The organism is Streptomyces sp. NPDC126510 (assembly GCF_040302345.1).
GTDB lineage: Bacteria > Actinomycetota > Actinomycetes > Streptomycetales > Streptomycetaceae > Streptomyces.
In genome coordinates this window covers 1-224,321 of record NZ_JBEORR010000015.1, presented here as the reverse complement: position 1 = coordinate 224,321, position 224,321 = coordinate 1, and the positions used below count along the sequence as shown (strand labels likewise).

Sequence of the window (224,321 nt, the reverse complement as noted above, 5' to 3'; positions counted from 1 at the left end):
ACACACGCATGGTGCCTTCGAGCCAGCGCTTGACTCGTTGCACCGCCTCGGCGCCCTTTCCGAGAAGGAGCACCGCGGCCGTTTCAGTGGGGGCGCGCAGCGCTCCCCACAGGGGCGCGGGGAACTGCGCGACCGGCCACGACGCTGCCGCAGCCGCCCGAAGCCCCGCCCCGGCACCCACCCGAACGCTCACGCACGCCGCAGCACCGCATCGAGCACCGCGGCCGCTTCATGGGGCGCGCAGCGCGCCCACAGGGGCGCGGGGAACTGCGCGACCGGCCCCCGCCGGCCCGCAGCCGCACTACAGCCCACCCCACCCCCGACCCGAACGCTCACCCACGCCCCAGCACCGCATCGAGCACCGCCGTCAGCGCCCCGGCGGGCTCACCTACCGCCCCGCGCGAACGCCACGCGATGAACCCGTCCGGCCGTACCAGCACCGCACCGGTCTCCTCGACGCCGTAGCGGCCGAGGAACCGCTCGACGACCTCGGGCGGCTCCTCCGCGCCCACCCGGTGGAAGGACAGCCCGAGCGCGGCCGCCGGCTCCTGCCAGGCCGTGCCGCCCGGGCCGGTGAGGAGCCAGAAGCCGCCGTCGAGGAGATCGTGCAGGGCGACGTCCTTGCCCTGGCGGACCAGGGGAAGGTGGGGGGCGCGAGTGCCGGGGCGCCCGGTGGGGGACGTCGGGTCCTCTACCAAGGCCGTGTCGTCGTCACCGGCCTCGCGCAGGACGGCGTCCGACCGGTACGCATGGCCGAACAGCACCGTGGTCTCGGGGCGGTGCCGGGCCGCCGCCGCCTCGTCGAGGCCGCTGCGCTGGAGGTAGCGGATGACGCCCTGGTCGACGGTGAACTCGGCGACCGGGGCCCGCTCCTGCTCGTAGGTGTCCAGCAGCCCGGGGCCCGCCTCCCCACGCAGCACTCGCGCGAGCTTCCACGCCAGGTTGTGCGCGTCCTGGATGCCCATGTTGCCGCCGAAGCCCCCGGTGGGCGGCATGACGTGCGCGCAGTCGCCCGCCAGCAGCACGCGTCCGGAGCGGAAGCGGTCCGCGACCCAGGCGGCGATCTCCCAACTCGTCGCGGACTCCACGCTCACCGCCAGCTCGGGCACGCCCACCGCGGCCCGTACCAGCTCCACGCAGTCCTCGGCGTCGAAGACGCGGTGGTCGGACCCGGGCGGCAGGCTCGGCGCGAGCACCCAGCGGTCGGAGTCCGCGCCGCCGAGCTTGCCGAGCACACCCTTCACGACCGGGTTGCTGACGAAGCAGAGGAAGAAGGTGCGCCCCGCCACGTAGGGGTCGAGGTCCGCGTGGAAGACGATGTTCATCTGCCGGCCGAACACGCCCGGCCCGTGGTGGCCGATGCCGAGCGAGGTGCGGATCGGTGCCCGTGAGCCGTCGGCCGCGACCAGGTACCGCGCCCGCACGGTCCGTTCGCAACCGTCGCGCTCGCTGCGCAGGACGGCCGTGACGCCGTCCGCGTCCTCAGTGAACTCCGTCATCTCGGTGGCGAACCGGATGTCCGCGCCGAGCTCCTCGGCCCGCTCCCGCAGCACCGGCTCGAGTCGGTCCTGCCCGATCAGGGTCCAGCCGGTGGTGCCGACCTCGTGCCGGTCGAAGCGGAACGGCCCGTCGAATCGCCCGAGTTCGGCGCCGGTGAGGGACTCCGCCTGGAGGATGTCGCCGTACTGGGCGTGCGGGTTCTCCCGCGCCCGTACCGCGTCCTCGAGGCCGAGCGCGCGCAGCAGCTCCATGGTCCGCGGGCTCGCGGCCTGCGCCCTGGGGTGCGCCGAGATCTCCGCGTGCCGCTCCACCAGCAGCGGCCGGATGCCCTGCCGGGCGAGGAACAGGGCCTGGGCGAGCCCCACCATGCTGCCGCCCACGATGAGTACTTCGGTCGTCTCGTCCGCCATACCGGCCCCTCCAAGGGTGTGGATTGCGTTCGGTTCGGCGGGCCGATGCAACACCCGGCGCCTCGAACCGGGCTCGCGGCGCGGGCGAGCGGAACCCGTACCGGGGGGCTTGCTCCCAGGCGGATTCGAGTCTCGTGCGAGGGGCGGCTGACAGGTTCGGGCCAGACACGGAGGACAGCGCGAGGCCAGAAGGACGTCGCACGGCTCGAAGGAGGGCGAAAGCGGTGGTGGAGGCTTTGAGTGTGCTGGTGCTCACGGGCACCGGCCTGGTGGCGGGGGTGCTCTTCGCGGTCGCGGTGAGCGTGATGCCCGCGCTGGTCGCGATGTCCCCCGAGCGGTACGTGTCCACGCACATCCTGCTGGGCAGACGCTACGACCGGATCATGCCGTTCATCGTCACCGGCTCCACGGCCGTGGACGTGGGGCTCGCGATCCGGGCGCCTGGCGGCCCCCGGGTGCTGTTCGCCCTCGCCGCGCTGTGCATGGCGGGGGTGGCCGTGGTGTCGCAGACCCGGAACGTGCCGATCAACCGGACGGTCAAGCGGACCCGGCCCGAGGACCTCGGTCCCGGCTGGCGGGACCCCCGCCCGGCCTGGCGCGGCTGGCACCTGGTGCGCACCTGCCTCGCGATCGCGGGCTGCGCGCTGACCGCCGCCGCGGTGGTGCTCTCATGAGCCCCGTCGTCGTGCGCCACCTCCCGGAGGGGCCGGAGCGGGCGGCGGCCGATGCCCGGATGCGGGAGCTGCTGTCCAGCCCCGAGCCCGGCCCCGTGGCCGAGCGGCTCGCGCTGCTGCACTTCACGGGACGGCGCAGCGGGCGGCCGTACACCGTGCCCGCCGGGGTGCACACCCTCGGTGGCGCGCTGGTGGTGGCGACCGGCAGCGGCTGGCGGCACAACTTCGCGGGCGGCTCGCCGGGCGAGCTGACCTGGCGCGGACAGCGGCGGCCGGCGCGGTTCGCGCTGGTCGACGACGCGGAGCGCGGCGCGCGCGGCTATCTGGAGCTGTACCACCGCTACGGGGAGGAAGCCCCACGCCGGCTCGGACTCGCGGTGCGCGGCGAAGGGCCGCCCGGGATCGACGAGTTCCGGGAGGCGGTCGCCCGGCACGGGCTCTCCCTGGTGGAGGTCACCCTCCTCACCCACGCCCCGGCGGAGAACAGCGCACCCCCATCAGACGCAGAGAGCGAAAGGACGCCACGATGAGCGGAATCGCCGGCTGGGTGGACTTCGAGCGGGACCTGACACCGGAGGCGCAAACCGTACGGGCGATGGCGGCGGCGCTCGCGCACCGCGGCCCGGACGGCTTCGGCGAGTGGATCGAGGGCCATGCCGCGCTGGCCCACCGGCGTCTCGCCCTGCTCGGCTCCGACCACACGGGCCGGCCGGCCGTCGTGGAGTCGGAGGCCGGGAGGCCGGTGGCCGTCCTGACGCTGGACGGGAGCGTCACCAACCACGTGGAGCTGCGCCGCGAACTGGCCGCGAAGGGGCACCGGTTCACCGGCGACGGCGACGCCGAGGTGGCGCTGCACGCCTACCTGGAGTGGGGTGCCGCGTTCCCGGAGCGGCTGGAGGGCCTGTTCGCCCTGGCCGTGTGGGACGTGCGGCGGCAGGAACTGCTGCTGGTGCGCGACCGGTTGGGGGTGAAGCCGCTGTGCTACTTCCTGACGCCGTCCGGTGTGGTCTTCGGCTCCGAGCCCAAGGCGCTGCTGGCGCATCCGGCGGTGCGGCCGGTGGTCGACGCCGACGGGCTGCGGGAGCTGTTCGCGCACAGCCGCAAGCCGGGCACCGGGGTGTTCCGGGGCACGCGCGAGGTGCTGCCCGGCCACACGATGACCGTGCGGGCGCCGGGCACCGGGCACCGGCGGTACTGGTCGCTTCCCGCCCGCCCGCACACCGACAGCCTTCAGACCACCGTCGCCACCGTGCGCGGGCTGCTGGAGGAGGCGGTCGCCACCCATCTGCGCGCGGACGTGCCGGTCGGCGCGATGCTGTCCGGCGGGATCGACTCCAGCGCGCTGACCGCGCTCGCGGCCCGCCGACGGCGTGCGGAGGGGGGCGGCCTGCGCTCGTTCTCGGTGAACTTCTCCGGCTACGCGGAGAACTTCGAGCCGCACCCGACCATGCGCGCCACCCCGGACGCCCCCTACGCGGCCCTCGCGGCCGAACACATCGGAACCGAGCACACCGAGATCCTGCTGGAGACGGCGGCGCTCGCCGACCCGGAGACGCACGCCGCCGCCTTGCGCAGCCAGGACGCGCCCTCGCCGCTCGGCGACATGGACGTCTCGCTGCTGCTGTTCTTCGAGGCGCTGCGCGGCGCGGGGATCACCGCGGTGCTCTCCGGTGAGACCGCGGACGAGGTGTTCAACGGCTACTTCTGGGCGTACGACCCGGCCCACAGCAACTCCACGACCTTCCCGTGGGTCTCCTTCGAACGCGGGCACGACGCGGCCGCGGGCGGTCTGGGCTGCTCGCTGGTGGACCGTACGCTCCGCAAGGAGCTGGACTTCATGGAGTACGCCGACCAGCACTACCGTGACGCGCTCACCGAGGTCCCGCAGGTGGCCGGGGAGAGCCCGGCCGAACACAGGGCGCGCGAGGTCACCTATCTGGCGCTGACCCGCTGGGCCCCGACCCATCTGGACCGGGCCGACCGGATGAGCATGGCGCACGGGGTGCAGCTGCGCCCGCCGTTCTGCGACCGGGCGCTGGTGGAGTACGTCTACAACGTGCCGGCCGAGCTGAAGCGGGTGAACGGCCAGGAGAAGAGCCTGTTGCGGGCAGCGGTCGCCGATCTGCTGCCGGAGCGAGTGCTCAACCGGCCCAAGAGCGCCTACCCGACCGTCCAGGAGGCGGCGTACGGGGAGTTCGTGCGCCACCGCTTCGGGGACGTGGCCGCGGACCCGGCGGCTCCGGTCGCCCCGCTGCTGGACGCCGAGGCGACCCGGGTGGCGCTGGGCGCGGCGGCGGCCCCCAGCGGTGCCTTCGCGTGGGTGGAACGGGCGAGCATGGAGATGGTGCTGCAGCTGAACACGTGGCTCGGCGAGTACGGGGTCGAGCTGCGGATGTGAGGGTGCCGGAGACCACACCCCCGCGCAGAAATGTGCGCCTTGTCATCCATGTGTGCGAAGCATAGGATGCGAAGAAGGTGAAGACCGGGAATGTGGTAATCGGTTTCCATTTCCGGCTCCGGTGCGCGCAGGGATATTGCTGGTTTCAACTTCTTTTTCGGCGAAGCGTAATTCCCCGAGTAAAGGGCAGGTAATTTTCCCGCCCCTACGAGTGTTTGATGTTTCGCTAAAAAATGAGTGACGCAGGAAGGTGCATAACCGATGGCCGCCCCCCACAGAGGCGGCTCACTCAGGGGGATGCAGTGATAGAGATCGGTCTGCTGGGCTCGATGCGAATACGCAGGAACGGGGAGGACGTCACACCGTCGGCCCCCAAGCTGCGTCAGGTGCTCGCCCTGCTGGTGCTCAATGCCAACTCGCTGGTCAGCGTGGACCAGCTGTGCGAGGAACTGTGGGAGGACCACCCACCGCTCAGCGCGCTGACCACCTTGCAAACCTACATTTATCAACTGCGCCGCAGACTGCTGCTGGCCACCGGGCAGCACGGTGCGGCTTTCGGCTCCCGTCCACCGCACGGCTGCCCCGCAATCCTGACCAGGGTGGGCGGCTACGAACTGCGGCTGGACGACAAGCAGTCGGTGGACGCCTACCGGTTCGACCAGCTCACCGAACAGGGCATGGCACAGCTCCGTACCGGCGCGGGGGAGGAGGAGGCGGCTCTCACCCTCAAGACGGCGCTTTCCCTGTGGCACGGCGGAGCCCTCGTCGACATCAGCACCGGACGCCGGCTGTCGGCCTGGTCGACCCAACTGGAGGAACGCCGCAAGAGCGTCCAGGAGCAACGTTTCTCCCTGGAGCTCGAACTCGGCCGGCACCACGCGGTCCTGGACGAGCTGTCCGAGGCCTTCCGCGCCCACCCCACCCATGAGGCGTTCGCCGGACAGCTGATGCGGGCGCTGCACCGCTGCGGCCGCCGCCCCGACGCCCTCAACACCTTCCGCACCCTGCGCAGCCATCTCGTCGAGGAACTCGGACTGGAGCCCTCCGCGCAGCTCCAGCGGCTCCACCAGGAGGTGCTCGCCGACCGCGGCCACCTCAGGGGGCCGGCCCCGGCCAAGAGCGAGACCGCGGCCGGCGGGCGCCGGCTCGTGCCGGGACCGGCCCAACTCCCCGCCGACGTAGGTGACTTCGTCGGGCGCGAACGCGAACTCGACCAGCTGGAGACCTTCCTCGGCGCGGACCGGCCCAGCACCGGCATGCGGGTGGTCGAGGTGCACGGCCCGCCCGGTGTCGGCAAGAGCGCCTTCGCCGTGCGTGCCGCGCACCGGCTGCGCCCGCGCTTCCCGGACGGGCAGCTCTTCATCGACCTGTCCGCCGTCGGGGAGGGTTCCCAGCAGCTCGCCGACGTGCTGTCGGCCTGCCTCACCGCCTGCGGCGTCCAACGCGAGAAACAGCCCAGCGGGCTCGACGAGCTCAGCAGGCTCTTCCGCACCTGGACCGCCGACCGCAGGGTGCTCGTCGTGGTCGACGACGCGCTCACCGCCTCCCAGATCCGCGCCGTCCTGCCGGGCGGATCCGGCTGCGCGGTGATCGCCACCAACCGCTACCGGGCGCACAGCCTGTCCACCGGCCGCAAGATCGTGCTCCCCGCGCTGTCCCCGGAGGAGTCCCTCCAGCTCTACGACCGGGTCGCCGGGGAGCGCTCCAGGCAGGAGGACCCCACGGCGGTGCAGGAGCTGATGGGGCTGTGCGAGGGCCTGCCCCTGGCGATCAGGGCGGTGGCCGGCCGGCTCACCGCACGGCCCGGCTGGTCGGCGGCCCGGCTGGCGCTGCGGCTGCGCGGCAACCCCCGGATGCTGCTCGAACTCCCCGACGGCACCCAGTCGCTGATGACCACGGTGGCCGCGAGCCACCGCCATCTGCCCGCCCGCTCGAGGGAGTTGCTGCGCCTGCTGCTCCAGCGCGAGCGCCGCTGGAGCCTCGACGAGGTGGTGACGCGGCTGCGCCCCGGCACCGGAGACGCCGAGACGCTCCTCGAATACCTCGTCGACGTCCACCTCGTACAGGAGCACCTGACCCCGGACGCCGGGCTGCTCTACTCCGTGCCCCGGCTCATCCGGCAGGCCCTGATCCTCCTGTCACGGGGCGCGCCCGCGGGCGACGTACCGAACGGCCGGATGGTCGGCGCCGGTGTCGTCGGCGGCAGCGGCGTCACCCTGATGAAGGCCGACGTCCGCCGGTAGCAGGTCCCTCAACGGCCCGCCGCACCCCGCGTGCGGCGGGCCGTCGTGCTGTCTCCCGTCCGCCGCACCGGGCCGGTCAGCGGTTCTCCAGGCGCCTTCGAGAGCGTCTCGACCCCCGCCGACCAGGGTGAACACAGCACCGACAAGCCGGGAGGACATCGTGCACCGAACGCTGATCGTGGCGAGGATGGACCTCGCCGACGCCGAGGGCGTCGCGCAGGTCTTCGCCGATTCGGACAGCACCGAACTGCCGCATCTGGTGGGGGTGTCGAGGCGGACCCTGTTCGCCTTCCACAACCTGTACTTCCACCTGGTGGAGGCCGACCAGGACATCGCGCCGAATCTGTACAAGGCACGCAGCCACCCGCTCTACGAGGAGATCAACACCCGGCTCGGGCAGTTCATCTCGCCCTACGACCCGGACTGGCGCGAGCCCAAGGACGCCATGGCCGTCCCCTTCTACTCCTGGACGCCCCAGGAGGGCCCGCGGACCGACGCCCCGCGCTCGGCGAACCTGGGCGGTGCCCGATGAGCGCCCCCGCCACCACCAAGGTCGCCGTGGACGAGGTCGCCGCCAACACCAAGCGCGGCGGCGACATCCGCGTCACCCTCAGCCCCAAGACCGTCGGCTGCACCTCGGGCTTCGGCGGCGTACTGCGGCTGGCCCCCGGTCACCACGTCACCGAGCATCTCCACCCGTACTCCGAGGAGTTCCTGCACGTCGTCCAGGGCCGGCTGGAGATGACCCTGGACGGCGGCGCCCCGGTCGCGCTCGGCCCCGGCGACTCGCTGCTGGTGCCCATCGGGGTGCGCCACCGCCTGGTGAACACCGGGTCCGTGCCGGCCGAGGCGGTCTTCCACCTCTCCCCGCTCGCGCCCCGCCCCGAGCTGGGCCACGTCGACACCGAACAGCCGCTCGACGCGTCCGCGGGCAACCCCGACGTGGGAGCGGCCCGATGACATCCGGACACCGGCGTGCGGTGATCACCGGAGTGGGGGCCGTCGCACCCGGCGGGATCGGGCGGGACGCCTACTGGGACCTGCTCACCGCCGGACGCACCGCCACCCGCCGCATCAGCCTGTTCGACCCGGCGGGGTTCCGCTCACAGGTCGCCGCCGAGTGCGACTTCGATGCGCTCGCCGCGGGGCTCACCCCCCAGGAGGTCCGCCGCATGGACCGGGCCGGTCAGTTCGCGGTCGTCGCCGCCCGGGAGGCCGTCGCCGACAGCGGGATCGAACTGCCCGGCACCGACCCGGAACGGGTCGCCGTCAGCATCGGCAGCGCGGTCGGCTGCACCATGGGCCTGGAGGAGGAGTACGCCGTCCTCTCCGACGGCGGCCGGGACTGGCTGGTCGATCACAGCTACGGCGTCCCCCACCTGTACGGCTACATGGTGCCCAGCACCCTCGCCGTCGAGGTGGCCCGGCAGGCCGGTGCCGAGGGGCCGGTCGCGCTGATCTCCACCGGCTGCACCTCGGGTCTGGACGCCATCGGGCACGGCGTCCAGCTGATCGAGGAGGGCACGGCCGACGTCGTGCTCGCCGGCGCCACCGACGCCCCGCTGTCGCCGATCACCTCCGCCTGCTTCGACGCCATCAAGGCCACCACCGCCAACAACGACGACCCCGGGCACGCCTCCCGGCCCTTCGACGGACGGCGTGACGGCTTCGTCCTGGGCGAGGGATCCGCCGTCATGGTGATCGAGGAACTGGAGTCGGCCAGACGCCGCGGCGCCCCCGTGTACGCCGAGATCCTCGGCTTCGCCGGCCGCAGCAACGCCTTCCACATGACCGGACTCAAGCCCGACGGCCGGGAGATGGCCGAGGCCGTCCGGGTCGCCCTGGACCGGGCGCGGCTCGACCCCGAAGGCATCGACTACATCAACGCGCACGGCTCGGGCACCAAGCAGAACGACCGGCACGAGACCGCCGCGTTCAAGCGCAGTCTCGGGCAGCGGGCCCACGAGGTGCCGGTCAGCTCCATCAAGTCGATGATCGGGCACTCGCTCGGTGCCATCGGCTCCCTGGAGATCGCCGCCTGCGCCCTCGCCCTGCGCCATCAGGTCGTCCCGCCGACGGCCAACCTGTCCACACCCGACCCCGAGTGCGACCTGGACTACGTGCCGGTGACGGCCCGCGAGCACCGTATGGACCGGGTCCTCAGCGTCGGCAGCGGCTTCGGCGGCTTCCAGACCGCGATGGTCCTGGGCCGGCCCGGCCTCGCCCACGGGGAGGCGGCATGAGCGCCTCCGGCATACGCCCCGGCCGGCGCGGCCGGTCCGTGGTCACCGGGCTCGGCGTGGTCGCGCCCACCGGGATCGGCGCCGCCCGGCACTGGGAGTCGGTGCTCTCGGGCAAGAGCGGCCTCGGCCGGATCACCCGCTTCGACCCGACCGGCTACCCCGTCCGGGTGGCGGGCGAGGTCCCCGGATTCCGCGCCGCCGAGCAGGTCCCGGGACGGCTCGTCCCGCAGACCGACCGCTTCACCCACTTCGCGCTGGCCGCCGCCGAGGACGCCCTCGCGGACGCCGCCGCCGACCCGGCGACCCTGCCGGAGTACGAGATGGCGGTGGTGACCGCCAGCTCCTCGGGCGGCACCGAGTTCGGCCAGCACGAGATGGAGAACCTCTACCAGAAGGGTTCCTCCTGGGTCGGCGCCTACCAGTCCATCGCCTGGTTCTACGCGGCCACCACCGGCCAGGTCTCCATCCGGCACGGCATGCGCGGCCCCTGCGGGGTCATCTGCGGCGAGCAGGCCGGCGGTCTCGACGCCCTCGGCCAGTCCCGGCGGCTGCTGGACACCGGCTCCCGGCTGGTGCTCAGCGGCGGCACCGACGCCTCGCTGTGCCCGTACGGCCTGGTGGCGCAGCTGTCCACCGGCCGGCTGTCCACCGAGGACGACCCGGCCCGCGCCTACCTGCCCTTCGACGCGGCCGCCTCCGGGTTCGTCCCGGGCGAGGGCGGCGCCATCCTCGTCGTCGAGAGCGCCGAGGCGGCACACGCCCGCGGGGTCCCGTCGTACGGCGAACTCCTGGGCTACGCGGCCGGGTTCGACCCCGCGGCGGACGCCATGACGCGGCCGCCGGTGACGGACGACGCCACGGGGTCTCCCACGGCGCACGGCGCCACGCGGTCCGCCACGGCGCACGGCGTCACGCGGCCCCCCGCGCCGGACCGTGCCGCGGCGCGGCCGCCGGCGCCGGGCCGCACCACCGTCCGGCACTCCGTGCTGGTGTCGGTGATCCGGCGGGCCCTCACCGACGCCGGACTCGCCCCGGGCGACGTCGACATGGTCTTCGCCGACGCCTGCGGCACGCCCGCCGAGGACCTCGCCGAAGCCCGTGCCCTCACCGAGGTGTTCGGGCCCGGCGGGGTGCCGGTGACCGCGCCGAAGACCCTCACCGGGCGCCTCTACGCGGGCGGCGCCGCACTGGACGTGGCGACCGCGCTGCTCGCCCTGAGCGCCGGAGTCGTCCCGCACACCGCGGGACTCGGCCGCCCGGCCCCCGGCTGCGAGATCGACCTCGTCCTCGACCGCCCCCGCCAGACCGACCCGCGCACCGCCCTCGTCCTGGCCCGCGGGCACGGCGGCTTCACCTCCGCGCTGGTGGTGGGCGCCGGCGACCGCGACGCCCTCAGGAGGTGACGGGCGCAGCCCGTCCAGGGGCGCGGGGCTGTACGGATCCGCGGCTCCGACGCCCGGGCGCGACCGGCCCCCACCCACCCGCAGCCACACACAACCACGAAAGGCTTGCCATGCCGCAGTTCACCCTCGACGACCTACGCCGCATCCTCCGAGCCAGCGGGGGAGTCGACGAGCAGACCGACCTCGACGGCGAGCAGTTCGCCGACACCTCGTTCGCCGACCTCGGCTACGACTCCCTGGCCCTGCTGGAACTCGTCAACCGCATCGAGCGCGAGTACGGCATCCAGATCCCCGACGGCGACCTGGCGCACACCCAGACCCCGCGCGAGGCCCTCGCCTACGTCCACGCCCGGCTCACGGAGGCCCGCGTCTGATGGCAGGACACACCGACAACGCGATCGTCGTCGAAGCACCGATGGACCTGGTGTGGACGATGACCAACGACGTGGCCGCCTGGCCGCGGCTGTTCACCGAGTACGCCTCCGCCGAGATCCTCGGCCGGGACGGCGACACCGTCACCTTCCGCCTCGCCCTGCACCCCGACGAGAACGGCACGGTCTGGAGCTGGGTCTCCGAGCGCACCCCCGACCCGGCCACCCGCACCGTCACGGCCCGCCGGGTCGAGACCGGCCCCTTCGCGTACATGAACATCCGCTGGGAGTACGAGGAGGTGCCCGACGGCGTACGGATGCGCTGGATCCAGGACTTCGCGATGAAGCCCGACGCCCCGATCGACGACGCCGGGATGACCGCCCGGCTCAACCGCAACACCGCCGTACAGATGCGGCTGATCAAGGCCAAGGTGGAGACCGCGGCCCGGGCCGGCCGCCAACTCCAGGGCAAGCGTCTCCTGGTGACCGGCGGCACCCGGGGCATCGGCCGGGGCATCGTCCTCGCCGCGGCCCGGGCCGGGGCCGACGTCGTCACCTGCTACCGCACCCCCGGCGAGGCCGTCGCCACCCTGGAGGAGGAACTCGCCGGGACCCCCGGCAAGCACCAGGTGCTGCGGGCCGACGCCGCCGACGAGACGGACGTGGACCGGCTGGTCACCGCGTGCGAGGCGAGCCTCGGCGGACTGGACGCCGTCGTCAACAACGCCGGCACGTTCCGCCCCCAGCCGTACGCCGACCTCACACCCGCCGAGTGGGCCGCCACCCTCCAGGGCAACCTCACCGCCACCCACCTGGTCACCCGGCGCACCCTGCCGCTGCTCTCCGAAGGCTCCTCGGTGATCAACATCGGCTCCACGGTCGCCTTCATCGGCATGGCCGGCGGCGTCCACTACACCGCCGTCAAGTCCGCACTGATCGGCATGACCCGCTCACTGGCCCGGGAGCTCGGACCGCGAGGCATCCGCGTCAACACCGTCTCACCCGGCCGCATCGCCACCGAGGCGCTCGACGAACTGCCCGCCGGGGAGGCCGAGCGGCAGCGCGCCACCTTCGCCTCCTTCACCGCGCTCGGCCGGCTCGGCACCGTCGACGACATCGCCCAGACCGTGCTGTTCCTCGTCAGCGACCACGCCGGCTACGTCACCGGCCAGAACATCCACGTCGACGGCTGCGTCTGAGCCGCGCCCCCAGCCATGAAGGGAATCCCCATGGAACTCGCACTGCACGGCAGGAAACTGCTCATCACCGGCGGCACCCGGGGCATCGGGCGGGGCATCGTCCTCGCCGCGGCCCGGGCGGGCGCCGACGTCCTCACCTGCTACCGGCAGGAGAGCGAAGCCGTCGACAGCCTCACCGCCGCGCTGAAGGAGACCGCCGGAGACCACCACGTGATCCGCGCGGACCTCGGTGACACCGCCGAGGTCGACCGCCTCGTCGGCGAGGCCAAGGACCGCTTCGGACGCCTCGACGGCGTGGTCAACAACGCGGGCGTGATCAGCCACATCCCATTCGGGGAACTGCCGGCCGACGAGTGGTCGCGCATCCTCGACACCAACCTCACCGCGGCCTACCGGATCATTCACCAGGCCCTGCCGCTGCTCGGCACCGGCTCCTCGGTCGTCAACATCGGCTCGCGCGGAGCCGCCGCGGGCATACCGCTGCGCGCCCACTACACCGCCGCGAAGGCCGCCATGATCGGGCTGACCCGTTCCCTCGCGAAGGAACTCGGCCCGAAGGGCATCCGGGTCAACGTGGTCGCCCCCGGCGTCATCGAGACCGAGGCCTTCGCCGACATGCCCGCCGAGCGCGCCGCCGGACTGCGCGCCACCTACTCCCAGAAGACCGCGCTCGCCCGCCTCGGCACCGTCGGGGAACTCGCCGGACCGGTGCTGTTCCTGCTCTCCGACGCCGCCGCCTACATCACCGGCGAGACCCTCAACGTCGACGGGGGGATCTGACGTGCGCGAGCCCACCGAGCAGGTCTTCCGGGTCACGCTGCGCATGCAGATCAAGCCCGGCATGGAGAACGAGTTCGAGAAGGTGTGGCTGGAGGTCGGCGACTCGGTCACCTCCCACCCCGCCAACCTCGGCCAGTGGCTCTCCCGCAGCGCCGAGGAGGAGGGCGTCTACTACATCGTCAGCGACTGGGTGAACGAGCCGCTGTTCCGCGAGTTCGAGACCAGCGACCGGCACCTGGAACACCGTCAGAAACTGCACCCGTACCGCAGCGGCGGTTCCATGACGACCATGCACGTCGTGGCCGCCCTGTCGGGCACCGCCTCGTGACCGGCGGCGCCGTCGAGGTGGTGCTCTACCACCTGAGCGACGACCCCGACCGGGTGCTGCCCGCGTACCACGAGGCCAGCCGCCGGATGGCCGGCACCCCGGGCCTCCTCGGCAACAAGCTGCTGCACGCCCTCGGCGACCCGCGCTCCTACGTCGTGGTCAGCCGCTGGGCCGACTGGGCGGCGTTCACCGCCTGGGAGAGCGGCGCCGCCCACAAGGACCAGACCGCCCCGCTGCGGCCGCTGCGCGACACCGGCCGGGACAGGCCCTTCGAGATCTACCAGGAGCTCGCCGCCTACGCGGGGGACCGGGCTGCCACCCCCACCGCCGACGTCGGGGAAGCAGCCGGCGCCAAGGAAAAGGAGGGAGTCTGAGCATGGCCAGCACGGATGCCCGGCAAGCAGCCCCCTCGACCGACCCAGCGGCCGACCCGCCCACCGACCTGTTCACCCCCGCCTTCCACCAGAAGCCGCACGAGGCGCTGGCCGGGCTGCGGCGGACCGCGCCCGCCGTGCCCGTGACGACACCCAACGGCCTGCGCACCTGGCTGGTCACCGGATACGAGCACGCCCGTGCCCTGCTCGCCGACCCCCGGCTCAGCAAGGACATGCGGGTCGGCCGGGACCTCATCCCACGCAACTTCACCGACCCCGCGAAGCAGCGGGAGTTCCTCGCGGAATCGGGGGAGCGCAGCCAGTTCCCGCACGTCCTCAGCGTGCACATGCTGGACAGCGACCCGCCGGACCACACCCGGCTGCGCCGGCTCGTCGGCCGGGCCTTCACCGCGCGCCGGGTCGAGTCCCTGCGGCCGCGCATCACCGAACTCACCGACGAACTGCTGGAGGCCATGGTCCGGCACGAGCGGCTGGACCTCATGGAGGCACTGGCCTTCCCGGTGCCGTTCACGGTCATCTGCTGGCTGCTCGGCGTGCCCCCGGACGACCGGGCCGCCTTCCGCCGCTGGTCCAACCTGCTCGTCTCCGGCGCGGGCACCGACGAGGTGCGCGAAGCCAGCGCGTCGATGATCGCGTACCTGACGGCGCTGATCGAGGCGAAGCGGGCCGAACCGGCCGACGACATGCTCACCGACCTGGTGCACGCCCAGGACGCGGGCGACCAGCTGTCGTCCGACGAACTGATCTCCATGGCGTTCCTGCTGCTGGTGGCGGGCCACGAGACCACGGTCAACCTCATCGGCAACGGCACCCTGGCCCTGCTCACCCACCCCGGCGTGCGGGGGCAGCTCGCGGCGGACGAGTCGCTGTGGCCCGCGGCCGTCGAGGAGTTCCTCCGCCACGACGGTCCGGTCACCAACGCCACCTGGCGGTTCACCACCGAGCCCGTCGAGGTCGGTTCGGTCACCATCCCCGAGGGCGAGTTCGTCACCATCTCGCTCGGCGCCGCCGGCCGGGACCCGGCCCGCTACCCCGACCCGGACCGCCTGGACATCACCCGCGCCCACACCGCCTCGGTCGCCTTCGGCCACGGCATCCACCACTGTCTGGGCGCCCCGCTCGCCCGGCTGGAGGGACAGATCGTCCTCAGCCGCCTGTTCACGCGCCTGCCCGGGCTGCGGCTCGCCGCGGACGCGGACGAACTGCGCTGGCGCAGCAGCCTCATGATGCGCGGCCTCGAAGAACTCCCGGTGTTCACGGCATGACCGCAGGCTGCCCCCCTCCCCGCCCTCGTCGAATGGAGACACCCGTGGAACGTCAGGACACCGAACGCCCCTCCTGGGCCCCGCCGGAGGTCGACATCGCCACCCCGAGCATCGCCCGCGTCTACGACCACTGGATCGGCGGCACCCACAACTTCCCCGTGGACCGGGAACTCGCCCGCAAGGTCGCGGCCGGCAACCCCGACCTCCCGGCCACCCTCAAGGCCAACCGCGCCTTCCTGCGCCGCGCGGTACGCGAACTGTCCGCGCTCGGCATACGGCAGTTCCTCGACATCGGCTCCGGCATCCCGGCCGAGGGCAACGTGCACGACGTGGCGCTCGCCGCCCACCCGGACAGCACGGTCGTCTACGTCGACATCGACCCGGTGGCCGTCGCGCACGGCCGGGCCCTGCTCGCCGACGAACCCCGGGCCGCCGTCTTCCAGGGCGACCTGTACAAGTCCCGGGAGATCCTGGACGCCGAGGACACCCGCCGCCTGATCGACTTCGACCGGCCGGTCGCCCTGATCCTCGCCGCCGTACTGCACTTCGTCCCGGACGGCGACGATCCGCTCGCCCTGGTGCGCCGGTACACCGAGCGGCTGGCAGCCGGCAGCGCCCTGGTGATCTCGCACGCCGGCGCGGAGGAGGTCCCGAAGGCGGCGCCGGAGGCGGCCGAGCAGTACCGGGGCGCGGTGAGCCGGGTCATCTGGCGCGACAACCGCGAACTCGCCTCGCTGTTCGAGGACTTCGAGCTGGTGGAGCCCGGCGTGGTGCGCGCCCCGCTGTGGCGACCCGAGCCGGCCGAGACCCCCGACCCGTCGCTCCCGATGCTGGCCGGAGTGGCGCTCAAACCGGCCGGGTGACCCGGGGTGGACACCTCCCTCACCCCGCAGGACCCCGCACCGGCCGCCCCGCCCGCCGCACCACCGCGGGCGGGCGGGCGCAGGCCCGGCTTCGGCACGCTGCTCGCGGTCGACCTCTGGGAGCGGTTCAGCTTCTACGGCATGGCGGCGATCCTGGTCCTCTACCTGACCGCCTCCGAGACGCGCGGCGGCATGGGCATGGCGCCGCAGACGGCCACCGCGATCTTCGCGGCGTACATGTCCCTCAGCTTCATGGCCGGACTGCCCGGCGGCTGGCTCGCCGACCGGGTGCTCGGCGCGCGCCGGGCCGTGCTGCTCGGCGGTGCGCTCATCACCTGCGGTCACGCGGTCCTCGCACTGCCGGTGACGGGCTCGCTCTACGCCGGTCTGCTGCTGGTCGTCACCGGGACGGGCCTGGTCAAGCCGGCCATGGCGGCCATGGTCGCGGGGGTCAGCGGGGACGGGAAGGGCCGCCGCGAGGCGGCCTTCTCGCTCTTCTACATGTGCATCCAGGTCAGCGCGCTCATCGCCCCCGTCGTCACCGGACTGCTGGCCGAGCGCGTCGCCTGGCACCTGGGATTCGCGGCGGCCGCCCTCGGCATGACGGCGGGACTGATCCAGTTCGCCCTGGGCCTGCGCCGCTACGGGGACGTGGGCGCGCGCCCGCCCCACCCGGTGCCCCGCCCCGAGGCCACCGCGATGCTCCGGCGCGCGGCATGGGTCATGGGGGCGGTGGGCGCGTTCGTCGTGCTGCCCGTGGCCCGCGGGCTGCTCCCGCTCCCCGCGGTGCTCGCCACCCTCGGCCTCACCACGGTCACACTCCCGTTCTGGTACCTGCGCTCGCTCCGCCGCACCCATGCGCGGGGCACGCTCCACCAGCGCCGCCTCGCCGGCTTCACGGTACTGATGGCCGCCTCGGCGGCCTTCTGGATGATCTTCGCGCAGAGCGGTTCGGTGCTCAGTCTCTTCGCCGAACGTCACACCGACCGGGACGTGCTGGGCTTCGAGGTCCCCGCAAGCTGGTTCCAGTCCGTGCATCCGCTCTTCGTCCTGCTGGTCGCCCCGCTCTTCGCCCGGCTCTGGCTCAGGGCGCCACGGGCGGACGTACCGGTCAAGTTCGCGGGCGCGCTGATCGCGGCGGGCCTCAGCTTCCTGCTGATGGCGATCGCGGCCGGACTCGCCGAGCACGGCCCGGTCGGCCCGCAGTGGCTGCTGCTGGTCTACCTCCTCTACTCCTGCGGCGAGGTCGCACTGGCCCCCGCGGGCCTGGCCCTGGCCGCGACGGTGGCACCTCCCGGCAGCACCAGCCGTCTGCTCGCGGTGAACGGCCTGTTCGGTGCGGTGGGAGTGGTGGTGGGAGGCCAGCTGTTCCGGCTGACCACCGTGCTGTCGCCGGCGGTGTACTTCCTGCTGCTCGGCGGCTTCGTGACGGCGGTCGGCGCGGCGGTCGCACTCGGCACACCACGCCTGCGGGGACTCCTCGACCTGCCGGCCGCTCCCGGCGCCTGACGCGGGGCGACATCCGCGGGGACTGGGGCGATGATCAGTAGTTCCTACGCATCTTCCCTTCGTGACGCAAGAGGTGTGCACGTGTTCTCTGCCTACAGGCGGCTGTTTTCCGAACCCGGAATCCGACCCCTCATGGCCGTGGGGCTGCTGGCGAAAATGCCGGGCCTCGGTATCTCCTCGGTCCTCATCCTGCACGTCGTGGGAAACATGGACCGCGGCTTCGGTGCGGGCAGTCTGGTGGCCGCGTCCTGGACGGCCGGCGCGGGCCTGGGAGCCCCTCTGCAAGGCCGCGGTCTCGACCGCTACGGTCTGCGCAGGGTTTTCGGCCTGCTGGTGATCGCCCAGTCGCTGTTCTGGGGGCTGGGGCACTTCCTGCCGTTCCCCGCCCTGGTGGCCACCGCGTTCATCGGCGGCCTGACCACGCTGCCGGCCTTCACGGTCATCCGACTGGCCCTCGCCGACATGGTCACCGAGGAGAACCGGCACACCGCCTACGCGGTCGAGGCGATCACCACCGACGTCGCCTACATGGCAGGCCCGTCCTTCGGCATCCTGCTCGCCTCCCTGGCGTCGCCCACGGTGGCGTTCCTGGCCATGGGTACGCTGCTGTTCGCGGCAGGCGCCGCGTACCTGCTGCTCGACCCGCCCCTCAAGACGGCACGCCCGGCGGCGGACGCCCCCAGGCCCCGGCTGCGCGACTGGCTGACCGCGCGAATGGCGTGCGCACTGAGCATCACCGTCGCCACCTCGATCGCGGTGATCGGCTTCGAGGTCGCCGCCATCGGCACCCTGCAGAAGTCCGGTCAGCTGCAGTGGAGCTGGCTGCTGCTGGTCGCGGCGGGCCTGGCCTCGGCGGTCGGCGGCTTCCTCTACGGAGGACTGCGCCGCCCGCCGTCGGTGTTCGCGATCGGCGCGCTCCTCGGGGTGTTCTGCATCCCGATCGGGCTGGCGACCCAGTGGTACTGGCTGTGCGTGCTCGCCGTTCCCGCCAACCTCCTTGTGGCACCCGCCCTGTCGGCCAGTGCGGGTGCCGTGAGCCGGCTCGCACCCGACGACAGCAAGGGCGTGGCCATGGGCACGTACGCCAGCGCGATCCTGATCGGCAACGTGATCGGCTCGCCGCTGGCCGGCACGGTCCTCGACCACGGCGGCCCCGCGGCTTCCTTCGCCGCGACCGGCACCACCGCCGCACTCACAGCCACCCTGGCCTACCTGTGTGACCTGCGGCTCCGGAGCAGGGGGAGGGACACCTACGGCGCCCGAGGGGAACACCCCGAGTCCTCGGGGGCCTTGCGGTGAGCGTCCACGTACGGAGCCAGGAGGCGCCCCCGCCCACCTGCTTCCCGCCTACATGCGGGACCAGGCACGACCGGGACAGCGCACACCACCGTCGACCACCCGTACGCCCCGGCCCTGCCTCACATGCCGGCACTGGCCTACCTCACTTTCCATGCCGGAAAGCCTTCACTTGCCACACCGGAATGTGAGGCCCTACTCTTTCCGCTATGGAAACTGGTGCGAGCTTCCCCGGCCGTTACGCCCCTCCCACGTCGGACGAGGCGCGTGCCGCGCTGGCCGAAGCCGCTCGCATCCGGGCGTCGGTCACCGCCCTGTCGGCCACGCCGTGGCCGGCCTGGTTCGCCACCGTCACCACCGCGTACGTAGCGGCCTTCCCCGTCGTGTACGGAGGGCTGCTCGCCGACCAGCGGTGGTTGCTGCCGGAGGCGGCCTGGGGGACGGCGCTGCTGATCATCACCGCGGTGTACCTGGTGCTCTCCGCGGTCGCCGCCCGCTCCTGGCGACAGCACACCGGCGTGGCGCTCCGGTTGGACGTGCTGCCCGCACGGGCGACCGTCCCCGTGGCGATCGGCCTGCCGGCGCTGTTGGTGGCGCCGGGCTGGGTGTTCCGAGCCACCGGCCAGGCCGGATGGCTCGCCGCCGCCTCGGTTGCCACGGCCGCGCTGTCCGTGGGTTTCCACATCGCCTTCGTGCGGTTGCACCGGAAGGCCTCGTGACCGCCCGGCCCGCCGACCCGATGGACGGCTTCGACAACCTCGTCCACTCGCCCAACCGGCTGCGCGTCTGCGCCTTGCTCGACACAGCGGGCGAGGCCGAATTCGCGGTGATCCAGGAGCAACTCGGCTTGTCGGCCTCCGCGTTGAGCAAACACGCGGGTGCCCTGATCGAGGCTGGTTACGTCGAGCAGCGCAAAGCCGTACGCGACACCCGACAACGCATCTGGCTGCGCCTGACCCCACAGGGGCGTAAGGCGTACCAGGGGCATCTCGCGGCACTACGAGCAATCGTCGGACAGTAGCCACCGCCATGACAGGGCCCCTGGAAACCGCCGACCGATGGAAGTGCGAAGTGCGCAGGGGTACTCGTCACACTGCCGTTCCGTTCGACCAGCCGGTGCAGCGGCTCCTTGGCCCCCGGAACACGAGTTCCACACGGGCTTGGGCTGCCGTTAGTAGTCGTCACCGGTCGCCACTGAGCACCCTCGAACGGGCCACGGCCTAGGTTCGATCACGCATCGGCTCCCGCCACTCGTCGAGCCGGACCCTGACCTGGTGGTGGCGGTCGTCGTGCCAGTAGACCTCACCACTGACCGAAGCCCCAAGGGCCGGAAGGTGCACCCCCAACGGCATGCGCGTGATCTCCGCCAGCGCTATGGCGCACGGCGCGCCCTCTATACGTATGAAGACACCGAAGGGCCGGCGGCCGATGACCGCTCCGGTGATCTGGCTCCGCACAGGCAGGGCCGCGACGGTCGTCGCCCAGCTCGCCCGCACTACCTCCGCGGCCGGCATTCCGGGGCTCGAGGCCCACCCGTACTCATCCATTCCTAGATCATGACGCAGCAAGCGCTGAGAAGATGCGGGCACGTTGTGGTGAGGCGGTCGGATAGTGGTCGGATCGTCCCGTGCCGCCACCGCAGCTGTCGGATGTGAGCTTGTGACAAGATCTCGGGATGCTGCGACTCACCGATTTCATTATCGACTGCCCGGACACGATGAGGTTGGCGGCTTTCTACTCCGAGGTGACGGGCCGTCCGATCAAGGAGGGCAGCTCCGAGGACTGGGCCGGCATCCAGTTCGGCGAGATCGAGTTGGCATTCATCCGGGTGGACGACTACCGCGCTCCGCAGTGGCCCGACAGCGAGCACCCCAAGCAGTTTCACCTCGACTTCGAAGTGGACGAGATCGAGCCCGAGCAGCGCCGCGTCCTCGACCTCGGCGCGACGCTGAGGCAGGACTTCATCGGCCCGAACGGCTACGGCTGGCAGGTCTACACCGACCCGTTCGGCCACCCCTTCTGCCTGTGCCGCAACAAGGGCGTCATCTGGACCGACCAGGGCCCGATCTGGCCCAAGCGTGATTAGAGGTGCTGCGGGACCACGAAGACGATCTTGCGATCGCGCCCACGGGCTACACCGTCGCCGACGCCGTGAACGACTGGCTTGCCTACGGCCTGGCGGGTGGTGCGGAGGTCGGGGCGGATCGGCGTCCGGCAAGCGCGGTCTGGAGCGGTAGTCACGCAGATGGACACGCACGCGAAACAGGTGAGGACCTCCGAAATTTCGGAGGTCCTCACCTGCTGTTTCACTGTCGGGGTGGCGGGATTTGAACCCACGACCTCTTCGTCCCGAACGCGATCAGGCCCCTTCATGACCTTTCTTTGTGGTCACTGCCCTGCTAGTTCGGCTCCGGATCCGTCCATTACCGTCCGCGGCGGTACTGGCTCGGCCGCCTCGTTTGGCCCCCCGTTTGGCCCCCAATGCCACTCTGCCAAGCCGTGTCCTGATGGACGTTGTGCGGTCACCGTACGCTGGCGGTGATGCTGATCTGTAGCCCCACGCATGGCTACGAGCCTCGGGCATTCGTGACGGCGTCTGTCCGTAGCGTGTCACTCAGACCCGCGCCAAATGCCACCGTCGGTGAGGTAACTTTCTTCATTCTTCCGCGCCTGGATTCTCGACTTGCCACTACGGAACACTCAAGTAGTCCGGAGTCGTATGCAGCCCTCAGCGGTGACCCATCTAGCGGGTCGGATACAAAAACGTACTTCTTGACAGACTGAGGGTCGACGGATATGTAGGCGGACAGTTCAGAGAGATCTGTGACATTCTCGTCGTCGCGTCGTATCCCGCTAGCGCGAAGAACGAGGGGCGATATTCTCCCGCCAGATGTTTTGAGGGCGGCATAAGGGCTGAGTATCGCGAGGCGATCGCCATGGTTAGTTATCGCCACTTCAAGAATGAACTGATCGCTTTCGAGCAAACCGTCGATTTTTGGGATGAGGGCCTCAGCCTGAGAGATCTCTTGTTGAAGGGATCGATTGGCGTACTCAAGGCACTGGCAAAGGGCGTCTTGATCAAAATATTTCACCGCTGCGATGAATGGACGAATTCTATCCAGCCCGAATGTTGTGGGTGCGCCCTTACTTTTGAACGCTCGCTCGGAAGTGGGGAATGCTACAACAATGGCTGGCTTTCCGTCTATCGTCGTTTCGGACGTCTCAACAAAATGTTCATCGCCCTGTGGGTGCTCTTGAGTGGGAAGCGAAAACTGCAAGCGTCGCAACCCGCTTGCAATCTCCGTAGCCATCTCTGTGCTTACAAGTTTCTCGAGAACTCTGACTTTTTCCTCGCGCGACCTTGCCATCCGTATTTCGTTGCCGAGGTCTCCGGCAGTTTCTTTAATGGTTGGAGCTATCTTATCGACGAATTCCTGCACTGAAGATCTAAGCCTTAGGATTTCTCCGTACTTCGATACTTCGGCAAGTCTTTTCCCCCATACGAATTCTCTCGTCGCCGTTACGATTTCGGGCGGAACTTCAACCGGCTCTGTCTCGCCCCTGCCCTTTCGGATGGATATGAGGCTAATGCGTGGGTGGGCGCGACCAAGCCAGCGCCCCAGCAGGATTCCTCCGATGCCGCCCAAGGCAATTGCGAGTATGACTCTGAGGGTATCCATAGCATCCCCCTGGAGATGCGCTCTACATTCCACCGTACGAACTCAAGGGGCGCGCCGCAACTGCGGGGATGGGAGGTATGCTGGCGTCTGTTGAATAGGGGACGAATGGCGCGTCCTCTTACCGAGGCATGAATCCTGGCTTCTGCTCAGCCAGCGAGTGAAGTCGCGCCAGGTAATCCTGTGCCCCTGGTTCGGAGCTGTAACGGCGCCTCATCTCGGCAGCGAGTTCGCGGCTGGTCATGATGAGCGACGGCACCGACTGACGGTCCCCTTCGAGGGCCCGTTCACCCATGATGAGTGCCTGCTCCAAGTCGCCCTCACGTGCCGACGTGACTCCGAGTGTGACCCGCGCTTCCGCGTTGCGCATGGGTGAGCGTTCGGTGCCGTCAAAGTCCGTTCCCGCCCTCAGTACCTCTTCGGCGAGCGTGCGGGCCAGCTTGTCCTCACCGACCAGGCGGTAGCAGTCCATCGCATAGAAGTCGAACTTGGCGGGGTCCACCACAAAGTGGTTGTCCAGGTTTTCGGGGTACGGCATTCCTTCGAGCAGCCGCCGTCCCTTGTCCAGAGCCACCTCGACTTGCCGACGGTCCCCGATCCGCGCCCAAGCCTTGGCCTCCTGACCAGCGAGCTGTACAGCCACGCCGGCATGCGGTGCCCTTCCGGCCCCGGCCTGGGCCGCAGCGATCACGCCCCGGTAATCGCCGGTAGTGAGAGCGAACCAGGCCCGCATCTCGTGCGCCCAACCGGCGACCTCCGCATGGTCGGCCTCAGTCGCGAGCGAGAGCGCGGCTTGCCGCGTCGACTCTGCCGCGTGGCGGGCGCCTGTGTCGTACTCGACACAGCCGACGAGTAGGGCGAGCCAACCAGACAGCGCGAGCACTTCACGGTGCTGCGCGAGCGTGAGGCTCTTCGTGTGGAGGTCGACCACACGTCGCAGCCACTGCCGCCCCTCGATCAGGAGCTGCTCGCTCGGCATGAACGGGTACTCCGATGCGAGCCGGTCCGCAGTGATCCGAAGGGCATCAAGCGTGGCGTTGTCGACGTCGGACCGGTTGAGGCGACTCACGATCTCCAGCGTCTCCATTCCGGAGGCTGCCAGAATCTCCTTGTCTCCGTCCCGCCGTGCCGGCGCCGGGAACAGTGCATGCGTCACGGTGCCGAACAGGGCCGCGATGATCGGTTGGTAGAAGTCGTTCGGCATCTGGCCTGACTCCCAGCGCTTCCACTGGCGAATCATGCTCTCTTCCGCAGGCAGCTCCGTGGGAGCGTGCGCCCGCAGCGCCTTGACCGCGTCACGCTGCGACCAGTCACGGGCCGCTCGTTCGGCAGCGATGCGCCGCGCCCATGCGGGCCTGTCGTCGGTCATGTGCCCTCCTTCGAGTGCCTACTCCGAGTCTCACCCGCGGGCCAGGGGGACAGGGAAGGTGACACGGGGGTGTCACTGGACATGTCCCCACCTCCGCTTCGGCGTCCCCTGGCTGTCACTTACCTCACAACTCCCGTTCTCTGCATGCTGGTTGCAGATCACGCACCACCCGGGGCGGAACGCTCTTCGAGCGCTACGACCCGTTCAGTCAACGCCTGAATCTGGGAGCGGATTTCCTTGATGTCGTCGCGCACGTCGCTGCTGGGGGAAGCCCCGTCGCTGACGAAGTTGCCGAGGTTCCCTGCCGACACGATCAACCCTTCGGCCCGAAGCGCCGCCAATCCGTTCTGGATGGTCTGGCTCGCGAACCCGAACCGGTCGATCAACTCGCGCTGTGAGGGGAGCTTTTCCCCCGGCTTCATTCTCTTGATGTCTTCGCGCAGTGCGTCCGCGACCTGCACCGCTTTCGGCTTCGGCCCTCCTGTGACAGTCATGCTCTGAGCGTACCCACCACAGCGAACTAGAGCGCATCACCTCACATGGGTTGTGCACCACAGCAGACTAGTGCAAGCTAGTTAGCAAGCGGTCGCCCGGAACTTCGGTTAGCGGCCGCTTGACCTGCACGAATGGTTCGGGATTGCCCGTAGCTGCCGCTTGCGGCGGTCGGAAGGCGGCTTAGGTCGCGCGCCGCGGGCCCCGCACTGACCGCACCTTGAGAACTCAACAGCGGACGGAGGATCTACCGCCTGTCCTCAGCACCAAGAAGGCGGCCCGCGCGGAGCAAGACCCGCGCACTCGATCATGCGGGCGGCCCCGACCTGGCATCTCATGCCTTCGGTTTCGCTCGCTTCCAGAACTGCCCCGATGGTCGCAGGCCGGGTTCGACTCCCGGCCGGGGCACTCACCCCTGCCGCGCTCGCGGCTGGGGCTCGGAGCAGTCGCCGTCTCACCAACACGCCTGCGGCTCTCCGGCTTCCTGTCCCTCCAACCAGGAGCCCCAACATGCGTACCTTCATCGGCCATCAGCAGGCCGTCACCACCGATGAGTTTGTGGAACTCGCGCTCGGCACTCCGATCGAACTGTGGCTCGGAGTCGAGGGCGAGACCGATGAGGAGCGCGCGGCCCGCGAGGACGCGGCCCGCGACATCCTCGCCGACAACCCCGGCCTTGCCGACGACGTAGCCCGCATCGCTGCCGAGGTCATCGACACGCACCCGGAGCTGTTCGACGTCGTCCCGCTGCCGCGCCCCGGCCGTCGCAGTGCGACGCGCAAGGCGGTGGCGGCATGACGACGGTGGCCCCCGCTCCCGAGGCACTGACCGACCACACCGGCAAGCCGCGCCCCATGTTCGACATGCCGCTGACCTACGAGCAGGCCCGGTTGGGCATGGCCTTCCACGAGGCTGGGCACGCCGTGCTGTCTATGGCTTACGGCATGCACATCGCCAAGTCCAAGGTCATTGCGTGGGAGCCGGAACCGGGCAAGTGGGCCGTCACTGGCAGCACCAGGAGCCAGGCCCACAACACTCCGCCGTGGCACTACGCCGCACAGTGCGCAGCCGGAGAGATTGCCCACGTGCAGTACCTCATGGCTTACGGGCTGTGGACGCCTGAGCGCGCCGCCGCATGCGCTGCCGACCATGACCGTGAGCTGGCCATCGACGTGCTCGCCCAATTCGGCTTCCGCCTCGGCCGCGACCACGTGCCGGAGGGCGGCAAGTCCTGGGGGATGGTGCGCGGGATGGCCCGCCGCAAGGTCTGCCACCTGTGGCGCGAGATCTGGACTGTGGCGCACGCCATGACCGAGCGCACGGTTCTGACCGGCGACGAGATCGCCGCCCTGACCGGACTGGTCAACCCGCCGTTCGAGGGGGTGCGGAATGACGACGCAGACCACTGAGCGTCCGGGCGTACCGCCGCTGACCCGCCCGGAAATGGGGCTCGCCGGAGTCGGCGCGCTCGCCGCGGCCGGTGTCGGCGCGCTGGGTCTGATCTCCTCGTTCGACGCCGTGTCCGCTGCTGCTGCGCGTTGGGGTTTCGGTGAGCCGTGGATGCTGCCGGTCGGTATCGACGTGGCCATTCCGGTGTTCACCGTGGCCAACCTTCTGTTGATCCGGATGGATATGGCGCTCGCGTGGGTGCGGTTCGTGCCCTGGGTCCTCACGCTGGTCACCTGCGGGCTTAACGTCGCGGCCGGACAGGGTATGTGGGCGAAGGTCGCCCACGGCACCATGCCGCTGCTGTGGGTGGTGTTCTCCGAGATCGGCGCGCACATCTACGCCGTACGGATCGGCGCGGCCACCGGTCGGCGCATGGAGAAGATCCGGTTCTCTCGTTGGCTTCTCGCCTTCCCCTCTACCTTCGCGCTGTGGCGCCGCATGACGCTGTGGGAGGTCACCTCCTACTCGGAGGCGCTGAAGCGGGAGAGGGAGCGGCAGTTGGCCCGCGCGGACCTGCGGGAGCGCTACGGCCGTAAGTGGCGCTCGAAGACCCCGCGGCGCGAGCGTGTGATGCTGCGCATGGGCGAACTCGCCCCCGCCACCGAGCAGGAGGCACCCACCCCGCCCCCGGCGGAGACTCCGCCGGCACCCCCTGCCGACCCCAAGCCGCGCCCGCGCCGCCGACCCGCCGCCAAAGGCAAGCCCAAGGCGCAGCGCACCTTCGACGAGCTGCTGACCGACGCCCGCGAGAAAACCGCCGACTGGCCGGACGCGGAGTTGACCGCGGACCGCATCCGCACCACGCTGCACGTCTCGCAGGCCAACGCCCGCACGCTGCGCGACACCCTGAAGCGCGAGCGCGCTGAGGGCCGCCCGCTGCACGCTGTGGACGCGCCGGAGGACGAGGAGTCAGAGACTGAGGCCGCCTGATGCCCGGGGCATTCGGCAAGTGCTTCGACCCTTCCGGTAGCCAGTTCGGCATCCCCACCTACCCGTGGCGCTACGCCCCCGACGGGCTCGCCACGCGCCGCCAGCTCCGCGCCCGCGGCTTACGTCCGGGCGGGCAGCCGATCGCGGCTCAGGTCCTGCGACCGCGCTACCGGCGCGGCCCGCTGGTCGCGTACCTCTACCGCGTCGACCGCGCCAAGCCGGTCCGCCCGATGACGCCGGGCAAGCGGGCCGCGCTCGCCAAGGCGATGCGCGCCCGCCGTACCTGCCCGGTGTGCCGGATGGAGGCCGGATACGTCATCCCTGGCTCGCTCGGCATGTGCGTGCCTTGCGCCTACCCCGAGGAACAGCGCGCCGCTTGAACTTCCCACCAACCATCCGGCAGGGCCGGTCCGCCCACCTCCTACAGCGACGGACCGGCCCTGCCTTCCTCCCCTTGGAAGGGAATCTCAGTGAAGCACCCCGACGACGACAACGAACTCTTCAACCGACTCGAAGCCGAGATGGCAGCCGACTCCGGCGGCGAAGTAGTCGACCTCGACAAGGCACGGTCGGCCCGTGCCGAGTCGGCCGACCCGACCACCCGACCCGACGCCGACCGGTCGCCCGACTCCCGCGCGGACGGGTCGGGCAGCGAGTCGGGCAACCCGACCGCCCGCGTGGTGGTCGACCAGCCGAACCCGACCGCCACCGGTCCGGGCTACCTCGGTCGGCTGCGCGGGGCGCAGCGCCGTGCGGTGGTTCCGCTGTGGCTGCGTTCGGTGGCGGAGCTGCGGACCGCCACGGCGTGGGTGGCCCGCCACTACGCGCACGCCGCCGGGTATCACGCGCTGCGTGCCCCGGTCTACGCCGCACGGCTCACGCTTCAGGCACCGACCGGTGCCGCCCGGTTCGTGGGCGGTACGATGCGGTGGGTGGCCGACCGTGAGGGGGAGCCGGTCCGACTCGCCGCGGTCCGCCGCGAGGACGCAGCCGAGTACCTGAAGCTGTCGCGGCAGCGCGACGGACGGGTCCGACTGCGCACGCTGGTGACCGTGCTCGCCATGTTCGTCGGGCTCGGCGCCGCGCTCGCCATGTACGTGCTCGCCCCCGGCTGGCTTCAGGCGGTGTCGGTGAGCGCGGTCCTAATGGCGCTCGGCTACGCCGGACAGCAGGCGGACGCCCCGGTCATCCACAGGGCTGTGGAACTTCCCAAGGCGGTCAAGCTCACCAGTGACATCGTGCTGCGTGCGCTCGGGGCGCTCGGCATCCCCGCCATCAACCAGGCGCAGGCCAAGGGCCGCGACGGGTTCGAGTTCACCGCCCCGATCACCCGCGACGGCCCCGGCTGGCGCGCGGAGGGCAACCTGCCGTACGGCGTCACGGTGACCGACGTCATCGAGCGTCGCGACCGGCTCGCTTCCGGCCTGCGCCGCCCGCTGGGGTGCGTGTGGCCCGAGGCGGTGCCGGATGAGCACACCGGTCACCTCGTGCTGTGGGTGGGGGATCAGGACATGTCCCGCGCCAAGCAGCCCAAGTGGCCGCTGCTCAAGTCGGGTTCGGTGGACCTGTTCAAGCCGGTCGCCTACGGCACCGACCAGCGCGGACGCTGGGTCGAAGCAACGCTCATGTACATCGCGGGTGTCATCGGCGCCATCCCGCGCATGGGCAAGACGTTCCTGCTCCGCCTGCTGCTGCTCATCGCCGCCCTCGACCCGCGGGCGGAGCTGCACACCTACGACATGAAGGGCACCGGTGACCTGGACCCGGTTGGTGACGCCGTCTCCCACCGGCACGCTGCGGGCGACGATGACGACTCCATCACCTACTGCCTGAACGACTTCCGGGCGCTGCGCGAGGAGTTGCGGCGCCGCACCAAGGTGATCCGCTCGCTTCCGCGGGACGTCTGCCCGGAGTCGAAGGTGACCAGCGCTCTCGCCGACAAGCGCTCCCTTGGACTGCACCCGATCGTGATCGGCGTGGATGAGTGCCAGGTTCTCTTCGAGCACCCCGAGCACGCCAAGGAGTTCGAGGAGATCGCAACCGACCTGGTCAAGCGCGGCCCCGCCACCGGCATCGTGCTGCTACTCGCCACGCAGCGCCCGGACGCCAAGGCGCTGCCCACCGGCATCAGCGCGAACGCTTCGGCCCGCTGGTGCCTGAAGGTCATGGGCCAGCTGGAGAACGACATGGTGCTCGGCACGTCCGCGTACAAGCGGGGCGTGCGGGCGACCATGTTCGCCTGGGGTGACAAGGGCATTCACTACTTCGTCGGTGAAGGCTCTGACGCCCGGATCGTGCGCTCCGTATATGTCGACGGACAGGGTGCCGACGCCATCGGCGCCCGCGCCCGCCGCTTGCGCGAGGAAGCGGGCACCCTGTCCGGTCACGCGCTCGGCGAGGCGCCCGAGCCGGTCACCAGCGCGTATGACCTGCTGCGCGACATCCTCGCCGTTGTGCCGGCCGGTGAGCCCAAGGTGTGGTCCGAGACCGTCGTTGCCCGGCTCGCAGAACTGCGCGAGGAGGTCTACGACGGCTGGGACCCCGAGGGACTGGCCGCGGCCCTGAAGCCTCACGGCATCTCCACCATCCAGGTGGGCCGCCGCGTGAAGGGCAAGGTCGTCAACCGGCGCGGCATCGACCGCTCCCACATCACCGCTGCGATTGCGGAGCGTGACGGAAAGCGGGACGCGGGCTGAGTGTCCGAGGCCGCTAGCGCTAGCGGCACGCCCCGCTAACGTTAGCGGCTCCGCTAGCGCCCCAAACCCGCTCTGAGCAGGCCGCTAGCTGATAGCGGCCCATCTGCGGAAACCCTTGAAACCCGCCTGGAAGGGCCCGTCATGACCCCTGTCCTGCTCGCTATCACCCTGATTCTCGGCGTAACGCTGTGTTATGTCGCGGTGTGTGCTGCCTCGCCGTTCGGCAACTGCCGCAAGTGCAACGGCTGGGGCTTCGCCATGAAGAGCGACCGCAAGGGCCGCATGAAGCGCGGCAAGGACTGCCGCCGCTGCAAGGCCACCGGCAAGCGCATACGCGTCGGCCGCTGGCTCTACAACCGCTGGGCCCGCATCTACCGCGCAGGCACCGCCGACTAGCGGCTCACGGAATCGGACCGGCGGCCACCCGCTACAGCGGAATCGCACGAGGCAAGTGCTCGCCAGCGCGACCGCCGATCCATGTCCCCAAGCTTGCGAGCACCTGGGGCCCGCGCAGCGTATCCCCCCGTCAACCTCGCCTGAAAGCGAGTTTCTCCCGTGATCCTCAACATCTCCGCCGTGCTGCTCTTCGGCGCCGCCTCCGCCCTCGCCGTCAAGACCAAGTCCGCCGGAGGCGGCGCGGCCATCGTCCTGTTCCTCTTCGGGTTCTTCGCCGCCGGAACCGGCGCCTACGAGCCCATCCACAACCTCGTGCAGGCATGCGCCGACACCCTCAACGTCAACGACCTCGACAACTGAGGAGACACCGCCGTGAACGAACCCACCGCCTACAGCCTCCCGGCGAGTCACGAGACGGCCGCCGTGGAAGTCCACCACCCCACCCCGATCGCGCCCGCGCACACCGCCCCGATCGTGCCCGTGCAGCCGGGCACCATCCCGACCGTGGCGAGCGTCATCCTCCCGGACGGCCGCATCATCACCGGCTACGCCGTAGCACCGGCTCAGCCGGAACCGGTCGCCGCCAAACCGGCCGTGTCCCGCACGGCGGTGAACGTCGCCCTCGGCGGTGTCGGGTTCCTCGCGGCGTGCGGCGGGCTGCTGCTGGTCACCTCGTTCATCGCCGCCCTGACCGCGTTCATCGGGCAGCTCATCATCCTCGCCGCCGTCATCTTCGGCGGCTGGATCGCCGTGCAGGTCTTCAGCGCGAGCGGCCATCGCAGCGGGACCACGGTCAATATCCGCAGGGCCGTCTTCAAGCGCAACCACTTCCACAGCTAGCTACGCCCGAGGCGGGCGCCGTCTCACCACAAGCCTGCGCCCGCCCCGGTTCTCCAGTCCCTCCAAGAGAGCAGGAGACATCCAGCATGACCCAACGAGCGCCGTTCGGCGAGGGCCGTCCGGCTCATGCCACCCCATCGAGCGCGCCGGGGGTGACGGCATGAACCGTCACCTCCTCTACGCCGCCCTCGACGCGGCGGAGCAGGGATGGGCCGTCCTCCCGCTGCGTCCTGGCGACAAACGTCCGGCCCTGCACGGTGAGGACGTCTGCCCCGGCATCGGGGACTGCGCGGGCGGTCACCGCAAGTGGGAAGAGCGCGCCACCATCGACCCGGACCGCATCCGTCGCGCGTGGGGCGACCTGCCGTTCAACGTCGGCATCGCGACCGGCCCGTCCGGGCTGGTCGTCGTCGACCTCGACGTGCCCAAGCGGAAGAGCAGTACGGACACGCCTAACGGCGTGACGACCTTCACGGCGCTCTGCGAGCGCGCCGGGCAGGCTGTGCCCACCACCCGCACGGTGCGGACCGCGAGCGGCGGAGTGCATCTGTACTTCACCGCCCCGCCCGGCGCCCGGCTCGGCAACACGGCCGGACGGCTCGGCAAGCGCATCGACACCCGCGCATGGGGCGGCTACGTCGTCGCCCCCGGCAGCCTCACCCCCACCGGCGCCTACGCAGTCGTCAACGACGCGCCGCTCGCGCCCCTGCCGGACTGGCTGCACAGTCGTCTGACGACACGTCAGGCTTCGCAGGCACTGATGGCTGCACCATCGGCCGTTCGGGCCTCTCGCTATGCCGCAGCGGGCTTGAACGCGGAAACCGCGTCCGTGCGGCAGGCCCCGGAGGGCGAGCGCAACGCCACCTTGCTGCGGGCCGCGCGAGCCCTGGGACGGTTCATCGCGTGGGGCGACCTCCCCAGGGAGCAGGTTGAGGAGGCTCTTCAGTGGGCGGGGGAGCAGACCGGTCTCTCGCCGCGGTCCTGTGAGGCGACCATTCGCAGTGGTCTGAACTGGTCGATCGCCCGCAACGGCCAGCGGAGGGCGGCATGAGCACCCCGCCCCGCCCCTCCCTGAAGAGCCTCCCCGACACCCCGAGCGGCCCGCGCTCCGCCGCACCCGCCACGTCCAATCTGGCCGTGGGCGAGCCGAAAGGTGCCGCCCGCAAGGGCGTCCCCTCTGCTCTTCGCCCTGACCCGCGCCAGGGTGACGGCCGGTGCCCAATCGCGTGGCTGTGCATCTCCGCACCGCGCGGCACCGTGCCCACGGCCACCTCGAAGTGCCTGTGCGGCCGCGACCGCAGCGCCGTCGGCCACAGGAAGGTGCTCGCCCTGATCGACGACCACACCGCCCACCGTGACGCATGCCCGCTCCGCACCAACCAGGAAGGGAGGCAGGCGGCATGAGCACCAATCCGCCGGCACCCGCCACCGATGGCGCCGCACTGCTCGACGAGGTCGAAGCCTTCCACCGGCGCTTCAACATCTTCCCCCTCGAAGCCGCCTACGTCGCCGTCACGCTGTGGGACGCGCACGCCCACCTGCTCGACTGCTTCGACTCCACCCCGCGACTCGCGTTCCTCTCCCCGGAGCCGGGCTCGGGCAAGTCCCGCGCGCTGGAGATCGTGGAAACCCTCGTGCCGCAACCTATGGTCGCGGTCAACGCCTCCGCCTCCGCGCTCTTCCGCGCGGTCTCCGGGATGGAGGGACGGCCCACGATCCTTTTCGACGAGATCGACACCGTCTTCGGACCCAAGGCCGGAGAGAACGAACAGCTCCGCGGGTTCCTCAACGCAGGTCACCGACGTTCCGGCGTCATGTGGCGCTGCGTCGGCGACGGGGCCAATCAGCAGGTACAGGAGTTCCCCTCGTTCTGCGGGGTCGCGGTCGCCGGTCTCGGCTCACTGCCGGACACGATCCTGACCCGCTCCGTCATCGTCCGCATGCGCCGCCGCGCCCCCAACGAGCGCGTGGAGCCGTTCCGGCAGCGCATCCACGAGAGGGAAGGCCACGCCCTGCGCGACCGGCTCGCCGCCTGGACACAGTCCGTCCGCCATACGGTCGATGGGGTCTTCCCGGAGCTCCCGGAAGGCATCAGCGACCGGCCCGCGGACGTGTGGGAACCCCTGCTCGCCGTGGCCGACGCGGCGGGCGGAGCGTGGCCGGAGCGGGCCCGCGCCGCCTGCATCGAGCTGGTCAACGCGGCCAAGACCAGCGACAAGGGCAGCATCGGCATCCGCCTGCTCACCGACCTGCGCGACTACGTGTTCAACGGCATCGACCGCCTGCCCACCGTCGCCATCCTCGACCGGCTCCACAGCCTCGAAGAGGCACCGTGGGCGGACATGAGCGGCAAGCCCCTCGATGCCCGCGGGCTGTCGCGGATGCTGCGGGAGTACATGACTGCCGACAACGCTCCCATTGCGGCCCGCAACATCAAGGCGGGTGGCAGCGTCATGAAGGGCTACTACGCGAGCGATCTGCACGACGCGTGGCAGCGCTACTGCCCGCCCCCCGCTGAAAGTGCGCTACTTCCGCTACCTCCGCTACCGGGCAGGTCAGAGCCCTAAAACCGGTAGCGGATACGTGCTCCGTGTCCGCTACCGCCCCGCCCCATCCGCTACCCGCCCCGCGGCCACGAACCCGGGGCCGGTAGCGGCTCCATCCGCTACCGCTACCCCTATCCGCTACCTCGATCATGCCCCTGACCAGGGCGGTAGCGGAGGTAGCGGAAGTAGCGGACCTGACAGGAAGGGGGCCACCGCCCCCAGAACCCTGCCGAGGAGGCACCGCAGCATGACCACGGTTGCTGAACCTGCCGAACAGCTTCTCTACCGGCCCGAAGAGGCGGCCAAAGCTCTCAGGATCGGACGGTCAATGGTCTACGAGGAGATACGCCTCGGACGCCTTCAGACCGTGCGCATCGGCCGTCGCCGACTCGTGCCGCCGGAGTACATCGCTCAGTACGTCGAACTGCTCAAGCGCGAGGCGGAATCCACCGCCTGAAGTTCCCCTCACCTAGTTCTACAGGGCCGCGTCCTTCAGGGCGCGGCCCTGTCCTATGGAGGCACAGCACAGCATGACCGAGACCCCGAAGCGCGCCCAAAGGGCTGGCCACGGTGCGGACACGATCTATTGGGACCCCGTCAAGAAGAGCTACGTGGGAGCCGTCTCCCTGGGGTACGCCCCGAACGGCAAGCGCCGTCGCCCCAAGGTGTACGGCAAGACGAAGACCGAAGTTCGCCAGAAAATCCGGGACCTGAAGAAGGAGTTGCAGACCGGCGTCAAGGCGCCGGCCAACTACACCGTGGCCGACGCGGTGAACGAGTGGTTGGAGCGCGGGCTAAAGGGGCGCGACGAGAGGGGCACCATCGGCAAGAACCGCTCGATGGCAAACAAGCACCTGATTCCGTTCATCGGCAAGGCCAAGCTGAAGGAACTCATCGCGGACGACGTGGACGACTGGTTGGACGGCAGGGCTGAATTCCTAGCAACACGAAGTCTGCGTGATCTGCTCGCCATCCTGCGCCGCTCCATCGAGCACGCTCAGCGTAGGGACAAGGCGGCACGGAATGTCGCCCTGCTCGTCACCGCACCGGAGGGGCGTCCCGGCCGTCCGAGCAAGGCGCTGAATTTGGAACAGGCGAAAGCCGTGCTCACCGCCGCGCGTCCCTCACGGCTGTACGCCTACCTTGTGCTCTCGCTCCTCAGTGGCGTGCGCACGGAAGAGGCGCGCCCCCTCACCTGGGATCACGTCTTCCTGGAGACGACAGACGGCATCCCGCCCCACGTCGCGGTGTGGCGCTCGGTGCGCAAGCACGGTGAGACCAAGACCAGGAAGAGCCGCCGGACCATTGCTCTGCCGAAGCAGGTGGTCGACGTCCTCGAAGAGCACATGCGATGGCAGAAGCAGGAGCGGGCATCGAGAGGGATGGAGTGGAGCCCGACCGGTCGTGTTTTCACGACTCGGAGCGGCGAGCCGCTGGACGCAGCCAACGTCCGGCGAGACTTCAAGGCCATAGTGAGGAAGGCCGGACTGAAGCCTGAGTGGACGCCGCGGGAGCTCCGGCACAGCTTCGTGTCCCTGCTCTCTGACCACGGCATCCCGCTGGAGCGGATCGCGATCCTGGTCGGTCACAGCAGTCAGGCGACCACAGAGGCTGTCTACCGGAAGCAGCTCCGGCCCGTGATCACGCAGGGTGCCGAAGCGATGGACGACATCTTCGCCGAAGATCAGGAAGGGGAGGCCGCGGAGGACGACGAAGAGGGCGACGTGGTGGCCTGATCAAATTCGTTTGGCCCCCTGTTTGGCCCCCGAGCACGACAAAGGGCCAATCGCGATCATGCGATTGGCCCTCTGACCAGCGTCGGGGTGGCGGGATTTGAACCCACGACCTCTTCGTCCCGAACGAAGCGCGCTGCCAAGCTGCGCTACACCCCGATGTCGCTGCTGTCGCGGCGACGACGTTTACTTTAGCCCACCGGTGGCTAGAGACGAAATCCGGTTTTGCCGCGGTGGCGGATGGGGTTCGGGCGGGCGTGATCGAGGGCCACGAGGAGGACGGCCAGGGCGTAGAAGGAGAGGCCCAGGAGGAGGGCGTTGCCGAGCACCCGCTTGAAGCCGTCCTGGCCGACGTCCAGGAAGGGGTAGAGGTAGCGGTCGGGTGTGCCCGGGAGGAGCAGCTCGCCCCGGGTGAGGCAGAACGCCAGGTAGGCCATCGGGTAGAGGAGCCAGGTGCTGGCCTGGCGGAGGTGCAGGCGGCCGGGGGACGTGAGCAGGAGCCAGTCCAGTACCGCCGCGATCGGGGTCACCGTGTGCAGCATCCCGTGGGAGACGGCCTGCCAGCCCGTCGGGGTGGCGGCCTCGCCCGTGAGGGAGAAGGGGCTCGCCTCGTTCGCCAGGAGCAGGTGGTGCACCAAGGCCGCGATCACGACGTAGAGCAGCGTCGCGCCCAGCACCGCACCCGGCAGGGGGCGCCGGGCCGTCCATGCGCGGCGGGCCGAGAGGGTCATGACCAGTGCCAGGAGCATGTTGCTCTGGATCACGAAGTAGCTCAGGACGCGGGGCGGGTCGCCGAGGAGTACTTCGAGTGTCACGCCCGCGGCCGCCGCGAGGGCGACCATCAGACGGAAGGTCGCGGCCGCGGGGCGGCGGACCGGGGTGACGACGGCCGTGGCGGGCACGGGGGCGGGCTTCAGTGCCGGCGGGGACGGTATCGCTGGGAGGTCCGGGATGTCCCGGGGTATCGGGGCGGTCATGCCCCCACGCTGACAGAAACGGACATAGGGGGCGATGCGGGCGCGGCTGTGTGGGTTACCCCATGCGGGCGGCTGATGGCGGTGCCGCCGGTCCCCCCGGCCCGAGGCCTTTCACCGGGGCCATCACCATGTCAGCGCCCCGGGACCGGCCCCCGCCCCCTTACCTCCCCACAGACTCCCGCCCGACCAGCGTCAGCAGCGTCGCCTCCGGCGGGCACGCGAACCGTACCGGCGTGTAGCGGTTCGTGCCGCAGCCCGCCGACACGTGCAGGTACGACGTACGGCCCTGCGCCGTGTGCGTGGACAGGCCCTTCACCCGCTCCGTGTCCAGGTCGCAGTTGGTGACCAGGGCGCCGTAGAAGGGGATGCACAGCTGGCCGCCGTGGGTGTGGCCGGCCAGGATCAGGGGGTAGGCGTCGGCCGTGAAGGCGTCCAGGCTGCGCAGGTAGGGGGCGTGGACCACGCCCATCGAGAAGTCCGCCGACTCGGACGGGCCACCCGCCACCTGCGCGTAGCGGTCCCGCTTGATGTGCGGGTCGTCGAGGCCCGTGAGCTCCACCGAGCCGCCCTCGAGCTTGAGCTCGCCGCGCGTGTTGGTCAGGTTGAGCCAGCCCGCCGCGTCGAAACCGTCCCGCAGGTCCTCCCACGGGTTGTGCACGACGCCCTCGGCCGGCGCGTTGCCGTTGAGCCCGTGGCGGCCCTGGGCCTTCTCGAGCAGATAGCGGGCGGGGTTGCGCAGCTTGGGGCCGTAGTAGTCGTTGGACCCGAAGACGTACGCGCCGGGGAACTCCATCAGGGGGCCGAGCGCGTCCAGGACCTCCGGGACGCCCTCCGGGTCGGAGAGGTTGTCGCCGGTGTTGATCACGAAGTCGGGGCGCAGGCCCGCCAGGGAGCGCAGCCAGCGCTGCTTCTTGCGCTGGCCGCCGACCATGTGGATGTCGGAGACCTGGAGCACACGCAGGGGGCGCATTCCCGGGGGCAGGACCGGGACGGTGACCCGGCGGAGGCGGAAGGAGCGGGCCTCGAAGCCCGCCGCGTACACCAGACCGGCGGCGCCAGCCGCCGCGATTCCCAGGGGGACTCCGTATCGCGCGCGCATACGACCATCGTGTCAGACCGCGGCCGTGGTCCGTGCCGGGCGGTGCACGAAATCCCCTGATCGCACCGGCCCTTCGGTCACGGCCCCCTAAATCGAGGGGCGCCGTTCCTTCCGGACCTGCGACAATCGACGCCATGACCACGCTCAAGTCGAAGCTGCAGGATGACCTCAACGTTGCGATCAAGGAGCGCGACGAGCTGCGCTCCTCGACGCTCCGGCTGACGCTCGCCGCGATCACCAAGGAGGAGGTCGCGGGCAAGGCGAAGCGCGAGCTCTCCGACGACGAGGTCCAGAAGGTGATCACCCGGGAGGCGAAGAAGCGGCGTGAGGCCGCCGACGCCTTCGCCCAGGGCGGCCGTGCCGAGCAGGCCGAGCGGGAGAAGGCGGAGGGCGAGGTCCTCGCCACGTACCTGCCGCAGCAGCTGTCGGACGAGCAGCTCCAGCAGATCGTCGCCCAGGCGGTCGAGGAGGCGAAGGCGGCCGGTGCCGAGGGGCCGCGGGCCATGGGTGCGGTCATGAAGATCGTGAACCCCAAGGTGGCCGGTCAGGCCGAGGGCGGCCGCGTCGCCGCCGCTGTGAAGAAGCTGCTGGCCGGCTGACCTGGTGATCGGCCCGGAGGCCCTGCCGACCGGCTGACCGTTCGACCGGACGACGGACGACGGACGACGGAACTGAGACGGCCCCTTCCCACCCACGCGGGTAGGAAGGGGCCGTCTGCGTTACGCCGGACCGCCGGACCACCGGACCACCGGACCACCGGACCGCCGGATCAGCCGAACCGGCCGCCGTTGCCGTTGCCGCCGTTGCCCTGGCCCCGGAAGAAGCCCTCCGGGATGGAGAACGAGGGCGTCGGGAAAGTCTCGCCGCCTCCGCCGTTGTTGTTGCCGCCGACCAGACCGCCGATGAAGCTGTCGTCGTTGTCGTCGTTGCCGCCGTCACCACGGCCGCCACCGTCGTCGTCCCCGTCACCGCGGTCCCGCGGCTTGCTGCTGGGGATGTGCACGGTGTTGAAGTCCTCGACGGGCTTGCCCTCCAGCGCGCCGGACATCATGTCGCCCCAGATCGGGCCGGGGACCTCGCCACCGAAGACCTTGCCGTACGACCGGCCGCCGATGGTGATGCCGACCATCTTGCGCTTGTGCGCGGGGTCGCCGACCCAGACCGCGCCCGCCATGTTCGGCGTGTAGCCCACGAACCAGGCGGCGTAGCGCTCGTCCGTCGTACCGGTCTTACCGGCACTGGGGCGGCTGCCGAGGCCGGCCTTCTTACCCGTACCGTCCTCGACGACGCCCTTCAGCAGCGTGTTGATCGTGTCGGCGGTGTTCTCCGACATCGCGCGGGAGCAGGTCGACTTCGGGACCTCGAGCGACGTGGTCTTGTCACCGACCCGCCGGCTGGCCGACTCGATGGCGACCGGCGTGCAGTGCATGCCCCGCGAGGCGAACGTCGCGTAGGCGTCCGCCATGGTCAGCGGGGACATCTCCTGGGTGCCGAGGGCGATGGAGGGCACCTGCGGCATCTTGTTGCCGTCGGCGCGCACGACGCCCATCTTCTTCGCCATCGTCGTCACCGGGCAGATGCCGATGTCGCTGATCATCTGCACGTAGTAGGTGTTGACGGACTTGGCGGTCGCCTCCCGCATGTCGTACGGGCCGACCTCGGAGGAGTTCTCGTTCTGCAGCTTGGCCGGGTTGGCGGGGTCGTTCATCCACCGCTTGCCGTCACAGGCCGAGACCGGGCTCGGGTACGCCATCTGGTACGGCGAGGAGTACACCTTGTTCGCCGGCATGCCGTCCTCGAGAGCCGCCGCGGCCACGATCGGCTTGAACGTCGAACCGGGCTGGTAGCCCATGCCGCCGCCCATCGACTGGTCGACGGAGAGGTTGATCTGCGTCTCGTTCTTCTTGAATCCGTACGGACGCGACTGGCCCATGGCGAGGATCTTGCCGGTCCCGGGCTGGACGATCGTGGCGGCGGTGGCCACCTCGTCGCTCTTGTAGACGTGGTCCTTGATGGACCGCTGCGCCGCGTTCTGGGCCTGCGGGTCCAGGGTCGTGCGGATGGTGAGGCCGCCCTGGTTCCAGATCTTCGCGCGCTTCTCCTTGGTCTTGCCGAAGACCGGGTCGGTCAGGAAGACCTCGCGCACGTAGTCGCAGAAGAAGCCCGCGCCCTTGACCGACGTGATGCAGCCGTTCTTGGGCTTGCTGACCTTCAGGCCGAGCGGTGCCTTCATCGCGTCGGCGGCCTGCGCCGTGGAGATGTCGCCGACGTCCGCCATGCGTTGCAGCACGGTGTTGCGGCGCTTGAGTGCCTCCGCCTCGTCGTTGACCGGGTCGTACCGGCTGGGCGACTGGACGATGCCGGCGAGCAGGGCCGACTGCTCGATGGTGAGGTCCTTGGCGGACTTGGAGAAGTAGCGCTGGGCGGCGGCCTCGACGCCGTAGGCCTGCTGGCCGAAGAACGTGATGTTCAGGTAGTTCTCGAGGATCTTCTTCTTGCCCAGCTCCTCCTCGACCTGGATCGCGTACTTGAGCTCGCGGATCTTGCGGCCGATGGTCTGCTGGGTGGCCTGCGCGACCTTCGTCGGGTCGTCGCCCGCCTCCTCGACGAAGACGTTCTTCACGTACTGCTGTGTCAGTGTCGAGGCTCCCTGGGAGACCTCACCGCTGCGCGCGTTCTTGTCGAGGGCGCGCAGGACGCCCTTCAGGTCGACGGCGCCGTGCTGGTAGAAGCGCGAGTCCTCGATCGCGACGATCGCCTTCTGCATGTACGGCGAGATGTCCTTGAGGGGGACCACCGTGCGGTCGCGCGAGTACACCGTGGCGATCTGGCCGCCGTCGGCGTCGAGGATCGTGGTGCGCTGACTCAGCGGCGGGGTCTTCATGTTGACCGGGAGATCGTCGAAGCTCTCGACCGATCCCTTGGCCGCCAGGCCCAGCGCGCCGACGGCGGGCAGTGCGATGCCGGCCAGCACGGCTCCCGCGAGGACACTGACTCCGAGGAACTTGGCGGCCTGTTGTGTGGGAGACAGACCACCGCCCGAGCGCTTGTTTGGCATGAGGGCAGCCTACGTTCTCATTCGCCGGACAGGCGTATAGGCCTTGGCCTAAGCTGCTCTCAACTGTCACAACAGTGAGGCCACGTATCAATACGTCCGGCGACCCCGAATCGTTCTGGGTGTTCCCCAACTTTTTTGTTGGGGCCGTGTCCGAATCCGCCTTGTGTGTCATACGGCGTCCGTTGTGACGCAACTGAACTGTCCTGGTTTGCCGGGAAAGTTACGTATGTCGCCAGCTCACTCCCCCGGGTGATCTGCCGCTTACCCATAGTCCGTTCGGGCCATTCAAGATTGGGCCCGCTGGGGGTGTTGCGCTGTGCCCACCTTCCGTAACGTCCTCAACTGGCGGCGGTGAATATGCCGCTGCCGCCGTGGGGGAGCCTCGATTCGGGAGAGGACGGCGCCGGTATGGGCTGGGTAGTCGACTGGAGTGCGCAGGCGGCCTGCCGCACTACCGATCCGGATGAACTGTTCGTTCAGGGAGCAGCGCAGAACAGGGCCAAGGCGGTGTGCACCGGATGCCCGGTGCGCACGGAGTGCCTGGCCGACGCGCTCGACAACCGCGTCGAGTTCGGTGTGTGGGGAGGCATGACGGAGCGGGAGCGCCGCGCACTGCTGCGCAGGCGTCCCACGGTCACCTCCTGGCGCCGGCTGCTGGAGACGGCGCGCTCGGAGTACGAGCGGGGGTGCGGTGTGCTGCCCCTCGACGACGACGAGATCTACGAGAACTACGCGGCGGTGAGCTGAGGAACCCCTTCGGGAACTCCCCAGGCCCTGTGCCAGAGGGCCCCTTTGCGCTCAGGCACTCGCCTCGGGCGGTTCCGGCAGGTCGGCGGGATCGGGAAGCTCACGCTCGTCGGCCGCTAGCCGGTCACCGATCTCGCGCAGGCCCGCGAGGTCGTGCACGTCTCCGGGCAGTGCGGCCACTTCCGTCACGGCCACCTCGGGGTGGAGCGCGGTGAAGCGGTCACGTGTGCGCTGCTCACGGGAGAGCAGCTGCATGCGATCGGCGTGCAGCCTCAGCAGGCCTGCCGTGAGCTGGTCGACGGACCGCTCGGGGTCCTCCGTGCGCTCCGTGTCCCCGGTGTCCCCGGTGTGCTCGGTGTCCTCGGCGCTGTCGGTGGGGGAGCCACCTTCGGGAGCCGTTGCCCGAGCTGGTGTTCCGGGCGTGGGAGAGTCTGAACTGGTCTGTGCGTCGGGGGAGTTACGAAGTACTGCTTTCCCGTCCTCCTGATCCACAATGCCGGGCTCTTCAAGATTTTCCGCGGCGGCGAGCGCCCGCTCGGCCGACAGCCCGTCGGCGGCGCTGCCGTGCACCCGGTTGAGCACCAGACCGGCCAGCGGCATGTTCTCGGCGGCCAGCCGCTCCACGAAGTAAGCGGCCTCGCGCAGCGCGTCCCGCTCCGGGGCCGCGACCACGAGGAACGCCGTGCCGGGCGCCTGGAGCAGCTTGTACGTCGCGTCCGCACGGGTGCGGAAGCCGCCGAAGGTGGTGTCCATCGCGGACACGAACGTCTGGACGTCCTTGAGGAGCTGACCGCCGAGCAGCTTGCCGAGGGTGCCGGTCATCATCGACATCCCGACGTTCAGGAACTTCATCCCGGCCCGGCCGCCCAGCTTCGCGGGCGCGGTCAGCAGCCGGATCAGCCGGCCGTCCAGGAACGAGCCGAGCCGCTTGGGCGCGTCCAGGAAGTCCAGCGCCGAACGGGACGGCGGGGTGTCGACGACGATCAGGTCCCATTCGTCCCGGGCGCGCAGCTGCCCGAGCTTCTCCATCGCCATGTACTCCTGCGTGCCCGCGAAGCCCGCCGAGAGCGACTGGTAGAAGGGGTTGCCCAGAATGGCGGCCGCCCGCTCGCCGTCCGCGTGCGCCTCGACGATCTCGTCGAAGGTGCGCTTCATGTCGAGCATCATCGCGTGCAGCTCGCCGCCCGCCGCGTCGTCGATGCCCTTCACCCGGCGCGGGGTGTTGTCCAGGGAGTCGATGCCCATGGACTGGGCCAGCCTGCGGGCCGGGTCGATGGTCAGGACGACCACCTTGCGGCCCCGCTCGGCCGCACGCAGCCCCAGCGCCGCCGCGGTCGTCGTCTTGCCGACCCCGCCCGAGCCGCAGCACACCACGATTCTGGTCTTCGGGTCCTCCAGCAGCGGATCGACGTCGAGCAGGCGCGCGGGGGCGAGGTGAGGGCGGGCCGGATCGTGGGTGTGGGCCGGGTCCGGACGACTCATGACATCCCCTGCTTCCGACTCGTGACGGGCCTTGCCTGCCGGTCTTGGCTCATGACACGCCCTGCTCACGCAGCTCGCGGGCCAGTTCGTACAGCCCGGCCAGGTCCATGCCCTCGGCGAACAACGGCAGTTCGTGCAGTGGCAGGCCCAGCTCGGTCAGGACCGCACGCTGCTCGTGCTCCAGCGTGTAGCGCTCGGCGTACTCCTCGGCCTGCGTGAGCAGCGGGTCCACCAGCCGCTCGGCGTGCCCCCCGCGCCGCGCCCCGCCGAGCCCGGCGGACGACAGGGACCGCGCGACAGTGGAACGCGGGACCGACCGCACGAGTTCCAGGTCGGTCTCGTCCAGCACCTCGGGCCGGACCATGTTCACGATGATCCGTCCCACCGGCAGCCTTGCCGAACGCAGCTCGGCGATGCCGTCCACGGTCTCCTGGACGGGCATCTCCTCCAGCAGCGTCACCAGGTGCACCGCCGTCTCCGACGACTTCAGCACCCGCATCACGGCCTGCGCCTGATTGTGTATCGGGCCGATCTTGGCGAGGCCGGCGACCTCGTCGTTCACGTTCAGGAAGCGCGTGATGCGACCGGTCGGCGGGGCGTCCATGACGACGTAGTCGTAGACGAACCGCCCGCTGCGCTCCTTGCGGCGCACCGCCTCGCACGCCTTGCCGGTCAGGAGGACGTCCCTGAGGCCGGGCGCGATGGTGGTGGCGAAGTCGATCGCGCCGAGCTTCTTCAGGGCCCGTCCGGCGCTGCCCAGCTTGTAGAACATCTGGAGGTAGTCCAGAAGGGCCAGTTCGGGGTCGATGGCGAGGGCGTACACCTCCCCGCCCCCGGGTGCTACCGCGATTTTCCGTTCCTCATAAGGCAGCGCTTCCGTTTCGAAGAGCTGCGCGATGCCCTGACGGCCCTCGACCTCGACGAGAAGCGTCCGCTTCCCCTCCGTGGCCAGGGCCAGCGCTAGGGCCGCGGTCACCGTGGTCTTGCCGGTACCGCCCTTGCCGCTGACGACCTGGAGCCTGCTCACGTATTCGAGCCTAACCAGTCCGCGCCCGGACTACGCGGGAGGCTGTGGACAACCGCTGCGGTGGTGGGCCGCGAGCCCCTGCCCGCCAGGGGCTAGAGTCGGCCGCATGACCAAGTGGGAATACTCGACTGTGCCGCTGCTCGTCCACGCCACGAAGCAGATTCTGGACACCTGGGGCGAGGACGGCTGGGAGCTCGTCCAGGTCGTGCCCGGGCCCAACAACCCCGAGCAGCTCGTGGCCTACCTGAAGCGGGAGAAGCAGTAGTGGGCGCCGTCGAGGCGAAGCTCGCCGAGCTCGGCCTGAGCCTGCCCGACGTGGTCCCGCCGCTCGCCGCCTACCAGCCGGCCGTGCAGTCCGGCCCGTACGTCTACACCGCCGGGCAGCTCCCGATGGTGGAGGGCAAGCTTCCGGTCACCGGCAAGGTCGGTGCGGAGGTCACCGCGGAGGAGGCCAAGGAGCTGGCGCGTACGTGTGCGCTGAACGCCCTGGCCGCCGTGAAGTCGGTCGCCGGTGACCTGGACCGCATCGCGCGCGTGGTGAAGGTCGTCGGTTTCGTGGCTTCGGCCTCGGACTTCACGGGCCAGCCCGCGGTGCTGAACGGCGCGAGCGAGCTGCTCGGCGAGGTCCTCGGCGACAAGGGCGTGCACGCGCGCAGTGCCGTGGGCGTCGCGGTGCTGCCGCTGGACGCGCCGGTCGAGGTCGAGATCCAGGTGGAACTCGCGTAGCACCCTCCGGGGCCCGTCAGCGGGTCCCAGCTGCGGAATCCGTTCCCGGGGGCCACTCGAACATCCGCCCGTCACGGGATAGCCTCGCGCCCATGGCGAACGGTCAGTGGTACCCCCCGGAGTGGCCGGACCGCATCCGCGCACTCGCGGCCGGCACCCTCACGCCGGTGGCCCCCAAGCGCGCGGCCACCGTCATGCTCCTGAAGGACACCGGCAGCGGCACGGCCGTCCACATGCTGCGCAGACGCGCCTCCATGGCCTTCGCCGGAGGCGCGTACGCGTATCCGGGCGGCGGTGTCGACCCGCGCGACGACGACCGCCACGTCCGCTGGGCGGGCCCCACGCGCGCGTGGTGGGCCCAGCGGCTCGGCGTCGACGAGACGGCGGCCCAGGCGATCGTCTGCGCGGCCGTGCGCGAGACGTACGAGGAGGCGGGCGTGCTGCTCGCCGGGCCCGCTCATGACTCGGTCGTCGGAGACACGACGGGCGCCGACTGGGAGGCCGACCGGGCCGCCCTGGTCGCCCGGGACCTGTCCTTCGCGGAGTTCCTGGACCGCCGCGGTCTGGTCCTGCGCTCCGACCTGCTGGGCGCGTGGACCCGCTGGATCACCCCGGAGTTCGAGGCCCGCCGCTACGACACGTGGTTCTTCGTGGCCGCGCTCCCCGAGGGGCAGCGCACCCGCAACGCCTCCACGGAGGCCGACCGCACGGTGTGGATCGCGCCACGCGAGGCGGCGGCCCGCTACGACGAGGGCGAGCTGCTGATGATGCCGCCGACGATCGCGACCCTGCGCCAGCTGGCGGCGTACGAGACGGCCGCCGGGGCACTCGACGCGGCCCAGGGGCGTGACCTCACGCCGGTCCTGGCCACCGCCCGCCTGGTGGACGGGGAGATCGTTCTTTCCTGGCCGGGCCACGACGAGTTCACCAAGCACATTCCGACCGGTGGAGCCACCGCATGACGGACGCAAGCGCCCTTCCCGGCCAGCCCCGCGGCGGGGTCCTCTCAGGGCCCGCCACCGCGCGGGCCGTCAACGTCCTGGCCCCCAACGCGTCGGCGATGACCCTGGACGGCACGAACACCTGGATCGTCTCCGAGCCGGATTCGGACCTGGCCGTGGTGGTCGACCCGGGGCCGCTGGACGACGGACACCTGCGCCGGGTCGTGGCCACGGCCGAGCAGGCCGGCAAGCGCGTCGCCCTCACCCTGCTGACCCACGGCCACCCCGACCACGCGGAGGGTGCCTCCCGGTTCGCCGAACTGACCGGCACGCGCGTGCGTGCCCTCGATCCGGCCCTGCGCCTGGGCGAGGAGGGCCTGGCCGCCGGAGACGTGATCACCACCGGCGGGCTGGAACTGCGCGTCGTACCGACCCCCGGCCACACCGCGGACTCCCTCTCGTTCCACCTCCCGGCCGACCGGGCGGTCCTCACCGGCGACACGGTCCTCGGCCGTGGCACGACGGTCGTGGCCCACCCCGACGGCCGCCTCGGCGACTACCTGGACTCCCTGCGCCGCCTGCGCTCCCTCTCGGTCGACGACGGCGTCCACACGGTCCTGCCGGGCCACGGCCCGGTCCTTGAGGACGCCCAGGGCGTCGTCGAGTACTACCTCGCCCACCGCGCCAACCGCCTCGCCCAGGTCGAGACGGCCGTGGAGGACGGCTACCGCACCCCCGCGCAGGTCGTCGCCCACGTCTACGCCGACGTGGACCGCTCCCTGTGGCCGGCGGCGGAACTGTCGGTACGGGCGCAGATGGACTACCTGGAAGAACACGGGCTCATCTAGGGCCCTCAGGGCCGCGGCGCTTTGACGCCGTGCACGCGCGCGTACTCCCCGGCGAGCCAGGGGCCGAGATCGCCGACGTACGCCGCGAGCACGGCGGCGTCTCCGGCCGGCTCCAGCCCCAGGGCGGCCGCGGCCCGCATCTGCTCGCCACGCTCCGGGTAGTACCCCGCGAAGGCCTCGGCCATCTCGTGCAGGTCGCTGGTCCATCCGTTCCAGCGGGGCATGACGAGCGTGAAGCCGGTACGGACCAGGTGCCGGGACATGAAGCGGACCAGAGGCCGCCTGGCCTCCGGTGTGCCGTCCGCCTCGGCGATCCGCCGGCGCCAGCTCGGCAGGAGCAGGGCCAGGTCGCCGTTGGTCTCGCGGGCCAGCAGCGTGTCGGGGCGGTAGCGCGGCAGGTACACGGCCAGGTCCTCTCCCAGCAGCGGTGTGCACAGGCAGGCGACGAACCAGCCCAGGTCGTACCTCTCCAGGTCGCTCAGCAGCCGCGCCCGGCCGAACAGCAGGGTGCCGTGCCCGTCGATCTGCTCGAACTCAGCGTCCAGCGCCGCGCCGAGCGCCCGGGCGTCGTCCCGGTCCGCCCCGGTCGGCTCCTCGTGCAGGGCGAGCAACAGGTCCAGGTCGCTGCGGCCCACGCGCGCGGTGCCACGCGGTATCGACCCGTAGAGGTACGCGCTGTGCAGCCGGTGCCCGAACACCTCGCCCAGCCGGTCGCGTGTCGCGGTGACGACCGGACGGAAGGCCGGGGGCACGCGCGCGAGGGAGCCCTCCCGGGCGAGGAAGCCCTGCTCGTCGAGCCCCGGACGGTGGACGGCGCTGCCGGTCATGCGCTCACTGTGCCGCGAGCGGGACGCCGCGGGGCGTTCTTTCCGCTCCCCTTTCCGCTCCCTTTACGACGTCGGGCCCCGTCTCGCGAGGAGACGGGGCCCGATGACGTACGGCGGGGTGCGCGTCAGCGTGAGCGCTTGGCGAGGCGCTCCACGTCCAGGAGGATCACCGCACGGGCCTCCAGGCGGAGCCAGCCGCGCTGAGCGAAGTCCGCGAGGGCCTTGTTGACCGTCTCGCGGGACGCGCCGACCAGCTGGGCCAGCTCCTCCTGCGTGAGGTCGTGCACGACGTGGATGCCCTCCTCGGACTGCACGCCGAACCGGCGCGACAGGTCGAGCAGGGCGCGGGCGACGCGGCCTGGGACGTCCGAGAAGACGAGGTCGGACATCGCGTCGTTGGTCTTGCGCAGCCGGCGCGCGACGGCGCGCAGGAGGGCCGTGGCCACCTCCGGGCGGGCGTTCAGCCAGGGCTGGAGGTCGCCGTGGCCGAGGCCGAGCAGCTTGACCTCGGTCAGGGCCGTGGCCGTCGCGGTGCGCGGGCCCGGGTCGAACAGCGAGAGCTCACCGATGAGCTCACCGGGGCCGACCACGGCCAGCATGTTCTCGCGGCCGTCGGGGGACGTGCGGTGGAGCTTCACCTTGCCCTCCGTGACCACGTACAGGCGGTCACCGGGGTCGCCCTCATGGAACAGCGAGTCACCGCGGGCGAGGGTCACCTCACTCATGGAGGCGCGGAGCTCCGCGGCCTGCTCGTCATCGAGCGCCGCGAAGAGCGGATTGCGCCGCAGAACGTCGTCCACGAGTTCTCTCCTTGTCGACCTGCTCAGGGGATCTTGCTCCCCCGTGTACCGAGGGACCGTGGTGCCCATTTTGTCGGGCGGTCCAAACAGTGTGATCTGTCACAAGGATGCCGCACACGTGTCCCGGGGTACGCGGCAGGGGTCCAATTGGGCGCCGATCTTCAGGGGCCGGGGCGGATGTCGGTGCCGGGCCTTAGGCTGGCCGGGTGTCCAAATCGCCGGTGAGAGCACAGGCCGAGGGGGCTGCGCGGGTGGTTGTACGTCGCGATTCCGCTGTGGGCGAACAGAGCCCCGATGGCGGCAGGAAAACGGCGAAAGAGAACAAGACGGAACCGGTGAAGAGGACGGCTTCCACGGAGCAGGCCGGGCCCACGGAGAAGAGCGGGTCCGCGAAGAACGCGGCCTCGAAGAAGGCTGTTTCCGTGAAGAAGGCGGCCTCCGCCAAGAAGGCTGCTTCCACGAAGGCGGCGGCCTCCGCCAAGAAGGCTGCTTCCAAGGCATCCGCCGCCGAGAAGCCCACCAAGAGTGCTTCCAAGGGCGTCTCCAAGAGCGCTGTCGTGAAGAAGGCGCCCGCCGCCAAGAAGGTCGCGGTCGCGCCGAAGAAGGCCACGGCCCGTCTCAAGGGCACCGCCCCCGCCAAGGCCGTCGTCCACCCGCCGGGCGACGAGTCGCGTACGGCCCTGGTCCGCCGGGCCCGCCGTATCAACCGCGAGCTCGCCGAGGTCTTTCCGTACGCGCACCCCGAGCTGGACTTCGCGAACCCCTTCCAACTGGTCGTCGCCACGGTCCTGTCCGCCCAGACGACCGACCTGCGCGTCAACCAGACGACACCCTCCCTCTTCGCGAAGTACCCGACCCCGGAGGACCTGGCCGCCGCCAACCCCGAGGAGGTGGAGGAGATCCTCCGCCCGTGCGGCTTCTTCCGGGCCAAGACGAAGTCCGTCATAGGGCTGTCGAAGGCCCTGGTGGAGGACTTCGGGGGCGAGGTGCCCGGCCGGCTCGAAGACCTGGTCAAGCTGCCCGGCGTCGGCCGCAAGACCGCGTTCGTCGTGCTCGGCAACGCCTTCGGCCGCCCCGGCATCACCGTAGACACGCACTTTCAGCGCCTGGTGCGCCGCTGGCAGTGGACCGGCGAGACCGACCCCGACAAGATCGAGGCCGCCGTCGGCGCGCTCTTCCCGAAGAGCGACTGGACGGATCTCTCGCACCACGTGATCTGGCACGGCCGCCGCATCTGTCACGCCCGCAAGCCCGCGTGCGGCGCCTGCCCGATCGCTCCGCTCTGCCCGGCGTACGGCGAGGGCGAGACCGACCCGGAGAAGGCCAAGAAGCTCCTCAAGTACGAGAAGGGCGGCTTCCCCGGCCAGCGTCTGAACCCGCCGCAGGCCTACCTGGACGCGGGCGGCAAACCGGCGCCGCCGCTGGGGGCCGGATGAGCCACCCGAGTCACCGAAGGGGCTCGCTGTTCCACCGGGCGGGCTCCCTGCACCACCCGCTGGATCCGATGCGCCGCCCCGAGAGCCCGGCGCGCCGCCCGTTCAGGGGATCCGAGGGGTTCGCGGAACGATCTCAGGGCCGTCGTGCGTTGGATGCGGCAGGACGACGGGGGTGGCGATGACGCGTGCGAGCGATACACAGGGTGGCCCGGTGACCCTGAGCAAGGACGGGCTGCCCGGCTGGCTCGACCCCGTGGTGCACGCCGTGGAGACGGTCCGGCCGACGCAGCTGAGCCGGTTCCTGCCGCCGGAGGACGGGGCGGGGCGGCAGTCCGCCGTGCTGGTCCTCTTCGGTGAGGGCACGCGCGGCCCGGAGCTGCTGCTCATGGAGCGCGCGAGCTCCCTGCGCTCGCACGCCGGGCAGCCCTCCTTCCCGGGCGGCGCCCTCGACCCCGAGGACGGCGACCCCGCCGGCGACGGCCCCCTGCGGGCCGCCCTGCGCGAGGCCGAGGAGGAGACCGGCCTCGACCCCTCCGGCGTACAGCTCTTCGGTGTCCTGCCGCGGCTCTACATCCCGGTCAGCGGCTTCGTCGTCACACCGGTACTGGGCTGGTGGCGCGAGCCGAGTCCGGTCGGAGTCGTCGATCCGAACGAGACCGCCAGGGTCTTCACCGTTCCCGTGGTGGATCTCACGGATCCCGCCAACCGGGCGACCACCGTTCACCCCAGCGGCCACCGAGGTCCGGCATTTCTGGTCGAATCAGCCCTTGTCTGGGGTTTCACGGCCGGAATCATCGACCGGCTGCTGCACTTCGCGGGCTGGGAGCGGCCCTGGGACCGCGAGAAGCAGGTCCCCCTCGACTGGCGCGCATGACAGGGTGGCCTTCGTGAACGTGCTGGACATCTTGTTGCTGGTCGCCGCCGTGTGGTTCGCGGTCGTGGGGTACCGCCAGGGGTTCGTCGTCGGCATCCTGTCGGTGATCGGCTTCCTGGGCGGCGGCCTCGTCGCGGTCTACGTGCTGCCCGTCATCTGGGACGCGCTGACCGACAACGCGGAGGTGAGCACGACCGCCGCCGTCGTCGCGGTCGTCGTGGTCATCGTCTGCGCCTCCGTCGGTCAGGCCCTCACCACCCACCTCGGCAACAAGCTGCGCCGGCACATCACCTGGTCCCCGGCCCGGGCCCTCGACGCCACCGGTGGCGCCCTGGTCAACGTCATGGCGATGCTCCTGGTCGCCTGGCTGATCGGCTCCGCCCTCGCGGGCACGACCCTGCCGACCGTCAGCAAGGAGGTCCGCAACTCCAAGGTCCTGCTGGGCGTCTCGCAGGCCCTGCCCGACCAGGCGGCCACCTGGTTCGCGGACTTCTCCTCCGTCCTCGCGCAGAACGGCTTCCCGCAGGTCTTCAGCCCCTTCTCGAACGAGCCGATCACCGACGTCCAGCCGCCCGACCCGGCGCTCGCGAACAGCCCCGTGGCCAACCGCGCCCAGCGCTCCATCGTCAAGGTCATGGGCACGGCCCCGAGCTGCGGCAAGGTCCTGGAGGGCACCGGCTTCGTCTTCTCCGGCCGCCGTGTGATGACCAACGCGCACGTGGTCGGCGGAGTCGACGAGCCGACCGTGCAGATAGGCGGCGAGGGCAGGAAGTACGACGCCAGGGTCGTGCTCTACGACTGGCGGCGTGACATCGCCGTCCTCGACGTGCCGGACCTGAAGGCGCCCGCGCTGCGGTTCACCGAGAAGGACGCGACCAGCGGCGACAGCGCGATCGTCGCGGGCTTCCCGGAGAACGGGTCGTACGACGTGCGCGCCGCCCGCGTGCGCGGCCGCATCACGGCCAACGGCCCGGACATCTACCACCGCGGCACGGTCCGCCGCGACGTCTACTCCCTCTACGCGACCGTCCGTCAGGGCAACTCGGGCGGCCCGCTGCTCACACCCGACGGCAAGGTCTACGGCGTCGTCTTCGCCAAGTCGCTCGACGACGCCGCGACGGGTTACGCGCTGACCGTGGACGAGATCCGGGAGGACATCACCAAGGGGCGCACCGCCGTCCGGCAGGTGGGCAGCGACAGCTGCGCCCTCTAGGAACAGCGGCCCCGGAGCGGCAGGTGTCGGGGTGTCACTCGCGCGAGTGATGCCTCAGTCGCGTGTGTGGCGAAGACGTACGGAGACCCAGCGGGCGCGGCGGCGAAGGATCCGCGGAATCCCGACCCGGGGGTCCCTGGTGGCCATCTGCGGTGCGCCGCTTCGATGGTGGGGGTTCGCACCGCCCGCCGAGCGGCGATTGCGGGTTGCGTCACTGTAGTCGTGCGTCCAGCCCATACCCCGACGTGTGCCCCCGCCCCATGGTCGATAACCGCGCCCGGAGCGTCCAATTGGCCTATGCGCCGGGCAAGTGGCCGTTCGTAGGACAAGCGTTCACCAGCCGGTACCGGGCGCGGTCGACCGGTCACCGGTCGGGTTCGGGATCCCGCAGCCAGTTGATAAGTTCCGAGGAGAACGCGACCGGGTCCTCCTCGTGCGGGAAGTGCCCGAGACCGTCGAACAGGCGCCAGCGGTAGGGCGCTTCGACGTACTCGCCGGACCCGGCCGCGCTGCGGGTGCGCATCACGGGATCGAGCGAGCCGTGCAGATGGAGGGTCGGCACCCGCACCGGCCGCTTCATCCGGCGGTTGAACTGGATGCCGTCGGGGCGGGCCAGGGAGCGCACCATCCAGCGGTACGGCTCGACCGCGCAGTGCGCCGCGGAGGGGATGCACATGGCGCGGCGGTACGTCTCCAGCGCCTCCTCCTCGGGCGGGCGGGGCCCGGACCACTCCTGGATCAGGTCCGCCACGAGCGCCCCGTCGTCGGCGGTGAGCTGCCGCTCCGGGATCCAGGGCCGCTGGAACCCCCAGATGTGTGAACCGGCGCGGGTCTGCTTGACGTCCCGCAGCATGGCCGAGCGCCAGCGGCGCGGGTGCGGCATGGACGCGACCGCGAGGCGCCGCACCAGCTTGGGGCGCATCGCGGCCGCCGTCCACGCGAGGTATCCGCCGAGGTCGTGGCCGACCAGTGCGGCGTCGGACTCGCCGAGGGAGCGGATGACGCCGGTGACGTCGAGCGCCAGGTTGGCGGGGTCGTAGCCGCGTGGTGTGCGGTCGCTGCCGCCGACGCCCCTGAGGTCCATGGCGACGGCCCGGAAGCCCGCGTCGGCGAGTGCCACCAGCTGGTGCCGCCAGGTCCACCAGAACTGCGGGAACCCGTGCAGCAGCAGCACCAGCGGTCCGTCGCCCAGCTCGGCGATGTGGAAGCGGGCGCCGTTGGCGGCGACGTCGCGATGGCTCCAGGGGCCGTCCAGGAGGACGGCCGAAGCCGGTTGAGCAGGGGGCGGGGCAGGGTCCGTCATGACGACGAGCGTGCCACAGCCTCGATGGCCTCGGGGACCCGGTCCTGCCCGAGCTCCGGCCGCGGGTGCGGCTTGGCCTTCTGCAGCACGACCGCCGTCTCCTTCATCGACGCGGCGACCTTCTGCGGGCCCTGGCTCTTCTTGGCCTTCTTCGCGAAGGTCACGCCGATCAGCGCGAGCACTCCGGCCACCAGCACGTTCGCCGCGAACGACAGCAGGAAGCAGACCGCGAGGTTCCAGTCGCTCCAGGTACGGATGCCGTACGCCAGCGCGAAGTTCAGCATCGGCAGGGAGAAGATCAGCACCGCGCCGGCCGCCGAGAAGGCGCCGCCGCTGGTCGCGCCGCGCTTCACGTCCTGCTTGAGCTGAGCCTTCGCCAGCGCGATCTCGTCGTGCACCAGCGCCGACATTTCCGCCGTCGCCGAGGCGAACAGCTGGCCGATGCTGCGTTCGGCGCCGACCGGGCTGCCGTCGGGTGCGCTCATCGCGGGTCTCCCTCTTCTGCGTACGGTCCGTTTTCCGCGTCTTGTTCCTGACCCGCCGCAGTCGTCCGACTGGGTACGGCCTGACTGCGTACGGTCCCGTCTTTTGTACCGTCTCGTCAGATCATGCCGGACGGTGGTGGTCCTCGCCTGCCCCGCCCGGTACTTCGGCAAGCGCGTGGCGCGCCGCTGCCTTCTCCTGGGCGATCCTGCGGTGTTCGGCGGCCTTGCGCTCGTAGAGGGCGGCGAGCCGCAGGTGGTACGCCGGGTCGTCCTCCTCGTACACGTCCGGGATGCCGTCGGCGTCCTCGTCGCGCTCCTCGTCCTCCCACAGCCGGCGGTACCTGGCGTTGCGGATCTTCAGCAGGACGGTCGCGAGTGTCGTGGCGCTGAGCGAGCCCAGCAGGACGGCGGCCTTCACCTCGTTGGTCATCGTCTGGTCGCCGTCGAAGGCGAGTTCGCCGATGAGCAGCGACACGGTGAAGCCGATGCCGGCCAGGGTCGCCACCGCGAACACGTCCGCCCAGGCGAGGTCGTCGCTGAGCGATGCCCGGGTGAATCGCGCCGTCAGCCACGTCCCGCCGAAGATGCCGAGCGCCTTGCCGACGACAAGACCGAGGACGACACCGAGGGTCTCCGGCTGGGTGAACACGTCGGCGAGCGCCCCGCCGGACACCGCTACGCCCGCACTGAACAGCGCGAACAGCGGCACCGCGAGCCCCGCCGACAGCGGCCGTACGAGGTGCTCGATGCGCTCGCCGGGGGAGCGGTCCTCGCCCTCGTGGCGGTGGCAGCGCAGCATGAGGCCCATCGCGACACCGGCGACGGTGGCGTGGATGCCGCTGTTGTACATCAGCGCCCAGACGACGAGGCCCAGCGGCACGTACACGTACCAGCCGCGCACGCCGGTGCGCAGCAGCAGCCAGAAGAGCACCAGGCCCGCGACGGCACCGCCGAGCGCGGCGAAGTTCAGGTCGGCCGTGAAGAACACCGCGATGATCAGGATCGCGAAGAGGTCGTCGACGACGGCGAGCGTGAGCAGGAAGGCCCGCAACGCGCTCGGCAGGGAGGTGCCGATCACGGCGAGTACGGCGAGCGCGAACGCGATGTCGGTCGCGGTCGGCACGGCCCAGCCGTCCAGGGAGCCGCCGCCGGTGACACTGGTGACCGTGTAGACGAGCGCCGGTACGGCCATGCCGCACAGCGCGGCGACGACCGGCAGCGCGGCGGCCTTCGGGTCGCGCAGGTCGCCCGCCACGAGTTCCCGCTTGAGCTCGATCCCGGCGACGAAGAAGAAGATCGCCAGCAGTCCGTCGGCGGCCCAGTGCGCGACGGACAGGTCGAGGCCGAGGGCGGCAGGGCCCAGGTGGTAGTGGGAGACGCTCTCGTAGCTGTCGTGCAGCGCGGGGATGTTCGCCCAGAGCAGCGCGATGACGGCGGCCGCGAGCAGCAGCACTCCGCCGACGGTCTCGGTGCGCAGCGCGTCCGCCACATACGTCCGCTCGGGCAGCGACAGCCGGCCGAGGACCTTGCGGGGGGTGGTGGAGCGGGGCGCGGTCACGAGGGAGACCTCCGGTCGGTGGGCAGGACGGAACACATGCCGACCAGACTTCCCGGCGCACCATGGAGCACTTGTTTTGCTGAGTTTAGGTAGACCTACGGCTGTGCGCATCCGGCGGTCTTCGCCGCCGGTGCGCCCCGACCGAGGGCACCCGGACATGGGTGCCCTCGGTCGGCCTTGTCATGCGGGTGCCGTGCTCAGTCCTCGCTGGGCGCGGCGGGCAGCTTGGACTGGATGAGGTCCATGACCGTGGAGTCGGTCAGCGTCGTGACGTCACCCAGCTGGCGGTTCTCGGCGACGTCCCGCAGCAGCCGGCGCATGATCTTGCCGGAGCGGGTCTTGGGCAGCTCCGCCACCGGCAGGACCCGCTTGGGCTTGGCGATCGGGCCGAGGGTGTTGCCGACGTGGTTGCGCAGCTCGGCGACCAGGTCCTCGGTCTCCGAGGCCGTACCGCGCAGGATCACGAAGGCGACGATCGCCTGCCCGGTCGTCTCGTCCGCGGCGCCGACCACGGCCGCCTCGGCGACCGAGGGGTGGGAGACGAGCGCGGACTCGACCTCCGTGGTGGAGATGTTGTGCCCCGAGACGAGCATGACGTCGTCGACCCGGCCGAGCAGCCAGATGTCGCCGTCGTCGTCCCTCTTGGCACCGTCACCGGCGAAGTACTTGCCCTCGAAGCGCGACCAGTAGGTGTCGAGGAACCGCTGGTCGTCGCCCCAGATGGTGCGCAGCATCGACGGCCACGGCTCGGTCAGCACCAGGTAGCCGCCACCGCCGTTCGGCACCTCGTTGGCCTCGTCGTCCACGACCGTGGCGGAGATGCCGGGCAGCGGCGTCTGCGCGGAGCCGGGCTTCGTCGCGGTCACGCCGGGCAGCGGGGTGATCATCATCGAGCCGGTCTCGGTCTGCCACCAGGTGTCGACGACGGGGGTGCGGTCGCCGCCGATGTTCTTGCGGTACCAGATCCACGCCTCGGGGTTGATCGGCTCGCCCACGGAGCCCAGCACACGCAGGCTGGACAGGTCGAACTTGGCGGGGATGTCGTCGCCCCACTTCATGAACGTGCGGATCGCGGTCGGCGCGGTGTAGAGGATCGTCACGCCGTACTTCTGGACGATCTCCCAGAAGCGGCCCTGGTGCGGGGTGTCGGGCGTGCCCTCGTACATGACCTGCGTCGCGCCGTTGGCCAGCGGGCCGTAGACGATGTACGAGTGGCCGGTCACCCAGCCGACGTCGGCGGTGCACCAGTAGACGTCCGTCTCCGGCTTGAGGTCGAAGACGGCGTGGTGGGTGTAGGCGGTCTGCGTGAGGTAGCCGCCGGAGGTGTGCAGGATGCCCTTGGGCTTACCGGTGGTGCCCGAGGTGTAGAGGATGAACAGCGGGTGCTCGGCGTCGAAGGCCTGCGGGGTGTGCTCCGTGCTCTGCCGTCCCACCAGGTCGTGCCACCACACGTCGCGGCCCTCGGTGAAGGCGACCTCCTGGCCCGTGCGGCGGACGACCAGGACGTGTTCGACGATGCCGGCCTTCTCGACCGCCTCGTCCACGGCCGGCTTGAGCGCGGACGGCTTGCCGCGCCGGTAGCCGCCGTCGGAGGTGATGATCACGCGCGCGTCGGCGTCCTGGATGCGCGTGGCGAGCGCGTCGGAGGAGAAGCCGCCGAAGACGACGGAGTGGGCGGCGCCGATCCGGGCGCAGGCCAGCATCGCGATCGCCGTCTCGGGGATCATCGGCATGTAGACGGCGACCCGGTCACCCGCCTGGACTCCCAGCTCCAGCAGCGCGTTGGCCGCCTTGGAGACCTCGTCCTTGAGCTCCGCGTAGGTGATCGCGCGGCTGTCGCCCGGCTCGCCCTCGAAGTGGATGGCGACCCGGTCGCCGTTCCCGGCCTCCACATGGCGGTCGACGCAGTTGTAGGCGACGTTGAGTTCGCCGTCCTTGAACCACTTGGCGAACGGCGGGTTCGACCAGTCGAGGGTCTCGGTGGGCTCCTTGGCCCAGGTCAGCCGGCGGGCCTGCTCGGCCCAGAAGCCGAGCCTGTCAGCCTTGGCCTGTTCATACGCCTCCGCGGTGACGTTGGCGTTGGCGGCCAGGTCGGCGGGGGGTGCGAACCTGCGCTCTTCCTTGAGCAGGTTGGCCAGGCTCTCGTTGCTCACGGCATCTGCCTTTCCCAGGGTGTCCGTTGTGTCCCAGGCCACAGCTCATCAGACCCGGGGGTGCGATGACAAGGGCCGACCGCCGATTGGTTTAGACCTGTCGGGGCGGTGCTGTCGGGGACCGGGGTCATCCGTATCCACGGACGCCGACCTGGGAAAGTTCAGTGCGTGTGCTGCCCGAGATATGTGCCGTGACGGGGCCGGGGTGGGGCCCGTGCGCGCCGTGGTGGTACCGGAGCGGGGCGTGCGTTTGTTTTGGGGCCCCTGGGACCGGGCGGCGGCAGCGGCGCGCCCGTCGGCAGCCCCCGCCGGCGCGGTCCGGTCCGGCGGGGGCCCTGGGCTGTGCCCCGGCGGACGACCGAGGCAGCCCCTCCTCCGGTGCCGGGCGGGAACACATCCCGGCCCGGCGCCTGGCTCACGCCGTCAGATCCGGCTCCCGGACCCGGTCGAAGACGCCTCCGGCGTCCGTCCCGGTGAGCAGGTACGCCTCCGCCTCGCCCACGTGGAAGTACATCCCGTGCAGTTCCAGGCTGCCCTCCCCGATGGCCCGGGCCACCGAGTCGTGGGCACGCAGGTGCTCCAACTGCTGGACCACGTTGGTGAGGCAGAGCTGTTCGACCGCGTCCTCGGGGGAACGCCCGGCCAGTCTGCCCCGGGGCAGACTGTCGTCGGCCATCCGCTCCAGGCTGGGCAGCCCGTGCCGCAACCATCGCTTCAACGGGCTCCGGGCGCTGCCGGGCTCGGAGGTGAGCAGCGCCTGCATGGCGCCGCAACCCGAGTGCCCGCACACCGTGATGGACCGCACCCGGAGCACGTCCACGGCGTACTCGATCGCCGCCGCCACCGAGTCGTCACCGCTCTCCTCGCCCGGGCGCGGGACGAGGTTGCCCACGTTGCGCACGACGAACAGGTCGCCCGGACCACTGGAGGTGATCATCGATGTGACCAGCCGGGAGTCGGCGCAGGTCAGGAACAGCTGCGAAGGCCGCTGGCCCTCTCTCGCCAGCCGTGCCAGCTCGCCGCGCACCAGGGGCGCGGTGTTGCGCTGGAACGCGCTGATGCCCCGGGCCAGTTCGTGTCCGCTGGCTCCGCCGGTGGCCGTCGGGTCCGGCTCGGAGCGGTCCGGCCCTTCCGCGTTCTGCTCGGCAGGGGGTACAAACCGGGGGCCGTCGCACTGGTGGTTGCGCCACGGCGTCCAGGGCCGGCAGCGGCAGTCGCCGGAGGTCTGCGGCTCGGAAATACGGGTGCCGGGATGCCGGCCGGTGATCTCGACGGTGCCGCCCTGCGCGGTGTGCGTCTTCTGCCAGTCCTGCAGCGTCTCGTACGCCGCGTGGTCCATGAACGACCCGTCCAGCTCGACGACGGTGTCGGCACCGTGCGGCACGAGATGCAGGGTCCGGCTGAGCCGTGGCACCGCGAGGAACGTCAATTGTCCTCTGACGTGTACGTGATGGGCTCCTTCCGTCTCTTCGTGCGTGATGCGGGTGCGGGTGAGGCGGTGCAGGGCGACGCCGACGGCCGTGGCGATGCCGAGCGCCACGCCCTCCAGGACGCCGAGGGAGACCACGCCGAGGGTGGTGACGGCGTAGACCCACACTTCGCGGTGGCGGGTCACCGTGCGGATGTGGTTCAGGGACACCATCTGGATGCCGACGGCCATCACCAGGGCGGCGAGCGAGGCGAGCGGGATGAACTCCAGGATCGGGACCATCAGCAGCGTGGCGATCACTACGAGAACGCCGTGCAGCATCGTGGAGTTCCGGCTGACCGCGCCGGCGTGCACATTCGCCGAACTTCGCACGGCGACACCGGCGATGGGCAGTCCGCCGAGCGAGCCGGAGACGATGTTGGCGGCGCCCTGCCCGAGCAGTTCGCGGTCGAGGTTCGAGCGCCCGACGCGGGGCGACAGACCGGGGCGGCCGGCAACGAGCTTGTCCACGGCGACCGCGCCGAGCAGTGACTGCACGCTGCACACCAGCGTGGTGGTGAGAACGGCGGCGACCAGGCCCAGCACGGGCCCCTCGGGCAGACCGGCCAGGGCGTGGTTGCTCCAGGACGGCAGGTCGACCTTGGGCAGGCGGAGCCCGGCGAGAGCGGCGGCCGCGGTGGCTCCGGCGACGGCGACGAGCGCCGCCGGGACCTTGCGCAGCAGGCGTCCGGCCCGGCCGGGCAGTCGCGGCCAGAGCAGCAGCAGCGCCAGGGTCAGCACGCTCACCGACACGGCCTCGGGGCGCATGTGCGCCAACTGGGCAGGGAGCGCACGGAGGTTGTCCGGGACGGAGCTCTGCGGTGTGCCGCCGAGCACGATGTGCAGCTGGGCGACGGCGATGGTGACGCCGATCCCGGCGAGCATGCCGTGCACGATCGCGGGGCTGACGGCGAGAGCGCCACGGGCCACCCGCAGGCAGCCGAGGCCCAGTTGGGCGAGGCCTGCGAGGACGGTGATGGCGCAGGTCGTCCGCCAGCCGTAACGCTGGATGAGGTCGGCGGTGACGACGGTGAGTCCGGCGGCCGGTCCGCTCACCTGAAGCGGGGAGCCGCCGAGCCGCCCGGCGACCAGCCCGCCTACGGCGGCGGCGACGAGACCGGCCTGGAGGGGGGCGCCGGTGGCCAGGGCGATGCCCAGGGACAGGGGCAGTGCGATCAGGAAGACCGCGATCGAGGCCGACACGTCGGCACCCGCGATCCGGAATCGGCGGGGCCCTGACGGCGGCGGACTGTGGGGCGGATGGGTGCGCTCGGTCCGGTTCGGGTCGGCGGCGCGTGTGGGGACGCAGGCTGACATGGTTTTCCCGTCTCCTCCGGGGCTGCGCGGTCGCGTAACTGGGGGTCCTCGCTCGGGGCGGGGTGTCGGTCGCGGCGGTCACGGTGTAAATCGGCGGGATGAATCAACACTCGGTAAACGGATCGTAATGCAGAGTAAAGGACGAGCATGGACTTCACGGGCAAATGGGTGAATAGATCACCCTGAAGAGTGGAGTGGTCATTTGATCGGCTTGTCCTACTAATTCCTTCTCGGTCTCGTGCGAATTTGGCGGCGCTGTCCGCACCCGAGAGAAGGAAGAAGGTGGACGGAACATGGCCGCCACCCACAGGATCGCCGCGAGTTCCGTGATCGCCGCGGTCTGCGCCGCATCGCTCGCCGGCTGCGTGACCGAGACCCCCCGGCAAGAGGCCCCCGACCCGCCGAAGGCGCCGCCCGCGCAGGCGCCGAAGAGCGCGGTCCGGCTGATCGGGGACGGTTCCACCGCCTACACCGGGGCCCAGCCGCACTTGCCCCGCCCCGAACGCCTGCGGCCCGGCCAGAAGCCCCCGCAGTTCGTCGTCTTCTCCTGGGACGGCGCGGGCGAGGACAGCCAGAAGCTGTTCTCGCACTTCCGCAAGGTCGCCAGGAAGAACAACGCGACCATGACGTACTTCCTGAGCGGCGTGTACATGCTGCCGGAGGACAAGCGCGACCGGTACCGGCCGCCGCAGCACTCCCCGGGCCGCTCCGACATCGGTTTCAACGACCGCCGCGGCATCGCCGCCACCGCGAAGCAGCTGCGCCTGGCGTGGCTGGAGGGCAACGAGGTCGGTACCCACTTCAACGGTCACTTCTGCGGCAGCGGCGGCGGCGTCGGCGAGTGGTCGGTGCAGGACTGGAAGGACGAGATCTCCCAGGCCAAGCAGTTCGTGAAGACCTGGAAGACCAACACCGGCCTGAAGGGCGCTTCCCCGCTGCCCTTCGACTACGACAAGGAGCTCATCGGCGCCCGCACACCCTGTCTGGAGGGCCAGCGCAACTTCATGAGGGCGGCCCGCGACATGGGCTTCCGCTACGACACCAGCGGCGTGAACGACCAGGTCTGGCCGAGGAAGAAGATGGGCCTGTGGGACGTCTCCATGCAGCTCGTGCCGTTCCCCGGCCACTCCTTCGAGCAGCTCACCATGGACTACAACTTCATGGTCAACCAGTCGGGCACCACCACGCAGGGCAACCCCGCCAAGTTCGACTTCTGGGGCGACCAGATGCGGGACGGCCTGCTCAGGGGCTTCTCACGGGCCTATGAGGGCAACCGCGCGCCCCTGATCATCGGCAACCACTTCGAGTCCTGGAACGGCGGCACCTACATGCGGGCCGTCGAGGAGGTCATCGAGTCGGTGTGCACCAAGGAGGAGGTGCGCTGTGTCTCGTTCCGGCAGCTCGTGGACTGGCTCGACGCCCAGGACCCGAAGACGCTGGAGAAGCTGCGCACCCTGCCGGTCGGCCAGGCGCCCAGGGCGGGCTGGGCGTCCTTCCTGTCGGACCGGCCCGTCCCGGCACCCAGGGGTGTGCCCGGGGCTCCGGCGGCCGGGAGGTAGCCCTCCGGGCGGACGCCGGGTGGTGCACGCGCGCGTGAAGAAGGCCACTCCGCCGCGGGGCGGGGCCCCGGGGTGCGTAGGGTCGTACTCATGAGTACAGCAGGCGCGACCGCCGATCCCCTCGCGGCCCTGGGGGCGCTGCCCGGAGTGGCCGATTCCGTGGAGTCCGTGCGCAAGGCCGTGGACCGGGTCTACGGACACCGGGTCATGCGGCGGCGCAGCAACGCGATCACCTCCGAGGCCGCACTGCGGGGCGCCCGCGGCTCGGCCGCGCTGTCCGGAGCGGACTGGGTCCTGGAGGAGGTGCGCCGGCGCACGGACTTCAGCGGTGACGACGAGGCCCGCACCGTGGGTGCCGCCCTGCGGCTCACCGCGGAGGCGGGCCAGCTGCTGTCGATCTGGCGGCAGTCACCCCTGCGGGTGCTGGCCCGGTTGCACCTGGTGGCCGCCGCGGACAAGGGTGACCAGGTGGGCCGGCCCCGCAAGGAGGGCGAGTTGGTCGACGAGCCGCTCGTCGGGCTGCCGCTGCCGAGCGCCACCGAAACGCACGGCAGGCTGGACGGACTGGCCGGGCTGATCATCACGGGCGGCTCCGCCCCGGCGCTGGTGACGGCCGCCGTCGTGCACGGCGAGCTCCTCGCGCTGCGTCCCTTCACGTCCCACAACGGTCTGGTCGCGCGCACGGCCGAGCGCGTCGTCCTGGTCGGCAGCGGGCTGGACCCGAAGTCGGTCTGCGCGGCCGAGGTCGGTCACGCGGAACTGGGACGTGACGCGTACCTGGAGGCCCTCGCCGGGTATGTCTCCGGTACCCCGGAAGGCGTCGCCGCCTGGATCGCCCACTGCGGCAGGGCGGTCGAACTGGGGGCGCGCGAGTCGATGGCGGTGTGCGAGGCCTTGCAGCGCGGAGCTGCGTGACATCGTTCGGCCGGAAAATCAATGCGGCGGTACGAGTTCTCGTACCGCCGCTGGCATGAGCATCGGGTTACCAAGCGTCCTCGATATGTGCCCATCAGGTCGGGAGCTCTGCCCGTCCCCTGGTGCGGCTGGCCCGTATTCGACGGGTCGACGTCGCGTGGGTGCCCGGTGTTCATGCTCGGTCCGTGGGGCCAAATGCGTAAAAAGGTGATCCTCTCGGATGTCCTTGGTCTCGCGGGCCGTTGAGTCCTTTGTACTCCTGCCCCGCGGTAAGCGGAAGTCCAGGCCCTGCTTCTTTACTTTCGGGTTCACACAGGAAGGGCGATCGCCACAGGTCAAGCGACCGTCGACCGACGCCGGTTCGCATACCAGACGAGTCCCGCGGTGGCCGCGGCGGCGCCTATCGCGGCGACCGCGACGAGTGCCGGGCGCGGCGGTACGGAGAACGCGGGGATGCGCTGCTTGAGCCGGACCGGGCGGTGGAAGTCGAGGATCGGCCACCCGCGCGCGAGGGCCTCGCGGCGCAGTGCCCTGTCCGGGTTCACGGCGTGCGGATTGCCGACGGATTCCAGCATCGGCACATCGGTCGCCGAGTCGCTGTAGGCGTAGCAGCGGCTGAGGTCGTACCCCTCGGACTCGGCTAGCTCCCTGACGGCCTCCGCCTTGGTCGGGCCGTACGCGTAGTACTCCACCTCGCCGGTGAAGCAGCCGTCGTCTCCCACGACCATGCGGGTGGCGACCACGCGGTCCGCGCCCAGCAGCTCGCCGATCGGCTCGACCACCTCCGCGCCCGACGTGGACACGATCACCACGTCACGGCCGGCGGTGTGGTGCTCCTCGATGAGGGAGGCGGCCTCGTCGTAGATGATCGGGTCGATCAGGTCGTGCAGCGTCTCGGCGACGATCTCCTTGACCTGCCGCACGTTCCAACCACGGCACAGGGCGGAGAGATATGCGCGCATCCGCTCCATCTGGTCGTGGTCGGCGCCGCCGGCGAGGAAGACGAACTGGGCATATGCGGTGCGCAAGACGGCCCGGCGGTTGATCAGACCGCCTTGGTAGAACGACTTGCTGAACGTGAGCGTGCTCGACTTCGCAATGACCGTCTTGTCCAGGTCAAAGAAGGCGGCTGTGCGGGGCAAGGAGTGGTTTTCCACGCCCCAGAGCATAGGGGCAGCCCATTCGGCGTAAGGTGGGGCGCGTGGGTTTGCCTGAGAAGGCTCTCGGGTACACCATGGAAGTCACGGATCGTTCGCGACCGTGCTAACCCGGCCCGACTCCTCCCCCCCCGAGTCGGCCGTGGGGACGACCCCCGCTCTCCCCCCCGGCGGGGGTCGTCGCATGTCCGGGTGGGTTTTCCCGTCTTCGCGCGGCCTGAAGGCTTCTCTGCTACGGCTCTCGTGTGCAGCGTTGTCATGCTCATGGCTTATCACGGTGTGTAGCCGTCGCGCTGCTCTGTGAGGCCTGTGCGCAGGGCCCGCGTGGCTCACCGGTATGGGTGATGGCGCTATTCACAACTCCCGGGACGTCCACAGTTATCCACCAAGATCCACACGATTTCCGGGATCGCTGCACCTTGATTCCGACGCGTCCCGCTCGCGGCGAGTTCATGGCCGGTTCCGAGTACCCGGGGGCGTTTGGCCGGATTCTGTCGGCCGTTCACAGGGAGGCCGCTTGTCGGCTCTTCCGACCTATGGGAATCGCGGGGCCGCAGGGGTCGCGCGAGTCGTGCAGCGAAGGGGGTTGAAAGCCGTGGCCGGGACCGTCACACACGATCCGCCGTCGGCCGCCGGAGGGCGGCAGGGAGGGCCGCTGATCGTCACCGAGGACACCGAACTCCTCGACGATCTGCTGCGCTTGTGCGCGGCAGCCGGCGCCACACCCGAGGTGCACCACGGGGTGCCGGAGCGCAGAGGCAGCTGGGAGGCCGCACCGCTCGTCCTGGTCGGCGACGACGCCGCGCGGCGGGTTCGCGGGGCCGCGCGCAGAAGGGGCGTCGTCCTCGTCGGCCGGGACCAGGACGACTCCGGGGTGTGGCGGCGGGCCGTCGAGATCGGCGCCGAGCACGTCCTGATGCTGCCCGACGGCGAGCAGTGGCTGGTCGACCGGATCGCCGACGTGGCCGAGGGCGTCGGCCGGCCCGCCCTCACCGTCGGCGTCATCGGCGGCCGGGGCGGGGCCGGAGCGTCCACGCTCGCGTGCGCCCTCGCCGTCACCTCCGCGCGGGAGGGACTGCGCACCCTCCTCGTGGACGCCGATCCGCTGGGCGGCGGACTCGATGTACTCCTCGGCGGTGAGACGGCCGAAGGACTGCGCTGGCCCGCCTTCGCGTCCTCGCGCGGACGGGTGGGCGGCGGAGCCCTGGAGGAGTCGCTGCCGGAGCTGCACGCACTGCGGGTGCTCAGCTGGGACCGCGGCGATCGGATCGCGGTCCCGCCGCAGGCGGTGCGCGCGGTGCTCGCGGCGGCCCGGCGCCGGGGTGGCACCGTCGTGGTCGACCTGCCACGCCGGATCGACGACGGCGTCGCCGAGGTCCTCTCCCAGCTGGATGTGGGCGTGCTGGTGGTGCCCGCCGAGCTGCGGGCCGTCGCGGCCGCGGGGCGGGTCGCCTCGGCGGTCGGCATGGTTCTCCGGGACCTGCGGGTGGCGGTCCGCGGGCCGTACCCGCCGGGGCTCGACGACCGCGAGGTGGCCCGGCTGCTCGGACTTCCCCTGGTCGGTGAGGTGCCGGCCGAGCCGGGGCTGTCGCGCCCGGACGAGGGCATGGCACCCCCGGGTGCCGCCCCGCGCGGACCGCTGGCCCGGTTCTGCAAGGAGTTCTGGGAGCGCGCGCTCGTCGAGGCGGGTACGGCATGAGCACCCTGGCCGGGCTCGAGGGCGCGGCGCTGCTGGACGGGGTGCGGCGGTGGCTGGCCGAGAGCGGGGCAGAACCGACCCCCGCGCGCGTGGCGCAGGCCCTGCGGGAGCAGGGACGGGTCCTCGGGGACACCGAAGTCCTGGGGGCCGCCGCGCAGTTGCGGTCCGAACTGGTCGGAAGCGGACCGCTGGAGCCGCTCCTCGCCGATCCGGCGGTGACGGACGTGCTGGTGTCGGCCCCGGACCGGATCTGGGTGGACCGGGGCGGCGGACTGGAGCTGACGCGGGTGCGGTTCGCGGACGCGGCGGCCGTGCGACGGCTCGCCCAGCGTCTCGCCGCCGTGGCCGGGCGACGCCTGGACGACGCCCGGCCCTGGGCCGACGCCCGGCTGCCCGACGGGACGCGGCTGCACGCGGTGCTGCCGCCGGTGGCCGTGGGCTGCGCCTGCCTGTCGCTGCGGGTCGTGAGGCCGCGCGCCTTCACGCTCGGCGAGCTGGTCGCGGCGGGCACCGTGCCGCCGGGCGGGGACCGCATGTTGCGCGCCCTGCTCGACGCCCGGCTGTCCTTCCTCGTCAGCGGCGGCACGGGCACCGGCAAGACCACGCTGCTGAGTGCCCTGCTGGGTCTGGTGGGGCCGGGGGAGCGGATCGTCCTCGCCGAGGACTCGGCGGAGCTGCGGCCCGACCACCCGCACGTCGTGCGACTGGAGACCAGACCCGCCAACCAGGAGGGCGCGGGCCTCGTCACCCTGGAGGACCTGGTGCGCCAGGCGCTGCGGATGCGGCCCGACCGGCTGGTCGTGGGCGAGGTGCGCGGGCCCGAGGTGGTGCACCTGCTGGCCGCGTTGAACACCGGCCACGAGGGCGGCTGCGGGACCGTGCACGCCAACGCCGCCGCCGATGTACCGGCCCGGCTGGAGGCGCTCGGCACGGCCGCGGGGCTCGATCGGGCCGCACTGCACAGCCAGTTGGCGGCCGCCCTCTCCGTGGTGCTGCACCTGGTGCGCGACCGGGCCGGGCGACGGCGGATCGCCGAGGTGCACGTGCTGGAGCGGGACGCGTCGGGCCTGGTGCGGACGGTGCCGGCGCTGCGGTGGGGAGCGGAGGCGTTCGTGCGCGAGCGCGGCTGGGAGCGGCTGAGGGGGCTGCTGCGGGGCGGAACGCAGGAGATCGAGCCGGGTGCTGACGAGGGAGGAGAGGCATGACGGGGGCGCCTGAGATGACGGTGGGTGCGGCCGTGGCGTGTATGGGGGCGGCTGTCTGGCTGCTGGCCGAACGGGAGGAGACGGCACGGCGGGCGCGGTTGCTGCTCGCGGAGGGCGGCCCCGTCGGGAGAGGGCCCCTCGGCTGGCGACGCACGGCCGGTGAGCTGCGGCGCGTCCGTGGACGGCTGCGGGCCGAGTGGTGGTCGGCGGTGGCCGGGCTGGTGCTGGCGGTGCTCGGGACGTCGGTGCTGCCGGTCGTCCTGGGGGCGGCCGGGGTGCCGCTGCTGAGGCGGGCCAGGCTGGCCGGCCGGGCCCGGCGGGACCGAGAGCGCCGGACCGACGCGGTGATCGCGTTGTGCGGGGCGCTCGGCGGCGAGGTGCGGGCCGGACGCCAGCCGGGTGAGGCGCTGCTCCGGGCCGCCCGGGACTGCGGCGGACTCGCGGAGGCGCAGTCCACGGTGCTGGCCGCGGCGCGGTTCGGCGGTGACGTGCCGGACACGCTCGCCACGGCGGCACGGCAACCGGGCGCCGAGGGCCTGCGCGGACTCGCGGCGTGCTGGCGGGTGGCCGTGGACCAGGGCGCGGGGCTCGCGGCCGGACTCGACCGGCTCGCCGCCGCCCTGCGCGCCGAACGCGACCAGCAGTGCGACCTCCGGGCCCAGTTGGCGGGAGCCCGGGCCACGGCGGTGATGCTGGCCGGGCTGCCTGCTCTGGGGCTTCTCATCGGAACCGCCCTCGGGGCCGACCCCCTCCACGTCCTGCTGCACACCGGGGCGGGTCTGGGCTGTCTCGCGGCCGGCGGGGCGCTGGAGGGCCTGGGGCTGTGGTGGGTGCGGCGGATCGTGCGGGGCGCGGAGGCGGCGGCATGAGCGGGGACGTCGTCCACAGGCTGGGGGCGGCCGTGGGGATCGTGCTGGCCGCCGGATGGCTGGCGCGCCGGCTGGTGCAGGCGCGTCGCCGTCGGAGAATGCGCCGGCGACTGGCCGAGCTGTCAGTGGTGCGCGAAGCGACTGGTCCCGCCCAGCGGCCGGCATGGCGTGCGGCCGCACGGACCTGGCCGGCTCCGGTGGGTGTGGCGTGCGCCGGATGGGTGCTGATCGGAGGCCTCGCCGGGGCCGCCGTGGGACTGGCCGGGGCGGTGGGGGTGTGGCGGTGGCGGCTGAGCCGGGAGGCGGCCGACGCGGACCCGGGCGCCCTCGACCTCGCGGAGGCGGCGCGGCAACTTCCCCTCGCCGCCGACCTGCTGGCGGCCTGCATCGCGGCGGGCGCCGGCCCGGTGATCGCGGCACAGGCGGTGGGTGAGGCCTTGGGCGGACCTGTCGGCGACGCCCTGGCCCGAGGTGCGGCGGAGGTGCGGTTGGGCGGCGAACCGGGCTCGGCCTGGCGGCGGTTGGGCGCCGTGCCGGGCGCCGAAGGGCTGGCCCGGCTGCTCGAACGCGCCGATGTGTCCGGGCAGCCCGCGGCAGTGCCGGTCGCCCGGCTCGCCGCTGAGGCCCGGGCCGACTGGGGCCGAGCCGCCACGGCCAGGGCCCGTCGAGCGGGCGTGACGGTCAGCGCCCCGGTCGGCTTGTGCTTCCTGCCCGCGTTCATCGCGGTCGGTGTGCTGCCCGTGGTGATCGGACTCGCGGGCGGGGTGCTCGGAGGGGGTGGTGGGTGACGCGGCGACGGAATGGGAGCAAGTGAGCGACAAACGATGGTGGTTCGGACTCTTTCCTACGGGGGTTGAGATGTATCAGGCGGTACGGGCACGGCTGTGTGCCCTGGTGTGCGGGATGCGCGCGGCGAGGCGGGACGGGGGGATGGTCACGTCCGAGTACGCGATGGGAATCGTCGCGGCGGTCGCGTTCGCCGTGGTGCTCTACAAGGTCGTCACGAGCGGCGCGGTCAGCGCGGAACTGCAGAAGATCGTGAAGGACGCCCTCAGTGCGCGGATGTGAGCGGGGCGCGGACCGGGGGTTCGTCACGGCGGAGTCGGCCGTGGTGCTGCCGGTGCTGGTGATGTTCGCGATGGCGCTGGTGTGGGGGCTGCTGGTCGTGGCCGCGCAGATCCAGTGCGTGGACGCGGCGCGGACGGGCGCGCGTGCGGCGGCCCGGCAGGACCCGCCCGGCGCGGTCGTGAAGCTGACCCGCGAGGCGGCGCCGCCCGGCGCGAAGGTGACGGTCAGCCGGGACGCGGAGCACGTCCGGGTGACCGTCGTGGCCGAGCCGCCGGTGCTGCGGGGCCTGTCCTTCGCCGTGCGCGAGGAGGCCGTGGCGTCGGTGGAGGAGGCGGTGGGCACGTGAGAGTGCGCCGAGCGGTGGTGGGGTCGGACAGGGGCTCCGCCACCGTCTGGAGTGTCGGGGCGATCGCCGTTCTGTGCGTGGTGTTCGGCGTCGTCCTCGCGCTCGGGCAGGCCGTCGTCGTCCGGCATCGCGCGGCGGGCGGGGCGGATCTCGCGGCGCTCGCCGCGGCGGACCACTGGGCCGAGGGCGGCACGACGGCCTGCGCCCGAGCGGGACGGGTGGCCCGGGCGCAGGGCGTACGGCTGGTGCGGTGCGAGGTCGCCGGGGATGTTTCCGACGTGACGGCGGCGTCGGGCCGGGGACCGTTCACGGCGGAGGTCAGGGCGCGGGCGGGGCCTCCGACGGCTCCGCTGGCGCTCTCGGCGGCTTCGGAGGAGAAGGCGCCTCGTCCCCCGGCTCCTTCTCCACCGGCGCCCCTTCCAGCAGCACCGTGAGGAGCCGCACCGCCCCCCTCTTGTGCAGCGGGTCGTTGCCGTTGCCGCACTTGGGGGACTGGATGCAGGACGGGCAGCCGGCGTCGCACTCGCAGGACGCGATGGCCTGGCGGGTGGCGGTCAGCCAGGTGCGGGCGGTGTGGAAGGCGCGCTCCGCGAAGCCCGCACCGCCCGGGTGGCCGTCGTAGACGAAGACCGTGGGCAGGAGCGTGTCGGGGTGGAGCGGGATCGAGACGCCGCCGATGTCCCAGCGGTCGCAGGTCGCGAAGAGGGGCAGCAGGCCGATCGACGCGTGTTCGGCGGCGTGCAGGGAGCCGCCGAGGATCTCCGGGTTGATCCGGGCGCGGTCCAGCTGGTCCTCGGTGACGGTCCACCACACGGCGCGGGTGCGCAGCGTACGGGGTGGGAGGTCGAGCTTGGTCTCGCCCAGGACCTCACCCGTCATGAGCCGGCGGCGCAGGAAGGAGACGACCTGGTTGGTGACCTCGACGGAGCCGTAGCAGAGGCGGCCGTCGCCCCAGGGGATCTCCACGTCCGTCTCCAGGACGGATATGGACGTGGTGTCGCGGGCGACCGTGGAGTAGGGCGGGGCGGCCTCCTCGACGAGGGCGACGGAGTCCTCCAGGTCCAGCGACCGCACCAGGTACGTGCGGCCCTGGTGGAGGTGGACGGCCCCCTCGTGCACCGTCGAGTGCGCGGCGCCGGCGTCGACCGTGCCGAGCAGCCGGCCCGTGCCGGTCTCGACGACCTGGACCGGACGCCCGCCCTCACCGCGGATGTCCGTCAGGTCGGCGGCGCGCTCGCGGCGGGTCCAGTGCCAGGCCCGGGTGCGGCGGCGCAGCAGCTTCGCGGCCTCCAGCTGGGGCAGCAGGCCCTCGCTGGCCGGGCCGAACAGGCCGAGGTCCTCGTCCGTCAGGGGCAGCTCCGCCGCTGCCGCGCACAGGTGCGGGGCCAGCACGTAGGGGTTGTCGGGGTCGAGGACGGTCGATTCGACGGGCTGGTCGAAGAGGGCTTCGGGATGGTGGACGAGGAAGGTGTCCAGCGGGTCGTCGCGGGCGACCAGGACGGCCAGCGCCCCCTGCCCGGACCTTCCGGCCCGGCCCGCCTGCTGCCAGAGGGACGCCCGGGTGCCCGGGTAGCCGGCGATGACCACCGCGTCGAGGCCGGAGATGTCGATGCCGAGCTCGAGGGCGTTCGTCGCGGCGAGGCCCAGGAGTTCACCCGAATGGAGGGCTTGTTCGAGAGCGCGGCGTTCTTCCGGGAGATAGCCGCCCCGGTACGCGGCGACACGCCGGGCCAGAGACCGGTCGACCTCGGCCAGACGCTCTTGGGTAATGACCGAGATCAGCTCGGCGCCGCGCCGGGAGCGGACGAAGGCGACCGAGCGCACCCCCTGCACGGTGAGGTCGGTCAGCAGGTCGGCGGCCTCGGCGGTGGCCGTGCGGCGGACGGGGGCGCCCTTCTCGCCGTGCAGCTCGGTCAGCGGCGGCTCCCAGAGGGCGAACACCAGTTCACCGCGTGGGGAGGCGTCGTCGGCCACCTCCAGCACCGGCAGGCCGGTGAGGCGGCGGGCGGCCACCGAGGGTTCCGCTGCCGTCGCCGAGGCCAGCAGGAACACGGGCGACGCGCCGTAGCGGGCACACAGGCGGCGCAGCCGGCGCAGCACCTGGGCGACGTGTGAGCCGAAGACACCGCGGTAGGTGTGGCACTCGTCGATGACGACGTACTTCAGCGACTTCAGGAAGGAGGACCAGCGGGGGTGGGAGGGCAGGATGCCCCGGTGCAGCATGTCCGGGTTGGTCAGGACGTAGTTGGCGTACTGGCGGATCCACTCGCGTTCCTCGAACGGAGTATCGCCGTCGTACACGGCTGCGCGCACCGAATGGCCCAGCGGGTGTGAAAGTTCCTTCACCGACCGGCACTGGTCCGCCGCGAGCGCCTTGGTCGGAGCGAGGTAGAGGGCGGTCGCACCACGGCCGTTCGGGGCCTCCGCGCCCTCCAGAAGGGTGGACAGGACCGGCACGAGGTAGGCCAGGGACTTGCCGGAGGCCGTGCCGGTGGCGACGACGACGGACTCGCCGTCCAGGGCGTGCTCGGCCGCCCGTGCCTGGTGGGCCCAGGGATGCTCGATGCCCGCCGCCCGCACGGCCGCCACGACCTCCGCGCGGATCCGGTCGGGCCAGACGGCATGCCGACCCTCACGCGGGGGCAAGTGCTCCGTATGAGTAATGCGCGAAGCCCTGCTCGGACCGGACGCGAGCCGGTCCAGGACCGCGCCCGGCGCGGGCCGGGAGGCGGGGTCCGTCGGGGTTCGATCGGATCGGTGATTCTTGGCCATCGGCACCGAGTGTGTCACTGGAGTGACGGACAATGGAGCCAAGGCGTCGTGCACGCCTGCCGGTAAGTGATTGAATGCCATCGCGGCTGGCGAAGCGTCCAGGGGCTGAAGCCGAATGCCCCAAGGGCGACCGCTCGATAGCAAGGTGCTGGAGGATCCGTGGACCTGTCCCTGTCGACCGAAACCATGGGCGATCGCACGATCGTCAGGGTCGGTGGCGAAATCGACGTATATACCGCGCCCAAGCTGCGCGAGCAGTTGGTCGAGCTGGTGAACGACGGCAGTTTCCACCTTGTCGTCGACATGGAGGGCGTGGACTTCCTCGACTCCACCGGACTCGGCGTACTGGTCGGCGGCCTGAAGCGCGTGCGGGCCCATGAGGGCTCCCTGCGCCTGGTCTGCAACCAGGAGCGCATTTTGAAGATCTTCCGTATCACCGGCCTCACCAAGGTGTTCCCGATTCACACCTCGGTCGAGGAAGCGGTTGCGGCCACCGACTGACGCCGGTCCCGGGCCGTGTGCCCGGGACGGCCGATGGTCGGCGAAAGAAGACCGAGGGGGCCCGGGCTTCGGCGGCCCGGAGCCTCGCACCAGCACGCCCGTAGTCGCGAGGGGGATGCATGGCCACCGTTGAGCTCCGCTTCAGCGCGCTGCCCGAGCACGTCAGGACCGCCCGGCTGGTGGCGGCAGCGGTGGCGCGCAGGGCCGGAGTGGACGAGGCCGTCCTCGACGAGGTCAGGCTCGCCGTCGGCGAGGCGTGCAGCCGGGCCGTCGGGCTGCACCAGGCCGTCGGGATCTCGGCACCGGTGAAGGTGCTGCTGATCGAGGAGGAGAAGCAGTTCTCCATCGAGGTCGGCGACGAGGCCCCGCACGCGGTGGCCGGCGAGCGCGCCCCCGGCGCGGGACCCGGCGACCCCGACGGCGAGGCCGACGAGGACGAGATGGGCCTCGCGGTCATCAGCGGACTCGTAGACGACGTCGAGGTCAGCGCGGGCGAGCACGGCGGGCTGATCAAGATGACGTGGCCGACCACGCCGCCGCCGACGATTCTGGTCTGACACCGCCACCGAACACACCCGTTCTTCCGGAGGGCCCCACTCGTGGGGCCCTTCGTCGTGTGCGGGTGTCAGTGGTCGCCTTTACAGTAGTTGCTGTGCCGTTCAACGCGTGAATTCGTTCACGATCATTCGCGCGCTCACGGCAGTCCCAGAATGCTTTCAGGGCATTACCTCGGAAGGCCAATTCCGTTTATCGGGCTCTGTTTTGATCAGGTTCCGGTACCTACAATCCCGTCCACATCTTGAGCTCAGCCCAAGCGTCAAGGAGGACGAATGGCGGGGCTTTCTCTCTCACAACAGTCGGGCCATCCCACAGACCTCGCAGCCGCCGTGCTGACCGATGGCAACCGCGTTCTCATCGTGGTCATCGCGGTCGTCGCACTGGCGGCGCTGGCGGTCGCGGGCGTCCTGGTGCGCCAGGTGCTCGCGGCCGGCGAGGGCACCGACAGCATGAAGAAGATCGCGGCAGCGGTCCAGGAAGGCGCCAACGCCTATCTGGCCCGTCAGCTGCGCACGCTCGGCGTATTCGCCGTGGTCGTGTTCTTCCTGCTCATGCTGCTGCCCGCGGACGACTGGAGTCAGCGTGTCGGACGGTCGGTGTTCTTTCTGATCGGAGCGGCGTTCTCGGCGGCCACCGGCTATATCGGCATGTGGCTCGCCGTGCGCAGCAATGTGCGTGTCGCCGCGGCGGCGCGTGAAGCCACCCCGGCTCAAGGCGAGCCGGAAAAGGATCTGACCGCGGTCTCGCACAAGGCGATGAAGATCGCCTTTCGCACGGGTGGCGTGGTCGGCATGTTCACCGTGGGCCTCGGCCTGCTCGGCGCCTCCTGCGTGGTGCTGGTCTACGCGGCCGACGCGCCCAAGGTGCTCGAGGGGTTCGGTCTCGGGGCCGCGCTGATCGCGATGTTCATGCGTGTCGGCGGCGGCATCTTCACCAAGGCCGCCGACGTCGGCGCCGACCTGGTCGGCAAGGTCGAACAGGGCATTCCGGAGGACGATCCGCGCAATGCCGCGACCATCGCCGACAACGTGGGCGACAACGTCGGCGACTGCGCGGGCATGGCGGCCGACCTCTTCGAGTCGTACGCCGTGACCCTGGTCGCCGCGCTCATCCTGGGCTCGGCGGCCTTCGGGAACGCGGGGCTCGGCTTCCCGCTGCTCGTGCCGGCGATCGGTGTGATCACCGCCATGATCGGCATCTTCGCGGTGGCGCCCCGGCGCGCCGACCGCAGCGGCATGAGCGCCATCAACCGCGGGTTCTTCGTCTCCGCGGTGATCTCGCTGGTGCTGGTGGCGGTGGCCGTCTTCGTCTACCTGCCGGGGAAGTACTCCGAGCTCGACGGCGTCACCGACTCCGCGATCCTGGGCAAGGACGGTGACCCGCGGGTCCTCGCGCTGATCGCGGTGGCCATCGGCATCGTGCTCGCCGCCCTCATCCAGCAACTGACCGGCTACTTCACCGAGACCACCCGCCGGCCCGTCAGGGACATCGGCAAGACCTCGCTCACCGGCCCGGCCACCGTCGTCCTCGCCGGTATCTCCGTCGGTCTCGAATCGGCCGTCTACACCGCGTTGTTGATCGGACTCGGTGTGTACGGGGCGTTCCTGCTCGGCGGCACGTCGATCATGCTGGCGCTGTTCGCGGTGGCGCTGGCGGGCACCGGCCTGCTCACGACGGTCGGTGTGATCGTCGCGATGGACACCTTCGGGCCGGTCTCCGACAACGCGCAGGGCATCGCGGAGATGTCCGGCGACGTCGAGGGCGCGGGCGCGCAGGTGCTCACCAACCTGGACGCCGTCGGCAACACCACCAAGGCGATCACCAAGGGCATCGCGATCGCCACGGCCGTGCTCGCGGCGGCGGCGCTGTTCGGGTCGTACCGCGACGCGATCATCACCGGCGCACGGGACGTGGGCGAGAAACTCAGCGGGGAAGGCGCCCCGATGAGCCTGATGATGGACATCTCGCAGCCCAACAACCTCGTGGGTCTCGTCGCAGGCGCGGCGGTCGTCTTCCTCTTCTCGGGATTGGCGATCAACGCCGTGTCGCGGTCGGCGGGTTCGGTGGTCTACGAGGTTCGCCGGCAGTTCCGTGAGAAGCCCGGGATCATGGACTACAGCGAGCAACCGGAGTACGGCAAGGTCGTCGACATCTGCACCAAGGACGCCCTGCGCGAGCTCGCCACGCCCGGTCTGCTGGCGGTGATGGCGCCCATCTTCATCGGGTTCACGCTCGGCGTCGGAGCGCTCGGGGCTTTCCTGGCGGGCGCGATCGGTGCGGGCACGCTGATGGCGGTGTTCCTCGCCAACTCCGGTGGCGCCTGGGACAACGCCAAGAAACTCGTCGAGGACGGCCACCACGGCGGCAAGGGCGGCGAGGCCCATGCGGCGACCGTGATCGGCGACACGGTCGGTGACCCCTTCAAGGACACCGCGGGCCCCGCGATCAACCCGCTGCTGAAGGTCATGAACCTGGTGTCGCTGCTCATCGCGCCCGCGGTGATCAAGTTCTCCTACGGGCCGGACAAGAGCATCGGCGTGCGGATCCTGATCGCCGTCCTGGCGTTCCTCGTGATCGCCGGGGCGGTGTACGTCTCAAAGCGGCGCGGAATCGCCATGGGTGACGAAGACAACGCCGGGTCGGAGCCCAAGTCCGCCGATCCGGCGGTGGTTTCGTAGGGAGGGTTCTTCGGCCCCAGTTCAAGGTGCGGGCGGACGGCACGCGTTGGCGTGTCGTCCGCCCGCGCCGTTTGGGTACACGCTCACGCGTGAGCCTTCTCTCGCTTGGTGCAAAAGGTTACAAAACGGTCTTAATAGACGTCTGGCGTGCGGTTGCCGTGCATCTGGCGTGTATGTTCCGGGGCCGAGAGCCATGGAAGGGACCAAACCGGTGAACAAGAAGCTCGCGGCCGCACTGTCCGGCGGTGCGGTACTGGTACTGGCGCTGTCGGGCTGCGGCGGCGACGACGGCAACGACAAGCTGGACTCCTGGGCCAAGCAGGTCTGCGACGCCGTCCAGCCGCAGGCCAAGAAGATCGAGTCGGCCAATGCCGCGATCCAGAAGGAGACCTCGGACAACAGCACGCCGAAGGACGTCCAGAAGACCGACGCACAGGCCTTCCAGGACATGTCCGACGCCTACAAGGCGATCGGGACCGCTGTGAACAAGGCCGGGGCACCCGACGTCGAGAACGGCGAGAAGAAACAGAAGGACGCGGTCAAGGAACTCAACGCGATCTCCGCCTCGTACGCCTCCCTGAAGAAGCAGGTCGACGAGCTCGACACCAAGGACCAGGGCAAGTTCGCCGACGGTCTGAAGGACATCGCCACCGAGCTGGACAAGCTGAGCCAGAGCGGGAACGACGCCCTCAGGAACCTGGAGGAGGGCGAGGTCGGCCAGGCAATGGCCCAGCAGTCCAGCTGCAAGGCGGCCACGGCGTCGGCGGGGGCCACCCAGAGCTGAGGGAGAACGAGCCACAGGGGCAGCCCGCCCCTGCACGGGCACGCGCGCCGGCCGTCCCGGCGGCCACAATGGGGGGCGTGAGTAACGCCAGCCAGACACCCCTGCCCCCGCTGCCCTCCTCCGACCGTCCCGAGGTCGCCGCCCGGCTCCGGGACGCCCTGCTCGCGGCCTCCTTCACCGCCGACGGACTGCTCGAACTGCTCGGCGCCCCCGCGTACGCGGCGCTCGCCCGGAGCGAGACCGTGCCCGCGCTCCGGGCGACCCGCGGGGACACGCCGCTGGAGACGCTCGTCCGGCTGTTCCTGCTCCAGCAGCCCGTGCCGCACGCACGCGTGGCGGAGGTCCTGCCCGTGGACGCCTGCCTGGAGACCGGCTGGCTGGCCCGGACCGGCGGGAACGACATCTCCGCGACGGTCGACGTCCGGCCCTACGGCGGTTCCGGCGGCGAGGACTGGTACATCGTGTCGGACCTCGGCTGCGCGGTCGGCGGCGCCGGCGGTATCGGCCGGCGGGACGAAGGAGTCGTCCTCGGAGTCGGCGGCGCCTCCACGACCCTCGCGGGCATCACCGTACGTACGCCCGTCGCCGCGGCACTCGACCTCGGCACCGGCTCCGGTATCCAGGCCCTGCACGCCGCGCAGCACGCCACGCGCGTGGTGGCCACCGACCTCAACCCGCGCGCCCTGCACATCACCGGCCTCACGCTGGCGCTGTCCGGCACCGCGGCCGCCGACCTGCGCGAGGGCTCCCTCTTCGAACCGGTCCGGGGGGACGAGACGTACGACCTGATCGTCTCGAACCCGCCGTTCGTGATCTCGCCCGGCGCCCGGCTCACGTACCGCGACGGCGGGATGGGCGGGGACGATCTGTGCCGCACGCTCGTTCAGGAGGCGGGGGAGCGGCTGAACCAGGGCGGGTTCGCGCAGTTCCTCGCCAACTGGCAGCACGTGGAAGGGGAGGACTGGCAGGACAGGCTCCGGTCATGGGTGCCCCGCGGGTGCGACGCGTGGATCGTGCAGCGCGAGGTGCAGGACATCAATCAGTACGCCGAGCTGTGGCTGCGGGACGCCGGTGACCACCAGGGCGACGCGGCGGAGTACCAGGCGCGGTACGACGCATGGCTCGACGAGTTCGAGGCACGCAAGGTGAAGGCCGTCGGCTTCGGCTGGATCACCCTGCGCAGAACGGACGCCGCCGTGCCCTCGCTCACGGTCGAGGAGTGGCCGCACCCGGTCGAGCAGCCGCTCGGCGACACGATCCGGGCCCACTTCGACCGGCTCGACCACCTGCGCGACCATGACGACGCCGCCCTGCTCGAAGGACACTTCCGGCTCGCCGCCGAGATCGTGCAGGAGCAGGTCGGGCTGCCCGGCGCGGAGGACCCCGAGCACGTCGTGCTGCGCCAGAACCGCGGCATGCGCCGGGCGACCCGGGTCGACACGGTCGGCGCGGGCTTCGCGGGTGTCTGCGACGGCACGATGAGCGCCGGCCGCATCCTCGACGCCATCGCCCAGCTGATCGGCGAGGACCCGGTGCTGCTGCGCGACCGCACCCCGGCCCAGATCCGGCTGCTGGTCGAGCAGGGGTTCCTGGAACCGGCCCGCTGAGGGGCGACCGCCGCGGGCGTCGAGGAGCCCCGCCAATAAATTCGAGTCGATTTGAACACCTCGACCGAAAGGGGTCACGAGGAAGCGGACGCCCTTGATCCACCGTCGTATGGCTCCGGCGTTCACCTCGGGTTCGCCTGCCCGCCGCCCACGCGTGTCAGCCTCCCGTCGCTGGGGAAGCACGACAGGGGAAAAGGGGCACGACGGGTCATGGAGAGCGAACCGGCGATCTTCGCGGGAGTGGTGTTCTCCCTGTTCGGAGGGGCACTGCTGGCCTGGACCGTGCTGCGCGTGCGCCGGCACCTGCCCGTCGCCGAGGGCGTGAGGCCGGCCCCCTCGGCGGCCCTCGCGAGCGTCGTCGCGGTGCTCGCCCTGGCGCTCGGGGCGTGGTGCTTCAGCCGCCTGTGAGGCCCGCGTCGGCGACGTAGCCGCCGGTGACCGGGTGGTCGCGCTCCGCACAGGGTCGAGCCAGGCCCCGATACGCCGGGCGGCAGGATCGGTGGTAGTCGGGTTACCGTTCGAGTGGCCGTTGCGGGCTTTTCCCGTTTGACACGGGGGCGGGATGTACCGTCACACTCCGCAGCGTCACCACGTACCCAGCCCCGGTAAGCGACTCCGGGGAGGCCCAGCGTCGACCGGAGAGAAGAGCGAAGTTGTCCCCGACCAGCGAGACCGCAGAGGGCGGCCGCCGACTCGTCATCGTCGAGTCGCCCGCCAAGGCGAAGACGATCAAGGGCTATCTCGGCCCCGGATACATCGTCGAGGCGAGCGTCGGGCACATCCGCGACCTTCCCAACGGCGCCGCCGAGGTGCCCGAGAAGTACACCGGCGAGGTCCGCCGTCTCGGTGTGGACGTCGAACACGACTTCCAGCCGATCTATGTGGTCAACGCCGACAAGAAGGCGCAGGTCAAGAAGCTCAAGGACCTGCTGAAGGAGTCCGACGAGCTCTTCCTCGCCACCGATGAGGACCGCGAGGGCGAGGCCATCGCCTGGCATCTCCAGGAGGTGCTGAAGCCCAAGGTCCCGGTCAAGCGGATGGTCTTCCACGAGATCACCAAGGCCGCGATCCAGGCCGCCGTCGCCAACCCGCGCCAGCTCAACCAGAAGCTCGTCGACGCCCAGGAGACCCGCCGCATCCTCGACCGCCTCTACGGCTACGAGGTCTCGCCGGTCCTGTGGAAGAAGGTCATGCCGCGGCTGTCCGCGGGCCGTGTCCAGTCGGTCGCGACCCGGCTCGTGGTGGAGCGGGAACGCGAGCGCATCGCCTTTCGTTCGGCTGAGTACTGGGACCTGACGGGCACCTTCGCGACCGGCCGCGCGGGAGACTCGTCGGACCCGTCGTCGCTGGTCGCGCGCCTGCAGACCGTCGACGGCAGGCGGGTCGCGCAGGGCCGCGACTTCGACTCCCTGGGACAGCCGAAGAGCGCGAACACCCTCCACCTCGACGAGGCGAACGCCCGCGCCCTGGCCGCCGCCCTGGAGCAGACGCGGTTCGCCGTGCGCTCCGTCGAGTCCAAGCCGTACCGCCGCTCGCCGTACGCCCCGTTCCGTACGACGACGATGCAGCAGGAGGCCAGCCGCAAGCTCGGCTTCGGTGCGAAGGCCACCATGCAGGTCGCGCAGAAGCTGTACGAGAACGGCTACATCACCTACATGCGTACGGACTCCACGACCCTGAGCGACACGGCGGTCTCCGCCGCCCGCGCCCAGGTCACGCAGCTGTACGGCGCCGACTACCTGCCGCCGCAGCCGAGGACGTACGCCGGGAAGGTCAAGAACGCGCAGGAGGCCCACGAGGCGATCCGCCCCTCGGGCGATCGTTTCCGCACTCCCGCCGAGACCGGACTGACCGGTGACCAGTTCAAGCTGTACGAGCTGATCTGGAAGCGGACCGTCGCCTCCCAGATGAAGGACGCGACCGGCAACAGCGTCACGGTGAAGATCGGCGGCACGGCGGCCGACGGCCGGGATGTCGAGTTCAGCGCGTCCGGCAAGACGATCACCTTCCACGGCTTCCTCAAGGCCTACGTCGAAGGTGCCGACGACCCGAACGCCGAGCTGGACGACCGCGAGCGCAGGCTGCCGCAGGTCTCCGAGGGCGACGCCCTGAGCGCCGAGGAGATCACGGTCGACGGGCACGCCACCAAGCCCCCGGCCCGCTACACCGAGGCCTCCCTGGTCAAGGAGCTGGAAGAGCGCGAGATCGGCCGTCCGTCGACCTACGCGTCGATCATCGGCACGATCCTGGACCGCGGCTACGTGTTCAAGAAGGGCACGGCCCTGGTGCCGTCCTTCCTGTCCTTCGCCGTGGTCAACCTCCTGGAGAAGCACTTCGGGCGGCTCGTCGACTACGACTTCACCGCGAAGATGGAGGACGACCTCGACCGCATCGCCCGCGGCGAGGCGCAGTCCGTGCCGTGGCTGAAGCGGTTCTACTTCGGCGAGGGCACGGTCAGCGGCGCCGCGGCCGACGCCGGCAACGGCGACGGGGACCACCTCGGCGGCCTCAAGGAGCTGGTGACGGACCTGGGCGCGATCGACGCGCGCGAGGTGTCGTCGTTCCCGGTGGCCAACGACATCGTGCTGCGGGTCGGCCGCTACGGGCCGTACATCGAGCGCGGCGAGAAGGACACCGAGCAGCACCAGCGCGCCGACATCCCCGACGACCTGGCGCCCGACGAGCTGACCGTCGACCTCGCGGAGGAACTGCTCGCCAAGCCGAGCGGCGACTTCGAGCTGGGGACGGACCCGGCCACCGGCCACGCGATCGTCGCCAAGGACGGCCGCTACGGCCCGTACGTGACGGAGGTCCTCCCCGAGGGCACCCCGAAGACGGGCAAGAACGCCGTCAAGCCGCGCACGGCGTCCCTGTTCAAGACGATGTCCCTGGACACGGTGACCCTCGACGACGCCCTCAAGCTGATGTCGCTGCCCCGTGTCGTCGGCGCCGACGCCGAGGGCCAGGAGATCACCGCGCAGAACGGCCGCTACGGCCCGTACCTGAAGAAGGGCACGGACTCGCGCTCGCTGCAGGCCGAGGAGCAGCTCTTCACGATCACGCTAGAGGAGGCGCTGGCGATCTACGCCCAGCCCAAGCAGCGTGGCCGGGCGGCCGCCAAACCGCCGCTGAAGGAGCTCGGCACCGACCCGGTGAGCGAGAAGCCGGTCGTGGTCAAGGACGGCCGCTTCGGCCCGTACGTCACGGACGGGGAGACCAACGCGACCCTGCGCTCCGGCGACAGCGTCGAGACGATCACCCCGGAGCGCGGCTTCGAGCTGCTCGCCGAGAAGCGCGCCAAGGGGCCGGCGAAGAAGACCGCCAAGAAGGCGGCCAAGAAGGCGCCGGCGAAGAAGACGACGACGGCCAAGAAGACCGCGGCGAAGAAGACCACGACCGCGAAGAAGACGACGGCGAAGAAGACCACCACCGCGAAGAAGACGGCCGCCAAGACGGCGACCGCCGCAAAGTCCGCGGAGGACTGAGCGACGGATCGTCCCGAGTCCGCGGAGGACTGAGCGACGGATTCGCCTCAAGTCCGCCGAGGACGGAGGCCGTTGCAGCCTGTCCGGAAACCGGACCGTCGCGTCCGGTTATTCGCCCAGGGTTCGGAAAGCGAACGCCCCGGCAACACTTCGGTGTCGGGGCGTGCGCATGCCAGCCCGCGCCCCCCGGGGTGTCGGCGGCTCCCGATAGGCTGAACGCATGACGCGAGCCGACCACTCAACGGCCCCTCAGCCCGCCCCCGACGACGCCCTGGTCGCGGACTCCCGCGAGCGTGCCGTCCGCGCTCTGCTGCGACGACCGCAGCTGAAGCGGTTGTGGAGCGCACAGCTCGTGGGCGGCGTGGGGGACACCCTCGCCCTTCTCGTGCTGGTCCTCCTGGCACTCCAGGCCGCCGTCGCCGAAGCTTCGTTCGGGGGCGGTTACCGAGGCGCGGCGTTCGCAGTGGCGACCGTTTTCGGAGTGCGCATCCTCGCGACACTCCTCTTCGGCGCCGTTCTGCTCGGCCCGCTCACCGCCCTCACCTCGCAGGACGGCCCGCTCGACCGCCGCTGGACCATGGTGGGCGCCGACGGGCTGCGCGCGGCACTGCTCATCGTCGCGCCCCTGTGGATCGACTGGACGCCCGACAACGCACTGCCCCTCCTCCTCGTCACGGCGTTCGTGACGGGGGTCGCCGAGCGGTTCTGGACGGTGTGCCGCGAGAGCGCGGCCCCGGCGCTGCTCCCGGCCCCGCCGCCGGAGGGGGCCACGGTCCGGCCGCTGCCCGACCACATGGACGCCCTGCGCCGCCTGTCGCTGCGCACCGGCTTCGCGGCGATCCCGCTCGCGGCCGTCGTGCTGGTCCTCGCGGCCCTGTTCAACAACCTGCTGGGCGCCGGCATCGACTGGTTCGGCCAGCACCAGGCGGCCCTCGCCTCCTACGTGGCCGCCGGGCTGTTCGCCGCGTCCCTGTCCCTGCTGACCTTCCTGGAACTGCCCGGCACCCGCACCCCCCGGGCGCGGTCGCCGCTCGAGGGACTGCGCCGCCCGAAGAGCACCACCGGCGCCGACAAGGGCCGCACCGGCGCGATGCCGCTGCTGGTCCTGTCCTGCGCGGCCGTCGCGGCGGCGGTGTCGGCCGCCGTCGCCGTGGCCGTGCTGCACGCCAAGGACCTGGGCGGCGGCCCGGTCCTCTACGGCCTGTTCGTGGCCGCGCTCACCGGCGGCGTGGTCGTCGGCATCCGTACGGCGCCCGCCCTCGTGCCCGCCCTGTCGCGCCGCCGGCTGCTCGCGCTGACGATCGCCTTCACCGGCGTCGCCCTGCTGGCCGCCGGGCTGGTGCCGGACGTCACCACCGTGCTGCTGATCCTCGTGCTGGCCGGCGTCGGCGCGGGCCTGTCCGCCAACATCGGGCACACCCTGCTCGACCAGGAGACCGAGGAGAACCGCCGCGCCCGTACGACGGAGCACCTGCACGCGGTCGTCCGGGTCTGCGTGGCGCTCGGCGCGGTGATCGCCCCGCTGGTGGCGGCGGCGATCGGACCGCACCGCCTGGAGAGCGGCAAGTTCGTCTTCGCGCACGGCGGCGCGGCCTTCACACTCATGCTGACCGGCGCCCTGCTGCTGCCCGTCGCCGCGCTAGTGCTGGCCAAGGTCGACGACCGCTCCGGTGTGCCGCTGCGGAAGGACCTGAAGGACGCCCTGCTCGGCGGTGACGACCCCGACCAGGGTGCCGCGGCCTCCGGCTTCTTCATCGCCCTGGAGGGCGGCGACGGGGCCGGCAAGTCCACCCAGGCCGAGGCGCTCGCGGAGTGGATCCGCGCCAAGGGCCACGAGGTGGTGCTGACGCGCGAGCCGGGGGCCACGCCCGTGGGCAAGCGGCTGCGGTCGATCCTGCTGGACGTGTCGAGCGCGGGCCTGTCGCACCGCGCGGAGGCGCTGCTGTACGCGGCCGACCGGGCCGAGCACATCGACACCGTCGTACGGCCCGCCCTGGAGCGCGGCGCGGTCGTCATCTCCGACCGGTACATCGACTCGTCCGTCGCCTACCAGGGCGCCGGCCGCGACCTGTCGCCGACCGAGATCGCCCGGATCAACCGCTGGGCGACCAACGGGCTGGTGCCGCATCTGACCGTGCTCCTGGACGTCGCCCCGGAGACCGCGCGCGAGCGGTTCACCGAGGCGCCGGACCGGCTGGAGTCGGAGCCCGCGGAGTTCCACGCGCGCGTGCGGGCCGGCTTCCTGACCCTGGCCGCCGCCGACGCCGGGCGGTACCTGGTGGTGGACGCCGGACAGGAGCCCGAGGCCGTCACGACCGTCATCCGGCACCGCCTCGACCAGGTGCTGCCGCTCTCCGAGGCCGAGATCAAGGCCCAGGAGGAGGCACGGAAGAAGGCCGAGGAGGAAGCCCGCCGCAAGGCCGAGGAGGAGGCCGCCCGCAAGGCCGAGGAGGAGCGCCTGGAGCGCGAGCGCCAGGAGCAGCTCGCCAAGCTGCGCGCCGAGGAGGAGGAGCGCAAGCGCCGCGAGCTGGAGGAGGCGCAGCGTCGCGAGGCCGAACGGCAGGCGGAGGAGGCCCGGCGCCGGGCCGAGGAAGCGCGCAAGAAGGCCGAGGAGGAGCGGGCCCGGCTCCTCGCGGAGGAGAAGGCCCGCGCCGAGGAGGAGGCCCGCCGCAAGGCCGAGGAGGAGCGACGCCGCAAGCAGGCCGAGGAGGAGGCGCGACTGCGTGCCGAGGCCGAGGCGCTCCGCCTGGAGAAGCAGCGCAAGGCCGAGGCGGCGCTGCTGCGGGCCGAGGAGGCCCGGCGGCTCGCGGAGGCGGCCGCCGCGGCGGCCGAGGCCGGCCCGAAGAGCTCCGCTCCGAAGAAGGGTGCCGCGGGTCCGGCGGCCGCTCAGGACGCGGTGACCGTGCCCACGCCGGTGGTGACACCGGGTGGTGCGGCCGACGACACCACCGTGCTGCGCCCGGTGCGCGACGAAGAGCGGCCCGCCGGCCGGGGCCGGACCTCCGGCGAGTCCGATGCGGAGGTGACGGCCGAGCTGCCGAAGCCGCCGGTTCCGCCGGCCGCCGGGTCGGAGACGGAGGTCCTGCCTCCGTTCTCGCCTCGCCCCGGGGACGAGACCGAGGTGCTGCCGCAGGTACGCACATCCGACGCCTCCAGCGCGGCCGACGAGACGGCGGTGCTGCCTCCGGTCCGGCCGGGGGACGCCGAGGAGACGGCGGTGCTGCCCCCGGTCCGGTCCGCGGACGCCGAGGAGACGGCCGTACTCCCGCCGGTACGCGGGGACCAACCGGCGGACCGGGTTCCGCCCGGCTACTTCCGGAAGGACGCCCCGGACTCCCGGCCCGACGGAACCGAGGACCGTACGCGGGAGATGCCCCAGGTCGACGCCGAGGGGACGCCGCGCCGCCGCCGGTCCGACTGGGCGGAGGAGACACCGCTGGACGACCTGCCCTCGCTCGCGGACGAGCTGCTCGGACCGCACGACGACGAGCCGGACCAGGGCCGCGGGCGCCGCGGCAGGGGCGGCCGGGGGCGCTGAGGCCTCCGGCGGGCCGATGCGTCGGCCCAGGGCTCCGGTGGGGGCGGCGGGCGTTGTCGGTGGTCGCCCCCACAATGGATCCCGCAACGCGGAACGTGACGGAAGGGCGGCGTGACCCATGACCGTGTGGGACGACCTCGTCGGGCAGGAGAGGGTGAGCGAGCAGCTGGCCGCTGCCGCCCGGGACGCCGACGCGCTGGTCACCGCGGCCGCCACCGGCGCCCCGCCGCCCGAGGCGTCGAAGATGACGCACGCGTGGCTGTTCACGGGCCCGCCCGGGGCCGGGCGGAACCAGGCGGCGCGTGCGTTCGCGGCGGCGCTGCAGTGCGTCAGCCCCGACCGGGCCCTCGGCGGCTCCCCGGGCTGCGGCTTCTGCGACGGATGCCACACGGCACTCGTCGGCACGCACGCCGACGTCACCACCGTCGCCGCCGTCGGCACACAGATCCTCGCCGACGACATGCGCGACACCGTCCGCAAGTCGTTCACGTCACCGGCGAACGGCCGCTGGCAGATCATCCTCGTCGAGGACGCCGAGCGGCTGAACGAGAAGTCGGCCAACGCCGTCCTCAAGGCCGTGGAGGAACCCGCCCCGCGCACGGTCTGGCTGCTGTGCGCACCCTCCATCGAGGACGTCCTGCCGACCATCCGCTCCCGCTGCCGCCACCTGAACCTGAGCACGCCGAGGGTCGACGCCATCGCCGACATGCTCGTACGCCGCGAGGGCATCGAGCCGGACGTCGCCGCCGCGGCGGCCCGCGCGACCCAGGGCCACGTCGACCGGGCGCGCCGCCTGGCCACCGACCCGGCCGCGCGCGAACGCCGTGCCGCCGTGCTCAGGCTGCCGCTGCGCGTCGAGGAGATCGGCGGCGCGCTGAGGGCCGCCCAGGAACTCGTCGACGCGGCCGCCGAGGACGCCAAGCAGCTCGCGGAGGAGACGGACGCCAAGGAGACCGAGGAGCTGAAGGCCGCTCTCGGCGCCGCCCAGGGTGGTCGCATGCCGCGCGGCACAGCGGGCGTGATGAAGGACCTGGAGGACAAACAGAAGCGCCGCAGGACGCGCACACAGCGTGACAGCCTCGACCTCGCCCTGACCGACCTCACGGCCTTCTACCGCGACGTCCTCGCCCTCCAGCTCGGCTCGCGCGTGGCCATCGCCAACGCGGACGCCGAGGACGCCCTCGAGCGCCTCGCCCGGGGCAGCTCCCCGGAGGCCACGCTCCGCCGTATCGAGGCGATCGCGGCCTGCCGGGACGCCCTCGACCGCAATGTGGCGCCGCTGCTCGCCGTGGAGGCGATGACGATGGCCCTCAGAGCGGGCTGAGAGACCGGCAGGGACCCGGGCCGGGCATCCGATTGACGCCGTAACTCGTACGAGGCACGACGTGCACGCAGGGCATCCATCCTGTCGCCCAGAGTTACGATCGCTGGATGGACACACGGCGTACCCCCCGTTCCGCCTCCGGCTCACGGGGTCTCCACCGCAGGACACGCAACCGGGCCGAGACCGCCGTCGGTCTCCTCGCCACGGCCGCGCTGCTCGTCTCCGCCTGCTCCTCGGGGAGCGCGACGACCTCCGCAGCCTCCGCGGCGCAGGAGGCGGCCCTGGTGGCGCTGCCGAAGGCCACGCCCGCGGCGCTCTCGTCGTACTACGGGCAGAAGCCGGCCTGGCGCGGCTGCGGTGCCGGTTTCGAGTGCGCCACCCTCAAGGCGCCGCTCGACTACGCGGAGCCGTCCGCCGGGGACGTCCGGCTCGCCCTCACCCGCAAGAAGGCCACCGGCCCGGGCAAGCGGCTGGGCTCGCTGCTCGTGAACCCGGGCGGGCCGGGCGGCTCGGCCATCGGCTACGTGCAGACGTACGCGGGCATCGGCTACCCGGCCGAGGTGCGGGCCCGCTACGACATGGTGGCGGTCGACCCGCGCGGCGTGGCCCGCAGCGAGCCCGTGAAGTGCCTGGACGGGCCGGGGATGGACACCTACACGCGGACGGACATCACGCCCGACGACGCGAAGGAGACGGGCGGGCTGGTCGCGGCGTACCGGACGTTCGCCGAGGGCTGCGGTGCGGACGCGCCCCGGCTGCTGCGCCATGTGTCGACCGTGGAGGCGGCCCGGGACATGGACATCGTGCGGGCGGCGCTCGGCGACAAGAAGCTGAACTTCGTCGGGGCCTCGTACGGCACGTTCCTCGGAGCGACGTACGCCGGGCTGTTCCCCGAGCGGGCGGGCCGGCTGGTGCTGGACGGGGCGATGGACCCGTCGCTGCCGGCCCGGCGGCTGAACCTCGAACAGACGGCGGGCTTCGAGACGGCGTTCCGGTCGTTCGCGAAGGACTGCGTGCGGCAGACCGACTGCCCGCTGGGTGGCAAGGGCACCTCGCCCGAGCGGGTGGGCGCGAACCTCAAGGCGTTCTTCGAGAAGCTCGACACCCGGCCCCTCCCCACCGGTGACGCCGACCGCCGCAGGCTCACCGAGTCGCTCGCCACGACCGGTGTGATCGCGGCGATGTACGACGAGGGTGCCTGGGAGCAGCTGCGTGAGGCACTGACGTCCGCGATGAAGGAGAACGACGGGGCCGGACTCCTGGTGCTGTCGGACGGCTACTACGAGCGGGACGCCGACGGCGCCTACAGCAACCTGATGTTCGCCAACGCTGCGGTGAACTGCCTGGACCTGCCGGCCGCCTTCGACACCCCGGAGCAGGTGCGCCGGGCCCTGCCCGACTTCGAGAAGGCGTCGCCGGTGTTCGGTGAGGGCCTCGCCTGGGCTTCCCTGAACTGCGCCTACTGGCCGGTGCGCGCCACGGGTGAACCGCACCGTATCGAGGCGAAGGGCGCGGCACCCATCGTCGTGGTCGGCACCACCCGCGACCCGGCGACCCCCTACCGCTGGGCGCAGGCCTTGGCCGGCCAGCTCTCCTCGGCGCGCCTGCTCACCTACGAGGGCGACGGCCACACCGCCTACGGCCGTGGCAGCTCCTGCATCGACCGGACGATCAATGCCTACCTCGTGCGCGGCACCCCGCCCACGGCCGGAAAGCGCTGCTCATAGCCCTGTTGCCGGCCCCGGAAGGGCTGCCTCCGGGGCTGGTGCGGAGCACCCTTGGAAACTGTGTAGACTTACCGTCGTTGCTGATCGCACCATAGTGCGGACAGCGCGCCGCCTTAGCTCAGATGGCCAGAGCAACGCACTCGTAATGCGTAGGTCTCGGGTTCGAATCCCGAAGGCGGCTCCGGCAAAGGCCAGGTCACATAGCCCGTGACCTGGCCTTTTGTGTTGCTCGGGGTATGACGCGTCACACGGCCGGCGTGCCGCGAGATGGCTTGCGTGAGCGATGCGTGAGCGGAGCGGTCCGGTGCCCTACTTCTTGGGCTTCGGGTGGCCAGTCACCGGGCGGACTCCGGCGCGACTGCCGGTTGTTCGGCCTCGGAACCAGACGGGACGCCGATGCGCAACTGCCCGGGCCGCTGTGCTCTGTCGGTGCGGGCCAGGGTGAGCGCGGCACTCATGGCCAGAACGACGAGGGCGGCGCCCGAGAGGAGGAAGGCGTCCTTGACTCCGGTGAGTGCGATGGTGGTCGAGGCCACGAAGGGGGAAACGGCCAGGGCTCCTGCCACTCCGGCCTCCCACAGACCCAACGCCTTCGCCAGATGGTGGCTCGGTATGCGCTGCTGCACCAGCGCGATCAGCGGGATGTCCGTGAGGGCCGAGGCCAGCCCGGTGGCGATCAGGAGTACTGCGGCCCCGGCTGTGGAGGTGACGATTCCGAGCGGCGCACGGAAGATTCCGAGCAGGGCCCAGGCCAGCACCGCCGCCAGGGCGAGTCTGCGCATCCGCAGGCCGGCCAACAGGAGTGCCCCCACCACCTCTGCGACCCCGGCGACGCCCAGCAGCAGGCCGTAGCGGCCGCCCTGTCCCACGACGGCGACCAGCCCCACCGTCAGGAAACCGCTGGTCAGAGCGAGGGCGAGCACGAAGGTCACGATGACCACCAGCACGTCGGGAGCGGCCCGCACGGCCTTGAGCCCGGCGGCGAGATCGGCCCACAGGCCCGCCTGGCCGGCGGGCAGGACGGGGCGGGTCACGCGGATGGCGGCCACGGCGCCCGCCGAACCGAGGAAGGTCAGTCCGTTGACCACCAGCGCTGCCCGCATGGAGCCGTAGGACAGCAGCGGCGCGAGCATGAGCGGGCCGACGAAGAAGGCGGCCCGGAAGGCGACTTGCAGCAGCCCGTTGGCCTGTTGCAGACGGTCGGCCGGGACGATCTGCGTGACGATGGCGTTGCGGGCCGGGGCGAACGGGGCGCCGATCAGGGCCAGTAGCGCCGTTGTCACCACGAGCAGGGGCAGGTTCAGCAGACCGAGGGACAGCAACACCGCGGCCACCGCCACCACGGCGACCCGGGCCAGATCGGTTGCGATCATCAGCTTGCGGCGGTCGTAACGGTCGGCGTACGAGGCGGACACGAACGTGGCCAGGAACGCGGGCGCGAACGCGGCCACGCTGACCACGGCGACGGCCGTCGGGTCCTTCGTCAGCGACCAGGCCAGCCAAGCGGTCGCCGCGGTGTACAGGCCGTCGCCGAAACGTGAGACGGCCTGACCGGCGAAGAGGAGCAGGAAATTGCGGTCCCTGAGCAGTGACATGCCGCCACTGTCGGATCTCCTCGAGCGCCTGATCCACTTATTAGGCAGATGGCTAATCAATGGGGTCGGTGGTGTGAAGAAAGCTCTCCAGGCTGGGAGCGAGACCCGCCACCTGCCCGGGCAGGAGCCGGTACAGGACGTAGTAGCCCTCACGGCGGCGTTCGAGCAGGCCCGCGTCCGCCAGGACGCGCAGGTGCTTGGACAGGGCGGCCTCGCTGACGCCGACGAGTGGAGCCAACTCCTGGGTGCTGCGCGGGCGTTCGGCGATCAGCCGGAGGGCACGCAGGCGGGTGTCGTCGGCGAGCGCACGGAGCATGGCGACGAGCTGTGCGGGAGGAATCCTGGGGCGGGCTTCCCGGGCGATCGACGAGACGGGAAAGACGAGGCCGAGGGGCCAGGGGCCGTCGCAGTTGACCCGTACGTGCGGCCACACATAAGCGCTGGGGGCGAGCAGCAGGGTGTCTTCCGGGCCGATGGCGACCTCATGATCGTGCGGGCGCTCCAGCCAGAAGCGTTCGGCCTGCCGGTCGCTGCGCACCTCCGGCCACAGGCCGCGAAGCATGCCGTACAGTCCGCGCTGTTCGATCTGGTGCCCGGCCTCGCTCACCCCGGCGGCCAGTTCCGGTTCGATCCGGGCCCATTCCTCCTCGAACGCCTCCCGCCAGTAGCGTTCCAGCAGGCTCAGGAACCTTTCGAGGAGTGCGCGGGGGTCGTTCAGGACCATCGCGGCCATCGCTTTGTCGCTTTCCCGCGCGAGACGCTCCCGCAGCAGGGCGCGTACGTCCGGTTCCCGCAGCGTGTGGGGATCCCTGCCCTCGCCGCCACCCGGCCACGGCGAAAGCAGCGGGATGGCGAACTCCAGCCGGACCAGCTCCGGGTCCGCCGTGCGCAGGCCGGCCAGTTCGCTGCCGAAGTCCGCCAGCCCACCGGTCGGCCGCGGAAAGAGGAACTCGGGAAAGTACGAGCGCACCGCGTAGGAGAACGCCTCAATCTCCCGCTTCAGCGCCGGCGACAGCTTGCGCATCGCGCGTACCCAGCCGTGCTGGACGGGGTGGTGCTTGGGCTCCACTAGCACATGAAGGCTCAGTACGGCTTCCATCGCCGGCGAGTATGCGAACCCCACCCGCTCAGCACCACCGGCGGGCACCCGGAAAACGATCGTCATAACTCGTCATCCTCGCCGTCTGGCGTCCCCGGAGGGAGCGTGCCGCGCGAGACGGTGGTCGGCGCAACCGCGCGAAGCAAGCCCTAGGCACCGCAGGTCAGAGGCACTCGAGCTCACCGCCTCGACCTCCTGCCCCCGACCAGCCCAACAGTGGCAAGCCGCGTCGCCCGATTGCTCCGGGGCCGACGCGGCTCCATGATGAACCCCAGGTCAGGCTTCTGACCTGGGGTTTCTTTGTTTCATTGGCCTTGCAGTCCGGTCTGATCAGACACTCGGGGTCTACGCATCACAATGCGTAGATCGTCCCAGTTGTAGCTCGTGCCCGCGACTGTCGCCGATCATCCATCCGCCGGCAGCCAGATCCTTCCCGCGGCGTTCGGCGAACCCGCCCGACACCCGTGATCAGAGGTCACGAGATGGACGGGGTCCAGGGCGAGTTGGGCGAACCGACTCGGTCGCCCCATCGAGAACGCGGGCGCCCTGGGTGGCCGTCCGGCGCGTGCCCCGAACGGCTACCCCGATCGGGATGCCTTCCGACACTCCGTTGTAGCCAGTCGAACGATCTACCGCCTACTTCAATCGCATGGTGAAGATTGAACGCCCAATTGGATGACGTCGTGATAGTTGGCAAGGTCGAAGGAAGGTCCCATGAGCCTGCCTGAGCATTGGTGGAGCGCAAGTCGAAGTTATGTCTCGGAGATCCTCTCGCTGCTGGCAGCCACGCCGGATCGAGATGTCGTTCATTGGCGTGGCGAGGCCTTCTCTGGTGGTGACCTGATTCGGTCCGTCACGGAAACATTCCTTGCGCTGCGAAACCGCGGAGTGGGTGAGGGGGATGTGGTAGCGATTCTGGTCGCATCCAACAGCCCTGAGATGCTCACCGTGCGGTACGCGACACATCTGCTCGGCGGCGCCGTGTGCTATCTGCGAACCACTAATCCTGGTACCAGGACAACGGTCCTTCCGCTGGATCACCAGATCCAGATCCTGCGCGAAACCGAAGCCGTGACCGTCTATGCCGACGCCGAAAGTTCGGAGCGCGCGGCGGAGCTCGCTGTTGGTAGTGGGATCCCCGTAACGCGTCTTCAGCAGGGGGAAAGCGGTGAGGTCGGCCGGGTCGATGGTGCCGATACTCCGGATGCCGTGTCATGGCATCCGGACGCGCTGGCCTTCATCGGCTTCACGAGTGGCAGCACGGGCCGGCCCAAGGGCATCCGGTTGTCGGGCCGCGCATGGGAAGCCACGATGCGTGCATGGATGGGCGTCGGTCGTGAATACGACTGCGCGTCGATTCTGGTGTCGACCCCTCTGAGTCATGGCGTTGCCGCGATGGTGGACGCAGTCTTCGCCCTGGGCGGAGCGCTCTATCTCCATGAGAGCTTCGATGCCGAGAAATTCGTGGACACCGTCTCTGCGGAGAAGGAGGTCTCGTGGACGTTCATGGCGACGAATCACGTGTTCCAACTCATCGACCATCTGGCCGAGCGAGGAATTCGTGACACTGCTGCTGTGGAAGCCGCTGGCCTGTCTTCGCTGAAGCGGATTGTCTACGGCGGCAGCCCGGCGGCGCCCGCGAGAATTGCACAGGCTTTTCAACTCTTCGGCCCTGCTCTGGCGCAGGGGTATGCCACGAGTGAGAGCGGTCGGATCACGATCCTGACTCCTCAGGAGCACGGAGACCCGGAGCTCGCTGCCACTGTCGGTCGGCCCTTTCCTGAGGTGGAGGTCGTCGTCTGCAACTCGAATTCGGGTGCGCAGCTGGCGGCAGGAGAAATCGGCGAGGTTCGTGTCCGCTCGCCTCAGATGATGGACGGCTATAACGGCAACCCGGAGTTGACCGAACAAGTTCTTCGTGACGGTTGGTACTTCACCGGAGATATCGGTCGCCTCGACGAGCGGGGCTATCTGACTCTCTTGGGCCGGGTAGCCCATGTCATCAAAGTCGGCGGCGTCAAGGTTCATCCAATAGTTCTCGAGGCGGAAATTCTTTCCCACCCGGGTGTCCGGCACGCCGCCGTCTACAGCGTGCAGGACAAGGACGGAAGCGATCACATCCACGCCGCGATCGAATGCGATCCGGCTGAGGTGGTTGAGGTGGAAGAAATCCGCGCGAGGATTTCTGAGGCCCTGTCGCCGATTCATGTGCCCGAGAAGATACACGTCTTGAGCGCTCTGCCGATGAACAGCAACGGCAAGCCCGACAAGGTGCTCCTGAAGTCGCAATATTCCTAGTCGGGTGGACCTTTCGGTTCGCAGGTCAATCCAACCGCAACGTCGAGAAGGCGAGTGAATGAACGTTCATCTGGCATCGTACCTGAGTGGGGAAACCGCTGACGATCTCGCTGGAAGCAAGCGTGAGTTCCTGGAGATCGGTCGTCGTTCCGGTGATTACCCCATGGCCGCTGCTCGGCGCGACGGGGTGGAATCGGAAGTAAGCGTCTGGTGCAGCAACGACTATCTGGGAATGGGTCAGAACCGCCAGGCCGTCGCGGCCATGCAAGCCGCGATAGATACCCATGGCGTAGGCTCCGGAGGTTCCCGGAACATCGGTGGAACCAACCACTATCACGTCCTTCTCGAAAATGAGCTGGCGGATCTGCACGGCAAGGAATCCGCTCTCCTTTTCACGTCGGGATACACGGCGAACGAGGGATCCCTCACCGTGCTGGCTGGGCTGCCGAAAGACACCGTCGTATTTTCCGATGCGAAGAACCACGCCTCGATCATCGACGGTCTCCGGCACAGCGGCGCGAAGAAGCATGTCTTCAGGCACAACGATGTCGCCCATCTGGAAGAACTGATCGCGGCCGCTCCCGCCGACTGCCCGAAGCTCATCGTGGTGGAAACGGTCTATTCCATGTCGGGCAACGTCGCACCGCTCGCCGAGATCGCCGACATCGCGGACAAGTACGGTGCGACGACCTTCATCGACGAGGTCCACGCGGTCGGCATGTACGGCCCGCAGGGCGCCGGCATCGCCGCGCGGGAGGGCATCGCCGACCGGTTCACGGTCGTGATGGGCACCTTGGCGAAGGGGTACGGGACGGTCGGCGGCTACATCGCGGGACCGGCGGCCCTGGTGGACGCGGTGCGGACCTATGCGCGTTCGTTCGTCTTCACGACCTCGCCGCCGCCCGCGGTCGCCGCCGCTGCGCTGGCGTCGGTTCAGTACCTGCGGTCCTCTGATGTCGAGCGAAAGGCTCTCTCGGAGAACGCGCGGCTTCTGCACAGCCTTCTGATCGCGGCCGACATCCCGTTCATCTCGACGGACTCCCATATCGTCGCGGCCTTCGTCGGTGATGACGAGCTGTGCAAGCGGGCGTCCCAGTTGCTGTTCGAGCAGCACGGGATCTACGTGCAGTCCATCAACGCGCCCAGCGTGCCCGCGGGCGAGGAGATCCTGCGGATCGCTCCATCCGCCGTGCACGACCAGCAGGACGTCGCGACTTTCGCCGACGCCCTTCATGGGATCTGGAAGGAACTGAACATCCCGACCGCGAGTGCCCGGGACTGGTCGACGACCGAGCTCCGCGGCGGCGGCGCCAGCACCGCCGGATGACCATGTCCGTTGCCGGCGTGCTGGCCGACACCGCGGCGCAGCGACCCGACCACTCGGCCGTGATCCACGAGTCCGAGCACTTCACCTACGGGTGGCTGTGGGATCAGGCGCGTCGCCACGCTGCCGTGCTGCGAGCCAACGGGGTCCGGCCAGGAGACCGGGTCGCCATGCTCCTGGTCGACACCCCGCAGTTTCCCGTCGTGTATTTCGGCGTCCTGGCGGCCGGAGCCGTCGCCGTCCCGCTGAACGTCATGTCGACCGCGTCGGAGATCGGTCACGTACTGACCGATGCCGATGCCCGCTTTCTGGTGTGCGCCGCCTCCTTGCTCGCCCAGGCGAGTAAGGCGGCGGAACCGCTCGGCACGGTGCTCCTCACCGTCGGCCCCGGCCCCGCGGGCACTGTCGACCTGGAGAACGCGGCACAGGACACGGCACCGATCGACGATTCCGTGGCGCGGGAACCCGACGATGTCGCGGTCGTGTTCTACACGTCCGGCACGACGGGGGAGCCGAAAGGGGTGATGCTCACCCACCGGAACCTTCTGTACAACGTCGAGAGGATGGTCGCCACTCCGTACGTGTTCCGGAGTGACGACGTGTTGCTCGGGTGTCTGCCGCTGTCTCACGGCTTCGGTCAGATCTGCGGCATGCTGACCGGCTTCCGCGCCGGTATATCCATCGTCATGATGCCGAGATTCTCCGGGCGGGAGGCCCTCGCGCTGATGACGAAACACCGTTGCACGGTGTTCATGGGCGTGCCGACCATGTATTTCAAGTTGCTCGACGCGGTGGCCCAAGGAGAGCAGGTTCCTCGACTCGACCGCGTGTACAGCGGGGGATCGGCGCTTCCGACCAAGACCCTCGAAGAGGTCCGAAATACGTTCGGATGTCCCGTGTATGAGGGTTACGGGATGACCGAGACCTCCTGCAGCGTCGCATATCACTATCCGGGCGTGACTTTTCGATCCGGGACAGTTGGCATTCCGATCACCGGCATCACCGTCGGTATAGCCCGGCCGAATGCCGACAGGATCGAACTCCTGCCCGTCGGTGACGTGGGCGAGATCGTGGTGCGCGGTCCGAACGTCATGGCCGGATATCTCGGTCGCCCGGATATCACCGCCGAGGTTTTGATGGATGGCTGGTTCCTCACCGGCGATCTCGGCAGGCTGGACGGCGACGGTTACCTTTCGGTCGTGGGCCGTAAGAAGGACTTGATTCTGCGTGGCGGCTACAACGTCTATCCGCGCGAAATCGAGGAGATCCTCGTCGGGCATCCGGCCGTGGCGCAGGCGGCGGTCATCGGTGTTCCGCACCCTGAGCTCGGTGAGGAGGTCTGGGCGATTGTCGTGCCTGCCCGGCCGGAGGACCTCACCGCTGGATCGGGAGACGAGATCATCGAATGGGGCAAACAGCGTCTCGCCGCATATAAGTACCCTCGGCGAGTCGAGTTCACCGACACTCTCCCATTGGGAACCAGCGGAAAGGTTCTCAAGCGGATGCTCGTCGCGAAATACGAGCCGGCCGTCAACGCGTAACTGCAAACGAAAAAGAATCACATCGGCGTAGCACCCGTGGCGCGGCTGCGGGTGCTACGCCTCCGCTCAGGCATCGTACGTAACAATAGGTGGGGCGTACTCGACCATGGTTGAATTCCAAGCTGACACGTCGACATCGACCGAGGCAGTCGCCATCGTCGGTATGTCCTGCCGACTGCCGCATGCGGGCAACCCCGCGCAACTGTGGCAGCTGCTGCGCGACGGCCGCAGTGCGATCGGCGCGCCCCCGGCAGGGCGCCCCGAACTGCCCTCTCGGCCGGGGGGCTACCTCGAGGACGTCAGCGGCTTCGATGCAGGCTTCTTCGGCATCAGCCCGCGTGAGGCATCGTCGATGGACCCGCAGCAGCGGCTGATGCTTGAGCTGGCCTGGGAGGCACTGGAGGACGCCAGGACCCTCCCGTCCGATCTTGCCGACAGCCGGACCGGTGTCTTCGTCGGCGTTATCGCCGACGACTACGCCGCTCTCACGCGTCAGCACGGGTCCGAAGCCGTCACCCGCCACACCCTGACCGGTCTCAACCGCGGCGTCATCGCCAACCGGATCTCCTACACCCTGGGTCTGCACGGACCGAGTGCGGCCGTGGACACCGGCCAGTCCTCCTCACTGGTCGCTGTGCACCTGGCAGTCGAGAGCCTGCGCCGCGGCGAGTCCGCCATGGCCATCGCCGGCGGTGTCAACCTCAATCTGGTGCCGGACAGCACCATCACCGCGGAGCGGTTCGGCGCACTTTCACCAGACGGTCTCAGCTTCACTTTCGACGCGAGGGCGAATGGATATGTACGCGGTGAGGGCGGCGCGTTCGTGGTGCTCAAGCCGCTACACGCCGCCATAGCGGACGGTGACCCGGTCTACTGCGTGCTGCACGGCAGCGCGATGAACAACGACGGGACGACCGAGGGTCTCGCCGCACCGGGCCCGGTCGGCCAGCAGGATGTCCTGCGGCAGGCGTACGAGCGTGCCAAGGTGTCCGCGGAGCAGGTGCAGTACGTCGAATTGCACGGCACGGGTACCAAGGTGGGCGACCCGATCGAAGCGTCGGCTCTGGGCGCGGTGCTCGGTGACGGCCGCGTGGACGGAGCCGAGCTGCGGGTCGGATCGGTGAAGACCAACGTCGGACACCTTGAGGGTGCCGCCGGCATCGTCGGCTTGCTGAAGGCGGCGCTCTGCATCCGTAACCGCGAGCTTGTGCCGAGCCTGAACTTCGAAACCCCCAACCCGGACATTCCGTTCGACGAGTTGAAGCTTGCCGTACAGCGAAGCCGCGAGGCATGGCCGCGGCCGGACGAGCCGCTCTACGCAGGCGTCAGCTCGTTCGGTGTAGGCGGTACCAACTGCCACGTCGTGCTTTCGGACTGGCGCACCGAGCCGTCGCAGGAGGAGGAGTTGCCCGGCGCCGGGTCCGGCTCGGGTGTGGTGCCGTGGGTGGTGTCGGGTAAGTCGGCCGAGGCCCTGGCCGATCAGGCGGAGCGGCTGGTGTCGTTCCTGGAGGGGCGTCCGGGGCTGGACGTCGCGGCGGTGGGTCGCTCGCTTGCGATGTCGCGTACTCGCTTCGATCACCGTGCGGTGGTTGTGGGGGAGACTCACGAGGAGCTTCTGGCGGGTGTTCGGGCGCTGGCCGAGGGTATGCCTGCGGCCGGAGTGGTGTCGGGTCGTGCGGTGCCGGGCGGCTCGGGCAGGACGGTGTTCGTGTTCCCGGGTCAGGGTTGGCAGTGGCAGGGCATGGGGCTGGAGCTTTTCGACTCCTCCCCGGTGTTCGCCGCCCGGCTGGTGGAGTGTGAGCGGGCGCTGGCGCCGTTCACGGACTGGTCGCTGCTGGATGTGCTGCGTGGTGTGGAGGGTGCGCCCGGTTTCGACCGGGTGGATGTGGTGCAGCCGGCGCTGTGGGCGGTGATGGTGTCTCTGGCCGCGTTGTGGCGTTCGGTGGGCATCGAGCCGGACGCGGTGATCGGTCACTCGCAGGGGGAGATCGCGGCGGCCGTGGTGTCGGGGGCGCTGTCGCTGGAGGACGCGGCGAAGGTCGTGGCGTTGCGCAGCCGGGCGATCGTGAAGCTGGCGGGTACGGGCGGGATGGTCTCGGTGGCCCTGCCGGCCGACGAGGTCCGCGAGCTCGTCACCCGTTGGGACGGCGCGATCGACATCGCCGCACACAACGGCCCCGAAAGCACGGTCGTCTCCGGCGATCCGGAGGCCCTGGCCGACCTCGTCGCTCAAAGTGAGGTCAAGGGATACCGTGCCCGCACCATTTCGGTCGACTACGCATCCCACTCCTCCCACGTCGACTCGTTGGAGGACGAGCTGCGGGCGCAGTTGGCCGGCGTCACGCCGCGTACCGGTGACATCAGGTTCTTCTCCACTGTCACCGCGCAGCCGCTGGACGGCACCGAGCTCGACGGCTCGTACTGGTTCCGCAACCTCCGCCGGACCGTCCAGCTGGAAGAGGCCACCCGTGCTCTGCTCGGCGACGGGCATCGCGTCTTCATCGAGGTCAGTGCCCACCCGGTGCTCACCTCGGCCCTCAGTGACACGGCCGACGAGGCCGGCGTCGGCAGCACTGTTGTCGTCGGATCGCTGCGGCGCGACGACGGTGGACAGGGTCGTTTCCTGGCCTCGGTCGCGGAGGCGCACGCCAACGGTGTGGGGGTGGAGTGGGAACACTTCCTGCCGGGTTCGGGTCTGGTGGATCTGCCCACGTACGCCTTCCAGCGTGAGCCCTTCTGGCTGGAAGGTCCGGCGATCGGGCCGGTCCAGGTCCGGACCGGTGCGGCACGGCGGAGCGGTCCGAAGCGGTCCGCGCCGCGAGGCGAAGAGCTGGAGCTGGTGCGTGCGCACGTGGCAGCGGTGCTCGGCCACGGATCGGCGCGCGACGTGGACATCGCCACGACCTTCAAGGACCTGGGCTTCGACTCCCTCTCGGCCGTCGAGCTGCGGAACGCGCTGAACAGGGCCACCGGGCTCTCGCTGCCCTCCGGCCTTCTTTTCAACTACCCGACCCCGGCCCTGCTCGCCGAGCACCTCCGGGGTCAGCTCCTCGGCCTCGACCAGGGCCAGGACGACGATGCGTACGAGGCGACAGCCCTTGACGAGCCGATCGCGATCGTGGGCATGGCATGCCGACTGCCGGGCGGGGTCGCCTCTCCGGAGGACCTGTGGCGTTTGGTCAGCGGCGAGGTCGACGCGGTCGGCGGATTCCCGACCAACCGAGGGTGGGACCTTGATGCGCTCTTCACCACCGATCCGGACAGCCCCGGCAAGACCTACGCCACCAAGGGTGGTTTCCTGCACGACGCGGACCGGTTCGATGCCGAGTTCTTCGGCATCAGTCCCCGCGAGGCGGCGGCGATGGAGCCCCAGCAGCGGCTGCTGCTGGAGACGGCCTGGGAGGCCTTCGAGCAGGCGGGCATCGACCCCGCCGCGCTGCGCGGCACCAGCACCGGTGTGTACGTGGGCGCGATGGCACAGGAGTACGGGCCGCGGCTGCACGAGTCGTCCGGCGGATACGACGGCTACCTGCTGACGGGCAACACCGCCAGCGTGGCCTCGGGCCGGCTGGCCTACACCTTCGGCCTTGAGGGCCCGGCGGTGACGGTCGACACCGCCTGTTCGTCCTCGCTCGTCGCGCTCCACCTCGCGGCGCAGTCGCTGCGCCAGGGCGAGACCTCCATGGCCATCGCCGGCGGTGTGTCCGTCATGGCCACGCCCGGCATCTTCGTGGAGTTCTCCCGGCAGCGCGGGCTGTCGCCGGACGGGCGTTGCAAGGCGTTCTCGTCGTCGGCGGACGGTACGGGCTGGGCCGAGGGCGTGGGTCTGCTGGTGCTGGAGCGGCTGTCGGACGCGGAGCGCAACGGGCACCAGGTGCTCGCGGTGATCCGGGGTTCCGCCGTGAACCAGGATGGTGCGAGCAACGGTCTGACGGCCCCGAACGGGCCTTCGCAGGAGCGGGCCATCCGCGCCGCGCTGGCCAACGCCCGCCTGTCGGCGTCCGAGGTGGACGCGGTGGAGGCGCACGGCACAGGCACCAAGCTCGGCGACCCGATCGAGGCGCAGGCGCTGCTGGCCACCTACGGCCAGGACCGCGAAGAGCCGCTTCGACTCGGCTCGCTGAAGTCGAATATCGGTCACACGCAGGCCGCGGCGGGTGTCGCGGGCGTGATCAAGATGGTCATGGCCATGCGCAACGGGGTTCTCCCGGCGACGCTGCACGTGGACGAGCCGACCCCGCACGTCGACTGGTCGGCCGGCGCGGTGGAGCTGCTGACGCAGGCCCAGGAGTGGCCGGAGCTCGACCGTCCGCGCCGGGCGGGCATCTCGTCCTTCGGCATCAGCGGTACCAACGCACACCTCATCGTCGAGCAGGTCACGGAGACCGAAGCTCCGGTGGAGGAGCCGGCGGTGCCGGGTCCGGTGCCGTGGGTGGTGTCGGGCACGTCGGGGGCTGCTCTGTCGGAGCAGGCGGACCGGCTGGTGTCATTCCTGGAGGAGCGGCCTGAGCTGGACGTCGTCGCTGTGGGCCGTTCGCTGGCCGTATCGCGTGCTCGTCTCGATCACCGTGCGGTGGTCGTGGGGGAGACCCGTGAGGAACTCCTGGACGCTCTGCGGGCGCTGACCCCGGGCGAGGCCGTCTCGGCGGGTTCGGTGGCGTTCCTGTTCTCCGGGCAGGGTAGCCAGCGTGTCGGTATGGGCCGTGAGCTGTATGTGGCGGAGCCGGTGTTCGCGGCCGCGTTCGACGAGGTCGTCGGGGCGTTGGACGTCCACTTGGACCGTTCGCTCGCCGGGGTGATCGAGGGCGAGCCGGAGCTGCTTCAGCGGACGCTGTTCACTCAGCCGGCGCTGTTCGCGGTCGAGGTGGCCCTGTTTCGTCTGCTGTCTCATCACGGGGTGACCCCGGATTACCTGGTGGGCCATTCGGTGGGTGAGCTGGCGGCGGCCCATGTGGCGGGTGTGCTGTCGCTCGAGGACGCCGCGCGTTTGGTGTGTGCGCGGGCGCGTCTGATGGAGGGTGTAGCCGAGGGCGGGGCGATGGTTGCCCTGAACGCGGGTGAAGCGCGCGTCGCCGGGTGGCTCGAGGGTCGTTCCGGCGTGGATGTGGCCGGGTTCAACAGCCCTGCCGGCACCGTGATTTCGGGTGACGAGACGGCCGTGCTCGAAGTCCTGGAGCTGGCTCGCGGGGAGGGCGTGAAGGCGACGCGGCTGAAGGTGAGCCATGCTTTCCACTCCGCGCACCTGGACGGAATGCTGGCGGAGCTCACCGACGTCGCCCGGACCCTGACCCATTCGGCTCCCCTGATCCCGGTCGTTTCGAACGTCACCGGTGAGGTGGTCGAGGAGTTCACTGCCGAGTACTGGGCTGCTCAGGCCCGTTCGGCGGTCCGTTTCGCCGACGGCATCGCCACGCTGGCCGGTCTTGGTGTGACGGCGTTCGTGGAGCTGGGTCCTGACGGGACGCTTGCGGGTCTGACGGGCGAGTGCCTGGCCGACACCGAGGGCATCGTCGTGGTTCCGGTGCTGCGCAAGGACCGTGCCGAGAAGCGTTCCCTCCTCGCCGCGCTGGGCGCCGTGCACGCACATGGTGTGGGTGTGGACTGGGAGGGGTTCCTGCCGGGTTCCGGTGTGGTGGAGCTGCCCACGTACGCCTTTCAGCGTCAGCGTTTCTGGCTTGATGCGCCGCGTTTCGGTGATGCGGCGGGCCTGGGTCTGACGGCTCTGGATCATCCGTTGCTGGCTGCGGTGATCACGGAGCCCGATGGTGACGCGGTGCAGTTCTCGGCCTCGGTGTCGTTGTCTTCGCATCCGTGGCTGGCCGATCACGCGATTGGCGGGGCGGTCCTGGTGCCGGGGACGGTGTTCCTGGAACTCGCGGGCACCGCAGCCGAGCAGCTGGGTTACGCCACCGTCGAGGAACTCACCCTCCAGGCACCCCTGATCCTCTCGGAGAAGGCGGGCGCTCAGCTGCGGCTGATGGTCGACCGGGCCGACGCACGCGGCGATCGTCAGTTCACCATGTACTCGCGGACCGGCGAAGAGCAGTGGACGGCCCACGCGGTGGGCCTGCTCACGTCCTCCGTCTCCTCGCCGGGCGTTTCCCTGGAGCAGTGGCCCCCGGCCGATGGCACTCCCCTCCCGCTGGACGGCGTCTACGAGCGCCTCGACGAATTGGGCTACGGCTACGGGCCGTCCTTCCACGGCCTGCGCGCCGCCTGGCGTGCCGGCGACGACCTTTTCGCCGAGGTCGCCCTGCCCGACCACCTCCACACCGAAGCCGCACGCTTCGGCGTGCACCCCGCCGCCCTCGACGCGGTTCTGCACCCGCTCGTACTCGTGCTGGAGGACGCGGCCCCGGCGCAGGACGACAGCACGATCCGTCTGCCGTTCTCGTTCTCGGGCTTCGTGCTGCACGCGGTCGGTGCCACGGTGCTGCGTGTCCGCTGGAGCCGTACCGGCCAGGACACGGCCCGTCTCGCTCTCGCCGACGGCGCCGGCGCTCCGGTGGCGGCGATCGAGTCGGTCGCCCTGCTGCCGGTCGCCCGCGATCAGCTCGCCGTTGCCGACCCGGCCGTGGAGTCCCTGTACCGGCTGGCCTGGGAGGCCGTCCCGGCGGTCGAGCCGGTCGCCGACCATCGGTGGGTCCGGCTGGGCGAGGCGCCCTACGCCGACCTCGCCACGCTCAGCGCCGCGGCCGACGCCGGATCTGCCGTACCGGAGTTCGTGGTGATCGGCGAGCAGGAGCTCGTAGTCGGCACCACTGGTGATGTACTTGACCAGACCCACGCCACGGCGGCGCGCGGGCTGCGGGCGGTGCGGGAATGGCTGGCCGCCCCGCAGTTCGCGGAGAGCAGCCTCGTCCTCGCCCTGCCGGACGGCGCGCTGCACACGGCCCCGCTCGTGGGCCTGATCCGTGCTGCTCAGACCGAGCAACCCGGCCGACTGGTCCTCGCCCACCTCGATGAGGGTGGTCGGGAGCTGCTGCCTGCCGTGTTGGCTTCAGGCGAGCCCGAGGTGGCGGTGAGGGGCGGCCGGTTGTTCATGCCGCGTCTGGCGCCTGCTGCGGGTGCCGCGGCAGGTGGTGTGGCGGAGGGCCTGGACCCGGAGGGTACGGTCCTGCTGACCGGCGCCCTGGGTACGTTGGGCCGTCTGGTGGCGCGTCGGTTGGTGACGCATCACGGTGCGCGGCACCTGCTGCTGGTGTCGCGCCGTGGTGGTGAGACCCCGGGTGCTGCCGAGTTCGCCGCGGAACTGGCGGAGTTGGGTGCGCGGGCTCGGGTGGCGGCGTGTGACGTGTCGGACTACGACGCGCTGGCGGGTCTGCTGGGCGAGGTCGCGGTCGAGCGCCCGCTGACCGCCGTGGTGCATACGGCGGGTGTCCTGGACGATACGACGGTCGCCTCGCTGTCGGCCGGTCAGCTGGAGCGGGTGATGCGCCCGAAGGTGGACGCGGCCTGGAACCTCCACCGCCTCACCGAGTCCCTCGGCCTCGCCTCGTTCGTCATGTTCTCGTCCATCGCGGGTCTCATCGGCAACGCCGGCCAGGCCAACTACGCGGCCGCGAACACCTTCCTCGACGCCCTCGCGCAACACCGCCGCGCACAGAACCTGCCCGCCACATCCCTCGCGTGGAGCCTGTGGGACAGCGCCGACGGCATGGCCGGAACCCTCGCCGACGCCGACATCGCGCGGTGGAAGCGGAGCGGAATCGTCCCGCTGACCCCGGAACTGGGTCTCGATCTGTTCGACGCGGCACTCGCCTCGGCGGAGCCGCTGCTGGTCCCCGCCGAACTCGACCTGGGCGCCCTGCGCGCCCGGGCCCAGGACAACGCGCTCCCCGGTCTTTTCACCGGCCTGGTCCGCGTCCGCCGCCGGCAGGCGGCCGGCGCCGCCGGCGGCGCCGACTCGTCGTGGGTCCGGACGCTGACCGCGCTGGCCCCGGAGGAGCGGGCGCAGGCCGTCCTCCAGACCGTACGGGAGACCGTGAGGCTGGTCCTCGGGCACGGGGCCGACGCCGACATCGACCCGGCCAAGGCCTTCAAGGACACCGGCTTCGACTCCCTCACGGGTGTCGAACTGCGCAACCGGCTCAACTCGGTGACAGGGCTGCGACTGCCCACCACCCTCGTGTTCGACCACCCGTCGCCCCAGGCGGTGGCGGACTTCCTGCTGGACCGGCTCGACGCGGCCGGAACAGCCGTCGTCCCGTCGGTGGCCGCCCACGCCACGGGACTGGACGAGCCGATCGCCGTGGTCGGCATGGGTTGCCGCTACCCGGGCGGGGTCTCCTCGCCGGAGGACCTGTGGCAGCTCGTGGCGGAGGGCCGGGACGCGATCGACGGGTTCCCGTCCGACCGCGGCTGGGACGTGGAAGGCCTCTTCGACCCGGACCCCGAGAAGATCGGCAAGTCGTACACGCGCAAGGGCGGATTCCTCTACGAGGCGGCGGAGTTCGACGCCGAGTTCTTCGGCCTGAGTCCGCGTGAGGCGATCGCGACCGACCCGCAGCAGCGTGTGCTGCTGGAGGTCGCGTGGGAGGCGCTGGAGCGTGCGGGAATCGACCCCGCCTCGCTGCGCGGTTCCTCGACCGGTGTCTACGCGGGCGTGATGTACAACGACTACGGGTCGAGGCTGGGAAGCGCTCCGGAGGGCTTCGAGGGGCACTTGCTGACGGGCACGATCTCGAGCGTCCTGTCGGGCCGGGTCGCTTACACGTTCGGTTTCGAGGGGCCGGCGGTGACGCTGGACACGGCGTGCTCCTCGTCGCTGGTAGCGGTGCACCTGGCCGCTCAGGCGCTGCGCCAGGGCGAGTGCTCCATGGCACTCGCCGGCGGTGTCACCGTGATGTCCACGCCGACGACCTTCGTCGAGTTCTCGCGTCAGCGTGGTCTGTCGCCGGACGGGACCTGCAAGTCGTTCGCGGCTTCGGCGGACGGTACGGGTTGGGGCGAGGGCGCGGGCATGCTGGCGCTGGAGCGTCTGTCGGACGCTCAGCGGCTCGGGCACAACATCCTTGGCGTGATCCGTGGTTCCGCGGTCAACCAGGACGGTGCGAGCAACGGCCTCACCGCCCCCAACGGGCCCTCGCAGGAACGCGTCATCCGCCAGGCCCTCGCCAACGCCCGCCTCGCTCCGCACGAGGTGGACGCGGTCGAGGCGCACGGCACCGGTACCCGGCTCGGTGACCCGATCGAGGCGAACGCGCTGCTGGCCACCTACGGCCAGGACCGCGAAGAGCCCCTGCGTCTGGGATCGATCAAGTCGAACATCGGTCACACGCAGGCTGCCGCGGGTGTCGCGGGCATCATCAAGATGCTGATGGCGATGCGTAACGGGCAGCTTCCGGCGACGCTGCACGTGGACGAGCCGACGCCGCACGTCGACTGGTCGACGGGCGCGGTGGAGCTGGTCACCGAGCGTCGGCCGTGGCCGGAGGTGGCGCATCCGCGTCGCGCGGCCGTGTCCTCGTTCGGTATCAGTGGCACCAACGCGCATGTGGTCCTGGAACAGGGCCCGGAGCCGGTCGCGGCCGGTGAGCCGGTGGTGGCGGGGCTTCCGCTGGTGGTCTCGGCGAAGAGCGAGGCGGCCCTGGCGGCCCGTGCCGGCCAGGTGCGCGAGCTGCTGGCCTCGGAGACCGTCGACCCGGCGCGGGTGGCTTCGGCTCTCGCGACCCGGGTCCCGCACCTCCCCTACCGGGCGACGGTTTCGGGCGCCGGCCGGGATGAGCTGTTGGCGGGTCTCGAGGCGCTGGCCTCGGGTGAGTCCGCGGCGAACCTGGTGCAGGGCGCGGTCACGGGCTCGGGCAGGACGGTGTTCGTGTTCCCGGGTCAGGGTTGGCAGTGGCAGGGCATGGGGCTGGAGCTTTTCGACTCCTCCCCGGTGTTCGCCGCCCGGCTGGTGGAGTGTGAGCGGGCGCTGGCGCCGTTCACGGACTGGTCGCTGCTGGATGTGCTGCGTGGTGTGGAGGGTGCGCCCGGTTTCGACCGGGTGGATGTGGTGCAGCCGGCGCTGTGGGCGGTGATGGTGTCTCTGGCCGCGTTGTGGCGTTCGGTGGGCATCGAGCCGGACGCGGTGATCGGTCACTCGCAGGGGGAGATCGCGGCGGCCGTGGTGTCGGGGGCGCTGTCGCTGGAGGACGCGGCGAAGGTCGTGGCGTTGCGCAGCCGGGCGATCGTGAAGCTGGCGGGTACGGGCGGGATGGTCTCGGTGGCCCTGCCGGCCGACGAGGTCCGCGAGCTCGTCACCCGTTGGGACGGCGCGATCGACATCGCCGCACACAACGGCCCGCGTTCCGTGGTGGTCGCCGGAGAAGTGACCGCTCTCGAGGAGCTGGTCGCCTACTGCAAGGACAACAAGATGCGCGCCAAGCGCATCCCGGTCGACTACGCCTCCCACTCCGCGCACGTCGAAAGCCTGCGGGACGAGCTTCTCGACGCCCTGTCCTCGCTCACCCCGCGCGCCGTCGAGATGCCCTTCCTCTCCACCGTCACCGGGCAGCCGCTGGACGGCACAGAGCTCGACGGCTCGTACTGGTTCCGCAACCTCCGCCGGACCGTCCAGCTGGAGGAGGTCACCCGGACCCTGCTCGACCAGGGTCACCGCGTCTTCATCGAGGCCAGCGCCCACCCGGTGCTGACCATCGCGCTCCAGGAGACGATCGATGACACGTCGTACGACAGTGCCGTCACCGTGCCCTCGCTCCACCGTGACGAGGGCGGATTCGACGACTTCCTCGCCTCCGCGGCGCAGGCCCACGTCTCGGGCGCCCCGCTCGACTGGACTGCCGTGGTCGGCGGACCCGGCGCGGTCGTCGACCTGCCGACCTACCCCTTCCAGCGCCGGCGCCACTGGCTGGAGGGCCCGGCGCCGGCCGGGGACGCGGGCGGGCTCGGCATGGCCGCCGAGCGGCACCCGCTCATCGGCGCCGCGCTCTGGACGGCCGACGAGGACAAGCTGGTCCTGAGCGGCAGGATCGCACTGAACACGCAGCCCTGGCTGGCGGACCACGCCGTGGCCGGCACCGTGCTGCTTCCCGGTACCGCCTTCGTGGACCTCGCCATCCGGGCGGGTGACCACACGGGCCTCGACCAGCTCGACGAGCTGACCCTCCAGGCACCGCTGGTGCTGGCCGGCCGCGGCGCGGTACAGCTCCAGGTCGTGGTCGACGCCCCGGACGAGGAGGGCCGGCGCGCGCTGTCGGTCCACTCCCGCCCGGAGCCCGAGCCCGACGACGCCGCGATCCACCTGTGGACCCTGCACGCCACCGGCGTACTGGGGCACGCGGAAGGACGTGTGGGTGTACCGGCCGACCCCGCCTGGCCCCCGGCCGGTGCCGAGCCGGTGGACCTGACGGCGGCGTACGACACGCTCGCCGAGCGGGGCTTCCAGTACGGACCCGCTTTCCAGGGCCTGCGGGCGCTGTGGCGCGTCGGCCAGGAGACGTTCGCCGAGGTCGCGCTCCCGAAGGACGTCCCTCCGGGCGAGTTCGGGATCCACCCGGCCCTCCTCGACGCCGCCCTGCACCCGCTGGCGCTCGCGCAGGACGGCCGCCTGGTGCTGCCGTTCGCCTGGACCGGCGTTCGGCTGCACGCAGTGAACGCCGGCGTGCTGCGCGTACGGATCACCCCGGAAGGCTCGGGTGCCGCCCTGACCCTCGCCGACGCCGGCGGTGCGCCGATCGCGTCGGTGAAGACGCTCAGCCTGCGGGCCGTGGACCCCGCGCAGCTGGCCGGCTCGGGCACCCCCCGCCAGCCGCTGCTCCAGGTGGAGTGGACGACCGCCCCGGAGGCCGCCCCGGTCGCCGGATGGGCCGTCCTCGACGAGTCCGGCCACGGTCTGCCCGCCCCCCTGGGCAGCTACTCGGACCTCGCCGGCATCGTCGGAACCCCGCCGCTCGTCGTGGTCCCCTTCCCCGGCGAGGACGGCCCCAGCGCCGTGGCACACCGGGCCCTCCGGCTGGCGCAGGCGTGGCTCGCCGAGGAGCGGTTCGCCGACTCACGCCTGGTCTTCGTGACCCGTGACGCGACCACCGCCCGCACGGAGGCCGGACTCGGCTCGGCTCCCGTCTGGGGGCTGGTGCGTTCCGCCATGGCCGAGAACCCCGGCCGGTTCGGCCTGCTGGACCTCACAAACTGGGACCTCTCCGAGGAGGAGCTCGGCCGTGCGCTGGCCGTACCGGACGCGCAGGTGAGCCTGCGGGACGGGGCACTGCTCGTGCCGCGGCTGGTCAAGCCGCCGACCACGGGCGACACCGTGCCCGCCGTGAACCCCGAGGGCACCGTGCTCATCACGGGCGCCACCGGCACCCTGGGCCGGCTGTTCGCCCGCCACCTCGTCGCCGAACACGGCGTACGGCACCTGCTGCTGGCGAGCCGCCGCGGCCGGGACGCGGCGGGCATGCCGGCGCTGGAGGCCGAACTCACGGCCCACGGAGCCGACGTGTCCGTGGTCACCTGTGACACGGCCGACCGCACAGCGGTCGCCGCGATGCTGGACGCGATCCCCTCGGAGCACCCGCTCACCGCGGTCCTGCACACCGCGGGCGTCCTCGACGACGGCACGCTGCACGCCCTCACGGCCGAGCAGCTCGACACGGTACTGCGTCCCAAGGTCGATGCCGCCCGGCACCTTCACGAGCTGACGGCCGACCTGGAACTGGACGCGTTCGTCCTGTTCTCCTCGCTGGCCGGTACGGTCGGCACCGCGGGACAGGCCAATTACGCTGCGGCGAACACCTATCTGGACGCCCTCGCGCACCACCGCCAGTCCCTGGGCCTGCCCGGTACGTCGCTGGCCTGGGGCCTGTGGGCCGAGGGCAGCGGGATGACCGGTCACCTGACCGACGCCGACCTCGCCCGCATGTCCCGGGGCGGCATCGCCCCCATCGGCAGCGAGCAGGGGCTGGCGCTGTTCGACGCGGCCCTCGCGACCCGTCGGCCGGTGCTCGTTCCGGCGCTGCTGGACTACACCGGACTGCGGGCACAAAGCGAGGACGGCACCCTGCCCGCGCTCTTCCACGGCCTGGTGCGCCCGGCGCGGCGCGCCGCCGTCGGCGAGCAGGCGGGCGCGAACTCCCTCCAGGAACGCCTGGCGCCCCTGGCCCCCCAGGACCAGGAGCGCGCGCTGCTGGAACTGGTCCGCGGCGTGGTGGCCTCCGTGCTGGGGCACACCGACGCCGGCCAGGTCGCGCCCGACCGGGCCTTCAGCGAGCTGGGCTTCGACTCACTCAAGGCAGTGGAACTGCGCAACCGGCTGAACGCGGCCGCAGGTATGAAGCTGCCCGCGACACTGGTGTTCGACTACCCGAGCACAGTCGAGCTGACCGGCTTCCTGCGGACCGAACTGCTCGGCTCGGTCGCCGCGGTGGCCGAGGCCGAACCGGTCGTCGGCGCCTCCGACGAGCCGATCGCGATCGTCGCGATGGCCTGCCGCTACCCGGGCGAGGTCAGCTCGCCGGAAGAGCTGTGGGCGCTGCTGTCCGACGAGCGGGACGCCATCGGCCCGTTCCCGAACGACCGCGGCTGGGACCTGGACGGCCTGTACGACACGGACCCCGACCACGTGGGCACCTCGTACACCCGGCACGGCGGATTCCTCTACGAGGCTCCGCAGTTCGACCCCGAGCTCTTCGGGGTGAGCGCCCGGGAAGCCACCGCCATCGACCCGCAGCAGCGCCTGCTGCTGGAGATCTGCTGGGAGGCTTTCGAGCGCGCGGGCATCGACCCGACCTCTCTCAAGGGCAGCCAGACCGGTGTGTTCGCCGGTGTCATGGCCAACGACTACGCGGCACGCCTGAAGGACGCCCCCGAGGCCTTGGAGGGCTACCTGTCGGTCGGCAGCACGGTCAGTGTCGCCTCCGGCCGCGTCGCCTACACCTTCGGCCTGCAGGGACCGGCGATCACCGTCGACACCGCCTGCTCCTCCTCACTCGTCTCCATCCACCTCGCCGCGCAGGCGCTGCGCAACGGCGAATGCGGGCTGGCCCTGGCCGGCGGTGTGACCGTACTGGCCGCGCCCACCTTGTTCGTGGAGTTCAGCAGGCAGCGCGGCCTGGCACCGGACGGCCGGTGCAAGTCCTTCTCCGCGCAGGCGGACGGGGCGGCCTGGGCCGAAGGCGCCGGAATCCTCCTGCTGGAGCGGCTCTCCGACGCCCAGCGCAACGGCCGCCGGATCCTCGGCGTGATCCGCGGAACCGCCGTCAACCAGGATGGAGCGAGCAACGGCCTCACCGCCCCCAACGGCCTCTCCCAGGAGCGGGTGATCCGCCAAGCCCTGACCAACGCCGGCCTGACCACCGCGGACGTCGACGCGCTGGAGGCCCACGGCACCGGCACCACGCTGGGCGACCCGATCGAGGCCCGGGCCGTACTCGCCACCTACGGGCAGGAGCGGCCGTCCCCCCTCCTGATGGGCTCCCTGAAGTCCAACATCGGACACTCCCAGGCCGCCGCCGGGGTGGCCGGCGTCATCAAGATGGTCATGGCGATGCGGCACGGGGTGCTCCCCAAGAGCCTTCACATCGACGAGCCCAGCCCGCACGTGGACTGGTCCGCCGGGGAGGTGGAACTGCTCACCGAGGCGGCGCCGTGGCCCGAGTCCGAGCGGCCGCGCCGGGCAGGCGTGTCCTCCTTCGGTATCAGCGGTACCAATGCCCACGTCATCGTGGAGCAGCCGCCGGCCGAGCGGACGGCCCCGCCCGCCGAGCTGATGCCGGTCGTGCCGCTGCTGCTGTCCGCGCACAACGACGCGGCCCTGCTGGCGCAGGCGGACCAGGTGGGCGCGGCCCTCGTCGGCACCGGGCAGCAGGACCTGGCGTCGACGGGCCGGACCCTCGCCGTCGGACGGGCCGGACTGCCGCACCGCGCCGTCGTGGTCGCCTCCACCGCCACCGAAGCGGTCGACGGATGCGCGGCACCGACCGTGCTGGGTACACCCGTGGACGGTCGTACGGCCTTCCTCTTCACCGGTCAGGGCAGCCAGCGACTCGGCATGGGCCGGGAGCTCTACACCGCCTACCCCGCCTACGCCGAGGCCCTGGACGCCGTATGCGAAGAGCTCGACCCATGGCTGGAAACGCCGCTGCTCGACGTCCTCTTCGGCGCGGACCCGGCGCCGCTGGACCAGACCGGCTTCACGCAGGCCGCCCTGTTCGCAACCGAGGTCGCGCTCTTCCGGCTCCTCGAAGGCTGGGGCGTACGGCCGGACTTCCTCGCGGGCCATTCCATCGGTGAGCTGGCCGCCGCGCACGTCGCCGGCGTCCTCTCGCTGGCGGACGCGGCGCAGCTCGTCGCGGCCCGGGGCCGGCTGATGCAGGCACTGCCCGGCGGCGGCGCGATGCTCGCCGTGCGGGCCGAGGAGCAGGAGGTGCTGCCGCTGCTCGCCGGACGGGAGGATCTGCTGGGCATCGCCGCCGTCAACGGCCCCACCTCCGTGGTGCTCTCGGGCGACGCGGAAGCCGTCGAGGCCATCGGAGCCGAACTCTCCGCGCGGGGACGCAAGACCAGGCGGCTGCGCGTCAGCCACGCCTTCCACTCCCCGCACATGGACGCGATGCTGGACGAATTCCAGACGGTCGCGAAGGGGCTCAAGTTCGCCGCACCCACCATCCCGATCGTCTCCACCCTGACCGGTCAGGTGGCCGGCGCCGAGGAGCTGACCACGCCCGAGTACTGGGTCCGGCACGTCCGCCGGCCCGTGCGCTTCCTGGACGCGGCACGCGCCCTGGAGGCCGAAGGCGTACGGACCTTCCTGGAGCTCGGCCCGGACGGTGTGCTCAGCGCGATGGGGCAGGACTTCCTCGACGCGGGATCGCTCCTGGTCCCGGTGCTGCGCGGCGGGCGCCCCGAGCCGCACACCGCCGTCACCGCCTTGGCCCACGCCCACGTACGGGGCGTGCCGGTGGACTGGCGCGCCCTCTTCGGCGAGAACGCCGGACCGGCCGCGGACCTGCCGACCTACCCTTTCCAGCGCCGGCGCTACTGGCTCACGGAGGGGCCCGGCGGCGACGTCACCTCGGCCGGACTCGACTCCGCACGGCACCCGCTGCTCGGGGCCGCGGTTCCGCTCGCCGACTCCGACGGTGTCCTGTTCACCGGCCGGATCTCGGCCCGCAACCACCCCTGGTTCGCCGACCATGCCGTCGCCGGCACCCTGCTGGTCCCGGGCACGGCCCTGGTGGAGCTCGCGCTCCACGCGGGCGCCGCACTCGGCTGCGAGCGCCTGGAGGAACTCGCCCTCCAGGCACCCCTTGTCCTTCCCGACGAGGGTGCGCTCCAGCTCCAGATCACCGTCGGCGGCCCCGACGGAGACGGCCGCAGGCCCGTCGCCGTCCACTCGCGCGGGGACCAGGAAGGCGACGTCTGGAACCGGCACGCCACCGGAACCGTGGCGGCCGCCGTTCCCGGCGGCCCCGAACCCGACCTCGCGTCCTGGCCTCCGGCCGGCGCCGAGCCCCAGCCGGTCGAGGACCTGTACGACCGCCTCGCCGACCAGGGCTACGGCTACGGCCCCGCCTTCCAGGGCCTGCAGGCGGCATGGCGCTCGGGCGAGGACCTCTACGCCGAGGTACGGCTGTCCGTCGACCCTGATGGATTCGCCCTGCACCCGGCGCTGTTCGACGCCGCGCTGCACGCACTGCTCCTGGAGGAGCCGGCCGAACTACGGCTGCCCTTCTCCTTCGGCGGCGTCCAGTTGACCGGGGCCCGGACCGGCACCCTGCGGGTCAAGCTGTCGCCCGGCCCGGACGGAACGGTCGCGGTCGGCATCGCCGACGAGACGGGCGCGCCGGTCGCCGCCGTCGCACGGCTGGCCCTGCGGGCCCTGCCGGCGGGGACCGCGCTGACCCGACCCTTCGACCAGCACGTGTACGCGGTGGAGCGGGCCTGTGCGGAACTTTCCCCCGGTGGCGACATGACCATCGCGGTCCTCGGCGAGGCCGACCTCGGGCCTGCCGCCGAGCACCACGCCGACCTCGCCGGCCTGGCCGCCTCGACGGCGGACGGCACGCCCGTACCCGACGTGGTCGTCCTTCCGGTACGCCCGGCCACTCCGCAGGAGACCGGCCGGGTCACGGAGGAGGTGCTGGCGGTACTGCGGCAGTGGCTCGCCGCCGACGCGCCGGCCGGAGCGCGGCTCGCCGTGGTCAGTACCGGGGAACTGGCGCACAGCGCTCTCTCCGGGCTGATGCGGACCGCCGAGTCGGAACACCCGGGACGTTTCCAGCACGTGATCACGGACGGCCTGCCGGCCGGCCACGAGCTGCTGGCCGCGGCCCTGGCCGACCCCCGACCGCAGCTCGAACTGCACGAGGGACAGGCCTACGTGACCCGGCTCGCCAAGGTCCCGTACCCGGTACGGAACCTGGACGCCGACGACGCGTTCGACCCGGAGCGTACGGTGCTGATCACCGGTGGCACCGGCGCGCTCGGATCCCAGGTCGCCCGGCACCTGGTGACCGCCCGCGGCGCCCGTCGCCTGCTGCTCACCAGTCGGCGAGGCGGGGCGGAGGACCTGGTCGCCGAACTGAGGGCGCTCGGCGCGGACGTACGGGTCGCGGCATGCGACGCGGCCGACCGCGACGCGCTGGCCGGGCTGCTCGCCTCGATCCCGGACGAGCACCCGCTCACCGCGGTCGTGCACGCGGCCGGAGTCGTCGAGGACGCCACGCTGGAGGCGACGAGCCGGGAGAGCCTCTCCCGGGTCCTGCGGCCGAAGGTGGAAGCCGCCTGGAATCTGCACGAGCTGACCGCCGGACTGGAGCTGACGGACTTCGTCCTCTTCTCGTCCGTCGCCGGCCTGGTGGGCAACGCCGGACAGGCCAACTACGCCGCCGGCAACACCTTCCTGGACGCGCTCGCCGAACACCGGCGCGCCGAGGGCCTGCCCGCCGTGTCCCTCGCCTGGGGAATGTGGCAGGACGGCATGGCGAACGACCTCGACCGTGCCGACCGGGCCAGGCTCGCACGCAACGGGGTCCTGCCGATGCCGACCGACCGGGCACTCGCGGCCCTCGACACGGCCCTGGCCGCCAAGGCGTCACAAGCCGACGGCGAGGCGGCGACCCGACCGGTGCTCGCACCGGTGGCACTCGACCTCGCGGCACTGCGGAGCCTCGGGGAGGCACTACCCGAGCTGTACCGGGGCCTGGTGCGCACCGAGCGCCGAGCCGTCCGGCAGGCCTCCGCCCCGGCGGAGATCCCGCTGGCGCAGCGGCTCGCGGGCCTGGACGTGGAAGAGCAGCGGCAGCTGCTGCTCGACCTCGTCAGGGAACAGGTCGGCATCGTCCTGGCCCACCCGGCCCCGCGGACGATCGACGTCCAGCGCGGACTGCTGGACCTGGGCTTCGACTCCCTCACCGCGGTCGAACTGCGGAACAGGCTGAACACCGTCACCGAACTGCGGTTGCCCAGCACGCTCGTCTTCGACCACCCGACCCCCCAAGCCGTCGCCGAACACCTGCGGGGCGAACTGGTCGGCGAAGTGGCAGACCCGGTCCAGGCGGCCCTGGACGCACTTGAGGCCGCGCTCTCGGCCGCCGGCCCGTCGGACGGCGACGGACCGGCGGGAACGTACGCCGCGCGACTGCGCGGCCTGCTTCGGACGGTGGACGGCGGCCCCGACGGCGCCGACCTCGACCTGGCGACCGACGACGAACTCTTCGCAGCACTTGACAACGAACTCGGCAGGTAGACATGAACAACGAGCAGAAACTTCGCGACTACCTCAAGCGGGCAACGGTCGATCTGCGGGAGAGCCGTCAGCGTGTGCAGGATCTGGAGGAGCGCGCACACGAGCCGATCGCGATCGTGGGCATGGCATGCCGACTCCCGGGCGGAATCGCCTCCCCGGACGACCTGTGGGAGCTGCTGAGCGCCGAACGTGACGCGGTCGGTCCCTTTCCGGACGGCCGCGGCTGGGACCTGGAAAACCTGTACCACCCGGACCCCGACCACCTCGGGACCTCGTACACCCGCGAAGGCGGCTTCCTGCACGAGGCGGACCGGTTCGACGCCGAGTTCTTCGGCATCAGCCCCCGTGAGGCGGCGGCGATGGACCCCCAGCAGCGGTTGCTGCTGGAGACCGGCTGGGAGGCCTTCGAACACGCGGGCATCGCCCCGACCACGCTGAGGGGCACCCGTACCGGGGTGTACATGGGCGTCATGTACGACGACTACGGCTCCCGCCCGGGCGCGCCCGAGGGCTTCGAGGGCTACATGCTGACCGGAAGCGCGGGCAGCGTCGCGTCGGGTCGTCTGGCTTACACCTTCGGCCTGGAAGGGCCGGCGGTGACGGTCGACACCGCGTGTTCCTCCTCGCTCGTCGCGCTTCATCTTGCCGCTCAGGCGCTGCGTCAGGGTGAGTGTTCGATGGCGCTTGCCGGCGGTGTGACCGTGATGGCGACACCCGGCACGTTCGTGGAGTTCTCCCGGCAGCGCGGGTTGTCGCCGGACGGGCGTTGCAAGGCGTTCTCGTCGTCGGCGGATGGCACGGGCTGGGCCGAGGGCGTGGGCGTGCTGGTGCTGGAGCGGCTGTCGGACGCGGAGCGCAGCGGGCATCGGGTGCTGGCGGTGATGCGTGGCTCCGCGGTGAATCAGGACGGTGCGAGCAGCCAGCTGACCGCGCCGAACGGGCCTGCGCAGGAGCGGGTCATACGGGCCGCGCTGGCCAGCGCGCGGCTGTCGGCGTCCGAGGTGGATGCCGTGGAGGCGCACGGTACGGGTACACGGCTGGGTGATCCGATCGAGGCTCGGGCGCTGCTGTCCGCTTACGGCCAGGCCCGTGGGGACGACAACCCGTTGTGGCTGGGTTCTGTCAAGTCGAACATCGGTCACACGCAGGCCGCGGCGGGTGTCGCGGGCGTGATCAAGATGGTCATGGCGATGCGCAAGGGGGTCATGCCCTCGACTTTGCACGTGGACGAGCCGACCCCCGAGGTTGACTGGTCGGCGGGCACGGTGGAACTGCTGACGCAGGCTCAGCCGTGGCCGGAGCTTGATCGTCCGCGTCGGGCGGGTGTGTCGTCCTTCGGGATCAGCGGGACCAACGCTCACGTGATCCTCGAAGAGGCGCCGCGCGACCGTGCTGCCGATCCGGATGCCGATGTACTGCAGCCGGTGCCGGGCCAACCGGCGCTGCCGGCAGCGTGGTTGCTGTCGGCCAAGTCGGAGGCCGCGCTCCAGGCACAGGCGAGCCGGCTGGTGACCTGGCTCGCCGACCACCCCGAGGCGGACGCCGCCGATGTCGCTGCCGTCCTGACGACCGCGCGCGCTCAGCTGGGCCGGCGCGGCGCGGTGCTCGGCGCCGACCGGGCCGCTCTGCTCGCCGGCCTCACGGCCCTGGCCGCGGGTTCGGCGTCCCCGCAGGTCGTGTCAGGCGTCGCCGCTACCGGCGAGACGGTCTTCCTGTTCACCGGTCAGGGCGCCCAACGTATAGGGATGGGCGCGGAGTTGGCCGCCACGTTCCCCGTGTTCGCCGCCGCGCTCGACGAGGTGTGCGCGGAATTCGACGCACACCTGGGGCATGCGCTGCGGGATGTGATGTTCGGCGCGGCTGACGAGACTCTGCTGGACCGCACCGAGTACACCCAGCCCGCGCTGTTCGCGTTCGAGGTGGCGCTGTACCGCCTCCTGGAGTCGTTCGGCGTGACCCCCGATGTGGTGGTCGGGCATTCGATCGGCGAGCTGGCCGCGGCCTATGTGGCCGAGGTGTGGTCGCTGGCCGACGCGTGCCGGCTCGTCGCCGCCCGTGGTCGACTGATGGGCGCGCTGCCGACCGATGGAGCGATGCTCGCCGCCGCGGTGTCGGAGGAGCGGGCACTGGAACTGCTCGCGGCCGGGACGGTCTCGTTGGCGGCCGTGAACGCGCCCGCGGCGGTGGTGTTCTCGGGCGAGACGGCGGCGATCGCCGCATTGGAGGACCGGCTGGCGGACGAGGGTGTGAAGACGACCCGGCTGACGGTCAGTCACGCCTTCCATTCGGCGTTGATGGAGCCGATGCTCGCCGAGTACGAGCAGGTCGCCAGATCGGTGGCGTATCGGGCGCCACGCATGGATGTGTGCTCCACGGTGTCCGGTGCGCCGGCCGGTCCCGAGCTCCTGACGCCGCAGTACTGGGTGCGGCAGGTGCGCGAGGCCGTGCGGTTCGCCCCGGCGGTGCAGTCACTCGTCGACGACGGCGTGCGCCGGTTCGTCGAGGTGGGTCCGGACGCGGTGCTGGCGGCGCTGACCCGCCAGACACTGATCGACGAGGTGGCGTCCCGCTCGCTGGTCGCGGCGGCGTCACGGCGCGGCGTCGACGAGGTCGACCAGTTCCTGCGGTTGCTCGCCGCCGCCCATTGCTCGGGCATCACCGTCGACTGGTCGCCGCTGTCACCAGGAAGGCCGGTCACCCTCCTCGACCTGCCTGTCTACGCCTTCCAGCATCGCCGCTACTGGGTGCAGCCCGACGACGACGCGCTCGGTGACATGGGCCGCGCCGGCCTGTCCGCGCTCGATCATCCGATGCTGCGCGTCGCCGCGCCCCTTGCCGGTCGCGACGAATGGCTCTTCAGCGGCAGGCTTTCCACCGCCAGCCAGCCGTGGATCGCCGACCACACGGCCTTCGGAGCGATGCTTCTGCCCGGCACCGGGTTCGTGGATCTCGCGTTGGCCGCGGGCAGCCGCCTGGAACTGCCCGTCGTGGACGAACTCGTCCTGGAGACGCCGCTGCTGTTCGACGGTGCCACCGCCGTGGACGTGCAGGTCTCGGTGACCGAGCCCGATCACACCGGCCGCCGACGCCTGTCGATCCACTCGCGTGCCGTCACCGGCACCGCACCGTCCAACCCAGGCGAGCCGGACTGGACGCTGCACGCCACCGGCGCCCTCGCCCCCGCCGATTGCGTGACGCCGGCCTGGACCGATCCCGACTGGCCGCCGGCCGATGGCACGCCGATCGACGGAACGCGCCTGTACGACCGGCTCGCCGACCTGGGATTCGGCTACGGCCCCAGCTTCCAAGGCGTGGGCGCCGCCTGGACCAGTGGTGACGACGTGTTCGCCGAGGTGACCCTGGACGAGACGACAGCGGGCCGGACGGCGGGCTTCGGGGTGCATCCGGCGCTGCTGGACGCGACCTTCCACGCTGCCATCGATGTGCTTGCCGACGACCTCCCCGACGGCAGGCTGCCGCTTCCGTTCTCCTTCGGCGGCGTCCGTGTGTACCGGCGCGGTGCCACCGCGGTCCGCGCCCGCGTCATCCGTTCGGGTCCCGAGAAGGTGCGCATCGACGCCTGCGACGCCACCGGCGCCCCGGTGCTGTCGATCGACGCTGTGCTCGCCCGCCCCGCGGACGCCCGCGCTCTCGCCGGTGCCCGCAGCCCGCTCTACGCGATCGACTGGACGCCGGTGACGGCGCCCGCGGTGCCGGACCGGCAGCTGGTCGCGCTGGGGCGACCCGTCGCGGGCTGCGCCGAGACGTTCGAGGATGTCGCGGCGTTCGCGGCAGGCGGGGGCCACGCAGGCGCGGCTGTCCTCTGGTCGCCCGAAGCGGCGCCGGCGGACGGCGACGACGTCGCCGCGACCATCCACACCGCCGTGCACAACGCCCTCGCGGTGCTGCGCGACTGGCTCACCGAACCGGGCTGCGCCGACTCGACGCTGATCGTGCTGACCCGCAAGGGAGCAGGTCTGCCCGGTGAGACGCCGGACCCCGCGGCAGCGGCCGTCCGCGGCCTGGTCCGCAGCGCGCAATCGGAACATCCGGGGCGCATCGTGAACGTCGACCTCGACGACAACGACCCCGCGGACCTGCACCAGCGGATCGCCGCCGCGGTCGCCACGGACGAACCCCAGCTCGCGATCCGCGACGGCGCCACGGTGGCACCGCGGCTGGTCCGTGCGACCACCGTCGAATCGACCGGCGAGCCCTTCGGTGAGGGGACGGTCCTGATCACCGGCGGCGCGGGCGGACTGGGCGCCGTCACCGCACGCCACCTGGTCACCCGGCACGGGGTGCGCAGACTGCTGCTCGTCTCGCGCCGCGGCTCCGCCGCGCCGGGTGTCGCGGAGCTGGTCACCGAACTGGCCGCGCTGGGCGCCGACGTGCGCGTCGCCGCTTGCGACGTCAGCGATCGCGCCGAAGTCGCGGCGCTGCTGGAATCCGTACCGGCGCACGAACCGGTGACCGCTGTCGTGCACACCGCGGGCGTGGTCGACGACGGCACCATCGAAACCCTGACCGCCGAGCAGGTGGACCGGGTGCTCGCCCCGAAGGTCGATGCCGCCTGGCATCTGCACGAGCTCACCCGCGACATGGACCTGTCGGCGTTCGTGCTGTTCTCCTCCGCCGGGCCGCTGCTCGGCGGGCAGGGCCAGGGCAACTACGCGGCCGCGAACGCGGCGATGGACGCGCTCGCCCAGGCGCGCCGCAGCGCCGGTCTGCCCGCGCATTCGCTGGCCTGGGGGCTGTGGAAGCGCGGCATGGCCGAGGCATTGAACGACCCGGGTGCCGAACATCTGGTGCGTCAGATCCGCACCCGTCTCGGTCTGTCCCCGATCGAGCCGGACACCGGCATGCGGATGTTCGACGATGCGTTGACCGCCAGCGAACCGATGCTGATGACCGCGCTGCTCGACACACCCGCCCTCACCGCGCTGGGCCGGCTCGGCACGCTGCCCGCGGTGCTGCGCGGCCTGATCCATGTACCGTCGCGCGGCCAGATCGCCGACAGCCCGTTGCGCCGGCGATTGCTCGACGCCCCCGCCGATCAGTGGGAGGCGCTGATCCGCGATGAGGTCCGCGCGATCGCCGCCGCGGTCCTCGGCCACGAGTCGGCCGACGCCATCGACCCCGAAACACCGTTCACGGAACTGGGCTTCGACTCGCTCGGCGGAGTCGAGTTCCGCAACAAGGTGACCGCCGCCACCGGTGTTCAGCTTCCGTCCACCCTGGTGTTCGACTATCCGACCACCGCCGCTGTCGCGGGCTTCCTGCGTACCCGGGTCGACGGTTCGGCGCCGACACGCCCGCGCCCCGCCTCGACCAGGGCCAAGGCCAGGGCCGACGAGCCGATCGCGATCGTCGGCATGAGCTGCCGGTATCCCGGCGGCGTCGGCAATCCCGACCAGCTCTGGGAACTGATCGCCGGGCGCGTCGACGCGATCACCCCGATCCCGGGCGACCGCGGCTGGGACGTCGACCACCTGTACGACACCGACCCCGGCAAACCCGGCAAGATCTACACCCGAGAAGGCGGATTCCTGCATGGCGCAGGTGATTTCGATGCCGCCTTCTTCGGCATCGGCCCCCGTGAGGCCGCGGCGATGGACCCGCAGCAGCGGCTGCTGCTCGAGGCGTCCTGGGAAGCGCTCGAAGACGCCGGTATCGATCCGACCTCACTGCGGGGCAGCGACACCGGGGTGTACGCGGGTGTCATGTACCAGGACTACGGCTACACGGCGCGCGAGGCCGCCGACGGTGCCGCGGAAGGCTATCTGGCGACCGGATCGGGCGGCAGCGTCGTCTCCGGCCGGGTGTCCTACGCCCTCGGTCTCGAAGGACCGGCGGTGACGGTGGACACGGCATGTTCGTCGTCGCTGGTAGCCCTGCATCTGGCGGCGCAGGCACTGCGCGCCGGGGAGGCGTCGCTGGTCCTGGCCAGCGGGGTGACGGTCATGTCGACTCCGATGCTGTTCCAGGAGTTCTCCCGGCAGCGGGCGCTGTCACCTGATGGGCGCTGCAAGGCGTTCTCGAGTGCCGCGGACGGAGTCTCGTGGGCGGAGGGCGTCGGCGTGCTCGCCCTCGAGCGGTTGTCCGACGCGCAGCGCAACGGGCGCCCGGTGCTGGCCGTGATCCGCGGTAGCGCCATCAACCAGGACGGTGCGAGCAACGGCTTGACCGCGCCGAACGGTCCGTCCCAGGAGCGGGTGATCGCCCAGGCACTGGTCAACGCAGGGGTGGCCGCGGCCGAGGTGGACGCGGTGGAGGCGCACGGCACCGGCACCACGCTGGGTGACCCGATCGAAGCACAGGCGCTGATCAACGCCTATGGACAGGATCGCGCCGAGCCGCTGCGGATCGGGTCGTTGAAGTCGAACATCGGGCACGCGCAGGCGGCTGCCGGTGTCGGCGGTGTGATCAAGATGGTGCAGGCGCTGCGGCACGAGATGCTGCCGCCCACCTTGCATGTCGACGAGCCGTCGCCGCACGTGGAGTGGTCGGCGGGCGCGGTACGGATCCTGACCCAGGCCGAGCCGTGGCCGGTCGCGGAGCGTCCGCGCCGGGCGGGAGTGTCGTCGTTCGGGATCAGCGGGACCAACGCGCACGTGATCCTCGAAGAGGCGCCCGCGGTCCAGCCGCGGCCGGTCGATCCACCGCGCCCGGCGGCCATGCCGCTGCTGCTGTCCGCGCGGACGCCTGCCGCGCTGCGGACCCAGGCGCGCCGTCTGTACGACACGCTGAGCGAACGTCCGGAGCTCGACCTGACCGACGTCGCGGTGACGCTGGCGCTGCACCGCGCGCGGCTCGAGCAGCGCGCCGCCGTCGTGGGCTCGGACCGGGAGACGCTGCTGGCGGCCTTGGCGCGCCTGGCGGCCGACGAGTCGGGACCGGTTATCGCCGACGGAGCCGGCCAGACAGGCACGACAGCGTTCCTGTTCACCGGTCAGGGCGCGCAGCGGATCGGGATGGGCGCTGGGTTGTACCGGGCGTTCCCGGTTTTCGCGGCCGCACTGGACGAGGTGTGCGCGGAATTCGACGCACACCTGGGGCATGCGCTGCGGGATGTGATGTTCGGCGCGGCCGACGAGACTCTGCTGGACCGCACCGAGTACACCCAGCCCGCGTTGTTCGCCTTCGAGGTGGCGATGTATCGCCTCGTCGAGTCGTTGGGCGTGACGCCGGATGTGGTGGCCGGGCATTCGATCGGCGAACTGGCCGCGGCGTATGTGGCCGGTGTGTGGTCGTTGCCGGATGCGTGCGCACTCGTTGCGGCCCGGGGCCGGTTGATGGGGGCGCTGCCGGCAGGTGGGAGCATGCTCGCCGCCGCGGTGCCGGAGGGGCGGGCCGTGGAGCTGCTGGCGGCGGTCAACGCCGATCCGGCAGCCGCCGCGGTCTCGCTGGCCGCGGTGAACGCTCCCGCTGCGGTGGTCTTCTCCGGAGACACCGAGGCGGTGGCGGCGCTCGAGTCGAGGCTGGTGGCCGAGGGCGTCAAGACCAGCAGGCTGCGGGTGAGCCACGCGTTCCACTCCGCCTTGATGGACCCGATGCTGACCGAGTTCGCGGAGATCGCCGCGGGCCTGACGTATCACGAGCCACGCATACCCTTGTGCTCCACGGTTTCCGGCGCATTCGCCGACCATTCGGTGGGCACGCCCGAGTATTGGGTACGGCAGGTGCGCGAGGCGGTGCGCTTCGCCCCGGCGGTGCGGTCACTGCTCGATTCGGGTGTGCGCCTGTTGGTCGAGCTGGGCCCGGACGCGGTGCTGACGACCATGACCCGCGCCACGCTGGCGACAGACCGCGCAGCGCGCGCATCGGTGGTCGCGGCATCCCGTCGCACAGTCGCCGAACCCGAGCAGCTGGTCGCCGCGCTGGCAACCGCGCACTGCGCGGGCCTGCCGGTGCGGTGGGCGGCCTACTTCGGAGCTCGACCGCAGGCGCGGATCGCGCTGCCTACCTATCCCTTCCAGCACGAACGATTCTGGCTGCTGCCCGCAGAGGCCGCCGCGCCGCTCGCCGGTGCCGACTCCGCGGACCATCCGCTGCTGCACGCCCAGGTGCAGCTCGCCGGCAAGGACGAGTGGCTGTTCACCGGCAGGCTCTCGCTGCGTACGGACCCATGGCTCGCCGACCATGCCGTCTTCGGCGCGGTCGTGATGCCAGGTACCGGATTCGTGGAACTGGCTCTGGCCGCAGGCGCCCGGCTCGGCGTGCCGCGCCTGGCGGAACTGGTGCTCGCGGAGCCACTGATCCTCACGGCCGATGGTGCCGTGGATATTCAGCTCGCCGTAGGCGAATCCGACGCCGACGGGCACCGGACCGTGGCCATCCACGCCCGCGCCGCCGACGCCTGGGTGCTGCATGCCCGTGGCCTGCTCACGCCCGTCGCGCCGGCCGCGGCACCGGGCTGGTCCCAGGTGTGGCCTCCGGTCGCGGGCGATCCGGTCGACGGGCAGCAGGTGTACCGCGTGCTCGGCGACCTCGGCTTCGGGTACGGCCCGGTGTTCCAGGGTGTTCGCGCCGCGTGGTCGCGTGGGGAGGAAGTGTTCGCCGATCTGGCGCTCGACACCGACACAGCAATGCGCGCCACCGCCTTCGGAGTGCATCCGGCACTGCTGGACGCGGTGTTCCACGCGGCTGTCGACCCTCTCGCCGGGGCCGGGGCCGGGGCCGGGGCCGGGGCCGGGGCCGACGGCCGGGTGCCGCTGCCCTTCGCCTTCGACGGTGTCCAGCTGGCACAGTCCGGCGTGGGTGCCCTGCGCGCCCGCATCGCCCGCGTCGCACCGGACACCTTCAGCGTGGAGGCGGTCGACGCGACCGGTGCCCTCGTGCTGAGCATGGAGTCGGTGCGGTCCCGCCCGATCGAGCGGCGGGCGCTGGCCCGGCTGCGTGGCGCGGCACCGTTGTTCGACCTCGAGTGGTCCGCCGTGCCCGCCGTCTCCAAGGCGGACACCGGGCGCGTCGTCGTGCTCGGCGACCCGGCGACCGTCGAGGCTCCTGAGCCCCCGACATGCTGTGCCGATCTCGAGGAACTCGCCGTGCTGCGGGATGTCCCCGACACGGTGGTCTGGTCGGCGCCCCGCGGAACCGGTGCCGGCGCTGCGGACATACACGCCGGCGTGCTGACGACCCTCGCACTGTTGCAGGGCTGGATGGCCGCCGAACACCCAGGCCGGCTCGCGATCGTGACACGCACGGCCGCCGGGCTGCCCGGCGAGGAACCCGATCTGGTCGGAGCCGCCGTGGCGGGCCTGGTGCGCAGCGCACAGTCGGAGCACCCGGGCCGGTTCCTGCTCATCGACCACGACGGCGACGCCCTGCCGGTCAAGTCGCTCGCCGACGCCCTGGCCCAGGACGAACCGCACCTGGCCGTGCGCGAGGGCCGGCTCCTGGCACCGCGATTGCAGGGGCTGCCCGCCACCGAACCGGGCGTGCCACCGTCGTTCGGCCACGGCACGGTGCTCATCACCGGCGGCACCGGCGGCATCGGCGCGATCGTCGCCCGGCATCTGGTCGCAGCGCACGGCGCACGGCGGCTGCTGCTGGCATCGCGGCGCGGTGCCACCGCGGACGGCGCCGCCGAACTCGTCAGCGAGCTGACCGACCTCGGCGCCCACGTCCGGGTCGTGGCGTGCGACGTCACCGAACGCACCGCGGTTGAGGCCCTGCTGGCCGGCATCGACACCGACGCCCCGCTGACCGCCGTCATCCATGCGGCGGGCGTCCTGGACGACGGCACGCTCGACACCCTCACCGCCGCGCAGACGACACGGGTGCTGGCACCGAAAGCCGATGCGGCACTGCACCTGCACGAGCTGACCCGCGACCTGGATCTGTCGGCGTTCGTGCTGTTCTCGTCCGCGGCGCCGTTGCTCGGCGGACAGGGACAGGGCAACTACGCCGCCGCGAACAGCGTCCTGGACGCGCTGGCACGCGTGCGGCGCAGCGCGGGCCTGCCCGCGCACTCACTGGCCTGGGGACTGTGGACCGTCGGCATGGCAGGGATACTCGGCGGGGACGGCGCCGAGCAGTACGCCCGTCAGATCCGGGCCAGGCTGGGCCTGATCCCGATCGACCCGGAGTCCGGGATGGCGCTGTTCGACAACGCGCTCGCGACGGATCGGGCGACACCGACGACGGCCCTGCTGGACACGGCGGCGCTCACCGACCTGGCGCGCGGCGGCACCCTGCCCGCGGTACTGCGCGGCATGGTCCGGGTGCCCCCGGCCACCGCGAGTGCCGGTGTCGGCCTGGCGCGGCAGCTGGCAGCACTGCCCGACGCCGACCGCGACGGTGTGATCCTGCGAGAGGTGCGCGATGTCGCCTCGGCGATCCTCGGCCACCTGTCCGGCGACGCGATCGACCCGGACGCGCCGTTCACCGAGCTCGGTTTCGACTCCCTCGGTGCCGTCGAATTCCGCAACCGGCTCGCCCAGCTGACCGGGCTGACGCTGCCGTCGACGCTGATCTTCGACCACCCGACCGCCGCCGACGTGGCGAAACTGGTGCGATCGCTGATCGAGGAGTCCGAGGCCGGCGTGGTCGGGCAGGCACCGGCCGGCGTGCGCGGCACGATCACCGACCTGGTGTCGGCGGCGCATCGCCGCGGTGAGCTGGAAGGGGCGATGCCCCTGCTGATCGCGAGCTCGGCTCTGATGACCGCGTACTCCGTCGGCGAGGCCGCTGCACAGCGCCCGGATGCGCAGCTCCTGGCGCGCGGCGCCGCGGCACCGGCACTGGTCTGCATCCCCTCGTTCCTGGCGGGATCGGGCCCGCACCAGTTCGCCCGCCTGGCCCGCGAACTGGGCGGCGAGCGTCAGGTCAGTGTGTTGCGGCTGCCCGGCATGCGCGCGGGTGACGACCTGCCGGCGACCTGGGCGGCGGCGATCGAGAGCCTCGCCGCGGCCGTCGCGCCGGAACTGGAGCGAGGCCCGGTGGCGCTCATCGGCTATTCGGCCGGTGGTGCGCTCGCCCATGCGGTCGCCCGGCGGATCGAAGACGACGGCGGCGAGCTCGCGGGCGTCGCGATGATCGACACCTACTCCCCGGACGAGCACGAACTCAACCGCCTCGTGCTCACCGACGCGCTGGGACAAATCCTGTCCCGGGGCAACGCACTGACCCCCGTCGACGACCACGGCCTGGTCTCCATGGGCGGCTACGTGCGGATCTACCCCGAGCGCGAGGCCAAGCCGATCGCCGCGCCGACGCTGAATCTGCGGGCCACCCTGACGCTGAGCGGCTTCGGGGACGTCGACCCCGTCCCCGACTGGCAACACCGTGCACCGGCCGAGTACATCGAGGCAGACCACTTCTCGATCATCGAGGAACGGGCGGCGGAGACCGCCGCGCACCTCCGGCGCTGGCTCGATTCGCTCAGCTCGAACTAGCCCGGCAGTTCCCCACCTCTCGGAGCCGTCGAGGTCCTTCGACGGCTCCGAGAGGCCGACGGACACACCGGACGGTAAGCAGAACGCAGAGCGACAGCTTCCTGGAGGCATGAAATTCTTCGACTCGCAAATCCGTCAGAGGCATAAAACTGCTCAGTCGGCAAATCTGGCAGAGGCATATAGTTCGTTCGGTCGCAATGGTTTCGGCGAGAAACTCCGAGCTTGACAGCGTTGTGGAGCTTGCTTATATTCCAGTCGGTCAAGTTCCCGTCGATCGATATCCGAAGGTGTTCATGGCCGCGTCCTTAACGTTGCCGAAGTCCAGGCAGCGGTTGATTCTCGCCATTCTCATGCTGTGTTCTCTGCTGATTTGGCTGGAGAATACTGTCCTGAGTACTACGCTGGAGACCCTCGCGGACCCGGTCCATGGACTGGGGGCGGATCCCGGTCAGCTGCAATGGGCCACAGGCGCATACACTCTGGTCTTCGCAACCTTGATGTTCACCGCCGGCGCACTGGGCGACAGCTTCGGCCACCGGAATGTGCTCGCCGTCGGCTTGGTGATCTTTGGCGGGGCCTCGATCTGGGCGGCGTACGCAGGCGACGCTAGCCAGCTGATTGCCGCCCGGGCCGCGATGGGAGTCGGCGCCGCACTGATCATGCCCGCCAACTTCGCCATCCTGTTGTGGACCTTCACCGGCCCCGGGCGGGCAACCGCAATCGCCATTTCTTCGACCTCCACCGGTGTCGGAATGGCAGCGGGCCCGGTACTGGCGGGACTCCTGCTCAGTAATTTCTGGTGGGGTTCGGTCTTTCTCGTCAACGTCCCCATCGTCGTGCTGACATTGGCTGGGGTCGTCCTGTTGGTTCCCAACTTCCGCAGCCCTACCGTGCGGCCGCTGGACCCGGCAGGGATCTTGCTGTCGATCAGCGGACTCGCGGCGTTGACCTACGGCCTGATCCGGGCGGGGCAGGTGGACGACTGGAGTCGTTGGGACGTCTGGGCGCCGATCGCGGTCGGGGTCGTCCTGCTGGCCGCCTTCGTGGTCGTCGAACTGAGGGCCAAGGCACCGAGCTTTGATCCCCGGATGCTCGCGCAGCGGATGTTCGGTGGTGGCAACGCGTCCATGGCGTTGCTGCTCTTTTCTGTGGCTGCCGTGACCTTCTACAACGCGTTCTACATGCAGGGGGCACTGGGCTACTCGCCGATGAAGGCCGGCTTGGCCAATGTTCCGACCGCGGTCGGCGCTGTCGTGGGGGCGCCCCTGGGCGCACGTCTGGTCAGCCGGTGGTCGCTGCGCCCTGTCGCCGTGCCATCGATCACTGTGGCGGCGTTCAGCTTTGGCGCGGTCGGATTCCTTGATCTGGACACCCCGCTCGTCTGGATCGAGATCCTTCTGTTGGTGCAGGGCCTTTCCGTCGGAATGGTCCTGGCCCCGGTGACCGGAGCACTGCTCAGCAGCCTGCCGCTGGAACAGTCCGGTGCCGGATCGGCCGTCACCAACACGGCGCGGCAGGCCGGCAGTGTGATCGGGATCGCGGTGGGCGGCACGATCATGTCGATCGCGTATCGAGGCGCGATCGAACCCTCGCTGAGCGATGTCCCGAAGGCGCATCAGGACAGCGCCCGGGTTTCCGCAGAACAGGCCCGGCATGTCGCCGCCACTCTCGACCGGCCCGCTCTTGCGGAGGCTGCCGATCGTGCGTTCATCCACGCCATGCACGTCGGCGCGGTCTGGATCACGCTCATCGCGCTCGTCGCGACAGCCGTGTTGTTGATCGCCTTGCCTGCCGCCGGAAAGAGGAAGAGTCCGACACCGGAGCCGGACCACGAGGAGGCCCGCAGCACAGAGCCTCGCTCCGCCGCGCGAACCGAAGGAGCCCTTGTTGTCGAAAATGAATGATTCCGCTGCGCGTGCGGTTGAATTGGAGCAGGATTATGTGTCCTCCCTGTACGAGTTGCTCACCGAGCGGATTTCCGAGGCGCGAGTACAGCGTGCGAGTCTGCTGAAGGCAAAGACTGAAAGCGCCGGTGAGGCATACGAGAGAGAAAACGCCGCCGAGCGTCTGGCCAAGGAAATCGGCCGGCTGGAGGGCGCCGAGAAGGGGCTGGTCTTCGGGCGCATCGACTGGACGGACGGTACGGCCCTGCGCATCGGGCGGATCGGACTGCACACGGAGGAGGATGACCTGCCTCTGCTCGTGGACTGGCGCGCGAACGCGGCGCGGCCCTTCTACGAGGCGACACCGGTCCACCCGATGGACCTGCGGCGGCGCCGGCACCTTCGCCTCGAGGAGCGCACGGTCGTCTCGGTGAGCGACGAACTGCTGGACGGGACCGCCCCGACCGACGAGGACGTCGTGGGGGACGGCCCGTTGACCGAGGCTCTGTCGGCACGGCGTACGGGCAGGATGCACGCGGCCGTCGCGACGCTGCAGGCCGAGCAGGACGAGATCGTCCGCTCCGCCCACCGCGGGGTGACCGTGGTGCAGGGCGGACCCGGCACCGGCAAGACGGTGGTCGCCCTGCACCGGGCGGCCTACGTCCTGTACGCGTTCCCGCGCGCCACGGAGGAGGGTGTCCTGGTGGTGGGCCCGAACGCCCGCTTCCTGGACTACATCTCCCAGGTCCTTCCCTCGCTCGGAGAGAACGACGTCGTTCTGTCGACCTGCCGGGAACTGGCCGGAGTGTCCACGGACACGGTGGGCCCGTTCGACACGGCGCGTATCAAGGGAAGGTCCGACCTCGCCGACGCCCTGGCCGGCCTGCTGCGCGTCCACCAAGCCCCCGCCGGTGACTTCACCGTGCGGGTCGGACAGGAACCGGTTCACCTTTCCGGCGAGGAAGTCGCCACGGCACGCGACGCCGCCTTGGCGGCCGTATCGGGGCACAATCCCGCGCGCCAGGTGTTCAAAGAGCTCTTGGTCGACGCCGTCACCGACGCGATGCAACGGGACATGGGCGACCTTCTGGAGCAGATCGACGCCGATACCGAAAGGATGACGGGCCTGAACCTCGACCGGTTCACGGGAGTCGCCCAGCGCCGTGTCGAAGGTGCGGCCGACCCGGGGCCGGTCCACGAGCTGGACCTGGACGCCATCCGAGCCGATCTGCTCGACGACGCCGGCGTCGACCGAGCGGTCGAGGTGTTGTGGCCGCGGCTGGTACCCGGTGACCTCGTGCAGGCGCTCCTGACGGACGCCGGCGCTCTCGCCGAGCACCTGCCCCGCCTGACCGCGCAGGAGCGGTCCCTGCTGCTGCGCGGTCCGGACGACCCGTGGACCGATGCCGATGTGCCGTTGCTGGACGAGGCGGCGAGCCTGGTCGACGGCCCCCCGGAGCGGACATACGGGCACGTCGTCGTCGACGAGGCGCAGGAACTGACCGCCATGCAGTGGCGGATGATCGTCCGCCGCTGCCCGGCAAGGGCGATGACGCTGGTGGGTGACTTCGCCCAGGCCGGCCCGGTCGCGACGGCACGCGACTGGAAGGAAGCACTGAGCCCTCACGTCGGACCGCGGTTCAAACTGCACAACCTGACCGTCAGTTACCGCACCACGCAGGAGATCCTGGAGAGCGTCCGGGACCTGCTCACGCGGATCGCTCCGGACCAGCAGCCCACACGGTCACTGCGAAGCGGTGAGAGCCCTCGCACGGTGACCACACCTCCGGACGGTTTGGTCACCGCCGTCGTCCAGGAACTCCGCGCCCAGAGCACCGCGCACCCGGGCGAGCTTCTGGGAGTGATCTGCGCGGACACCAGGGTGAGCGAGCTGACGGCCCAGGGTGTCGCTCACCACGCACGCGTCGTGCCGGCGTCCGAGGCACGCGGCCTGGAATTCGACGGGGTCGTCGTCATGAACCCCGAGGAGATCATCACGGCCCGCCCCGGTGGGGAGAGGGACTTGTACGTAGCCCTGACCCGGGCCACCAAGCGCCTCTGCACCATCACCGCCCAGCCCGCCTGACAACCCGGCGCCCGCGTCGTCCCCGCGGGCGCACCCGGGGTGAAGCCGACGTCGGGCTGCGGGTCGTACAAGTCGGCTTCGATGCCGAGTCCCTGCGTGCTGTACCCGCCGCCCGGACACCCCGCCGAGGTGCTCGGCCGCCTCATACTTCAACCGGCTGTACTGCGTCGTGCTGTGGCTGTGGCTGTGGCTGTGGCTGTAGCTGTGGCGTTCGGCCGGCAGCCGCAGCAGCCCGCCCGCTGGGCAGTGCTCATGTTCCTGCCCAGCGGCCACCACCTTCTCCGGCGCGATACCGACCAGACCGGCAGGCCGGCTCTTCGCCGCCGCCTCCTTACGGATCGTCGCTTTCGTACGCAGTCGACCACCATCTCCGGATACTCGTCCGGCTTCCCAAACCGTCCCGTCCGCCGTCCGAGTCCATCCGCTCGGTCCACCGGATCCTCGGGATGAACCCGGCATACGCGATCAGGTCGGGGTCGGACGCGGCAAACAGTTCCGCGGTCCTATGTGAAATTTTTACTTGCAATTTTACTTCAGGGATGCCCTGTCCTCCGAGTGTGCTGACTAGTCCGGGGTGGACAGTTCACGTCACTCCGTGCCATGCTCATCTATCAGTGGGTGAACCTTCCAGATTCAACAAGAGGAAATGAGGGGACCACTGATATGGACAACGGGGGATCGCTGATATGGGCAGCGTGAAGGGCAGGTTAACTTGGCAACCGGTTCCGGGCAGTGAAAAACACGGAAACTACAGCAGCCGGATAGGCGACTTGGTTCCTGGCATATCTGGCGGGCGAGCTTTCCTGCAGGCCGGGCGATCCCTGCCACAGACTGAGATAGCACTGGTAATCGAAGACGACATCCGTCGATACAGTATCGAGGGAATGCTTCGTTCGCTCGACATCCAGTTGACAGTTCAAACTGTCACGAATGCCGAAGATCTCGCGACATTCTGCAACGGCCGACTGGTCATTTCAGACAGCAATGCTTTGGGGTCTGTACCCGGCGAGATCGCTGAAAAGCTGCGCATCCAGAAGGCACATGTACTGATCCTGGTGGATTCGGCAGACGTCGTCGAGCAATCCTGGGCCGATCATGCAAACGGGTTCCTGGACTGGGCGGATCTCTGCCCCGAGTCCCTGCGCGAAGCGATCGTCGACGTGAAGGCCGGACGATTTCATGTGTCGGCCACCCTGGCACGACGGTCCGTGACAGCGTCCGACCAGGCCGGTGACCACACCACCTCGAAGCGCGCGTCGATGATTTCACTGACGGCACGTGAACACCAGGTGCTGCGCCTGATTGCCGAGGGGCTGAGCAACCGACAGGTCGCTCGATCGCTGAGTATCTCCGAACATGGAGTCAAGCGCACGGTCGGGATCATTTTGGCCAAGCTCAACTGCCCAAATCGGACTCTTGCGGTTGTTCGGGCCATGGAATCGGGGCTCCTCGTTATGTGAGGTGTCGGCCGATTGGCGAAGTTCTGTCCGTCGGCACGGCTAGTCCAGAAATAAACTTCTTGCCAGCCGGGCCATGGGGCAGGCTGTCCTCTCTCGATCGCGGCCCTGCCGCGGCTTGGCGAGCAAGCTACAGAGGGCTGGGGTGTTCGCGAATGCCTCAGCCCTTGAGTCTGTGAATTACAGCCCTATTTTCTCCCTTGAGGGTACTTATTCCGGACGAGAATCAAGCCTCTTGGGGTCGGGCGCCTTGTTTCCCTCCGCACCGGCCACACCCGGATTGCGGCGAGCCTCGAACACTGCTTAGCATTTCGCTGCTGATCTTGTCCGTGCTCGACTGATCTTCCAGCTCGGCCAACTTGTCGGCCCTTATCGGAGTTGGCTTTGGAGTTGGCTTTCCATCGGTTGGATTCGCCGCGGCAACTGGCGACACTGTCGCGGGCACCGCCCGATTGACGGTTCGCCGGGCCGGCGGCGGGCTGGTAACGGCTGCACAGGCCCATTGGCGCGGGCGGTACGGGCGAGGTCCGGCAGGCGTGCGACGAACGTCTGGACCGCCGCGGTCGAGACGCGCGCGGGTACGGATCGGGCGGTTAATGAATGCAGCCCTGCAGGCAGCCGCGCCCCAGACAAACGGGTGTCGGCCACAGCGGCATGAACAGCGGTATGCCGGAACCTTTCGCTCAGCGGAGCCGGAGCGGCGGACTCGGCACTCGCGCGGCTGCCGCCCTACGCATGTCCGGCTCGCCGCTCGACCGGGCGCTGTGTCAACGCACCTCGGCAGTGTGCCGGGGCAGGTCCCCCGCCAACGTCCGCATGGTGGCGGGGGGCCGGGCAGGTCAGCGGGACGTTTCCCGCTCCACGGGCAGCCACAGCTCGGCGTCCGCCTCCGTGCCGTCGGGTGACATGCGGGCGCGGAGGATCTCCGGGCCGGGGCGGGTGCGGTAGGGGTTGGACGGGAACCACTCGGTGTACACGTCGCGCCAGAGGCGCTGGATGGCCTGCGGGGCGGGCCCCGAGGTGGTGAAGACCGCCCAGGTGCCCGGCGGTACCGGGAGTGCGGTGGTGCCCTCGGGAGCCGGTGCCGGGTCCGAGGTGATCACGGCGTGGTAGTAGTCGAGTTCCGTGCCCTCCGCGCGGCTCGGATCCAGGTCGTCGCAGACCGCGACGAGGCCCTGCGGCTCCTGGTCGGACAGGTTCTCCAGGTGCTCCACGGCGGGCTTGTCGAGGCCCCGGACGAAGTCGATGATCGCCTGGTTCGGGCCGGAGTGGATCAGGGGGATCCGGGTCTTGAAGCCCGTGACGGTGAAGGCCGGGCGGTCCATGACGCGGTAGTGCATGCTGCTGCTCCCTTCGACGGTGAGGCGGAAGGTCAACCGGGGCTGGGAGACGAGCGCGGCGCCGGTGCGACGGGCCTCGCCCGGGCCCACGCCGTGCATCGCGCGGAACGCCCGCGCGAACGCCTCGCCGGAGCCGTAGCCGTAGCGGACCGCGACCTCCAGGAGCGTCGCGTCCCCGGCCAGCACCTCCGCACCCGCGACCGTCAGCCGACGGCGGCGGACGTACTCCGACAGCGGCATGCCGGCCAGGGCCGAGAACATGCGGCGCAGGTGGTACTCCGAGGTGCATGCCGTACGCGCCAGTTCGGCCGCGTCGACGGTGTGGCCGAGGTCGCGTTCGATCCGGTCCATCGCCTGGTTGAGCCGGTCCAGCACGTCCGGTCTCCTTCCTTTCGTGCCTCACGCTAGGCAGCGCGTGCCCTGCCGCACCCGACATCCTGTGCCCGTTCCGGTCGGGTGCCGCCTGCGCTGAACGGCGTAGGCGCACTACCGTCCGGCAGGCATCCTTAAGACGTCCCTACCGTGAACGGCTAGCATCGCCCGTCAATCAGTCAGCTGCCGATGGGTACGAGGTGAGGACATGGGGGCGCCCAGGATCGCCGTCGCCGTGGTGACGATGGGCAACCGGCCCGACGAGGTCGACGCCCTGCTGGAGTCCGTGGCCAAGCAGGACGTGCCGCCCGAGCGGATCGTCGTCGTCGGCAACGGCTGCCCGCTGCCCGACTTCGCCGGCAGACTGTCGCTGCCCGGCGAGGTCACCACCGTCGAGCTCGACGAGAACCTCGGCTGCCCCGGCGGGCGCAACGCCGCCCTGGAGCGGCTGCGGGAGTTCGGCGACATCGACGTCGTGGTGGATCTCGACGACGACGGACTGCTCGTCGACCCCGACGTGCTGCGCCGCGTGCGGGACCTGTTCGCCGCCGACGAGCGGCTCGGCGTCGTCGGCTTCCGCATCGCCGACGAGCTCGGCGAGACGCAGCAGCGGCACGTGCCCCGTCTCGGCAACTCGGACCCCCACCGCGGTGGTTACGTCACCGGCTTCCTCGGCGGCGGGCACGGGCTGCGGATGGCGATGCTCGACGAAGTCGGCGACTGGCCCGCCGAGTTCTTCTTCGCGCACGAGGAGACCGACCTCGCGTGGCGGGCGGTGGATGCCGGGTGGCGGATCCTGTACGCGCCCGAGCTGCTGCTCCGGCATCCCAGGACCTCGCCCGCCCGGCACGCCATCTACTACCGGGTGAACGCCCGCAACCGGGTCTGGCTGGCCCGGCGCCGGCTGCCGCTCCCGCTCGTCCCCGTCCATCTGGGCGTGTGGGTGCTGCTCACCCTCGCCCGCAACCGGTCGGGTGCCGGGCTGCGCGCGTGGTTCGGCGGATTCGTGGAGGGCGTACGGGAGCCGGCGGGGGAGCGGCGGCCCATGCGGTGGCGGACGGTGTGGCGGCTCACTCGGCTGGGACGGCCACCCGTGATCTGACGCGCCCCGCAACCTGACGCGCCCCGCAACCTGACGTGCCGCCCGTGATCTGACGCGCCCCCGTCACCTGACGTGCCGCCCGTGATCTGACGCGCCCCCGTCACCTGACGTGCCGCCCGTGATCTGACGCGCCCCCGTCACCTGACGTGCCGCCCGTGGTCCGACGGGTCTCCCGTCACCAGACGTGTCGCCCATCGCCTGCGAGCGATCCGTCATCTGACGCGTCGACGGAGTCCGACCAGCCGGAGAGATGGAGAGGGTCCCGGCCGTTCACCTCGCCGGCCGGGACCCGGACCCGGCCGCGGCGGCGACACTCCCCCGAGTTGCGCGTCCAGACGCGCGCACCACCGGGCCAGATCCGATGCAGTGATCACATCAGGCTTTGCCAACGGATCGCTAACATGTGGCCAACGCTTCGCCGTTGCGGCATCCGCCGATCGGCCGGAAGTCGCCGAACCGAGGCCGACGACGGCCAGGGCGTCGGCTGATCCCGACGCAACGCGTGAAGGCCAGGTGGCGGAAATTCGCCGCCCAGGGGTGGAAAACCGCCATGGCGGGGTGCACGGGGGGAGTGGCGCGATGATGCGGTTCGGGTTGTTGGGCCCACCGGTGCTGTTCCGCGACGATCGAGGCGGGCCGCGGAGTGAGGCCACGCCCGTCGTAAGCGCCAAGTCCCGGGCTCTGCTGGCCGCGTTGCTGCTCGACGCCGGACGGGTCGTCTCCGCCGAAGCGCTGGAGGACGCGCTGTGGAGCGGGGCGCCGCCCGTTTCCGCCCGGGCCTCGCTGCACAATCACATCGCCCGGCTGCGGCGGCTGCTCGACGACCCCCGACGGCTGCGTACCGTGCCGTCCGGGTACGTGCTGCGGCTCGACGAGGGCGAGCTGGACGTCCACGTCTTCGACGGACACGTCACCGCCGCGCGGGCCGCGCACACCGACCAGGCCTGGGAGCGGGTCGTGCACGAGTGCGCGGCCGCGCTCGGGCTGTGGCGGGGCGCGCCGCTCGCCGGGCTGCCGCCCGAGGTGGGCGGGTACGCCTTCGCGCAGCGGCTGGGTGAGGCCCGGCTGTCGCTGCTGGAGTGGCGCTACGACGCCGAACTGGCACTGGGCGGACCGCGGCTGCACGAGCTGGTGCCGGAGCTGGCGGCGCTGGCCGGTGAGTATCCGCTGCGGGAGGTGTACCACCGGCAGCTGATGCTCGCCCTGCACCGCACCGGCCGTCAGGCCGAGGCCCTGGCCGTCCACTGGGACCTGCGTACCCGTCTCGTCGGCAGGCTCGGCATCGAACCGGGAGCGGGGGTGCGGGAAGCGCACGTGGAGGTGCTGCGGGGGGCCGTGGGGGACGGCGGTGCCGGGGAGCCGGGTGACAGGGGCAGGGTGCCGGCGTGCCCGGCCGCCGGGGTGTCACCCGGTGAACCGGGCGGGCCGGTGCCTCCGCCCGCCCAACTGCCTCCGTCACCGGCCCCTTTCGTCGGCCGCGGCGCCGTACGCGACTCCCTGCGCCACGCCCTCACGGCACCCGGCCCCCATCCCGTCGCCGTCATCAGCGGCATGGCCGGCGTCGGCAAGAGTGCGCTCGCCCTCCGGGTCGCCCACCACCTGGCGGAACGTTTCCCCGACGGGCAGTTGCACCTCGACCTGCACGGCGCCGCCCCGGGCAGGACCCCTCTGACCCCTGCTCAGGCGCTCACCGCGCTGCTGCGTGACCTCGGAATCGAGCCCTGCCGCATCCCCGAGCAGCCGGACGCCGCGGCCGCGTTGCTCCGGTCGCTGCTCGCACCGGCCCGCACGCTTCTGGTGCTGGACGATGCCGCGAGCGCCGCACAGGTACGGCCGCTGCTGCCGGGCGGTGCCGGGTGCGCGGTGATCGTCACCAGCCGTTCGCCGCTGACCGCCCTCGACGGCGCGACCCGGTTCCCGCTCGCCCCGCTGTCGGAGGAGGAGAGCGCCGAACTCCTGCGCGGCGCCTCGGGTCGCGACGGACTGGACGGCACGGACGCCGCCCGGCTTCTCGTCGGGCTCGCCGGCGGGCTCCCGCTGGCCCTGCGGGTCCTCGCCGCGCGGCTCGCCGCCCGCCGGAGCCTGACGCCCGAGACGCTCGCCGGGCAACTCGCCACCGCCGAAAGCCGTTTGCGCCACCTGGAGTACGACGATCTGAGCGTCCGCCGCTCCCTGGAGGTGTCGTACGACGCGCTCGCCGCCTCAGAGCGTGAGGCCGACCGGGACGCGGCCCGCACCCTGCGCGGTATCGGCACACTCGACCTGCCCGCCTACGGCGTCCCCCTCCTCGCCCGTCTCACCGGCATCGGCGAACCCCGCACCGAGGCGGCCCTGGACCGCCTGCTCGACGTGGCCCTGCTGGAGGAGACGACGTACGGCCGTTATGTGCCGCACGTCCTGGTGCGCGACTTCGCCCGTGAACGGGCCCGAGAGAGGAACGCCGTCGACACCGCCGGCACGGCGCCGCACTGGTACGCCGCTGTCGCCGAGCAGGTCCTCGCCGCGGCCGTGGGACCCGGCCTCGACCAGGACGGCATCCCCCCGGGATCCGCCGCTGCCTGACCGACCGCGGCCTGCCGGGGGACGGGCTCGGCCCCGGCTCCGGGCTCCCGGGTCCGCACTCCCGGCCCCCGGCTCCGGGCTCCGCATCAACGCCTCGCCCGCCTCGGTGCGCCGCGGTCACCACCGGACCACGGGCCGGCACCGACCACGGAACCGCGTGAACTCCTTGCGGCTCACCGGTGATCACTTGGCGTCCGCGTAGCACTCCACCACAGCCGTCGTGAACGGGAACCGCACCGGCGTCTCCCCGAAGGTCAGCCGACCGGCCAGGGCCGCCGCCTCGCGGATGGCCGCCACGACCGCGTCGGCCTCCTCCGCCGGGCAGTGCACGATCACCTCGTCGTGCTGGAAGAAGACCAGCTCGGCCGCCCGTTCCGCGCAGGCCCTGCGCAGCGCGGCGAGCAGCAGCAGCGCCCAGTCGGCGGCACTGCCCTGGACGACGAAGTTGCGGGCGAAGCGGCCACGGGCGCGGGCGTTGGTGGAGGCGTAGCCGGGCACCCACGCGGCGCTGTCGTCGGACTGGTCCGCCTCGGCTGCCGGGATGCCCGCTTCCTCGGTCGCGTCGTCCGTGCCCCGGGCCGCCGGCGGGCAGGTCCGGCCGAGCCAGGTCCGCACGAGCCGGCCCTCCTCCCCGGCCCGGGCCGCGTCGTCGACGTAGGCCACGGCTCTGGGGAAGCGGCGTCTGAGTGCCGCCAGGTTCTTCAGGCCGTCGCCGGAGGTCTGGCCGTAGACCGCGCCGAGCACGGCGAGTTTGGCCTGGGAGCGGTCGCCGGAGAAGGCCCGGTCGGAGACCGACTGGTACAGGTCGCTCTCCCGCCCGGCCACCTCCATCAGGCCCGGGTCGCGGGAGATCGCGGCGAGGACGCGTGGTTCCATCTGGTCGGCGTCGGCGACGACCAGCCGCCATCCTGGGTCGGCGACCACGGCCCGCCGGATCACCTTCGGGATCTGGAGCCCGCCCCCGCCGTTGGTGACCCAGCGGCCGGTCACCGTCCCGCCCGCGAGGAACTCGGGCCGGAAACGGCCCTCGCGGACCCAGTCCTGCAGCCAGGACCAGCCGTGGGCGACCCAGATGCGGTACAGCCTCTTGTACTCCAGCAGTGGTTTCACGGCCGGATGGTCGAGTGTCTCGATCTCCCACTTACGGGTCGAGGAGACCTTGATGCCGGCCTGCGCGAAGGCCTTGACCACGTCGGCGGGCAGGTCGGGGCGGACGCGGCGGCCGAACGCGGTGGACACCTCCTCGGCCAGCTCGGCCAGCCGGCGCGGCTCGCCGCCGCCCGCGTACCGCTCGCCCAGCAGGTCGTGCAGCAGCGCGCGGTGCACCCCGGCGCTCCAGGGCAGCCCGGCGCGGTTCATCTCGGCCGCCACCAGCATGCCCGCCGACTCGGCGGCCGTGAGCAGCCGCATGCGGTCGGGGTGCTCGGCGCTCGTGTGCCGCCGCTGCTGCTCGGCGTACACCGCGAGGAGGTCCGTCAGGGGCAGGTGGACGCCCTGGGGCTCGAAAAGGGAGGACTGGGAGCCCGGTTCCGCGGACCGCTGCGGCGGATCGGGCGGTACGGGGCCACCGCGCAGCCGGGCCAGGGCGGCCGTGGCCGAGCGTGGTTCCCCGTACCGCCCCTCGTGGCCGAGGAGGAGCGTCTCGGCGGCCTCGATGTCGTAGCACCGCTCGACTCGCACCCCCGTGGCGAGCAGGCGCGGGTAGACCTCGGCGGTGGACCGCCACACCCACCGCGTGACGCCGGGACGGCTCCGCACGGCCCTGGCCGCGTCCGCCTCCCGCCGCACCGGTCCGGAGGGCAGCCCGTCCGGGCCGAGGGGGGCGACGTCCACGCCACCGTCCTCGGCCGGGGCGAGCGCCCATCGGTCGGCCATGCGGTGAGTGTGACAGGGGGGTCTGACAACGCCTCCCTGCCGCCGCCCGCGAGGGTCAGGACCCGTCCAGCACGTTCTCCTGCGCCTGCGCGATCTTCTCCAGCACCCTGGCGACGTACTGCTCGCTCCGCTCCTTGCCGATGCCCAGGCCGCTGAGGACGCCCTGGCCGTTCTCGTGCTCCAGCAGGGCGAGCAGGATGTGCTCGGTGCCGATGTGGTTGTGGCCGAGGCGCAGGGCCTCGCGGAAGGTGAGTTCCAGAACCTTCTTGGCGGCCGGGCCGTACGGCACGAGCTCCGGGGCGTTCTCGACGGCCGGCGGGAGCGCCGCCGTGGCCGCCGCGCGGACCGCGTCGAGGGAGGCCCCCTGCTCGGCGATCGCCTTCGCGGCGAGTCCCTCCGGTTCGGCCAGCAGCCCGAGGACGAGGTGTTCGGGCAGGCCCTCGGCGTTGTGCGCGGCCTTGGACGCGTTGTGCGCCGCCATCACCACGCTGCGGGCGCGCGGCGTGTACCGGTTGAAGCCCTGGCTCGGGTCGAGGTCGGCCGACTCCTTGGGCACGAACCGCTTCTGCGCGGCCTGCCGGGTGACGCCCATGCTCTTGCCGATGTCGGTCCAGGACGCGCCGGAGCGCCGGGCCTGGTCGACGAAGTGGCCGATCAGGTGGTCGGCCACGTCGCCCAGGTGGTCCGCGGCGATCACCGCGTCCTGGAGCTGGTCGAGCGGCGCCTCGTGGACCTTCTTGATGGCCGCGATGAGGTCGTCGAGACGGATGGATGACGTGGTGTCGGGGTTCGTCATGCGTCAACCGTAGGTTGCGCCCTCGAGGGTGTCAACCGAGGGTTGACACCCCGATGCGGGTTCCGGTCCGGCCGTGCCGGCGTGGCACCATCGGCCCGTGAGTACGTCCAGCACCGTCGACCGCGCGTTCGCAGCGGCCCTCTACGAGACCGGCGAGACGGCCCTCGACACCGGCGCCTCCCTGCTCGCCTCCGACCCGGCGGCGGACGCCGAACTCGACCGGCGCGGACAGGAGTTCGTCGCGGCGGCCTGGCGGCGCGGCTGGCAGCCGGCCGACGTCGTACGGATCGTCCGGCGCGAGCTGGACGACGTGCACGTGCTCCTCGTGGCCGCGCTGATCCGCGGACAGGCGCCCGGCGACGGCCCCCGGGGCCGCCGCTGGAACGGTCAGCTCGCGGACCTTCCCGCCGACGCCCCGCCCCGCAGCGACCGCTTCTCGTACGCCACGGCCGTGCTGGAGCTGTACCGCCTGCTGCTGCGGCTGCCCGCCCTGGAGGCCCTCGACGAGACGCCCGGAGCGGCGCCCGGGGAGGCCGGGGCCGAGTCGCGCATGCTCACCCGCATCCGCGCCCTGCTGGCCAAGGCGGAGGCGACCGGGTTCCCGGAGGAGGCGGAGGCGCTCAGCGCCAAGGCGCAGGAACTGATGGCCCGGCACAGTGTCGACGCGGCGCTGCTCGCGGCGCGGGCACCCTCGCCGGACACGCCAGGGGCCTGCCGGATCGGGGTCGAACCGCCGTACGAGCAGGCCAAGGCGGTGCTGCTGGACGCCGTCGCCGGTGCCAACCACTGCCGGGCGGTGTGGAACGAACCCTTCGGCTTCTCCACCGTCGTCGGTTTCGAGACCGACCTGGACGCCGTGGAACTCCTCCACACCTCGCTCCTCGTGCAGGCCACGACCGCGATGACGAAGGCGGAGGCAGCACAGCGTGCGGGGGGCCGCAAGCGCACCAAGACGTTCCGGCAATCGTTCCTCGCGGCCTACGCCCATCGCATCGGCACCCGGCTGGCGGCAGCCGCCGAGGCCCAGGTGACCGACGATCTGCTCCCGGTCCTCGCCTCCCGCGAGGTGGCCGTCACCGGGCGGCTGGAGCGGATGTTCCCGGAGACGACCACGACCCGGCTGCGCGGGGTGCGCGACGCGGAGGGCTGGACGCAGGGCGCGCAGGCGGCGGACCGGGCCCAGGTCCGGCACCGGCCGCCGCTGCGCTGACCTGCCGTCGGCGCCGTCAGTCGCCCGACGTCTCGAAGCCGCTCACCGAGGGCTGCTTGTCCGATGCCCAGGCGACCTCGCCGTACGACCACGTCAGTTCGTGCGCCGTCCTGGTGTCGCCGGGCAGGGTGAAGGACGCCTTGCGCACGGCGAGGCTCTCCGGGGAGCCCGCCTCGGCCCGGACGTAGGTGATGGTGAAGGACGTGGTGCCGCCCTTCCCGAGGGTCAGCGACTGGGGCTTCGCGCCCTCGTCCGGGGAGACGGAGGTCGTCTTGTCGTCGGCCAGCAGGTCCACCCCGGGGAAGCCCTTGAGCGTGCACTGCGCGCCCTTGTTGGTCAGCGTGACGGTGACGGTGCCGGTGTCCCCCGCGGCCGGGGCGGCGGCGGCGCCGACCTTCACGCCCATGTCACCGAGCGCGCAGGCCGAATCGCTCGGCCGGTCCGCGTTCTTGACGTCGTCGCCACCGGAGGTGTCGTCGCTGCAGCCGGTCAGCATGACCGTGGCGGCGAGGGCGGCGGCCAGGGTGAGGGGGAAGGTGCGCATGAGGTCCTCTGGACGTGTCGAACGAAAGCGGTACCGGGCCCCTGGATCATCACGCACGCGCGTACCGCACGGCCACGCACCCCCTGCGATTCCCCCGAACGCCGGACTCCGGGACGTGCGCGTGCTAGTCCCGGAGTCCGGCGTCCCCGCCACGCGCCCCCGACGCCGAAAGGGCCGCGGTGCCCATGGGCGACCCGCGGCCCTTCCGACCGAGTCGGTGTGTCAGCCGAGGCTCGCCGTCGGCAGGCCCGTCGGCAGCTTGCCGCCCTCGGCCTTCGTGTAGGTCTCCGCGCCGAGGCCGCCCTGCCAGGTGACCTTCAGGCTGTTCTCGTCCACCGAGTTCACCATGCCGGTCGCCCGGTCCTTGGAGCCGTCCGTGCACTTCAGGCGGATCATCCGCATGCCGGACTCCTCGCCCGCGGTGCCGCTGCACACGCTGCCGCCGGTGGCGAACAGCGCCGCCTGCTTGCCGGTGATCACCAGGGCCACGGCCTTGCCGCCGGTCGTCGCGAGCCAGCTGCCCGCCAGTGCACCGCCGGACGAGCCGCCGGAACCGGAGCCGGAGTCCCCGCCCGCCGGGGCGGACGCCGAGGCCGACGAGGAGGGGGCGGCGGACGCGTCGTCGCCCGAGTCGCCGCCGCTGCCGCACGCGCTCAGCACGAGCGCGCCCGCCAGCCCCGCGGCCGCCGCAGCGACGCGCACGGCGCCGGAGCGGCGCGAGAAGATCACCGAAGTCACTGCAAGCCCCCAAGCTGTAGCCGGCCGACCGGCCCGGACGGCACCGGCCGGCCCCGTGGCCGGAACGACCGCAGCAAGCTACCAGGGCCCGTCAAGTGCTCCCGGGAACGCCCCTTACCAGGACGACTCGCCCACCCCCGGCAGACGTCCCGGGAGCGCCTCTCACCAGCTCGACTTGCGCACCCCGGGCAGATACCCCGCGTGCGCCTGCTCCCGCAGACTCACCCGGGACAGCCCGAACGCCCGGAAGTAGCCACGCGGCCTGCCGTCCACCTGGTCGCGGTTGCGTACGCGGGTGGCGCTCGCGTCGCGCGGCTGCCCGCGCAGCTCCGCCTGGGCGGCGAGCCGTTCGGCCTGAGTCGACGACGGTCGCCGGATGATCTCCTTCAGCTCGGCCCGCCGGGCGGCGTACCGCGCGACGATCTCCTGGCGCCTGTCGTTCTTCGCGATCTTGCTCTTCTTCGCCATCAGATCCTCACTCCCCGGGCGCGGATCCGGGTGACGGCCGCCTCGATCCCGATCGTGTCGACGGTCTTGATTCCCCTGGTGCTGAGCCGGAGCCGGACGTACCGGCCCTCGCTCGGCAGCCAGTAGCGCTTGGACTGGATGTTGGGGTCGAACCGGCGGGGCGTGCGCCGGTGGGAGTGGGAGATGCGGTTGCCGAAGCCCGGCTGGGTGCCGGTCAGCATGCAGTGCGCGGACATGGGTGGTGACGTACCTCTCTGCTCAGGTTATGGAAATGGATTTCATTTTCAGTATCATAGCGGCATGGCACGCAACGAGCTCCGTCCGGTCATCAGGCTCCGGTCCACCGCCGGGACCGGCTTCACCTACGTGACCCGCAAGAACCGCCGCAACGACCCGGACCGCATGACCCTGCGCAAGTTCGATCCGGTCGTCGGCCGCCACGTCGACTTCCGAGAGGAGCGCTGACCATGCGCGAGGGAATCCACCCGGAGTACGGCCCCGTCGTCTTCCGCGACCGTGCCGCGAACTACGCCTTCCTCACCCGCTCGACCCTGTCCGCCACGGCGGGCGAGAAGACGATCGAGTGGGAGGACGGCAACACCTACCCGGTTGTCGACGTCGAGATCTCCGACGTCAGCCACCCCTTCTACACCGGCACGGCCCGCGTCCTGGACACCGCCGGGCGCGTGGAGCGCTTCGAGCGCCGGTACGGAAAGAAGGGCTGATCCCGTGGCTGTCCCCCCAGGGCTCCCCGTCGTGATCGTCGGCGGGCTGCACGCCGACGCCCGCCGGGCGGCCGTCGCGCGGCTGCTCGCCGACGTGCCCGGCAGTGTCGTCCTCCACCACGACCTGTCGACGGCCGCCGCGGGCACGGTCGTACGGACCATCCGGGACGCCTCCGGTGTCCTCGACGCGGGGGAGGCGCCCCTCGTCAACGACTGCGCGTGCTGCGCCCTGCGCGAGGACCTGGTGCCGGAGCTGGAGCGGCTGCGGGACGCCGGATCCACCCGGCTCGCCGTCGTCGAACTGTGGGACTCCGTCGAACCCAAGGCCATGGCCGAGGTCGTCACCGCGGGCGGGCTCACCGTCACCGGTGTGATCACCGCCGTCGACCCGGCCCTGGTCCTGCCCTACCTCGGCAACGGCGACGACCTGGCCGACGCCGGTCTCGCCGCCGCCGCGACCGACCAGCGCACCATCGCCGACACCTTCGCGCGCCAGCTCGAGTACGCCCCCGTCCTCGCCGTCGCCGACTCCCCGGAGGCCGACGACGAGGACCGCGAGCTGCTCGCGCAGCTGCACCCGACGGCCCGCCGGGCCCCGGTCGGGCAGGGAGGCCCCGCGGACCGGGGAGACGACGGCCTGACCGTCCCGACCCCGCGCAGGCGTCCTCAGTCGGCTCTGGCCGAGGCCGCCCTGGCCGGCTTCGACGTCGAGGCGGCCGCAGCCGCCCAGCACCCGGCCTGCGCGCTGCTCCCCGCAGAGGCCGACGCGCACGGCGTCTCGACCCTGGTGTGGAGCACGCGGCGCCCCTTCCACCCGGAGCGGCTGTACGCCGCGCTGGAGGACCTGACCTGCGCGGCCGCCCGCAGCCGGGGCCGGTTCTGGCTCGCCGACAAGCCCGACACGCTGTTCCACTGGGACGCGGCGGGCGGGGCCCTGTGCGTGGAGAGCACGGGCCCGTGGCTGGCGTCCCTCCCGGACGCGGCCTGGGAGATGGTCCCGCCGGTGCGCCGTGCCGCCGCCGCGCTGGACTGGCACCCCGAGCACGGAGACCGCGGCCAGCACCTGGTCTTCACCTCGCCCGGCCTCGACCGGGACGGCCTGGAACGGCTGCTGGAGTCCTGCCTGCTGACCGACGCCGAGTACGCCGCCGGCCCCGACGCCTGGCAGCGCCTGCCGCATGCCTTCGACACCCTCCTGGAGGTCTGACCCGTCATGCCCCGCAAGCCCGACCGCAAGCCCGCCAAGGACCGGCCCAATCCCCTGGACCAGGCCGGGATCACGTACATCGACTACAAGGACACCGACCTGCTGCGGAAGTTCGTCTCCGACCGCGGCAAGATCCGCAGCCGCCGCGTCACCCGGGTGTCGTCCCAGCAGCAGCGGCAGCTCGCCAAGGCCATCAAGAACGCGCGCGAGATGGCGCTCCTGCCGTACGCCGGCCGCTGACGCCGAGCGCGTCCGGACCGGGTGAGGTTCCCCACGCTTGACGGGTGGGGGACCGTTCGCCCGTGCCGCGACCGGGCCGGAGTACGCCGCCGGCCGTCCGGTGCCGCGGCGCGCGGCGGGCCGTCAGGACCGGGCCGGACCGGCCGCGCGACGGCATTTCCGCGAACCGTGCCGGGGCGCTGCCGGGCGCGGCACGCGTGGGTCGGCGGGGCCCGCAAGCCGAGCGGGTGTCCGGCGTCGGTCCGAGCCGGGCACCGGCCACCAGGACGACCCCGGTCTCCTGCGACCGGTCCATTTCTTCTCGTCCTCGCAGGCCACGGCCGCCTTCCGGATGCGGGTCGGCCGGCCGAACGCCCTTCGGGCGGCCGAGCGTCTCAGCTCACGCTTCTCCGGCGCGGCCCCCGCGCCGACGCCTCGCATCGCCGTCGAGCGGATGCTCCGCCTCCACCGGACCTCCCCGAACCGGGCCACTTCGGCGCAGGCCGCAGGGAACGAGAGGCGGGGACGAGCCGTCAAACAGTCGAGAGTTCGGTCAAGCGGTCGTCAAAGCTGTAACCGCGGGACCACCCCGCGTGCACGTGCATCTGCCCATGCATCTGCACATGAACAGGGCTATGATCCGGGTCAGTTGACCACTGCACCAATGGCCACACCAGCCAGTGCACCACCGGGGAGCGACCTGTGGACCACGACGCGTACAACGGTATGGCGGCCGCCGGACTGAGCGGTGTGGCCTGGCAGAAGAGCCGGCACAGCAACTCGCAGGGCTCCTGCGTGGAGTTCGCCCGGCTGCCGGGCGGTGACGTGGCCGTGCGCAACTCGCGCTTCCCCGAAGGTCCCGCGCTGGTCTACACCCGGGCGGAGATCGAGGCGATGCTGCTCGGCGTGAAGGACGGCGAGTTCGACCACCTGGTCGGCGGCTGAGCCTCCGGCAGCCCCCGGTATGAATCGGGGCGATCCGCCCTCAGCGCGCGGTAACGCGCGTAGAACCGCGACGCGAGAATGCGCCGCGGTCTCTCATTCCCCGCCGGGTCGTGAACCGGCGGGCGGCAGCCGGAACAGCGCCCAGACCACCTTGCCGTCGAGCGCGCCGGCGAGCGGGTGCCAGCCCCAGCTGTCGCTGAAGGAGTCGACGAGGAACAGCCCGCGTCCCGACTCCGCCGAGAAGTCGTCGGTCTCCCGGGCGACCGGACTGTCGTGACTGGGATCGCGCACCGCGCACACCAGCCGCTCGGCCCACCGCATCAGGTGCAGTCGTACCGGGGGTTCGCGGTCGCCGGTACACGCGCTGCCCGTCGGCAGGCCGTGCCGCAGCGCGTTGGTGACGAGTTCGGAGACCACCAGGCAGACGTCGTCGAACCGATCGCCCATGTTCCACTGGTCGAGGGTTCTGCGGGTGAACCGCCGCGCCTCGCGCACCGCTTCGTAGCGGGCGGGAAGAGCGCAGGAGGCGGCGTCGGACACGGCCGCGGGATCCAGCGGCGGAAGGCCCTGCCGTAACGGCTCGAGCATGGTCGATCCATTCGTCCCCATGCGAGGCACTCCCGGGAATTCGCGGTCGGTGCGATGCGGCGGTGGTGCGGGACCATGGTTTCGGATGCGTACAGCAGATGCAAGGGCAGATGCACGTGCACGTGACCGGAATGAGATGTCCCGTACCGCTTGTTGGCCAATTTTTCCGTCATCTTCGCGTCGCTCTTTGGCCGTTCACTTGCCTTCTTCTTGCCCCGCGCGCGAGCGTCGACCGTCTCGATTCCGTTTCCGTAACCGGACGAGTACTGCTCGGAGTGTTTTAGTGGCAGACTGCGGCCCCTGAAGACGTTGGGGAGGCTGGCGAACGTGAGCGCGGGAGAGCCGGGATCGGTGGTGCGGCGCATGCTGCTCGGATCACAACTCAGGCGACTGCGTGAGGCGCGGGGCATCACGCGCGAGGCGGCGGGCTATTCGATCCGCGCCTCCGAGTCGAAGATCAGCCGGATGGAGTTGGGCCGGGTGAGCTTCAAGACCAGAGACGTCGAGGACCTGCTGACCCTGTACGGCATCACCGACGAGCAGGAGCGCTCCTCCCTGCTGTCCCTGGCCAAGGAGGCCAACGTCGCCGGGTGGTGGCACAGTTACTCGGACGTGCTGCCCAGCTGGTTCCCGACCTACGTCGGGCTGGAGGGCGCGGCCTCGCTGATCCGGGCGTACGAGGTGCAGTTCGTGCACGGCCTGCTGCAGACCGAGGCGTACGCCCACGCGGTGGTCCGGCGGGGCATGCAGGGCGCGAGCGAGGCCGACGTCGAACGCCGCGTGGCGCTGCGGCTGGAGCGGCAGAAGTACCTCTTCGACGAGCGCGCGCCCGACTTCCACATCATCCTGGACGAGGCCGCCTTGCGCCGCCCGTACGGCGACCGCGAGGTGATGCGGGGCCAGCTCCAGCACCTCATCGAGATCTCGGAGCGGCCCAACGTGCGGCTCCAGGTGGTGCCGTTCAGCCTCGGCGGCCACGCCGGCGAAAGTGGCGCGTTCACGATCCTCAGCTTCCCGGAGTCCGACCTGTCGGACGTCGTCTACCTGGAGCAGCTCACCAGCGCGCTGTACCTGGACAAGGCCGAGGACGTCGCCCAGTACGAGAAGGCGCTCAAGGAGCTCCAGAGCGACAGCCCGGGCCCCTCGGAGAGCCGGGACCTTCTGCGGGGCCTCCTCCAGCTCTCCTGAAGTAATCCTTCAACTCACCTGAAACATCAGTACGATGACGTGTGATCAGATCGTGATGGCGCGATCGGAGATCTTCCAGGGATCGAGGGATCACACATGTCGTCGTCCTGCTTCACCGACCTCGCACAGCAGTACATCGACGGTGAGTGGCGCCCGGGTACCGGTTCCTGGGACATCATCGACTTCAACCCGTACGACGACGAGAAGCTGGCGTCGATCACCATAGCCACGGTCGACGAGGTCGATCAGGCCTACCGGGCGGCGGCCCGCGCCCAGAAGCAGTGGGCCGCGACCAACCCCTACGCCCGCCGGGCGGTCTTCGAGAAGGCGCTTCGCCTGATCGAGGAGCGCGAGGCCGAGATCTCCGAGGCCATCATCGCCGAGCTCGGCGGCACGCGCCTGAAGGCCGCCTTCGAGCTGCACCTCGCCAAGGAGTTCCTGCGCGAGGCGGTCCATCTGGCGCTGGCCCCCGAGGGGCGGATCATCCCCTCCCCGGTGGACGGCAAGGAGAACCGCGTCTACCGCGTGCCGGTCGGTGTCGTGGGGGTGATCAGCCCCTTCAACTTCCCCTTCCTGCTGTCGATCAAGTCGGTCGCCCCGGCGCTCGCGCTGGGCAACGCCGTGGTGCTCAAGCCGCACCAGAACACGCCGATCGTCGGCGGCTCCCTGGTCGCGAAGATCTTCGAGGACGCGGGGCTGCCCGGCGGGTTGCTGAACGTCGTCATCACCGACATCGCGGAGATCGGCGACGCCTTCCTCGAGCACCCGGTCCCCAAGGTCATCTCCTTCACCGGTTCCGACGCGGTCGGCCGGCACGTGGCGACCGTCTGCGCCCGCCTGTTCAAGCGCTCCGTGCTCGAACTGGGCGGCAACAGCGCGCTGGTGGTCCTCGACGACGCCGACGTCGACTACGCGGTCGACGCGGCCGTCTTCAGCCGGTACGTGCATCAGGGGCAGGTCTGCATGGCCGCCAACCGGGTCCTCGTCGACCGGTCGGTCGCGGACGAGTTCACCGAGAAGTTCGTCGCCAAGGTGAAGACCCTCAAGGCGGGCGACCCGCGCGACCCGGAGACCGTCATCGGCCCGGTCATCAACTCCTCTCAGGCGGACGCGGTCTCCGGCGTGGTAGAGCAGGCCCTCGCCGAGGGCGCCACGGCCCTGGTGCGCGGCGGTCGGACCGACAACCTCCTCGGGCCGTCGGTGCTGACCGGCCTTCCCGCCGACTCGGCGCTGCTCCGGCAGGAGGTCTTCGGGCCGGTCGCCTTCCTCGTCCCCTTCGACGGCGAGGAGGAGGCCGTACGGCTCGTCAACGACACGCCCTACGGCCTGAGCGGCGCCGTCCACACCGGGAACGTCGAGCGGGGCGTCGCCTTCGCCCGGCAGATCGATACGGGCATGTTCCATGTGAACGACGGCACCGTGCACGACGAGCCGATCGTCCCGTTCGGCGGTGAGAAGCACTCGGGCATCGGCCGGCTCAACGGCGACACGATGCTCGACTCGTTCACCACGACCAAGTGGATCTCGGTGCAGCACGGCCGGAGCGGGTTCCCGTTCTAGAGCCTTCCGGCACGCGGGGCGCATTCCCCGTTCCAGAGCCTTCGGCACCCGGGCCTTGCGGACAGAACCTGACCGCAAGGGCCCGTAGCTTTGCCGGTGTCAGGGGGAGAGACCCCCGGGCCCGGTGAAAGGCGGCGGTCATGGTCACTCACGTTCCGGCGGAGGCACACGGCGACGAGCGCGGGGCGCTCCTGGCCTTCATCGCCGAGCAGCGCGGCGGCGTGCGCCGGGCGGTGCTCGGGCTGACGGACGAGCAGGCGTCGTCCCGTCCCAGCGCGAGCGAGCTGTCCCTGGCGGGGCTGGTCAAGCACGTCGCCGAGGTCGAGCAGCTGTGGGTCGCCCTGGCCAAGGGCGAGCCGCCGGCCGTCGTGCGGGACCAGAGCAACTGGCACGAGTGCTTCCGGCTGGTCGAGGGCGAGACCGTCGCGTCGCAGCTGGAGTACTGGGAGAAGGTCGCCGCCGAGACGGAGGCGTACATCCGCTCGGTCCCCAGCCTCGACGACACCTTCGCGCTGCCGGCCCAGCCCTGGTTCCCGCCGGACGGCCGGGTCTCCCACCGCTGGCTCTGCCTCCACCTCATCCGCGAGACGGCCCGGCACGCCGGTCACGCGGATGTCATCCGCGAGTCCCTGGACGGCAGGACCGCCTTCGAGCTGGTGGCCGAGGAACAGCAGGTGGCGGCCGGGTCCTAACCTGGACCGCATGTCAGCGATCCGTCTCCTCGTGCTCGGCGCGGTCCGTATGCACGGCCGCGCCCACGGCTACCAGGTGCGCAACGACCTGGAGTACTGGGGCGCGCACGAGTGGTCCAACGCCAAGCCCGGCTCGATCTACCACGCACTGAAGCAGATGGCGAAGCAGGGGCTGCTGCACGCGCACGAGATCGCCCCGTCCACGGCGGGCGGCCCGCCGCGCACGGAGTACGAGATCACCGCGCAGGGCACCGAGGAGTACTTCCGGCTGCTGCGGGACGCGCTGGTCACCTACGACCAGCGCGGGGACGTGAAGACGGCCGCCGTCGGCTTCGTCGTCGACCTGCCGCGGGCGGAGGCGGTGGCGCTGCTGAAGGAGCGGACCCTGCGGATCGAGCAGTGGCGGGCCTCCGTCCTGGAGCACTACGTGCCCGAGGAGGGGCCCGGACAGCTCGGGCACATCGGCGAGATCATGAACATGTGGGTCCACACGGCCGACTCCGAGGGTGAGTGGACCCGCGGTCTCATCGAGCGCATCGAGGGCGGCGCCTACACCTTCGCCGACGAGGGCGACCCGTTCGTCGGCGTCTTGGCCGACGACGAGGAGAACCCGTACGCGACGGGGGAGCCACACCCCGGCGACGCTGATTAATCAAGTTTGACGACTGGCTCGGCGGGGTTTATCTTCGAGCGTGTAGTCAACTTTGACTAGCGAGGGAGGTCCGGTGGCCGACACGGCGATCACCGTCGAAGGCGCGGAGAAGACCTACGGCGACAAGAAGGCGCTGAACGGGCTCGGCCTCACGGTCGCGCGCGGCACGGTGCACGGGGTGCTCGGTCCGAACGGCGCGGGCAAGACCACCCTGGTGAGGGTCCTGTCCACCCTGCTGCGGCCGGATGCCGGCCGGATCGAGGTGGCCGGGCACGACGTGGTGCGCGAGCCCTACGCCGTGCGGCTGCGCATCGGCCTGCTCGGCCAGCACGCCGCGCTCGACGAGGAGTTGGGCGGACGGCAGAACCTGGAGCTGTTCGGCCGGCTGCACCATCTGGGCGCGCGGCGGGCACGCGCGCGTGCGGACGAACTCCTGGAGCGTTTCGGTCTGGCCGGCACCGGCCGCAAGGCGGTGCGGCAGTACAGCGGCGGCATGCGGCGCCGCCTGGACCTCGCCGCCTCCCTGATCACCGAGCCGGAGGTGCTGTTCCTGGACGAGCCCACCACCGGTCTGGACCCCCGCGGGCGGGCCGAGGTGTGGTCGTCCGTCCGCTCCCTGGTCGGCGGCGGCACGACGGTCCTGCTCACCACCCAGTACCTGGAGGAGGCCGACCAGCTCGCCGACCGCATCTCGGTCGTCGACGCCGGCCGGGTCGTCGCCGAGGGCACGGCGGACGAACTGAAGGCCCAGACGGGCGGCGACCGCATCGACGTGGTCTTGCGCGACGCCGGCCAACTGGGTACCGCCGTGGCGCTGTTGCCGCTGACCGGGATCAGCGTCGACGCCGACCGCCGGCTGCTGAGCGCCCCGGTCACCGACCGCATGGAGGCGCTCTCCGGGGTCGTACGGGCCCTTCGGGACGCCGGGATCGAGGCGGAGGACGTCGCTCTGCGCCGCCCGACGCTGGACGAGGTGTTCCTGCACCTCACCGGGGACGACCACCGAGTGAAGGAGGCCGCGTGAGCGCGCACGCCCTGACCGACTCCTGGACCATGACCCGCCGGGAACTCGCCCGCTGGGGGCGGCAGCCGGTCCAGGTGGTCGTCAGCCTGGTCTTCCCGGTGATGCTGCTGCTGATGTTCGGCTACCTCGTCGGCGGCGGCCGGGGGGTGAGCGGCGAGTACCGCGACTACCTGATCCCCGGCATGCTCGCGCTCACCATGGCCTTCGGCCTGGAGGGCACGATGCTCGCCGTCACGCAGGACCTGAACAAGGGCGTCATCGACCGCTTCCGCTCGATGCCCATGGCCGACGGAGCCGTCCTGGTGGGCCGTTCGGCCGCCGACATGCTCCAGTCGGCGACGGGCCTGGCCGTGCTCATCGGCGTGGGCGCCGCACTCGGCTGGCGGCCCGGCGGCGGCCCGTCGGCCCTCCTCGCCGCCGTGGGCCTGCTGCTCCTGTTCCGGTTCGCGATGCTGTGGATCGGCATCCACCTGGCCCTGGTGGCGGGGAAGCCGGAGATGGTCCAGGCCGTGCAGATCCTGGTCTGGCCGGTCGGCTTCCTCTCCAACGCGCTGGCCGCACCGGGCTCCATGCCCGGCTGGCTGGGCACGGTCGTCGAGTGGAACCCGATGTCCCACACGGCCACGGCCGTTCGGGACCTGTTCGGCGTGCCCGGCACGGAGTCCGGGCACACCTGGGCCGCGGTCGTCTGGCCCCTGGCCCTGCTGGCGGTGTTCTTCCCACTGGCGGTGCGGAGGTTCGGGCGGCTGAGCCGCTAGGTCGTCCGCTAGTGGTGGAAGCTGGTCGCCGCGCCCTTGTCCTCCGTCAGCGGGCGCGGCTGCCGGCGCAGGTCCGGCAGCAGCCGCTCCAGGTCCTGCGCGAGCAGATCGGCGAGGTCGGCGGAGAAGCCGTTGCGGCACACCACCCGCAGCACGGACAGGTCCTCCCGGTTCTTCGGGAAGGTGTACGCGGGCACCAGCCAGCCGTGTTCGCGCAGCCGCCGTGACACGTCGAAGACGTCGTACGCCGTCACGTCCGGGGCGGTCGTGAAGGCGAACACCGGCAGTTCGTCGCCCCGGGTCAGCAGCCGGAAGTCGCCGAGCGCCTCGACCCGCCCGGCCAGATTCCTGGCCACGTCCCGCGCGGCCTGCTGGACGGCCCGGTAGCCGTCCCGGCCCAGCCGCAGGAACGTGTAGTACTGCGCCACGACCTGCGCGCCCGGGCGGGAGAAGTTCAGCGCGAACGTCGGCATGTCGCCGCCCAGGTAGTTCACCCGGAACACCAGGTCCTCCGGCAGCGCCTCCGCGTCCCGCCACAGGGCCCAGCCGACGCCCGGGTAGACCAGCCCGTACTTGTGTCCCGAGGTGTTGATCGACGCCACCCTCGGCAGCCGGAAGTCCCACACCAGGTCCTCGTCGAGGAACGGCGCGACCATGGCCCCGGACGCCCCGTCCACGTGCACCGGGACGTCCAGCCCGGTCCGTTCCCGCAGCGCGTCCAGCGCCGCGCACAGGTCCGCGATCGGCTCGTAGGACCCGTCGAACGTGGAGCCCAGGATGCCGACCACGCCGATGGTGTTCTCGTCGCACAGTTCGGCAGCGGCCTGCGGGTCCAGGTGGAACCGCTCACCCTCCATGGGCACCAGCCGGGCCTCCACCTCCCAGAAATTGCAGAACTTCTCCCAGCAGACCTGCACGTTGACGCCCATCACCAGGTTGGGCCGGGCCCCCGGGTAGCGGTCGGCGTTGCGCTTCGCCCAGCGCCGCTTCAGCGCCATCCCGGCGAGCATGCACGCCTCGCTCGACCCGGTCGTCGAACACCCCACGGCACTCGCCGGGTCGGGCGCGTGCCACAGGTCCGCGAGCATCGCCACGCAGCGCCGCTCCAGCTCGGCGGTGCGCGGGTACTCGTCCTTGTCGATCATGTTCTTGTCCCGGCACTCCGCCATCAGCAGCCCGGCCTCGGGCTCCATCCAGGTGGTGACGAAGGTGGCGAGGTTCAGCCGGGCGTTGCCGTCGAGCATCAGCTCGTCGCGCACCAGCTGGTGGGCGGTCGCCGGTGCGATGGGCTGGTCCGGGAGCCGATGGGTGGGCGGGGCCTCGGCCATGTCGCCGAGGGGGTTGGCGGGGCCGTAGAAGGGGTTGACGGACAGACGGCTTTCGGCGGCTCGGCCGGGACCTTCGTGGAGCGGCATGGGTGTCTCCAAGGGTGGGTTCTCACGGGGTGAATTCGGCGGGGAGCTTCAGCGGACCGACGTGCCGTCCTTGCGCAGCTGCATCTGCGGCCGGCCCGTGACCAGCAGCCAGGCCGGCAGCGAGGCGATGCAGAGCAGGGCGATGATCCCCGGCTCGGCGACCAGCACCGCGGCCACGAACAGGCTGATCCAGCCCTGCCGCGTGATCGCCAGCAGCACCCCGAGCACACCGGCGGACACCCCCACCGAGGGATGCACCCCGGAAACCAGGGCGTGCGCGCACAGGCCGAGGGCGGTGCCGACGAACACGGCGGGGAAGATCCGCCCGCCACGGAAGCCGCAGGACGCGGCGACGACCAGCGCGGCCAGCTTCACCACCGTCATGACGGCGAACTCCCCGGCCGACCAGCCGTCCGGGTCGTGCGCCAGCGTGGCGATCTCGTCGAGCCCCTTGAACAGCGTCAGATGGCCGCCCAGCGCCGCGAGAGCGCCGAGCACGACCCCGCCCGCCGGGAGCATCAGCATCGGGTGCCGCAACCGCCGGAACGCCGCGTGGACGTACGGGAAGGCCCGCACGGCACACAGGGCGAGCAGCGCGCCCACCGCGGCGACCGCGACCGACGCCAGCAGGTCGGACCAGCCCGGCCGGCCGAAGGTCGGCAGGTTCAGCGCGAAGCTCGGGTGGTCGAGGAGGGTGACGGTCAGGGAACCAGCGGCCGCGGCGGTCAGCGGCGCGAAGAGGTTGTCCCACAGCATGCCGCGGGTCTCCTGGCGGGCCAGCAGCTCCGAGATCGCCAGGGCGGCCGCCACCGGGGTGCCGAACAGGGCGCCGATGGTCGCCGCCTCCGCCAGCGCCGGCCAGATCCGGCCCGGCGCCCGGGGGATGAACCGGCCGCCCAGCCAGACCGCCAGGCCGACGTTCGCGGCGATGATCGGGTTCTCGGGACCGAGGCTGGGGCCGCCGGCCAGCATCAGCGCGTTGGCCAGCAGCAGCCCGGGCAGCACCACGGGCGGCAGGACGGGGGCCTCCAGGCCGACGGTGGCGGGATCGGGGCCCGCGTGTCCCGGCACCTTCCACACGACCAGCCCGACCGCGACGCCGGTCGCGGTGAGCACCGCGAACATCCAGGCCACGGAGTACCGGCCGACCCCGAGCGCGTCCGGCACGGTCTCCCACAGCACGTCCTGCAGCTGCTCGGCGGCGACCTCCACCCCCACCAGGATCAGGCTGGAGATCACGCCCACGACGACGGCGGGCAGGATCGACGGCAGCAGGGCGCGGGCGGGGGTCGACGGGGTGACGGCGGGCGCCCGGTCTTCGGAGTCCTGGACCACGGGCACACGATAAACGGATCAAACGCCAGAAATCGGGTAAAGGGGCAACACGCTTGCACCTCACGTGGCGTGAGGCCCGACCGTGGAGCCCGGAAGAAGACCGAAGAAGAAGGGCGCGGAAGTGAGCTACTCCGTGGGACAGGTCGCGGGCTTCGCCGGCGTCACGGTGCGCACACTGCACCACTACGACGACATCGGCCTGCTCGTCCCGAGCGAACGCAGCCACGCGGGGCACCGGCGCTACAGCGAGGCCGACCTCGACCGGCTGCAGCAGATCCTGTTCTACCGGGAGCTCGGCTTCCCGCTCGAGGAGGTCGCCGCCCTGCTCGACGACCCGGACGCGGACCCGCGCGCGCACCTGCGCCGCCAGCACGAACTGCTGACCGCCCGGATCGAGAAGCTGCGGAAGATGGCGGCGGCCGTGGAGCACGCCATGGAGGCACGCACGATGGGAATCGACCTCACGCCCGAGGAGAGGTTCGAGGTCTTCGGGGACAACGACCCGGAGCAGTACGCCGAAGAGGTGGAGGAGCGCTGGGGCGACACCGACGAGTACGCCGACTCGCAGCGCCGCACCGCGAGCTACACCAAGGAGGACTGGAAGCGCATCCAGGCCGAGGCCGCCGACTGGGGCGAGCGCTACGGCGCCCTGATGTCGGCGGACGAGCCGCCCACCGGCGAGGCGGCCATGACCCTGGCGGAGGAGCACCGGCAGCACATCTGCACGTGGTTCTACGAGTGCTCCTACGAGATCCACCGCTGCCTCGGCGAGATGTACGTCTCCGACGAGCGGTTCAAGGCGTTCTACGACGCGCTGCGCCCGGGCCTCGCCGAGCACCTGAAGGACGCGATCGCCGCCAACGCGGCACGCCACACCTCCTGATCCCCGGCCCGGGAGTGCCTCACTCCCGGGTCAGGACCACCGCCGTGCCGTACGCGCACACCTCGGTACCGACGTCCGCCGCCTCCGTCACGTCGAAGCGGAACGCCAGGATGCCGTTGGCGCCACGCGCGCGTGCCTGCTCCACGAGCCGCTCCATCGCCTGGTTGCGGGTCTGCACCAGCGTCTTGGTGAGACCGCGCAGTTCGCCGCCGACCATCGACTTCAGCCCGGCGCCGATCTGGCTCCCCACGTGCCGGGAGCGCACGGTCAGGCCGAAGACCTCGCCGATCACCTCCCGCACGTGGTAGCCGGGTACGTCGTTCGTCGTGACGACGAGAACCTCGGGCTCAGGGCCCTGACCGCCGCCGTACTCATCGATGCCCATGGTTCACAGCTTTGACCGGGCTCGCGCACAGTGCATCCTGAGTACGCCCATGGAACCTGGGCCATGACGGCTGCGTTGATACTTTGAGGCAGCCAGCCCCCGCCCGTACCCCACTGCAGCAGGAGCCACATCCCCGTGACCACGCTTGCGCTCGGCCCCGAGTGGCTCAGCCCGGACTACCTGATCTCGACGTTCAGCCTGCCCGGCATCCTGCTCATCGTCTTCGCGGAGTCCGGTCTCTTCGCGTTCCTGCCCGGCGACTCCCTGCTGTTCACGGCGGGGCTCTTCGTGGCCGAGGGCACCTACATCACCCAGCCGCTGTGGCTGGTCTGCACGCTGATCGTGCTCGCCGCCGTCCTCGGCGACCAAGTGGGCTACATGATCGGCAAGTTCCTGGGCCCGAAGCTCTTCAACCGTCCCAACTCCAAGCTCTTCAAACAGGAGAACCTGGACAAGGCCCACGAGTTCATGGAGAAGTACGGCCCCAAGGCGATCGTCCTGGCCCGCTTCGTCCCCATCGTGCGTACCTTCGCCCCCATCGTGGCCGGCGCCGGCCGCATGAAGTACCGCACGTTCCTCACGTACAACGTCATCGGCGGCATCGCCTGGGGCACCGGCGTCACCCTCGCGGGTTACTGGCTCGGCCAGATCGGCTTCATCAAGAAGAACGTCGAGGCGATCCTCGTCCTGATCGTCGTGCTCTCCGTCGTCCCGATCATCATCGAGTACCTGCGCGACCGCTCCAAGAAGAAGCGCGCGGCGGCCGAGGCCCCCGAGCAGCGGCAGCAGCCCCCCGCCATGGACGACGCGACGACCCAGCTCCGCCGCATCACCCCCGATGACCAGCCGCCCCACCAGCAGCCGCAGCAGCAGCCCTACGGCAACCAGAACGGCTACAACGACCAGCAGTACTACAACCAGTACCCGCAGAGCCCGGGCTACGGACAGCAGCAGGGCGGCCACCAGCAGCCTGCCCCGGGCTACGGCCACCAGCAGCAGGGCGGCCACCAGCAGCCGTACGGCACACAGCAGGGGCCTTACAACAACGGCTACTGAACCGACCGTCCCGGGGGCGCGGGGAAAGCGCGAACACCCCCACCGGCCCGCGGCCGCCGACGTACCCCCAGCCCCCCGACCTCCTCGGGGCTAGAAACCCCTGGTGCGCTTGGCGGCCCGCCGCTTCTCCGCGGAGCCGATCCTCAGGAACATCCGGGAGATCTCGGACCCGAGGTTCACGCCGATGGCGATGGCCATGGCGAGCGCCACCGCCTTCGACAGCGACACCAGCCCTTCGTCCACCTCGCTCTGCGCGATCGCCAGCAGCCCGAAGTACGTCGCGGAACCCGGCAGCAGGGGCCCGATCGCCGCCGTCGTGTAGGGCAGCGCGGAGGCGAACTGGTACCGGGACAGCAGCTGCCCGAACAGCCCCACGAGCCCCGCCGCCGCCGCCGTGGAAGCCACCGGCGAGATGTCCCCCACGTAATGCATCGCCCCGTAGACGACCCACGCGACCCCGCCGTTGAGCGTCACCCACATCACGGTGGATCGATCCTGCTGGAGCAGTACCGCGAACGCCAGTGACAGCAGCATCGACGCGCCGATCATCATCACCGGGTCGTCGGAGGCACCGAGCGCCTGGTCGGGGTTGAGCCGCGCGCCCAGCTGCACACCGAAGTACAGCACCAGCAGCACACCGGCGACGATGCCGACGAAGAAGTACATGACCTCCAGCAGCCGCGCGGACGCGGTGATGTAGAAGCCCGTCAGACCGTCCTGCACGCCCGCCACCAGCGCCCGCCCGGGCAGCAGCGCGAACAGCCCACCGGTGATGACAGCGGAGGCCTTCACGTCCACGTGGCCGATCGTCAGCGCGACGCCGATCGCGGCCGGCGGCATCGCGGCCACCGTGAACTGGTAGAACTCCGGCAGCCCGCGCCCCGCGCACAGCCACGCCAGCCGGTCACCGAGCATCGCGCCCAGCGCCGCGGCGACGAACACGATCAGGTCACCGCCCACGAGCACGGACGCCGCACCGGCCAGCAGCCCGCTCGCCCCGGTCAGCGCCCAGCCGGGATAGGGATGCCGGTTACGGCGGATCTCCGCCAGCCGCCGGTAGGCCTCCTCCAGGGAGACCGCCGTCTCGTCGTCACTGAGGTCGTCCACCAGCTGGTACACGGCCGCCAGCCGCGTGTAGTCCGTGCCCCGGCGGCGCACCGTCCGCGACGCGGTGACCGGGTCGTCCACCAGGGACGGCTGGTACGAGATCGCCAGCAGCGTGAAGGTGACGTTGGGCTCGCAGCGGTCCAGCCCGTACGACCGGCAGACGGCGAACATCGCCGCCTCCACGTCCTCGGCGCCCTCACCGCCCGCCAGCAGCAACTCGCCGATACGCAGCGTTAGGTCGAGCACGCGGGGCACCGCGGGCCCGCTCTCGTCGGTGCCGCGCTGGCTCGTCTCCGGCGCCGGCCGCTCCGCCACCGGCATGCGCAGCATCGTGCGCATCCGGTCCTGCCAGGGCACGTCCTTGGTCAGGCTGACCACGGGAATCCCGCTCGGTGGTGTGAAGGCCGTCGGGGCGTGCTTCGCGCTGTACGTGCTCGGAGGGGTGAAGGCCGACCCCTCCTGCTCCACGGAGGGCGCCGCCTGGACGTCCAGCCCGTGCGGCACGGCGAACTCGGACGTCGTGTCGGACTCCGCACCGGCCGTTCTGAGCAGGGCCAGCCCCTCGGGGATCGCGAACTCCGACGTCGTCGACATGTCCCCGTCGAGGCCGGTCCCGGCCGGAGGGACGAACGCACTCCTCGCCTCGTCCGACCTCGGTTTGCGGTCCTCCGCATCCATCACTGCCTGGCGCTCCCTGTACGACACGTCAGCCTCGTACCCCCCACAGCCTCAGTATGCGCACAGACGGACGAACGGGCCGCACACGCAGGCGTGCGGCCCGTCAGCATCAGGAACAGGAGGTCAGTGACCGCCCTGGTCCTTGAAACGCTTGTAGGACCGCTCGATCTCGGCCTCGGCGTCGGTGCGGCCCACCCAGTCGGCGCCCTCGACCGACTTGCCGGGCTCCAGGTCCTTGTAGACCTCGAAGAAGTGCTGGATCTCCAGGCGGTCGAACTCCGACACGTGGTGGATGTCCCGCAGGTGCTCCACGCGCGGGTCCGTCGACGGCACGCACAGCAGCTTGTCGTCGCCGCCGGCCTCGTCCGTCATGCGGAACATGCCGATCGCCCGGCAGCGGATCAGGCAGCCCGGGAACGTCGGCTCGTCGAGGATGACCAGCGCGTCCAGCGGGTCGCCGTCCTCGCCGAGGGTGTTCTCGACGAAGCCGTAGTCGGTCGGGTAGGCGGTCGAGGTGAAGAGTCGCCGGTCCAGGCGGATACGACCGGTCTCGTGGTCCACCTCGTACTTGTTGCGCGAACCCTTCGGAATCTCGATCGTGACGTCGAACTCCACCGGTGGCTCCTCCATGATCAACACATAGTTCTGGTGGTTAAGTGTCCCTCACGCAGGTGTGTGATCGCGAAAGGGGCTGGTGGTCGTGCCAGAGCTGAGGCCTTGGCGGGCCGCGAAACCGCACGTGGTGCGGCTCGCGGATGCCGTACGACCGCGCCTGGCACGGACCGCGGCGGCTGTGAAACCACGGCTCGCGCGGCTCGCCCGAGCCGGAGAACCGCAGGTCGCGAAGGTCGCGCGGCCGAAGACCTGGCAGTACACCGCGGGCGCCGCCACCGCCGGACTCGCACTGACCGCCGGTGTCGTGACCGCCGCCGGTCCCTGGGACTCCTCGGGTCAGCGTACGGCCGAGCGGGACCGGGCAGTGGCCCTGGGCCGCGCGGGTGGCACAGATCACGGCAGCGCCCCCGGCGCGCCCGGCCGGCCCCGGCCCGCCCCCAGCGCCGGACCCGTGCTGACCGGCCTCGGCGGCGTCAGCACCGTGAAGTCCGCCCCGCACGGCAAGGCCCTCACGGACGCCCTGCGCCCCCTGCTCAAGGACCCGGCCCTCGGCCCCCGGCCCGCCGCGGCCGTCATGGACGTGACCACCGGCCGGCGCGTGTTCGGCTCCGGCGCGGGCGCCGCGCTCACCCCCGCCTCCACGACGAAGATCGCCACGGCCGTCGCCGCGCTGTCCGCGATGGGCCCGGACCGCCGCCTCACCACGCGCGCCGCGCTGGAGCCCGACACGAAGGAAGTCGTCCTGGTCGGGGGCGGCGACCCCACCCTCACCGCCCGGAAGAAGGCCGGGGGCTCCGCGAGTCTGCGCACCCTGGCCGCGCGCACGGCCGCCGCGCTCGCCGACCGGGGCGTGCGCGAGGCGACCCTCTCCTACGACACGACCCTCTACGCGGGCGACGAAAAACACCCGATCGGGGACAACCCCAACCTCGCCCTCGTCAGCCCCCTGATGGCCGACGAAGGCCGCACGAACGACTCGGAGCGCGGCCCGGTCGAGCGCGTGAAGGACCCGGCGGCGGACGCGGCACGCCGGTTCGGGGAGCTCCTGACGTCGCACGGCATCAAGACCACGGCCCCCGGCCCGTCCAAGGCCACGACCCGCGCCGAGACCCTCGCGGCCGTCTCCTCGCCCCCGCTCTCCGCCCTGGTCGAGCGCATGCTGACCAACAGCGACAACGACATCGCCGAGGCACTCGCCCGCCAGACGGCGATCGCCACGGGCGAACGCGCCGACTTCGCCGGGGCCGGCGAGGCCATCGGCTCCCAGTTGCACAAGCTCGGCCTCCCCCTCAAGGGAGCCGCCTTCAGGGACGGCAGCGGCCTCGACCGCGCCGACCGGCTGACCCCCGACCTCCTCACCGCGCTGCTCGCGAAGGCGGGCGACCCCTCCCACCCGGAGCTGCGCCCGGCCCTCACCGGCCTTCCCGTCGCCGGCTTCACCGGCACCCTGACCACCCGCTACCACGACGGGGCGTCCGGCGTCGTCCGCGCCAAGACCGGCACCCTCTCCGGCGTCCACACCCTCGCGGGCACCCTGGTCGACGAGGACGGCCGCCTGCTGGCCTTCGCGTTCATGGCCTCCGGCACGGACCCCGGCGCGCCGACGGCGTCCCAGCAGGCCCTGGACCGGATCGCGACGGCTCTGGCGGCGTGCGGCTGCGGGTGACCGCCCGGACCGCCCCTCGGCGGGGCTCCGCCCGTCGCCGCCCTGCCCCAGCGGGCGGCCCTCACGTACGGTTGACGCATGACGAGCATCGGTGGTGCTTCAACCGGCATGGTCGACTGGAATCTCGCGGTCGCGACCGCGACCCGGCTCGTACGGCCGGGCCCCGAGGTCAGTCGCGACGAGGCCCGGGCCGTCGTCGCGGAGCTGCGCCGGCATGCCAAGGCCTCGGAGGTACACGTCCGGGAATTCACCCGTCTGGGCACCGAGGAGGGGCACGACACCCCCGTCCTCGTCGTCGACCGGCCGGGCTGGATCCGGGCGAACGTCGCCGGGTTCCGGGAGATCCTCCGGCCCCTGCTCGACAAGATGCAGGAGCGGCGCGGCAGCACCACCGGCGGTGGGGTCATGAGCGCCGTCGGCGGCAAGGTCACCGGCGTCGAACTCGGCATGCTGCTGTCCTTCCTGGCCTCCCGGGTCCTCGGCCAGTACGAGACCTTCGCCCCCGCGGCCGGCGACCTCCCCTCCGGCGGTCCCTCCGACGGCCCGGGCGGCGGCAGGCTGTTGCTCGTCGCCCCGAACATCGTCCACGTGGAGCGCGAACTCGACGTCGACCCGCACGACTTCCGGCTCTGGGTCTGCCTGCACGAGGAGACGCACCGCACCCAGTTCACCGCCGTGCCCTGGCTGCGGGACCACCTGGAGGGTGAGGTCCAGTCCTTCCTCCAGGAGACCGACGTCGACCCCATGACCGTCCTGGAACGCGTCCGGGAAGCCGCCCAGAGCCTCGCCGGGGGCCGCCCGGAGGCCGAGGAGGACGACGGCGGCCGCTCCCTCGTCGAGATCGTCCAGACCCCCGCCCAGCGCGAGATCCTCGGCCGTCTCACAGCCGTGATGTCCCTCCTGGAGGGGCACGCCGACTTCGTGATGGACGGCGTCGGCCCGGACGTCGTGCCGAGCGTCGGGGAGATCCGCGAGAAGTTCCAGCAGCGCCGCGCCAAGGGCGCCTCCCGCCTGGACCTGGCCCTGCGCAAGCTGCTCGGCCTGGACGCCAAGCTCCGGCAGTACCGGGACGGCGAACGCTTCGTACGGGCCGTCGTCGACGAGGTCGGCATGGACGGCTTCAACCGCGTGTGGACCTCGCCCAACACCCTCCCCACCAAGTCGGAGATCGCCAAACCGGCGGACTGGGTCGCGCGGGTGCATCGCAGGGCCGAGTAGTGAACATCGCGGGAAGGTCGTGAAGGGAAACCGGCCGACGGCAGGCGAACGCCCCTCCAATCACCCGTCCGAGGGACCGTGAGGCAGGGGTAGGCGTGCAATGCTCGGGGAACGGCCCGGTTCTGTCACCATCTACATACTCTGCGTGACCGGCACGCGGGCTCACCCCCCGAAAACTTCATGAAGGGAACCGGACATGGGTCCCCATCCTGCGGTCGCGGCGATACGCCTGGCGGTCCGCCGCGTCCTCCACGACCTCCTCACCGAACACCACCGCGCCCCCGCCGCGGTCCCGCACGCCTCCCCGCACGAGCTTCCCCCGCCGCTCGTGCTCGTGGCGTGCTCCGGCGGCGCCGACTCGATGGCCCTCGCCTCGGCCCTCGCCTTCGAGGCCCCCAAGCTCGGCATCAGAGCCGGTGGCGTCACCGTCGACCACGGCCTCCAGACCGGCTCCGACCTGCGCGCCGCCGAAGTCCTCCAGCGCCTGCGCGAACTCGGCCTCGACCCCGTCGACTCCGTAGCCGTCACCGTCGGCCGCGCCGGCGGACCCGAGGCCGCCGCCCGCGACGCCCGCTACGCCGCGCTCGACACCGCGGCCGAACGCCACGGCGCCGCCGCGGTCCTGCTCGGCCACACCCGCGACGACCAGGCCGAAACCGTCCTCCTCGGGCTCGCCCGGGGCTCCGGCATCCGCTCCCTGTCCGGAATGGCCGCGGTCTCGGGGGCCGGCGGCCGTTACCGGCGCCCCTTCCTGGAACTCGACCGGCAGACCGCCCGCAAGGCCTGCATGGTCCAGTCCCTGCCCGTCTGGGACGATCCCCACAACGCCGACCCGGCCTACACCCGCTCCCGGCTCCGCCACGAGGGCCTGCCCGCCCTGGAGAAGGCCCTCGGCAAAGGCGTCGTCGAGGCCCTCGCCCGGACGGCCCAGCTCTCCCGCGACGACGCCGACGCCCTGGACTCCTGGGCCGGCCAGGCCGAGGCCACCGTCCGCGACGCCGCCGGGCTCCTGGAGTGCGCCAAGCTCTACGCGCTGCCGCCCGCCGTACGCCGCCGCATCCTGCGCCGGGCCGCCATCGCGGCCGGTGCGCCCGCCGGCTCGCTGTTCGCCCGCCACATCGAGGAAGTCGACCGGCTGATCACCGGCTGGCGCGGTCAGGGAGCCATCAACCTCCCCGGCAAGGTCGTGGCCCGGCGGCAGGGTGGCAGACTGGTGATTCGGCAAGGCTGAAGCGCGACCCCTCCCCGCAGCCGGCGGAGGGGCCGCTCGGCCGGTGGGACGACCGAAAGTGATGCGGGTGGACGCGAAAGACATGGGTGCCGACCTCGAGAAGGTGCTCATCACCAAGGAAGAGATCGACGCCAAGCTGGCCGAGCTGGCCGCGAAGATCGACGCGGAGTACGCGGGCAAGGACCTGCTGATCGTCGGAGTCCTCAAGGGCGCGGTGATGGTCATGGCCGACCTCGCGCGGGCGCTGTCCACCCCCGTCACCATGGACTGGATGGCCGTATCCTCGTACGGGGCGGGCACCCAGTCCTCCGGTGTGGTGCGGATCCTCAAGGACCTCGACACCGACATCAAGGGCAGGCACGTCCTGATCGTCGAGGACATCATCGACTCCGGCCTGACCCTGTCCTGGCTGCTCTCCAACCTCGGCTCGCGCGAGCCCGCCTCCCTCAAGGTGTGCACGCTGCTGCGCAAGCCCGAGGCCGCGAAGGTCGCCATCGACGTGGAATGGGTCGGCTTCGACATCCCCAACGAATTCGTCGTGGGGTACGGACTCGACTACGCCGAGAAGTACCGCAACCTCCCGTTCGTCGGTACGCTCGCGCCCCACGTGTACGGCGGCTGAGAACCCGGCCGGAGTGCCGTGACGTGATCGGGAACCCCAGCGGGCTTCCCGCCGTTGGAGCAGGCGTAGGCGGATCGCCAGCTGTCCCACGCGGCTTCAGGTGACAATGCTGGGGTACCGTCCGAAGAACAGTCTTTATCAAACTCACTATGGCAGGAGGGACGGGGCGGCACCGCTCCGTATGGATGGACGTGAAGCGATACTTCCGTGGGCCGGTCATGTGGATCGTGCTGGCCGTCCTTGCCGTGGTCGTGTTGATGCAGGTCGTCGGCTCGTCCGGCGGCTACAAGACGGTGGACACCGGCCAGGTCGTCCAGGCGATCAACCAGAACAAGGTCGAGTCGGCCAAGCTGACCACCGGTGACGAGCAGACCATCAAGGCCACGCTCAAAGACGGTGTGAAGGTCCAAGGCAGCTCGAAGATCCAGGCGAGCTACATCGGCGACCAGGGCGTCGACATCGCCAACACGCTGCAGAACAAGTACCAGGACAAGCAGATCCCGGACGGCTACACGGTTTCGCCGTCCAAGCAGAACCCGTTCGTCGGCATCCTGCTCTCCCTGCTGCCCTTCGTACTGATCGTGGTCGTGTTCCTGTTCCTGATGAATCAGATGCAGGGCGGCGGCTCCCGGGTCATGAACTTCGGGAAGTCCAAGGCGAAGCTCATCACCAAGGACACCCCCAAGACCACCTTCTCCGACGTCGCCGGATCCGACGAGGCCGTCGAGGAGCTCCACGAGATCAAGGAGTTCCTGCAGGAGCCGGCCAAGTTCCAGGCCGTCGGCGCCAAGATCCCCAAGGGCGTCCTGCTCTACGGGCCTCCCGGCACCGGCAAGACCCTGCTCGCGCGTGCCGTCGCGGGCGAGGCCGGCGTCCCGTTCTACTCGATCTCCGGTTCCGACTTCGTCGAGATGTTCGTCGGTGTCGGTGCCTCCCGAGTCCGTGACCTGTTCGAGCAGGCCAAGGCGAACGCCCCGGCGATCGTCTTCGTCGACGAGATCGACGCGGTCGGCCGCCACCGCGGCGCCGGCCTCGGCGGCGGTCACGACGAGCGCGAGCAGACCCTGAACCAGCTCCTCGTCGAGATGGACGGCTTCGACGTCAAGGGCGGCGTGATCCTCATCGCCGCGACGAACCGGCCCGACATCCTCGACCCGGCGCTGCTGCGTCCCGGCCGTTTCGACCGGCAGATCGCCGTCGACCGCCCGGACATGCAGGGCCGTCTGGAGATCCTCAAGGTCCACCAGAAGGGCAAGCCGGTCGCGCCCGACGTCGACCTGTCGGCCATGGCCCGCCGCACGCCCGGCATGACGGGTGCCGATCTGGCCAACGTGCTGAACGAGGCCGCCCTGCTGACGGCCCGCAGCGACAAGAAACTGATCGACAACCACATGCTGGACGAGGCGATCGACCGTGTGGTCGCGGGCCCGCAGAAGCGGACCCGGATCATGTCGGACAAGGAGAAGAAGATCACCGCGTACCACGAGGGCGGTCACGCCCTGGTCGCGGCGGCCTCGCCGAACTCCGATCCCGTCCACAAGATCACGATCCTGTCGAGAGGCCGCGCCCTCGGCTACACGATGGTGCTGCCGGACGAGGACAAGTACTCGACCACGCGCAACGAGATGCTCGACCAGCTGGCCTACATGCTGGGCGGCCGCGCGGCCGAGGAGCTCGTCTTCCACGACCCGACCACGGGTGCCGCCAACGACATCGAGAAGGCCACGGGCCTGGCCCGCGCGATGGTCACGCAGTACGGCATGACCGAGCGTCTCGGCGCGATCAAGTTCGGTGGCGACAACACCGAGCCCTTCCTCGGCCGTGAGATGTCTCACCAGCGCGACTACTCGGAAGAGGTCGCCGCGCTCGTGGACGAAGAGGTCAAGAAGCTCATCGAGACGGCGCACAACGAGGCCTGGGAGATCCTCGTCGAGAACCGCGACGTCCTCGACAACCTCGTGCTGCAGCTGCTGGAGAAGGAGACGCTCGGCAAGGAGGAGATCGCCGAGATCTTCGCGCCGATCGTCAAGCGCCCGCCGCGACCTGCCTGGACGGGTTCCTCCCGCCGTACGCCCTCCACCCGTCCCCCGGTCCTCTCCCCCAAGGAGCTGGCCCTGACGAACGGGGCGAACGGCGCGACGCCGGCCATCTCCACCGCGAAGAGCACCGCGGCGGACCCCGCCCCGGCACCCGAGCGGACCCCGGAGGACCGCCCCGAGAGCTGACCCGAGCTCTCCCGGCGGCCCACCGCCCCGGAATGGATGCCGCGCCCCCCAGGTTTTAGCCTGGGGGGCGCGGCTTTTCGCCATTTCCGCAGGCCGCCCCGTGAAGGACACAGGAACGAGGCAGCAGATGACCGACCCCGTGGCGCTGGACGGCGACGGCCAGATCGGCGAGTTCGACGAGAAGCGCGCCGAGAACGCCGTACGCGAACTCCTGATCGCGGTCGGCGAGGACCCGGACCGCGAGGGCCTCCGCGAGACACCGGCGCGGGTGGCGCGGGCGTACAAGGAGATATTCGCGGGGTTGTGGCAGCAGCCGGAGGACGTACTGACGACGACGTTCGACATCGGGCACGACGAGATGGTGCTCGTGAAGGACATTGAGGTGTACTCGACATGTGAGCATCATCTGGTGCCGTTCCGGGGCGTCGCTCACGTCGGGTACATCCCGTCGACCAGCGGCAAGATCACCGGGCTGTCGAAGCTGGCCCGGCTCGTGGACGTCTATGCCCGGCGCCCTCAGGTGCAGGAGCGACTGACGACGCAGATCGCGGACTCGCTGATGGAGATACTGGAGCCGCGCGGGGTCATCGTGGTCGTGGAGTGCGAGCACATGTGCATGTCGATGCGCGGGATCCGCAAGCCGGGCGCCAAGACGCTCACGTCGGCCGTGCGGGGGCAGCTGAGGGACATGGCGACGCGGAACGAGGCGATGAGCCTCATCATGGCGCGCTGACGGTCTGCGTCAGACCGTCGGTGCCACTCCCGTGCCGTCGTTCTCGTCGTCCTCGGGGAGTTTGCAGACCCGCTCCAGGAAGATCGCGGCCGCTATGACGCCGATGCCCGCGAGAACGGAGAAGCCGGCGTAGATGGCCTGGTCGCGGCGGGCGGGGATGTCGAGGGATTCCAGGAGGAAGACGCCGGTGCCGCCGTACATGCCGGCGACGAGGGCGGCGACCAGGGCGCTGGCGTGGCCGAAGACGACCGCCCGGGCCGCCATGAGGGGGTCGACGCCCTTCGCCTCGGGGCGGCGCTCGCGCTGGGCCTTGAGACGGGCGCGGATGGAGAGCGCCGTGGCCAGCAGGACCACGGCGATCACGGCGAGGACGATGGGGGCGGCCAGTGGGACGCTCGGGAGCGTGCCGACCGAGTTCCACAGGCGGGCGCCCGCCCAGGACAGGATTCCGGCCACGACGAAGACGCCGGCCAGCACCCGGATACGCAGCTCTCTCACGGTGTCCCTTCGTTCCCCCGGCTTCCGGCCCGGTTCGCGGCCGTCTTGACCTTAACGGCTACTCGGGCAGCCGGAGTTCCAGGTCCGGGCGGGGCGCGACCCCGGCCCGGGTGACGGCGTCGAGGAAAGCGGCGACGGGGCCGCGGCCGGGCAGCTGGGCCTCGGGGTCCAGGTCGTGCCAGGGGGCCAGGACGAAGGCGCGCTCGTGGGCGCGGGGGTGGGGGAGGGTGAGCTGCGGGTCGTCGGAGACGACATCGGCGTAGGAGACGATGTCGACGTCGAGGGTGCGGGGGCCCCAGTGCTCGTCCCGGACACGGTGGAAGGCCTCCTCGACCGCGTGCGCGCGCTCCAGGAGCGAGGACGGCGGGAGGGTGGTCTTGAGGACCACGACGGCGTTGAAGTAGGCGGGCTGGCTGCCGGGCTCCACGCCCCAGGGCTCGGTCTCGTAGACGGGGGAGACGCCCTTGACGCGGACGCCGGGCGTGTCCTCCAGGGCGTCGACGGCTCCCTGGAGGGTCTCCAGGCGGTTGCCGAGGTTGGAGCCGAGGGCGACCACGGCCCGTTTGGGGTTGGACAGGGTCGTGTCGGCGGCGTCGACCTTCTCGACGACGGAGGCGGGCACCGGCTGTACGGTCGGGTCGGTCGGACCCTTGATGAAGGGCGCGGTCATACTCGGCTCCGGGTGATGGTGACGGTCACGTCGTCGAAGGGGACGGTGATCGGGGCGTTCGGCTTGTGGACGCAGACCTCGACCTCCTGGACTCCCTCGTGCTTCAGACAGGCCTGGGCGATGCGCTCGGCGAGCGTCTCGATGAGGTCGACGGGCTCGCCCTGCACGACGGCCACGACCTCCTCCGCCACGATGCCGTAGTGCACGGTCTTCGCCAGGTCGTCGTCGGCCGCGGCCGGTCGGGTGTCCAGGCCGAGGACGAGGTCCACGATGAAGGTCTGGCCCTCCGCGCGTTCCTCGGGGAACACGCCGTGGTGCCCGCGGGCCTTCAGGCCGCGCAGCGCGACACGATCCACGCGAATCACTCCTGCAATCGTCGGTCAGGGCCGGTGGGTGCCGTGTGCGGTCGGCACACCGGCCTCGGTCGAATCTACCTGCGCGCACGGGCGGGCCCGGGCCACGGGGGCCGGGGCCGGCGGCGGGCCCGGCAGGGTTCATCCGGCGTTTTCCCTGGGGAACCCGTCGGTGCACAGGTTGGTAGCCGCCCCTACCCGGGCGTCCGTGATTCCAACCACTTCCTGGCGCGTACCCACTCAGTCGGGGGTGTCGTCCTGCTCTTCCTCGTCTGTTTCCGCCAGGACGGGGGAAGCGTGGTGCGACCAGATCTTCCACCCCTGGGGCGTGCGCCGGAACACGTTGGTGGCGACCACGAGCTGTCCGACGAGCGGGCCGAGCTCCTCGCCGGCGCCCTCGGGTGCGGGTCCGCCGCTGAGGATGTTCTCCGTGCAGTTCACCAGGGCGGTGTCGCCGGTGACCGAGACGTGCACGTCGGTCAGGAAGAACTGGATGTAGTCGGTGTTCGCCATGATCAGCGCGTACGACCTGAGGACCTCGCCGCGGCCGGTGAGCACGGGCCAGCCGGGGTGCACGCAGGAGACCACGCCGGTGTCGGCCGGGTCGTGGTACGTCTCGTCGACGCCCAGGTCGGAGGGGGTCAGCCAGAGCGACGCCAGTTCCTCGAAGTCGCCCTGCTCCAGCGCCTCGTAGAAGGCGGTGTTGGCGGCCTCGACCTGTTCGACGTCGGTGTGCGGGGCGCTCACCGGGCTCCTTCCGCGCCGGTGCGGGCTCCTTCGATGGCGCGGGCGACCCGTACGGCGTCCGCGGTGGCGCGCACTTCGTGGACGCGGACCGCCCATGCGCCGGCGTGCGCCGCGAGCGCGGAGACGGCCGCGGTGGCGGCGTCGCGTTCGCGTGCGGGCGGCGGGGGGCCGTCGGGGCCGGCGAGGACCCGGCCGAGGAAGCGTTTGCGGGAGGCGGCGACGAGCAGCGGGTGGCCGAGGGCGAGGACCCGGTCGAGGCCCGCGAGGAGGGCGAGGTCGTGCTCGGCGTCCTTGGAGAAGCCGAGGCCGGGGTCGACGACGACGCGGTCGGGGGCGATGCCGCCGGCCAGGACGGCCTCCACGCGCGCGTGCAGTTCGTCGACGACTTCGGTGACGACGTCGGCGTATTCGCCCCTGACGTTGCCGCCCTGGAGGAAGCCGCGCCAGTGCATGACGACGAAGGGGGCGCCGGCGTCGGCGACGGCCGGGATCATGCGGGGGTCGGCGAGGCCGCCGCTGACGTCGTTGACGAGGGCGGCACCGGACGCGAGGGCCCGTTCGGCGACGGAGGCGCGCATGGTGTCGACGGAGACCGTGACGCCCTCGGAGGCCAGGCCGCGGACGACGGGGATGACACGCCGCAGCTCCTCGTCCTCGTCGACGCGGGTGGCGCCGGGGCGGGTGGACTCGCCGCCGACGTCGACCAGGTCCGCGCCCTCGGTGACCAGGCCGAGGCCGCGTTTGACGGCGGCCGTGGTGTCGAAGAAGCGGCCGCCGTCGGAGAAGGAGTCGGGGGTGACGTTCACGACTCCCATGACCGCGCAGCGGTCCCGTTCCGGTAGGCCCGCCACGCGCCCGCGTCCGCTCTGGTTGCTCATATGTTCAGCGTAGGCCCCGGCGGGGGCCGTCCGGCGCTGCCGCCCGGGCGACAGTCCCGGGCGGGGCGGGGGTCACGCCGCACGGACATCCCGTTCCGCCGGGGCGCCGTGGGCGCAGGGGCGGGGGGTGGCCAGGCGCCGGCGGCGCAGGAAGCGCGGCAGGGGCAGGGCGAGGGTGACGAAGCCCTCGGCCTGCATGGCGGCGAAACCGATCCGGGGCAGGTCGGCGGGGGCGCGGTAGACGACGAAGCGGGGCTCCCAGCGCGGCTGGAACTTGGCGTTGAACTTGTAGAGGGACTCGATCTGGAACCAGCGGGAGAGGAAGACCAGCAGTCCGCGCCAGGCGCGCAGCACCGGGCCGGCGCCGATCTTCTCGCCGCGGGCCAGCGCCGCGCGGAACATGGCGAAGTTGAGGGAGACGCGTGTGATGCCGAACCGGGGGGCGGCCTGGAGGGCGGCCACGATGAGCAGCTCGTTCATGCCGGGGTCGGCCGAGCGGTCGCGGCGCATCAGGTCCAGGGAGGCGCCGTCGGTGCCCCAGGGCACGAAGTGCAGGATCGCCTTCAGGTCGCCGTAGGGGCCGGGGTGGTCGTCCTGTTTGTGGGCGGTGGCGATGAGGCAGTCGCCGTCGGCGGGGTCGCCGACGCGGCCGAGGGCCATGGAGAAGCCGCGTTCGGTGTCGGTGCCGCGCCAGTCGTCGGCGGCGCGGCGGATGCGCTCCAGCTCGGCCTCGCCGAGGTCACGGACACGTCGTACCCGGGTTTCGTAACCGGCGCGCTCGATGCGCTTGACCATCTGGCGCACGTTGCGCATCGCGCGGCCGGCGAGGGAGAAATCCGCGGTGTCCACCACCGCCTCGTCGCCCAGTTCGAGGGCGTCGAGCCCGGTCTCGCGGGTCCACACCTCGCCACCGGTCTCGGAGCAGCCCATGACGGCGGGGGTCCAGGAGTGGGCCCTGGCCTCGTCCATGAACCGTTCGATGGCGCCGGGCCAGGCCTCGACGTCGCCGATCGGGTCGCCGCTGGCGAGCATCACGCCGGAGACGACACGGTAGGTCACCGCCGCCTTGCCGCTGGGGGAGAAGACGACGGCCTTGTCGCGGCGCAGCGCGAAGTGGCCGAGGGAGTCGCGGCGCCCGTGCTTCTCCAGCAGGGCGCGCAGCAGGGCCTCGTCCTCCTCGGTGAGCTGCGCGGCCGGGTGCTCGGGGCGGAAGGCCAGGTAGATGGTGGTGACGGCGGTGAGCAGGCCGAGGGCGCCGAGGGAGAAGGCGACGGTCCAGGAGGTGTCGCCCCGGTAGTCGACAGGGCCTTCGAAGCCGAACAGGCCGTAGATGACGTGGGTGATGCGGTCGGCGAGGCTGGGGTCGCCGATGATGCGCCCGCTGTGGACGCTGACGACGAGCAGTCCGAGCGCGAGCGAACCGGCGCTCATGAGCACGAAGTTGGCGAGTGCCTTCCAGCGGCTGCGCGGGTCGGGCAGGGCGTTGAACTGGTCGCGGTGGCGCAGCAGGGGCGCGAGCAGCAGCAGGGAGATCAGCACACCCACGAGCGAGTGCCGGTAGGTGAACTGGGCGACGGCACCGGCGGGCAGGAGCGCCACCGCGGCCCGCCAGGCCCGGCGCTTGCCGCGCTTGAGGCCGTGGGCGAGCAGCAGCAACAGCACGCCGGTGCTGAGGGACAGGGCGGCCGCGAACGGGCCGAGCGCGCCGGGCAGGACCTCGGCGATGGCGTGCATCTTGCTGTGCCGGAAGCGGGGGAAGACGCCCGCGGCGATGTCCAGGACGCCCACCAGGGCGCAGGCTCTGCCGACGAGGACGGGGACGGCCTCGGGGCGTGGCCCGCTCAGTATCCGGCTCATCCGGCCCGGGTGGGCCGTGCCGCTGCTGCGACGCGGAACCCCACCCGACATTTCCTCATCTGTCCTGACAGACATCGCATCCCGTAGTTCTGCGAGAGACCTTGGATCCGGTGCCGTTTCGGGCATCCGGCGACATTGCGCCCTCTAGGACGGTGTCTCGGGGAGAGAGGTTCACTCCCCACGTCAAAGGCGTTTCAAAGGCCTAGGAAAGTCCGGGACAAGCCCTTGCGAAGGTGTGAGGGGGACGGGCCCGGACGGAGAGTGCGGACAGGTGACCGACCCATGGGTCTGACGAGCAACGAGGTGCTGGCGCTGGCCGTGCTGTCCGCCGTGCTGCTGTTCGCCGGCACGGTCCGGCTGTGGCCACGGCTGGCCCGGCGCAGTCTGCGTGCCGTGAGCGGGCGGGTCGTCCTGCTGCTGGGCACCCAGGTGGCGCTGTTCGCCGCCGTGGGCCTGGCCGCCAACCAGTCCTTCGGGTTCTACGCGAGCTGGGCGGACCTGTTCGGGCAGGAGAAGGACCAGGGCGTGGTCGTCGACCACACGCCGGGCGGCGGTCCGCTGGAGGTGCTCGGTTCACGCCGGGTGCCGGGGGCGGGCGGTGCGCTGCCGGGGTCCGGCGGCCGGGTCCAGCGGGTCGGCATCATGGGCCGTACGACGCACATCGCCACGCCCGCGTACGTCTATCTGCCGCCGGAGTACTTCCAGCCGCGGTACCGCACGCACCGGTTTCCCACCGCCGTCGTGCTGACGGGTTATCCGGGCACGGCGTCGGCGCTGGTGGAGAAGCTCCGCTATCCGCGTACGGCTCTGGAACTGGCCCGGGCGGGCCGGGCGAAGCCGATGATCCTCGTGATGCTGCGGCCCACCGTGGCACCGCCCCGGGACACCGAGTGCGTCGACATCCCGGGCGGCCCGCAGACCGAGTCGTTCTTCGCGAAGGATCTCCCCGACGCGTTGCGCTCGCACTACAGGGTGGCGGAAAAGCCGGGCGGTCTGGGCATCATCGGCAACTCCACGGGGGGTTACTGCGCGTTGAAGATCGCCCTGCACCATCCCGGTGTGTACGCCGCCGGGGCCGGTCTGTCGGCTTACTACAAGGCGCCGCTCGACGCCACGACAGGCGATCTCTTCCAGGGCGACAAGGCGCTGCGCAATCGCGCGGATCTGCAGTGGTACCTCCGGCACGAGCCCGCTCCCGATACCTCCCTGCTGGTCAGCAGCAGCAAACAGGGAGAGACCAACTACAAGGACACGCTGAGGTTCATCGAGCGGGTGGAGGGCACCGGGCGGACGCGGATCTCGTCGATCATCCTCGATAGCGGCGGGCACAACTTCAACACCTGGCGGCGCGAGATTCCGGCGGCGCTGGAGTGGATGAGCGAGCGGCTGAGCGGGCCATGAAAACGATCTTGGGAATTGGGTGAGCGATCGATTCCGGTTGTTCCCGAGTTCTGAAGTGGTGTGAACGTTTCGGTACGGCTTTGTTTTTGCGGGGTGGGTCACCATGATTCGCCTACGCGCGGTAAGTTTCTGGCCATGCCACGTGGACGTCACCGCCATTCCCCGCCCCTGCACAGGATGCTCCCCCCGTCGGCGATCGCAGGCGTCTCCCTCGTCTGCGCCCTGGGGCCCTGGGTGTTCACGGAGCCGATGGTGCTCCGCGCTCTGGCCGCGGCCGCAGCGGCGACGGCGGTCATCGGCGCGGTCGTACTGCGCCGTTGGGACACCCAGGCGGGCAAGCGCGTCGCCGACCTCACGCGCGCGCGGGCGAGCGACGAGTGGCGCTTCGAGGAACGCGTGGCCGAACTGGAGGCCGACCTCGAGGAGTCGCGCGAGCTGCGCGCGAAGCTGGAGCAGCGGCTGCGCGCCAAGCGCACGGAACTGGCCGGACTGCGCAACGAGCACGCCGCGCTGCTGCGCCGGTACGCCACGGCGGAGGCCGAGCGTGCGAGCGTCCTGGAGGATCGCCGGGTCCTCGAGATAGAGGCGACGGCTCCGGTCCGGGCCGCGCTGCCGGCGGGGGCGTCGGACGCGGTGGAGGCTTCGCCGGAGGCGGACGAGGCGCCTGCCGCGCCCGCCGCTCTCGGCGTCGAGGAGCAGCCCGCGGTGCCCGCCGTGTTCTCGCCGGAGGGCTCCCGGCTGTTCCTGCGGGCCGCGGCCGCACTCGCCCGGTTCGACGGTGAGACGGTTCCGGACCCGGACGGCGGCGGCGACGGCGACGGCGTGCCGAAGGACGAGGACGAGGACAAGGACGAGGCCCCGGAGGCCGCGCAGGAGCCGGAGCGGGAGCAGGCGGAGCAGCGGGAGCAGGCCCGGGAGGACGAGGAGCGGGAGCGGTCCGAGGCGGCCGACGGCCACGAGCGCGCAGCGGCCGAGACGACCGTGCCGGCGGCTGGAACCGTGCTGGCCGACGAGGCCGCGGCCCCCGTGCCGGCCGGCGAGACCGAGACAGGGCAACTCCCGGAACCCGCGCGCCCCGAGCAGTCGGCCCCGGCCGAACAGCCCACCACCCCGGGCCGGTCCGTGCGCCCCGAGCAGTCGGCCCCGGCCGAACAGCCCACCACTCCGGGCCGGTCCGTGCGCCCCGAGGAGCCGGCCCGGGCCGAGCAGCCCGTCGGCCGGCCTTCCGGGCACTACACCGTGCCGACCGCCGTGGCCGTTCCGCCGCAGTCGCCGGTTCGGCGTCCGCCGGCCGGGGGCGGGTTCGACTTCTTCGGCACGAAGGCCGGTACGTCCCCGGCGGCCCTGGAGGCCGTGCAGAACGAGGACCTCGCCGATGTCGTCGGCCAGGAGGCGCTCGCCCTGCACAAGGCCGAGACCGAGGCCCGCTACAAGCCGGCCGACGAGGAGTCGCGCGGCATCGGCCAGGTCATCGACCTGACGGCGCACGACGAGACCGAGCAGATCGACGTACAGGGACTGCGCAGCGCGGTGTCCTGAGGCCTGTGGTGACGAAGGGCCCCCCGGTCATGGCCGGGGGCCCTCCGTCTTTCCGGCCGTCACGCCATCCAGCGGTCGGGCCGCGCGTCCCTGCGCCCCGTCCGGGACCGCTCCGCCTGTGCCGCCAGCAGCTCGCGCGCCTCACCGGCGTCCCGCAGCCGGGCCCGCACCGTCTTGTTCGCGCCGGTGTCCACACACACGTCGGCGACGCCCCGGGCCCGCTCCCACGGCCCCTGCGTCATCCGCACGCTCTGCACCTTGGCGTGCGGCACCAGCGCCAAGCTCCGTCGCAGCAGCCCGGACCGGGCCGCGAACACCGCGCCGGTGACGGCGAGTCCGTACCCGCGCCACCACAGCGGCACGCACCACCGGGCCCTGCTCGGTGCCGGCGACAGCGCCGCGGGCCCCGGCACGCTCACCCCCGGCAGCACGCGCGCGACGACGTCCTCGGCGATCTCGCGCGGAGCGACCGGCACCAGCACGGAGTTGGACGATCCGGCCACGTCCAGCTCCACCCGCACCCAGCCGCGCCGCCGCCACAGCAGCGGTTCCACGATCCGCACGGTCTGCACGCGCCCCGGCGGCACCGTCTCGTGGGCCCGGTCCAGCAGCCCGTGGTCGATGCGCAGCCCGTCGGGCGACTCGCCCACCGTCCAGTCGTACTCGGCGACGAACCGCCCCACGCTGCTCGCGCCCGCCGTGCCCAGCAGCGGCAGGGCGACCGCGAGAACCGTCCACAGGCTGTGGGTGGCCAGCCACAGCACCGGCGGGACGACGAGCGCCGCGGCCAGTGACATCCAGGTGGCGCCCGTCAGCACCAGCGACAGGGCGAGCACGCCGGGCGGCACCCGCAACAGCCGCCGGGACGGGGCCTCGCCGACCTCGTGGGCGGTCTCGGGTGCGAAACCGGCCGCCCGGGCGAGCAGTTCGGCCCGCAGCGTCCGTGCCTCGTCCGCACCGAGGAAGGCCAGCTCGTCCTTCTTGTCGGTGCCTATGACGTCGAGTTTGAGCTTGGCGACGCCCGCGACCCGGGCCAGCAGCGGCTGGGTGATGTCGATGGCCTGGATCCGCTCCAGCCGGATGTGCGCGGTGCGCCGGAAGACGAGCCCGGTACGGATGCGCAGTTCGGCCCCGGTCACCGCGAAGTGGGTGAACCACCAGGAGCAGAAGCCGTAGAGGGCGGCGGCCGGTACGAGCACGGCGAGGCCGATCAGCAGTGTCGTCGTGGTCAGCCGGGTCAGATGGCGCTGCGCCCCGTCGGGATCGTGCACGGCCCAGCCGATGAGCACGGCGACCGGCGCCCAGGCGCGGCGCAGCGGTGTGACGGGGTGCAGCCGCCGCTCGGCCACCTCGGTGGCGGCCTCCGAGGCCTCGGCGGCCTCCGGCGCCGTCACAGCCCCGCCGACCGGGCTTCGCCCAGCTCGGTGAGCCGGTCGCGCAGCCGTTCCGCCTCGGCCGGGTCCAGGCCCGGGATGGTCGCGTCGGTGGCGGCGGCGGCCGTGTGCAGCTGCACGCTGGCCAGCCCGAAGTGCCGCTCGACGGGCCCGGACGTGACCTCGACCAGCTGCATCCGCCCGTACGGCACGACCGTCTCCTCGCGCCACAGCACGCCCCGGCTGATCAGCAGGTCGTCGGCCCGCTCGGCGTACCGCCAGGAACGCCAGTTGCGCTCGGTCATCACCCAGCCCCAGGCCAACAGGGCCAGCGGCGGCAGGGCGAAGGCGGCCCAGACGGGACCGGCCAGCAGCCCCGGCAGCAGCCCGGCCGCCAGAGCGATCAGCCCGAGCCACACGACCAGCAGCAGCCGGCGCATCCTCAGCAGACCGGGCGGCAGCGCGATCCACGCCGGCTCACCCCCGGCCGCCTCGGCCGTGCCCTGTGTCCCGCCCTGCCCCGCCTGGTGCGGACTCCCCGTATCCATGGGGTCAGCGTACGTAGGAGAGACTGTGTCCATGACTCCTACGACGGAGACCATGGTCGGTATCGGCGGCGCCGCGGAGAGCACCGACATGGTGCTCAACATCGGGCCGCAGCACCCCTCCACCCATGGCGTGCTGCGGCTGAAGCTCGTCCTGGACGGCGAGCGCATCAGGCACGCGGAGCCGGTGATCGGCTACATGCACCGCGGCGCGGAGAAGCTGTTCGAGGCACGCGACTACCGCCAGATCATCATGCTCGCCAACCGGCACGACTGGCTGTCGGCGTTCTCCAACGAGCTGGGTGTGGTCCTCGCCGTGGAGCGGATGCTCGGCATGGAGGTGCCCGAGCGCGCGGTGTGGCTGCGCACGCTGCTCGCCGAGCTGAACCGGGTGCTCAACCATCTGATGTTCCTCGGCTCGTACCCGCTGGAGCTCGGCGGGATCACCCCGATCTTCTACGCCTTCCGGGAGCGCGAGGAGCTCCAGCACGTCATGGAGGAGATCTCCGGCGGGCGGATGCACTACATGTTCAACCGCGTGGGCGGCCTCAAGGAGGACCTGCCGGCCGGGTGGACCACGCGCGCGCGTGCCTCCGTCGCCGACGTGCGGTCCCGGATGGACCGGTTCGACGACCTGGTGCTCGGCAACGAGATCTTCCGGGGCCGGACCCGGGGTGTCGGCACCCTCACGCCGGAGGCCGTGCACGCGTACGGGGTGAGCGGGCCGATCGGGCGGGCCTCGGGCGTCGACTTCGACCTGCGCCGGGACGAGCCGTACCTCGCCTACGGCGAGCTGGGCGACGTCCTGAAGGTGGTCACCCGGCAGGAGGGCGACTGCCTCGCCCGCTTCGAGTGCCTCCTGGAACAGACGCACAACGCGCTGGACCTGGCCGACGCCTGCCTCGACCGGCTGGCCGAGCTGCCGCCCGGGCCGGTCAACCAGCGGCTCCCGAAGGTCCTGAAGGCGCCCGAGGGCCACACGTACGCCTGGACCGAGAACCCCCTCGGCATCAACGGCTACTACCTCGTCAGCAAGGGCGAGAAGACCCCGTACCGGCTGAAGCTGCGCTCGGCGTCGTACAACAACATCCAGGCGCTGACGGAGCTGCTGCCGGGGACGCTGGTCGCGGACATGGTGGCGATCCTGGGGTCGATGTTCTTCGTGGTCGGGGACATCGACAAGTAGGGGCCCACTCGGGGACGACAGGGGCTCACCCCGGGAACGGGTCCGGGATCCCGACCGGCTGCACCAGCCAGCCGAAGTCGCCGAGGCCGCCCGCCGCGGTGAGCTCGGCGGCCTCACCGGCGCTCGCGAGGGCGCGTACGTAGGCGGCGGGGTCGGTGGCGGCCAGCGACAGCGGGGGGCGTGCGCCGGTGACGTCCAGGGCGTGCAGTGCCTCGCGCTGGGGGAGCGCGCGTCCGCCGGGGAGCGCGCACGCGTCCAGGGCGACATGGGCCGTGATGTCGCAGGAGCCGTCCGGGACGGGCGTGGTCTCGCGGCCTTCCCGGAACCCGGTGAGCGTGCCGAACGGCGGCCGCGTGCCCGCCGTGTGCGCGTAGTCCACGGCCACGGCGAGTCCCCGCCGCAGCGTCGCGACCGCACCGGCCCAGGCCTCGTCCCGGGGCAGCCCGATCTCGGCGCGCAGCCCCTGCTCGCCCGGCAGCGGCCACCACCGCTCGAGCCACCGCGCGGACGCCCCGCCCACCGGCTCCCCGAGCCGCTCGGTCCCGTCCTGCCGGACCATGACCAGCCGGGCGACCCCGGCGGCGTCCGCCTCCACGACCTCCACGGGCACGTTGTCCAGCCACTCGTTGGCGAACAGCAGCCCGGTCACCCCTTCCGGGGGTGCGGCCAGCCACTCGATCCGGTGATCGAGCCCCGCGGGCCGCTCGGCGATCTCGACGGCGTACGCGCGCGTCCGCGCCGCCACGTCGGCGGGGAGCGCGGCGAGCACCCCGCTGGTCAGCTCACCCCGCCCGGCCGCCATGTCCACGAAGTCCAGCACCGCGGGCCGCCCCAGCGCCTCGTCGACCCGGCACAGCAGCCGGGCCACGGCCCCCGCGAACAACGGCGACGCGTGCACGGACGTGCGGAAATGCCCGGCCGGTCCCTCCGCGCGCCGGTAGAAGCCACCCGGCGCGTACAGAGCGTCCTGCGCCGCCGCGCGCCACCCGCGCCACTCCTGCCACTCGTTCCGCTCGTCCCTCGTCCCTGCCGTCACCGGGCCAGACTATGTGGACACAACGAACGCAACTCCACCTTGGGGAGTACGCGCGCCCGGTGCGGATCGGCCCTCCGGTTGACCCCTGCACCTATCGCGCTTCCCTACGCTGGGTTACGTGCAGCGCCTCTATGACTTCCTCCGCAGGCACCCGACGTGGGTCGACGCCACCTGGGCCGTCGTTCTCCTCGGGATTTCGGTGCTGGGCGGTGCGGCGGGCAAGCGGGTCGGCCCCTGGTCCGTGGTCGTTCCGATCACGGTGCTGCTGAGCCTGGTGGTCGCGTTGCGCCGCCGGATGCCGGAGAAGATGCTGCTGCTCGCGGCGGCGGTCGGCGTGGCGCAGCTGGTCACCGACGTCGCGATCCTGCCCGCCGACTTCGCCATGCTCGTGATCGTCTACACGGTCGCGGCGGAAGGGGCTCGCTGGGCCTCCCGCTTCGCGCTCGTCGCAGGCCTGTGCGCGGCCCCACTGGCGCAGCTGCGCTGGTCGAACGAGCAGACGGGGGTCGCGGGCGACATCGCTCTGGCGGTCCTCCAGACGGTCCCCTTCGCCCTCGCCTGGGTGCTCGGCGACTCCATCCGCACCCGCCGCGCCTACTTCGCGCAGCTGGAGGAGAGGGCCGCCCGCCTGGAGAAGGAGCGCGAGGCGCAGTCCAAGGTCGCCGTCGCCGCCGAACGCGCCCGGATCGCACGCGAGTTGCACGACGTCGTCGCGCACAACGTGTCGGTGATGGTGGTCCAGGCCGACGGCGCCGCCTACGTCCTGGACGCCGCGCCCGACCAGGCGAAGAAGGCCCTGGAGACCATCTCCTCCACCGGCCGCCAGGCCCTGGCGGAGATGCGCCGCCTGCTCGGCGTGCTGCGCACCGGCGAGCACCAGGAGGCCGGCGAGTACGTACCGCAGCCCGACGTCCAGCAGATCGAGGACCTGGTCGAGCAGTGCCGCGGACACGGACTGCCCGTCGACTTCAAGATCGAGGGCACGCCCCGCCCGCTGCCCAGCGGCGTCGAGCTCACCGCCTACCGCATCGTGCAGGAGGCGCTCACCAACACCCGCAAGCACGGCGGGCCCAACGCGGGTGCGAGCGTGCGCCTGGTCTACTTCGACGACGGCCTCGGCCTGCTCGTCGAGGACGACGGCAAGGGCGCCCCGCACGAGCTGTACGAGGAAGGCGGGTTCGACGGGCAGGGCCACGGCCTGATCGGCATGCGCGAGCGGGTCGGTATGGTCGGCGGCACCCTGGACGCGGGCCCGCGCCTGGGCGGAGGATTCCGCATCAGTGCCCTGCTGCCGCTCAAACCCGCGCACTGACGCCGCCGCACGCCCCTCGCTGACACCTGTAACGCCCGTAACGACCCCTGTGAACGACCCCGACATGGAAGAGGCCCGATGACGATCCGCGTGATGCTCGTCGACGACCAGGTGCTGCTGCGCACCGGGTTCCGGATGGTGCTCGCCGCCCAGCCGGACATGGAGGTCGTGGCGGAGGCGGGCGACGGCGTGGAGGCCCTCCAGGAACTGCGGACGACCGAGGTCGACGTGGTGCTGATGGACGTCCGCATGCCGAAGCTCGACGGGGTGGAGACGACCCGCCGGATCTGCGCGGACACCGACCCGCCGAAGGTGCTCATCCTGACCACCTTCGACCTCGACGAGTACGCCTTCTCCGGGCTGAAGGCGGGCGCCTCCGGCTTCATGCTCAAGGACGTCCCGCCGGCCGAGCTGCTGACCGCGATCAGGGCCGTGCACAGCGGGGACGCGGTGGTCGCGCCCTCCACCACCCGGCGGCTGCTGGACCGCTTCGCACCGATGCTGCCGGGCACCCAGCAGCCCCGGCACAAGGAGCTGGAGCGGCTCACCGACCGTGAGCGCGAGGTCATGGTGCTGGTCGCGCAGGGGCTGTCCAACGGCGAGATCGCGGCGCGGCTGGTGCTGTCGGAGGCGACCGTGAAGACGCACGTGGGCCGCATCCTGACCAAGCTCGGGCTCCGGGACCGGGTGCAGGTCGTGGTGCTGGCCTACGAGACGGGGCTGGTGCGGGCCGGAGGGCACGGCTGACATGCCCGGGCCGGGCCGACCGCGCCGACCCGGCCGTGCTCGCCCGTCGGCGCCGGCCGGCGCGTAGGGCTGCCCCTCGGCCGCTGACCCGCCCGCCCGGGCCGGTTACCTGAGGATCCCTTCCAGGAACTCGCTGCCGAGCCGGGCCACCACCGTCACGTCCAGCTGGTGCAGAACGTAGCGGCCGCGGCGGCGGGTGGTGATCAGGCCCGCCTTCTTCAGCACGGCCAGGTGCCGGGATATCTCCGGCGCCGTCATGCCGAGCACCTGCGCCAGCTCGCTGGTGGTGTGCGCGCTGCGGGCCAGATGGCGGCACATGCGCATCCGCACCTGATGGGACAGCGCGGTCATCCGCAGGGCCAGCTGTTCGAGCGCCTGCGGTGCGGCGAGCTCCGGGGAGCCCACCGGGTAGTGCAGCACCGGCTGCCAGCCGTGCCGGTGCAGGACCATCAGATGCGGCCAGCCGAGACTCGTCGGGACGAGCAGCAGGCCGCCGTCGCCCGTGGTCGTACGGCCGTCGCCCAGCTTGTCGACCGTGATCCGGCTGCCGGCGGCGTCGAGCGTGATCGCCGGCGAGACCGCGGCCAGCCCCTCGGCCAGGCCCCTGCGCCGCAGCAGGTCCGTCTTGTGCCGGGCGTCGGCCGCGAGCTGGTGGCGCAGCCGGGACCAGGCCTCGGCGAAGAACGCCTCCTCGCAGTCCCGCAGGAACTGCCGCAGCCAGGCCCGGATCCTGGGCGGGTCCGCCAGCAGCCGCTCACCGAAGTGCAGTTGCCGCGGACCGCGCGCTGCGGCCAGCTCCAGTGCCCGGCGCCGCGCCTCCGGGTCGGACAGCGTCGTCGAGCCGGACTCGCCGTAACAGGTGCCACACGTGAACTCCAGTGCCGAGTCCACGAACTGCTCGTCGGACAGCTTGTCGAGCTGGTCCAGCTCCTCGGCGAGGGTCGCGCCCGGGAGCGTGCGCCGGTCCGGCAGGCCCGCCCAGGGCAGGAACAGGTCCGAGAACGTCGTCCGCCAAAGGAAGTCCGCCTCGCACATCCGGTCGGCCAGATGCGGGTCGAGCCGGGCCGTCACCGCCGTCACCCAGCCCTGCAGGCCCGGGTGGTGCGCCGGTTCGGACAGCGCGTGCAGGGCCATGCCGAGTTCGGCCAGGGGCGACGGCACGACGGCGACCGCCTCGGGCCGCAGCCCCTCGATGTCGATGTGCACGCTCATGCCCTCATGGTGCACCGGGCCACCGACAACGCCCCCGCCGATTGACGGGCCCCGTCAATCGGCGCGACGCCGTTGACGGTTCGGACGCACGGTGGGACCACCGGGGCAGCCGCGGAGCCTTCGGACCTCCATCACCCCGTCCCGCAGAGGCGATTCACCATGAGCGTCACGCAGCAGTACCTCCTCGACACCTACCGCGCCCGGTCCCTCGGCGAGCCCGGCCCGCCCGCCCCCGGCACCGACGACTGGAAGGTCGTACGGGAGTGGCGCGACGAACGGCACTTCCGTGCCGCCCTGGCGGGCCGCCCGGTCCGCCGCCGGCTCCGGGACGCCCTGAGGCGGTGGCGGCGCCCTACCTGATCCGTTCCGGCAGCCGGGCCGCGAACTCCGCCACCGCCGCCTTCACGTCCTCGGCACTCCATTCCAGGCCGTCGGCCCGCACGTGCACCTCCGTGAGTGCCAGCCCGGGACCGCCCCGGTCCCAGCCGTTGCCGAACAGGACGACCCCCGTCTCCTCGGCCATGCGGACCGCCGCCTCCCCGAGGACGTCCGGCTCGTACGGCAGCCACACCTGGAAGTCGTGGGTGTGCGGCACCTCCGGGTGCACGCGCGCCCACGGCACCCCGGCCGCCGCGAACGCCTCGCGCATCGCGGCGGCCACCACGCGCGCGTGAGCCACGTACTCCGGCAGCCGGGGCAGCTGCCGCTCCAGCCCGACCAGCGCCGACAGCACCGTGGGGAACTGCTGGAAGACCATCCCGCCGTACCGGTGCCGCCAGGTCTTCGCCTCCTCGACGAGTTCCCTCGGGCCCGCGAGCGCCGCGCCGCCGAAGGCCTCCAGGGCCTTGTAGAACGACACGTAGACGCTGTCCGCCAGGCCCGCGATCTCCTCCAGCGGGCGGCCGAAGTGGACCGTGGACTCCCACAGGCGGGCCCCGTCGAAGTGCACCACCGCGTCCCGGTCCCGCGCGGCCTCGACGACCGCGGTGAGTTCCTCCCAGGAGGGCAGCACGAAACCGGCGTCCCTGAGGGGCAGTTCGAGCATCAGCGCCCCGAAGGGCTCGAAGTCGCGCACCTCGGCGGCGGTCGGCAACCGCGGCTCGCTCGTCAGCCGCACCGGCCGCAGCCGGCCGACCTCGCTGAACGCGTTCCGCTCGTGCACCTCGGGATGGCTGAGCGCGTGCAGGGCGACGGCCGGGTTCCCGGTGCGGCCCGCCCAGCAGCGCAGGGCCACCTGCTGGGCCATCGTGCCCGTCGGGAAGAACGCGGCGGCCTCGGTGCCGAGCAGCCCGGCCACCTTCGTCTCCAGCGCCTCGACGACACCGTCGCCGTACACGTCGGACAACTGGTCGAGGTCGTGAACGTCCGCCGCCTCCTCCAGCAGCGCCAGGCGCTCCCGGAGGGTCCGGTGGAAGCCGAAGCGCGCGAACACCCGCCGGGCCCCGTGATGGGCGGCCAGCCGCCGCTCGCGCAGCCGGGCGGCCCGGTCCTCGTCCGTCACCCGGTCGTCGTGTTCCGCCGTATCCGTCATGCCCCGGATCCTGCCGCGCGCGCGGGCGGCAGGGCATCCGCATTTCCGGACGCCCGCATTTCCGGACGCCCCGGCGGGAATGCCGCACGGGCATGCACAGCCTGTGGACGACGAACGTCCCTCGAACCGATCGCGTTAACATGACGAGAAATCGTCCGGTACCCGGAGCGGACTGGAACGGGAAGGCCGCCGTCGAGTGAACACAACCCCACAGCCAGACCCCAAGGACCGCCCCGCGCGGCTCACCGTCGGCGTCGTCGGCGCCGGCCGTGTGGGGCCCGCGCTCGCGGCGTCCCTGCAGCTCGCCGGGCACCGCCCGGTCGCCGTCTCCGCGGTCTCGGACGCCTCCCGGCGCCGCGCCGCGCACCTGCTGCCCGACGTGCCGGTGATGCCGCCCGCCGAGGTCCTGAAGCGGGCCGACCTGGTGCTGCTGACCGTCCCCGACGACGCCCTGCCCGACCTCGTCACCGGCCTCGCCGACACCGGATCCGTCCGGCCGGGGCAGCTCCTCGTGCACACCTCCGGCCGGTACGGGGCGCGAGTCCTCGACCCGGCCCTGCGCGCGGGCGCCCTGCCGCTCGCCCTGCACCCCGCGATGACCTTCACGGGCACGCCCGTGGACGTCCAGCGGCTGGCCGGCTGCTCCTTCGGCGTCACCGCCCCCGAGGAACTGCGCCTGGCCGCCGAGGCCCTGGTCATCGAGATGGGCGGCGAGCCGGAGTGGATCGCCGAGGAGAACCGGCCGCTCTACCACGCGGCGCTCGCCCTGGGCGCCAACCACCTGGTCACGCTGGTCGCCCAGTCCATGGAGCTGCTGAGCGCGGCCGGCGTCACGGCCCCCGACCGGATGCTCGGCCCGCTGCTCGGCGCGGCCCTGGACAACGCCCTGCGCTCCGGCGACGCGGCCCTCACCGGCCCGGTCGCGCGCGGCGACGCGGGCACGGTCGCCGCGCATGTCACGGAGCTGCGCCGGCACGCCCCCCAGACCGTCGCCGGGTACCTGGCGATGGCCCGCGCGACCGCCGACCGGGCCCTGGCCCACGGCCTGCTGAAGCCGGAACTGGCCGAGGATCTCCTCGGGGTACTCGCCGACGGGACCGACGGCACCGACGGCAGCGAAGGGGACCCCCGATGACCACCACCCTCCTCAGCACCGCCGCCGACCTGCACGCACGCGTGCGTGCGGGCCGCCGCGCGGTGGTGATGACCATGGGCGCGCTGCACGAGGGCCACGCCACGCTGATCCGCACCGCGCGCAGCGTCGCCGGGCCGGACGGCGAGGTCGTCGTCACCGTCTTCGTCAACCCGCTCCAGTTCGGCAAGGGCGAGGACCTCGACCGCTACCCGCGCACCCTGGACGCCGACATCGAGCTCGCCGGACAGTCGGGCGCGGACGTCGTGTTCGCGCCCTCCGTGGACGAGGTCTACCCCGGCGGCGAGCCCGAGGTCCGCATCACCGCCGGCCCCATGGGCGAGCGCCTGGAGGGCTCCTCCCGCCCCGGCCACTTCGACGGCATGCTCACCGTCGTCGCCAAGCTGCTGCACCTCACCCGCCCCGACGTCGCCCTGTACGGGCAGAAGGACGCCCAGCAGCTCGCCCTGATCCGCCGCATGGTGCGCGACCTGAACTTCGGCGTGGAGATCGTCGGGGTGCCCACCGTCCGCGAGGAGGACGGCCTGGCCCTGTCCAGCCGCAACCGCTACCTGTCGGCCGCCGAGCGGCGCACCGCCCTCGCCCTGTCCGGTGCCCTGTTCGCGGGCCAGGACCGGCATGCCGCGCAGGAGGCACTGCGGGCCCGGGCGCGCGAGGTGCCCGCCACGCGCGCGCGTGCCGAGGCGCTCAGCGCCATAGGGGAGTCCCGTGCGGCGGCCGACGCGCACGCCGTGGCGACGGCCGTCCCCGGCGGCCCGGCGGCCGTCCGCGCCGCCGCCCGCCAGGTCCTGGACGAGGCCGCCCGCCTCGAACCGCCGCTCGCGCTGGACTACCTCGCCCTGGTGGACCCGTCCGACTTCACCGAGATCGGGGACGACTTCACCGGCGACGCGGTCCTCGCCGTCGCCGCCCGGGTCGGGGCGACCCGGCTGATCGACAACGTCCCGCTCACCTTCACCAGCTTCGGAGCCGCCTCGTGACCACCACAGGCATACGACTGCACGCGCCCGCCGCCGGGTGGTCCATCACCGCGGACGTGATCGTCGTCGGCTCCGGGGTCGCCGGCCTGACCGCCGCCCTGCGCTGCGAGGCCGCGGGCCTGAGGACGGTCGTCGTCACCAAGGCCCGTCTCGACGACGGCTCCACCCGCTGGGCCCAGGGCGGCATCGCCGCGGCGCTCGGCGAGGGCGACACCCCCGAGCAGCACCTCGACGACACCCTGGTCGCGGGCGCCGGCCTCTGCGACGCGGACGCGGTCCGGCTCCTGGTCACCGAGGGCCCCGGCGCCGTACGCCGCCTCATCGAGACCGGCGCCCGGTTCGACGAGTCCTCCGAGGGCGACCTCGAACTGACCCGCGAGGGCGGCCACCACCGCCGCCGTATCGCGCACGCCGGCGGTGACGCCACCGGCGCCGAGATCTCCCGCGCCCTGGTCGAGGCCGTCCGCGCGCGGGGCATGCGCACCGTCGAGAACGCGCTCGTCCTGGACCTCCTCACGGACGCCGAGGGCCGCACCGCCGGTGTGACCCTGCACGTCATGGGGGAGGGCCAGCACGACGGCGTCGGGGCCGTCCACGCCCCCGCGGTGGTCCTCGCGACCGGCGGCATGGGCCAGGTCTTCTCCGCCACCACCAACCCCTCGGTGTCGACCGGCGACGGCGTGGCGCTCGCGCTGCGGGCGGGCGCGGAGGTCAGCGACCTGGAGTTCGTCCAGTTCCACCCGACCGTGCTGTTCCTGGGCCCGGACGCGGAGGGCCAGCAGCCCCTGGTCTCCGAGGCCGTGCGCGGCGAGGGCGCCCACCTGATCGACGCCGACGGTGTGCGCTTCATGGTCGGGCAGCACGAACTCGCCGAACTCGCCCCCCGCGACATCGTCGCCAAGGGCATCCTGCGCCGCATGCTGGAGCAGGACGCCGAGCACGTGTACCTCGACGGCCGGCATTTCGGCGCGGAGATGTGGGAGCACCGTTTCCCGACGATCCTGGCCTCCTGCCGCGCCCACGGCATCGACCCGGTCACGGACCCCATCCCGGTCGCTCCGGCCGCCCACTACGCCTCCGGCGGCGTCCGCACCGACTCCCACGGCCGTACGACCGTCCCCGGCCTCTACGCGTGCGGCGAGGTCGCCTGCACCGGCGTGCACGGAGCCAACCGGCTGGCGTCCAACTCCCTGCTCGAAGGCCTCGTCTACGCCGAGCGCATCGCGGCCGACATCGTGGCGAACGGCCTGCACGCGCGCGTGCCCCAGCCGGTCCCGCACCCGGAGATCCCCGAGCACCCGCTGCAGACCCCCGAGGCCCGCTTCACGATCCAGCGGATCATGACCGGCGGCGCGGGCGTCCTGCGCTCGGCCGGGTCCCTCACCAAGGCCGCCGACCAGCTCCAGCGCCTGCACACCGACGCCCGGGAGGCCCTCGCCGAGCACGGCAAGACGGCCGAGGCCGGCGTCGACACCTGGGAGGCCACCAACCTCCTGTGCGTGGCCCGCGTCCTGGTCGCCGCCGCCCTGCTGCGCGAGGAGACCCGGGGCTGCCACTGGCGCGAGGACCGCCCCGAGCGCGACGACACCGCCTGGCGGCGCCACATCGTCGTGACCCTGAATCCGGACCGCACGCTGGCCGTGAGCACCACGGACACCACAGACTTCCCCCCGACCCTCCCCACCCAGGCCCCCCAGGAGCAGTGACCGACGTGAGCACCCCCGACCTTCCCCTCGCCTCCTCCGGAGGCTGCGGCGACGGCTGCGCCTGTGGCGCGGACGGCGAGGCATACCTGGAGTGCGGCCTGGACCCCGCGCTCGCCCAGCTCCTCGCCGACGCCGGTCTCGACCCCGTCGAGGTCGAGGACATCGCCAACGTGGCGCTCCAGGAGGACCTGGCCCACGGCGTGGACGTGACGACGGTGGCGACCATCCCCGAGGACGCCGTGGCCACGGCCGACTTCACCGCACGCGAGGCGGGCACGGTGGCCGGCCTGCGCGTCGCCGAGGCGGTCATCTCGGTGGTCTGCGAGGAGGAGCTGGAGATCGAGCGCCACGCCGAGGACGGCGACCGCGTCGAAGCCGGCCAGAAGCTCCTCTCCGTCACCACCCGCACCCGCGACCTCCTCACGGCCGAGCGCAGCGCGCTGAACATCCTGTGCCGCCTGTCGGGCATCGCGACGGCCACGCGCGCGTGGGCGGACGTCCTGGACGGCACGAAGGCCAGGGTCCGCGACACCCGCAAGACCACGCCGGGCCTGCGCTCCCTGGAGAAGTACGCGGTCCGCTGCGGCGGCGGCGTCAACCACCGCATGTCCCTCTCGGACGCGGCACTCGTCAAGGACAACCACGTGGTCGCCGCGGGCGGTGTCGCCCAGGCCTTCCAGGCGGTACGCGAACGCTTCCCGGACGTGCCCATCGAGGTCGAGGTCGACACCCTGGACCAGCTCCGCGAGGTCCTGGACGCCGGTGCCGACCTGATCCTGCTGGACAACTTCACGCCGGGCGAGTGCGCGGAGGCCGTCGCCGTCGTCCGCGGCCGCGCCGCCCTGGAGGCCTCGGGCCGCCTCACCCTCGCCAACGCCAAGGCGTACGCGGACACCGGCGTCGACTACCTCGCCGTCGGAGCCCTCACCCACTCCTCGCCGATCCTGGACATCGGCCTGGACCTGCGGCCGGCGGAGTAGGGGCGGTAGGGGTCATGCTGCTGACGATCGACGTGGGAAACACCCACACCGTGCTCGGCCTGTTCGACGGCGACGAGATCGTCGAACACTGGCGCATCTCCACGGACGCGCGCCGCACGGCCGACGAACTGGCCGTCCTCCTCCAGGGCCTGATGGGCATGCACCCGCTCCTCGGCGACGAGCTGGGCGACGGCATCGACGGCATCGCCATCTGCGCCACCGTCCCCTCGGTCCTGCACGAGCTCCGCGAGGTGACCCGCCGCTACTACGGCGACGTGCCCGCGATCCTCGTCGAGCCGGGCGTCAAGACGGGTGTGCCGATCCTCATGGACAACCCCAAGGAGGTCGGCGCGGACCGCATCATCAACGCGGTCGCGGCGGTCGAGCTCTATGGCGGCCCCGCCATCGTCGTCGACTTCGGCACGGCGACGACGTTCGACGCCGTCAGCGCGCGCGGTGAGTACGTCGGCGGGGTCATCTCGCCCGGCATCGAGATCTCCGTCGAGGCCCTCGGTGTCCGCGGTGCCCAGCTCCGCAAGATCGAGGTGGCGCGGCCCCGCAGCGTCATCGGCAAGAACACGGTCGAGGCGATGCAGTCGGGCGTCATCTACGGCTTCGCCGGCCAGGTCGACGGCGTCGTCAACCGCATGGCCCGCGAGCTGTCGGAGGACCCCGACGACGTCACGGTCATCGCGACGGGCGGGCTGGCCCCGATGGTGCTGGGCGAGTCGTCGGTGATCGACGAGCACGAACCGTGGCTGACGCTGATCGGGCTGCGGCTGGTGTACGAGCGGAACGTGTCGCGCATGTGAGGTGCCGAGGGGCGGGCGGGTGCTCTGGGCGAGACGAGTGGTCCCCCACGCCACACCCGCCCCCTATGCGCAATTTGTCTGATTAGCGCGTATCGTCGCCGCATGCCCACGCCATACGGATCCCGCGGCGGCATGGCGTTCGGCGTGGAGGAGCTGCGTGTGCTCCGCCGCGCTCTCGCCCTCGCCCTCCACCCCACCCCCGCCTCGGCCGACGACGTCCAGGACTGTCTCCGTCTCGCAGAGTCGCTCGACGAGGCGCTGCGGGAGGGGGCCAGGCTGCGCGCCTTCCTCGTGGCCGACCTGGGCCGGTACCGCGCCGCCCTCCCCGGCACCGCCGCCGGCTACCTCGCACTCCTCGACGAGGCCCTGGGTGCCGGTTACCGCCCCCTCCCCGACGACGTCGCCGCCCTGCGCGCCCTGCGCGGCAATCCCGCCGCAGCGGCCCTCCTGGACCGCTGCACGACCGCCCCGGTGGCCGCCGTGCCCGCCCCGGTGGCCGCCGTTCCCGGCTCCCGCTCCCGCACCGGCACCCGTCTCCTGGTGATCCCCGGTGGCCGCCGTGCCCCCGGTGACGCCGCTGCGGACGGCCCGGAGAAGCAGCCCGAGAAGAAGCCCGCACGCAAGCCGGCGCCTCCCAAGCCCGCCCCGGCCCCCGCCCCCGGCACCCCCAAGCCCTCCCGCCCGATCCCCACCCCGGGCGAGGTCTTCCCGCGCCGCAAGCCGGCCCCGCCACCACCGGCGAACCCCCAGCAGCTCGCCGCGGGCTGACGTGGCTACCCTGGATCCATGGACTACGTCTCCGCGCTGCTGCCCCCGGCCGTCATGGCCGTCTTCTTCATCGGCGTGATCCGGGTGATCGTGAAGACCCAGGGCGGCGCCAACAAGGCCAAGGAGGACGCGGCCGTGGACGCCGCCCTCGCGCGCGTGGAGGGCGCCCACCAGTCCGGCACGGCGCCCTCGAAGACCGACGCCTGACCCACCCCCTTCCGAGGGCGTACGACTCGGCGGACCCGCACCCCGCGGCGCCCGCGCTTCCGAGCCGTACGCCCTTTTTGTTCCCGTTCGCCGGTGAAGCGCACGTCCGCCACGCCATTACCGGGATCTCCCACTATTGTTCTGAGCTGTGCCTCGCCCATTGGGAGAACTCGAAGACGCGGTCATGTCGCGGGTGTGGAAGTGGAACCGCCCGGTGACCGTTCGAGAAGTCCTGGAAGATCTTCAGAAGGAGCGGTCCATCGCGTACACCACCGTGATGACCGTTTTGGACAATCTCCATCAGAAGGGCTGGGTGCGCCGCGAGGCGGAAGGGCGTGCCTATCGATATGAGGCGGTCTCCACCCGCGCCGCCTACGCGGCCGCCCTCATGAACGACGCCTGGTCGCAGAGCGACAACCCCGCCGCCGCTCTCGTCGCCTTCTTCGGCATGATGAGCGAGGAACAACGGCGGTCTCTCAGTGATGCGGTACGGATCGTGCAGGGCCCCGAAACCCAGGAACCGACCGAACCGTCGGAATCCGCGGAACGGGCCGAACGGCCGGAACGCGGGGAAGGCCCCGAGGAGAACCCCGCCTCCGCTCAGGATCCCGGCGGGCGATAGCGTCCCGCCATGTCCGCGAAGAGCCCCGAAGCCACCGCAAAAGCCATCACCGTCCGGCGGGCCCGCACCAGCGATGTCCCGGCCGTGCGCGGCCTCCTCGACGCCTACGTGCGCGGCCGCATCCTGCTCGACAAAGCGACGGTGACGCTTTACGAGGACATCCAGGAGTTCTGGGTCGCGGAACGGGACGACAACGCCGAGGTCGTCGGCTGCGGTGCGCTGCACGTGATGTGGGAAGACCTCGCGGAAGTCCGCACTCTCGCGGTGAAGCCCGGCCTGAAGGGCGCGGGCGTCGGGCACCGGGTGCTGGAGAAGTTGCTCCAGACCGCCCGCTGGCTCGGTGTTCGCCGCGTTTTCTGTCTGACCTTCGAAGTCGACTTCTTCACCAAGCACGGCTTCGTGGAGATCGGCGAGACACCCGTCGACACGGATGTCTACGCGGAGCTGCTGCGTTCCTATGACGAGGGCGTCGCGGAGTTCCTGGGACTCGAACGAGTGAAACCGAACACCTTGGGCAACAGCCGGATGCTTCTGCATCTGTGATCGTCGGGCACTAGCCGGTCGCAAGAGGGCCGGGCGGGTTCGTCAAGGCATATTCCGCAGGGCCGCCCTGCCCCGGTGCCCTATGTCCGAAACGCGCACGTTTCCGGACCGAGCCCGGGCTCCCGGTCTCTGCCGGGGGTTTGTGTTTTTCCGGCAAAAGCGGTTTGCTTTCCGAGGTACTGCAGTACTGCATATAACAGGGGACGGCGATACGGCGGACGCCGGCACACCCCGGGCCCTGAAGATATCGATGAAAGGAAATCCGGTGGCACAGAAGGTTCAGGTCCTTCTTGTCGACGACCTCGACGGTGGCGAGGCGGACGAGACCGTGACGTTCGCGCTGGACGGCAAGACGTACGAGATCGATCTCACCACGTCCAATGCGGACAAGCTCCGTGGCCTTCTCGAGCCTTACGTGAAGGGCGGTCGTCGTACCGGAGGCCGTGCTTCGGGCGGGCGCGGAAAGACGCGCGCGGCTTCGAGCGGCAGCCAGGACACCGCGGCGATCCGCGCCTGGGCGAAGGAGAACGGCTACGAGGTCAACGACCGCGGCCGTGTTCCCGCGACCATCCGCGAGGCTTACGAGAAGGCCAACGGCTGAACAGCGGCACTACCGACCCTGCGCACGCATGGCCGGCGGCTGGGCGCACGCGCGCATCAGCCGGATTCGGTGGCACTGGGTGGCCACCGCGCTCACCAGCCGCACGAGATCGGGGGCGTCCCCAGCGCCCCCCAGCGCCGACAGCGTCGGCAGCGAGGCCTCGACCTCGCATCCCGGCTCGGGGGGCCGCAGCCACACGGCGGCCCCCTGGGAACCGACCCGGCCCGGCCAAGACGGCCGGTCGACGGGAGGACCAGGGTCACAGGGCGGTGACCCGTCCCTGAACGGTGGGTCCGCGCCGCAGGCCGAGAGGGCATCCGCATCCGCCCGCCCGGCGCCCGGCGCGCACGGCTCGCGCGCGAGCAGCGCCGCCCTTTCCTCGTGCGACGCCGGGGGCGACGGCGCCGCCATGCGGCCGCCCGCACCGATCGCCGCCAGATCCAGCGGCAGGCGCCCCCACTCCAGCCACTCCAGCAGCCCGGGAAGTTCCCCGGCGCTGCCCGCGGCCACCAGGAACAGCATCCGGTCGCCGTGCAGGGCGACGGGAGAGCCCGGAGCCCGGCGGCGCAGCGCCGCATGCCCGGCCCGCGCCGGCACGTCCAGGACGTCGTAGCGCACCCCCACCAGCAGCCGCAGGGGATCACCGGGCACCGTCGGCCACTGAAGTTCGTTCTCGTACCACCGCCGGACCTGACCGCTGGTGCCGACCGGGTCCAGCGGCCGGCGGGGGAGCGGAACGAGCGGGGTCGAAGATGCGATCACGGGCTGAGGGGCGCCGAACATGCCAAGTGCAACAGCCGGAAGCACCCCGAGGTTACGCTGGGTGGTGTCGTGTGTGCACACGGTGGCGAATCGGGGGCGCGAAAGGGGTGCGGGGAGGCGCAAGGTTGTTCGCCCGTAGCGGAGGGAACGGGGGCGCTCGGCATGGACTTCCGGTCCCCGCGGGTAAGACATCCCTAGTGGGAGGGGGCGACACGCAGAAAAGGACGTCTCACGTTCGCCATCGGCGTACTGGCGAGTGGGGTATACGCCTGGCCTGCGGGAACATCGTCTCGCACCATCGGGTTGGAGCAGATGTCGGCGTCACGGGTCAGGAGGCCATCGACGGTGTCGGCAGTTGGAATGAGCGGTCCCCGCTTGCGGGACTAAGCTGCGGAAGGACAGGGAGGGGAAGTTCCCCCCACTGCCTGACCGCTCTGAGGAGCGATTAACGATGTTCGAGAGGTTCACCGACCGCGCGCGGCGGGTTGTCGTCCTGGCTCAGGAAGAAGCCCGGATGCTCAACCACAACTACATCGGCACTGAGCACATCCTCCTGGGCCTGATCCACGAGGGTGAAGGTGTCGCCGCCAAGGCCCTTGAGAGCCTCGGGATTTCGCTCGAGGCGGTCCGCCAGCAGGTGGAGGAGATCATCGGCCAGGGCCAGCAGGCCCCGTCCGGCCACATCCCCTTCACCCCCCGTGCCAAGAAGGTCCTGGAGCTGTCGCTCCGCGAGGCCCTTCAGCTGGGCCACAACTACATCGGCACGGAGCACATCCTGCTCGGCCTGATCCGCGAGGGCGAGGGCGTCGCTGCCCAGGTCCTCGTGAAGCTGGGCGCAGATCTCAACCGGGTGCGGCAGCAGGTCATCCAGCTGCTCTCCGGTTACCAGGGCAAGGAGACCGCCGCCGCCGGCGGTCCTGCCGAGGGCACGCCCTCCACGTCCCTGGTCCTCGACCAGTTCGGCCGGAACCTCACCCAGGCCGCTCGTGAGTCCAAGCTCGACCCGGTCATCGGGCGCGAGAAGGAGATCGAGCGGGTCATGCAGGTGCTGTCCCGCCGTACGAAGAACAACCCGGTCCTGATCGGTGAGCCCGGCGTCGGCAAGACCGCCGTCGTCGAGGGCCTCGCCCAGGCCATCGTCAAGGGCGAGGTGCCCGAGACCCTCAAGGACAAGCACCTCTACACCCTGGACCTCGGCGCGCTGGTCGCCGGCTCCCGCTACCGCGGTGACTTCGAGGAGCGCCTGAAGAAGGTGCTCAAGGAGATCCGCACCCGCGGCGACATCATCCTGTTCATCGACGAGCTGCACACGCTGGTCGGTGCGGGTGCCGCCGAGGGCGCCATCGACGCGGCTTCCATCCTGAAGCCGATGCTGGCCCGCGGTGAGCTGCAGACCATCGGTGCGACCACGCTGGACGAGTACCGCAAGCACCTGGAGAAGGACGCCGCCCTGGAGCGCCGCTTCCAGCCCATCCAGGTCGCGGAGCCGTCCCTGCCGCACACGATCGAGATCCTCAAGGGTCTGCGCGACCGGTACGAGGCCCACCACCGCGTCTCCATCACGGACGAGGCGCTGGTCCAGGCCGCCACGCTGGCCGACCGGTACATCTCGGACCGCTTCCTGCCGGACAAGGCGATCGACCTGATCGACGAGGCCGGTTCCCGGATGCGCATCCGCCGGATGACCGCGCCGCCGGACCTGCGCGAGTTCGACGAGAAGATCGCCGGCGTCCGCCGCGACAAGGAGTCCGCGATCGACTCGCAGGACTTCGAGAAGGCCGCCTCCCTGCGCGACAAGGAGAAGCAGCTCCTCGCCGCCAAGGCCAAGCGGGAGAAGGAGTGGAAGGCCGGCGACATGGACGTCGTCGCCGAGGTCGACGGCGAGCTGATCGCCGAGGTCCTCGCGACCGCCACCGGCATCCCGGTCTTCAAGCTGACCGAGGAGGAGTCCTCGCGTCTGCTGCGCATGGAGGACGAGCTCCACAAGCGGGTCATCGGCCAGAACGACGCCGTCAAGGCGCTGTCGAAGGCGATCCGCCGTACGCGTGCCGGTCTGAAGGACCCGAAGCGCCCCGGTGGCTCGTTCATCTTCGCCGGCCCGTCCGGTGTCGGTAAGACCGAGCTGTCCAAGGCGCTCGCCGAGTTCCTCTTCGGCGACGAGGACGCGCTGATCTCCCTCGACATGTCGGAGTTCAGCGAGAAGCACACGGTCTCGCGCCTCTTCGGTTCGCCCCCCGGCTACGTGGGCTACGAGGAGGGCGGCCAGCTCACCGAGAAGGTCCGCCGCAAGCCGTTCTCGGTCGTCCTGTTCGACGAGGTCGAGAAGGCCCACCCGGACATCTTCAACTCGCTGCTGCAGATCCTGGAGGACGGTCGCCTGACCGACTCCCAGGGCCGGGTCGTGGACTTCAAGAACACGGTCATCATCATGACGACCAACCTCGGCACCCGGGACATCTCCAAGGGCTTCAACCTGGGCTTCGCCGCCCAGGGCGACACGAAGTCCAACTACGAGCGCATGAAGAACAAGGTCTCGGACGAGCTCAAGCAGCACTTCCGGCCCGAGTTCCTCAACCGCGTCGACGACGTGGTCGTCTTCCCGCAGCTCAGCCAGGACGACATCCTCAAGATCGTCGACCTGATGATCGACAAGGTGGACGAGCGCCTGAAGGACCGGGACATGGGCATCGAGCTCTCCCAGTCCGCCAAGGAACTGCTGTCCAAGAAGGGCTACGACCCCGTGCTGGGCGCGCGTCCGCTGCGTCGCACCATCCAGCGCGAGATCGAGGACTCGCTGTCGGAGAAGATCCTCTTCGGCGAGCTGCGCCCCGGTCACATCGTGGTCGTCGACACGGAGGGCGAGGGTGAGACCAAGACCTTCACCTTCCGCGGCGAGGAGAAGGCGGCTCTTCCGGACGTCCCGCCGATCGAGCAGGCGGCCGGTGGCACTGGCCCGAACCTGAGCAAGGACGCCTGAGCGTAACGACCCACGGAGAGGGGCCGGTGCTGAACAGCACCGGCCCCTCTCGCATGCCTGCGGGCTGATCCGAACGACAGGCCCTAGGACAGCTGCCCGTCGTAGTCCGGCAGCTTGAACGTCCTCTCGGCGTGGCCGCCCGACAGGTCGGTGGCGCTGTTGCCGATGTTCGCGATGATCGTGTAGCCCTTCTTCTCGACGTCGACGCGCTGGGCCGTCTTGTAGTCGGCGACGTTCTTGAAGAGATCGATGAAGTTGCGGACGTAGAGTCCGGAGACCTGGTAGCCGGTCTGCTTCAGGTTGTACTGGGTGAACGAGGCGATGATGTCCGGCCGGGCCGTCACGAAGAACAGGGCGACGCCGCGCTCCTGTGCGTATCTGGCGGCCTCCAGGACCGGCTTGTTGGCCGGTTGCGGATAGGCGAAGCCGAAGTCCGTCTCCAGTGCCGTGTTGTCGATGTCGAAGACGATCGCCTGCTTCTCGCCCGGCTTCGTGGCCGCGATCCGCTGCTTCAGATAGGGCAGCGCCTGGGCCATCACGGCCTGGCAGTCCTTCTGCCAGGTGCCGTAGTCGACGTCCGCGGCCGTGGCCGTGGCGGTGGCCGTGGAGGCCCGTGCGGCGGTCGCGGCGTCGGCCGGTGCGGCCATCGCCACGAGGGCTGCCGCCGAGACGGCGGTCACTGATGCGCGGCGCAACCAGGGGCGTCGGGTCTGCATGTCGTGGGGGTCCTCTCACGTCCGTGACGCTGCCAACATGTCGTGTGCATGCTCGTGCTCGAGGGTGGCGTGAAGGGAACCGTAGGGTTACCGGACGGTAGGCGCCTAGAGGCCTGCGCCACATTTTCTGAATGGCCGGAGAGGGTCCCCGGTGACATGGCGCACAGGCGATATGTCCGTTACTAGCTGGAATAGTGGATAACGGACCGGGAGAAAAGGGATTCTTTCCCCCTGATGCGAGTGAAAGTGCTGGCTAGTGTCCTGATTCGTCCCGAATGACTGCTCTGTCAAGAGACGTAGAACACTGAACCAAATTACTAACTAGCGTCGTAGATCACGTTTTTGGGCGTTTGTCGGACCTCGGGTTACCAAGGGATGGCCACACGGCGAGCGGTTGTGCGCCGGGTGGTTTTCTCCGTCCCCTTCCATACGAGGTTTCGATGTCCCAGCGCGTCACGTCCCGTTCTTCCCGTACGTCCCAGCTCCGCACCCGTGCGACCGTGCTGGCCGCCGGCCTTGGTGTCTCGGTCGCACTGGGAGCCGGGGTCGCGTCCGCCGCCGACACCACGGCCGCGTCCGGGGCCGCCAGTGCCGTCCAGGCGCAGGCCGCCGCCCAGGCCAAGGTCGCGAAGGCCGAGGCCGTGAAGGCCGAGAAGGCCGCCAAGGCCGCCGCCGCCAAGAAGGCGGCCGAGAAGAAGGCCGCGGCCAAGAAGGCCAAGCCGTCCTGGGTCGACCCGGTGAAGAAGTACACGCTCTCCGCGAGCTTCGCCCAGAACGGCGGCATGTGGGCGCACAAGCACAGCGGCCAGGACTTCGCCGTGCCGAGCGGTACCCAGGTCGTCGCCACCCACGGCGGCACCGTGGTCAAGGCCGGCGGCAACGGCGCCGGTGACGGCCCCGCGTACGGCAACGCCGTCGTCATCAAGCACGGCAACGGCACGTACTCCCAGTACGCCCACCTGTCGAAGGTCGAGGTGCGCGTCGGCCAGATCGTCAAGACCGGCCAGGAGATAGCCAAGTCCGGCAACACCGGCAACTCCAGCGGCCCGCACCTGCACTTCGAGATCCGCACGACCCCGAACTACGGCTCGGCGGTCGACCCGGTGAAGTTCCTGCGCGCCAAGGGCGTGACGGTCTGACCCGTCTGACCGCGCGGGCCGATCAGGAGCCTCCGGCTCCCCGGTGGGCCTGGGTCACCAGGTCCGTGGCGACCTCGAGGACGGCTTTGTTCTTCTCCTCGGGGTCGTCTCCCATGTCCTGGAGCAGGAACATGCCGGCGTGCAGCGTGAAGATCGCACTGGCGCAGCGGACCTGGTCGACCAGGTCCGCGTCCGGGTCGACGATGATGTCGCGCAGGTTGTGGATGCGCTCCTTGAAGGACTCGCCGATCCGCAGGTCGCGTACGGTCGCCTGGTTCTCGTGCATGAAGCGGAACAGCGGTGCCGCCCCGGCGAGCGTGTCGGCGTAGCGGCGGATGATCTCCTGCTTGGTCGCGAGGGTGTGCGGCTGCTGCCGGCCCCACTCGATCAGGTCCTCGATCGGCTGGGTGAGGTCCTCGAAGATGCTGACGAGGATCTCTTCCTTCGTCTTGAAGTGGTAGTAGAGCGCCGCCTTGGTGACCTCCAGGCGCTCCGCGATCTCGCGCAGGGAGGTCTTCTCGTAGCCGTGCTCCGCGAAGAGTTCGAGGGCCACGTCCTGGATGCGCCGGCGGGTGTTCCCGCGGCGCCGCTGCCTGGTGCCGTCCATGGTGCCGCCCATCCTCCTACGCCGTCCGCTTTCCATAAAACTTACTTGACGCCCGGCTAGTTCCGCGGCTAACTTCCGAGTGTAGTCACTAGCCGGTCGACAAGTAAGTAGCGGTAGCTGGGGGAGTGGGAAGCGATGGCGGACAACACGGACACAGCGGCGGCAGACGCCGGCGAGGAGAAACAGCCCAAGAGCGTACGGGTCGTGCTGCTCGCACTGATGATCGCGATGATGCTCGCGATGCTCGACAACATGATCATCGGCACCGCGATGCCGACGATCGTCGGTGAGCTGGGCGGGCTCGAACACCTCTCCTGGGTCGTCACCGCCTACACCCTCGCGACCGCGGCCTCCACTCCGCTCTGGGGCAAGCTCGGCGACATGTACGGACGCAAGGGCACGTTCCTGTCGTCCATCGTGATCTTCCTGATCGGCTCCGCGCTCAGCGGCATGGCCCAGAACATGGGCGAGCTGATCGGCTTCCGCGCGGTGCAGGGCCTCGGCGCCGGCGGTCTGATGGTCGGCGTCATGGCGATCATCGGTGACCTGATCCCGCCCCGGGAGCGCGGCAAGTACCAGGGCATGATGGCCGGTGTCATGGCGCTGGCGATGATCGGAGGCCCGCTGGTCGGCGGCACGATCACCGACAACTGGGGCTGGCGCTGGGCCTTCTACATCAACCTGCCGCTCGGCGTGGTCGCGCTGATCGCCGTCAGTGCCGTGCTGCACCTGCCGAGGAAGCGTTCCAAGGCGCGGATCGACTACCTGGGCGCCGCGCTGCTGACCGTCGGCATCACCGCGATCGTGCTGGTGACGACGTGGGGAGGCACGGAGTACGCGTGGAGCTCCGCGCGGATCATGGAGCTGATCGGCATCGGGGTCGCCGCGCTGGTCGGGTTCGTGTTCTGGCAGACCCGGGCCGCGGAGCCGGTGGTCCCGCTGCACATCTTCCGCAGCCTGAACTTCACGCTGATGTCGGTCATCGGCTTCATCACCGGCTTCGTGATGTTCGGTGCCACGCTCTTCCTGCCGCTGTACCAGCAGTCCGTGCAGGGCGCTTCCGCGACCAACTCCGGGCTGCTGCTCCTGCCGATGCTCGGCGCGATGCTGGTGACCTCGATGGTCGCCGGGCGGGTGACCACGAGCACCGGCAAGTACAAGGTCTTCCCGGTCCTCGGCAGCGCGCTGATGATCGTCGGGCTGTACCTGCTGTCCACGATGGACACCGGCACCTCCCGTCTGACGTCCGGCATCTTCATGGCCGTGGTCGGGCTCGGCATGGGCTGCCTGATGCAGATCACCATGCTGGTCGCCCAGAACAGCGTGGAGATGAAGGACATGGGCGTCGCGTCCTCCTCCACCACGCTCTTCCGCACCCTCGGCTCCTCCTTCGGTGTCGCGATCATGGGCGCGCTGTTCAACAACCGTGTCCAGGACGTCATGAGCGAGCGGGCCGGGGCGCTGGGCTCCAAGGTGACCGAGCAGTCGGCGCAGCTCGACTGGAAGAGTATGCAGAAGCTGCCGGTGCTGGTCCGGGAGGCGTACCAGCACGCGGTCTCCGCCGGCACGCACTCGGCGTTCCTGCTCGGGGCCGTGGTGGCGGTGGTCGCCCTCGTGGCGGCCGTGTTCGTCAAGGAGGTGCCGCTGAAGGGAGCGGGACCCAAGGAGGACGGCAAGCCGGACACCCCGGCGGCGCAGCCGCCCATGGTCGAGGCCGTCTGACCGCACCGTACGAGGCCCCCGGGAGTGTCCGCCCGGGGGCCTCGTCATGCCCGGCCGCGAGATGCCCGGCCGCCGGCGGGGCCGCTGTCAGACCCCCGTGCCACCATCGACCCCATGGACAGGACGCGGCGGATGCGGCTCGCCAAGGACGTCATGGACCGGGACTGGGCGGACCCTGACCTCGACCTGGACACCGTCGCCGCCCACGCCGGGTACTCGCGCTACCACTTCATCCGCGCCTTCAAGGAGGCGTACGGCGAGACCCCCGGCCAGTACCTCACGCACCGCCGGATAGACCGCGCCGAGGACCTGCTGCGCACGGCGAACCTGTCGGTGACGGAGATCTGCCACCTGGTCGGCTTCAGCAGCGTCGGCACGTTCTCGGCGCGCTTCAAGACCTGGACGGGTCTCACCCCCAGCGAGTACCGGACGAAGCACGTGGGCCGGGGAGCCGCCCTCATACCCGGCTGCTACGCCATGCTCTGGGCCGGTGGTTTCCGTCCCGCGCCCGGCGCCGGCGAGCACCGCAATTCCGGAGAAGCGGGCTGACACCCCCGCTGCCTACCGTGGCAGGGCAGGCACCACCGGCCGCAGCGCCAGAGCAGGAGCACGCCATGATCAAGGGACTCGCCATCTCGACCGTCTGGGTCCTCGACCAGGACCGGGCCAAGGAGTTCTACACGGAGAAACTGGGCCTGGAGGTGCGTACGGACATGACCATGGGCGAGGGCGGCATGCGCTGGCTCACGGTCGGCTCGCCGAACCAGCCCGACGTCGAGCTGACGCTGATGGTGCCCGGCGGACCCGCGATGGACCCCGAGTCCGCCGAGATGCTCCGCAAACTGGTGACGAAGGGCGCGCTCGGCGCGGGCGTGCTGACCACCGACGACATCCACGGCGACTACAAGAAGCTCAAGGACAAGGGCGTTGAGTTCCTCCAGGAGCCGCAGGAGCGCCCTTACGGCACGGAGGCGCTGTTCCGCGACGACTCCGGCAACTGGTTCTCGTTCACCCAGCCCCGCCAGGGCGGCCTCGATATGGACCAGGACTGGTCCTGCTGACCACGTCGGTGCGGCCGGCCCCGAAGGCCCGGAAGACTCACGAGCCCGGCAGCATCGGATAGCTCCCGGTGTTCGTCGGCGCGTGCTCCGGCAGCCACAGCACGGCGACCGCGCCCTCGGCCGGCAGATGCTCCGGTGTCCCGGGGGTGCGGATGTTGCGGAAGGTCAGCCGGGCGCCCATCACCCGGGCCTGCCCGGCGGCGATGGTCAGACCGAGTCCGTGGCCCTGCCCGGCCCGGTCCTTGCTGCCCGTGCGGAAGCGGCTCGGCCCCTCGGCGAGCAGGTCCTCGGGAAAGCCGGGGCCGTGGTCGCGCACCCGGATGACCCGGCCCTCGACGCTGACCTCGATGGGCGGCTTGCCGTGCCGGGCCGCGTTGGCCAGGAGGTTGAACAGGACGCGCTCCAGGCGGCGCGGGTCGGTGGTCACCTCCGACTCGTGCACGATGCGCACCTCGATGGCGGGATCCTTGGCCGCCACCCGCCGGGCGACGAACTCCCCCAGCATGAGGTCCTGCAGCTCCGCCCGCTCGGAGGCCCCGTCCAGCCGGGCCACCTCCAGCACGTCCTCGACCAGCGTGCGCATGGCCTTCGCCCGGTCCAGCACCAGCTCGGTGGGGCGCCCGGGCGGCAGCAGTTCCGCGGCGGTCAGCAGCCCGGTCACCGGGGTGCGCAGCTCGTGCGCGATGTCGGCGGTGACCCGCCGCTCGGCCTCGATGCGCTGCCGCAGCGCGTCCGCCATGGCGTCCACCGCGCTGGCCAGGTCGTCGGTCTCGTCCCGCACGACCCCGCCCATGGCGTCCCGCACGCGCACGTCCGTCTCGCCGCCGGCGAGCTGGCCGGCCGCGATGGCGGCCTTGCGCAGCCGCCGCGAGAGATGCCCGCCGATCAGCACCCCGAGCGCGCTGCCGCCGAGGACGACCGCGATGGACCCGATGAGCAGGGCCTGGTCGAGGTCCTGGAGGATGTCCGAGCTGCGGTCGGTGAAGCCCGAGTGCAGCGACATCACCTGCCCGTTCTTCAGCGGCACGGCGGCCCATATGTCGGGCACGTCACCCGGCCGGTCCGCCACGTACGTCGCCCGCCGGCCCGCCTCGACCCGCTCCCGCAGCGCATGCGGCAGATCCGGGTCGTTGATCTTGGTGTTGGGGAAGTTCATCCGCCCGGACAACTCGAAGTTGCGCTGGGCGATCATGATCCGTTCGTCGGCGAGATCGCGCGCGTTGTCCAGCATCGAGACCCGGGCGGCGTTGTGCACCACGAGGCTCAGCGCGATCGCCACCAGCGCGCCCACCAGGGCGATGGCGGCGCTCAGCTTCCATCTGAGGCCCGTGCGGATGCCCGCACGCTCCAAGCCCGCGGCGACCAGGCGCCGGAAGTGCCCCCTCATACCCCTGCCCCTGCTCAGGCCTTCAACTTGTAGCCGAAGCCACGGACCGTCTCGATCCGGTCCTGGCCGATCTTCTGCCGCAACCGCTGCACATGCACGTCGACGACGCGGGTGTCCCCGCCCCAGCCGTAGTCCCACACCCGTTCCAGCAGCTTGTCGCGGGAGAGCACCGTGCCCGGAGCGGAGGAGAACTCCAGCAGCAGCCGCATCTCGGTCGGCGTCAGCGCCACCGGCTGCCCGGCGCGCCGGACCTCCATGCCCTCGGTGTCGACCTCCAGGTCCCCGAAGGCCAGGATTCCGCCGCTCGCCGGGGCGGCCGGCTCCTCGCTGCGGCCGCCGCCCGCGTGCCCGAAGCGGCGCAGCACCGCGCGGATCCGGGCGACCAGGACGGCACCGTCGAACGGCTTGGTCACATAGTCGTCGGCGCCCGCCTCCAGGCCCAGCACGACGTCGATGGAGTCGGCCCGGGCCGACAGCATGATCACCGGTACGGTCGACTCGTCCCGGATCCGTCGGCACAGGCTGACCCCGTCGAGGCCGGGCACCATGACGTCGAGCAGCGCGATGTCGGGGCGGTCCGCCCGGAACGCCTCCAGACCCGACAGCCCGTCGGGCATGGCGGTGACCACGAAGCCGTCCCGTTCCAGGGCGAGCTGCGTGGCCTCACGGATGACGTCGTCGTCCTCGACGAACAGGACGTGGGTCTGGTCTGCCATCCCGGTGCTCTCTGTCCTCTGTGGTTCGTGGGGGTGCGTTCCACATTAGGGACGCGCGTTCGGTTGTTGAGGATGCGTTCTACTGGTGGGACGCACGGTCCCCGTGATGCGTTCACCCAAGGATCGGCCCACGTGCCCCGATCGGTTCACGCGGCCCCCGCCCGCGTCAGCTCGACGGCACCGGCGTCGCGCTGTCGCCGGCGACCTTCCCGTAGTCGTTGTGCGTGCGGTACTTCTCGGCGAAGCGGCCGGAGGTCCATCTGTACGTGATCACGTTCTCCCCGGACGGGCTCGACACCGGGTCACCCTTGTCGTACACCTGCTTGGTCACCACCAGGTCGCCGCGGTCGATCTCCGCGTAGACCGGCGGCTCCTCGGACGTGAACACGTTCTCGTACGCGCCGCCCTGCTCGCGGTACACGTAACTGCCGACGCCCACCGCGTCACCGCAGGTCAGCACGTTGACGACGACGTCGTCCGCGGAGCCTCCGGTCAGATTGCCGTAGGAGACGTCGACCGGGTACTCGTTGGCCACGCACGGCTTCAGCTCGCGCTTCACCTCGGGCGCGACCTTCGGGTCGTCCTTGACGAGCTTGACCGCGTTCACGGCGTCGGGCGACTTCGACGGTGCGGCGGACGGCGTCGCGGCGGCGCCCGCCACCGAGTCGGCGTGCGCCGGGCCCTCGTCACGGGCGCCGGTGCCGCCGGCACCGCACCCGGACACCAAAAGGGCGATGGCGGTGGGCACGGCCAGGGCCGTGCTCACCGCCTGGATACTGCCCCGGGTCCGTGCAGAACCCTCGCCGGTCAGGCCGCGCACCGCTCCCGCTCCTCACGCTCCAGCGCGCGTGCGTCCAGGTCGCGGGACTCCAGCTCCTCGCGGAGCCGGGCGAGCGCCCGGTGCAGCGTGCTCTTGACCGTTCCGGCCGACATGCCGAGGGCGGCGGCCGTCTCCTCCGTGGACATCTGCTCCCAGTGTCGCAGCACCACGACACTGCGCTGCTTCGGGGCGAGGACCTTCAGGATGTCCATGAGCAGAGCGCGGTCCGCGTGCTGCTCGGTGGCGTCGTCGACCGAGGCGTCCGGGAGCTGCTCGGTCGGGACCTCCTCCAGCTTCCGCGCCCGCCACCACTCCGTGCGGGTGTTGATCATCACCCGGCGCAGATAGGCGTCGGCCAGCCGCTTGTCCTCGATGGTCTCCCACCGGCCGTACGTCCGTACCAGCGCCGTCTGCAGCAGGTCCTGCGCGTCCGTCGGGTCCGGGACCAGGCGGCGGGCACTGCGCAGCAGCGCGTCCTGCCGGGTGCGGACGTACTCCTCGAACTCGAGCACCTCGCCCTGCGCCATGGTGAACCGCCTCCCGTTTCCCCGTTTCGGGCCGGCTCCCGCCGCCCGTGCACTGCCTGTGGTCCTCAGTCGTCCCGTGTCTTCCGGGAACGCATCTGAAGGTACGGAGGCGTTGTCACGGCGCTGTCCGAAGCAGCCTGCGGCCAGCGCTCGGCTGTCCGTCGGTTGTGTAACGGAAGTCCGAACGAGGCAGGGCGGTGGGGGTGTTGAGGCGGATTAGGGGTGATTTGTCCACCCCGTCTCCGTTACGCGCGACGATCCGCGGCTGTGACGTGTCTGTACGTCAGGTGAGCGGCAGCCGGTAGGAACCGCCCGCCAGCGGCTCCACCAGACCGTCGGCGACGAGACCGTCGAGGGCGCGGGCCCGCTGCACCGGCTCGTGCCACACCCGGTCCAGGGCCGCCTGCGGGACGGGCCCGGGGGCCTCCCGCAGCACGGCGAGCAGCCGCCCGCGCACCTGACGGTCGGTGCCCGCGTAGGTCTGCCCCTTGCGCGGCGGACCGTCGTGCTCCGGCTTGCCCGCCAGCCGCCACGCGCACTGCGCGGCGATCGGGCAACGGTGGCACGACTCGCTCTTCGCCGTGCACACCAGCGCGCCCAGCTCCATGGAGGCGGCAGCCCAGCGGGCGGCGGTCGGCTCGTCCTCGGGCAGCAGCGCGCGGGCCAGCCTGCGCTCGGCGGCGGTGGTGGCGTTCGGCGGGTACTGCACGCCGGTGACCGCGCGGGCGAAGACCCGGCGCACGTTGGTGTCCAGCACCGGGTGCCGCTGCCCGTAGGCGAAGGACGCGACGGCGGCGGCCGTGTACTCGCCGATGCCGGGCAGCGCCAGCAGCTGGGCGTGGTCGGCCGGTACGTCACCGCCGTGCCGTTCCGTTATGGCGACGGCGGCGCCGTGCAGCCGCAGAGCGCGGCGGGGGTAACCGAGCCGCCCCCAGGCACGGACGGCCTCGCCGGGCGCCTCCCTGGCCAGGTCGGCCGGGCGCGGCCAGCGCTCCAGCCACTGTTCGTAGACGGGCAGCACACGGCTCACCGGCGTCTGCTGCAGCATGAACTCGCTGACCATCACCCCCCACGCCCCGGCCTCGGGGCGCCGCCACGGCAGGTCACGGGCGTGTTCGCCGAACCAGTCGATGACGGGGGAGTGCAGGTTCCCTCCGAGGGCCGGGCCGGAGGGGGTGCTGGAGAGGGTGGACAAGGCGGCGGTGGGGTGCGGGGGTTTCGTGGGAGCAGTCATGGCCTCTCGATGGTGCCACGCAGAGGCCCCTCTTCGGGCATACCGCCACCCCTGAAGAGACAGCTACCTGACGATCGACAGCAGTGCGGGCGGGTCGGGCGCTTGTAGCGTCAGGCGCATGGAACGTCCTGGCCCGGCCTCTGTCGCCCGTGGTGCCCTCCTCTGGGCCGCATTCGCCGTCCCGGCGCTCGCGGCGGACCGGGTCGGGCTGAACGAGCCACGGCCGGGCTGGCAGCAGGCGGTCGGTGTGGTCGTGCTGGCAGGGGCCGCCGTCGTGTCCCGGCGGCTTCCTCTGGTTGCCCTCGGGCTGGTGGCAGCCTTGAGCCTCGCCGCCGCTCCGGCCCTGTTCACCGTCTCCTACGGCCCCGCCCTCGGCATGTGCGCACTGCTGCTCGGGCTGCGGGCGGGCCGCGCACGCCCGGCCCTGGTGGGCTTCGCGGCCATCGGCTGCGTGGGCGCCGCGCGAAGCGCGCTCGTCGGCGTCGACCCGGCCCCCGAGTGCTTCGTCATGACAGGCACGCTGCTCTTCGGCTGTGTCTTTCCCTGGCTCGGCGGGCGCTATTGGCGGCAGAGCCGTGAGCTGGCCGAGGCAGGGTGGCTGCGTGCCGCCCGACTGGAGGACGAGGCCCGCTTCGCCGAGGAGCGCGCCCGGCTGCGCGAACGGGCCCGGATCGCCCAGGACATGCATGATTCCCTCGGCCACGAGCTGAGCCTCATCGCCCTGCGCGCGGGTGCCCTCCAGGTCGCCCACGGCCTCGGCGACGAACACCGGGCCGCGGTGGCCGACCTGCGTGCGGCCGCCGCCGACGCCACCGATCGGCTGCACCGCATCATCGGTGTTCTACGCGAGGACGACGAGCCGGTGCCGTTGACTCCGGCAGGCGAGACCCTGGAGCAACTCGTCGCCCGCGCCGCTGACTCGGGCCTCCCCGTGCGCTGGGAGCCCGCCGGACACGACCCGCCCACGGACCCCGGCGACGTCGCCGAGCGGCTGCTGCACCGCGTGACCCGGGAGGCACTGACCAACGCGGCACGGCACGCGCCGGGCGCTCCCGTGGTCGTGGCGGTCACCGGACGCGAGGCGGGCACCGCCGTCGCCATCACCAGTGGCCGGGCGACACAGGACGGTTCCCCGCCTTCCGGAGGCGGTACGGGCCTGCTCGGGCTGCGGGCCGCAGTGACCTCGGTCGGCGGGGAGTTCGAGGCGGGCCGGCACGCGGAGGGCTTCCGGGTGCGGGCGTACGTCCCCCGGCAGCGGACCGCCGTCACACCTCCGCGCCCCGCCCGGGCGCCGTTCACCCAGGTCCGCCGCCGGGTCGCCATCGGCCTCGGCACCGCGGCCGGCGTGGGCGCCGCACTCGTCGGCGCCGCCTTCGGCTGGTACGCATACGCCGAGACGCACTCGGTGCTCGAACCGGCCGCGTACACGGAACTGCGCCTGGGCGCCCCGATGGCCGAGGTCGAACGCGTGCTGCCCGATCGCGATGTGAACGACCCACCCGAGGACCGGGCTCCCGCTCCGCCCGGGGGAGCGGAGTGCCGCTACTACCGCGCGAGCGGCGAACTGTTCGTCTCCGTGGACCACTTCAGACTGTGCTTCGATGCCGGGCGGCTGGTCGCCAAGGACGTGGTTCCCGGGGCCGGGATGTCAGGCGAAGGCCGGGAAGAGTACGAGGAGTTCGCACGGTGAGCACAGGAGACGCGAGCAGGCCACCGATCCGGGTGCTGCTGGCCGACGACGAGGCGATGGTCCGGGCCGGGGTGCGCGCCATCCTGGGCAGTGGCGGAGGGACGGAGGTCGTCGCCGAGGCGGGCGACGGGCGCGAAGCGGTCGAGCTGGCCCGCGCGCACCGCCCGGACGTCGCCCTGCTGGACATCCGCATGCCCCGCCTGGACGGCCTCGGGGCGGCGGAGGAGATCGTGCGGTCCGTGCCCGGAACGGCCGTCGCGATGCTCACCACCTTCTCCGAGGGCGCCTACGTGACCCGCGCCCTCGGCGGTGGCGCCACCGGCTTCCTGCTGAAGTCCGGAGATCCGTACGAACTGCTGGCGGGAGTGCGGGCGGTCGCCGCAGGCGCCGCGTTTCTCTCGCCCAAGGTGGCCTGGTACGTCATCGCCGAGGGCCTCGGCGGCGGGCGCCTCACCCGCGAGGCCCGGGCACGCGCGCGGGTGGCGATCCTGAGCCCTCGTGAGCGCGAGGTGCTCGGCCTGGTCGGCGCGGGCCTGTCCAACCCGGAGATCGCCGCCCGGCTGCACCTGGTCGAGGGCACGGTGAAGGCCTACGTCAGCGCGGTCCTGGACCGGCTGGACGTACGCAACCGGGTGCAGGCGGCGATCGTGGCGTACGAGGCGGGGCTGGTGGAGCCATGACCGGCCGCGGCCGCAGTGCCCGTCGGTGGACGACCAACGACCGGCCGGCGGTGCGGGTGCGCACCGCTCGACGACACGCACAGGGCCGCGGCTCAGAGGCGCGCGTGCGGCGAGGCTGAACAGCGCGCGTGCGTCCTGGCCCGGCTGTACGCCGTGCGTCCCGGCTCACCGGCGCGCGGCCGTCTCGTACGACGGGACGAGCGCCGGGCCCGGCCCCAGCACCCACCGCACCGCCGGTGCCGACGAGGTGCGCAGTGCCCCGGTCAGCCGCGTCATCGGCCCGGCGCCCAGCCGTACGGCGACGAGGACGACGAGTGTGCCCAGCCCGAGGCCTGCGAGGACGTCGTGCGGGTAGTGCACGCCGACGAAGACCCTGGAGATGGCCATGAGGAGGGCGAGCGGGGCGGTCAGCCACAGCAGCGCACGCCGGACCAGGGCCAGGGCGACCGCTGACGCGCCCGCGATCGTGGCGTGGTTGGACGGGAAGGACCAGTCGCCGTGCGGGGGGCATCCGGCCAGCGAGACGGCCGCATCGGCCACCGCCCGGCACGGACGTTCCTCCGTGGCGACCGACTTGAGGACCTCACTGCATACATACGCCGCACCGGTGGCCAGCGGTGCGAGGACCGCTGCCGCGAACACGTGGGGGCTGTCGCGGCGGGCACGCCACCAGCAGGCGGCGAACAGCGCGACAAACACGAGCAGTCCGGCCTCCGTCCATGTCCTGGCCCCGTGTTGTACCCACGACGGGGTGGTGAGGGCGAAGTCGGTGATGTCGCGGTAGAGGGTCGTGTCCTGGAAGGTCATGGTCACGGACGGTAGGTGAAGGGCCTGTTCGGTCACACCCAGCGATCGTCGGGCTGCGCACCTGACGAAAGACGGGGGCGGGAACCCGACTTCCGGGATGATGATCCGGAAAAGTTGTCGCCCCAGCGGCGGGTGGGACGGGTCGGCATGCCGATCTCTCGTAAGGTTTGCGCCGTGGGATCTCTGCGCAATCCGGTCGGGCCGCTTCCCTCCTCCATCTACTGGCGTCGGAGGGTGGTTCTGGTGTGTGTGGTCGCCGTGTTGGCGCTGCTGACCACCTGGATCGTGATGATGGGCGGCGGGGGCGGCAAGGACCGTGACAACGGCGCCAACGGCCAGACTCCAGCGCCTTCCATCACGCCCGGGCCGTCGGGTTCGGGTCCGGCCGTCAGCCAAGCACCCGGCGGACGTGACGAGTCGGGCGGCGGCGGTTCCGGCGGCTCCTCGTCCGGTTCCGGCGACGGCTCGGGCGACGGCTCGGGAAGCGGGTCGGGAAGCGGGTCGGGAGACGGTTCCGGCGACGGTTCCGGTTCCGGCGGCTCCGAGGGCGCGGGCGGCGACGGCGGCTCGGGGAGCGGCGCCACCGCGGACGGCGTCGGCGCGGGCGACACCCTGCCGTCCGGCTCCACCCTCCCCAACTGCACCGCGAGCGCGGTCAAGTTCAGCCTGCGCAGCCGGCACAACACCTACGACCCCGAGCAGACGCCCACGTTCCTGCTGACTGCACGGAACGTCTCCGGCAGCGACTGCAAGATCGATCTCGGGCCGAAGAACGCGGTGTTCACCATCGCCCCGGCGAGCAGCGACGACGACTACTGGTCCTCCGCGGACTGCCCCAAGGCCGCCGCGCACCAGCTGTACCGGGTCGCCGCCGGCAGCGGCATCACCTACACCGTGAAGTGGGACCGCAAGCCGAGCGCTCCCCGGTGCGCCACGCCTCCCGCCGGCTCGGCCGGGGCCGGCACGTACCTGGTGGAGGCCAAGGCCCCGGGCTTCGCGAAGGTGCAGACCTCGTTCGTGCTCTCGGCCGACTAGGCGTAGGAGGGCTCGACGCCGGTGACGCTCTCGCGTAGGCGTGCTGCTGGCGGCTTACCGGCGGCAGCACTATGCGGGCGGTGGTGGTTGCAGTGGATGTTCCACACTGCGATCGCGGCCGACCGGGCGTCCTCGCTGGTGCGGCGACGGCACTCGTCGTCCTCTCGAAGTCGGACGACGGCAGGCGCGACACCTGTCGTGCACGCCTGCCACGTTGCGGCCTCTCAGTCCCGTGGTGCGACGCGGATACGGTTCCCGTCAGGATCGGCTGCGAGGAAGGTCAGCCCGAAACCCGCATCATGAGGCTCGCGCAGGATCGTGACCCCGTTGGACTTCCACTGCTCGAAGGTCGCCTCGAGCTCGTCGGGTCCACCGTCGATGGCCAGGCAAACCTCACTGGTGCGCGGGACGTCCGGTGACAGATGCTCGAACTGGCCGGACCACAGACCGAGGTCAGCGCCTGGCCCGAGGTCGAAGGTGATGTATCCCGGGGTCTCGAACGAGGGGCTCATGCCGAGGAGGTCGCCGTAGAAACGAGCTGCGGTGGGAGCGTCGTTCACGTAGACGATGGACACGACGGATGTGGTCATGGTCGTTCCTTCTCACAGGTGGTGGACACGCATCCACCAGCCTGACCGGGATATGCGCCGCATCGTGTCGCAATTCCTGAAAAAATCGGTGGGTGACCCCGGACCGCTTCTTCTCCCTGATGCTGCTCCTCACAGCGAGGGATGCCGTGACCACACAGGAACTCGCCTCAGCGCTCGGGGTGTCCCTTCGAACCATCACCCGAGATCTGAACTGGCTCCGCGACGCCGGTCTGCCGGTGACCGCACACCGGGGCCGCCTCGGAGGCGTGACCATGCTGCCCGGATCCGGGCTCGACCTCACGCGACTCACACCGGGCGAGCGTGAACATCTGTCGCTCACGGGGCTGGATGAGAAACAACGTGCGGAGCTCAACACATCGGTCGAAAGCCGGCGCGCGCTCTCCAAGATCGCCGCTACACAGCCACGTCGAGTCCACGAGCTCCTGCCGCTCACCGACGTGGTGCACGTGGACAACCGTCCCTGGCGTCAGGCACCAGCTTTCGGCACGACTCCGGCTTCGCTGATCGGCGCAGTGCGACGGGGCCGCCGGCTACGGATCGAATACGACAGCCCACGCGAGTCATGCCCACGCGACGTGGTCGTGGATCCCTACGGGCTGTTCGCCAAGGCCGGCATCTGGTACCTCGTCGCCGACTGTGCCCGAGTGCCACGGATGTACCGGCTCGAACGGATCACGACGTGGAGAGAAGTCGGCCGGCCACGACGGATCCGCGAGAGCCAGACCCTGGCCACCGTCGCCGCGGCGCTCATTGCTCAGTGGGAACACAACCACGCGGTAGAGGTCAGCGTCACCATCGACCAGACCCAGATCGAGCGAGCGCAACGGATCTTCGGCCTACGACTCGTCCGGGACGACCATGAAGAATCTGCCACCGGCCGCAAGGTGACCATCCGCTTCCTGCATCTGGAGGACGTGCGAGAACTACTGCCGTTCGGGAGGGCCATCACTGTGCACGGCCCCACCGAAGCCAGGGCTCACCTCCACGATCTCGCCACCGATCTTGCCCACCACTATGCGCCGTCACCAACGTCCTGACCCGCGCCAACCAGGTCCCGGCGACAGAGGGCAGGTCAGCGGTCGGGACACAGACCGGGGCAGCGCGGCAGAGGCCTTCACAGCCGCCGACAACGAGGCGAAGCCGCAGGGAAGGTGGCGAAACGGCCCGAGGGCGGTACCGCATGCCGGGTACCGCCCTCAGCCGTTGCGGCAGAGTTCCTGCGCGCTAGACGTACCGCTCCAGGATCGACGACTCCGCCAGCCGCGACAGGCCCTCGCGGACACTGCGCGCACGGGCCTCGCCCACGCCGTCCACCGTCTGCAGGTCGTCGACGCTCGCGGCGAGCAACTTCTGCAGCCCGCCGAAGTGCTCGACCAGGCGGTCGATGATCGCGCCGGGGAGCCGGGGCACCTTGGCCAGCAGGCGGAACCCGCGCGGGGAGACCGCCGAGTCCAGCGTCTCGGGCGCGCCGGTGTAGCCCAACGCCCGGGCCACCGTCGACAGTTCGAGAAGCTCGGCGTGGCTGAGGGCGTCGAGTTCGGCGAGGGCCTCGTCGACCGTGCGGGAGCGCTTGGCCGTGGGCTCGGGGACGTAGTCCCGCACCACCAGCTCGCGCTCGGGCTCCACGCCCGCGATCAACTCGTCGAGCTGGAGGGCCAGCAGCCGGCCGTCCGTGCCCAGCTCAACCACGTACTCGGCGATCTCCGTGGCGATGCGGCGGACCATCTCCAGGCGCTGGGCGACCGCCGAGACGTCCCGGACGGTCACCAGGTCCTCGATCTCCAGCGCCGACAGTGTGCCCGCGACCTCGTCGAGGCGGAGCTTGTAGCGCTCCAGGGTGGCGAGGGCCTGGTTGGCACGGGACAGGATCGCCGCCGAGTCCTCCAGGACGCGGCGCTGGCCGTCGACGTACAGGGCGATCAGCCGCATCGACTGGGAGACGGAGACCACGGGGAAGCCGACCTGCTTGCTGACGCGGTCCGCGGTGCGGTGCCGGGTGCCCGTCTCCTCCGTCGGGATCGTCGGGTCCGGGACCAGCTGCACGCCGGCGCGCAGGATCTTCGACAGGTCCGAGGACAGCACGATGCCGCCGTCCAGCTTGCACAGCTCGCGCAGACGGGTCGCGGTGAACTCGACGTCCAGGACGAAACCGCCGCTGCACAGCGCCTCGACCGTCTTGTCGGAGCCGAGCACGATGAGCCCGCCGGTGTTGCCGCGGAGTACCCGCTCCAGGCCGTCACGCAGGGCGGTGCCGGGTGCCACGGCGCTCAGGGAGGCGCGCATCAGGCCATCGGTACCGGCACTCCCGCCGGACTTTCCGGGAGCCGATGCCCGGTCGTTGGCTGCCACTGCACTCCTCCGGTCGCAGGTTCTGGGCGCCCCCGTGTCGCGCGCTCGGTTCGCACGGACGGGCGAGACCAGGGCAAAGTCTACCGGCGACCCTCCTCCTCCTGTGGGGCCTCTCGGCGACGGGAGCGGGGAAGGACCCGCAGGGCGTCCCCTATGTCCGCGACTTCCAGGACCTTCATGCCCGTCGGAACCTTGCCCGGATCGGCCGGTACCAGGGCATGTGTGAAGCCCAGACGGTGGGCTTCCGCCAGTCTGCGCTGCACGCCAGTGACGCGCCTCACCTCGCCCGCGAGGCCCACTTCCCCGATCGCGACGAGGTTCTTGGGGAGAGGTGTGTCACTCGCGGCGCTCGCCAGGGCGAGGGCGACGGCCAGGTCGGCGGCCGGCTCCGAGAGCCTCACACCACCGACCGTCGCGGAGTAGATGTCCCTTTTGCCCAAGGCGCTGATCCGCCCGCGCTGTTCCAGCACCGCGAGCATCATCGAGACGCGGGACGTCTCCAGGCCCGAGGTGGTGCGGCGCGGGGAGGGGATCTGCGAGTCGACCGTGAGCGCCTGGACCTCGGCGACCAGCGGGCGGCGGCCCTCCAGGGTGACGGTCAGGCAGGTGCCCGGGACCGGTTCGGCCCGGCGGGTCAGGAAGAGGCCGCTCGGGTCGGCGAGACCCGTGATGCCCTCGTCGTGCAGCTCGAAGCAGCCGACCTCGTCGGTGGTGCCGTAGCGGTTCTTGACGCCGCGCACCAGACGCAGGCGGGCGTGCCGGTCGCCCTCGAAGTGCAGGACGACGTCCACGAGGTGCTCCAGCAGACGAGGGCCCGCGATCGCGCCGTCCTTGGTGACATGGCCCACCAGCAGCGTGGACATGCCGCGTTCCTTGGAGGCCCGGATGAGGGCGCCCGCGACCTCCCGCACCTGGGCCATGCCACCGGGCGCGCCGTCGATCTCGGGAGAGGCCACCGTCTGCACCGAGTCCATGATCAGCAGCGACGGCTTCACCGCGTCCAAGTGACCCAGCACCGCGGCCAGATCCGTCTCGGCCGCCAGGTACAGATGGTCGTCGATGGCGCCGATGCGGTCGGCCCGCAGCCGGACCTGGCTCGCCGACTCCTCGCCCGTGACGTACAGCGTGCGGTGCTCGTCGCTCGCGGACTTGGCCGCGACGTCGAGCAGCAGCGTGGACTTGCCGACCCCCGGCTCGCCCGCGACCAGCACCACCGCGCCGGGCACCAGCCCGCCGCCGAGCACGCGGTCCAGCTCGGGCACGCCGGTGGGGCGGGCGGTGGCCTGCCGTCCGTCCACCTGGCCGATGGGCAGGGCGGAGGTGGTGACCCGGCCCGGCGCCGTCGTACGCACCGCGGGCGCGCCGTACTCCTCGACCGTCCCCCAGGCCTGGCACTCGGGGCAGCGGCCGAGCCACTTCGCCGTCTGCCAGCCGCACTCCGTGCAGCGGTAGGACGGGCGGTCCTTGGTGGTCTTCGTACGGGCAGCCATGGACGGAACCGTAGCCGCAGGCACTGACATCACGGGGACCGGCCGACGGCGGCCACCTGCGCGCCAGGGGTCTGCCACCCCGCGCCGGCGGCGGAACAACCGGTTCATGTCCCCGATTGAGGGATCGTTTCACCCGTACGGATTAAATGTGCTCAAGCCGTAGGAAGGTGCCACTCCCGGCCCCCTACGGTCGCCGAATGATGAGCAGTACTCCGGAGATCTCGACCCGCTCGACCCGCCCGGCCGGCGCACATCGGGCGCACCGGGAAGCGCGCGACCACGGGGCGGCGCGCACGCTGGCGCAGCGGCCGCCCGCGCGCTACGAGCCGTACCTGGACGGCCTGTTCACCTACTGCCTGTCGGTGCTGTGCGACCACGAGGCCGCGACCACCGCCCTGGGCGACGTCCTCGCACTCGCCGAACGCCGCGGCCGGCAGGCCCCCGAGGCACCCGCGGACCGCAGGGCCTGGCTGTACGCGCTGGCCCGCTGGGCGTGCCTGCGCAAGCTGGCCGAGGCCAAGCAGAAACGTCTGAGCAGCCACGCGGCGGGCCGCACCGACCGGCGGCGCGCCGACCGTCCGGCCGCCCCGGCCCCCTCCGAGGAGGTCCAGGAGCAGCGCCGTCGCGAACTGGCCCTGCTGGCCTGGCCGGAGGCCGCCGGCACCACCCCGGAGCAGCGCGAGGCGCTCGAACTGGCCGTGCGCCACCACCTCGCCGCCCACGAGGTCGCCGCCGTCCTCGGCATGGACCTGGCCGCCGCCCGCGATCTGCTCGCCTCCGCCGCGTGCGAGGTGGAACGCACGCGTGCGGCCCTCGCCGTGGTCGAGACCGGGGCGTGTCCGAGCGTCGCGCACCTCGTCGGCGACGACCGGCTCGTCCTCGGCACGGCCCTGCGCCGCGAACTCGTCCGGCACGTCGACGACTGCCCGCGCTGCCGCCGCACCGCCGAGCGTGCCATCCCCGGCCGCTGGCCCGGCACCAGCGTCACGCCCGCCGAACTGCCCGTCCTGCCGGCGCCCCGTGCGGCCGTGCACATCGCCATGGCCCACCACCCGCGCGCGCGGAGCGCCGCCCCCCGCTTCGACCGGCGGGGCTTCCCGATGGATCCGAAGGACCACGCCGCCCGAAGGGACCGCCTCCGCGCGCGTGCCGTCACCACGACCGTCGTCGCCACTGTCGTGGCCGCCCCCGTGCTGGCCCTGTGGGCCGCCTACCGGGGCACCCCGGTCGGCGAGGGGCAGGACGGCCGCTCGGCGTCCGCGCTCCAGGTGGACGACCCGTTCGGCCTGGACGGCGAGGTGGCGGGCGGCGGCTACGAGAACACGGGCAACGCGAGCACGCGCCCCGGCCCCCGCTTCGGCAAGGACGGCATGGCCGACGTCTCCGTCGAGGTCATCGGCGTCGCCGGCGCGGGACGCGAGAGCGCCCTGGAGATCACGGCCGACAACAGCGGCGACACCACATTGATCACTCTGACCGCGAGCGGCCCGGCCCCGGTCCGCTGGTCCGCGTCCACGGGAGCCCCCTGGCTCTACCTCAGCAAGTCCTCGGGAACGCTCCGGCCCGGCGAGTCGGTGACGATCAAGGTGTACGTCGACCATCTGCGGGAGCCCGCCGGCCCCTGGCACGCGCAGGTGGCGGTGGCACCGGGGGGCGCGGTCGTCCACATCGAGGGCTACGGCACCGCGCCCACTCCCCCCGGCCCGGACCCCCGCCCCAGCGATCCGGGCGGCCCGGTCCCGACTCACCCCGACCCGACGCCCACGACCTCCGCCCCGGACCCCGACCCGACGCCGACCACTCCGCCCCCGTCGACCGACCCGGACCCCACACCCACGCCGACGGACCCGGACCCGACCGACCCGGAAGGCTCGACGCCACCGCCCTCGGACAGCGGCGACCCGAGCCCGGTCACGTCGTAGCCGGTCCCTCAGGCCCCGGGGTTCGCCGGATGCGCGGGATCCGCCGGGTGCGGTGCCAGCAGCGGCAGCTGCGAGGCGAGCCGCTCCTCGCACAGCTCGACCAGCCGGTCGTAGCCGGCCTTGCCCATCAGCTCGATCAGCTCCGGCCGGTAGGAGACGTAGACGGGATCGCCCGCGCCGTGCGCCGAGGTCGCCGACGTGCACCACCAGTGCAGGTCGTGGCCGCCGGGGCCCCAGCCGCGCCGGTCGTACTCACCGATCGACACCTGCAGCACACGCGTGTCGTCGGGCCGGTCGATCCACTCGTACGTCCGCCGCACCGGCAGCTGCCAGCACACGTCCGGCTTGGTCTCCAGCGGCTCGCGGCCCTCCTTCAGGGCGAGGATGTGCAGCGAGCAGCCCATGCCGCCCTCGAAGCCGGGCCGGTTCTGGAAGATGCACGAGCCCTGGAAGGGCCGCGTCTGCCGCTCGCCGTCCTCGTCCTCGGAGACCCAGCCGCCCCGCGTGCCCTCGGCGTGGTGCTGCCAGATGTCCGGCGTGAGCCTGGCCACATGCTCGGCGACGCGCTTCTCGTCGTCCTCGTCGGAGAAGTGGGCACCCAACGTGCAGCACCCGTCGTCCGCGCGGCCCGCCTGGATGCCCTGGCAGCCGCTGCCGAAGATGCAGTTCCAGCGAGAGGTCAGCCATGTCAGATCGCAGCGGAAGACCTGCTCGTCGTCCGCCGGATCAGGAAACTCCACCCACGCGCGAGCGAAGTCGAGGCCCTTTTCGTCGGAGTCCACGACAGCCGGTGATTTGTCGCGCTTGGCCTTTTTCGTCTTTGGCACGAGTCCAGGGTACGGGCCCCGCCACCGGCCTTGTACCCCCGCCGAGGACGGCGGACGGCCCACAGGGCAGTAGCGTTCCGTACATGAGACTCGGTGTCCTCGACGTGGGATCGAACACGGTGCATCTGCTCGTGGTGGACGCGCACCCCGGCGCGTGCCCCCTGCCCGCGCACTCGCACAAGGCGGAACTGCGCCTCGCCCAGCTCCTCGACGACGACGGCGCGATCGGCCCCCACGGCGTCGACCGGCTGGTCTCGGTGATCAAGGAAGCGCTCCAGGCCGCCGAGGACAAGGGCGTCGAGGAGGTCCTCCCGTTCGCGACCTCCGCCGTACGGGAGGCCCGCAACGCCGACGACGTCCTCGAGCGCGTGCGCACCGAGACCGGCGTCGAGCTCCAAGTCCTCACCGGCTCCGAGGAGGCCCGGCTGACCTTCCTCGCCGCCCGCCGCTGGTTCGGCTGGTCGGCAGGCAAGCTGCTGGTCCTGGACATCGGCGGCGGCTCCCTGGAAGTCGCCTACGGCATCGACGAGGAGCCCGACGCTGCCGCCTCGCTGCCGCTGGGCGCCGGCCGCCTCACCGCCGGCTGGCTGCCCGGTGATCCGCCCGACCCGGAGGACGTCCGCGCCCTGCGCCGCCACGTCCGCACCGAGATCGCCCGCACGGTCGGCGAGTTCAGCCGCTTCGGCACCCCCGACCACGTCGTCGCCACCTCCAAGACCTTCAAACAGCTGGCCCGCATCGCCGGCGCGGCCCGCTCCGCCGAGGGCCTCTACGTCCAGCGCGAGCTCAAGCGCGAGTCCCTGGAGGGCTGGGTCCCGCGACTGGCCGCCATGACGGAACGGGAGCGCGCGGAGCTGCCCGGCGTCTCGGAGGGCAGGGCCGGCCAGCTCCTGGCGGGCGCCCTGGTGGCCGAGGCCGCACTGGACCTCTTCGGCGTGGAGCGCGTGGACATATGCCCCTGGGCGCTGCGGGAGGGCGTGATCCTGCGTCGCCTGGATCACATGGAGTCCGAGTAGGACAGGTGTCAGGGGGCCGAACGCTATGGCAAACACCACAACGGCCAGGAGGACCCCCACCCCACCCCGACCACACCCCGTAATCTGTCCTGCATGGCAGAGCCAGCCGTGAAGATCCCGGACGCGAAGGTCGCCCTGTCGACGGCCTCGGTCTACCCGGAGTCGACGGCCACGGCCTTCGAGATCGCCGCGCGCCTCGGCTACGACGGGGTCGAGGTCATGGTCTGGACCGACCCGGTCAGCCAGGACATCGAAGCCCTGCGCAGACTCAGCGACTACCACCAGATCCCGGTCCTGGCCGTGCACGCCCCCTGCCTGCTCATCACGCAGCGCGTCTGGTCCACCGACCCGTGGACCAAGCTCCAGCGGGCCCGCGCGGCGGCCGAGAAGCTCGACGCGAGCACGGTCGTCGTCCACCCCCCGTTCCGCTGGCAGCGCCAGTACGCCCGGGACTTCGTCACCGGTATCTGGCGCATGGCGAACGAGACGGACGTACGGTTCGCCGTCGAGAACATGTACCCCTGGCGCTACCGCGACCGCGAGATGCTCGCGTACGCCCCCGACTGGGACGTCACGAAGGACGACTACCGGCACTTCACGATCGACCTCAGCCACACCGCGACGGCCCGCTCCGACGCCCTCGACATGGTCGACCGGATGGGGGACCGGCTCGGCCACGTCCACCTCGCCGACGGGCGCGGCTCGGCCAAGGACGAGCACCTGGTGCCCGGCCGGGGCACCCAGCCCTGCGCGGAGGTGCTGGAGCGGCTCGCCCTGACCGGCTTCGACGGGCACGTCGTCATCGAGGTCAACACCCGCCGCGCGATGTCGAGCGCCGAGCGCGAGGCCGACCTGGCGGAGGCCCTGGCCTTCACCCGCCTGCACCTGGCCTCGGCGGTGAAGGTGCCGCGGCGATGACCGGCCGGCCCCCGGCGGACAGCGCCTCCGGCACCACCGCCCGCCGCCGCGGCCGCCCCCCGCGCACGGAGTCGGCGGACACCCGCGACCGCATCCTGACCGCCGCCCGCGACGAGTTCTCCGAGCGCGGCTACGAGAAGACCTCCGTGCGCGGCATCGCCAAGTCCGCCGGGGTCGACTCGGCGCTCGTGCACCACTACTTCGGAACCAAGGAGCAGGTCTTCGAGGCGGCGATCACCCAGTCCTTCGGACCGGCCCTGCAAGCGCCGAAGGCCATCGAGGAGGGCCCGCTCGACGGGGTGGGGGAGCGTCTGGCCCGTTTCTTCTTCGGCGTCTGGGAGAACCCGGCGACCCGCGCGCCGCTGCTCGCCATCGTCCGCTCCGCCCTCACCAACGACACCGCGGCCGCCGTCTTCCGGCGGATCATCGCCACGCAGGTGCTGCGCCGCATCGCCGTGCGGCTGGAGCTGCCGGACGCCGAGCTGCGGGCCGAGCTCGCCGCCGCCCAGCTCGTGGGCACCGCGATCCTTCGGTATGTCCTCAGGATCGAGCCGCTGGCCTCGGCGGACCCGGAGCAGGTCATCGCGCGGCTGGCCCCGGTCGTACAGGGACATCTGACCGATCCGTAAGGCCCGCGGGTGCCGTCGTCCGAGACGGGCGTCCCGCATTCCGGACACTCCGTCCCGCCCACTGGATGACCGGCGTACGCTCGGTAGCAGTCAGAAATCTCCGAACTCTCTGACGCCGTCTCTGAAGGAGCGAGCGACGATGCCCGAGCTGAGGTCCCGCACAGTCACCCACGGCCGCAACATGGCGGGCGCCCGCGCCCTTATGCGCGCCTCCGGTGTACCGGGTGCGGACATCGGCCGCAAGCCGATCATCGCGGTCGCCAACAGCTTCACCGAGTTCGTGCCGGGGCACACGCACCTGGCCCCGGTCGGCCGGATCGTCAGCGAGGCGGTCGTCGCCGCCGGCGGCATCCCGCGCGAGTTCAACACCATCGCCGTCGACGACGGCATCGCCATGGGCCACGGCGGCATGCTCTACTCCCTGCCCTCCCGCGACCTGATCGCGGACAGCGTGGAGTACATGGTCGAGGCGCACTGCGCCGACGCCCTGATCTGCATCTCCAACTGCGACAAGATCACCCCGGGCATGCTGAACGCCGCCCTGCGGCTGAACATCCCGACGGTCTTCGTCTCCGGCGGCCCCATGGAGTCCGGCCGGGCCACCCTGGTCGACGGCACGGTCCGCACCCTCGACCTGGTCGACGCGATCTCCGACGCCGTGAACGACAAGATCTCGGACGAGGACATCCTCCGTATCGAGGAGAACGCCTGTCCGACCTGCGGCTCCTGTTCCGGGATGTTCACCGCCAACTCGATGAACTGCCTGACCGAGGCGATCGGCCTGTCCCTCCCGGGCAACGGCTCGGTCCTCGCCACCCACACGGCCCGCAAGCAGCTGTACGTCGACGCGGCCGACACGGTCATGGACATCACCCGCCGCTACTACGAGCAGGACGACGAGACGGTCCTGCCCCGCAGCGTGGCGTCCTTCGCGGCCTTCGAGAACGCCATGGCCCTCGACATCGCCATGGGCGGCTCCACCAACACGATCCTGCACCTGCTGGCCGCCGCCCAGGAGGCCGGCGTCCCCTTCGGCCTCGACGAGATCAACGCGGTCTCGCGCCGCGTGCCGTGCCTGGCCAAGGTCGCGCCGAACGTCGCGAAGAACCGCACGTACTACATGGAGGACGTGCACCGCGCCGGCGGCATCCCCGCCCTGCTCGGCGAGCTGCACCGCGCGGGCCTGCTCAACGAGGACGTCCACTCCGTGCACAGCCCCTCCCTCGCCGACTGGCTGAAGACCTGGGACGTGCGCGGCGGCTCCCCCTCCGCCAAGGCCGTCGAACTGTGGCACGCGGCCCCCGGCTGCGTCCGCTCCGCCGAGGCCTTCTCCCAGTCCGAGCGCTGGGAGGCGCTGGACGAGGACGCCGAGGGCGGCTGCATCCGCTCCGCCGAGCACGCCTACTCCAAGGACGGCGGCCTCGCGGTCCTCAAGGGCAACCTGGCGGTCGACGGCTGCGTCGTGAAGACGGCCGGTGTCGACGAGTCCATCTGGACCTTCGAGGGCCCGGCGGTCGTCTGCGAGTCGCAGGAGGAGGCCGTCCAGAAGATCCTCACCCAGCAGGTCAAGGAAGGCGACGTCGTCGTCATCCGCTACGAGGGCCCCAAGGGCGGCCCCGGCATGCAGGAGATGCTCTACCCGACCTCGTACCTGAAGGGCCGCGGCCTCGGGAAGACCTGCGCGCTGGTCACGGACGGCCGCTTCTCCGGCGGCACCTCCGGCCTCTCCATCGGCCACGCCTCGCCCGAGGCGGCCGCGGGCGGCACCATCGCCCTGGTCGAGGACGGCGACCGGATCCGTATCGACATCCCGAACCGCTCCATCGAACTGCTGGTGGACGACGCCGAACTGGCCCGCCGCGAGCAGGCGCTGAACGGCGTGTACGCCCCGAAGAACCGCGAGCGCAAGGTCTCGGCGGCGCTGCGCGCCTACGCGGCGATGGCGACCAGCGCGGACAAGGGCGCCGTGCGGGACGTGTCGAAGCTGGGCTGATCCCCTTCTCACGCCGAGGGCCGTCTCCCGCCGGGGGACGGCCCTCGCGCATGACCACCGATTACCAGGCCGCCGGGTCGCGTCCGTTCACGGCGAAGACGGTCCCGTCCGGCGCACTGCCGTAGACCCGGTCGCCCACGACCACGGGCTCGGGCAACGTGGCCGGGATCCGGTCCGACCGGTCGCCCAGCCGGGGGGACGTCTGCCCGGCTATCTTCCCGCGCCGCGCGTCGACGGCGAGCAGCCGCCCGTCCGACGCGGTCACGTACACGTACCGGTCACCGGCGACCGGCGTGGACCCCCGCATCGTGCCCGTCTCCAGCTGCCAGAGCCGCTCACCCGCCTGAAGATCGACGGCCACCAGCGATCCCCCGGTCCCCACGAGGTAGGCCCGGTTCCCGCGCACGGCGCCATGGGCCTGCTGGAGAGGGACGGCGAGGGGCACCCGTCGGGTCTCACCCGTCTTCGGGGTGTAGCGGACCACGGCCCGCGCATCGCCGTGCACCGCGTCGACGGACAGCAGAAACACCGATCCCCCCGTCACGCCGAAGGGCTTCAGCGTCCCGTCGAGCCGGACCTCCGACCGCGCGTCACCCGTCTGCGGATCCACCACGGTGAGCCGGGTGCTCTTCCCGTCCCCCGATGCGCTGGTGGCGTACGCCAGCGGGTCACCGGCGAACGTGGCGAAGTACGGCATCTCATGGCCGGGGACCGGGTGGCTCCACCGCGGGACACCGGAGGCGCCGTCCACGCCGGTGACCTTCCCGTCGGCACCTGTGACCAGGAGCATGCCACCGGCGGACACCGCGCTGCCGGCCTCTGCGATGTCCCGCTGCCAGCGCGCCCTGCCCGAGGCCGGATCGAGTGCCTCCAGGAGACGCCCCTGGTCCGCCGAGGGCTGTACGAGTCCACCCGCCGACACCGGCGGTCCCTTCCTGGGCCCCTCGCCGACGGGGTGCCGCCACAGCAGGTGCCCGTCGGACGGATCCAGGGCGAAGACCATTCCGGACGTGGCGCAGAACAGCCGTCCGGCCCCGTGCGAGCACAGGGGGGCGCTGTCCCCGGCAGCCGGTGTCGTCCGCCACCCGCTGAACGCGGCGGACGTCGTCCGCGGGGAGGCGGGCTGTGGCGAGCCGCCGCCACCGTCGAGCAACGGGAGCGAGGCCAGGGCGCCGACTGCGGCCAGGCCGAGCGCCCCGGCTCCGAGGACCGCCCGCCTGCCGAGCCGCAGCCGCCCGCCGCGACCGGCCTGCACCGCACGACCGGCCTCCACCGCACGGCCCGGTTTCCCGGCGGGCGGCCTCGCACCTTCGGTGTCCCAGGTCCGCTGAGCCGGTATGAAGGTCTGCGTGTCGTACGAAGCCGCGACGGATCGCAGCTCCCGCATCAACTCGTCGGGTGTCGGCCGGTCCTCGGGCTCCTTGGCGAGGCACCGCAGCACCAGCGGCGCGACCTCGTCCGGCACACCGGTCAGGTCGGGCTCGTCGTGCACCACCTGGTAGGCGACGATGTACGGGCTGTCGGAGTCGAACGGCCCCCGGCCCGTGGCCGCGTGCACCATCACCGACCCCAGCGCGAAGATGTCGGCCGCCGGCCCCACTTCGCGAGGGCTCCGGAACTGCTCGGGCGCCATGAAGGGCGGCGTACCGATCAACCTCCCGGTCTCGGTGCGCAGTTCGCTGTCCACCGGCCGGGAGATACCGAAGTCGATGACCTTGGGTCCGTCGTCGGCGAGCAGGACGTTGCTCGGTTTCAGATCCCTGTGGACGACCCCGGCACGATGGATGTCACGCAGCGCCTCGGCCAACCCCGCCATGAGGCGCCGCAACTGGGGCGGCTCCATGGGGCCGTTCCGCTTGACCTGGTCGGACAAGGTCGGCCCAGGAATGAACAGCGTGGCCATCCAGGGGCGTTCGCTGTCCGGATCGGCATCGACGACGGGTGCCGTGAAGGCGCCGCTCACCCGCCGCGCCGCCGCCACCTCCTGCCGGAAACGCCCCCTGAAATCGGGGTCCTTGGCGAACTGGGCGTGTACGACCTTCACCGCGAGCTTCATCCCGGAGGTGCTCCGGGCCAGATGCACGACACCCATGCCGCCCGAGCCCAGACGGGATTCCAGACGGTAGTGACCGGCGTATTCGGGAAGTTCCGCTTCCGCGCCCGCTCCGGCGTTCCGCTGTGGCGCCATGGAACCACCCCCGTGCTGTTCGTCCGCGCGCGCGACGCACGGAGCCTAGTCGAAGACTCGTGCGGGACAGAGGCGGCTTGCTAGCCTCCACGCACGAGTCGCGCACATGTGTTTCATGGCGCGATGCGCAGGAATCAACGGGACCCCATCGCAGTCATGGGGCTCAACGGGGGAGAACTTCATGTCTGTCGACCATGCCGAGGAACTCGAAGGCAGAGGCGAGGGAGAGGCCGTCACCATGGCGGCGACGGCCCTGCGCTCGTACCCCGTCGCTCCGGGCGTCCGCCTGAACGTCCGCAGCGGCCCCGGCACCGGCTACGCCCTCGTCCGCGTCCTGCCCGAGGGAGCCAGGGTCACCATCTTCTGCCAGAGGCCCGGCACAACAGTGGCGGGCCCGTACGGCAGCTCGAACATCTGGGACAACATCGACGACGGCGAGTACGTCGCGGACGCCTATGTGAACACCGGCAGCGACGGCTACGTCCGCCCGCGCTGCTCCTGATCCGACCCTACGAAGCCGGGACCCCTCATGACATCCCTGAAACGCAGATCCATGATGCTCGCCGGGCTCACCGGAGCCCTCCTCATGGTGGGCGCGGCCACCGCGGAGGCGGCCGTACGCTACTACCCGGTCGCGCCCGGCGTCAGCCTCGCCGTCCGCACCGGCCCCGGCACCTCGTACGGCATCGTCCGCTACCTTCCCGTGGGCGCCCAGGTGCCGATCTACTGCCAGACCCCGGGGACCACCGTCACCGGCACGTACGGCACGTCGAACATCTGGGACAACATCGCCAACGGCGAATTCGTCGCGGACGCCTACGTGAAGACGGGCAGCGACGGCTACGTCGCCTCCCGCTGCGCCTAAAGGGTGTTGCAGAAGGCTTGGTGGCGGGCATTTTGCCTGTATGGGTGGGGTGTTGAGGGCTGAGCCGGTGTGGGTGGAGACGTTCACCGGGTTGCCGATGGGGCGCTTTGAGAAGCTGCTTCGGGTGGTGCGGGAG

The 224,321-nt window shown here is 71.3% G+C and carries 184 protein-coding genes, 2 tRNA genes and 2 pseudogenes; 126 read left to right on the top strand and 62 right to left on the bottom strand.

The features are described 5' to 3' along the window. Positions 1-193 (bottom strand): hypothetical protein (locus ABTX60_RS23000; RefSeq protein ID WP_352098869.1); only part of this gene is annotated, 193 nt, incomplete at its 3' end. A gap of 139 nt (positions 194-332) precedes the next feature. Beyond that, positions 333-1,910 (bottom strand): FAD-dependent monooxygenase, encoded by a 1,578-nt coding sequence (locus ABTX60_RS22995; protein ID WP_352098868.1) that lies wholly within the window; start codon positions 1,908-1,910, stop codon positions 333-335. A gap of 224 nt (positions 1,911-2,134) precedes the next feature. Between ABTX60_RS22995 and ABTX60_RS22990 the strand changes: the two genes are divergently transcribed. The 20 genes and pseudogenes from ABTX60_RS22990 to ABTX60_RS22895 all read left to right on the top strand — a co-directional run bounded on the left by ABTX60_RS22990 (position 2,135) and on the right by ABTX60_RS22895 (position 19,898). Next, positions 2,135-2,584: an anthrone oxygenase family protein gene (locus ABTX60_RS22990; RefSeq protein ID WP_352098867.1), complete on the top strand. Its 450-nt coding sequence runs from the start codon at positions 2,135-2,137 to the stop codon at positions 2,582-2,584. Further along, positions 2,581-3,114: a PNPOx family protein gene (locus ABTX60_RS22985; RefSeq protein ID WP_352098866.1), complete on the top strand. Its 534-nt coding sequence runs from the start codon at positions 2,581-2,583 to the stop codon at positions 3,112-3,114. The genes ABTX60_RS22990 and ABTX60_RS22985 overlap by 4 nt, the downstream gene beginning before the upstream one ends. Continuing rightward, complete coding sequence (gene asnB / locus ABTX60_RS22980) at positions 3,111-4,982, top strand: asparagine synthase (glutamine-hydrolyzing) (RefSeq protein ID WP_352098865.1); 1,872 nt, start codon at positions 3,111-3,113, stop codon at positions 4,980-4,982. The genes ABTX60_RS22985 and asnB overlap by 4 nt, the downstream gene beginning before the upstream one ends. 302 nt (positions 4,983-5,284) lie before the next feature. Continuing rightward, complete coding sequence (locus ABTX60_RS22975; RefSeq protein ID WP_352098864.1) at positions 5,285-7,225, top strand: AfsR/SARP family transcriptional regulator; 1,941 nt, start codon at positions 5,285-5,287, stop codon at positions 7,223-7,225. A gap of 160 nt (positions 7,226-7,385) precedes the next feature. After that, positions 7,386-7,757 carry a TcmI family type II polyketide cyclase gene (locus ABTX60_RS22970; protein ID WP_352098863.1) on the top strand — a complete coding sequence of 124 codons (372 nt, stop codon included), beginning with the start codon at positions 7,386-7,388 and terminating at the stop codon, positions 7,755-7,757. Next, complete coding sequence (locus ABTX60_RS22965) at positions 7,754-8,185, top strand: cupin domain-containing protein (RefSeq protein WP_352098862.1); 432 nt, start codon at positions 7,754-7,756, stop codon at positions 8,183-8,185. Before ABTX60_RS22970 ends, ABTX60_RS22965 begins: the two co-directional genes overlap by 4 nt. After that, on the top strand, positions 8,182-9,468 hold the full coding sequence (locus tag ABTX60_RS22960; RefSeq protein WP_352098861.1) for a beta-ketoacyl-[acyl-carrier-protein] synthase family protein: 1,287 nt from the start codon (positions 8,182-8,184) through the stop codon (positions 9,466-9,468). Before ABTX60_RS22965 ends, ABTX60_RS22960 begins: the two co-directional genes overlap by 4 nt. Next, positions 9,465-10,871, top strand: a complete 1,407-nt coding sequence (locus tag ABTX60_RS22955) for a ketosynthase chain-length factor (protein ID WP_352098860.1) — start codon at positions 9,465-9,467, stop codon at positions 10,869-10,871. Before ABTX60_RS22960 ends, ABTX60_RS22955 begins: the two co-directional genes overlap by 4 nt. Before the next feature lie 110 nt (positions 10,872-10,981). Beyond that, positions 10,982-11,245: an acyl carrier protein gene (locus ABTX60_RS22950; protein ID WP_352098859.1), complete on the top strand. Its 264-nt coding sequence runs from the start codon at positions 10,982-10,984 to the stop codon at positions 11,243-11,245. Further along, positions 11,245-11,691: pseudogene (locus ABTX60_RS22945) on the top strand (SRPBCC family protein); the annotation flags it as partial. The gene ABTX60_RS22950 and the pseudogene ABTX60_RS22945, both read left to right, overlap by 1 nt. Then, on the top strand, positions 11,674-12,441 hold the full coding sequence (locus ABTX60_RS22940; protein ID WP_352098877.1) for an SDR family NAD(P)-dependent oxidoreductase: 768 nt from the start codon (positions 11,674-11,676) through the stop codon (positions 12,439-12,441). The pseudogene ABTX60_RS22945 and the gene ABTX60_RS22940, both read left to right, overlap by 18 nt. Positions 12,442-12,471: 30 nt before the next feature. Continuing rightward, positions 12,472-13,221 carry an SDR family NAD(P)-dependent oxidoreductase gene (locus ABTX60_RS22935; protein ID WP_352098858.1) on the top strand — a complete coding sequence of 250 codons (750 nt, stop codon included), beginning with the start codon at positions 12,472-12,474 and terminating at the stop codon, positions 13,219-13,221. Position 13,222: 1 nt separating this feature from the next. Beyond that, the gene (locus tag ABTX60_RS22930; RefSeq protein WP_352098857.1) at positions 13,223-13,549 is read left to right on the top strand and encodes an antibiotic biosynthesis monooxygenase family protein; all 327 of its coding nucleotides are present in this window, start codon (positions 13,223-13,225) and stop codon (positions 13,547-13,549) included. Continuing rightward, positions 13,546-13,923 (top strand): antibiotic biosynthesis monooxygenase family protein, encoded by a 378-nt coding sequence (locus ABTX60_RS22925; protein ID WP_352098856.1) that lies wholly within the window; start codon positions 13,546-13,548, stop codon positions 13,921-13,923. The genes ABTX60_RS22930 and ABTX60_RS22925 overlap by 4 nt, the downstream gene beginning before the upstream one ends. A gap of 2 nt (positions 13,924-13,925) precedes the next feature. Next, positions 13,926-15,209, top strand: a complete 1,284-nt coding sequence (locus ABTX60_RS22920; protein ID WP_352098855.1) for a cytochrome P450 family protein — start codon at positions 13,926-13,928, stop codon at positions 15,207-15,209. 44 nt (positions 15,210-15,253) lie between these two features. Beyond that, entirely contained in the window at positions 15,254-16,072 is an 819-nt protein-coding gene (locus ABTX60_RS22915) for an SAM-dependent methyltransferase (protein WP_352098854.1), read from the top strand. A 6-nt stretch (positions 16,073-16,078) separates the two neighbouring features. Further along, positions 16,079-17,581 carry a peptide MFS transporter gene (locus tag ABTX60_RS22910; RefSeq protein ID WP_352098853.1) on the top strand — a complete coding sequence of 501 codons (1,503 nt, stop codon included), beginning with the start codon at positions 16,079-16,081 and terminating at the stop codon, positions 17,579-17,581. A gap of 132 nt (positions 17,582-17,713) precedes the next feature. After that, a complete protein-coding gene (locus tag ABTX60_RS22905; protein WP_352098852.1) occupies positions 17,714-18,880 on the top strand; it encodes an MFS transporter in 1,167 nt (388 codons plus the stop codon). Between the two features lie 206 nt (positions 18,881-19,086). Continuing rightward, a complete protein-coding gene (locus tag ABTX60_RS22900) occupies positions 19,087-19,596 on the top strand; it encodes a hypothetical protein (protein WP_352098851.1) in 510 nt (169 codons plus the stop codon). Further along, the gene (locus ABTX60_RS22895) at positions 19,593-19,898 is read left to right on the top strand and encodes a transcriptional regulator (RefSeq protein ID WP_352098850.1); all 306 of its coding nucleotides are present in this window, start codon (positions 19,593-19,595) and stop codon (positions 19,896-19,898) included. Before ABTX60_RS22900 ends, ABTX60_RS22895 begins: the two co-directional genes overlap by 4 nt. A 199-nt stretch (positions 19,899-20,097) precedes the next feature. On the opposite strand, the gene ABTX60_RS22890 is transcribed toward ABTX60_RS22895, so the two are convergent. Further along, positions 20,098-20,424 (bottom strand): hypothetical protein, encoded by a 327-nt coding sequence (locus ABTX60_RS22890; RefSeq protein ID WP_352098849.1) that lies wholly within the window; start codon positions 20,422-20,424, stop codon positions 20,098-20,100. Between the two features lie 128 nt (positions 20,425-20,552). Here ABTX60_RS22890 and ABTX60_RS22885 point away from each other — a divergent pair, with 128 nt between their 5' ends. Further along, a complete protein-coding gene (locus tag ABTX60_RS22885; protein ID WP_352098848.1) occupies positions 20,553-20,963 on the top strand; it encodes a VOC family protein in 411 nt (136 codons plus the stop codon). A gap of 481 nt (positions 20,964-21,444) precedes the next feature. On the opposite strand, the gene ABTX60_RS22880 is transcribed toward ABTX60_RS22885, so the two are convergent. From ABTX60_RS22880 to ABTX60_RS22870, 3 genes are all read right to left on the bottom strand, one after another. Further along, positions 21,445-22,557, bottom strand: coding sequence for a hypothetical protein (locus ABTX60_RS22880; protein WP_352098847.1), 1,113 nt, complete (start codon positions 22,555-22,557; stop codon positions 21,445-21,447). Positions 22,558-22,675: 118 nt separating this feature from the next. Continuing rightward, positions 22,676-23,923 (bottom strand): NsdA family TPR-like regulatory protein, encoded by a 1,248-nt coding sequence (locus tag ABTX60_RS22875; protein WP_352098846.1) that lies wholly within the window; start codon positions 23,921-23,923, stop codon positions 22,676-22,678. Positions 23,924-24,081: 158 nt separating this feature from the next. Beyond that, on the bottom strand, positions 24,082-24,417 hold the full coding sequence (locus ABTX60_RS22870; RefSeq protein WP_352098845.1) for a GntR family transcriptional regulator: 336 nt from the start codon (positions 24,415-24,417) through the stop codon (positions 24,082-24,084). Between the two features lie 508 nt (positions 24,418-24,925). Between ABTX60_RS22870 and ABTX60_RS22865 the strand changes: the two genes are divergently transcribed. The 13 genes from ABTX60_RS22865 (at position 24,926) to ABTX60_RS22805 (ending at position 35,008) form a co-directional block, all read left to right on the top strand. Beyond that, complete coding sequence (locus ABTX60_RS22865) at positions 24,926-25,213, top strand: hypothetical protein (RefSeq protein WP_352098844.1); 288 nt, start codon at positions 24,926-24,928, stop codon at positions 25,211-25,213. Then, positions 25,210-25,824: a hypothetical protein gene (locus ABTX60_RS22860; RefSeq protein ID WP_352098843.1), complete on the top strand. Its 615-nt coding sequence runs from the start codon at positions 25,210-25,212 to the stop codon at positions 25,822-25,824. Before ABTX60_RS22865 ends, ABTX60_RS22860 begins: the two co-directional genes overlap by 4 nt. Then, a complete protein-coding gene (locus ABTX60_RS22855) occupies positions 25,805-26,794 on the top strand; it encodes a DUF2637 domain-containing protein (protein ID WP_352098842.1) in 990 nt (329 codons plus the stop codon). Before ABTX60_RS22860 ends, ABTX60_RS22855 begins: the two co-directional genes overlap by 20 nt. Continuing rightward, the gene (locus tag ABTX60_RS22850; protein ID WP_352098841.1) at positions 26,794-27,174 is read left to right on the top strand and encodes an RRQRL motif-containing zinc-binding protein; all 381 of its coding nucleotides are present in this window, start codon (positions 26,794-26,796) and stop codon (positions 27,172-27,174) included. The genes ABTX60_RS22855 and ABTX60_RS22850 overlap by 1 nt, the downstream gene beginning before the upstream one ends. 90 nt (positions 27,175-27,264) lie before the next feature. After that, positions 27,265-29,490, top strand: coding sequence for a cell division protein FtsK (locus tag ABTX60_RS22845; RefSeq protein WP_352098840.1), 2,226 nt, complete (start codon positions 27,265-27,267; stop codon positions 29,488-29,490). A gap of 141 nt (positions 29,491-29,631) precedes the next feature. Further along, complete coding sequence (locus tag ABTX60_RS22840) at positions 29,632-29,886, top strand: hypothetical protein (protein WP_352098839.1); 255 nt, start codon at positions 29,632-29,634, stop codon at positions 29,884-29,886. 159 nt (positions 29,887-30,045) lie between these two features. Beyond that, a complete protein-coding gene (locus ABTX60_RS22835) occupies positions 30,046-30,246 on the top strand; it encodes a hypothetical protein (RefSeq protein WP_352098838.1) in 201 nt (66 codons plus the stop codon). A gap of 12 nt (positions 30,247-30,258) precedes the next feature. Beyond that, positions 30,259-30,726 carry a hypothetical protein gene (locus ABTX60_RS22830; RefSeq protein WP_352098837.1) on the top strand — a complete coding sequence of 156 codons (468 nt, stop codon included), beginning with the start codon at positions 30,259-30,261 and terminating at the stop codon, positions 30,724-30,726. A 160-nt stretch (positions 30,727-30,886) separates the two neighbouring features. Further along, positions 30,887-31,777: a bifunctional DNA primase/polymerase gene (locus ABTX60_RS22825; RefSeq protein WP_352098836.1), complete on the top strand. Its 891-nt coding sequence runs from the start codon at positions 30,887-30,889 to the stop codon at positions 31,775-31,777. After that, positions 31,774-32,130, top strand: coding sequence for a hypothetical protein (locus tag ABTX60_RS22820; RefSeq protein ID WP_352098835.1), 357 nt, complete (start codon positions 31,774-31,776; stop codon positions 32,128-32,130). Before ABTX60_RS22825 ends, ABTX60_RS22820 begins: the two co-directional genes overlap by 4 nt. Then, positions 32,127-33,293 (top strand): DUF3631 domain-containing protein, encoded by a 1,167-nt coding sequence (locus ABTX60_RS22815; protein ID WP_352098834.1) that lies wholly within the window; start codon positions 32,127-32,129, stop codon positions 33,291-33,293. The genes ABTX60_RS22820 and ABTX60_RS22815 overlap by 4 nt, the downstream gene beginning before the upstream one ends. Before the next feature lie 226 nt (positions 33,294-33,519). Beyond that, positions 33,520-33,729 carry a helix-turn-helix domain-containing protein gene (locus ABTX60_RS22810; RefSeq protein ID WP_352098833.1) on the top strand — a complete coding sequence of 70 codons (210 nt, stop codon included), beginning with the start codon at positions 33,520-33,522 and terminating at the stop codon, positions 33,727-33,729. A gap of 73 nt (positions 33,730-33,802) precedes the next feature. Further along, complete coding sequence (locus ABTX60_RS22805; RefSeq protein WP_352098832.1) at positions 33,803-35,008, top strand: site-specific integrase; 1,206 nt, start codon at positions 33,803-33,805, stop codon at positions 35,006-35,008. Positions 35,009-35,090: 82 nt separating this feature from the next. On the opposite strand, the gene ABTX60_RS22800 is transcribed toward ABTX60_RS22805, so the two are convergent. From ABTX60_RS22800 to ABTX60_RS22790, 3 genes are all read right to left on the bottom strand, one after another. After that, positions 35,091-35,164: transfer RNA gene (locus ABTX60_RS22800), tRNA-Pro, on the bottom strand. A gap of 47 nt (positions 35,165-35,211) precedes the next feature. Beyond that, the gene (locus tag ABTX60_RS22795) at positions 35,212-35,982 is read right to left on the bottom strand and encodes a Pr6Pr family membrane protein (protein WP_352098831.1); all 771 of its coding nucleotides are present in this window, start codon (positions 35,980-35,982) and stop codon (positions 35,212-35,214) included. A gap of 160 nt (positions 35,983-36,142) precedes the next feature. Next, positions 36,143-37,081, bottom strand: a complete 939-nt coding sequence (locus tag ABTX60_RS22790) for a metallophosphoesterase (RefSeq protein WP_352098830.1) — start codon at positions 37,079-37,081, stop codon at positions 36,143-36,145. 134 nt (positions 37,082-37,215) lie between these two features. On the opposite strand from ABTX60_RS22790, the gene ABTX60_RS22785 reads away from it, so the two are divergent. Then, positions 37,216-37,680, top strand: a complete 465-nt coding sequence (locus ABTX60_RS22785; RefSeq protein WP_031140444.1) for a GatB/YqeY domain-containing protein — start codon at positions 37,216-37,218, stop codon at positions 37,678-37,680. Between the two features lie 170 nt (positions 37,681-37,850). Here ABTX60_RS22785 and ABTX60_RS22780 read toward each other — a convergent pair whose 3' ends face one another. Continuing rightward, entirely contained in the window at positions 37,851-40,139 is a 2,289-nt protein-coding gene (locus tag ABTX60_RS22780) for a transglycosylase domain-containing protein (protein WP_352098829.1), read from the bottom strand. A 408-nt stretch (positions 40,140-40,547) separates the two neighbouring features. Here ABTX60_RS22780 and wblA point away from each other — a divergent pair, with 408 nt between their 5' ends. Continuing rightward, entirely contained in the window at positions 40,548-40,886 is a 339-nt protein-coding gene (wblA, locus tag ABTX60_RS22775; RefSeq protein ID WP_053669668.1) for a transcriptional regulator WblA, read from the top strand. 51 nt (positions 40,887-40,937) lie between these two features. Here the strand turns inward: wblA and bagB are convergent, their stop codons facing one another. Next, entirely contained in the window at positions 40,938-42,368 is a 1,431-nt protein-coding gene (gene bagB / locus ABTX60_RS22770) for an ATPase BagB (protein ID WP_352098828.1), read from the bottom strand. Between the two features lie 49 nt (positions 42,369-42,417). After that, entirely contained in the window at positions 42,418-43,395 is a 978-nt protein-coding gene (gene bagA / locus ABTX60_RS22765) for an ATPase BagA (protein WP_352098827.1), read from the bottom strand. A 106-nt stretch (positions 43,396-43,501) separates the two neighbouring features. On the opposite strand from bagA, the gene sp36 reads away from it, so the two are divergent. From sp36 to ABTX60_RS22745, 4 genes are all read left to right on the top strand, one after another. Then, positions 43,502-43,660: a Sp36 family protein gene (sp36, locus tag ABTX60_RS22760; RefSeq protein WP_097218487.1), complete on the top strand. Its 159-nt coding sequence runs from the start codon at positions 43,502-43,504 to the stop codon at positions 43,658-43,660. Beyond that, positions 43,660-44,121: a RidA family protein gene (locus tag ABTX60_RS22755; protein ID WP_053669671.1), complete on the top strand. Its 462-nt coding sequence runs from the start codon at positions 43,660-43,662 to the stop codon at positions 44,119-44,121. The genes sp36 and ABTX60_RS22755 overlap by 1 nt, the downstream gene beginning before the upstream one ends. A 92-nt stretch (positions 44,122-44,213) precedes the next feature. Continuing rightward, the gene (locus ABTX60_RS22750; protein WP_352098826.1) at positions 44,214-45,083 is read left to right on the top strand and encodes an NUDIX hydrolase; all 870 of its coding nucleotides are present in this window, start codon (positions 44,214-44,216) and stop codon (positions 45,081-45,083) included. Next, on the top strand, positions 45,080-45,910 hold the full coding sequence (locus ABTX60_RS22745; protein ID WP_352098825.1) for an MBL fold metallo-hydrolase: 831 nt from the start codon (positions 45,080-45,082) through the stop codon (positions 45,908-45,910). The genes ABTX60_RS22750 and ABTX60_RS22745 overlap by 4 nt, the downstream gene beginning before the upstream one ends. A 5-nt stretch (positions 45,911-45,915) precedes the next feature. Here ABTX60_RS22745 and ABTX60_RS22740 read toward each other — a convergent pair whose 3' ends face one another. Together ABTX60_RS22740 and ABTX60_RS22735 are read right to left on the bottom strand one after the other, a co-directional pair. After that, positions 45,916-46,737 carry a nucleotidyltransferase domain-containing protein gene (locus ABTX60_RS22740; protein ID WP_352098824.1) on the bottom strand — a complete coding sequence of 274 codons (822 nt, stop codon included), beginning with the start codon at positions 46,735-46,737 and terminating at the stop codon, positions 45,916-45,918. Positions 46,738-46,862: 125 nt separating this feature from the next. Next, positions 46,863-47,537: a Crp/Fnr family transcriptional regulator gene (locus tag ABTX60_RS22735; protein ID WP_010031945.1), complete on the bottom strand. Its 675-nt coding sequence runs from the start codon at positions 47,535-47,537 to the stop codon at positions 46,863-46,865. A gap of 335 nt (positions 47,538-47,872) precedes the next feature. Here ABTX60_RS22735 and nth point away from each other — a divergent pair, with 335 nt between their 5' ends. The 3 genes from nth to ABTX60_RS22720 all read left to right on the top strand — a co-directional run bounded on the left by nth (position 47,873) and on the right by ABTX60_RS22720 (position 51,060). Further along, positions 47,873-48,973: an endonuclease III gene (gene nth / locus ABTX60_RS22730; RefSeq protein ID WP_352098823.1), complete on the top strand. Its 1,101-nt coding sequence runs from the start codon at positions 47,873-47,875 to the stop codon at positions 48,971-48,973. Between the two features lie 178 nt (positions 48,974-49,151). Further along, positions 49,152-49,847 (top strand): NUDIX hydrolase, encoded by a 696-nt coding sequence (locus ABTX60_RS22725; RefSeq protein ID WP_352098822.1) that lies wholly within the window; start codon positions 49,152-49,154, stop codon positions 49,845-49,847. Positions 49,848-49,860: 13 nt separating this feature from the next. Next, complete coding sequence (locus tag ABTX60_RS22720) at positions 49,861-51,060, top strand: MarP family serine protease (protein WP_352098821.1); 1,200 nt, start codon at positions 49,861-49,863, stop codon at positions 51,058-51,060. A gap of 54 nt (positions 51,061-51,114) precedes the next feature. Here ABTX60_RS22720 and ABTX60_RS22715 read toward each other — a convergent pair whose 3' ends face one another. From ABTX60_RS22715 to ABTX60_RS22690, 6 genes are all read right to left on the bottom strand, one after another. Continuing rightward, the gene (locus ABTX60_RS22715; protein WP_352098820.1) at positions 51,115-51,297 is read right to left on the bottom strand and encodes a hypothetical protein; all 183 of its coding nucleotides are present in this window, start codon (positions 51,295-51,297) and stop codon (positions 51,115-51,117) included. A 127-nt stretch (positions 51,298-51,424) separates the two neighbouring features. Further along, positions 51,425-52,363: an alpha/beta fold hydrolase gene (locus tag ABTX60_RS22710; RefSeq protein ID WP_352098819.1), complete on the bottom strand. Its 939-nt coding sequence runs from the start codon at positions 52,361-52,363 to the stop codon at positions 51,425-51,427. After that, entirely contained in the window at positions 52,360-52,848 is a 489-nt protein-coding gene (locus tag ABTX60_RS22705) for a phage holin family protein (RefSeq protein WP_352098818.1), read from the bottom strand. Before ABTX60_RS22705 ends, ABTX60_RS22710 begins: the two co-directional genes overlap by 4 nt. A 121-nt stretch (positions 52,849-52,969) precedes the next feature. Continuing rightward, the gene (gene nhaA / locus ABTX60_RS22700; RefSeq protein ID WP_352098817.1) at positions 52,970-54,406 is read right to left on the bottom strand and encodes a Na+/H+ antiporter NhaA; all 1,437 of its coding nucleotides are present in this window, start codon (positions 54,404-54,406) and stop codon (positions 52,970-52,972) included. 197 nt (positions 54,407-54,603) lie between these two features. Beyond that, entirely contained in the window at positions 54,604-56,559 is a 1,956-nt protein-coding gene (gene acs, locus ABTX60_RS22695; protein ID WP_352098816.1) for an acetate--CoA ligase, read from the bottom strand. A 415-nt stretch (positions 56,560-56,974) separates the two neighbouring features. After that, the gene (locus ABTX60_RS22690) at positions 56,975-59,344 is read right to left on the bottom strand and encodes a SulP family inorganic anion transporter (protein WP_352098815.1); all 2,370 of its coding nucleotides are present in this window, start codon (positions 59,342-59,344) and stop codon (positions 56,975-56,977) included. Between the two features lie 293 nt (positions 59,345-59,637). Between ABTX60_RS22690 and ABTX60_RS22685 the strand changes: the two genes are divergently transcribed. Together ABTX60_RS22685 and ABTX60_RS22680 are read left to right on the top strand one after the other, a co-directional pair. After that, complete coding sequence (locus tag ABTX60_RS22685) at positions 59,638-60,903, top strand: polysaccharide deacetylase family protein (RefSeq protein WP_352098814.1); 1,266 nt, start codon at positions 59,638-59,640, stop codon at positions 60,901-60,903. Between the two features lie 90 nt (positions 60,904-60,993). After that, positions 60,994-61,818 (top strand): Fic family protein, encoded by an 825-nt coding sequence (locus ABTX60_RS22680; RefSeq protein WP_352098813.1) that lies wholly within the window; start codon positions 60,994-60,996, stop codon positions 61,816-61,818. Positions 61,819-62,153: 335 nt separating this feature from the next. Here ABTX60_RS22680 and ABTX60_RS22675 read toward each other — a convergent pair whose 3' ends face one another. Beyond that, positions 62,154-62,987 carry an HAD family hydrolase gene (locus tag ABTX60_RS22675; RefSeq protein ID WP_352098812.1) on the bottom strand — a complete coding sequence of 278 codons (834 nt, stop codon included), beginning with the start codon at positions 62,985-62,987 and terminating at the stop codon, positions 62,154-62,156. Positions 62,988-63,570: 583 nt separating this feature from the next. On the opposite strand from ABTX60_RS22675, the gene ssd reads away from it, so the two are divergent. The 7 genes from ssd (at position 63,571) to ABTX60_RS22640 (ending at position 68,596) form a co-directional block, all read left to right on the top strand. Next, on the top strand, positions 63,571-64,674 hold the full coding sequence (ssd, locus tag ABTX60_RS22670; RefSeq protein WP_352098811.1) for a septum site-determining protein Ssd: 1,104 nt from the start codon (positions 63,571-63,573) through the stop codon (positions 64,672-64,674). Next, positions 64,671-65,879: a TadA family conjugal transfer-associated ATPase gene (locus ABTX60_RS22665; protein ID WP_352098810.1), complete on the top strand. Its 1,209-nt coding sequence runs from the start codon at positions 64,671-64,673 to the stop codon at positions 65,877-65,879. The genes ssd and ABTX60_RS22665 overlap by 4 nt, the downstream gene beginning before the upstream one ends. Continuing rightward, positions 65,876-66,748: a type II secretion system F family protein gene (locus tag ABTX60_RS22660; RefSeq protein WP_352098809.1), complete on the top strand. Its 873-nt coding sequence runs from the start codon at positions 65,876-65,878 to the stop codon at positions 66,746-66,748. The genes ABTX60_RS22665 and ABTX60_RS22660 overlap by 4 nt, the downstream gene beginning before the upstream one ends. After that, a complete protein-coding gene (locus ABTX60_RS22655) occupies positions 66,745-67,536 on the top strand; it encodes a type II secretion system F family protein (protein WP_352098808.1) in 792 nt (263 codons plus the stop codon). The genes ABTX60_RS22660 and ABTX60_RS22655 overlap by 4 nt, the downstream gene beginning before the upstream one ends. 70 nt (positions 67,537-67,606) lie before the next feature. Beyond that, on the top strand, positions 67,607-67,816 hold the full coding sequence (locus tag ABTX60_RS22650; protein WP_352098807.1) for a DUF4244 domain-containing protein: 210 nt from the start codon (positions 67,607-67,609) through the stop codon (positions 67,814-67,816). Then, entirely contained in the window at positions 67,803-68,162 is a 360-nt protein-coding gene (locus tag ABTX60_RS22645) for a TadE family type IV pilus minor pilin (protein ID WP_351627280.1), read from the top strand. Before ABTX60_RS22650 ends, ABTX60_RS22645 begins: the two co-directional genes overlap by 14 nt. A 2-nt stretch (positions 68,163-68,164) precedes the next feature. Next, positions 68,165-68,596: an Rv3654c family TadE-like protein gene (locus ABTX60_RS22640; protein ID WP_352098876.1), complete on the top strand. Its 432-nt coding sequence runs from the start codon at positions 68,165-68,167 to the stop codon at positions 68,594-68,596. On the opposite strand, the gene ABTX60_RS22635 is transcribed toward ABTX60_RS22640, so the two are convergent. Then, positions 68,481-71,015 (bottom strand): DEAD/DEAH box helicase, encoded by a 2,535-nt coding sequence (locus tag ABTX60_RS22635; RefSeq protein ID WP_352098806.1) that lies wholly within the window; start codon positions 71,013-71,015, stop codon positions 68,481-68,483. The two genes, ABTX60_RS22640 and ABTX60_RS22635, sit on opposite strands and share 116 nt — an antisense overlap. 78 nt (positions 71,016-71,093) lie before the next feature. On the opposite strand from ABTX60_RS22635, the gene bldG reads away from it, so the two are divergent. The 11 genes from bldG (at position 71,094) to ABTX60_RS22580 (ending at position 87,317) form a co-directional block, all read left to right on the top strand. Continuing rightward, positions 71,094-71,435 (top strand): anti-sigma factor antagonist BldG, encoded by a 342-nt coding sequence (bldG, locus tag ABTX60_RS22630; RefSeq protein ID WP_003991900.1) that lies wholly within the window; start codon positions 71,094-71,096, stop codon positions 71,433-71,435. Positions 71,436-71,554: 119 nt separating this feature from the next. Beyond that, positions 71,555-71,992, top strand: a complete 438-nt coding sequence (locus tag ABTX60_RS22625) for an ATP-binding protein (RefSeq protein ID WP_352098805.1) — start codon at positions 71,555-71,557, stop codon at positions 71,990-71,992. Between the two features lie 273 nt (positions 71,993-72,265). Continuing rightward, the gene (locus ABTX60_RS22620) at positions 72,266-74,671 is read left to right on the top strand and encodes a sodium-translocating pyrophosphatase (RefSeq protein ID WP_352098804.1); all 2,406 of its coding nucleotides are present in this window, start codon (positions 72,266-72,268) and stop codon (positions 74,669-74,671) included. Between the two features lie 193 nt (positions 74,672-74,864). Then, positions 74,865-75,455, top strand: coding sequence for a small secreted protein (locus tag ABTX60_RS22615; protein WP_352098803.1), 591 nt, complete (start codon positions 74,865-74,867; stop codon positions 75,453-75,455). A gap of 68 nt (positions 75,456-75,523) precedes the next feature. Further along, the gene (locus ABTX60_RS22610; protein WP_352098802.1) at positions 75,524-77,062 is read left to right on the top strand and encodes a DUF7059 domain-containing protein; all 1,539 of its coding nucleotides are present in this window, start codon (positions 75,524-75,526) and stop codon (positions 77,060-77,062) included. A 210-nt stretch (positions 77,063-77,272) separates the two neighbouring features. Continuing rightward, positions 77,273-77,470, top strand: a complete 198-nt coding sequence (locus tag ABTX60_RS22605) for a hypothetical protein (RefSeq protein ID WP_352098801.1) — start codon at positions 77,273-77,275, stop codon at positions 77,468-77,470. A 245-nt stretch (positions 77,471-77,715) separates the two neighbouring features. Then, entirely contained in the window at positions 77,716-80,547 is a 2,832-nt protein-coding gene (gene topA / locus ABTX60_RS22600; RefSeq protein WP_352098800.1) for a type I DNA topoisomerase, read from the top strand. A gap of 220 nt (positions 80,548-80,767) precedes the next feature. Further along, positions 80,768-84,085, top strand: coding sequence for a dTMP kinase (tmk, locus tag ABTX60_RS22595; protein WP_352098799.1), 3,318 nt, complete (start codon positions 80,768-80,770; stop codon positions 84,083-84,085). Positions 84,086-84,203: 118 nt separating this feature from the next. Then, positions 84,204-85,409 carry a DNA polymerase III subunit delta' gene (locus ABTX60_RS22590; protein ID WP_352098798.1) on the top strand — a complete coding sequence of 402 codons (1,206 nt, stop codon included), beginning with the start codon at positions 84,204-84,206 and terminating at the stop codon, positions 85,407-85,409. A 107-nt stretch (positions 85,410-85,516) separates the two neighbouring features. Continuing rightward, entirely contained in the window at positions 85,517-87,136 is a 1,620-nt protein-coding gene (locus ABTX60_RS22585; RefSeq protein WP_352098797.1) for an alpha/beta hydrolase, read from the top strand. Positions 87,137-87,243: 107 nt separating this feature from the next. Continuing rightward, a tRNA-Thr gene (locus ABTX60_RS22580) sits at positions 87,244-87,317 on the top strand. A 154-nt stretch (positions 87,318-87,471) separates the two neighbouring features. Here the strand turns inward: ABTX60_RS22580 and ABTX60_RS22575 are convergent. Together ABTX60_RS22575 and ABTX60_RS22570 are read right to left on the bottom strand one after the other, a co-directional pair. Then, positions 87,472-88,731 carry an MFS transporter gene (locus ABTX60_RS22575; RefSeq protein WP_352098796.1) on the bottom strand — a complete coding sequence of 420 codons (1,260 nt, stop codon included), beginning with the start codon at positions 88,729-88,731 and terminating at the stop codon, positions 87,472-87,474. Positions 88,732-88,783: 52 nt separating this feature from the next. Further along, positions 88,784-89,896, bottom strand: coding sequence for an ArsR/SmtB family transcription factor (locus ABTX60_RS22570; RefSeq protein ID WP_352098795.1), 1,113 nt, complete (start codon positions 89,894-89,896; stop codon positions 88,784-88,786). 648 nt (positions 89,897-90,544) lie between these two features. Between ABTX60_RS22570 and ABTX60_RS22565 the strand changes: the two genes are divergently transcribed. The 8 genes from ABTX60_RS22565 to ABTX60_RS22530 all read left to right on the top strand — a co-directional run bounded on the left by ABTX60_RS22565 (position 90,545) and on the right by ABTX60_RS22530 (position 130,509). Further along, positions 90,545-92,128 (top strand): class I adenylate-forming enzyme family protein, encoded by a 1,584-nt coding sequence (locus tag ABTX60_RS22565; protein ID WP_352098794.1) that lies wholly within the window; start codon positions 90,545-90,547, stop codon positions 92,126-92,128. A gap of 58 nt (positions 92,129-92,186) precedes the next feature. After that, on the top strand, positions 92,187-93,455 hold the full coding sequence (gene hemA, locus ABTX60_RS22560; RefSeq protein WP_352098793.1) for a 5-aminolevulinate synthase: 1,269 nt from the start codon (positions 92,187-92,189) through the stop codon (positions 93,453-93,455). Then, complete coding sequence (locus ABTX60_RS22555; protein WP_352098792.1) at positions 93,452-94,993, top strand: long-chain-fatty-acid--CoA ligase; 1,542 nt, start codon at positions 93,452-93,454, stop codon at positions 94,991-94,993. Before hemA ends, ABTX60_RS22555 begins: the two co-directional genes overlap by 4 nt. A 106-nt stretch (positions 94,994-95,099) precedes the next feature. Beyond that, positions 95,100-113,681 carry a type I polyketide synthase gene (locus ABTX60_RS22550; protein ID WP_352098791.1) on the top strand — a complete coding sequence of 6,194 codons (18,582 nt, stop codon included), beginning with the start codon at positions 95,100-95,102 and terminating at the stop codon, positions 113,679-113,681. A 2-nt stretch (positions 113,682-113,683) separates the two neighbouring features. Beyond that, entirely contained in the window at positions 113,684-125,080 is an 11,397-nt protein-coding gene (locus ABTX60_RS22545; RefSeq protein ID WP_352098790.1) for a type I polyketide synthase, read from the top strand. Between the two features lie 197 nt (positions 125,081-125,277). Continuing rightward, positions 125,278-126,984: an MFS transporter gene (locus tag ABTX60_RS22540; RefSeq protein ID WP_352098789.1), complete on the top strand. Its 1,707-nt coding sequence runs from the start codon at positions 125,278-125,280 to the stop codon at positions 126,982-126,984. Between the two features lie 37 nt (positions 126,985-127,021). Further along, on the top strand, positions 127,022-129,049 hold the full coding sequence (locus ABTX60_RS22535) for a HelD family protein (RefSeq protein ID WP_352098788.1): 2,028 nt from the start codon (positions 127,022-127,024) through the stop codon (positions 129,047-129,049). 686 nt (positions 129,050-129,735) lie between these two features. Beyond that, complete coding sequence (locus ABTX60_RS22530; protein ID WP_352098787.1) at positions 129,736-130,509, top strand: helix-turn-helix transcriptional regulator; 774 nt, start codon at positions 129,736-129,738, stop codon at positions 130,507-130,509. A gap of 836 nt (positions 130,510-131,345) precedes the next feature. Here the strand turns inward: ABTX60_RS22530 and ABTX60_RS22525 are convergent. Further along, positions 131,346-132,221 (bottom strand): AraC family transcriptional regulator, encoded by an 876-nt coding sequence (locus ABTX60_RS22525; RefSeq protein WP_352098786.1) that lies wholly within the window; start codon positions 132,219-132,221, stop codon positions 131,346-131,348. A gap of 205 nt (positions 132,222-132,426) precedes the next feature. Here ABTX60_RS22525 and ABTX60_RS22520 point away from each other — a divergent pair, with 205 nt between their 5' ends. Continuing rightward, complete coding sequence (locus tag ABTX60_RS22520) at positions 132,427-133,320, top strand: glycosyltransferase family 2 protein (protein WP_352098785.1); 894 nt, start codon at positions 132,427-132,429, stop codon at positions 133,318-133,320. Positions 133,321-133,899: 579 nt separating this feature from the next. Next, positions 133,900-135,882, top strand: coding sequence for an AfsR/SARP family transcriptional regulator (locus ABTX60_RS22515; protein ID WP_352098784.1), 1,983 nt, complete (start codon positions 133,900-133,902; stop codon positions 135,880-135,882). Between the two features lie 183 nt (positions 135,883-136,065). Here ABTX60_RS22515 and ABTX60_RS22510 read toward each other — a convergent pair whose 3' ends face one another. Further along, entirely contained in the window at positions 136,066-137,757 is a 1,692-nt protein-coding gene (locus ABTX60_RS22510; RefSeq protein ID WP_352098783.1) for a bifunctional 3'-5' exonuclease/DNA polymerase, read from the bottom strand. Between the two features lie 55 nt (positions 137,758-137,812). After that, positions 137,813-138,553 carry a Clp protease N-terminal domain-containing protein gene (locus ABTX60_RS22505; protein WP_352098782.1) on the bottom strand — a complete coding sequence of 247 codons (741 nt, stop codon included), beginning with the start codon at positions 138,551-138,553 and terminating at the stop codon, positions 137,813-137,815. A 97-nt stretch (positions 138,554-138,650) separates the two neighbouring features. Between ABTX60_RS22505 and ABTX60_RS22500 the strand changes: the two genes are divergently transcribed. Continuing rightward, positions 138,651-139,763: a DUF2786 domain-containing protein gene (locus tag ABTX60_RS22500; RefSeq protein ID WP_352098781.1), complete on the top strand. Its 1,113-nt coding sequence runs from the start codon at positions 138,651-138,653 to the stop codon at positions 139,761-139,763. A 16-nt stretch (positions 139,764-139,779) separates the two neighbouring features. Here ABTX60_RS22500 and ABTX60_RS22495 read toward each other — a convergent pair whose 3' ends face one another. From ABTX60_RS22495 to rpmB, 4 genes are all read right to left on the bottom strand, one after another. Further along, positions 139,780-140,307 (bottom strand): DUF4232 domain-containing protein, encoded by a 528-nt coding sequence (locus ABTX60_RS22495; protein ID WP_352098780.1) that lies wholly within the window; start codon positions 140,305-140,307, stop codon positions 139,780-139,782. Between the two features lie 222 nt (positions 140,308-140,529). Continuing rightward, a complete protein-coding gene (locus tag ABTX60_RS22490) occupies positions 140,530-141,045 on the bottom strand; it encodes a hypothetical protein (protein ID WP_502992368.1) in 516 nt (171 codons plus the stop codon). A 162-nt stretch (positions 141,046-141,207) separates the two neighbouring features. Further along, positions 141,208-141,513 carry a 30S ribosomal protein S14 gene (gene rpsN / locus ABTX60_RS22485; RefSeq protein WP_352098779.1) on the bottom strand — a complete coding sequence of 102 codons (306 nt, stop codon included), beginning with the start codon at positions 141,511-141,513 and terminating at the stop codon, positions 141,208-141,210. Next, the gene (gene rpmB / locus ABTX60_RS22480; protein WP_352098778.1) at positions 141,513-141,749 is read right to left on the bottom strand and encodes a 50S ribosomal protein L28; all 237 of its coding nucleotides are present in this window, start codon (positions 141,747-141,749) and stop codon (positions 141,513-141,515) included. Before rpmB ends, rpsN begins: the two co-directional genes overlap by 1 nt. A gap of 64 nt (positions 141,750-141,813) precedes the next feature. Here rpmB and rpmG point away from each other — a divergent pair, with 64 nt between their 5' ends. From rpmG to ABTX60_RS22455, 5 genes are all read left to right on the top strand, one after another. Further along, positions 141,814-141,978 (top strand): 50S ribosomal protein L33, encoded by a 165-nt coding sequence (gene rpmG, locus ABTX60_RS22475; protein WP_352098777.1) that lies wholly within the window; start codon positions 141,814-141,816, stop codon positions 141,976-141,978. 2 nt (positions 141,979-141,980) lie between these two features. After that, a complete protein-coding gene (locus tag ABTX60_RS22470; protein ID WP_053669728.1) occupies positions 141,981-142,238 on the top strand; it encodes a type B 50S ribosomal protein L31 in 258 nt (85 codons plus the stop codon). 4 nt (positions 142,239-142,242) lie between these two features. Continuing rightward, entirely contained in the window at positions 142,243-143,445 is a 1,203-nt protein-coding gene (locus ABTX60_RS22465) for a CobW family GTP-binding protein (RefSeq protein WP_352098776.1), read from the top strand. 6 nt (positions 143,446-143,451) lie between these two features. Next, positions 143,452-143,685 carry a 30S ribosomal protein S18 gene (rpsR, locus tag ABTX60_RS22460; protein WP_352098775.1) on the top strand — a complete coding sequence of 78 codons (234 nt, stop codon included), beginning with the start codon at positions 143,452-143,454 and terminating at the stop codon, positions 143,683-143,685. A gap of 705 nt (positions 143,686-144,390) precedes the next feature. Beyond that, on the top strand, positions 144,391-144,609 hold the full coding sequence (locus tag ABTX60_RS22455) for a DUF397 domain-containing protein (RefSeq protein WP_352098874.1): 219 nt from the start codon (positions 144,391-144,393) through the stop codon (positions 144,607-144,609). Positions 144,610-144,702: 93 nt separating this feature from the next. Here the strand turns inward: ABTX60_RS22455 and ABTX60_RS22450 are convergent, their stop codons facing one another. Further along, positions 144,703-145,218, bottom strand: a complete 516-nt coding sequence (locus ABTX60_RS22450) for an ATP-binding protein (RefSeq protein ID WP_352098774.1) — start codon at positions 145,216-145,218, stop codon at positions 144,703-144,705. Between the two features lie 330 nt (positions 145,219-145,548). Here ABTX60_RS22450 and ABTX60_RS22445 point away from each other — a divergent pair, with 330 nt between their 5' ends. The 6 genes from ABTX60_RS22445 (at position 145,549) to ABTX60_RS22420 (ending at position 151,071) form a co-directional block, all read left to right on the top strand. Further along, positions 145,549-146,385, top strand: coding sequence for a Sco1979 family transcriptional regulator (locus ABTX60_RS22445; RefSeq protein WP_502992370.1), 837 nt, complete (start codon positions 145,549-145,551; stop codon positions 146,383-146,385). Between the two features lie 96 nt (positions 146,386-146,481). Next, entirely contained in the window at positions 146,482-147,945 is a 1,464-nt protein-coding gene (locus ABTX60_RS22440; protein WP_352098773.1) for an aldehyde dehydrogenase family protein, read from the top strand. A 140-nt stretch (positions 147,946-148,085) separates the two neighbouring features. Beyond that, the gene (locus ABTX60_RS22435; protein ID WP_352098772.1) at positions 148,086-148,637 is read left to right on the top strand and encodes a DinB family protein; all 552 of its coding nucleotides are present in this window, start codon (positions 148,086-148,088) and stop codon (positions 148,635-148,637) included. A 10-nt stretch (positions 148,638-148,647) separates the two neighbouring features. Further along, on the top strand, positions 148,648-149,289 hold the full coding sequence (locus tag ABTX60_RS22430) for a PadR family transcriptional regulator (RefSeq protein ID WP_352098771.1): 642 nt from the start codon (positions 148,648-148,650) through the stop codon (positions 149,287-149,289). 73 nt (positions 149,290-149,362) lie between these two features. Next, a complete protein-coding gene (locus tag ABTX60_RS22425; RefSeq protein WP_352098770.1) occupies positions 149,363-150,313 on the top strand; it encodes an ATP-binding cassette domain-containing protein in 951 nt (316 codons plus the stop codon). After that, a complete protein-coding gene (locus tag ABTX60_RS22420; protein WP_352098769.1) occupies positions 150,310-151,071 on the top strand; it encodes an ABC transporter permease in 762 nt (253 codons plus the stop codon). The genes ABTX60_RS22425 and ABTX60_RS22420 overlap by 4 nt, the downstream gene beginning before the upstream one ends. A gap of 8 nt (positions 151,072-151,079) precedes the next feature. Here ABTX60_RS22420 and gad read toward each other — a convergent pair whose 3' ends face one another. Beyond that, positions 151,080-152,486 carry a glutamate decarboxylase gene (gene gad, locus ABTX60_RS22415; protein WP_352098768.1) on the bottom strand — a complete coding sequence of 469 codons (1,407 nt, stop codon included), beginning with the start codon at positions 152,484-152,486 and terminating at the stop codon, positions 151,080-151,082. Between the two features lie 48 nt (positions 152,487-152,534). Beyond that, the gene (locus ABTX60_RS22410; RefSeq protein ID WP_502992367.1) at positions 152,535-153,827 is read right to left on the bottom strand and encodes an ion channel protein; all 1,293 of its coding nucleotides are present in this window, start codon (positions 153,825-153,827) and stop codon (positions 152,535-152,537) included. A gap of 115 nt (positions 153,828-153,942) precedes the next feature. Between ABTX60_RS22410 and ABTX60_RS22405 the strand changes: the two genes are divergently transcribed. Further along, positions 153,943-154,704: a MerR family transcriptional regulator gene (locus ABTX60_RS22405; protein WP_352098766.1), complete on the top strand. Its 762-nt coding sequence runs from the start codon at positions 153,943-153,945 to the stop codon at positions 154,702-154,704. Between the two features lie 19 nt (positions 154,705-154,723). Here ABTX60_RS22405 and ABTX60_RS22400 read toward each other — a convergent pair whose 3' ends face one another. Continuing rightward, on the bottom strand, positions 154,724-155,089 hold the full coding sequence (locus tag ABTX60_RS22400; protein ID WP_031110265.1) for a YbjQ family protein: 366 nt from the start codon (positions 155,087-155,089) through the stop codon (positions 154,724-154,726). A 135-nt stretch (positions 155,090-155,224) separates the two neighbouring features. Here ABTX60_RS22400 and ABTX60_RS22395 point away from each other — a divergent pair, with 135 nt between their 5' ends. Next, positions 155,225-156,145: a DedA family protein gene (locus ABTX60_RS22395; protein WP_352098765.1), complete on the top strand. Its 921-nt coding sequence runs from the start codon at positions 155,225-155,227 to the stop codon at positions 156,143-156,145. Positions 156,146-156,235: 90 nt separating this feature from the next. On the opposite strand, the gene ABTX60_RS22390 is transcribed toward ABTX60_RS22395, so the two are convergent. Together ABTX60_RS22390 and ABTX60_RS22385 are read right to left on the bottom strand one after the other, a co-directional pair. Further along, entirely contained in the window at positions 156,236-157,933 is a 1,698-nt protein-coding gene (locus tag ABTX60_RS22390) for a threonine/serine exporter family protein (protein WP_352098764.1), read from the bottom strand. 120 nt (positions 157,934-158,053) lie between these two features. Next, positions 158,054-158,545: an inorganic diphosphatase gene (locus ABTX60_RS22385; protein ID WP_007452023.1), complete on the bottom strand. Its 492-nt coding sequence runs from the start codon at positions 158,543-158,545 to the stop codon at positions 158,054-158,056. Between the two features lie 79 nt (positions 158,546-158,624). Between ABTX60_RS22385 and dacB the strand changes: the two genes are divergently transcribed. The 6 genes from dacB (at position 158,625) to folE (ending at position 166,240) form a co-directional block, all read left to right on the top strand. Next, positions 158,625-160,211 carry a D-alanyl-D-alanine carboxypeptidase/D-alanyl-D-alanine endopeptidase gene (dacB, locus tag ABTX60_RS22380; protein ID WP_352098763.1) on the top strand — a complete coding sequence of 529 codons (1,587 nt, stop codon included), beginning with the start codon at positions 158,625-158,627 and terminating at the stop codon, positions 160,209-160,211. 78 nt (positions 160,212-160,289) lie between these two features. Next, positions 160,290-161,429, top strand: coding sequence for an Rv3626c family coenzyme F420 biosynthesis-associated protein (locus tag ABTX60_RS22375; protein ID WP_352098762.1), 1,140 nt, complete (start codon positions 160,290-160,292; stop codon positions 161,427-161,429). A gap of 196 nt (positions 161,430-161,625) precedes the next feature. Then, positions 161,626-162,660 (top strand): tRNA lysidine(34) synthetase TilS, encoded by a 1,035-nt coding sequence (gene tilS, locus ABTX60_RS22370; protein ID WP_352098761.1) that lies wholly within the window; start codon positions 161,626-161,628, stop codon positions 162,658-162,660. Between the two features lie 61 nt (positions 162,661-162,721). Beyond that, positions 162,722-163,282, top strand: a complete 561-nt coding sequence (hpt, locus tag ABTX60_RS22365) for a hypoxanthine phosphoribosyltransferase (protein WP_053669745.1) — start codon at positions 162,722-162,724, stop codon at positions 163,280-163,282. Between the two features lie 185 nt (positions 163,283-163,467). After that, complete coding sequence (gene ftsH, locus ABTX60_RS22360) at positions 163,468-165,507, top strand: ATP-dependent zinc metalloprotease FtsH (RefSeq protein ID WP_352098872.1); 2,040 nt, start codon at positions 163,468-163,470, stop codon at positions 165,505-165,507. Between the two features lie 127 nt (positions 165,508-165,634). Then, complete coding sequence (folE, locus tag ABTX60_RS22355) at positions 165,635-166,240, top strand: GTP cyclohydrolase I FolE (protein ID WP_352098760.1); 606 nt, start codon at positions 165,635-165,637, stop codon at positions 166,238-166,240. A gap of 9 nt (positions 166,241-166,249) precedes the next feature. On the opposite strand, the gene ABTX60_RS22350 is transcribed toward folE, so the two are convergent. The 6 genes from ABTX60_RS22350 to ABTX60_RS22325 all read right to left on the bottom strand — a co-directional run bounded on the left by ABTX60_RS22350 (position 166,250) and on the right by ABTX60_RS22325 (position 171,294). Next, a complete protein-coding gene (locus ABTX60_RS22350) occupies positions 166,250-166,738 on the bottom strand; it encodes a DUF3180 domain-containing protein (RefSeq protein ID WP_352098759.1) in 489 nt (162 codons plus the stop codon). Between the two features lie 58 nt (positions 166,739-166,796). Continuing rightward, positions 166,797-167,408, bottom strand: a complete 612-nt coding sequence (folK, locus tag ABTX60_RS22345) for a 2-amino-4-hydroxy-6-hydroxymethyldihydropteridine diphosphokinase (RefSeq protein WP_352098758.1) — start codon at positions 167,406-167,408, stop codon at positions 166,797-166,799. Then, positions 167,405-167,764 carry a dihydroneopterin aldolase gene (gene folB / locus ABTX60_RS22340; protein WP_352098757.1) on the bottom strand — a complete coding sequence of 120 codons (360 nt, stop codon included), beginning with the start codon at positions 167,762-167,764 and terminating at the stop codon, positions 167,405-167,407. The genes folK and folB overlap by 4 nt, the downstream gene beginning before the upstream one ends. Positions 167,765-168,001: 237 nt before the next feature. Beyond that, positions 168,002-168,508 (bottom strand): nuclear transport factor 2 family protein, encoded by a 507-nt coding sequence (locus tag ABTX60_RS22335; protein WP_352098756.1) that lies wholly within the window; start codon positions 168,506-168,508, stop codon positions 168,002-168,004. Beyond that, positions 168,505-169,386 carry a dihydropteroate synthase gene (gene folP / locus ABTX60_RS22330; protein ID WP_352098755.1) on the bottom strand — a complete coding sequence of 294 codons (882 nt, stop codon included), beginning with the start codon at positions 169,384-169,386 and terminating at the stop codon, positions 168,505-168,507. Before folP ends, ABTX60_RS22335 begins: the two co-directional genes overlap by 4 nt. Before the next feature lie 72 nt (positions 169,387-169,458). After that, a complete protein-coding gene (locus tag ABTX60_RS22325; RefSeq protein ID WP_352098754.1) occupies positions 169,459-171,294 on the bottom strand; it encodes a phosphatidylglycerol lysyltransferase domain-containing protein in 1,836 nt (611 codons plus the stop codon). Positions 171,295-171,525: 231 nt separating this feature from the next. Between ABTX60_RS22325 and ABTX60_RS22320 the strand changes: the two genes are divergently transcribed. Together ABTX60_RS22320 and ABTX60_RS22315 are read left to right on the top strand one after the other, a co-directional pair. Then, positions 171,526-172,644 (top strand): alpha/beta hydrolase, encoded by a 1,119-nt coding sequence (locus ABTX60_RS22320; protein ID WP_352098753.1) that lies wholly within the window; start codon positions 171,526-171,528, stop codon positions 172,642-172,644. 135 nt (positions 172,645-172,779) lie between these two features. After that, positions 172,780-174,183 (top strand): hypothetical protein, encoded by a 1,404-nt coding sequence (locus tag ABTX60_RS22315; RefSeq protein ID WP_352098752.1) that lies wholly within the window; start codon positions 172,780-172,782, stop codon positions 174,181-174,183. A 59-nt stretch (positions 174,184-174,242) separates the two neighbouring features. Here the strand turns inward: ABTX60_RS22315 and ABTX60_RS22310 are convergent, their stop codons facing one another. Then, entirely contained in the window at positions 174,243-175,577 is a 1,335-nt protein-coding gene (locus ABTX60_RS22310; RefSeq protein ID WP_352098751.1) for a PH domain-containing protein, read from the bottom strand. Then, positions 175,574-176,104, bottom strand: a complete 531-nt coding sequence (locus ABTX60_RS22305; RefSeq protein WP_352098750.1) for a PH domain-containing protein — start codon at positions 176,102-176,104, stop codon at positions 175,574-175,576. The genes ABTX60_RS22310 and ABTX60_RS22305 overlap by 4 nt, the downstream gene beginning before the upstream one ends. Positions 176,105-176,135: 31 nt before the next feature. Between ABTX60_RS22305 and ABTX60_RS22300 the strand changes: the two genes are divergently transcribed. Next, positions 176,136-177,287: an NADH-quinone oxidoreductase subunit D gene (locus ABTX60_RS22300; RefSeq protein ID WP_352098749.1), complete on the top strand. Its 1,152-nt coding sequence runs from the start codon at positions 176,136-176,138 to the stop codon at positions 177,285-177,287. Between the two features lie 25 nt (positions 177,288-177,312). Here the strand turns inward: ABTX60_RS22300 and ABTX60_RS22295 are convergent, their stop codons facing one another. Beyond that, the gene (locus ABTX60_RS22295; RefSeq protein ID WP_352098748.1) at positions 177,313-178,323 is read right to left on the bottom strand and encodes an SAM-dependent methyltransferase; all 1,011 of its coding nucleotides are present in this window, start codon (positions 178,321-178,323) and stop codon (positions 177,313-177,315) included. A gap of 118 nt (positions 178,324-178,441) precedes the next feature. Here ABTX60_RS22295 and ABTX60_RS22290 point away from each other — a divergent pair, with 118 nt between their 5' ends. Both ABTX60_RS22290 and ABTX60_RS22285 read left to right on the top strand, forming a co-directional pair. Then, complete coding sequence (locus ABTX60_RS22290) at positions 178,442-179,635, top strand: sensor histidine kinase (RefSeq protein WP_352098747.1); 1,194 nt, start codon at positions 178,442-178,444, stop codon at positions 179,633-179,635. 78 nt (positions 179,636-179,713) lie between these two features. Then, a complete protein-coding gene (locus ABTX60_RS22285) occupies positions 179,714-180,382 on the top strand; it encodes a response regulator transcription factor (protein WP_053669760.1) in 669 nt (222 codons plus the stop codon). Positions 180,383-180,487: 105 nt separating this feature from the next. Here ABTX60_RS22285 and ABTX60_RS22280 read toward each other — a convergent pair whose 3' ends face one another. Further along, positions 180,488-181,594, bottom strand: a complete 1,107-nt coding sequence (locus ABTX60_RS22280; RefSeq protein WP_352098746.1) for a DUF5937 family protein — start codon at positions 181,592-181,594, stop codon at positions 180,488-180,490. A 159-nt stretch (positions 181,595-181,753) separates the two neighbouring features. Here ABTX60_RS22280 and ABTX60_RS22275 point away from each other — a divergent pair, with 159 nt between their 5' ends. After that, on the top strand, positions 181,754-181,954 hold the full coding sequence (locus ABTX60_RS22275) for a hypothetical protein (protein ID WP_352098745.1): 201 nt from the start codon (positions 181,754-181,756) through the stop codon (positions 181,952-181,954). On the opposite strand, the gene ABTX60_RS22270 is transcribed toward ABTX60_RS22275, so the two are convergent. After that, the gene (locus ABTX60_RS22270; protein WP_352098744.1) at positions 181,947-183,125 is read right to left on the bottom strand and encodes a threonine aldolase family protein; all 1,179 of its coding nucleotides are present in this window, start codon (positions 183,123-183,125) and stop codon (positions 181,947-181,949) included. The genes ABTX60_RS22275 and ABTX60_RS22270 overlap by 8 nt on opposite strands. A 196-nt stretch (positions 183,126-183,321) precedes the next feature. Here ABTX60_RS22270 and ABTX60_RS22265 point away from each other — a divergent pair, with 196 nt between their 5' ends. From ABTX60_RS22265 to ABTX60_RS22220, 10 genes are all read left to right on the top strand, one after another. Beyond that, on the top strand, positions 183,322-184,260 hold the full coding sequence (locus tag ABTX60_RS22265) for a Rossmann-like and DUF2520 domain-containing protein (RefSeq protein WP_352098743.1): 939 nt from the start codon (positions 183,322-183,324) through the stop codon (positions 184,258-184,260). Continuing rightward, the gene (gene panC / locus ABTX60_RS22260) at positions 184,257-185,258 is read left to right on the top strand and encodes a pantoate--beta-alanine ligase (protein ID WP_352098742.1); all 1,002 of its coding nucleotides are present in this window, start codon (positions 184,257-184,259) and stop codon (positions 185,256-185,258) included. The genes ABTX60_RS22265 and panC overlap by 4 nt, the downstream gene beginning before the upstream one ends. Then, positions 185,255-186,964 (top strand): L-aspartate oxidase, encoded by a 1,710-nt coding sequence (locus ABTX60_RS22255; RefSeq protein WP_352098741.1) that lies wholly within the window; start codon positions 185,255-185,257, stop codon positions 186,962-186,964. Before panC ends, ABTX60_RS22255 begins: the two co-directional genes overlap by 4 nt. A 5-nt stretch (positions 186,965-186,969) precedes the next feature. Continuing rightward, a complete protein-coding gene (nadC, locus tag ABTX60_RS22250; protein WP_352098740.1) occupies positions 186,970-187,944 on the top strand; it encodes a carboxylating nicotinate-nucleotide diphosphorylase in 975 nt (324 codons plus the stop codon). Between the two features lie 14 nt (positions 187,945-187,958). Next, on the top strand, positions 187,959-188,756 hold the full coding sequence (locus tag ABTX60_RS22245; protein WP_031110806.1) for a type III pantothenate kinase: 798 nt from the start codon (positions 187,959-187,961) through the stop codon (positions 188,754-188,756). Positions 188,757-188,858: 102 nt separating this feature from the next. Continuing rightward, entirely contained in the window at positions 188,859-189,524 is a 666-nt protein-coding gene (locus ABTX60_RS22240; RefSeq protein ID WP_352098739.1) for a hypothetical protein, read from the top strand. Positions 189,525-189,542: 18 nt separating this feature from the next. Beyond that, positions 189,543-189,731, top strand: coding sequence for a hypothetical protein (locus ABTX60_RS22235; protein WP_352098738.1), 189 nt, complete (start codon positions 189,543-189,545; stop codon positions 189,729-189,731). Positions 189,732-189,915: 184 nt separating this feature from the next. Next, entirely contained in the window at positions 189,916-190,353 is a 438-nt protein-coding gene (locus tag ABTX60_RS22230; RefSeq protein ID WP_502992369.1) for a BlaI/MecI/CopY family transcriptional regulator, read from the top strand. A gap of 9 nt (positions 190,354-190,362) precedes the next feature. Continuing rightward, positions 190,363-190,896 carry an amino-acid N-acetyltransferase gene (locus tag ABTX60_RS22225; protein ID WP_031111859.1) on the top strand — a complete coding sequence of 178 codons (534 nt, stop codon included), beginning with the start codon at positions 190,363-190,365 and terminating at the stop codon, positions 190,894-190,896. Positions 190,897-191,161: 265 nt separating this feature from the next. After that, a complete protein-coding gene (locus tag ABTX60_RS22220; protein ID WP_352098736.1) occupies positions 191,162-191,497 on the top strand; it encodes a histone-like nucleoid-structuring protein Lsr2 in 336 nt (111 codons plus the stop codon). A gap of 9 nt (positions 191,498-191,506) precedes the next feature. Here the strand turns inward: ABTX60_RS22220 and ABTX60_RS22215 are convergent, their stop codons facing one another. After that, positions 191,507-192,280 carry an SCO3374 family protein gene (locus tag ABTX60_RS22215; RefSeq protein ID WP_352098735.1) on the bottom strand — a complete coding sequence of 258 codons (774 nt, stop codon included), beginning with the start codon at positions 192,278-192,280 and terminating at the stop codon, positions 191,507-191,509. Between the two features lie 430 nt (positions 192,281-192,710). On the opposite strand from ABTX60_RS22215, the gene ABTX60_RS22210 reads away from it, so the two are divergent. Next, complete coding sequence (locus tag ABTX60_RS22210; protein WP_033310344.1) at positions 192,711-195,236, top strand: ATP-dependent Clp protease ATP-binding subunit; 2,526 nt, start codon at positions 192,711-192,713, stop codon at positions 195,234-195,236. 83 nt (positions 195,237-195,319) lie between these two features. Here ABTX60_RS22210 and ABTX60_RS22205 read toward each other — a convergent pair whose 3' ends face one another. Further along, positions 195,320-195,952, bottom strand: coding sequence for an HAD family acid phosphatase (locus tag ABTX60_RS22205; protein ID WP_352098734.1), 633 nt, complete (start codon positions 195,950-195,952; stop codon positions 195,320-195,322). Positions 195,953-196,392: 440 nt separating this feature from the next. Between ABTX60_RS22205 and ABTX60_RS22200 the strand changes: the two genes are divergently transcribed. Beyond that, the gene (locus ABTX60_RS22200; protein ID WP_352098733.1) at positions 196,393-197,091 is read left to right on the top strand and encodes a M23 family metallopeptidase; all 699 of its coding nucleotides are present in this window, start codon (positions 196,393-196,395) and stop codon (positions 197,089-197,091) included. A gap of 22 nt (positions 197,092-197,113) precedes the next feature. Here the strand turns inward: ABTX60_RS22200 and ABTX60_RS22195 are convergent, their stop codons facing one another. Beyond that, entirely contained in the window at positions 197,114-197,710 is a 597-nt protein-coding gene (locus ABTX60_RS22195) for a TetR/AcrR family transcriptional regulator (protein WP_352098732.1), read from the bottom strand. A 123-nt stretch (positions 197,711-197,833) separates the two neighbouring features. On the opposite strand from ABTX60_RS22195, the gene ABTX60_RS22190 reads away from it, so the two are divergent. From ABTX60_RS22190 to ABTX60_RS22180, 3 genes are all read left to right on the top strand, one after another. Next, positions 197,834-199,420 carry an MDR family MFS transporter gene (locus ABTX60_RS22190; protein ID WP_352098731.1) on the top strand — a complete coding sequence of 529 codons (1,587 nt, stop codon included), beginning with the start codon at positions 197,834-197,836 and terminating at the stop codon, positions 199,418-199,420. Positions 199,421-199,534: 114 nt separating this feature from the next. Beyond that, on the top strand, positions 199,535-199,969 hold the full coding sequence (locus ABTX60_RS22185; RefSeq protein ID WP_352098730.1) for a helix-turn-helix transcriptional regulator: 435 nt from the start codon (positions 199,535-199,537) through the stop codon (positions 199,967-199,969). A 65-nt stretch (positions 199,970-200,034) separates the two neighbouring features. Further along, positions 200,035-200,481 (top strand): VOC family protein, encoded by a 447-nt coding sequence (locus tag ABTX60_RS22180; RefSeq protein WP_352098729.1) that lies wholly within the window; start codon positions 200,035-200,037, stop codon positions 200,479-200,481. Between the two features lie 37 nt (positions 200,482-200,518). Here the strand turns inward: ABTX60_RS22180 and cseC are convergent, their stop codons facing one another. From cseC to ABTX60_RS22155, 5 genes are all read right to left on the bottom strand, one after another. Continuing rightward, the gene (gene cseC, locus ABTX60_RS22175) at positions 200,519-201,868 is read right to left on the bottom strand and encodes a two-component system sensor histidine kinase CseC (RefSeq protein WP_352098728.1); all 1,350 of its coding nucleotides are present in this window, start codon (positions 201,866-201,868) and stop codon (positions 200,519-200,521) included. Positions 201,869-201,882: 14 nt separating this feature from the next. After that, positions 201,883-202,584, bottom strand: coding sequence for a two-component system response regulator CseB (cseB, locus tag ABTX60_RS22170; RefSeq protein WP_352098727.1), 702 nt, complete (start codon positions 202,582-202,584; stop codon positions 201,883-201,885). A gap of 166 nt (positions 202,585-202,750) precedes the next feature. After that, positions 202,751-203,404 (bottom strand): hypothetical protein, encoded by a 654-nt coding sequence (locus tag ABTX60_RS22165; RefSeq protein ID WP_352098726.1) that lies wholly within the window; start codon positions 203,402-203,404, stop codon positions 202,751-202,753. Beyond that, a complete protein-coding gene (locus ABTX60_RS22160) occupies positions 203,392-203,931 on the bottom strand; it encodes a SigE family RNA polymerase sigma factor (RefSeq protein ID WP_030251439.1) in 540 nt (179 codons plus the stop codon). Before ABTX60_RS22160 ends, ABTX60_RS22165 begins: the two co-directional genes overlap by 13 nt. Before the next feature lie 283 nt (positions 203,932-204,214). After that, complete coding sequence (locus ABTX60_RS22155) at positions 204,215-205,165, bottom strand: HhH-GPD family protein (protein WP_352098725.1); 951 nt, start codon at positions 205,163-205,165, stop codon at positions 204,215-204,217. Positions 205,166-205,283: 118 nt separating this feature from the next. On the opposite strand from ABTX60_RS22155, the gene ABTX60_RS22150 reads away from it, so the two are divergent. Next, positions 205,284-206,855 (top strand): sensor histidine kinase, encoded by a 1,572-nt coding sequence (locus ABTX60_RS22150; protein ID WP_352098724.1) that lies wholly within the window; start codon positions 205,284-205,286, stop codon positions 206,853-206,855. A 56-nt stretch (positions 206,856-206,911) separates the two neighbouring features. Further along, a complete protein-coding gene (locus ABTX60_RS22145) occupies positions 206,912-207,535 on the top strand; it encodes a response regulator (protein ID WP_352098871.1) in 624 nt (207 codons plus the stop codon). Positions 207,536-207,700: 165 nt separating this feature from the next. Here ABTX60_RS22145 and ABTX60_RS22140 read toward each other — a convergent pair whose 3' ends face one another. Beyond that, complete coding sequence (locus ABTX60_RS22140; RefSeq protein ID WP_352098723.1) at positions 207,701-208,342, bottom strand: phosphatase PAP2 family protein; 642 nt, start codon at positions 208,340-208,342, stop codon at positions 207,701-207,703. Between the two features lie 174 nt (positions 208,343-208,516). Here ABTX60_RS22140 and ABTX60_RS22135 point away from each other — a divergent pair, with 174 nt between their 5' ends. Next, positions 208,517-209,377, top strand: coding sequence for a hypothetical protein (locus ABTX60_RS22135; protein ID WP_352098722.1), 861 nt, complete (start codon positions 208,517-208,519; stop codon positions 209,375-209,377). Positions 209,378-209,601: 224 nt separating this feature from the next. Here ABTX60_RS22135 and ABTX60_RS22125 read toward each other — a convergent pair whose 3' ends face one another. Beyond that, positions 209,602-209,967: a VOC family protein gene (locus ABTX60_RS22125; RefSeq protein WP_352098721.1), complete on the bottom strand. Its 366-nt coding sequence runs from the start codon at positions 209,965-209,967 to the stop codon at positions 209,602-209,604. 92 nt (positions 209,968-210,059) lie between these two features. Between ABTX60_RS22125 and ABTX60_RS22120 the strand changes: the two genes are divergently transcribed. Next, complete coding sequence (locus tag ABTX60_RS22120) at positions 210,060-211,025, top strand: helix-turn-helix transcriptional regulator (RefSeq protein WP_352098720.1); 966 nt, start codon at positions 210,060-210,062, stop codon at positions 211,023-211,025. Between the two features lie 187 nt (positions 211,026-211,212). On the opposite strand, the gene disA is transcribed toward ABTX60_RS22120, so the two are convergent. Next, the gene (disA, locus tag ABTX60_RS22115) at positions 211,213-212,337 is read right to left on the bottom strand and encodes a DNA integrity scanning diadenylate cyclase DisA (RefSeq protein ID WP_104783374.1); all 1,125 of its coding nucleotides are present in this window, start codon (positions 212,335-212,337) and stop codon (positions 211,213-211,215) included. An 80-nt stretch (positions 212,338-212,417) separates the two neighbouring features. Beyond that, positions 212,418-213,827, bottom strand: coding sequence for a DNA repair protein RadA (gene radA / locus ABTX60_RS22110; RefSeq protein WP_352098719.1), 1,410 nt, complete (start codon positions 213,825-213,827; stop codon positions 212,418-212,420). Positions 213,828-214,024: 197 nt separating this feature from the next. Between radA and ABTX60_RS22105 the strand changes: the two genes are divergently transcribed. After that, positions 214,025-215,749: a BACON domain-containing protein gene (locus ABTX60_RS22105; protein ID WP_352098718.1), complete on the top strand. Its 1,725-nt coding sequence runs from the start codon at positions 214,025-214,027 to the stop codon at positions 215,747-215,749. A gap of 8 nt (positions 215,750-215,757) precedes the next feature. Here ABTX60_RS22105 and ABTX60_RS22100 read toward each other — a convergent pair whose 3' ends face one another. Then, the gene (locus ABTX60_RS22100) at positions 215,758-216,576 is read right to left on the bottom strand and encodes a DUF3109 family protein (RefSeq protein WP_352098717.1); all 819 of its coding nucleotides are present in this window, start codon (positions 216,574-216,576) and stop codon (positions 215,758-215,760) included. Between the two features lie 83 nt (positions 216,577-216,659). On the opposite strand from ABTX60_RS22100, the gene ABTX60_RS22095 reads away from it, so the two are divergent. From ABTX60_RS22095 to ilvD, 4 genes are all read left to right on the top strand, one after another. Then, a complete protein-coding gene (locus tag ABTX60_RS22095; protein WP_352098716.1) occupies positions 216,660-217,592 on the top strand; it encodes a Ppx/GppA family phosphatase in 933 nt (310 codons plus the stop codon). Between the two features lie 93 nt (positions 217,593-217,685). Continuing rightward, the gene (locus ABTX60_RS22090) at positions 217,686-218,510 is read left to right on the top strand and encodes a sugar phosphate isomerase/epimerase family protein (protein ID WP_104783359.1); all 825 of its coding nucleotides are present in this window, start codon (positions 217,686-217,688) and stop codon (positions 218,508-218,510) included. Continuing rightward, positions 218,507-219,139: a TetR/AcrR family transcriptional regulator gene (locus ABTX60_RS22085; RefSeq protein WP_352098715.1), complete on the top strand. Its 633-nt coding sequence runs from the start codon at positions 218,507-218,509 to the stop codon at positions 219,137-219,139. The genes ABTX60_RS22090 and ABTX60_RS22085 overlap by 4 nt, the downstream gene beginning before the upstream one ends. Before the next feature lie 139 nt (positions 219,140-219,278). Then, on the top strand, positions 219,279-221,132 hold the full coding sequence (gene ilvD, locus ABTX60_RS22080) for a dihydroxy-acid dehydratase (protein WP_352098714.1): 1,854 nt from the start codon (positions 219,279-219,281) through the stop codon (positions 221,130-221,132). A gap of 61 nt (positions 221,133-221,193) precedes the next feature. Here ilvD and ABTX60_RS22075 read toward each other — a convergent pair whose 3' ends face one another. Then, positions 221,194-223,320, bottom strand: coding sequence for a protein kinase domain-containing protein (locus ABTX60_RS22075; protein ID WP_352098713.1), 2,127 nt, complete (start codon positions 223,318-223,320; stop codon positions 221,194-221,196). A gap of 181 nt (positions 223,321-223,501) precedes the next feature. Here ABTX60_RS22075 and ABTX60_RS22070 point away from each other — a divergent pair, with 181 nt between their 5' ends. From ABTX60_RS22070 to ABTX60_RS22060, 3 genes and pseudogenes are all read left to right on the top strand, one after another. Then, entirely contained in the window at positions 223,502-223,822 is a 321-nt protein-coding gene (locus tag ABTX60_RS22070; RefSeq protein ID WP_352098712.1) for an SH3 domain-containing protein, read from the top strand. A gap of 27 nt (positions 223,823-223,849) precedes the next feature. Then, positions 223,850-224,185, top strand: a complete 336-nt coding sequence (locus ABTX60_RS22065) for a hypothetical protein (protein ID WP_502992366.1) — start codon at positions 223,850-223,852, stop codon at positions 224,183-224,185. Positions 224,186-224,225: 40 nt separating this feature from the next. Beyond that, a pseudogene (locus ABTX60_RS22060) lies at positions 224,226-224,321 on the top strand (IS5/IS1182 family transposase); the annotation flags it as partial.

Excerpts from the sequence above, each read along its gene's own strand:
- ilvD (WP_352098714.1), top strand. The coding sequence starts at position 219,279 with ATGCCCGAGCTGAGGTCCCGCACAGTCACCCACGGCCGCAACATGGCG.
- ABTX60_RS22585 (WP_352098797.1), top strand. The coding sequence starts at position 85,517 with ATGGACACACGGCGTACCCCCCGTTCCGCCTCCGGCTCACGGGGTCTC.
- ABTX60_RS22810 (WP_352098833.1), top strand. The coding sequence starts at position 33,520 with ATGACCACGGTTGCTGAACCTGCCGAACAGCTTCTCTACCGGCCCGAA.
- ABTX60_RS22085 (WP_352098715.1), top strand. The coding sequence starts at position 218,507 with ATGACCGGCCGGCCCCCGGCGGACAGCGCCTCCGGCACCACCGCCCGC.
- ABTX60_RS22805 (WP_352098832.1), top strand. The coding sequence starts at position 33,803 with ATGACCGAGACCCCGAAGCGCGCCCAAAGGGCTGGCCACGGTGCGGAC.
- ABTX60_RS22815 (WP_352098834.1), top strand. The coding sequence starts at position 32,127 with ATGAGCACCAATCCGCCGGCACCCGCCACCGATGGCGCCGCACTGCTC.
- ABTX60_RS22400 (WP_031110265.1), bottom strand. The coding sequence starts at position 155,089 with ATGGGCATCGATGAGTACGGCGGCGGTCAGGGCCCTGAGCCCGAGGTT.
- ABTX60_RS22880 (WP_352098847.1), bottom strand. The coding sequence starts at position 22,557 with ATGGATACCCTCAGAGTCATACTCGCAATTGCCTTGGGCGGCATCGGA.
- asnB (WP_352098865.1), top strand. The coding sequence starts at position 3,111 with ATGAGCGGAATCGCCGGCTGGGTGGACTTCGAGCGGGACCTGACACCG.
- ABTX60_RS22650 (WP_352098807.1), top strand. The coding sequence starts at position 67,607 with ATGTATCAGGCGGTACGGGCACGGCTGTGTGCCCTGGTGTGCGGGATG.
- ABTX60_RS22605 (WP_352098801.1), top strand. The coding sequence starts at position 77,273 with ATGGAGAGCGAACCGGCGATCTTCGCGGGAGTGGTGTTCTCCCTGTTC.
- ABTX60_RS22325 (WP_352098754.1), bottom strand. The coding sequence starts at position 171,294 with ATGTCGGGTGGGGTTCCGCGTCGCAGCAGCGGCACGGCCCACCCGGGC.
- ABTX60_RS22070 (WP_352098712.1), top strand. The coding sequence starts at position 223,502 with ATGTCTGTCGACCATGCCGAGGAACTCGAAGGCAGAGGCGAGGGAGAG.
- ABTX60_RS22620 (WP_352098804.1), top strand. The coding sequence starts at position 72,266 with ATGGCGGGGCTTTCTCTCTCACAACAGTCGGGCCATCCCACAGACCTC.
- ABTX60_RS22995 (WP_352098868.1), bottom strand. The coding sequence starts at position 1,910 with ATGGCGGACGAGACGACCGAAGTACTCATCGTGGGCGGCAGCATGGTG.
- ABTX60_RS22300 (WP_352098749.1), top strand. The coding sequence starts at position 176,136 with ATGACTCCTACGACGGAGACCATGGTCGGTATCGGCGGCGCCGCGGAG.
- ftsH (WP_352098872.1), top strand. The coding sequence starts at position 163,468 with ATGGACGTGAAGCGATACTTCCGTGGGCCGGTCATGTGGATCGTGCTG.
- ABTX60_RS22870 (WP_352098845.1), bottom strand. The coding sequence starts at position 24,417 with ATGACTGTCACAGGAGGGCCGAAGCCGAAAGCGGTGCAGGTCGCGGAC.
- rpsN (WP_352098779.1), bottom strand. The coding sequence starts at position 141,513 with ATGGCGAAGAAGAGCAAGATCGCGAAGAACGACAGGCGCCAGGAGATC.
- ABTX60_RS22550 (WP_352098791.1), top strand. The coding sequence starts at position 95,100 with ATGGTTGAATTCCAAGCTGACACGTCGACATCGACCGAGGCAGTCGCC.
- ABTX60_RS22750 (WP_352098826.1), top strand. The coding sequence starts at position 44,214 with ATGGCGAACGGTCAGTGGTACCCCCCGGAGTGGCCGGACCGCATCCGC.
- ABTX60_RS22955 (WP_352098860.1), top strand. The coding sequence starts at position 9,465 with ATGAGCGCCTCCGGCATACGCCCCGGCCGGCGCGGCCGGTCCGTGGTC.
- ABTX60_RS22125 (WP_352098721.1), bottom strand. The coding sequence starts at position 209,967 with ATGACCACATCCGTCGTGTCCATCGTCTACGTGAACGACGCTCCCACC.
- ABTX60_RS22920 (WP_352098855.1), top strand. The coding sequence starts at position 13,926 with ATGGCCAGCACGGATGCCCGGCAAGCAGCCCCCTCGACCGACCCAGCG.
- ABTX60_RS22305 (WP_352098750.1), bottom strand. The coding sequence starts at position 176,104 with ATGGATACGGGGAGTCCGCACCAGGCGGGGCAGGGCGGGACACAGGGC.
- cseC (WP_352098728.1), bottom strand. The coding sequence starts at position 201,868 with ATGAGGGGGCACTTCCGGCGCCTGGTCGCCGCGGGCTTGGAGCGTGCG.
- folP (WP_352098755.1), bottom strand. The coding sequence starts at position 169,386 with ATGAGCAACCAGAGCGGACGCGGGCGCGTGGCGGGCCTACCGGAACGG.
- ABTX60_RS22675 (WP_352098812.1), bottom strand. The coding sequence starts at position 62,987 with ATGCTCTGGGGCGTGGAAAACCACTCCTTGCCCCGCACAGCCGCCTTC.
- ABTX60_RS22900 (WP_352098851.1), top strand. The coding sequence starts at position 19,087 with ATGGAAACTGGTGCGAGCTTCCCCGGCCGTTACGCCCCTCCCACGTCG.
- ABTX60_RS22225 (WP_031111859.1), top strand. The coding sequence starts at position 190,363 with ATGTCCGCGAAGAGCCCCGAAGCCACCGCAAAAGCCATCACCGTCCGG.
- ABTX60_RS22575 (WP_352098796.1), bottom strand. The coding sequence starts at position 88,731 with ATGTCACTGCTCAGGGACCGCAATTTCCTGCTCCTCTTCGCCGGTCAG.
- rpsR (WP_352098775.1), top strand. The coding sequence starts at position 143,452 with ATGCCCCGCAAGCCCGACCGCAAGCCCGCCAAGGACCGGCCCAATCCC.
- ABTX60_RS22625 (WP_352098805.1), top strand. The coding sequence starts at position 71,555 with ATGGCCACCGTTGAGCTCCGCTTCAGCGCGCTGCCCGAGCACGTCAGG.
- ABTX60_RS22105 (WP_352098718.1), top strand. The coding sequence starts at position 214,025 with ATGATGAGCAGTACTCCGGAGATCTCGACCCGCTCGACCCGCCCGGCC.
- ABTX60_RS22615 (WP_352098803.1), top strand. The coding sequence starts at position 74,865 with ATGGAAGGGACCAAACCGGTGAACAAGAAGCTCGCGGCCGCACTGTCC.
- ABTX60_RS22155 (WP_352098725.1), bottom strand. The coding sequence starts at position 205,165 with ATGACTGCTCCCACGAAACCCCCGCACCCCACCGCCGCCTTGTCCACC.
- wblA (WP_053669668.1), top strand. The coding sequence starts at position 40,548 with ATGGGCTGGGTAGTCGACTGGAGTGCGCAGGCGGCCTGCCGCACTACC.
- tilS (WP_352098761.1), top strand. The coding sequence starts at position 161,626 with ATGGGTCCCCATCCTGCGGTCGCGGCGATACGCCTGGCGGTCCGCCGC.
- ABTX60_RS22440 (WP_352098773.1), top strand. The coding sequence starts at position 146,482 with ATGTCGTCGTCCTGCTTCACCGACCTCGCACAGCAGTACATCGACGGT.
- ABTX60_RS22150 (WP_352098724.1), top strand. The coding sequence starts at position 205,284 with ATGGAACGTCCTGGCCCGGCCTCTGTCGCCCGTGGTGCCCTCCTCTGG.
- ABTX60_RS22515 (WP_352098784.1), top strand. The coding sequence starts at position 133,900 with ATGATGCGGTTCGGGTTGTTGGGCCCACCGGTGCTGTTCCGCGACGAT.
- ABTX60_RS22095 (WP_352098716.1), top strand. The coding sequence starts at position 216,660 with ATGAGACTCGGTGTCCTCGACGTGGGATCGAACACGGTGCATCTGCTC.
- ABTX60_RS22655 (WP_352098808.1), top strand. The coding sequence starts at position 66,745 with ATGAGCGGGGACGTCGTCCACAGGCTGGGGGCGGCCGTGGGGATCGTG.
- ABTX60_RS22865 (WP_352098844.1), top strand. The coding sequence starts at position 24,926 with ATGCGTACCTTCATCGGCCATCAGCAGGCCGTCACCACCGATGAGTTT.
- ABTX60_RS22320 (WP_352098753.1), top strand. The coding sequence starts at position 171,526 with ATGGGTCTGACGAGCAACGAGGTGCTGGCGCTGGCCGTGCTGTCCGCC.
- cseB (WP_352098727.1), bottom strand. The coding sequence starts at position 202,584 with ATGGCAGACCAGACCCACGTCCTGTTCGTCGAGGACGACGACGTCATC.
- ABTX60_RS22270 (WP_352098744.1), bottom strand. The coding sequence starts at position 183,125 with ATGACGGATACGGCGGAACACGACGACCGGGTGACGGACGAGGACCGG.
- gad (WP_352098768.1), bottom strand. The coding sequence starts at position 152,486 with ATGCCGCTCCACGAAGGTCCCGGCCGAGCCGCCGAAAGCCGTCTGTCC.
- ABTX60_RS22450 (WP_352098774.1), bottom strand. The coding sequence starts at position 145,218 with ATGGGGACGAATGGATCGACCATGCTCGAGCCGTTACGGCAGGGCCTT.
- panC (WP_352098742.1), top strand. The coding sequence starts at position 184,257 with ATGACCACCACCCTCCTCAGCACCGCCGCCGACCTGCACGCACGCGTG.
- ABTX60_RS22985 (WP_352098866.1), top strand. The coding sequence starts at position 2,581 with ATGAGCCCCGTCGTCGTGCGCCACCTCCCGGAGGGGCCGGAGCGGGCG.
- ABTX60_RS22705 (WP_352098818.1), bottom strand. The coding sequence starts at position 52,848 with ATGAGCGCACCCGACGGCAGCCCGGTCGGCGCCGAACGCAGCATCGGC.
- ABTX60_RS22210 (WP_033310344.1), top strand. The coding sequence starts at position 192,711 with ATGTTCGAGAGGTTCACCGACCGCGCGCGGCGGGTTGTCGTCCTGGCT.
- ABTX60_RS22745 (WP_352098825.1), top strand. The coding sequence starts at position 45,080 with ATGACGGACGCAAGCGCCCTTCCCGGCCAGCCCCGCGGCGGGGTCCTC.
- hpt (WP_053669745.1), top strand. The coding sequence starts at position 162,722 with ATGCGGGTGGACGCGAAAGACATGGGTGCCGACCTCGAGAAGGTGCTC.
- ABTX60_RS22190 (WP_352098731.1), top strand. The coding sequence starts at position 197,834 with ATGGCGGACAACACGGACACAGCGGCGGCAGACGCCGGCGAGGAGAAA.
- ABTX60_RS22855 (WP_352098842.1), top strand. The coding sequence starts at position 25,805 with ATGACGACGCAGACCACTGAGCGTCCGGGCGTACCGCCGCTGACCCGC.
- ABTX60_RS22740 (WP_352098824.1), bottom strand. The coding sequence starts at position 46,737 with ATGACCGGCAGCGCCGTCCACCGTCCGGGGCTCGACGAGCAGGGCTTC.
- ABTX60_RS22235 (WP_352098738.1), top strand. The coding sequence starts at position 189,543 with ATGGACTACGTCTCCGCGCTGCTGCCCCCGGCCGTCATGGCCGTCTTC.
- ABTX60_RS22530 (WP_352098787.1), top strand. The coding sequence starts at position 129,736 with ATGGGCAGCGTGAAGGGCAGGTTAACTTGGCAACCGGTTCCGGGCAGT.
- ABTX60_RS22275 (WP_352098745.1), top strand. The coding sequence starts at position 181,754 with ATGAGCGTCACGCAGCAGTACCTCCTCGACACCTACCGCGCCCGGTCC.
- ABTX60_RS22240 (WP_352098739.1), top strand. The coding sequence starts at position 188,859 with ATGCCCACGCCATACGGATCCCGCGGCGGCATGGCGTTCGGCGTGGAG.
- ABTX60_RS22850 (WP_352098841.1), top strand. The coding sequence starts at position 26,794 with ATGCCCGGGGCATTCGGCAAGTGCTTCGACCCTTCCGGTAGCCAGTTC.
- ABTX60_RS22470 (WP_053669728.1), top strand. The coding sequence starts at position 141,981 with ATGCGCGAGGGAATCCACCCGGAGTACGGCCCCGTCGTCTTCCGCGAC.
- hemA (WP_352098793.1), top strand. The coding sequence starts at position 92,187 with ATGAACGTTCATCTGGCATCGTACCTGAGTGGGGAAACCGCTGACGAT.
- ABTX60_RS22950 (WP_352098859.1), top strand. The coding sequence starts at position 10,982 with ATGCCGCAGTTCACCCTCGACGACCTACGCCGCATCCTCCGAGCCAGC.
- ABTX60_RS22710 (WP_352098819.1), bottom strand. The coding sequence starts at position 52,363 with ATGACGGACCCTGCCCCGCCCCCTGCTCAACCGGCTTCGGCCGTCCTC.
- ABTX60_RS22795 (WP_352098831.1), bottom strand. The coding sequence starts at position 35,982 with ATGACCGCCCCGATACCCCGGGACATCCCGGACCTCCCAGCGATACCG.
- ABTX60_RS22555 (WP_352098792.1), top strand. The coding sequence starts at position 93,452 with ATGACCATGTCCGTTGCCGGCGTGCTGGCCGACACCGCGGCGCAGCGA.
- ABTX60_RS22790 (WP_352098830.1), bottom strand. The coding sequence starts at position 37,081 with ATGCGCGCGCGATACGGAGTCCCCCTGGGAATCGCGGCGGCTGGCGCC.
- ABTX60_RS22860 (WP_352098843.1), top strand. The coding sequence starts at position 25,210 with ATGACGACGGTGGCCCCCGCTCCCGAGGCACTGACCGACCACACCGGC.
- ABTX60_RS22960 (WP_352098861.1), top strand. The coding sequence starts at position 8,182 with ATGACATCCGGACACCGGCGTGCGGTGATCACCGGAGTGGGGGCCGTC.
- ABTX60_RS22665 (WP_352098810.1), top strand. The coding sequence starts at position 64,671 with ATGAGCACCCTGGCCGGGCTCGAGGGCGCGGCGCTGCTGGACGGGGTG.
- ABTX60_RS22495 (WP_352098780.1), bottom strand. The coding sequence starts at position 140,307 with ATGCGCACCTTCCCCCTCACCCTGGCCGCCGCCCTCGCCGCCACGGTC.
- ABTX60_RS22570 (WP_352098795.1), bottom strand. The coding sequence starts at position 89,896 with ATGACGATCGTTTTCCGGGTGCCCGCCGGTGGTGCTGAGCGGGTGGGG.
- ABTX60_RS22215 (WP_352098735.1), bottom strand. The coding sequence starts at position 192,280 with ATGTTCGGCGCCCCTCAGCCCGTGATCGCATCTTCGACCCCGCTCGTT.
- ABTX60_RS22245 (WP_031110806.1), top strand. The coding sequence starts at position 187,959 with ATGCTGCTGACGATCGACGTGGGAAACACCCACACCGTGCTCGGCCTG.
- ABTX60_RS22430 (WP_352098771.1), top strand. The coding sequence starts at position 148,648 with ATGTCAGCGATCCGTCTCCTCGTGCTCGGCGCGGTCCGTATGCACGGC.
- folE (WP_352098760.1), top strand. The coding sequence starts at position 165,635 with ATGACCGACCCCGTGGCGCTGGACGGCGACGGCCAGATCGGCGAGTTC.
- ABTX60_RS22715 (WP_352098820.1), bottom strand. The coding sequence starts at position 51,297 with ATGGGCTGGACGCACGACTACAGTGACGCAACCCGCAATCGCCGCTCG.
- ABTX60_RS22180 (WP_352098729.1), top strand. The coding sequence starts at position 200,035 with ATGATCAAGGGACTCGCCATCTCGACCGTCTGGGTCCTCGACCAGGAC.
- ABTX60_RS22635 (WP_352098806.1), bottom strand. The coding sequence starts at position 71,015 with ATGGCATTCAATCACTTACCGGCAGGCGTGCACGACGCCTTGGCTCCA.
- ABTX60_RS22840 (WP_352098839.1), top strand. The coding sequence starts at position 29,632 with ATGACCCCTGTCCTGCTCGCTATCACCCTGATTCTCGGCGTAACGCTG.
- ABTX60_RS22725 (WP_352098822.1), top strand. The coding sequence starts at position 49,152 with ATGACGCGTGCGAGCGATACACAGGGTGGCCCGGTGACCCTGAGCAAG.
- ABTX60_RS22090 (WP_104783359.1), top strand. The coding sequence starts at position 217,686 with ATGGCAGAGCCAGCCGTGAAGATCCCGGACGCGAAGGTCGCCCTGTCG.
- ABTX60_RS22510 (WP_352098783.1), bottom strand. The coding sequence starts at position 137,757 with ATGGCCGACCGATGGGCGCTCGCCCCGGCCGAGGACGGTGGCGTGGAC.
- rpmB (WP_352098778.1), bottom strand. The coding sequence starts at position 141,749 with ATGTCCGCGCACTGCATGCTGACCGGCACCCAGCCGGGCTTCGGCAAC.
- ABTX60_RS22565 (WP_352098794.1), top strand. The coding sequence starts at position 90,545 with ATGAGCCTGCCTGAGCATTGGTGGAGCGCAAGTCGAAGTTATGTCTCG.
- ABTX60_RS22145 (WP_352098871.1), top strand. The coding sequence starts at position 206,912 with ATGGTCCGGGCCGGGGTGCGCGCCATCCTGGGCAGTGGCGGAGGGACG.
- ABTX60_RS22285 (WP_053669760.1), top strand. The coding sequence starts at position 179,714 with ATGACGATCCGCGTGATGCTCGTCGACGACCAGGTGCTGCTGCGCACC.
- ABTX60_RS22505 (WP_352098782.1), bottom strand. The coding sequence starts at position 138,553 with ATGACGAACCCCGACACCACGTCATCCATCCGTCTCGACGACCTCATC.
- ABTX60_RS22875 (WP_352098846.1), bottom strand. The coding sequence starts at position 23,923 with ATGACCGACGACAGGCCCGCATGGGCGCGGCGCATCGCTGCCGAACGA.
- ABTX60_RS22680 (WP_352098813.1), top strand. The coding sequence starts at position 60,994 with ATGAGTACAGCAGGCGCGACCGCCGATCCCCTCGCGGCCCTGGGGGCG.
- ABTX60_RS22455 (WP_352098874.1), top strand. The coding sequence starts at position 144,391 with ATGGCGGCCGCCGGACTGAGCGGTGTGGCCTGGCAGAAGAGCCGGCAC.
- ABTX60_RS22540 (WP_352098789.1), top strand. The coding sequence starts at position 125,278 with ATGGTTTCGGCGAGAAACTCCGAGCTTGACAGCGTTGTGGAGCTTGCT.
- ABTX60_RS22280 (WP_352098746.1), bottom strand. The coding sequence starts at position 181,594 with ATGAGCGTGCACATCGACATCGAGGGGCTGCGGCCCGAGGCGGTCGCC.
- ABTX60_RS22825 (WP_352098836.1), top strand. The coding sequence starts at position 30,887 with ATGAACCGTCACCTCCTCTACGCCGCCCTCGACGCGGCGGAGCAGGGA.
- tmk (WP_352098799.1), top strand. The coding sequence starts at position 80,768 with ATGACGCGAGCCGACCACTCAACGGCCCCTCAGCCCGCCCCCGACGAC.
- ABTX60_RS22660 (WP_352098809.1), top strand. The coding sequence starts at position 65,876 with ATGACGGGGGCGCCTGAGATGACGGTGGGTGCGGCCGTGGCGTGTATG.
- ABTX60_RS22935 (WP_352098858.1), top strand. The coding sequence starts at position 12,472 with ATGGAACTCGCACTGCACGGCAGGAAACTGCTCATCACCGGCGGCACC.
- ABTX60_RS22685 (WP_352098814.1), top strand. The coding sequence starts at position 59,638 with ATGGCCGCCACCCACAGGATCGCCGCGAGTTCCGTGATCGCCGCGGTC.
- folK (WP_352098758.1), bottom strand. The coding sequence starts at position 167,408 with ATGACCGCGCCCTTCATCAAGGGTCCGACCGACCCGACCGTACAGCCG.
- ABTX60_RS22785 (WP_031140444.1), top strand. The coding sequence starts at position 37,216 with ATGACCACGCTCAAGTCGAAGCTGCAGGATGACCTCAACGTTGCGATC.
- ABTX60_RS22435 (WP_352098772.1), top strand. The coding sequence starts at position 148,086 with ATGGTCACTCACGTTCCGGCGGAGGCACACGGCGACGAGCGCGGGGCG.
- ABTX60_RS22205 (WP_352098734.1), bottom strand. The coding sequence starts at position 195,952 with ATGCAGACCCGACGCCCCTGGTTGCGCCGCGCATCAGTGACCGCCGTC.
- ABTX60_RS22520 (WP_352098785.1), top strand. The coding sequence starts at position 132,427 with ATGGGGGCGCCCAGGATCGCCGTCGCCGTGGTGACGATGGGCAACCGG.
- ABTX60_RS22885 (WP_352098848.1), top strand. The coding sequence starts at position 20,553 with ATGCTGCGACTCACCGATTTCATTATCGACTGCCCGGACACGATGAGG.
- bagB (WP_352098828.1), bottom strand. The coding sequence starts at position 42,368 with ATGAGTCGTCCGGACCCGGCCCACACCCACGATCCGGCCCGCCCTCAC.
- ABTX60_RS22195 (WP_352098732.1), bottom strand. The coding sequence starts at position 197,710 with ATGGGCGGCACCATGGACGGCACCAGGCAGCGGCGCCGCGGGAACACC.
- ABTX60_RS22230 (WP_502992369.1), top strand. The coding sequence starts at position 189,916 with ATGTCGCGGGTGTGGAAGTGGAACCGCCCGGTGACCGTTCGAGAAGTC.
- ABTX60_RS22160 (WP_030251439.1), bottom strand. The coding sequence starts at position 203,931 with ATGGCGCAGGGCGAGGTGCTCGAGTTCGAGGAGTACGTCCGCACCCGG.
- rpmG (WP_352098777.1), top strand. The coding sequence starts at position 141,814 with ATGGCACGCAACGAGCTCCGTCCGGTCATCAGGCTCCGGTCCACCGCC.
- ABTX60_RS22140 (WP_352098723.1), bottom strand. The coding sequence starts at position 208,342 with ATGACCTTCCAGGACACGACCCTCTACCGCGACATCACCGACTTCGCC.
- ABTX60_RS22965 (WP_352098862.1), top strand. The coding sequence starts at position 7,754 with ATGAGCGCCCCCGCCACCACCAAGGTCGCCGTGGACGAGGTCGCCGCC.
- ABTX60_RS22200 (WP_352098733.1), top strand. The coding sequence starts at position 196,393 with ATGTCCCAGCGCGTCACGTCCCGTTCTTCCCGTACGTCCCAGCTCCGC.
- ABTX60_RS22820 (WP_352098835.1), top strand. The coding sequence starts at position 31,774 with ATGAGCACCCCGCCCCGCCCCTCCCTGAAGAGCCTCCCCGACACCCCG.
- ABTX60_RS22905 (WP_352098852.1), top strand. The coding sequence starts at position 17,714 with ATGGCCGTGGGGCTGCTGGCGAAAATGCCGGGCCTCGGTATCTCCTCG.
- ABTX60_RS22690 (WP_352098815.1), bottom strand. The coding sequence starts at position 59,344 with ATGTCAGCCTGCGTCCCCACACGCGCCGCCGACCCGAACCGGACCGAG.
- ABTX60_RS22545 (WP_352098790.1), top strand. The coding sequence starts at position 113,684 with ATGAACAACGAGCAGAAACTTCGCGACTACCTCAAGCGGGCAACGGTC.
- ABTX60_RS22890 (WP_352098849.1), bottom strand. The coding sequence starts at position 20,424 with ATGGATGAGTACGGGTGGGCCTCGAGCCCCGGAATGCCGGCCGCGGAG.
- ABTX60_RS22590 (WP_352098798.1), top strand. The coding sequence starts at position 84,204 with ATGACCGTGTGGGACGACCTCGTCGGGCAGGAGAGGGTGAGCGAGCAG.
- ABTX60_RS22315 (WP_352098752.1), top strand. The coding sequence starts at position 172,780 with ATGCCACGTGGACGTCACCGCCATTCCCCGCCCCTGCACAGGATGCTC.
- ABTX60_RS22375 (WP_352098762.1), top strand. The coding sequence starts at position 160,290 with ATGACGAGCATCGGTGGTGCTTCAACCGGCATGGTCGACTGGAATCTC.
- ABTX60_RS22185 (WP_352098730.1), top strand. The coding sequence starts at position 199,535 with ATGGACAGGACGCGGCGGATGCGGCTCGCCAAGGACGTCATGGACCGG.
- ABTX60_RS22610 (WP_352098802.1), top strand. The coding sequence starts at position 75,524 with ATGGGGGGCGTGAGTAACGCCAGCCAGACACCCCTGCCCCCGCTGCCC.
- radA (WP_352098719.1), bottom strand. The coding sequence starts at position 213,827 with ATGGCTGCCCGTACGAAGACCACCAAGGACCGCCCGTCCTACCGCTGC.
- sp36 (WP_097218487.1), top strand. The coding sequence starts at position 43,502 with ATGACCAAGTGGGAATACTCGACTGTGCCGCTGCTCGTCCACGCCACG.
- ABTX60_RS22780 (WP_352098829.1), bottom strand. The coding sequence starts at position 40,139 with ATGCCAAACAAGCGCTCGGGCGGTGGTCTGTCTCCCACACAACAGGCC.
- ABTX60_RS22065 (WP_502992366.1), top strand. The coding sequence starts at position 223,850 with ATGACATCCCTGAAACGCAGATCCATGATGCTCGCCGGGCTCACCGGA.
- ABTX60_RS22075 (WP_352098713.1), bottom strand. The coding sequence starts at position 223,320 with ATGGCGCCACAGCGGAACGCCGGAGCGGGCGCGGAAGCGGAACTTCCC.